Here is a 197,814-nt window from a genome sequence, read left to right on the forward strand (position 1 = left end):
CTGCTTTGCCCGCGACCTTCGCCCTGGATATAACCCATAAACGACAATGCCCCTATCAACCGATAGAGGCATTGTCTTCAACTCACCCTCGGACTGCTAGGTTTTCACACAGTCTGTTGCGCCGGGTTTTTTTATTTCCTTTCAATAGCTTAACGTCTCAGCCCCACCAGTAACGCACCATATGGAAGAACACCGGCGCGGCAAAGCATACCGAGTCGAGGCGGTCGAGCATGCCGCCGTGGCCTTCGATCATGTGGCCCCAGTCCTTCACGCCACGGTCACGTTTGATCGCCGACATCACCAGGCCGCCGGCGAAGCCGAGCAGGCACACCAGCAGGGCGAACAGGGCGGCCTGCCAGAAGGCGAACGGAGTGATCCAGTACAGCGAGGCGCCGACCAGGGTGGCCAGGGCCACGCCGCCGAAGAAGCCTTCCACGGTTTTCGACGGCGACAGGTTGGGGGCGATCTTGCGCTTTCCGGCCAGCTTGCCGCACACGTACTGCAGCACGTCGGAGATCTGCACCACGATCACTAGCCAGGCGATCAGCAGCAGGTTGCGGCCTTCATAGCCGGCGATCTCCAGGGTCAGCAGCGCTGGTACGGTGGAGATGCAGTACACCGCGATCATCAGGCCCCACTGCACCTTGGACGTGCGTTCGAGAAAGCGTGTGGTATCACCACCCAGGGACGACAGAATCGGCAGCAGCAGAAACACGTAGACCGGAATGAAGATGGCGAACAGGCCATACCAGCCGACGCCGATCAGCAGGTACTGCATTGGCAGCGCGAAGTAAAAGGCGGCAACCAGGGCCGGGTAGTCGCTGCGCCGAGTGGGCGTGAGCGTCATGAACTCGCGCAGGGCGTAGAACGACACGCAGTAGAACAGCACCACCACGCCGATATTACCGAACAGGAAAGCGAAGCCGATCACCGCCACCATCGCCCACCAGGCATTGATGCGTGCGTTGAGGTTGTCGATCACCGAGTGCGAGCCGGGGCCGGCACGCAGCTTCAGCAACCAGCCGATCAGGCTGGCGAGCAACAGCAGGCCACCGATACCGGCGAACAGCAGCAAGGTATTACGATCCATCTCAAGCCTCCTCGGGAGCAAGGGCCAGCAGGCTGCTACGGGCACGTTCGAGGTAGGCGTCTTTGCCCTCCTCCTCACCCATGCCCAGCGGCGCGCCAAAATTCAGGGTGCACAGCAGCGGCAGCGGCAAGGCACGGCCCTTGGGCATCACCCGGTTGAGGTTGGCGATCCACACCGGAATCACCTCGACATCCGGGCGCGCCTTGGCCAGGTGATAGAGGCCACTCTTGAACGGCAGCAGGCCGTCTTCGAGGTTGCGGGTGCCTTCGGGGAAAACGATCAGCGAATCGCCCTCGCCCAGCGCATCGAGCATCGCCTGCAGCGGGTTGGCGCCGGGGTCGCTGCGTTGGCGATCGACCAGCACACCGTTGAACACCCGCTGGATCAGGAAGCTGCGCAGTGCGCCCTTCATCCAGTAATCGGAGCCCGCTACCGGGCGGGTGCGCTTGCGCAACTCGGCGGGCAGCGATGCCCAGAGCAGCACGAAGTCGCCGTGGCTGCTGTGGTTGGCGTAATAGATGCGCTGCACCGGCTGCGCGGTGCTGCCAAGCCACAAGGCTCGGGCACCGGTGAGCAGTCGCGCACCAGAGGTGATGAGAAAGGCGACCAGCGAGGCGAGCATGACAACGTCCTTATCCGAATCGAATGTGTGAAAGCCACGGCATCAGCACGATGGCTGCCAGGGCGACCAACAGTTGCAGAGCCAGCCATAGTGCCTGCCAACGCAGCAGGCGCACGGCCCCCTGGCTGCGTTGTTCCCAGCTACGCGCGGGCCTGACCTGGCGGCCCAGCGACGCCAGCGCCTGGTCGAGGTCTGCGGTGCGCCGTTCCAGCTGCTCGGGCCCGTCAGCCAGACTGGTGAACAGCTCGGCATCAAGGGCGACACGCAGGGCGTAATACTTCTGGATCAGCCCGCACACCAGCAGCGCGATGCACACGGCCGCGCCTGTACTCAGCGCCATGAAACCGAGCAACGGGCCCAGACCGATGACCAGTGCCAACAGGTTCACGGCACTGGACACGCGGTCGAGGGCCTTACCGCGGCGCAGCATGGCGGCGATCAGCCTGAGGTGCATCTCACTGGCCATGCAGTACGCTTGCGTCTGTGGATAAGGGTGGCGCTGGAAGGTCTTCCAGCGCCTGTAAATGAGCGCTTCCCAGTACGACCTGTGCGCGAGCCTGGCGCAGCGTCGAAACGGCCTCTGCGACGCTCCTGCAGCGACCGCTGTGCAGCAGCCAGGCGGCGATCGCGGTGGCGCTGCGTGAATAGCCCAGGGCGCAGCACACCAGCAGCGGCCCATGGCGCCGCAGATCTTCGATGGCCACGGCAGCCTGCAGGCAGTGTTTGCTGCTGGGGGCGATCAGGTCGAGGCTGGCCAGTTCTCGGTAGGCCTTGCCGTCGACCCGGCAGGGCAGTTCGGCGCAGAGATCGGCGATGGCCGCGAAGTGCTGCGCTTGGTTCCCGGCGGGAATACGCTCCAGCCATACGCCATCCGCCACTTCATCGGGCTGCGGGTGTTGGCGGGTCCAGGCGCGGGAGTTGATCCAGGCGGCGCCCAGATAAGGCGCCAACAGCCAGTTACTGGCGGCGCTGAGGCGGCCATCGGCACGTTTCTGAAAACCCGCAGCGCCGAACAGCGCGTAATTGAGCGCCACCATCAGCAATGACAAGGCCGGCCACAGCAACCACAGGGCCGCGCCGCCGAAATGGAGCGCCAGCGCGCTGCACGAAGCCGCGCCAAAGGCGTAGCGCAGGGCCAGCCGCCAGCGCTTCGGATCACCAGCCAAGCGCCAGGCGAACAGCGGGCTGCGCCCTTCGCTTGGCCACAGCCACAGGCACAGGAAGCCGGCGAGCATGCCGGTCGGCACGTCGATGAAATGATGCTGCCAGGTGGTCAGCACCGACAGGCCGATCAAGAAAAACCAGGTGTGCACCACCACGCGGCATAGGCCGCTGGCGTGCTGGGCAAAGCACGCCCAGAGCACCACTAGCAGGGTGATATGCAGTGATGGTGCCTGGTTGAAGGGTTTATCGAAGCCCATCAGCACGTCGAACATCATCCCGAACAGCCCATCCAGCGCCGGTCGGTCGAAGGTGAAACGCAACGGCCAGAGCACAAAGCAGGTGATGCTGATTACCTGCGCGGTAAGCAGTCGCAGGCCGAGGCGATCCACCGCAGCACGGGTAGCCGGTAGCAGGAAGGCCAGGCCGTAGAGCAGGTCGATCGACCAGTAGGGAATGATCGTCCACGGCCACAGGGGAATCTGCCGCTCCCAGCCAAACACCAGGCTGCCGACGTCGTCACGTTGGCCGGTGAACCAGTTGGCGAAGCCATAGGTGCCGAAGAACAGCGGCGCGAGCAGCAGCAGCCAGACTACGCCGCGCTTCCATAGCCCGGTTTCCCGGGCGACCGCGGCGGGCATCATCAGGACACCCGCTGCGCCAGGGACACGCTGAAGATGCCCCACTCGTCGATGCGCTGGGTGATCTTGCGAAAACCGGCCGCCTCGACCAGTTGATCCATCTCCGCCTGGCTGCGGCGGCGCATCACCCAGGCCTCGCCGCCGCGGTGGCTGGTCAGCGCGCGGGCGATCAGCTCCAACTGCGGGTGCCAGGGTTGGCCGGTGTAGATAAGGTATCCGCCCTCTTCCACGGCCTTGGCCAGACCGGCCAGCGAGTCGCTGACCATCGCGTTGCTGGCGAACAGTTCATAAAGGCCCGAGACCACTGCGAGGGTCGGTTTGGGATCCAGCGCTGCCAGATCGGCCTTGTCGAAGGCGTCGCCTTTGACGAAGCGGGCGATGCTGCCCAGGCCTTTCTGCTCGATCAGCGCCGCACCGTCGCGCACGTTGATGTCGCTGTAATCGCGCAGCAGGATCGAATCCGGCTTGTCGCTACCCTGCTCCAGCGACTCGAGGATGTAGCGCCCATGCCCGGCGGCGATGTCGACGATGCGTACTGGGCGACCTTGCTCGCGCAACTTGCCCATGGCCAGGCGCAGCAGTTCCTCGGCGTGTACCTTGCGCTGGCGAATGCCCCGCCAGCCGATGGAGTTCAGGTAGTTGCGGTCGATCAGCCGCCCAATCGGCGAGCTGCCGGTTGGCGTGTTGCGGTACACGTAGTCCAGGGTGCTGCCCGAATCGAAGCCGGTCTCGAAGCCCAGTTTCACGCCAGCGGAAAGGTTGCTGCCAAGGCGCATGCTGGCCCGCGTAGCGCGCCAGTAAAGGTCGCGCGGGGAGTTTTTCGGTAGCGGCGCCGCCAGCTCTTCGGCTTCGGCGCAGCTCCAGCCGAGTCGATCGGCATCGAGCAACGCAGGGCGCTGCAACGGCTGCTCGAACGCCTTGAGCACGAAACGGCGAATACGGCTGAGGGCGTGGCCACGATCACGCTCGCCCAGGGTGTCGTGAAAGAACCCGGGTAGGATATGCATTTCCTTGTCCAGGCTACCCAGGCGCGTGAAGAACTGCTCCTGGGGTTTGCGATGCACCACGAAATCGCTGCCAGAAATCAGCAGCTGGGTGGGAACCTGAATCGCCTGGGCATCGGCGACCACGCGCTCGGCTGCGTCGTAGAGGCCCAGCAGCATGTTCACCGAAATCGGTCGGCTGATCAGCGGGTCGGCCTCGAAGGAGGCAATGCGCTGCGGATCGTGGCTGAGAAACCTGGCCTTCACGTAGCTGTTGACGAAGAAATTGCCGCGCCAGGCGCGCATCAGTTTCAGGCCAGGGCGAGCGAAGGGTACGTACAGCTTGACCTTGAAGGCTGGTGAAGCGAGTACCAGGGCGCGAATCCTTGGCGCGTAGTCGTGGGCCCAGGTGGAAATCACCACGGCGCCAACGCTCTGAGCCAGCACCACCATGTCCGTAGTGTCGATACCGTAGGTGATTGCGATATGGTCGATGAAGGTCTGCACGTCGCGCACGCTGGTGGCGAAGCTCGGGCTGTCGCCCCGCTCTCCTGGCGATTCGCCATGGCCACGGGCGTCCCAGGCGAAGAAGTCGAAGCCCTGCAGGCCCAGCTCCTCGACCAGGTGGGCCATGCGCCCGCCATGCTCGTGGCCGCGATGAAACATCACGATGGCGCGACGGGCTGCGCCCGGCAGACTATCGGCCGTGGGCCAATGGCGGTAGAACAGGCTTACGCCGTCGTGGGTCGTGAAGGTATTGCAGCGAACTTCAGTCATCGAGGCATTCCTGTTGCGCAGAAGAAGACGCTTGCGCCAGACCTTGGCGGACGCGGTTGAACAGGGTGTACAGCAGCAGCGCGGTGATCACCGCCAGAATCGGATCGATCCAGCCCAGCGGCAGCAGCGCGCTGGCGACCCCGGCACCGAGCACGCCGAAGCAGAAGGCGCGATCGCTCTTGCCCATCGGGCCGTCATAGCGGCGTGAGGCGCCCACCATGGGGCCCATTACGCCGGCGTACTCGCTGATCAGCGCGAACAGCACCAGCACCACGACCAGGGTCGGCGACACGCCAGGCAGCAAGGCGAAAGGCAGGAACAGGGCGGCATCGGCGATCACGTCGCACAGCTCGTTGAGATAGGCGCCCAAGGTCGATTGCTGACCGAACTCGCGGGCCAGCATGCCGTCCACGGCGTTGAGGGCCATGCGCAGAATCATCCACAGCGGGATCAGCGCGAACAGCCAGAGGCGTTCGTGAACGATTGCCAGCAGCAGGCCGATAAGCACCGACACCACCGCAGCGGCCAGCGTCACCTGGTTGGCAGTGACGCCATGGTCGTAGAGACGTTGCACCAGGGGGCGCAGAAGATTCTGAAAGCGGGGTTTCAGCTGGTAGATCGAAAGCATGTATACGAACTCCGTTTCGCCATGTTTCTCAGAACGTGCCACAGCCAGCACCGCGATAGCTCGCCAGGCCGTGAACACGTTCTGCAACAAGTTGCGCCAGCTTAGCCGTTTAAGCCCCCCTCAGGCGAGATGCCAGCGTGAACATCGTCATGTGCCGCGCAAAAACTTATGCCCACTTTATCGACAGATCGGGTACCGATAAAAATCCTTATTTATCAGTATTCTGCGGGCTAAAACTCAATTAAAAGGGAATTTCCTCAACAGGTTATCCACAGATCGGGATTCAAGCGAGATCGTTGGAAGTATCAACGGCGGAGGCCTGTGGACTCAGGGCACCGATTGCACATTGCGCCTGGCTGACCCATTCGAAAGCCCGGTCGTTGAGGTTGGCGACTGCCCGTGGGCCTTCACCTTCGGCGTACATCGCCGGGCCGAATACGACCTGCACGGTCCCCGGCTTCTTGCCCCAACCTTCCTTGGGCCAGAACTGCCCGGCGTTGTGAGCGACCGGCAGCACCGGCAGCTTGCTGTTCACTGCCAGGGCGGTGCCGCCCCGGGAGAACTTGCCGATCTGGCCATCCGGCACGCGGGTGCCTTCCGGGAATACCAGCACCCAGGCGCCCTGCTCCAGGCGCGTACGGCCCTGCTGGGCGAGTTGCTTGAGCGCCGCCTTGGGATTGCTGCGATCGATGGCGATCGGCTTGAGCATCGCCATCGCCCAGCCGAAGAACGGCACGTAGAGCAGCTCGCGCTTGACCACCTGGCTCAACGGCTCGAAGTAGGCGCACAGGAAGAAAGTCTCCCAGGTGCTCTGGTGCTTGGCGAGAATCACGCAGGGCTGCTCGGGAATGTTCTCCCTGCCGTTGATCTCGTACTTGATGCCGGCAACCACCTTGGCCAGCCACACCGCGCAGCGGCACCAGTTCTGCACCACGAAACGATAACGCGCACGGAATGGCAGGAACGGCGCCACGAACACGCTGATGATGCACCAGACGAACGAGCTGGAAGACAGCAACAGGTAGAAAAGGAAGGTTCTGAAGAACTGCACTGTCGACATGTGAGCGGTTACCGTTGCAGGCGGGCCTGCGCTATCAAGTGAGAAGCTGGGCAGCTACGGCTGCCAGATCGTCGAATACCAGAGTGCCGGTAGGCAGGGGCGCTTTGGCCAGGGTGCGTTCACCCTTGCCGGTCTTTACCAGCACGGGCTGACAGTCGACGGCGCGCGCGGTATCTAGGTCACTGCCGCTGTCGCCGACGAACCAGATTCCGCTCAGCGGCACATCGTAATGCGCGGCGATCTGGAGCAGCATGCCGGGCTTGGGCTTGCGGCAATCGCAGCCGTCGTCCGGCCCGTGGGGGCATTGCACGATCAGGCCGACTTCACCGCCCTGCTCCGCCACCAACTCACGCAACCGCGCGTGCATGGCTTCCAGCACGCTCAGCGGGTAATAGCCGCGGGCGATGCCGGACTGGTTGGTGGCCACGGCCACGGTCCAGCCCGCCTTGCTCAGTGCGGCGATGGCCTCGATTGAGCCGGGGATCGGAATCCATTCATCGAGGCTTTTGATATAGGCGTCGGAGTCATGATTGATGACCCCGTCGCGGTCGAGAATGATCAGGTTCATAAAACAGGTCCAGGCCTCAGGCTCCGGGCTCCGGGCCAGGCTGTTTCAGCCTGCGACCTGGAGCTTGAAACCTGACGCCTCGTGCGTTAGCCCAGTACCGAGATGTCGGCGACGCCCAGGAACAACCCACGCAGACGAGCCAGCAGCGCATAGCGGTTGGCACGAACCTTGGGGTCTTCGGCGTTGACCAGCACCGCTTCGAAGAAGGCGTCCACCGGCGTGCGCAGCGAAGCCAGCTGAGCCAGCGCCTCGCGGTACTGACGCGATTGCGCCAGTGGCTGCACGGCGTTGTCGGCCTTCTGGATCGCGGCGTTGAGGGTGAACTCGGCCGGCGTATCGAAGTAATGGGCTTCGATGCTGCTCGCCACTTGCCCGTCGGCCTTGCTCAGCAGGTTGGACACCCGCTTGTTGGCGGCGGCCAGGGCTTCGGCTTCAGGCAGCTTGCGGAAGGCCTGTACGGCCTGCACGCGCTGGTCGAAGTCCAGCGGCGACAGCGGGTTCACGGCACGCACGGCCTGGTAGACGGACACATCCACGCCTTCGTCTTCGTAGCGCGCTCGCAGGCGGTCGAAGATGAACTCCAGTACCTGCGGGGCCAGGCCGGCGGCCTTGACCTTGCTGGCGTACTGGCGCACGGCGAACTCGACGGTAGCGCCCAGGTCCAGCTCCAGGCCCTTCTCGATGAGGATGCGCAGCACGCCCAGGGCAGCGCGGCGCAGCGCATACGGGTCCTTGCTGCCGGTGGGCAGCATGCCGATACCGAAGATGCCGACCAGGGTGTCGAGCTTGTCGGCCAGGGCCACCGCCGCACCGGTCAGGGTGCTTGGCAGCTCGGCGCCGGCGCCACGCGGCATGTACTGCTCGTTCAGGGCCAGGGCGACGTCTTCCGGCTCGCCATCGTTCAGCGCGTAGTAATAGCCGGCGATGCCCTGCATTTCCGGGAATTCACCGACCATCTCGCTAGCCAGGTCGCACTTGCTCAGCAGGCCGGCGCGCGCGCCCCGCTTGGCGTCGCCACCGATACGCCCGGCGATGAAACCGGCCAGGGCCGAGACGCGCTGGGCCTTGTCGTAGACGGTGCCGAGCTGGGCCTGGAACACCACGTTGGCCAGGCGCTGGTTGAACGCTTCCAGCGGCTGCTTCTTGTCCTGCTTGAAGAAGAACTCGGCGTCGGTGAGGCGCGGGCGCACGACCTTTTCGTTGCCGGAGATGATCTGGCTCGGGTCCTTGCTCTCGACGTTGGCCACGGTGATGAAGCGCGGCAGCAGCTTGCCGTCGGCATCGAGCAGGCAGAAGTACTTCTGGTTGTCCTGCATGGTGGTGATCAGCGCTTCCTGGGGTACTTCCAGAAAACGTTCCTCGAAGGAGCAGACCAGCGGCACCGGCCATTCGACCAGGGCGCTGACTTCGTCGAGCAAGGCCGGCGGCACGATGGCGCTGCCCTGCTGCTCGGCGGCCAGCTGTTCGATGCGCTTGGCGATCTGCTCGCGGCGCTCGGCGCCGTCGGCGATCACATAAGCGGCGCGCAGCTCCTGGGCGTACATGGCGGGCGCGGAGATGCGCACTTCATGGTTGGCGTGGAAGCGGTGGCCGCGGGAGAAACGGTTGGCCTTCTGGGCGAGTATCTCGCAGTCTACGATCTGATCGCCGAACAGCATCACCAGCCACTGGCTTGGGCGGACGAATTCGGTCTTGCGGGCGCCCCAGCGCATGCGCTTGGGAATCGGCAGCTCGTTCAACGAGTTTTCCACGATGCCGGGCAGCAACGTGTAGGCGCGCTGGCCAGGGATGTGCTGGCTGAATTTCAGCTTCGGCCCGCTCTGGTCGATGGCCGACAGCTCCACGCCGCACTTCTTGGCAAAGCCCAGGGCGGCCTGGGTCGGGTTGCCTTCGGCGTCGAAGGCGGCCTGCACGGGCGGGCCGTCGAGGTTGACGGTGCGGTCCGGCTGTTCGGTGGCCAGTTGCTCGACCAGTACGGCCAGGCGGCGCGGCGCGGCATAGTAGCGCGCGCTACGGTAGCTCAGGCCGGCGGCCTTGAGGCCTTTCTCGATACCGGCGAGAAAGGATTCGCCCAGGGTTTTCAGGGCTTTGGGTGGCAGCTCTTCGGTGCCCAGTTCAACCAGAAAATCGAGCGCACTCATTCTGCTGCCTCCAGCTTGGCCAGTACTTCATCACGCAGATCGGCGGCGGCGAGCGGGAAGCCCAGGCGACGTCGGGCCTGCAGATAACTCTGCGCCACGGCGCGGGCCAGGGTGCGCACGCGCAGGATGTACTGCTGGCGCGCGGTCACCGAAATGGCGCGGCGGGCATCCAGCAGGTTGAAGGTATGCGAGGCCTTGAGGACCATCTCGTAGGTCGGCAGCGGCAGCTCCAGCTCGATCAGGCGGTTGGCTTCGCTTTCGTAGAAGTCGAACAGCTCGAACAGCTTCTCGACGTTGGCGTGCTCGAAGTTGTAGGTCGACTGCTCCACTTCGTTCTGGTGGAACACGTCGCCATAGGTCACCTTGCCGAACTGGCCGTCGGCCCATACCAGGTCGTACACGGAGTCGACGCCCTGGATATACATGGCCAGGCGCTCGAGGCCGTAGGTGATCTCGCCGGTGACCGGGTAGCATTCGATGCCACCGACCTGCTGGAAGTAGGTGAACTGGGTGACTTCCATGCCGTTGAGCCAGATTTCCCAGCCCAGACCCCAGGCGCCGAGGGTCGGCGATTCCCAGTTGTCTTCGACGAAACGGATGTCGTGCACCAGCGGGTCGATGCCGATGGCCTTCAACGAGCCCAGGTACAGCTCCTGGAAATTTTCCGGGTTCGGCTTCAGTACCACCTGGAACTGGTAGTAGTGCTGCAGGCGGTTGGGGTTCTCGCCGTAGCGGCCGTCAGTGGGGCGACGCGATGGTTGCACGTAGGCGGCGTTCCAGGTCTCCGGGCCAATGGCGCGCAGGAACGTGGCGGTGTGGAAGGTACCGGCGCCCACTTCCATGTCATAGGGTTGCAGTACCACACAGCCCTGTTCGGCCCAGTATTGTTGCAGGGCAAGGATCAGGTCCTGGAAGGTGCGCACGGCAGGCGTTGTCTGGCTCACGAAAAATTCACCTGTTGGGGCTGCGACTGAAAGCCGGAGAGTATACCCGAAGCAAGGCGCAGCCCGCATGCTGCGCCGTCTTGACTAATAAAGCGCGACACGGGTGATGGCAGGCTGCTGGCGCTGGCGATGGTTTTTCACGCCGCTTGCCCGTGCGCTGGAAAAATCCGCCTGGCCGACCTGCGGGTTTGGCGGCGCTCGCGCGTCTTATAGGGAAACGCTGCCGTTTGCGATGCACAACGGCAGCCGTCGTCGATCAGCCGCCCCGCGGCCGGGGGCCTGATCATGTTCGCAGCAGCAGGCAAGGTGTATCGATGAAAGAAGGATTTCGCCAGTCCATGGCGTGGTTGCATACCTGGACGGGGCTGGTGGTGGGCTGGGTACTGTTCTTCGTGTTCGTGACGGGCACTGCCGGCTACGTGGACGATGAAATTACCCGCTGGATGGAACCGGAGCGGCCTCTGCAGGTGCGGGTGGAAGGCGTGGAACGCGGGCCGATGATCGAGCGCGCGCTCGCCCGCCTGGAGCAGGTGGCCGGCAATGCCAAGAGCTGGACCATCACCCTGCCCCATACCTCATTGCGACCCCGTGGCGAACAGGGCCTGGCGATCGACTGGGAGGATTTGCCCGAGCGTGGCCACGATTATGGTCGGCGCGGTAGCGAGACGCTCGACGCCCACACCGGCCTGCCACGCCAGGAAGTCGAGCCACGGGAAACCGGCGGCGGCGCGGCGCTCTACGAGATGCACTACGCGCTGCATTACCTGCCGTACGAGGTGGCGATCTACATCGTCGGCGTATGCACCATGCTGATGCTGCTGGCGATCCTCACCGGGGTGGTCACCCACAAGAAGATCTTCAAGGACTTCTTCACCTTCCGCCCCGGCAAGGGCCAGCGTTCCTGGCTGGATGCGCACAACGTGATCAGTGTGATGGCCCTGCCGTTCTTTCTGATGATCACCTACAGCGGCCTGGTGTTCTTTCTCTTCAACTACATGCCGGCCGGCGTGGCGGCGTTGTACGGCCCCGGCAAACTGCAAGAGCGCGTGTTGTTCGACGAACTGTTCAGCCGCGACAAGCGTGAGCACCTGCCTGCCAGCCGGCCTCAGGTGTCACTCGAGGAGTTGGTGCGGCGCGCCGAGGCGCAGTGGCCCGGACAGGGCGTGGCCAGCCTGACCCTCAGCCAGGTCAAGGGCGAGCCGGCGCGGATCGACGTGCAGCGCGTCACAGAGGGCTCGGTGAACGTCTATGACCCGGTGATACTCAGTTTTGCAGCCGACGGACAGCCCGCCGTCTACCCGGACGAGACCCACGGCCCCGGCAAGGTCCACCGCATGCTGGTCGGTTTGCACGAAGGCTTGTTCGCCGACTGGTGGCTGCGCTGGCTGTACCTCGTCGCCGGTCTGCTGGGCTGCGGGATGATCGGTACCGGCCTGGTATTGTGGACGGTCAAACGACGTAATCAGCACCTCAAGCGCAACGATGGCGCCGCCTTGTTCGACGCCTACGGGCTGCGTCTGGTGGAGGTGCTCAATGCCGGCACCCTGGTCGGCCTGCCGATCGCGGTCGCCGCCTACTTCTGGGCCAATCGCCTGTTGCCGGTGGGCATGGCCGACCGCGCCGCCTGGGAAATGCACTGCCTGTTCCTGACCTGGGGCTGGCTGTTGCTCTACGCCGCGCTGCGACCCTTGAAGAAAGCCTGGCTGGAAATGGCCTGGATGGCGGTAGCGGCCTACGCCCTGATTCCGCTGATCAATGCCCTGACCACCGACCGCCATCTGGGCGTCACGCTGGTCGAGGGCGACTGGGTGCTGGCCGGCTTCGACCTGAGCATGTTCGGCCTGGCCGTCCTTTTCGCCTACGGCGCCCTGAAGATTCGTCGCCGCTGGCTGAAAGCCGACGCGGCTGCGATGCAGGCCGGCAAGGAGGCGCTGGCATGAAGAAGGGTTCGATGGCCGCCTATCGCTGGTCGGTCGCCTCGCGGGTACTGGCCGCGGCATTGGGCGGTTATGCGTTGGCCTCGGCGTTGACCGTGCTGCTGGCGCTGATCTGGCCGCTACCGAAAAGCCAGGCCGTGATGGCCGCCACCATGCTCAGCTTCACCCTGTATGCCGTGGCAGTGATCTGGGTGTTCAGCGTGCGCAGCGTGACCCGTGCCTGGCTGGGCATGCTGATCCCCACCGGCGTGGCGGCGTTGCTGTGCTGGGCATTGCAGGCGGGAGGTACGGCATGATCCTCAATCTGTCCCTCCTATTGGCCAGTCTCGGCGGCTTCATCGCCCTGGCACTGGCCATGGAAAAACACTGCCGGCAGCTGCTGCATCGCGTGCTCTCGCCTCGCTGGCTGCAGGCGCTGCGCATTCTCGGTTGGCTACTGCTGGTCGCGGCGCTGGCGCTGAGCCTGGGGCAGCTAGGCTGGAGCATCGGGGCGGCGGCCTGGTTCGGTTGGCTGTCGGTCGCCGGCGTGGCGCTGGCGTTCTACCTGCCCAGGTGGCCCGGGCCGCGCGAACCTGCCAAGGCGGCGCGGCGCGACAAGCACCCGGTTATGCCGCCACCAGCCGAACGCTTGCTCGGCCTGCGCCGCGCTGCCACGGCGCTGCTGTTGCTGGCGCCCGTGGCGGTGCTCGGCCTGCTGCTGAGCGCTGCGCCAAAACCGCTGCATAGCGATGAAGCCGTACTTGGTCAGGTCGGGCCCTGGTCGTTCGCCCTCGCCCAGGCCGAGCGCAAGGCGCCGCATCAGGTACTGGGCACGCCCTTCAAGGCCTTCGACGTGCGCTTTTGCGAGCGCTGCGACGAGCAGATCCGCGCGGCCTACCTGAAAATCCGCAAGCCGCGCTCGCTGCGGGCGGCCGGCCTGGTGTTCAGCGGCGAGCGCTGGGACCGCCGAGTGGAAATCCAGATCCCTGCCAAGGCCAGGGTCAGTGACGGGCTGTGGCTGACCGTCGAAGGCAAGGACGGCAGCGTGCACCATGCCGCCGTGGATATCGACAAGGTGTCGCCCGAGCTGGCGGCCTACCTGACGGACGAGTCCTGACAACCCGTCCATGATCTTTCAGCCCGGGCTCGTCGATTTTGACTGCAAGGTGGCGAGAGCGGACTTTCAGCGGTCAATTGTGGGAGCGGGCGGGGACGCCTAGTTCATGCCCGCGATTTTCGCGCGCATGGCGCGCTCCCACAGTGAATCGGCGAACGGACGCTTCTACCTTGCAGCTGCCTCTTCATGCGCACGAGGATCTGAGTGGCCGGCTTCGGGCGCGGCGCATTCCCGAGGCGGATTGCGCCCGTCGGGGCAATGCGCGGTTATAGTCTGCTCTCGCCCTCACCGAGCCGACTGCCATGCCCCGCTGTTTCTGGTGTAACGACGATCCGCTGTATCAGGCCTACCACGACAGGGAATGGGGCGTGCCGTCACGCGATCCCCAGCACCTGTTCGAGATGCTGCTGCTCGAAGGTGCCCAGGCCGGGCTGTCGTGGATCACCGTGCTGAAGAAGCGCGAGCGGTATCGCGAGGTGCTGTTCGGCTTCGATGCCGAGCGCCTGGCCGCGATGAGCGACGCCTACATCGAAACCCTGATGCAGGACCCCGGCATCATCCGCAACCGCCTCAAGCTGCAGGCCGCACGCAAGAACGCCCAGGCCTGGCTGCGCCTGGACGATCCGGTAGCGCTGCTCTGGTCGTTCATCGGCGGCCAGCCGAAGATCAACCATTTCGAGGGCCGTGGCGACGTACCGGCCGTCACGCCCGAAGCCGAGGCCATGAGCAAGGCGCTGAAGAAGGCCGGCTTCACCTTCGTCGGCCCGACCATCTGCTACGCCTTCATGCAGGCCACCGGGATGGTCATGGACCACACCCGCGATTGCGACCGCTACGCCCAACTGCAACAGCAGGCCCACCCATGAGCACCACCATCGATACGCTCGAACAACTGCAGGCGCTGTATGGCGTGCCCCACGAGCGCTCGCTGCGCAAGGAGCTGTCCTACCTGAGCGCGCCCTATCAGGCGCTGGTGGCCGCCTCGCCATTCGTGGTGCTGGGCACCCACGGTCCGGACGGGCTGGACTGCTCGCCGCGGGGCGACGCACCGGGCTTCGTGCGCGTTCTCGACGAGCGCACCCTGCTGCTGCCGGATCGCCCCGGCAACAATCGCATCGACAGCCTGCGCAACATCATCCACGACCCCCACGTGGCGCTGCTGTTGCTGATCCCCGGCGTCGGCGAAAGCTTCCGGGTCAATGGTCGTGCGACCATCTCGCTGGAGCCCGCGCTGCTGGCGCTGTGCGAGGCGCAAGGCAAACTGCCGCGCAGCGTGCTGCGCATCAATGTCGATACCTGCTACTTCCAATGCTCCAAGGCGGCGGTGCGCTCGGGTTTGTGGGAGGCCGAGCGGCAGGTCGAGCGAGCCAGCCTGCCGTCTGCCGGCGACCTGCTCAAGGCGGTAATGGATCCGCAGTTCGACGTGCAGGCCTATGAACGGCAGCTTCAGGAACGCCTGAAAACGCAGCTTTATTGAACGTTTCATCGTTTCTGCCGGTGTATGTAACAGTCAGGATGTCCCCGAATGGTTACAATACGCGCCCTTTTTAATGGTAGCTGCTTGTGGAAAAGCTCAAAGGCGCGCTGGTGGTCGGATCCCTGCGCTTGTTCGCCCTCCTGCCCTGGCGCGCCGTGCAGTCGTTGGGTGCGATGATCGGCTGGTTGATGTGGAAGTTGCCCAATGGCTCGCGCGAAGTCGTGCGCATCAACCTCGCCAAGTGTTTCCCTGAACTGAATGCCGTCGAGCACGACAAACTGGTCGGCCGCAGTCTCATCGATATCGGCCGTACCCTGACCGAGAGCGCTTGCGCCTGGGTCTGGCCGGCGCACAAGTCCCTGGCTCGTGTGCGTGAGGTCGAAGGCCTGGAAGTGCTCGAGGCGGCGCTGGCCTCCGGCAAGGGCGTGGTCGGCATCACCAGTCACCTGGGCAACTGGGAAGTGCTCAACCACTTCTACTGCTCGCAGTGCAAACCGATCATTTTCTACCGTCCGCCCAAGCTCAAGGCGGTCGACGATCTGCTGCGCGAGCAGCGCGTGCAGTTAGGCAACCGCGTGGCACCGTCGACCAAGGAAGGTATCCTCAGCGTCATCAAGGAAGTGCGCAAGGGCGGCTCGGTGGGCATTCCTGCCGACCCGGAGCCGAGCCTCTCGGCGGGTATCTTCGTGCCCTTCTGCGGCACCGTTGCGCTGACCAGCAAGTTCGTGCCGGGCATGCTCGCCGGGCACAAGGCGGTCGGCGTGTTCCTGCACGCGGTGCGTCTGGAAGACGGTTCCGGTTACAAGGTGATCCTCGAAGCCGCGCCGGAAGACATGTACAGCGAAGACACCTATACCGCCGTGGCCGCCATGAGCGGCGTGGTGGAGAAGTACGTACGCACCTACCCCAGCCAGTACATGTGGAGCATGAAGCGCTTCAAGAAGCGCCCCGAGGGCGAAGAGCGCTGGTACTGAAAGTGGCGGCGCCTCGCAACGTGGCGCCGCTTCGCTGGGCTTGTGCGGCGATTTGAGTTATTAACGGGGCACATTTTTCTCGAGGCTGCCAGGACATGTCCGCCAACCAGCGTCAGCATCCCCGTACACCGATGAAATGCCGCATCAAGATCTGCCATCCGAGCTTCGGTGAGCTGGTCGCCCAGACCCGCGACCTTTCCGATGGCGGCGTGTACGTCAAACATGACGACCTGGCCGCCCTGGAGCCCGGTACACGGGTGACCGGCCAGGTGCAGGACCTGCCCATCGAAGCGCCGATCCTGGAGATGGAAGTCATGCGCGTCACCCCTGACGGCGTGGGGCTACGCTTCGTTCGCGATTGAGTTCGGCAGGCCGGCGCCCTGCTTCGCCGGCCTGCTTCCTTTTGCCTACAGCCTGGCTTTCACCGCCGCCAGCCCGTCACCGCCATCGCGGGTTTTCACGCCCTCCAGCCAGCCATCGAGCACCTGCGGGTTGGCCTTGATCCAGTTGCGGATCGCCGTGGCGTTGGCCAGCTTGCGGTTGAGCACGTCGTCCATGATGGTGTTTTCCATCTCCTGAGTGAACTTCAGGTTGGTCAGCAGCTTGCCGACGTTCGGGCATTCGGCAACAAAGCCCTTGCGGGCCAGGGTGTTGACCGAACCGGTGCTGCCGAAGAATTTCTCGCCGCCCTTGAGGTACTGCATGTCGAACTGCACGTTCATCGGGTGCGGCGTCCAGCCCAGGAACACCACGAACTCATCCCGCTTCACCGCCCGGCCGACCTGCACCAGCATGGCCTGCTCGCTCGACTCCACCAGTTTCCAGTCGCCGAGGCCGAACTCGTTGCCGGCAATCATCTGGCGGATGTAGTCGTTGGCTGGCGAGCCCGAACCGATGCCATAGATCTTCTTGCCGAATTTGTCGGCGAATTTGGCGAGGTCGTTGAAATCCTCTACGCCGGCTTCATGGGCGTAGGTCGGCACCGCCAGGGTGTATTCGGTGCCACCGAGGTTCTCCACCACCTTGTCGATCTGCCCGCTGGCCACGTAGCGGTCGTAGTCGTGCTGGCCGGCCGGCATCCAGTTGCCGAGGAACACGTCGACCTGCCCTTTCTGCAGCCCGGCGAAAATGATCGGCACGGCCAGGGTGCGGGTCTGCGCTTTATAGCCCAAGCCATCGAGCAGCAGGCTGGCGACGCCGTTGGTGACCGCGATGTCGCTCCAGCCTGGGTCGGCAAGGCTGACGCTGGCGCACCTGGCGTCTTCGGCCTGGGCGTACAGGCTGGCGCTCAGGGCCAGCAGGCTGGCGGTAATCACGGTCTTGAAGGGCTTCATCGGCAGGATCCTTGTGCGTGAGGGAGCTGTAACCCTAACAGACAACGCGGCGATTCTTGCGACTTGAAAGCTGCTGGCGGTGCATACCGTTCGTCGCCATAAAGCAGAAAAAATGAACCTGGCAGAGTTTTCAACTGTCCGTCCACGGGACGTGCGGAGCACTGTTTTAGTTCATTGTTTAGGTTGCAAGTGGCTGATTTCAGGAAGGGATTCGCGGCGGCTTGAGTCTTCTTTCCAAGGTCATCGAATTGAATAAACTGATCCTCTCTCTGATGTTAGGCAGCACCCTCTTATGTGCTGCGGTTGATAATGCATCCGCCAGCTTCCGGGTTCACATGCAGGACGGCAGCAGCCGTGTCGTGGCACCCGCCAAGGTCGACCCGAACTCTTCCCAGGCCGTGGTCAACCGGGCGCTGACCGCCCTGGGCACGCCGTACCGCTGGGGCGGCACCAGCCTCGAACATGGTTTCGACTGCAGCGGCCTGGTCAACTATGCGTTCAAGCAGGTCGATGACCTCGACCTGCCCCGTACCTCCCGCGCGCTCTCGCGCGTCGACGGTCCTCGGGTGGCCAAGGGTGATCTCGAGCCGGGTGACCTGCTGTTCTTTCGCATTCGCGGGCGCAGTGTCGACCACGTGGCCATTTACCTGGGTAACGACCGCTTCATCCACGCACCACGCCGCGGCACCAACGTGCGCATCGACAAGCTCAGCGATGGTTACTGGAAAAAGCACTTCCAGCTGGCTCGCCGGGTGATGCCGGAAGACACGCAACTGGCCAGCAATGGCTGACGGGGTTGGCGAAGCGACTGTGGTGGCGTAAGCAGCTCTTCGCGATCTCGTAGGAGGGGCCGGGCGTCGATCCGCTTTAGCCCTGAGCTCTTTGGCCCCTGATAAAGCTCTGGGCTAAAGCCCCTTGCTACAAAATAAGCTCTGCGCGCCGTCCGCTTCTGCTTTCGAGCATCACCAGCCAGAGGCCCTCTATCCGCCGGGCGGGCTGTCCCGGTGTGGGCTCAGGCGTTAAACTGCGCGCCGCTCGTGACCATGTCGGTCGCGGCAATGGGTTCCCTAACCCCATTTCACGAAAAAGGACGCCCCATGACCCTGCTTCCCGCCTCGGTCAGCCGCACCGTATTGGCTGCGCTGATCGCGTTTCACATCCTCATCATCATCGCCAGTAACTACCTGGTGCAGCTGCCGATCACCCTGTTCGGCTGGCACACCACCTGGGGCGCGTTCAGCTTTCCATTCATCTTCCTGGCTACCGACCTCACCGTGCGGCTGATCGGCAAGCACGCCGCGCGCGCGGTCATCGCCCGGGTGATGGTGCCGGCGTTGATCGCGTCCTACATCGTTTCCGTGCTTTTTCATGAGGGCGCGTTCGGCGGTCTGGCAGCGCTGGGCGAATTCAATTTGTTCGTGTTCCGCATCGCCCTGGCCAGCTTCCTTGCCTATGTGCTCGGCCAGCTGCTCGACATCCAGGTGTTCGACCGCCTGCGCCAGCTCAAGCAATGGTGGGTCGCCCCGGCCGCGTCGAGCGTGTTCGGCCAGGCCATGGACACCCTGGCGTTCTTCTCCATCGCCTTCTGGCAGAGCAGTGACCCGTTCATGGCCGCCAATTGGGTGGAGATCGCCGTGGTCGACTACGTGATCAAGCTGGCGGTCAGCCTGGCGCTGTTCGTGCCGCTGTACGGCATGCTGCTTGGCGCCATCGTACGGCGGTTACCGCAGCGCACCGTAATGAACTGAAGCAGGCCTGAACGAAAACGCCGGATTCCCTCGCGGGAATCCGGCGTTTTTCATGGTATGCATGATTCGTTCAGCGCGCCGCGGCCGCTATGGGCAATGCCTGCAGGCGCGACAGGTGCAGCGCCACGGCCAGGGAAATCAGCAGCAGCGAGCCGATGAACAGGCCCAGGCCGTCCCAGCCGCCAGCCTGCCAGAACAACCCGCCCAGGGTGCCGGCGACACTAGAGCCCAGGTAGTAGCAGAATAGGTACAGCGACGACGCCTGGCCCTTGGCCTGGGTGGCGCGCCGACCGATCCAGCTGCTCGACACCGAGTGGGCGCCGAAGAAGCCGAAGGTGAACAGCAGCATGCCGACCAGGATCACCGGCAGCACGTTGAACAGGGTCATTACCAGGCCCGCCAGCATCAGGCCGATCACCGCCCAGAGCACCTTGCGACGGCCCAGCTTGTCGGCCAGCGCGCCGATCTGCGCCGAGCTGTAGATACCCGACAGGTAAACGATCGACAGCAGGCCGATGCTGGTCTGGTCGAGCTTGAACGGCGCCTCGATCAGCCGGTAACCGATGTAGTTGAACAGGGTCACGAAGGCGCCCATCAGCAGGAAGCCCTGGAGGAACAGCCACGGCAGGCCGGCATCCCGAAATTGCAGGGTGTAACCCTGCAGCAGGCTGCGCGGGCGCAGCGAGCGTGGGCGGAAGTTGCGTGACTCGGGCAGCAGGCGCCAGAACGCGGCGCCGGCCAGAAGGCCCAGGCCACCCAGGGTGCCGAGCACTGCGTGCCAGGACATGAAGTCCACCAATACGCCGCTGAGCAGACGCCCGCTCATGCCTCCGATGGCGTTGCCGCCTATATACACGCCCATGGCCAGGCCCAGGTGCAGCGGATCGATTTCCTCGCTCAGGTAGCTCATGGCCACGGCGGCCAAGCCGCTGAGCGCCAGGCCGACCAAAGCGCGCATCACCAGCACGCCTTCCCAGGTCGGCATCAGTGCACTGCCCACGGTGAACAAGGCGGCGGCGAGCAGCGACACGACCATCACTGGCTTGCGGCCGAGCGCATCGGACAGCGGCCCGGTTATCAACAGGCCCAGAGCGAGGGTGATGGTGGACACGGAGAGGATCAGGCTGCTTTGTGCGGCGCTCAGATCGAACTGCTGCGCCAGCATCGGCATCATCGGCTGTACGCAATAGAGCAGCGCGAAGGTGGCGAAACCGCCGCTGCACATGGCGAGAATGGTGCGCAGAAAGGCGCGGGTGCCCTTCTGGATATAAACGGGCTCCAGTGGAGCGCTGCGGGGAGCAGGGTCCTCATTTTGGGTGCTGACGCACTCGTCCGATGCGTGGGGAACAGGCTGACTCATTACGACCTCTTTAACACTCGATTCCCAGGCGAAGCGCCGCCGCATGCACAGGCGAATGCCGGCACGGGTGGTTGTTGTTATTGGGAATGGTCACAAGGATAAGTAGGCCAGCAAGTTCTTTCCAATATAATATTCGACACGATCGATACGTTTTACGACCTATTGGAGCGAACATGGAACTGCGTCATCTGCGCTATTTCGTGGCGGTTGCCGAGGAGTTGCACTTTGGCCGGGCCGCCGACCTGCTGGGCATCTCCCAACCGCCGCTGAGCCAGCAGATCCAGGCGTTGGAGCAGGAACTCGGGGTTCGCCTGTTCGAACGTAGCAACCGCCACGTGGCGCTCACCGATGCCGGGCGGCTGTTTCTCGAGGAGACGCGGCAGACCCTGGCCCAGGTCAGCAAGTCGGTGGACGTGGTGCGCCGCGCCGAACAGGGCGAAATCGGCGAGCTGCAAATCGGCTTCACCGCCTCGGCGCCCTTCGTGTCGATCATTCCTCGTGCGGTGTTCGCCTTTCGCCAGGCGTTTGCGGCGGTGCACCTGGACCTGCAGGAGATGACCAGCAGCCAGGTCTGCCAGGCGCTGGTGGAAAAGAAGCTGCAGATCGGCATGATCCGCCCGCTGGAGCTGCCGGGCGAGCTGGATGCCGTGGAGTTGCTCCGCGAGCCGCTGGTGGCGCTGCTGCATGCCGGGCATCCGCTGGCGGGCGAACACAACGGCGGGCTGGCGCTGGCCGAACTGGCCGACCAGCCGTTCGTGTTCTTCCCACGCAGCTACGGCACCGGCCTGTACGGCCAGCTGTTCAGCCTGGCCCGCCAGGCCGGTTTCACCCCGCGCATCACCCAGGAGGCCCACGAGGCGCTGACCATCATCGGCCTGGTGGCCGCGGGGCTTGGGGTTTCGGTGTTGCCGGCGTCGTTTCGGCGCATTCGTATCGATGGCGTGGTGTTTCGCACCCTGACCGATACCGACGCCACCACCGCGGTGTGGCTGGTCAAACGTCGCCAGGAACGTTCGCCCCTGGCCCAGGCCTTCATCGATCTGCTGACCCGCGAGGTGCAGGCGCTCAAGTAGCCTTGGTAACCCGGACTACGGCTTATTGAGCGGCTTTATCCAGCTTACGCAGAAATACCGACATTTCCTTTTCCGCCTGCTTGTCACCCTTGGCCTGCGCCGCCTGAAGGCCGCTCTGCCAGGCGTTGCGGGCAGCGTCCGGGTTACCGGCAGATTGAAGGGCCTTGCCGAGCAGCTTCCACGCCGCCGAATACTGCGGGTCGTGTTCGACGCAGCGTTGCAGGTGTTCGGCAGCCTTGCTGGCATCGCCGGCATCCAGATAACCCTTGCCCAGGCCGAAGCGCAGCAGTGAGTTATCCACACCCTTGGCCAGCATCTTTTCCAGTGCGTCGGTGGTCATGAAAGGCTCCCCTAGAAGAAGGTCAGGCCGACCTGGAACAGCCGTTCCACATCGCGGATGTGCTTCTTGTCCATCAGGAACAGGATCACGTGGTCGCCGGACTCGATCACCGTCACGTCGTGGGCGATCAGCACTTCCTCGTCGCGGATGATCGCGCCGATGGTGGTGCCCGGCGGCAACGAGATGTCCTTGATCGCCTTGCCGACCACCTTGCTCGAGCGCGCATCGCCGTGGGCGATGGCCTCGATGGCTTCGGCAGCGCCCCGGCGCAGTGAATGCACGCTTTCGATGTCACCGCGGCGTACGTGGGTCAGCAGGCTGCCGATGGTGGCCAGCTGCGGGCTGATGGCGATGTCGATTTCGCCGCCCTGGATCAGGTCGACGTAGGCCGGGTTGTTGATCAGCGTCATCACCTTGCGCGCGCCCAGACGCTTGGCCAGCAGCGACGACATGATGTTGGCTTCGTCGTCGTTGGTCAGGGCCAGGAAGATGTCGGCGTCCTTGATGTTCTCTTCCACCAGCAGGTCGCGGTCCGACGAGCTGCCCTGCAGCACGATGGTGCTTTCCAGGTTTTCCGAGAGGTAGCGGCAGCGCGCCGGGTTCATCTCGATGATCTTCACCTGATAGCGGCTCTCGATGGCTTCGGCCAGGCGCTCGCCGATATGCCCGCCGCCAGCGATCACCACCCGCTTGTATTCGTTCTCGACGCGGCGCATTTCGCTCATCACCGCGCGGATGTCGGCCTTGGCGGCGATGAAGAACACTTCGTCGTCGGCTTCGATCACCGTATCGCCCTGGGGCATGATTGCCCGGTCACGGCGGAAGATCGCCGCCACCCGGGTGTCGACCTTGGGCATGTGCTGGCGGATCTGCTTGAGCTGCTGACCGACCAGCGGGCCGCCGTAGTACGCCTTGACGCCGACCAGCTGGGCCTTGCCCTCGGCGAAGTCGATCACCTGCAGCGCACCGGGGTATTCGATCAGGCGCTTGATGTAGTTGGTCACCACCTGCTCGGGGCTGATCAGCACGTCGACCGGGATGGCTTCGTTGTCGAACAGCGCCTCGCGGGTCAGGTAGGCTGCCTCGCGTACCCGCGCGATGCGCGTTGGCGTATGGAACAGGGTGTAGGCGACCTGGCAGGCGATCATGTTGACTTCGTCGCTGTTGGTCACCGCCACCAGCATGTCGGCATCGTCGGCGCCGGCCTGGCGCAGCACGGTGGGAAACGAGCCCTTGCCCTGTACGGTGCGGATGTCGAGGCGATCCCCGAGGGCGCGCAGGCGATCACCGTCGGTATCCACCACGGTGATGTCGTTGGCCTCGCTGGCCAGGTGCTCGGCCAGGGTACCGCCGACCTGGCCGGCGCCGAGGATGATGATCTTCATCGGGTTGCTCCAGCGGCTGCGATCTTGATCAGCTTGGCATAGTAGAAACCATCATGGCCGTCCTGCTGGGCGAGCAACTGCCGGCCATGGGGCTGCTTGAGGCCGAACGGGCCGGCGATGTCCAGCTCGCGGGCGCCGGGCGTGCGCGCCAGAAAGGCCTCGATGACCTCGGTGTTTTCCGTCGGCAGCGTCGAGCAGGTGGCGTACAGCAGGATGCCGCCGACCTCCAGGGTCGGCCACATCGCGTCGAGCAGCTCGCCCTGCAGCGTGGCCAGCGCCGGAATGTCATCGGCCTTGCGGGTCAGCTTGATGTCCGGGTGGCGGCGGATCACGCCGGTGGCCGAGCAGGGCGCATCGAGCAGGATGCGCTGGAACGGCTTGCCGTCCCACCAGGCGGCCGTGTCGCGGCCATCGGCGGCGATCAGTTGGGCATCCAGGCCCAAGCGGTCGAGGTTCTCGCGCACGCGCAGCAGGCGCTTGGCCTCCAAGTCCACGGCCACCACTTCGCTCAGTGCCGGTTCGGCTTCCAGCACATGGCAGGTCTTGCCACCGGGCGCTGCGCAGGCATCCAGCACGCGCTGGCCGGGCGCCAGTTGCAGCAGGTCGGCGGCCAGTTGCGCGGCCTCGTCCTGCACGCTGACGTGGCCCTCGGCGAAGCCGGGCAGCAGGGTGACGTCGCAGGCCTGCAAGAGGCGGATGCCGTCACGGCTGAAGGTGCAGGGCTCGGCTTCGAAATCGACCTGGCGCAGCCGCGCCAGGTAGTCATCGCGGCTGCCGTGGCGGCGGTTGACCCGCAGGATCAACGGCGGGTGGGCATTGTTGGCGGCGCAGATGGCCTGCCAATGCTCCGGCCAGAAGGCCTTGAGCTGCTTCTGCAGCCAGCGCGGATGGGCGCTGTGCAGCACCGGGTCGCGATCCAGCGCCTGGATCAGGCTGTCGCCCTCACGCTGGGCGTTGCGCAGTACGGCGTTGAGCAGGCCCTTGGCCGAGGTCTTCTTCAGCTTGTCGACGCAGCCGACCGTCTCGCCAATTGCCGCGTGGGCGGGGATGCGCGTGTAGAACAGCTGATAGAGGCCGACCAGCAGCAGGGCCTCGAGGTCGCGGTCGCCTTCCTTGAAGGGCTTGCGCAACAGCTTGCCAGCGATCAGCTCGAGGCGTGGTTGCCAGCGTGCCGCACCAAAGGCCAGATCCTGGGCGAGGCCGCGGTCGCGGGCCTCGACCTTGTCGAGCAGCGGCGGCAGGCTGGTGCCCAGCGAGGCCTTGCCTTCGAGCACCGCGGCCAGGGCGCGGGCCGCGGCCAGCCTGGGGTTCATGCCAGCACCGTGCCGACGGCGAACTGCTCGCGGCGGCTGTTGAACAGGTCGCTGAAGTTCAGTGCCTTGCCGCCGGGCAATTGCAGGCGGGTGAGCAGCAGGGCGCCGCTGCCACAGGCGACGGTCAGGCCGTCCTTGCTGGCGGCGAGAATTTCCCCGGGCTGGCCCTGGCCTTCACCGATACGCCCGGCCAGCACCTTGAGCGGCGCCTCGTTGAGCGTGCTGTGGCAGATCGGCCAGGGGTTGAAGGCGCGGATCAGCCGCTCCAGATCGATGGCCGGGCGGCTCCAGTCGATGCGCGCTTCATCCTTGTTCAGCTTGTGGGCGTAGTTGGCCTGGGCATCGTCCTGCACTTCGCCCATCAGGGTGCCGCTGGCCAGGCCCGCGATGGCCTCGATCACCGCCGGCGGGCCGAGCTCGGCCAGGCGGTCGTGGAGACTGCCGCCGGTGTCTTGGGCAGTGATCGGGGTGCGCACCTTGAGCAGCATCGGCCCGCTGTCCAGGCCGGCTTCCATCTGCATCACGGTCACGCCGCTCTCGGCATCGCCGGCCTGCACGGCACGCTGGATCGGCGCCGCACCGCGCCAGCGCGGCAGCAGCGAGGCATGGCTGTTGATACAGCCGAAGCGCGGAATATCCAGCACCGCCTGGGGCAGGATCAGGCCGTAGGCGACCACCACCAGCAGATCCGGCTGCAGCGCGGCCAGCTCGGCTTGCGCAGCGGCATCCTTGAGACTCGGCGGCTGCAAGACGGCAATGGCGTTTTCCAGGGCGAGCTGTTTGACCGGACTGGGCATCAGCTTCTGGCCACGGCCGGCCGGGCGATCCGGCTGGGTGTACACGGCGACGATCTGGTGGTCGGTGCCGAGCAGCGCCTTGAGGTGGGCGGCGGCGAATTCCGGGGTGCCGGCGAATACGATACGCAGAGCTTCGGTCATGGGGTCTCGCTTTGACTGGGTGCTGGAAAAACAAAAGGCTTGCCGCGGCAAGCCTTTGTTGGAGGCCCGATCAGGCCTGCTGGCGGTGCTGCTTTTCCAGCTTCTTCTTGATGCGGTCGCGCTTGAGCGTGGACAGGTAGTCGACGAACAGCTTGCCATTAAGGTGGTCGCACTCGTGCTGGATGCACACGGCGAGCAGGCCCTCGGCGATCATCTCGAACGGCTTGCCGTCGCGATCCAGGGCGTTGATCTTCACCTTCTGCGGGCGGTCCACGTTTTCATAGAAACCGGGCACCGACAGACAGCCCTCCTGGTACTGATCCATCTCCTCGGTCAGCGACTCGAAGGTGGGGTTGATGAAGACCAGCGGCTCGCTCTTGTCTTCGGACAGATCCATCACCACCACGCGCTTGTGCACATTCACCTGGGTGGCGGCGAGGCCGATACCGGGAGCGTCGTACATGGTTTCGAACATGTCGTCGATCAGTTGACGCAGGGCGTCGTCGACCACATCCACCGGCTTGGCGATGGTGCGCAGGCGCGGATCGGGAAATTCGAGAATGTTTAAAATCGCCATAATGCGTTTGTGATGCACTTGTGGAATAAATTCAAAATCCGCTGCTAAGATGACGCAAGCATTCAAAAAACGGCGTCAAGCCGCGGATTTACTGGGCTCTGTCGCAGCGCTAGGGCGCTTCACGCGAAGGCACATCATAAAGGGATTCACCGCATGAGGAAATCACTACTCGCCCTGCTGCTGGTCGGCGCGAGCAGCCTGGCGCAGACCGGGATGGCCGAGGTGCAGCTCAAGGAGGGCCACCCCGACCGCTATACGGTCGTGAAGGGCGATACCCTGTGGGATATCTCTGGCAAGTTTCTGCGCCAGCCCTGGAAGTGGCCGGAGATCTGGCACGCCAACCCGCAGGTCCAGAACCCGCACCTGATCTACCCTGGCGATGTGCTCAGCCTGGTCTACATCGACGGTCAGCCCCGCCTGATGCTGGGCCGCGGTGAATCGCGGGGCACCATCAAGCTGTCGCCGAAGGTGCGCAGCACGCCGATGGCCGAAGCCATCCCGACCATCCCGCTGGAGGCGATCAACAGCTTCCTGCTCAAGAACCGCATCGTTGACTCCCCGGAACAGTTCCAGGGCGCTCCGTACATCGTCGCCGGCAACGCCGAGCGCGTGGTCAGCGGCGCTGGCGACCGCGTCTATGCCCGCGGCAGCTTCGACCCGGCCGCGCCGGTGTACGGCATCTTCCGCCAGGGCAAGACCTACATCGACCCCGAGACCAAGGAGTTTCTGGGCATCAACGCCGATGACATCGGCGGTGGTGAAATCGTCGCCGAGGAGGGGGGCGTAGGTACCGTCAACCTGACCCGCACCACCCAGGAAGTGCGCAACGGCGACCGCCTGTTCCCCACCGAGGAGCGCGCGATCAATTCGACCTTCATGCCCAGCGAGCCGAAAACCGAGATCAAGGGCCTGATCCTCGACGTGCCGCGTGGCGTGAGCCAGATCGGTCAGTTCGACGTGGTCACCCTGAACAAGGGCATCCGCGACGGCCTGGAGATCGGCAACGTGCTGGCCGTTTACAAGACTGGCGAAACCGTACGCGACCGGGTCACCGGCGACTCGGTGAAGATCCCGGACGAGCGCGCCGGCCTGCTGATGGTGTTCCGCACTTACGAGAAGCTCAGCTACGGCATGATCCTCAATGCCTCCAGGCAGCTGGCGGTGATGGACAAGGTACGTAACCCGTAACACCTGCAAGCCCCGCCGATGCGGGGCTTGTGCTATTCGATAGGGCTTTCGATCAAGGATGATCCGCCATGTCGACCTGCCATTCTCCCGCCGAACTCGAAGCCCGCCTGCGCCTGCATTGCCTACCGGAACTGGGGCCCAGGCGCTTCCATAAATTGCTCAGCGCCTTCGACAGTGCGTCGGCCGCACTCAGCGCCCCGGCCAGTGCCTGGCGTTCGCTCGGCCTGCCGCTGGCCTGCAGCGAAGCGCGGCGCAGCCCCGAGATTCGTGAGCGGGCACGCCTGGCCCTCGAGTGGTTGCAGGCGCCCAGCCAGCATCTGGTGATGTGGGACGAACCGGGTTATCCGGCCCTGCTGGCAGAGCTCTCCGACGCGCCGCCGCTGCTGTTCGTGGCGGGCGATCCGGCGCTGCTGGAGCGGCCGCAGTTGGCCATGGTCGGCAGCCGACGCGCCTCGCGGCCAGGACTGGACACTGCCCACAGCTTCGCGCGCAGTCTGGCGCGTGGTGGGTTCGTGGTCACCAGCGGGCTGGCGCTGGGCATCGATGGGGCCGCTCACCAGGGCGCCCTGGATGCCGACGGGCATACCGTGGCGGTGCTCGGCACCGGATTGCAGTGCTTGTACCCGGCGCGCCACAAGCGTCTGGCACGGGACATCGTCGAGCGCGGTGGAGCGCTGGTGTCGGAGTTGCCGCTGGACAGTCCGCCCCAGGCCGCCAACTTCCCTCGCCGTAACAGAATCATTTCGGGTCTTTCGCTGGGCGTTCTGGTGGTCGAGGCCAGCCCGTCGAGCGGCTCGCTGATCACCGCACGTCTGGCCGCCGAGCAGGGCCGCGAGGTGTACGCGATTCCCGGCTCCATTCACCACCCCGGTGCCAAGGGCTGCCACCAGTTGATCCGCGACGGTGCCACGCTGGTGGAAAGCATCGAGCATATTCTCGAAGCCCTGCGCGGTTGGCAGCAGGTGCCCGCGGCCGAGCAGGCCAGCGCCGCACCGCCAACTGCCACCCATCCCTTGCTGGCGTTGTTGTACGCCGCGCCCCACAGCAGCGAAGCCCTGGCCCATGCTGCTGGCTGGCCGCTGCCCGAGGTGCTGGCGGCACTGACCGAGCTGGAGCTCGACGGCCTGGTCGCCTGTGAAGCCGGGCTTTGGGTGGGCCGCAAGGCGTAATACACTGCGCCGAGTGTTTTTCGGCGGAGGTATGCATGGTCACCAGTTGGCAGGTTCAGCAGGCAGCGCGTGTGGTGCGCGCCGGTGGTGTGATCGCCTACCCGACCGAGGCGGTCTGGGGGTTGGGGTGCGACCCGTGGGACGAGATGGCCGTGGATCGGCTCTTGGCGCTGAAAGAGCGGCCCGTGCACAAGGGGCTGATTCTGGTCGCCGATACCATTCGCCAGTTCGACTTCCTGCTCGAAGACCTGCCTGAAGCCTGGCAGGACCGCCTGGCCAGCACCTGGCCCGGCCCGAATACCTGGCTGGTGCCGCACCAGGATCGCCTGCCGCAGTGGATCACCGGTCAGCACGACAGCGTGGCCCTGCGGGTCAGCGATCATCCGCGGGTGCGCGAGCTCTGTGCGCTGACCGGGCCGCTGGTATCGACCTCGGCCAATCCCGCCGGCCGCCCGGCAGCGCGATCGCGGCTGCGGGTCGAGCAGTACTTTCCGCGGCAGCTGGATGCGGTGCTGGGAGGCGCCCTGGGCGGGCGGCGTAATCCCAGTGTGATTCGGGATCTGGTGACCGGCGACTTGCGCAGACCGGCCTGATGCTTGAAGGCAAGAGCAGCCGTTCGGCGGTTGCGTAGGAGTGGCTTTAGCCGCGAGCTCTTTACGTCTTACATGCGATGCGTGAGCTATGGTTTGCCAGCATTATCGCGTTGCTCATACGTCCGGTTCCGCTCTGACGAGCGGGTTTCTTTTGGCATCGCCCCAAAAGAAACCAAAAGGTCTAGCCCCGACATCCGGCCCCAGCGTCGCTGGGGTTCCCTCGCTTCATCATTGTTCCGAGGGCACGCCGCGAAGGGCCATCCCTGGCCCATCGCGGCTCTCGCGGCATCCATGCCGCTCAACCCTCTCCGCAACGATTTCGCTCGGCCTCCTGAAGGGGCGATTGGTGTCGCCTGCCAATTTTATGGCATGAGAAGCACCAAAGAGCAAAGCGGCCGACCGACCGCTCCCGCTACTTTCCGGCCGATAGAGGTAAACCTCTACAAAACGAAAGCAACCGTAGGGTGGATCACGCTTCACCGATCCACCACTGCGCCCGGCCATCCCCAACAAAAGCTCGCCACCTTTCGCGGTAGAGAAAACGCAAAGGCAGCGAATAGCACGCCGACTTACGGCAACAGAATCGTCGACCCCGTGGTCTTGCGCTCGCTGAGCAGCGTCTGGGCGGTGGCGGCGTCGCTGAGCGGGTAGCGCCCGGTGATTTCCACGTCGAGTTTGCCCTTGGCGATCATGCCGAACAGCTCGTCGGCCATCTTCTGCAGGCGTTCGGGTGTGTCGGCGTAGCTGGCCAGGGTCGGGCGGGTGACGTACAGCGAGCCTTTCTGCGCGAGGATGCCCAGGTTGACGCCGGTCACCGCGCCCGAGGCGTTGCCGAAGCTGACCAGCAGGCCGCGTGGCGCCACGCAGTCGAGCGAGGTTTCCCAGGTGTCCTTGCCTACGCCGTCGTAGACCACCGGGCATTTCTTGCCGTCGGTCAGTTCCAGCACGCGCTGGGCGACGTTCTCGTGGCTGTAGTCAATGGTCGCCCAGGCGCCCTTTTGCTTGGCGTACTCGGCCTTCTTCGCCGAGCTGACGGTGCCGATCAGCTTGACGCCCAAGGCCTTGGCCCACTGGCAGGCGAAGGAGCCGACACCGCCCGCTGCAGCGTGGAACAGGATGATGTCGCCGCTCTTCAGGTCGGCGCTCTGGCGCAGCAGATACTGCACGGTCAGGCCCTTGAGCATTACCGCGGCGGCCTGCTCGAAACTGATGACGTCGGGCAGCTTGACCAGCTTGTCCGCCGGCAGCACGTGTAGCTCGCTGTAGCCGCCCAGCGGGCCGGTGGCGTAGGCCACACGGTCGCCGACCTGAAAGCCTTTGACTTCCGAGCCGATGGCGTCGACGAAGCCGGCGCCTTCTGTGCCCAGGCTGGAGGGCAGCGAGGGCGGTGCGTACAGGCCGCTGCGGAAATAGGTGTCGATGAAGTTGAGGCCGATGGCCTGGTTGTGCACACGCACCTCGTGCGGGCCGGGAGCGGCGGGTTGGTAGTCGACGTATTCGAGTACCTCGGGGCCACCGTGGTGGCTGAACTGGATGCGTTTGGCCATCGTCTTGCTCCTGCTTGAAGAGTGAGTGCAATAGACCCCGAGTTACCCACGGGGTTGAAGCGATTTTGCTCAGCGGCTGAACGTCGCACCTCTCCTTGACCGGCGTCAACTGCGGAGCGCGGATACCCGGTGCTATGCTAGCCGCCGATTTCGCCGCAACCAGGGTAAGCCCGTGAGTGACCAGACCGAGGCCGTGATGGCCTACCTGCTCGACCTGCAAGACCGTATCTGCGCCGCCCTGCAAGACGAGGATGGCCAGGCCAGCTTCGTCGAAGACGCCTGGCAGCGTCCGGGCGGCGGTGGCGGGCGTACGCGGGTGATTGGTGACGGTGCGGTGATCGAAAAGGGCGGCGTCAACTTCTCCCACGTGTTCGGCGAAAACCTGCCGCCGTCGGCCAGCGCCCATCGCCCAGAGCTGGCCGGTCGTGGCTTCCAGGCCGTCGGCGTGTCGCTGGTCATCCACCCGCACAACCCGCACGTGCCCACGTCCCACGCCAACGTGCGCTTCTTCAGCGCCGAGAAGGAAGGCGAGGAGCCGGTGTGGTGGTTCGGTGGCGGCTTCGACCTGACGCCCTACTACGGCAGCGAAGAGGACTGCGTGCACTGGCACCGCGTTGCCGAGCAGGCCTGTGCGCCGTTCGGTGCCGACGTCTACCCGCGCTACAAGGGCTGGTGCGACCGCTACTTTCACCTCAAGCACCGCGGCGAGCCACGGGGTATCGGCGGGTTGTTCTTCGACGACCTCAACGAATGGGGTTTCGACACCTGCTTCGCCTTCATCCGCGCCATCGGCGACGCCTATATCGACGCCTACCTGCCCATCGTCCAGCGCCGCAAGGCCACGCCCTACACCCCGGCGCAGCGCGAGTTCCAGGAATACCGCCGCGGCCGCTACGTGGAGTTCAACCTGGTGTTCGACCGCGGCACGCTGTTCGGCCTGCAGTCGGGCGGGCGTACCGAGTCGATCCTCATGTCGCTGCCGCCGCAGGTGCGCTGGGGCTATGACTGGAAGCCGGAACCGGGCAGTGAGGAAGCGCGCCTGACCGAGTATTTCCTGACCGACCGCGACTGGCTCGGCCTGCAGCAGGCTTGAAGCGCGCCGCCAAAAGCTGCAGGCTTGTCGCTTTTGGCTTTTACGTGCGGGAACTTCAATGGATCGCTACGGTGTATTTGGCAACCCCATCGGCCACAGCAAGTCGCCGCTGATCCACCGGCTGTTCGCCGAACAGACCGGCCAGCAGCTCAGCTACGAGGCGCTGCTGGCGCCGCTGGAGGATTTCGAGGGCTATGCCCGCGCTTTCTTCGCTCAGGGCCTGGGCGGCAACGTCACGGTGCCGTTCAAGGAGCAGGCATTCGCCCTGGCCGACAGCCTGACCGAGCGCGCCCGCCGCGCCGGTGCGGTGAATACCCTGAAGAAACTCGACGACGGCAGCCTGCTCGGTGACAACACCGACGGCGCCGGCCTGGTGCGCGACCTGACCGTGAACGCCGGCATCGAGCTGCGCGGCAAGCGCATCCTGCTGCTCGGCGCCGGTGGCGCGGTGCGCGGCATTCTCGAACCCTTCCTGGCGCAGAAGCCGCAAACCCTGGTGATCGCCAACCGCACGGTGGAAAAGGCCGAACGACTGGCCCGCCAGTTCGCCGACCTCGGCCCGGTGGTAGCCAGCGGCTTCGACTGGATCGACGCGCCGGTGGACCTGATCATCAACGGTACCTCGGCCAGCCTGGCCGGCGAGCTGCCGCCGATCTCCGCCAGCCTGATCCAGCCCGGCCATACCTGTTGCTACGACATGATGTACGGCGCCGGCCCCACGGCGTTCAATCGCTGGGCCGCGGAGCAGGGCGCCGCGCGTACTCTCGACGGCCTCGGCATGCTGGTCGAGCAGGCCGTGGAAGCCTTCCACCTGTGGCGCGGTGTGCGCCCGGACAGCGCCCCGGTGCTCGCCGAGCTGCGCCGGCAACTGGCGGTCGGCTGAACTACGCTATGGCATAACCTCGTGCCCCGTGCACCAATTGCTGCTGCCAGGGGTAGGGCCGGTGCTTGTCAGGCTGCTCAAAGCCGTCACACCGATCAGGTGACGATACTCACTCGGTGAGTTGTTTAGCGACATTGCACACCTGGACGCATAGGCAGCAGGGCGAATCGATACACCTTGTTGCCACCGTGGTCCGACGCTCGGCTGTAGCCCTGTTCTCCATAGGGGCAAACCAAGTAGTTGCCGGACGCCATCGCGGTGTTCGAGAGCCCTTTAACCCATAGGCCAATAAGTAGAAAAATGATTGTGACGATAAAGGAAGTCGTTAGAATCACCGCATTGACAGTCCAGGAATAATTTGTAAGTTTTAAGTAAACCAGCAGATGCATCACGGCCACGCCAATAAATACAACAACAATCCCTGCTAAGCCGGGGTTTAAGAAAAAAATTAGCATATTATGCTGGACTAACAAAACCTCATCAGACAAACGATAAAGTTTAATTATGTCATTTAGATATACGCCCAGCATACTGTATAAAATTAACCAAACGACATAGATTAGGAAAATAACCTTAAGCAGCGCAAAACGATTGTTTGCCCTGCGCATATCGATCATAGAGTCCAGTAGTTTTTTATATAGCTTTAGCATAATGATAAGTGAGGTTCTAAGTATTGGGTGGTCGAGATGAGCCTAAAGCTATTCCGGCTATTCCGGCTATTCCGGCTGGATAGGCTAATTTATAATCATAAGATTAAATTTTCTTCGAGCTTCATAAACTCCCAAAATATCTCGGTAAATGGGAGAGCATGAAATTCAATCTCAAAATCAGCGATACCACTCCCCGTTCTATCGCCTTGAAGCGTGTAAGTGGATTTATCGGCTGCACTCATGTCGAGCCTGAGCTCGCCGGCACTGCCAGAGAATGCCTGGTTGGCAATATAATCGAACGCCTGCTTTCCCTCTATATTTAAGTTGGCGTCCATGGCACTAAAGTCCAGCTTGTCTGGCCCAAATTGGGAGCGAAAGCCCAATCCTGGTATATAGTGATAATTGTTAAAATGATTAGCTTCCATCTGCAGCGTAAAACCATGAACAAATTTTATGATGACCTCACCGCCAGGCATTGCAAAGTCATTGTCGTAAAATTTAATAGTATTGCTGCCACCGTGAAGCACAAAGGTATCATAACCATATCCACCAGTCATGGTGTGTCCGCCAAGCCAGTGACCGACCAGGAAATCATCATGGGAAGAGCCAATAACAAGATCAATATTTTTATAAATGCCTGATGAATAGTAATCAGCGGCGGTATCAAGCTCTTGAAACTCGCGCCCTGGCTTATTTCTAATTATGGTTTCGTCCAGAAAAGCTGGAGACATGGACTCCCTTTTCAGCGCTTGAAGGCGTTGATCGAGGTAGTCATTACGCTCGAGGAAGACGTGGACGTCTTGTTGAACAGCTGAAAAATCTAAGACATTGTAGCCCGCTCCCCCCGTAACTATATTTTGTGGTGTTGTATGGTCCCAGCCGTCAAGCTGCCAATCTTCTTGGATTAAGAACCAATTCAGCCCGTCACCGCCTGTCATTCTGCTATATTCGGCGCCAGCGCTATTGAATAAGTAAGCCTCCTTTCCGGTTGCGATAAATTCATGGTACCCGTCGGCCAGCAGGCTTTGCTCCGCCATTGTGACGACTGTAGGTGCGGCGCTGCTAATTGCCTGATCAACCTGCGCTTCAATGGAAAAGCGCTCATTTTGTAGCAAGGAGGTTCTCGCCTCGGTTACAAACTCACTAATCATCTGTTCGGCGATCGGATAGGCCTGCGGGGTTTGTTGAATCTGCATCAAGGCTTGATAAACCTGATACCCCGTTAACACTTGGGGCTCAGGCTCCCCGTCAACAATATTGGGAGTCAGCCCAAGAGTCTTGGATAAGAAGCTGTTTATTTTTCCTTGCGCTCCGTACCACTCAAGCCCAATAGAAAATAATAGGCCCGCCGCTAGCACGGCAGGTATTCCGAGTGCCCCAGCAGCGACAGCCACCCCGGCGCCCATTGCAAGCATCGCAGCCTGAGTACCCATCGCCACATAGGGCGAAATGCCCTGATCGATATCGTTGCTGACGGCGCTTCCCGCCAGGGCAACCTGTGCGATTATAGTGTTTTTAAGAGCAACGTTCTTAATGGCGGTGTATTCGGCTTGGCTCAGGGTGGTGCGGGTCATATCGGCAATCAGGCCCGGCAGTGCTGCGGCCGTCGGCACAAAGAAGTTCATCGCTCCCGCCGCGATATAGTTATCGCTTCCGGGCGCTATATAGTGAGGGCTGTGCGGGTGACTTTTATGCTGGTGGAGGGTTTCGCTTTGCCGGGTGATGGCGATTATTACCTCGCTCGACATAGCGCCCTGTGCCCAGTGAAATCCAGTACTGTTACCGCCGCTGTGATCAACCGGAAGATCGTCGTGAGGTGTGGTTAGCGTCGGTTCTATTTCTGCCTGACCGGTATCGAGCTGGGTGCGTAAATTCTCAACTTGGTGGTTAAGAGAGTTGATTTCCTCAGTCAGGTAACGTGCGTCATAAGCAGCCTCTCGTGAGGCGTGCCACATAGCCATCGCACTCTCAGCCGCGATGCCTTGCTGCATGACCAATTCAGTCATTCTTTCAGTGAAGTCGCTTCTACTTTTACTGGAAAAGTCAGACTGATAAAAACTATTAGCTTGGCTTTGTTGAGCGGCGAGATCAGCGATTTTTTGGTTAATCGAGGCTTCGTGGGAAATAATCGCCCGAGATAGGTTATCGGTCGATTGAGGTTCGGCACTCGCTTGGGCAGCCTCAAGTTCGCGCTTTAGGGAACTAACGAGGTTATTGATTTTTTCTAAGTATTCTTTTTCACTTGTGTCAATAGATCGTTCGTAGTCGTCTCCATACCGAATATCAAATAGCTCGTCGCTGCTAAGCTGAAAGAAGAAGTGGGGGAAACTGCCAGTAGGACTATTAACAAGACGTAGATTAAGCCCGCTAAACTCATCTTGGGCAAGGGGCTGTGCTCCAATAAAAGTTGGCCCGATATGCATAACTCCAGATCGATTAGACATACCTAGCTCTCCATAGCATTCAGTTTTTCGATGTTTGACAGTATGCGGCAGCGCTGCAATAAGTACGAGAACCGGCTTCCACTGACGCACCAAGCCGTGGGTAGGCTTTCCGGTGGATTTGCGCCTGCTCTATTTATAAGACGTTTGGGCAAAAGATTTTCAGTAAAGGCGATGCGGTGATGGTCAACGTGGGCCGTCGGCACGCTGGGGTGGCAACCTGTGGATAAGCTTGTGCTATAGGCAATTAGCCGTTTTGTGGATAACTGCGCGGCGTGTACACCCACTCGCCGCCGTCGCCACGGGGCAAGCGCCGGGTCTGGCTGGAGCCGATGATCACCAGGGTGCGCATGTCGACCATCTCCGGGGTCAGCTCGCCTAGGCTGACCACCCGCAGCGCTTCGGCCGGGCGGCCGATGTCGCGGCCCAGTACCACCACGGTGTCCGGCGTGCGATGGGTGTGGACGATTTCCAGGGCGCGGCCGAGTTGCCAGGGGCGCGCCTTGGAGATCGGGTTGTAGAAAGCCATGGCCAGGTCGGCGGCGCCGGCGTGGTCGAGACGGCTTTCGATCACCGCCCAGGGCTTGAGGTTGTCCGACAGGGAGATCAGGCAGAAATCATGGCCCAGCGGTGCGCCGGCCTTGGCAGCGGTGGCCAGGGCCGCGGAGACGCCGGGCAGCACTTGCAGCTCGACGGCGTGCCAGTCGGCGGGTGCCGCACTTTCTTCCAGCGCTTCCAGCACCGCCGCCGCCATGGCGAACACGCCGGGGTCGCCAGAGGAAACAACCACCACGCGGCGGCCGCTGGCGGCCAGCTCGAAGGCATGCCGCGCGCGCTGCAGCTCTTCGCGATTGTCGCTGCAATGGCGCACCTGATCGTCGCGTAGCGGTTCGGCCATGCGTACGTAGGTTTCGTAACCGAGCAGGTCCTGGGCTTCGTCCAGGGCACGGCGTACGGCGGGTGTCAGGTGCTCCGCCGCGCCCGGGCCTAGGCCGATCACGCTCAGGCGCCCGCGCGGGCGGCCGATGGCCTGGGCGGCGTCCGGCGACTGCGCCTGCAGCACCTGCAGGCCGTCGAGCTGCGCGATGGCCGCCGGCAGCGTGGTATAGGGCGTGATGAAGCGCAGCGCCACGTTCAGTTCACGGGCCGCGTTGGCCAGCGCCTTGTCGGTCATCAGCGTTGCCGGTGCGAGCAGGGCGGCCAGGGCCTTGGCCGCCAGGCCCGAGTGCTCGAGCAACTGGTGGACACGCGCCGGCAGACCTTCCGAGCCCTCGACACGCACCAGCAGGCTGCGCGGGTGGATCAGCAACTCGTCGGGCCGGGCGGCGCGTTGCAGGGGCGTAATGTGCAGCGTGCGGCGACCATCCTCGGCCAGCGGCAGTTTGCTTTGATCCAGCCAGGGTGCATCACCGTCGATGCGCAGGTTTTCGCCCCCGAGCAGGTCGGAAACGAAGCGCTTGCCCTGTTCCAGATCGGCCAGGACGTAGCCGCTCGGCGGGTCGAGCAGGCAGGTGCCGAAGCGCAGTTCACCGCTGGTGGTTATCGCCGCGCTGACCTGCAGGCGCATAGCGATCTCCCGTGCCATGCGGTTGACGCCACCCAGGCCGCCCAGCAGCGGCACCACGGCGCTGCCGTCTTCGGCCACCGCCAGTACCGGCGGCTCGGCGCCCTTGCTGGCCAACTGCGGCGCCAGGCTGCGAATGACGATGCCAGCGGCGCACAGGGCGATGATCGGCGTGCCACTGCGATACAGGCCGCGCAGGGTGTCGCCGAAGTCGTCATAAGCCGCATCGGCCTCGACCCGATCACGCAGACCGTGAATCACTGCCTGTGGATAAAGCGCCTGGATGCGCCGGGCGGTGGCCAGGGCGGAGGGGCCGAGGATGACAAGGGCGGGGGAGGAAGTCATTGAAGTTTCACTGTTCATGGCGGGTACGCTGCATGTAGCGGTGAAGTAGAGCCTGTTGGCGCTGCGACCCCGCAGGGGGCAACGCGCAAACGGTGTGGCAGCCACCATCGATTCGCCCCGCGGTCGGGGCTTCGACATGACCGTCGTGTTCGCTCAACCGCGCCACTTGATGCCCGGCACCACGATCATCGAAAAATACGGCGAAGCCATCGGCTCGACGTCATCGAGCGGCACGATGCGCTGGTTGGCCATGGTCGCGCGTTCCACGTAATGGGCGCGGTCGTGCAGGCCAAGTTCCTGCAGCACGCGGCGCACCTTCTCGAAGTTGCGCCCCAGCTTCATCACCACGGCGGCTTCGGCGTTACGCAGGCGCTCGCGCAGCTCGTCTTCGGGCAGCACGCCGGAGAGCACCGACAAGCTCTGGTTGCGGTACACCAGCGGCACGCCGAGCACCGCGGCGCTGCCCAGCATCGAGCAGACGCCCGGGATCACCTCGGCCTCGTAGCGCTCGGCCAGGCGGTCGTGCAGGTACATGTAGGAGCCGTAGAAGAACGGGTCGCCCTCGCAGATCACCGCCACGTCGCGACCGGCGTCCAGGTGTTCGGCGATCTGCACCGCGCAGGTGTCGTAGAAGTCGCTGATCACGCCTTCGTAGGTCAGTGGCGGTTCGAGTTTTTCGGTGGTCACCGGGTAGACCAGTGGCAGGCGCTGCTGGCCGTCTTCCAGGTGCGCCTCGATGATGCCGAAGGCGTTGCCGCCCTGGCCGACGTTGGCCTTGGCCTTGGCCACGAAATAGCCGACCACCGGTGCCGATTTCAGCAAACGCAGGGCTTTGAGGGTGATCAGCTCCGGATCGCCGGGGCCCACGCCCAGGCCGAGCAGGCGGCCCTTGCCGGGGCGGTCCATACCGGGGCGACTCATACCGCTCATCACTCGACCTCCGTGGCCAGGGCGTTGATCGCCGCGGCGGCCATGGCGCTGCCGCCGCGGCGGCCCTGGACAATCACGTAGGGCACACCGTGTTCGGCGTAGGTGGCGGCAAGCAGGTCCTTGGATTCGGCAGCGCCGACGAAACCCACCGGGAAACCGAGGATCAGCGCCGGCTTGGGTGCGCCGGCGGCGAGCATGTCGAGCAGGTAGAACAGCGCGGTCGGCGCATTGCCGATTACCACGACGGAGCCTTCCAGATGTTCGCGCCAGTGTTCCAGGGCCACCGCCGAGCGGGTATTGCCGAGCTGCTTGGCCAGCTCTGGTACGCCGGCATCGTTGAGGGTGCAGATCACCGGGTTGGCGGCCTGCAGCCGTGCCCGAGTCACGCCCTCGGCGACCATGCGTGCATCACAGAGAATCGCAGCGCCTCCGGCCAGCGCTTCACGCCCGGCTTTGCCGGCACCCGGCGAGAAGCGCAGATCCTGCACCACGTCGACCATGCCGCAGGCGTGGATGACCCGCACCGCAAGCTTCTCCAGATCCGCCGGAATGGCGCTCAGGTCGGCCTCGGCACGGATGATGGCGAAGGAGTTGCGATAGATCTCCTGACCATCGCGGATGTAATCGGTCATCGGGTGAAACTCCGGGTAGCGGTGAGCGAGGCGAGCAAGGCGCCGGCTTCGTCAGGTGTCAGGTGATGGCCCAGCAACTGGCCGAAGCCGTTGCCGAGGGGCTGGCGGGCGAACAGGTCGTAGCGACCTTCGGCCACGGCCAGCAGGGTGAAGGGTGCGCGGTGGGCGGCGGCGCAGGAGCGGCTGCAGCCACTCAGGTGAATGCCCGGTCGTTCACTACCGGCGGGCAACCGTTCGGCCAGACGCAGGGCATCGGCCTTGGTGTCGGCCATCCCCTTGGCGCAGCCGCTGGCGCCGGTGCAGGCAATGATTCGCGCCAGCGGCGCGGCGGCATCGGTCAGCAAACCAAGCCCTTGCAGGCTGTGGATAACCTCATCGGCCGCGGCTTTGGGAATATTCGGCAGCAGCACGCTTTGCCAAGGCGTCAGGCGCAGGCTGCCATCGCCATGGCGGCGGCCGAGGGCTGCGAGGCCGAGCAGTTGTTCGGCCGCCAGCCGACCAAGGGCAGGGCTGGCGCCGATATGCACGAGACCGGGCTGGTACTGCTCATGGATGCCGAGATGGGCATTGGCTTGCGGCGGCGCCCGGTGCCAGTCACCTGCCGGTAGCAGCGCGCTGCCCAGGCGCAATTGCAGCAGGTGCAGCAGCTCGGCAGGCGCATGGTTCTCCAGCAGATGACGCATGCGGGTCTGCTCGGGTGTGGCCAGCTCGAGAAACAGTTCGAGCAGGGCAATCACCAGCTCATGGGCCGCGGCCTGTGGCACGACAGCCAGCGCGGGTGCATCGTCTGCCGTCGTGGGCGGGCAGCCGGCCAGACCGAAGGCGTAGCCGATGCCATCTCCCAGAGGCACGGCACTGAGCCAGATATCGTGAGGGTGTTCGAGCATCGCCAGGCGCTCGCCGCCGTCCAGCAGCAGGGCGAACTTCGCTGACAGTGCATGCAGGCGCGGCGTGTTCTCCAGGGTCGCCAGCAACTGCATGGCCAGTGGCGAGATATCCACAAGCGCCTGCGGGTCGAGGCCGGCTGCCGGGCTGACCATCAGGTTGCGCACATCATCGGCGCCGGGCGAGCGCGGGCCCAGGCCGGCGTCCAGCAGTTCGCTTATCAGCGCATCTTCACAGCCGGCGCGGATGCCACGAATCTGCACGTTGCCGCGGTTGGTGGCCTCGATCACCCTGCCGGCATGGCGCTGGGCGGCTCTGGCAATGCGTTCGGCCTGCTCGGCTTCGAGGCGCCCGCAGGGCAGCTTGATGCGGCAGATGCCGCCATCCTTCGCCTGCACGATACGCAGCAACCCCGGGCAGGCCGAGGGACGAACAGATAGCGATGGCGTGTGAGCGGGCTGTTTCAACGGATCACCGGAGTCGGGTCACATGGGCATCCGTTCGAGGATAGGCCAGAGAAAGGTCAGTTTCTCTCACCGGGACACCCCGCCCGGTGTGGGCGCATGCGACTGAATCGGTCGGCAGGTCTCCTGGCTCGCAGGTCATGGCGCCTGGCCGGCCTTCCCGGTTTCCCAGTGGCGATTGGCAAGGCGCTCGCTGCAACAGTTGCGGGGGCAGCCACGGCGGAAAACCTGCCCGATATCGAACAGATTTTCTCGTGTTCCCTCTTAGGCCGCATTGGCTCACATGTAGCCGCTGGGCACCGACAGAGGCGCTATTATGCCCGCTTTGCCCGCCGGGATGAAAAGCCACGTCGTCGGATCGCACAGTGGCATGGCGGCGATGTGGTGATGGCAGTCGCTGTGGAGATGGCTTTCGTGGGAGGAGTCGAGCGGTGATCCGCTTTAGAATCTGTTCGCGATCTTTCAGTCCAGGCTCGCCGACTTTGGCAGTTGAGTGGTGCTGGCTGACGGCAGATCGCTCCTTGTGGGAACGGGCCATGCCCGTGATTTCGCGGGCATGGCCCGCTCCCACAGGTACTGCATCAATGGCTGCTCATGCCTTGTAGTTGCCGCTTCATGCGCAAAAGATCTTGAAGGTGCGGGCTCTTTGCACCGAGATAAAAGCTCGTGGCCAAAGCGGATCGCTGCCCGGGCACTCCTATGGATTATGCGAATGGCCATTTCACCGATCCACTGCTGGCTACCAATGATGAGGACTGAGAAATGACACCCTGGCTGACCGTCGTGGGCATTGGTGAAGATGGCTACGCCGGCCTCGGCAAGACGGCTCGGCATGCATTGCTGGCGGCCGAGCTGGTGGTCGGCAGCGAGCGCCAGCTGGCGCTGCTGCCCCATTGCATCCGCGCCGCACGGTTGCCCTGGCCGAAGCCGTTTTCCCTGACGCCGGTGCTCGAGCGCCGCGGGGCGCCGGTCTGTGTGCTGGCCAGCGGTGACCCGATGTTCTTCGGTGTCGGCGCCAGCCTGGCCCGCGAGCTGGCGCCGGACGAGCTGCGCATCCTGCCAGCGCCATCGTCGGTGTCCCTGGCCGCGGCCCGTCTGGGCTGGCCGCTGCAGAGCACCGCCGTCGTATCGCTGGTCGCCCGTCCGCTGGCAGCGCTGCAGGCGCAAATCCACGCCGGCGTGCGCCTGCTGGTGTTGAGCAACGATGGCGATAGCCCGGCAGCCATCGCCGACCTGCTGCGCGAACGGGGTTTCGGCCCCAGCCGGCTTAGCGTCTTCGAGCATCTGGGTGGCGAGCGCGAGCGGCGCATCGATGGGTTGGCCGATGGCTGGTCGCTGGAGCGCGCAGCGGATCTCAATCTGGTGGCCATCGAGTGCCTGGCCGGTGAAGGCGCCTGCTGCCTGCCGTTGACCCCCGGCCTGCCCGATGACGCCTATCGCCACGACGGCCAACTGACCAAGCGAGATGTGCGGGCCCTTACCCTGTCGCGGCTGGCACCGTCACCGGGCGAGCTGCTCTGGGATGTCGGCGCCGGCTGCGGTTCCATCGGTATCGAATGGCTGCGCGCCCACCCCAGCTGCCGCGCCATCGCCATCGAGTCGGACGAAGGGCGCCAGGCACATATCGCCCATAACCGTGACGCCCTCGGCGTACCCAGCCTGCAACTGGTGGCCGGGCGGGCGCCCGAGGCGCTGGACGGGTTGGCTGCACCGGATGCGATCTTTATCGGCGGCGGCGTCACCGTGCCCGGCGTGCTGCAGCGCTGCTGGCAGGCACTCAAGCCCGGCGGTCGGCTGGTGGCCAATGCCGTGACCTTGCAGAGCGAGGCGGCGCTGATCGCCTTTCGCGGCGAACACGGTGGCGAGCTGACCCGCATCGAGGTGGCCCAGGCCAAGCCGTTGGGCGGCTTCGACACCTGGCGCGGCGCGCTGCCGATCACCCTGCTCGACGTCAGCAAGCCGCGATGAGCCGCATCCTGTTGCTTGGCGGGATCGGCGAAGCGCTGGATCTTGCCCGTCGCCTCGGCCCTGGGCACGTCTACAGCCTCGCCGGGTTGGGCAAGGTGCCCGAGGATCTGACCTGCCAGGTGCGCGTCGGCGGCTTCGGTGGTGCCGAGGGGCTGGCCGAGTTTATCCACAGGGAAGGCATCACGCTGCTGGTCGACGCCACTCACCCCTATGCCGCACAGATCAGCCATAACGCGGCACGCGCTGCTCGGCAGGCCGGCGTTCCCTGCTGGGCGCTACGGCGTCCGGGCTGGACGGCATCGCCGGGTGATGATTGGCGCGAGGTGTTCGACTGGCCTTCGCTGATCGCCGCCCTGGTGCCTTTCCGGCGCCCGCTGTTCACCTTGGGGCGCGAGCCGCTGGAGCATCTGCACGAGATTCCCGCCCATCAGCACTGGACGGTACGTTGCCTGCAAGGCCAGCCGGCCAGTGAGCGGGCCGAGGTGATCGGTGCCCGCGGGCCGTTCAGCCTGGAGGACGAGCGCGCGCTGTTCGCGCGGCTGAACTGCGACGTGCTGGTCAGCAAGAACAGTGGCAGCGCGGCCACCGAGTACAAGCTGCAGGTCGCCCGCGAACGTGGCGTGCCGGTGCTGGTGTTGCAGCGACCGGCGTTGCCGGCGGTGGACCGTGAGTTCGCCGAGCCTGAGGCCCTGTGGCAAGAATTGCAGGTAACCATCCCGTAGCCCGCGGTAGAGCGCAGCGAAACCCGGGGAGCCATTTCGATAGATGCGCGAATCCAGAAGCCTTCCTGGATATCGCTTCGCTCGACCCAGGCTACGAAACCTGTCCGCGCCAGCGCTGTTAAACTGCCGCACTTTTTGCGGAGCCCGCCCATGACTGTCACGCCTTATGCCCAGGTATTGTTCGCCGGCCCCGATCTGCTCGCCGGTTCCTTCGCCGAGCTGTTTCGCGCTCGGCTGGTCGAGCTGCGGGGCGAAGCGGCGCTGGCCGATATCGTCGACACCGGTGCGGGCTACGACGGCCTCTGGCAGCGCGTGGGCGAGGGCAGCGGCACCTGCCTGGTGATCGACCTGGAGCCACAGAGCAGCAGCCAGCATGTCGACTGGCTACGCAGTGAATTGGCGGCCAAGACCGATCCCCAGCGCATCTTCGTCACCAGCCTGTTCGGCCAGCTCGATGCCGACGCGGCTGGCGCTGCCTGCGCGCTGATCGATCGCCCGCAATTGCACCTCGGCTGCGTCGACGTGCCGGAACTGCCAGGCAGCCACGCCTGGTCGAAAATCCCCGCCCACCAATACCGCGTGCTGCTCTGCAACGGCCCGCGCTGCACTCGGCGCGGTGCGCTGCCGCTGTGGAAAAAGCTGCGCGAACAGGTCAAGGCCGCCGGCAAGCTGGAGTGCGAAGGCGGTGTGCACATCACTCGCACGCAGTGCCAGTTCCCCTGCGATCAGGGCCCGACCCTGACGGTTTATCCACAGGGGCACTGGTATCAGGTGCGCAGCGAGGCGGACGTGGTGCGCCTGGTCGACGAGCAATTGGTTGCCGGTCGCGCGGTGCCCGAGTTGATGATGGCGCGGCCCTGACCCGGGCTGGCGCCGGCGGCATCTTCCCGGCGCAAGCATGTTTCGGGCTAACATGCCGGCATCATAAGAATTCGAGTCATGCATGACCGCCCTGTTTCTGCGCTATCGCATCGTTGCCATCGTGTTGCTGGTGATCGTCGGCCTGGCCGTCAGCCTGTGGCTGGCCAGCCGCTACGCCGAGCAGCGGGCCTGGGAGGACCGCAGCAGCGAGGCCCACGGCCAGTTGCAGCTCTATGCGCAATCGATCCAGACCCTGGTCGACCGCTTTCGCTCGGTGCCGCAACTGCTGTCGATGGACGGCGACATCCAGGCCTTGCTGCACGCACCGGATGATCCGCAACTGCGCGACAAGCTCAATCGCCGTTTCGAGATGCTCAACACCGCCGCTGGCGCCAGCGTGCTCTACCTGATCGACCGCCGCGGCCATACCCTGGCGGCCAGCAACTGGAACGAGTGGAGCAGCTTCGTCGGTAGCAACTACGGCTTTCGCCCCTATTTCCAGGATGCCCTGCACCGCACCGCCGGCCGCTATTTCGCGGTTGGTGTGACCACCGGCGTGCCTGGCTACTTTCTTTCCCATGCGGTGTACGACGACAACGGCGCGGTGATCGGCGTGCTGGTGGTCAAGCTCGAACTCGAGGAGCTGCAGCGCGAATGGGTCGGCCAGCCCGGTGTACTGCTGGTGGCCGACAGCTATGGCGTGGTGATTCTCAGCAGCCGGCCGGCCTGGCGTTTCCTGGCGCTGGAGGAGCTCGACGAGCTGGATCACGCCGAGCTGGTGGAAGTGCGCAAGTATGCCGAGCGCCCGTTGGAGGTGCTGTCCACCGAGCCTGGCCCGTACTTCGAGGGCAATGCCGACTGGATGAACATCGACGGTCCCGATGGCCGACAGAGCTACCTCTGGCAACGCCAAGAGCTGAGCAGCGAGCAATGGACGCTGCACCTGCTGATCGAGGAAAGCAGCCTGGGCGACACCGCGCGCAGCTATCGCCTGGCCGCCGCCGGCGTATGGCTGACCCTGGTATTCCTGGTGCTGTTCCTGCTGCAACGGCGCAAGAACCAGCGCCTGCAGGCCAGCATTCGCGAGAACCTCGAGCGTGAGGTAACGCTGCGTACCGCCGAGCTGCGCGAGGCCCAGGAAGGCCTGGTGCATGCGGCGAAGATGGCTGCGCTGGGGCAGATGTCGGCGGCCATGGCGCACGAGATCAACCAGCCGCTGACGGCCATCCAGATGCACCTGGGCAGCCTCGGTCTGCTGCTCGATAACGGCCGCGAAGCGGACGTACGCGCCGGCCTGACGCGCATCGACGGCCTGCTGCAACGCATGGCCAGCCTGACGAGTCACCTGAAGACCTTTGCCCGCAAGAGCCCGGCCGGGCTCAACGAACGGCTGCTGCTCAGCGACGTGCTGGAACAGGCATTGCTGCTGCTGGCGCCACGGCTGCGCAGCGAGCAGGCCGAATTACGCCGTGAGATTCGCAGCGAGGCGCGGGTCTCCGGCGATGCCATCCGCCTCGAGCAAGTGGTACTCAACCTGCTCAACAACGCCCTGGACGCCATGGTCGACAGCCCGCGACGTCTGCTCGGCGCCGTGATCGAAGTGCAGGGCGACAGCTGCGTGCTGCAGGTCAGTGACACGGGCGGCGGTATCCCCGAGGAGCACCTGGGCAACGTTTTCGAGCCGTTTTTCACCACCAAGCCGGTGGGCGAGGGGCTGGGACTTGGCCTGGCGATCTCCTACGGCATCGTGCGCGACCTGGGCGGCAGCCTGGAGGCTCGCAATGGCCCGGACGGCGCGCTCTTCATCCTGCGCCTGCCGCGCGCCGGGTGAGCAGGGCGGGTTTGGCATTTCGTGTAACGACCCGGCAGGTCGCGCTCGAGTCGCTCGGCGCTACACTCCTCGCTCCAAAAATAAGGAGGTTTCATGGCAGGTCAGGTAATCGTCGTCGACGACGAAGCAGCGATCCGCGAGGCGGCGCAGCAGTGGCTGGAGCTGTCCGGCTTCAGTGTGCAGACCTGCGCCACGGCGGCCCAGGCGCTGGCGCTGCTCGATATCGATTTTACCGGTGTGCTGATCAGCGACGTGCGCATGCCCGGCATCGATGGCCTGCAGTTGCTGGAGCGGGTGGTCGAACTCGACCGCGACCTGCCGGTAATCATGATCACCGGCCATGGCGACGTGCCGATGGCCGTGCAGGCGCTCAAGCAGGGCGCCTATGACTTCATCGAGAAACCCTTCACCCCGGACCGTCTGCTCGACACCGTGCGCCGTGCTCTGGAAAAGCGCCGGCTGGTCTGCGAGAACCGCGCCCTGCGCCAGCAGTTCGCGCTCAAGGACGGCATCGCTGCGCAACTGCTCGGCGTGTCGCGGCCCATGGAGCGGCTGCGTCGGCAGATTCTCGACCTGGCCGGTACCTCGGTCAACGTGCTGATCCGCGGTGAGACCGGCTCCGGCAAGGAGCGCGTGGCACGCTGCCTGCACGATTTCAGCGAACGTGCCGACAAGCCGTTCGTGGCGCTCAACTGCGCGGCAATTCCCGAGCATCTGTTCGAGAGCGAATTGTTCGGCCATGAGAGCGGTGCTTTCACCGGCGCCCAGAACAAGCGCGTCGGTCGTATCGAACACGCCCATGGCGGCACGCTGTTTCTCGACGAAGTAGAAAGCCTGCCGCTGGCGCAACAGGTCAAGCTGCTGCGCGTACTGCAGGAAAAGACCCTGGAGCGGCTGGGCTCCAACCGCAGCATCCAGGTCGACCTGCGGGTGATCAGTGCGGTGAAACCGGACCTGCTCGATGAAGTGAAGGCCGGACGCTTCCGCGAGGATCTGTTCTACCGGCTGAATGTCGCCACGCTGCAGATACCGGCACTGCGCGAGCGGCGCGAAGACGTTTCGCTGCTTTTCGAACACTTCGCCGAAGAAGCCGCCCAGCGCCACGGGCGAACCCTCGAGCCACTGACGCCCGCCGAGCTGGCCGCGTTGCTCGGCCACGAATGGCCGGGCAACGTGCGCGAGTTGATCAACGCCGCCGAACGCCACGCGCTGGGGCTCGGTGATACCGACGCGCAGCAGGACACCCAGTCCCTTGCCGGGCAGATGGAAGCGTTCGAGGCGCAATGCCTGCACAACGCGCTGCTGCGCTGCCGCGGCAGCATTCTGCAGGCCATGGAGCTGCTGCAACTGCCACGCCGCACCCTCAACGAAAAGATGCAGCGCCATGGCCTGCAGCGCAGTGCCTATCGGCCGGCGGGGAGCAGTGACGAGGACTGAGCCGCTTCTGATGGGGCGTCAGTTCTCGGTGGTGGGCTGGCGCTCAGCCTGCGGCTTGCTTCGTCAGCGGTAGACGCTTCGCAAGAGGCGCTATCGGCAATTCCACATGTAGTGCGCTGGACGAGCGCTTGAAGAACATTCCCGCGCACTTTGCATAAGCGGAATCCTGCCGATTGCCACCTGGCCAATAGGCGACCTTTTGCTGCTTTCGCTCCCTTCATCATCCCGCTAGCGCTCTGGCTCGCGGCTTTTCGTCGATGGCACGACACCTGCTATGTCTGCTGGTAACCGGAAATCCACAACCGGCTCTCTGACAAGAATAATCACGGAGAAACACCATGCGACTGACCAAGCGCGTCACCCTGTTCGCGGCTGCCGCAGCCTTCACTGCCAGCACCGCGGTACTCGCTGCACCGACCTTCATCAACGTGCTCACCGGCGGCACCAGCGGGGTGTACTACCCGATTGGCGTAGCCCTGTCGCAGCTCTACGGCAAGGACATCCCTGGCGCCAAGGCGTCCGTGCAGGCCACCAAGGCTTCCGTGGAAAACCTCAACCTGCTGCAGGCCGGTCGTGGTGAGCTGGCCTTTGCCCTGGGCGACTCGGTGGACGATGCCTGGAAGGGCGTGGCCGACGCCGGCTTCAAGGCGCCGCTGACCAAGATCCGCGCCATCGCCGCTACCTACCCGAACTACATCCAGATCGTCGCCAGCAAGGAGTCCGGCATCAAGACTCTGGAAGACCTCAAGGGCAAGCGCATCTCGGTCGGTGCGCCGAAATCCGGCACCGAGCTCAACGCCCGGGCGATCTTCAAGGCTGCCGGCCTGAGCTACAAGGACATGGGGCGCGTCGAGTTCATGCCCTACGCCGAGTCGGTCGAGCTGATCAAGAACCGTCAGCTGGACGCCACCCTGCAATCTTCCGGCCTGGGCATGGCGGCGATCCGCGACCTGGCGTCGATGGTGCCAATCACCTTCGTGGCGATTCCCGAAGACGTGGTCACCAAGATCGGCAGCAGTGCCTACCAGCCGATGGTGATTCCGGCCAACACCTACGACGGCCAGACCCAGGACGTGCCGACCGCGGCGATCATCAACATCCTGGTCAGCCATGAAGATGTTTCCGACGATGTCGCCTACCAGATGACCAAGCTGCTGTTCGACAACCTCGAGCGCCTCGGCACTTCGCACTCCGCGGCCAAGGACATCAAGCTGGAAACCGCTACCGAAGGCCTGCCGATCCCGCTGCACCCGGGCGCCGAACGCTTCTACAAGGAAGCTGGCGTGCTCAAGTAAACGTTGGCCCCTAGGGTGGGTTAGCGACGCCAATCGTGTCGTGGCAAACGACACTGATCGTGGTGCTTCGCGTAACCCACCAGGCGGTAGCCGGCGTTACATCCCCGGTGGATCAGGGCGAATTCGTCATCGCGGTGTTTGTGCCACTCAGGCCAAACACCAGCCTGCGCGGCCCGACCCACCCTACGAATTTGCCTGAGGCACGACCTTCATGAGCGAACACCAAGGGCTCAACAGCAGCCCCAACGAATGGCCGCGGACGTTGTTCTACGTGGCCCTGCTGTTTTCGGTTTACCAGATCATCACCGCCGCGTTTCACCCGGTCTCCAGTCAGGTGCTGCGCGCCGGGCACGTGGGCTTTCTGCTGCTGATGGTCTACCTGTGCTACCCGCTGTACGGCAAGGCGCGGCCCTGGCAGCCGCTGGCTTGGGCCCTGGGCCTGGCGGGCATGGGCACCTTCGCCTACCAGTGGATCTTCGAGGCGGATCTGATCCTGCGCTCGGGCGACTTGAACACCATGGACTTGATCGTCGGCATCACCCTGATGGTGCTGATCTTCGAGGCCGCACGGCGGGTAATGGGCATCGCCCTGCCCATCGTCTGCGGGCTGTTTCTGGCCTATGGCTTGTTCGGCGAGTACATGCCGGGCGATCTGGCGCATCGCGGCTACGGCTTCGACCAGATCATCAACCAGCTGGCGTTCGGCACCGAGGGCTTCTATGGCACGCCGACCTACGTATCGGCGACCTACATCTTCCTGTTCATCCTGTTCGGCGCCTTTCTCGAGCAAGCCGGGATGATCAAGCTGTTCACCGATTTCGCCATGGGCATGTTCGGCCACCGTACCGGCGGGCCGGCCAAGGTTTCGGTAGTGTCGTCGGTGCTGATGGGCACCATCACCGGCTCGGGCGTGGCCAACGTGGTCACCACCGGGCAATTCACCATCCCGCTGATGAAACGCTTCGGCTACAAGCCGGCCTTCGCCGGTGGCATCGAAGCCACGGCGAGCATGGGCAGCCAGATCATGCCGCCGGTAATGGGCGCGGTGGCGTTCATCATGGCCGAGACCATCAACCTGCCGTTCGTGGAGGTCGCCAAGGCGGCGCTGATCCCAGCGTGCCTGTACTTCGGTTCGGTGTTCTGGATGGTTCACCTCGAAGCCATGAAGCACAACCTCAAGGGCCTGCCGAAAGACCAGTGTCCGAGCGCCTGGGAAGCGGTGAAGAAGCGCTGGTTCCTGCTGATCCCCCTGCTGGTGCTGGTGTACCTGCTGTTTTCCGGCTTCACGCCGATGTTCTCCGGCACCGTGGGGTTGGCGCTGACCGCCATCGTCATTCTCGGCTCGGCGATCATCCTGCGCTTCAACTCGTTCTGGTTGCGCATGGCCTTCTGGGTGGCGCTGGGCGTGCTCTGCGCCGGCTTCTTCCAGCTGGGCATCGGGGTGATCTTCGGCGTCATCGCCGTGCTGGTGGCCACCTGCTGGTTCATCAAGGGCGGCCGCGACACCCTGCGCGCCTGCGTGTTCGCGCTGGTCGAGGGGGCTCGTCACGCGGTGCCGGTGGGCATTGCCTGTACCCTGGTCGGGGTGATCATCGGCATCGTCTCGCTGACCGGTATCGCCACCACCTTCGCCGGTTACATCCTCGCGGTCGGCCAGGACAACCTGTTCCTGTCGCTGGTGCTGACCATGCTCACCTGCCTGATCCTGGGCATGGGCATTCCGACCATTCCCAACTACATCATCACCAGCGCCATCGCCGCGCCGGCGTTGCTGGACCTGGGCGTGCCGCTGATCGTCTCGCACATGTTCGTCTTCTACTTCGGCCTGATGGCTGACCTGACGCCGCCGGTGGCCTTGGCCTGCTTCGCCGCTGCGCCGATCGCCAAGGAGAACGGCATGAAAATCAGCTTCGTCGCCGTGCGTGTGGCGATCGCCGGCTTCGTGGTGCCGTTCATGGCGGTCTACGACCCGGCGCTGATGATGCAGGGCGACGGCTGGACGGCAACCATTTACGTGCTGATCAAGGCGATGTTCGCGGTCGGGTTGTGGGGCATCGCGGTGGTCGGTTACTACAGCGCGCCGATGGCCTGGTGGGAGCGGGTGCTGGCCCTGATCGCCGGCTTCACCCTGGTTTTGGCGATGCCGATGACCGATGAAGTGGGCTATGCCCTCGGCATCCTGTTGATCGCCCAGCACGTATGGCGTGCCCGCCGTCGTGCGCAGCTGGCGGCCGCTTGATCGGCCTTTGCCTGGGCCTGGCGGGGACGGTATGGGCGACGCTGCCCGTGCCGTCCTTCACCCTGGCCTGGGACCACACGATCGAGAAGATCCGCTGGGAAGAGGACTACCGCGTCACGCCGCACGGGCTGCTGCTCGGCGAGGCGCGGGTACGGGGTAGCGGCGCCGGTATGGAGATCCCGGATGGCGCCGTGTTGCGCGAGGGGGCCTGGCATTACCTGCGCCAGGTGCCACCGCTGCAACCGCTGCGCCTGGGGCGTACGCCCGAGGCGGGCGACTACCAGCTATGCGATGCCATGGGTTGCAAACCTTTCAGCGAGTGGCTCGGGCCGCCGACGGCGAGTCAGCCGGTGGTGGAGTTATGGAGTTGCGAGAGTGACCGCTCAGCAAATTCGTAGGAAGGGCGTTAGCCCCGAGCTTTTTATCAAGGCAAACAAAGCGCTCGGGGCTGAAGCGGAGCGCCGCCCGGCCCCTCCTACAACGGTATACCTGTTGCTCTAACCTGCAGTCCCACGCCTCATGTGTGCCAACTCCGCCCGCAACGCCTGCAACTCCTCGAGAATCATCTCCTCGCGCTTTACCCGCGCTTCCGCTTCGGTGTCCGGGCCCTGGGCGTCCTGCATGGCGTTGACGATCACTGCGATGAACAGGTTGAGCATCATGAAGGTGGCGATCAGCACATAGGGGATGAAGAACAGCCAGGCCAGCGGATAGACCTCCATGATCGGCCGCACCGTGCCGCTCGACCAGCTATCCAGGGTCATCATCTGGAACAGCGAATACAGGCTGGCGGTCAGCGAGCCGAACCATTCGGGAAAGCGCTCGCCGAACAGCTGCGTGGCCATTACCGCCGAGACGTAGAAGATCAACCCCATCAGCATGATGATGCTGCCCATGCCGGGTAGCGAGGCGAGCAGCGCCTGCACCACCTTGCGCATGCTCGGGTTGATCGATACCAGGCGCAGCACCCGCAATACGCGCAACGCGCGCAGCACGCTGAACGGCCCGCTGGCCGGCACCAGGGCGATGCCCACCACGATGCAGTCGAACACCGCCCACGGATCACGCAGCAGGCCGACGCCGCGGGCGGCGAAGCGTAGCGCCAGCTCGATCACGAATACCGCGAGGATGAACATATCCACTGGCAACAGCAGCCAGCCCCACTCGGCGACGATCTCCTTGGCGGTGAGCATGCCGAGGATCGCGGCGTTGATCAGGATCAGCGCGGTGATCAGGCGCTGCACGGGCTTGCCGTCCATGAGCGCGGCCAGTTTCTGGCGCCAGTGCGTGTTCGGTGTCGATAGAGTGCTCATGCAGCGTCAGTCGCTATTTCGCTTGGGTGGGAGGCCGGCGATTCTAAGGCTTCAGGTCGACGGTGATGCGCCGTGGAGACTGGGTTTCGAGTTACCCATTGTTTCAGCACCCCGATCAAGGGTGCTGCCGCCGGCCCGATGCCGGCCTGCGGATTACGGTTTGGCAAACACCTTGAACAGATCAACCTCTTCGCTTTGTGGCGGGGTCAGGCGCAGGCGCTGTTCGATGTTCAGCAAGTGCTCTTCCATGCACCGCGTTGCCTGCTGAACATCGCCGTCTAGCAGGGCCTTGGCCAAGGCCTCGTGCTCGTTGTGCGAGCACTGGATGCCGCGGTGATTTTCATACAGCGCGATGATCAGCGAGCTTCGGGCTATCAGGCCTTCGAGCATTTCACCCAGCGTACTGTTACCGGCGATACGCGCCAGCAAGCGATGGAAGTCGCCTGACAGGCGGATGAATTCGGGTTTGGCCGGTTGATGCCCAAGTGCCAATTCGGCCTTCAAGTGCGCCTTGATCGCATCGCGGTCGAGGGCTTGTATACGTTTGCAGGCTTCCTCGATCAATGCCTTCTCGATCACCCGGCGCGCAGCGAACACTTCGCGGGCCTGTTGCGGCGTGGGTTCTTCGACAAAGGCGCCACGGTTCATTTCCAGGCGCACCAGCTTGAGGTGGGCCAGGTCGCGCAATGCACTGCGGATGTGATTGCGATTGGCCTTGAACACGTCGACCAGATTGAGCTCGGTGAGGCGTGTGCCGGGGGCCAGGCGCTGTTCGACGATGGCATCGTAGATCGCGTTATAGATGCGTTGTACTTCACGAATGACGTGGCTGGCCATGAACGACGCTCAGGTATGGGCAAGCCGGATAGGCTGGCACTTCGATTATTAATTGTTAACAATTTTTCAACAAAGTGGAAGGGCCACGCAGATCAGGCGATACCTCGACGGCCTCGCCCCATATCTGTGCGGCAAGGCCCTGTTTTTGGGCAAATTTCAACGGCTTTGTCCGCCGAACAGATGCCTAAAGGGATAGGCGTGGCGCTTGGCCCTGGCTGGCTGTAGCGCGTCATTGCTCAGTTGGACGGGGCTAAGCGAATGCTGGCACACAGGTTGCTAACACTTATTCGATAATTGTTAGCAGTTTAGGCGGCAAGCATGTCAGGGAAAGGTCAGGTCGAGCTGGTAGCGGTGCACAAGACCTACGGCACGCGGGTAGCGGTCAGCGATATCCATCTGAAAATTCCCAGCGGCAGCTACTGCTGTCTGCTCGGCCCCAGCGGCTGCGGCAAGAGCACCACCTTGCGCATGCTGGCGGGGCACGAAGCGGTGAGCGAGGGCGACATCCTCATGGATAACCGCAACGTCACCGATTTTTCGCCAACCCAGCGGGGGACGGCGATGATGTTCCAGAACTACGCGCTGTTCCCCCACATGAGCTGTCTGGACAACGTCGCCTTTGGCCTGCGCATCGCCGGCATGGCCAAGGCCGAGCGCCATGCCAAGGCTCGTGAGCTGCTGGCGCTGGTGAACATGCAGGACTACACCGACAGTTACCCCGAGCAGCTTTCCGGCGGTCAGCAGCAGCGCGTGGCGCTGGCCCGTGCCCTGATCACCCAGCCGGACGTGGTGCTGCTCGACGAGCCGTTGTCCGCTCTCGATCCGTTCTTGCGGATTCGCATGCGCAAGGAACTCAAGGCGATCCAGAAGCAGCTGGGGCTCACGTTCATCCATGTCACCCATTCCCAGGAAGAGGCCTTCGCCCTGGCCGACCTGGCGGTGGTGATGGACGGCGGCAGGATCCAGCAGATCGCGCCGCCACGGCAATTGTTCGAGCGACCGGCCACCCCCTTCGTCGCCCAATTCATCGGCGGCCATAGCCTGATGCGTGGCGAGGTGACCGCGCGCGAGGCGGATCGCGTGGTACTCAGCGTCGAAGGTGTAGGGCAGGGCAGCCTCAGCCTGGCGCAGCTCGGCGACGATTACGCGGAGGCCACCGAGGGTACACCGCTGGCATTCTCGGTGCGCTGTGACCACCTGGACATCCTGCCGCCTGGCAGCGCGCCGCCGGCCGGGCAGTTTGGCTTGCCGGCGCGGGTCTGCGATGTCGAGTTCCAGGGCGCTTTCATCTATGTCGAATGCCTTGCCGCCAGCGCTACGCCGCTGATGGTTTACCTGGCCGACCGCCAGCGCCTAGTACCCGAAGTGGGTGCCGAGGTCACCCTGGTCTGGGACGCCGCGCACCTCAACCTGTTCTCCCCGCACCACGCCAACCCGATCACGGAGGTTCACTGATGAGCGAGCACGACGACAGCACCGCGCAACTCCCCGCCGAAACCGCGCAGGTGGAATCCGCCAAGGGGCTGTCCAGGCGCAGCCTGATCAAGGGGCTGGGGGTTGCCTCGGCAGTGGCCGTGGGGTCTGGTGCAATCACCGGTTTTCCGATGATCTGGGCGCAGAACATCAAGAACATCACCTTGCGCCAGTTCGGCACCGGGGTGTCCAACCTCAACGACATCGCCATGAAGGCCAAGGAAGACCTGGGCATCAACCTGCAACTCACCGCGCTGGATTCCGATGCGGTGGCGCAGCGCGCGGTGACTCAGCCACGCTCTTTCGACATTGCCGACATCGAATACTGGATCGGCAAGAAGGTGTACCCGTCCGGCACCATGCAGGCCATGGATACCCGGCGGCTGAAGAACTTCGACAAGATTTCGCGGCTGTTCATCGACGGCAAGCTGAACGCCGACTCGGTGATCGCCCAGGGCACGGCGCCGCACACCGTGGGCTTCGTCGAAAGCGCCGATTCGTTGAAATTCGCCAGCGAGCCGACCCGTTGGATGACCCTGGTGCCGACCATCTACAACGCCGACACCCTGGGCATCCGCCCGGACCTGGTCGGTCGCCCGATCAAGAACTGGCGCGACATCATGGACCCGGCCTTCAAGGGCAAGACCTCGATCCTCAATATCCCATCCATCGGCATCATGGACGCGGCGATGATCTGCGAGTCCATGGGCGAAATCACTTACGGCGACAAGGGCAACATGACCCAGGCGGAGATCGACAAGACCATCGCCATCCTCATGCAGGCCAAGAAGGACGGCCAGTTCCGTGCCTTCTGGAAGAGCTTCGACGAGTCGGTGAACCTGATGGCCTCCGGTGAGGTGGTGATCCAGTCCATGTGGTCACCGGCCGTGGCCGCGGTGCGCAGCCGTGGTGTGGCCTGCACCTATCAGTCGTTGCAGGAGGGCTACCGCGCCTGGGGTGGCGGTATCGGCCTGGCCAAGCACCTCAGTGGCTTGGAGTTGGATGCGGCCTATGAGTACATCGACTGGTACCTGTCGGGGTGGGTCGGTGCTTATCTGAACCGCCAGGGCTACTACAGCGCCGCACCGGAGACCTCCAGGCAATACATGAGCGCCGATGAGTGGGGCTTCTGGATGGAGGGCAAGGCCGCCCAGAGCGACATTCTCAGCCCGGACGGCAAGGTCATGGAAAAGGCCGGTGCAGTACGTGACGGCGGCTCCTACGAGCAGCGCATGGGCAGTGTGGCCTGCTGGAACTCGGTGATGGACGAGAACCGCTACATGATCCGCAAGTGGAACGAGTTCATCGTCTCCTGACCCTTTCACCGAGCCCCGATGGAGGATGGGGCGTTTTCACCCGCCATCGGGCTGCCATGCGGTGGATGGGTGAGGCGTCGGCTACGCGCCCCGATCCACCCTACGCGCCACTTACTTTCCCGCAGCCTGGATTCGATATGCGCACCGGACTCGCCAACATCAGCCACCTGCAAGCTCTGCCGCTGGCGCTGACCCTGCTGCTGTTCCTGGTCTTTCCCATCATGGTGATCGTGGTGGTGAGCTTCTGGGATTACGACTCCTATCAGTTGATCCCGGATTTCATCGTTGCCAACTACCAGTACCTGCTGTCCTCGCCGACCACCTTGCAGGCTTACCTGAACACCTTCAAGTACGCGCTGCTGACCTGGCTGATCACCCTGGTACTGGGCTTTAGCGTGGCCTACTACCTGGCCTTCCACATTCGTAGCAGCAAGGTGCAAACCTTGCTGTTTCTGCTGTGCACCATCCCGTTCTTCACCTCCAACATCATCCGCATGATTTCCTGGATACCGCTGCTCGGGCGCAATGGTCTGGTCAACAGCAGCCTGATCGGCGCCGGGCTGATCGGCCAGCCCCTGGAGTTCCTGCTGTACAGCGACTTCGCCATCGTCCTGGCCTACGTGCATCTGTACACCCTGTTCATGGTGGTGCCGATCTTCAACACCATGATGCGCATCGATCGAAGGCTGATCGAGGCGGCGCGGGATGGCGGGGCGCAGACGTGGCAGATCCTCGCGCTGGTGATCGTGCCGCTGTGCAAGTCGGGCATCCTCATCGGCAGTATTTTCGTGCTGACCCTGGTGATGGGCGACTTCGTCACCGTGCGCATCATGGGCGGCGGCCTGCATGCCTCGGTCGGCGTGCTGATCCACAACGAAATCAGCCTGCTGCAATATCCGGCGGCGGCAGCCAGCGCCGTGGTGCTGCTGGCCACGGTGCTGTTGATGCTGGTGGTGATGTTCCGTCTGGTGGATATTCGCAAGGAGCTATGACCATGAAAACTTCGCCACGGCCGTTGAGCTTCTATTGCCTGAGCCTGTTCTTCGGCCTGTTCGTACTGTTTCTCTACGGACCGACGCTGACCATCGGCATTCTCTCGCTCCAGGGGCCGGATGGCGGGCTGACCTTTCCCATGAACGGCCTTTCCCTACACTGGTTTCACAACCTGTTCCAGGCCCAGCAGGTGGGCGATTTCGCCGGTGCCTTCAGCCGCTCGATCCTGCTCGGTATTGCGGTAATGGCCTGTACCCTGGTGTTTGCGGTGCTTGCCGGGTTCGCCTATCGACGCCCGTTCGCCGGCAGCCAGGCGCTGTTCTACCTGACGTTGGCGAGCCTGATCATTCCGTCGATCCTGGTCAGCCTGGGCATTGGCCTGATGTTCGATCGCCTCGGCTGGGAACCGATCTGGTACAGCTCGGCCTTTGGCGCGCACCTGACCTGGACCTTGCCGTTCGGCCTGCTGATCATGTTCGCGGTGTTCAACCGCTTCAACCGCGTCTATGAAATGGCCGCCCGCGATCTGGGCGCGAGCGCCTGGCAAACGGTACGCCTGATCGTTCTGCCGCTGATTGCACCGAGCCTGTTCGGTGTGGCGCTGTTCGGCTTCACCCTGTCCTACGACGAGTTCGCCCGCACCCTGATGGTTTCCGGCAGTTTCAACACCTTGCCCCTGGAAATCTTCGGCATGACCACCAACGTCACCACACCGGTGCTCTACGCGCTGGGCACCCTGACCACGCTGTTTTCACTGGCGCTGATCGCTCTGGTGCTGCTGTTGATGAGTTTTAGCCAGCGTATGAGAAAACCCGTATGAAGATTCGCGTGATCAACCCCAATGGCTCGGCGGGCATGGCCCGGCTGCTGGACACAACCTGCCAGGGCATCAAGGCGGCCGATACACAGCTGAGCGTGATCCATGTGCCGGGATCGGTGGCCAGCATCGAGGGCGCCGCGGACGGTGTGTGCGCGGCCTATCACCTGTTGGGCGCGATGCGCCAGGCTCAGGAAGAGGGCGTGCAAGGCGTCGTGATCGCCTGTTTCGACGACACCGGTCTGGATGCTGCCCGTGAGTTGGCCAATGGCCCGGTACTGGGTATCGGCGAGGCGGCCATGCACGCGGCGAGCATGCTCAGCGTGCGCTACTCGATCCTGACCAGCCTGCCGCGCTCGATTCATATCATCGAGCGCAACATGCACAGCTACGGCCTACAGCGGCGCTGCGCGAATATCCACGCGGCGGATATCCCGGTATTGGAGCTGGAGCGCGACCCAGCCCATTACCTGCGTCTGCGTGACCTGGGTCGGCAGATCCTGCGCGATGACCGCAGCGAATGCCTGGTGATGGGGTGCGCCGGCATGAGCCAGTGGGCGCAGCGCCTGCAGGGCGATCTCGGCGTTCCGGTGGTCGATGGCGTACAGGTGGCGTTGAAATGGGTAGAGACGCTGGTGCAGCTCGGGCTAGGTAGCAGCAAGAGCCTGAGCTATGCCTGGCCGCGCGAGAAGGCGCTGTAGCGCCTGTACCGCTGGCACGTTGTCGCCGTTCGGCGCGTCAGCGAGTCATGCGCTCATAGTCGCTGCGCCGCCTACCCAAACGCTACGCGGCTGCCCTCGGATCTATCACCTCTGAACAGCCTAAGGAAGAACATCGTCCATGGTTCAACCGACCTCATCTTATCCCCGTGATCTGCGCGGGTATGCCGGTAATCCGCCTCAGGCAAAATGGCCGGGAAATGCGCGAATCGCTGTCCAGTTCGTGCTCAATATCGAGGAGGGCAGCGAAAGCTGCGTGTTGCACGGGGATTCGCAGAGCGAAACGTTTCTCTCCGAAATCGTCGGTGCGCAGAGCTTTGCCGATCGCCACATGAGCATGGAGTCGATGTACGAATACGGCTCCCGGGCAGGTGTGTGGCGCATCCTCGATGAGTTCCAGCGCCGCCAGCTGCCGCTTACCGCCTTTGCCGTTGCCATGGCCCTGGAGCGCTGCCCGGAAATCACCCAGGCGCTGGTTGCAGGCCACCACGAGATCGCCAGTCACGGCTGGCGTTGGTTGCATTACCAGAACGTTCCGGCCGATCTGGAGCGCGAACACCTGGCGCGTGCGGTCGAACGGATCACCCACCTTGCCGGCGCCGCACCGCTGGGTTGGTATACCGGCCGAGACAGTCCCAACACGCGGCGTCTGGTGGTCGAGCATGGCGGCTTTCTCTACGACAGCGATTACTACGGCGACGACCTGCCGCTATGGAGCACCGTGGAGACGCGAGACGGCATCCGTCAGCCTCACCTGATCGTGCCTTACACGCTCGACGCCAACGACATGCGTTTCTCGAGCCCGGGCGGCTTCAACAGTGGTGATCAGTTCTTCGCCTACCTGAGAGATACCTTCGACGTGCTCTACGCCGAGGGTGAAACAGCGCCGAAAATGATGTCGGTCGGCCTGCACGCACGGCTGATCGGCCGCCCGGGGCGCTTCCGGGCACTGCAACGTTTCCTCGATCACATCGAAGCCCATGATCGAGTCTGGGTGGCGCGTCGAGTCGACATCGCCCGCCACTGGGTCGAGCACCATCCTTACCAGCCGTAGAAACGCATTACCTCGTCGGAGCAGTTGCTGTACAGGTCGAGGCGTTTGCAGCAGATAGGAGGTCGGCGTACGGGATTGCAGGAAGCGGGTTGCCGAACCCATCGCGGATCATTAGCCTGCGCTCTTTGCCACGGATCAGGTGGCCACTGGTGCGACGGATCACGGTATGAGCGAGCAGGACGGCAACATCACCTATTACCTGGAAATGCATAGCCCCGAGCAGGTGCGTGGCAAGTCCATGCCCGACGATCTGCAGGTGGTCGAGTGCCGCATCAAGCAGTTCCAGCTCAACCGCTTTCTCTATCAGTTGGTGGGCGAGCCATGGCAATGGACGGACAAGCTGGCCTGGTCGGACGCGCAGTGGCGCGAGGCGATCGAAAGCGACGACCACCGCACCTGGGTGGCCTACCACGGTGGCGCCATCGCAGGCTATTACGAGCTGCAGCGTGATGCCGAAGGCGCGGTGGAGATTCTCTATTTCGGCCTGGCGCAGGCCTTCTTTGGCCAGGGTTTCGGTGGCCCGCTGCTTACTCACGCGCTGCAATCGGCCTGGGCCTGGGCCGGCACCCGGCGGGTGTGGGTGCATACCTGCACGTTCGACCATCCCAGCGCGCTGGCCAATTATCAGGCGCGGGGTCTCGAGCTCTATCGCCAGGAACATGGGGATTGAAGCGGGATTGCGTCGAGACATCCTGGCGGCTGCGCTGTCGGATATGGAGCGAGCCGCGTCGCGGTCACTGAACGGAGTCCTACATGCCAAAGCCTAGTTTGAAGTTACTGCCTCTCTGCCTGCTGGCGCTGCCCTTCATGGCTTCTGCCCAGCAGCAGATCCAGCCCGGTCTCTGGGAAATCACCTCCAACAACATGCAGCTCGGCGGCAAGACGCTGCCGAGCAGCGACGTGATGCTGCAACAGTTCAAGAGCCTGCCCCAGGCGCAGCGCGAGATGATGGAGCGGGCCATGGCCCAGCAGGGCATCCAGCTCGGCGAGAAGGGCGTGCAGTACTGCATCAGCCAGGCCCAGGTCGATGCACAGAACATCCCCCTGCAGGACCCCAACTGCAGCCAGCAGATCACCTCACGCGACAACGACCGCTGGGTCTTCAACTTCACCTGCCCGCAAGGCCGCGGCCAGGGCGAGGCGCATTTCCTCGACGACAAGTCGTTCACCACCAAGGTCAACGGCGAGTTCGACAGCGGCGCAGGCCGTCAGCAGGGCAGCATGGAATCCGAGGCGCGCTGGGTGTCGGCTGATTGTGGCGCGTTGCGTCCGCGGCAGTAGCCCAATGCCTTCAGCAGCGGCTTAGCGCCGCTGCTGGATGAACCGCGGACCAGCAAGGCTGCGCTTCTACCCTCATACAAATGCCTGTCAGAGTATCGGCGAGATCAGCCGCGCCACGCGCATGCCCAGTTGCTGAAGACGATGCACTTCGCGGCGGTCGGCACCGATCAATTCACGGGACTGGCTGAAGTCTTCCAGCAGCATCGCTTCGACCTGGCGGGCGAATTCGGTGTCGACGGTGACCAGGGTGATTTCGAAGTTGAGGCGGAACGAGCGGTTGTCCAGGTTGGCGCTGCCGACCACGCCGATGTCGCCATCGATCAACGCGACCTTCTGGTGCAGGAAGCCCGGCAAGTAGCGGAAGATCCGTACGCCGGCGCGCAGGGCTTCCAGGGCGAACAGGTTGGAGGCCGCGTAGACGATGCGGTGGTCAGGGCGCGAAGGTAGCAGGATACGCACGTCCACGCCGCGCAGCACGGCCAGGCGCAGGGCAGCGAACAGCGCTTCGTCGGGGATGAAGTAGGGACTGGTCAGCCAGATGCGCTCGCGAGCGGCGTTGAGCATTTCCACGAACAGTAGCGAGCAGGTTTCCTGGGCGTCGGCCGGGCCACTGGTGACCACTTGGCAGAGCATGCCTTCGTCCGGGTAGCGCTCGGGCAGCAGCAGCGGTGGCAGCTTGCGGGTCGCCCAGAACCAGTCCTCGGCGAAGGATTCCTGCAAACACGCTACCGCCGGGCCGTGTACCTCGACGTGGGTATCGCGCCACGGCGACAGGCGCGGCTTTTCGCCCAGGTATTCGTCGCCAACGTTGTGGCCGCCGAGATAGCCGCGCTCGCCATCGACCACCACGATCTTGCGGTGGTTGCGGAAATTCAGCTGGAAGCGATTGAGTACGCCGCCGCCAGTGGGGAAGGCGTGCACGTGCACGCCGCCTTCGCGCAGGCGCTTTGTATAGCGGCGTGGCAAGGCATGGCTACCAACGGCGTCATACAGGAAGTACACCTGCACGCCGGCCACCGCGCGCTCGAGCAGAACTTCCTGCAGGCGGCGGCCGAGCTTGTCGTCATGGACGATGAAGAACTGGATGAGGATCACCTGGCGCGCTTCGGCCAGCGCCTGGAAGATCGCCTCGAAGGTGGCCTTGCCATTGACCAGCAGGCTGACCTGGTTGCCGGCCAGGCAGGGCATGCGCCCCAGGCGTGGCAGCGCGCGCAGCTGGCCGTAGGCTTCCGACTCGCCGGCGGCGATGGCTTCCTGCACCCAGGGCCGCCAGTCCAGGGAGGCCATGGCCTTGTGCATCTGCTTGTCGACGACCCGGCGCGCATCGATGTACGCATAGAAGCGACTGCGCCCGAAGATCACATAGGGCAGCAGCGTCAGGTAGGGCATGAAAAACAGCGACAGCGCCCAGGCGATGGCGCCCTGGGCAGTACGCACGGTGAGAATTGCATGCACGGCAGCCAGCGCACCGAGCACGTGGATCGCTGCGATCAGATAGCCGAAGAAATGCTGGATGCCGAATTCCATGGTCGTTCGCTTGATGACTGCCGTGCCAGCATAGACCACGCTATCGATGGGACGTCACCGATAGAAATCGGCGTTCCACGTGAAACGGTGCTGTCAGGCGGCGCGGTAGCCGGCACTGCGGGATATCTGCGCAGCGCCGGCCAACAGGCTTTCGTGCAATGCCCGCCGGTTGGCGTCGTCATTCATCACCGCATCAGGGCCGGACAGGTTGATGGCTGCGACGATCCGCCCACTGTGATCACGCACCGGGGCGGCGATGGCGGTGGAGTAGTCCGAGCGGTGCAGCACGAACCCGCGCGCGCGATCTTCACCGCTCATGCGCAGCAGCTCTGGCAGCGTCTTGGGGGCCGGCGCCGGGTAGCCATCCAGGCGCACATGGGCATAGAGCACGGCCAATGCGCCTTCCTCCATTTCGCTGAGCAGCACGCGACCGAGTGCGGTGATGTGGCATGGCAAACGCGTGCCGATTGGCACATTCACCGAAAGGCGCTGCGCCGCGAATGCCCGGTACAGGTAGAGCACCTCGGTGTGTTCGCGGATGCCCAGATGACAGGACATCGAGGTGCGGTCGCGCAGGGTATTGAGGTGGGGCATGGCGATGTCCACCAGGTCCCGGCTGGCCAAGTAGGCGAAGCCGTCGCAGAGCACCTGGGGGCCCAGTTCGTACTTGTTGGTGCCCAGTTTGTTCAGGTAACCCATGTCGGTGAGGGTCACCAGAATCCGGTAAATGGCCGAGACGCTGACGCCCAGGCGCTCGGCGATCAGGTTGCTGCTCAGGCTGCGCTGGCTGGCGTTGAACATCTGCAGGATGCCGAGCCCGCGTTGCAGCGCGGGTACGCGGTAATCGGTCAGCTCATCGTTGTCGGCGGCCATGGGCGACTCTCTTTGATTGACGGCTCCCGCTTTTTGGCGTGGGAGTATCGGGTGCGTCACCGGATCAACAGCGGACGCGGAGCGTCCCAGGCAGGCGTTTCCACGCGGGAGCGTGGGAGCGATCATCGGAATTAACGCAGCGCGTCGATTCCCGCCGGTTTGCCGCCGAACTCATCCATGGCGTCCAGCAGGGCGCCCCACAGGTAATGCGCGGACGCGCGATCACACAGCAGATGAAAGACCGGCAGCGCCGCCGTGCCGGCATTGACCACGATGGCATTCAGGCGTGCCACCGAGGTCTGTACCACGGCGCCGGCCGGGAAGGCTTCGGCGCGCAGATCGACGCCGCAGAGTTTGGCGAACAGCTCCGGTAGGTGCGCGCCGGTCAGGGCCAGCCAGGCGTGGCTGTCCTGGCGGGGCAGCAGGTAATTGGCCTGGCGCTCGTCGTAGTGCCAGCCCGCCTCGTCGGCGGCGATGCGGGCGCCGCCATCGATCAGGCTGCCGAGCAGAAAGTACTCGGTCTGCGATAACCGCAGCACCTGCTCGCCGCTGCCCTGCAGGCAGGCCTGGTTGGGCTTGTCCGGCAGTTGATAGCCTTTGTTCTGCAGGTAGGCCGCGCTGTCGGTGCCGCGAAAACCGACCCGTGGCAGATTGCTCAGGTCGATCAGTGCGCAGCGGTGCACTTGTTCGTCTTCGTCTGCGGAGCCGGCGACGAACAGCCGGTCGCCCAGCAGGGTAAGCGGTGCATGGCCTTGCAGGTCATGAATGGGGCTGCGTTCAGCATGGTCGCGAAGGGTCAGGCTCATGATCACAGCTCCTGGCGTTTGGTTTCAGGGTCGAAGAACGGCAATTGCACTACGGTGGCCTGGACCACCTCACCGCCTTCCACGCGAATCGGGATCTGCATGCCGGGCGTGGCCTGGGCGACAGCGGCGTAGGCCATGCCGATGATCGCGCCGACGGTCTGGGAGTACTCGCACGAGGTGACGTTGCCGCTGATGTCCGGGCCCTTGAGCACCATGTGGCCTTCCAGGGGTTTACGGCTGCCCGCGGGCAGGGTGAAACCCACCAGCTTGCGCTTGAGCGGCTGCGCCTCGAGGATCTCGATGGTGCGCTTGCCGACGAAGAAGGGCTTCTTGCGGCCGATGGCCCAGCCCATGTCGATCTCGGCGGGATGGGTCATGCCATCGGTGTCCTGGCTGATGATCACGTGGCCCTTTTCCAGGCGCAGCAGGCGCTGGGTTTCCACGCCGAACGGGCGGATCTCGAAAGCGGCACCGGCTTCCATCAGCGCATCCCAGAGGTGTTCACCAAAACGCGCCGGTACGTGGATCTCGTAACCCAGTTCACCGACGAAACCAACGCGCAGCAACCGCGCCGGCACCCCGGCGACCCTGCCTTCGCGTACGCCGAGGTAAGGAAACCCCTCGGGCGACAGGTCGACGTCGCTGCAGACCTTTTCCAGCACCTGGCGCGACAGCGGGCCGGCCAGGTTGACCGCGGCAAAGGCGGCGCTGACGTTGGCGATGTCGACGTTCAGGCGCCATTGCGCGTTCCACTTGAGCATGCTGCGGTAGACGCGATCCACGCCGCTGGTGGTCGCCGATACGTAGAAGTGCTGCTCGCCCAGGCGGCAGGCCACGCCGTCGTCGATCACCACGCCATCCTCGGCGGTCATCAGCGCGTAGCGGGTACGGCCGATGGCGAGTTTCTTGAAGCCGAAGGTGTACAGGCGCTCCAACAGCTCGGCGGCATCCGTGCCACGCACATCGAGGCCGCCCAGGGTGGAGACGTCGATCAGGCCGACCTTTTCGCGAACATGGCGGGCTTCTGCCTGCATGCAGGCCTCACGGTCTGCGGCCTTGCCATAGAAGGCCGGGCGTTGCCACACGCCTGCGGGCATCAGCTTGGCGCCGAGCTCGACGTGGCGCTGGTGCATGGCGGTCTGCCGATAGGGGTCGAAGCCGCGCCCGGCGATGTGCGCCAGTTTTTCCGCCGAGAACGGCGGACGGGCCGTGGTCACTCCCGTTTCGCTGACGCTACGGCCGGTGGCATCGGCCACCAGGCGCGCCGTGGGCAGCGCCGAGTGGCGGCCTTGGGATGGGCCCATGCCGACGGTGGAGAAACGCTTGACCAGTTGCACGTCGCGATAGCCGTGACGGGTGGCGTTGACGATGTCCTTGATCTGCAGGTCTTCGTCGAAGTCGACGAATTCCTTGCCTTGCGGATGGGCGAAGATCGGCCAGGGAAAGTTGACCCGGCTGTCGTCCTTGTCCGCGCCAGCTACCGGAGCGGCATCCAGGCCAAGATCGGCGAGGGCTTCGCTGGCAGCTCGCTGGCCGTCGGCCAGGACACGTTGCAGATCGTGCCGGCCGTTCACCGAACCGGCGACGCGGAGAATTTTCGGCAGGTTGTGGATCGAGAATGCAGCGTGTTCGTCGGCGTAGCGCAGGCTGCCGCCGGCCTGGCAAAGCAGCTGATACACCGGCATGTACCCGGCGGACATGCACAGCAGGTCGCAGTCGATCCGCGTGCTGGCCTCGGCGACCTTGCCTTGAGCGCTGATGCGCCGGACGTCGACCGCGCTGATATGGCGCGCGTTCTTGTCAGCGATGGCTTCATACACGGTATGGCCGGCGTGGCAGGAAATGCCTTTGGCTTGCACGGCGGTGACCAGGCCGGGAGTGTCGCTGCGCTCGCGCATGTCGACCAGCGCCGCGACCTCCACGCCGGCCTCGAGCAGGTCGAGCGCGGCCAGGTAGCCGTCGTCGTTGCCGGTCAGTACCACCGCGCGCTTGCCCGGGCTGACCGCGTACAGGCGCATCAGCCGCTGGGCGGCGCTGGTCAGCATCACGCCGGGCAGGTCGTTGTTGCGGAAGATCACTGGCTGGTCGAAGGAGCCGCTGGCGACGATGCACTGCCTGGCGCGTACCTTGTACAGCCGATTGCCCCGGATCACCGGCAGGTAGTTGTCGGCGAACCAGGCGTTGCAGATCGCCGAATCGAGTACGCGGATATTGGCATGGCTTTGCACCGCCCTGACCAGCTCTTCACGCAGGCCCATGGCAGCGTTGGCGTCGAGGCCGAAACGGGCGTAGGTCAGCGAACCGCCGAGCACCGGGTTCTGTTCGATCAGCAGCACCTTGGCGCCGCCATTGGCGGCATGCAGGGCCGCGGACAGGCCGGCGGGGCCGGAACCGATCACCGCCAGGTCGCAGAACAGGTAGGCCTTGTCGTGGTAGGTGGGTGTGAGCTTCAGGTCGAGCACGCCGAGGCCGGCTTTCTTGCGGATCAGCGGTTCCCAGCGTTTCCACATGCCCTTGGGCTTGTAGAAGGCGCGGTAGTAGAAACCTACGGGCATGAATTTGGAGAACGTGCCGAGAATCGCGTCGCGGTCCTTTTCCAGGCTGCCGTTGACGTTCTGTGGGGTAACGCTGATACCCGCCGCCAGCGGGTATTCGTCGGCCAGCACGTTGGGCTCGTGCGGCAGTTGCACCAGGGTGTTGGCGTCCTGGCCGGCCATGGTCAGCGGGCCGCGCGGGCGGTGGTATTTGAACGAGCGCGAGAGCAGCCAGCGGCCGTCGGCGGCCAGGGCACTGGCGATGGTATCGCCGGCGAAACCCTGGCAGACGCTGCCGTCGAAGCTGAAGGTCAGCGGCTTGTTGCGGTCGATCAACAGCCCCATGGGGGCGGGCAGGCGGTTCATTGGGCGGCCTCCGGGGCGGTGAAATCGATGCGCTGGTCGAACAGTTCACGAGGGTCGAAGGTGCGCAGGATCTCGTCGCTGCCGGTGTGGCGCTCGGCCAGGAACCAATAGCTCGACGGCGTGTGCATCCACCATTCGGTGACCACGCCGAGCAGGTTCTCGCTGTTGAATACGTAGTCGGCCCATTCGGCGACGCTGCAAGTGGCCGGGTCGGGCATGTGCTTGAGTTCACCGCCGTAGGTGAATTCGCTGATGTTGCGCGGCCCGTTTAGCGGGCAAGTCATGATCTTCATTGGCTGTACCCCGTCAGTGGCTGGCCGCCGTGGCGCCCATTTCGTTGACCTGCTGGAAGCGACTGAAGCGATCCAGGCCGAACGGCGCGATCAGCTCCGGCACCTTGCCGCCGCTGGCGACCAGCTCGGCCATGCTCTTGCCGCAGATCGGCGTGGCCTTGAAGCCCCAGGTGCCCCAGCCAGCGTCGAGGTAGTAACCGTCGATCGGCGACAGGCCCATGATCGGGCTGTAGTCGGGCGTCATGTCGGTGATGCCAGCCCACTGACGCATCAGCTTGGCGCCCGCCATGAACGGGAACATCTCGACGGCCGAGGCCAGCAGGCTTTCCTTGAGGTCCAGGGTCGAGCGGGTGTTGTACAGCGGGTAGGGGTCGGAGCCGCCGCCAAACACGATCTCGCCGCGGCTGGTCTGCTGCACGTAGCAATGCAGGGCGCTTGAACTCACCAGCGGATCGAGAAATGGCTTGAACGGTTGGGTGACCATCGCCTGCAGCGGGTAGGTGTGGATCGGCGCCTTGATCTTCAGTTTGTTCATCAGCAGCGAGCTGGTGCCGGCCACGGCCTGTACTACGCAACCACACTGAATGGTGCCGCGATTGGTTTTCACCGCGCGGATGCGGCCGCCCTCGACGACGAAATCCTGCACTTCGGTGAGCTGGTGGATTTCCACGCCGCGCTTGGCCGCCTGCTTGGCGTAGCCCCAGGCCACGGCATCGTGGCGGGCGGTGCCGCCGTCGATGTGCCAGAGGCCGGCCAGCACCGGGATATGGCCGGGGTCGAGGTTGAGGCTCGGCACCAGTTCGCGGATCTGCTGGCGGTCGATCATCTCGGTACGCCCGCCAAAGTGCTTGTTCACTTCGGCGCGCTGGCGAAAGGCGCGCACGGCGGCGTCGGTATGGGCCAGGGTGAGCTGGCCACGGTGTGAGTACATGATGTTGAAGTCGAACTCGTTGGAGAGGTTCTCGAACATCCGCACCGATTCGATATAGAACTTCACACCTTCGCTGGTCAGGTAGTTGGAGCGGATCACCGCGGTGTTACGCGCAGTGTTGCCGCCGCCCAGGTAGCCCTTTTCCAGCACCGCTATGTTGTTGATGCCGTGGTATTTGGACAGGTAGTAGGCGGTGGCCAGGCCATGGCCGCCAGCGCCAATGATCACCACGTCATAGGAGGCTTTCAGCTCCTTGGGGGCGGGCAGGTCGACCTCGACCGGGTACTCCGACGACAGGCCGTATTTGAGCAGCGAGAAAGGCATCAGCGAGCCTCCTGAATGGCCTGCCCGCTCTGCTGGCGGGCGGCGAGTACGGTGTTGTGCATCAGCTGGGCGATGGTCATCGGGCCGACGCCGCCGGGTACCGGGGTGATGGCCGCGGCCACCGGTTGCACCGCGGCGAAGTCCACATCGCCGACCAGGCGGCTTCTGCCGTCTTCGTCGATACGGTTGATGCCGACGTCGATCACCACCGCACCGGGTTTTATCCAGCCCGCATCGATCATTCGAGGGCGGCCGACAGCAGCGATCACGATGTCGGCCTGGCGGCACAGCGTCTGCGGCTCGACGCTGCGTGAATGCAGCACACTGACGCTGCAGTTGGCCGCCAGCAGCAGCGCGGCCATCGGCTTGCCGACGATGTTCGAACGGCCGACCACCACGGCGTGCTTGCCGGAAAGATCGCCCAGGGTGTCACGCAGCAGGCGCATGCAGCCGGCTGGCGTGCAGGGCGTCAGCACGTTGCGGCCCTGGCTGAGGCCGCCGACGTTCTCGCTATGAAAACCGTCGATATCCTTGCCGGGGTCGATGGCCTCGAGCACACGCACCTCGTCGATGTGCTCGGGCAGCGGCAACTGCACCAGGATGCCGTGCACGGCAGGGTCGGCATTCAGCGCGGCGACCACCTCCAGCACCTCATCGGCACTGGCCTCGGCCGACAGGCGATATTCGAGCGAACGGATGCCCACTTCCCCGGCACGCAGCACCTTGTTGCGCACGTACACGTGGCTGGCCGGATCGTCACCCACCAGCACCACGGCCAGTGCCGGTTCGAGGCCCTGGGCATGCAGCTGCGCGACTTCTGCCTTCACCTCGGCGAGTACCCGGGCGGCCGCGGCCTTGCCGTCGATCAACGTGCTCATCGGAAGATCACCGTGCGGTCGCCGTTGAGGAATACGCGCTGCTCGGTGTGGTACTTCACCGCCCGCGACAGCGCCACGGTTTCGGTATCGCGGCCAATGGCGACCAGGTCGTCAGGCTTCAGGGCGTGGTCCACGCGCTGCACCTCCTGCTCGATGATCGGCCCCTCGTCGAGGTCGGAAGTGACGTAGTGAGCGGTGGCGCCGATCAGCTTCACGCCACGCTCGAACGCCTGGTGGTAAGGCTTGGCACCTTTGAAACCGGGCAGGAAAGAGTGATGGATATTGATCGCCCGGCCCGCCAGCTGCTTGCACAGGTTGTTGGAAAGAATCTGCATGTAGCGCGCCAGCACCACCAGCTCGGTGCCGGTTTCATCGATGATCTTCATCAGCTCGGCTTCCTGCCCGGTCTTGGTGTCCTTGGTCACCGGCAGGTAGATGAAACGGATGCCCTCGCGCTCGGCCATCGGCCGCAGGTCGAGGTGGTTGGAGACGATGGCGGTGATCTCCATGTTCAGTTCGCCCTTCTGGTGGCGGTAAAGCAGGTCGGCCAGGCAATGATCGAACTTGCTGACCATCAGCAGCACGCGCATCGGCTTGCGGGTGCTGTACAGGCCCCAGGTCATGTCGAAGGCGCCCGCCACTGCGGCAAAGCCTTCCTCGATCTTCGCCAGGTCATCGCTCACGCCGGTGTTGAAGCGAAATACCGCACGCATGAAGAAAGTGCTGCTGACCTCGTCGTCGAATTGCGACATCTCGCTGATGTAGCACTGATGCTCGGCAAGAAACGACGCCACCGCGGCGACGATGCCCGATGTGGCCGGGCAACTGATCTTGATCACGTACTGGTTCTGGGCGTGCTGCATGTCGGATCCTCGGAACGGTCGGCGGCAGGAAATCATTCATGGATAAATGCGTGGTTCGCCTATGAATATATTTTCTTGTGGCGAATCTAATTTTCTTGATAGTGATTTTTATAAGCGAATGATTTGTTCGTTTCAATGCCTGTTAAGAATTTATTTATCTCTACAGGAATTTTTCGGACGTGACTGCGGGGGATGCTGGCGAGGACGTCTTCGTCGTTTCCGGCGCCAATTAGCAGCCAGGTCGCGGATTCGTCTCAGAGGTGAGAAAACGGAAGGAGGCATGGCGCCATCAGCCAGGAGGGCGCGCGCTGGAAAAGAAGAAGGGCATTGAGTGCGATGGGCTGTTTGAAGGCGAAAGCTGCCGCCACCGATCCAGTGTAGGAGCGGGCCATGCCCGCGAAATCACGGGCATGGCCCGCTCCCACAGATAATCACCAGTCCACCCCACGGGAGCGAACGGCCGCTCCCGCCCTACAGCCGCCGGGTGAGCTTGGCCTTCACTCCTTGCCGTAATTCATGATCGACAGCAGGCGGATCGGTACCTGGATCAGCTGTTCCGGACCGTGGGGGACTTCGGCGTCGAAGGTCAGGCTGTCGCCGGCCTGCATGGCGTAGAGCTGGTTGCCGTGGCGGTAGACCAGTTCGCCTTCGAGCAGGTGCAGGAACTCGGTGCCTGGGTGCGAGAAGGTCGGAAACTCCTCGCTGGCATCGTCCATGCTGACCATGTAGGCCTCGAAGCTCTTCTTCGGCCCGCGGGTATGGTTCAGCAGGTGATAGGTGTGGCCTTTCTCGGTGCCGCGGCGCACCACCTCCAGGCCTTCATCGGCTTTCACCAGCAGCGCCCCGCTGCCTTGCTGGTCGTACTGGCTGAACAGCTTGGACATCGGCATGCCGAGCACATCGCACAGGCGGCTGAGGGTCTCGAGGCTGGTGGACACCTGGGCATTCTCGATCTTGCTGAGCATGCCCTGGCTGATCCCGGCGATGCGCGCGACCTCGGCGATTTTCAGTTCCTGAGCCAGACGCTGGCGGCGTATCTGCATACCCAGATACTGCTCGAGCTTCAAACGGGGCGGAGTCTCTGTAGTTTCACTCATGCACGGCCATTTTCTAAATGTGAATAATATATTCGCACCAGGAATGACCAGCCTGCATTGTAACGGTGCACGCCAAGGGGTGTGAATTTCTTGTTATGAAAGCATTTTTCCTGTGCAGATAGAAGAAAACCCGCGTGGCGGCTAGCTGGCGCTGACCATGACCCGAATTGGCAAGTTGATTGCATTCTTGTTGAGAAATTTAATTTCCTAACTGGAATAGTCATCGAGTCGACAGGAGCCATGTGATGTTGCCAAGCGAAACCCAGCGGGTCATCGAAAAGCACGCGATCAAGTATGTACTGGCCCAGTTCGTGGACATCCATGGTTCGGCCAAGACCAAGTCGGTACCGGTTTCGGGCCTGGAAGCGGTGGCGCAGGCCGGCGCCGGGTTCGCGGGTTTCGCCATCTGCGGCATGGGCATGGAGCCCCACGGGCCGGACTTCATGGCCAAGGGCGATCTCTCGACCCTGATTCCCGTGCCATGGCAGCCGGGTTACGGCCGGGTAGTGTGCATCGGGCATGTCGACGGCCAGCCGTGGCCCTACGACAGCCGCTACGTGCTGCAGCAGCAGGTGGAACGCCTGCAGGCGCGCGGCTGGACGCTCAACACCGGCCTGGAACCGGAATTCAACCTGATGCGCCGTGATGAAAGCGGCACCCTGCAACTGGTGGATGCCAGCGACAACCTCGACAAGCCCTGCTACGACTACAAGGGCCTGTCGCGCTCCCGGGCGTTTCTGGAAAAGCTGACCGAAGCGCTGCAGCCGGTGGGTTTCGACATCTATCAGATCGATCACGAAGACGCCAACGGCCAGTTCGAGATCAATTACACCTACAGCGATGCCATGGAGTCGGCAGACCGTTTCACCTTCTTCCGCATGGCCGCCGGGGAGATCGCCAATGACCTGGGCATGATCTGCTCGTTCATGCCCAAGCCCGACCCGAAACGCGCCGGCAACGGCATGCACTTCCACCTTTCCCTCGCCAGTGCCGAGAGCAAGAACCTGTTCTTCGATGCCAGCGACAAGAACGGCATGGGCCTGTCGAAGCTCGCCTATCACTTCGCCGCCGGCCTGCTGGCCCACGGCCCGGCACTGTGCGCCTTCGCGGCGCCGACGGTGAATTCCTACAAGCGCCTGGTGGTCGGCAACTCGCTGTCCGGGGCCACCTGGGCGCCGGCGTTCGTCGCTTTTGGTGCCAACAACCGCTCGGCGATGGTGCGCGTGCCCTATGGTCGTCTGGAATTCCGCCTGCCGGATGCCGGCTGCAACCCGTACCTGGTCAGCGCCGCGATCATCGCCGCGGGCCTCGATGGCATCGACCGCCAGCTGATGCCCGAGCAGATCTGCAACGAGAACCTCTACTCCCTCGGGCTCGACGCCATTGCCGCCAAAGGCATCAAGACCCTGCCGCAGTCGCTCAAGGAAGCCTGCGACGCGCTGGAAGCCGACCCACTGTTTGCCGAGGTGATGGGCAAGGAGATCGTCGGCGAGTTCATCAAGCTCAAGCGCATGGAATGGGTGGAGTACAGCCGGCACGTCTCTGACTGGGAGATCAAGCGCTACACCGAATTCTTCTGATCCGACCCTCCCGTTCAACCGTTTTCCGGCGCCCGCCCTTGGGTAGGGCGCCTTCTGCCCAGGAGTTTTAGCTATGTGTGGAATCGTGGGGCTTTACCTGAAAAATCCGCAGCTGGAGTCGCAGCTCGGCAAGCTGTTCGAACCGATGCTCGAAGCCATGACCGACCGCGGCCCGGACAGCGCCGGCTTCGCCATCTATGGCGATGAAGTCGCCGACGGCTGGATCAAACTGACCCTGCAGGCCACCACGGAGGGCTACGACTTCGCCGCCCTGGTGAGCGCCGTGAAGGACAAACTCGGTGCCGAGCTGGACTGGTTCCAGAACGCCAGCGCCGTCGTGCTCAAGATCAAGGCCGAAGAAGCCGCCGCACGCGCCGTCATGACCGAACTGGCGCCGAGCGTGCGCATCATGAGTGCCGGGCAGAGCATCGAGATTCTCAAGGGCATGGGCTTGCCGCAGGAGATTTCCGAGCGCTTCGGCCTGGCTTCGATGAAGGGCAGCCACATCATCGGCCATACCCGCATGGCTACCGAAAGTGCGGTGACCATGGAGGGCAGCCACCCGTTCTCCACCGGCGCCGACCTGTGCCTGGTGCACAACGGCTCGCTGTCCAACCACTTCCGCCTGCGTCAGGAACTGCGCCGCGAAGGCACCCACTTCCAGACCGAGAACGACACCGAGGTCGCCGCCGGTTACCTGGCCTGGCGTCTGCAGCAGGGCGACTCGCTGAAGCAGGCACTGGATAGCTCGCTGCACGCGCTGGACGGTTTCTTCACCTTTGCCATTGGCACCCGTAACGGCTTCGCGGTGATTCGCGACCCGATCGCCTGCAAGCCGGCGATCCTCGCCGAGACCGACGATTACGTCGCCATGGCCTCGGAATACCAGGCGCTGTCGAGCCTGCCAGGCATCGACAAGGCCAAGGTCTGGGAACCGGTTCCCGCCACCCTGTACATCTGGGAACGCAAGAAGGAGCACGCAGCATGAAAACCATCGACCTCTCCAGCGCCAGCGTGCGTGACCTCAACCAGGCCCTGCACGACCAGGCCAAGTCCGTCACCGAGCGTGAGTGGGTCGTGGCCCACCCCAACGGCGCGCATAACCTGGCGGTCGGCGCCAACGAAGCCATCTCCATCGATATCCAGGGGCACGCCGGCTACTACTGCGCGGGCATGAACCAGAAAGCCTCGATCACCGTACATGGCAACGTCGGCGTGGGCTGCGCCGAGAACATGATGAGCGGCACCGTGCGCGTCAAAGGCAGCGCTTCCCAGGCCGCCGGTGCGACCGCCCATGGCGGCCTGCTGGTCATCGAGGGCGATGCCGGCGCACGTTGCGGCATTTCCATGAAGGGCATCGACATCGTGGTCGGCGGCAGCATCGGCCACATGAGCTGCTTCATGGGCCAGGCCGGCCGGCTGGTGGTGTGTGGCGATGCTGGCGATGCCCTGGGCGACTCGTTGTACGAGACCAGGATCTTCGTCAAAGGCAGCGTCGAGTCATTGGGGTCGGACTGCATCGAGAAAGAGATGCGCCCCGAGCATATCGAAGAGCTGCAAGCGCTGCTCAATCGCGCCGGCTTCAAGGAGAACGCCGCCGATTTCAAACGCTACGGCTCGGCCCGCCAGCTGTACAACTTCAAAGTCGATAACGCCAGCGCGTACTGATCAGGAGCTTCATCATGAGCGACAAACAACCCCCCGTGCTGCGCGAATCGGCCACTTTTGACCGCCTGGCCATCCAGGAAATCCAGCGCGCCGCCGAGACCGGCATCTACGATATTCGCGGCGGCGGCACCAAGCGCAAGCTGCCGCACTTCGACGACCTGCTGCTGCTCGGCGCCAGCGTGTCGCGCTACCCGCTGGAGGGCTACCGCGAGAAATGCGGCACCGACGTGATCCTCGGCAATCGCTTCGCCAAGAAGCCGCTGCACCTGAAGATCCCGGTGACCATCGCCGGCATGAGCTTCGGCGCGCTATCGGCCAACGCCAAGGAAGCCCTGGGCCGTGGTGCGAGCATTGCCGGCACCAGCACCACTACCGGCGACGGCGGCATGACCCCGGAAGAACGCGGCCAGTCCCAGCATCTGGTCTATCAGTATCTGCCGTCGCGTTACGGCATGAACCCGGATGACCTGCGCAAAGCCGACGCCATCGAGATCGTGCTTGGCCAGGGCGCCAAGCCGGGCGGCGGCGGCATGCTGCTGGGCATGAAGGTCACCGAGCGCGTCGCGGGCATGCGTACGCTGCCGATCGGTGTCGACCAGCGCTCGGCGTGCCGCCACCCGGACTGGACCGGCCCGGACGACCTGGCGATCAAGATCGCCGAGTTGCGCGAGATCACCGATTGGGAAAAACCCATCTACGTGAAGATCGGCGCCAGCCGGCCTTATTACGATGTGAAGCTGGCGGTGAAGGCCGGTGCTGACGTGATCGTCCTCGACGGCATGCAGGGCGGTACCGCGGCGACCCAGGAAGTGTTCATCGAGCACGTCGGCATTCCCATCCTGCCGGCGATTCCCCAGGCCGTGCAGGCGCTGCAGGAGATGGGCATGCACCGCAAGGTGCAGCTGATCGTCTCCGGCGGTATCCGCAATGGTGCGGATGTGGCCAAGGCCATGGCGCTGGGCGCCGATGCGGTGGCCATCGGTACGGCTGCGCTGATAGCCCTGGGCGACAACCATCCGCGCCTGGACGACGAGCTGAAAAAGATCGGCTCGGCTGCCGGCTACTACGACGACTGGCAGAACGGCCGCGATCCGGCCGGCATCACCACCCAGGACCCGGAGCTGTCCAAACGCCTCGATCCGGTCGACGGCGGTCGTCGCTTGGCAAATTACTTGCGTGTGCTGGTGCTCGAAGCGCAGACCATGGCCCGCGCTTGCGGCAAGAGCCACCTGCACAACCTCGATCCTGAGGACCTGGTAGCGCTGACCGTCGAGTCCGCCGCCATGGCCCGCGTGCCGCTGGCCGGCACCAGTTGGGTGCCTGGGCAGGGTTACTGATGGCGCATTGATCGACGCCCGGTGGTTTTCCCCGGGCGTTTTCTTTGCCCAGCAGCAGCCGGTACGCGCCGCAGAGCGCGGCCGTTGATGGTCCTTGCCGCGTTCGACAGACAGCCGTGGCGGCGTTTTCCACTGCCGATCCTTCCGGAATTCGTATGCGAGGAATCGATGTGATGGGACGAATAGTCAACGGTGTTGGCGTGGGCCTGGCCTCGTTGCCAGGACTGGCGATGGCCCAGGAGGCCGTTCTGGACAGCGGTGATACCGCCTGGATGATGGTTTCTACCGTGCTGGTGTTGATGATGCTGGTGCCGGGCCTGGCGCTGTTCTATGGCGGCATGGTGCGGGCCAAGAACCTGTTGTCGGTGTTTACCCAGTGCTTCGCGGTGGCGGGGGTGATTGGCATGCTGTGGGTAATCTACGGTTACAGCCTGTTTGCCGATACCACCGGGATGCAGGAGGGCGTGCTCAACCTGCACAGCCTGATCGGCGGTTTCAAGCATTTGCTGCTGATCGACCTGGGCCGTGAAAGCCTTACCGCGAGCATTCCGGAGAGTGTGTTCGCCACGTTCCAGATGACCTTCGCCCTGATCACGCCGATGATCATCGCTGGCGCCTTCGCCGAGCGCATGACCTTTGCCGCGGTGGTGCTGTTTGCGGCGCTGTGGTTCACCTTCTGCTACATCCCGCTGGCGCACATGGCCTGGAGCGGTCCGGGTGGTCTGTTATGGGACTGGGGCATCCTCGAGTTCGCCGGCGGGACGGTGGTGCACATCAACGCCGGGGTCGCTGGCCTGGTGGCCTGCCTGGTACTGGGACGGCGCAAGGGCTTTCCTCATGTCGCGATGCCGCCCCACAACATGGGGTTCGCCCTGACCGGGGCGGCGCTGCTGTGGGTCGGCTGGTTCGGCTTCAACGTCGGTTCGGCGGTGGCCGCCAGCGCCAACGCCGGCATGGCCATGCTCACCACGCAGATCGCGGCCTGCTCGGGCATCGTCGGCTGGCTGGCGGTGGAAGTCTGGAAGAGTGGCAAGCCCAGCGCCCTGGGCGCTGCATCCGGCGCGTTGGCGGGCCTGGTGACCATCACCCCGGCTTGCGGCTTCGTCGGCCCGGGCGGGGCGCTGGTCATGGGCTTCGTCACTGCGGTAGTGTGCTATTTCGCCATCGCCGGGCTCAAGCGCTCACTGGGCTATGATGACGCCTTGGATGCATTCGGCCTGCACGGTGTTGGCGGTATCGTCGGCTCGATCCTGACCGGTGTGTTCGCGTCGACTTCCCTGGGCGGTTTCCAGGATATCGATATCGCCTCGCAGGTGCTGGTCCAGGCCAAGAGCGTGCTGTTCACCATCGTCTACTGCGCTGTGGTGACCTACCTCCTGCTCAAACTGACCGGATGGCTGACGCGAGGGCTGCGCGTCAGCGAAGAAGTCGAGCAGCAGGGCCTGGATATCAGCCAGCACGGCGAACGCGCCTATACCTGAATCGCGGAGTGGACGAGCCCCGGTTCGCGCCGGCCTGGTGATCAGCCGGCGGTCCGGGCCTGCGTCGAGATCTGCCGGCGCCGGTACACCGTATCGCGGCTCGACAACAACAGGTACAGCGGCAGGGTGACGACGATCGCCACCAGCCACGACAGGTCGGCGCCGTCGAGCTTGCTGGCGATGGGGCCGATGTAGATTGGCGTGACCGCGAACGGCAGTTGTACCAGGATGCCGATGGCGTAGGCGCTGACCGCATTGGGATTGAAGCGCCCGTAGATGCCGCCCGTGGCGTCGAACAGCGAGGGGATGTGATAGCGCTGCTTCTGCACCAGGTAGAAGTCGGCCAGGTTGATCACCGCCCACGGCACCAGCACGATCATCATCGCCAGAATCAGTTGCATGAAGCGCGCGATGAAGTTCGCCGGCGCCGTCACCGCGACCACGCAGCAGGCCACCAGCAGGATTGCCGAAAGCGCCACGCGGGTCTGGCGGCTCGGTGCCCAATCGGCGGCGAAGGTCTGCACCGAGGTGATCAGCGCCAGCACCGCACCGTAAAGATTCAGGGCGTTGTGGCTGATGATGCTGAGGATGAACAGCACCATCAGCACCGGCCCGAACACCCCGGTGCTCTGCTTCACCGCTTCCATGGTGTCCGTCTCGGCGCTCACCGCCAACGCCACCAGGGTGCCGAAGATGAAGCACAGCGAGGTGCCCAGCACGGCGCCGCAGTAGGTGGCGATGAAGGGCTTCCAGATGCCCACGTCGCGCGGCAGGTAGCGCGAGTAATCCGAGGTGTAGGGCGCGAAGGATATCTGCCAGATGGCGCCCAGCGAGGCCATGGCCAGCCAGCCAGCCAGGTTGAAACCACCGCGGCTGGCGAAATCCGCCGGCAGGCCGTTGGCGAACAGGGCGATGAAGCCAGCCAGCAGACCGATGCCCATCACCCAGGTGCCGATGCGGTTGAGGGTATGGATGAAGTTGTAGCCCAGGATGCCGATCAGCGTCGCGGCGCAGGCGCCGATCAGCACGGCGGCTGGCAGCGGCAGATCCGGCGCCACGGTGTGGATGGACTTGCCAGCCAGCACGCAGTTGGAAATGAAGAAGCCGATGTACAGCACCGCGGCGATCACCACCACCAGCAGCGCGCCGTAGCGGCCGAACTGGCCGCGGCTCTGCAGCATCTGCGGCAGGCCCATCTGCGGGCCCTGGGCCGAGGCCAGGCCGAGCACGACACCGCCGAGCAGGTGGCCGACCAGGATGGCGCAGATCGCCCAGCCGATGCTCAGGTGGAATACCTGCACGGCCATGGCGCCGGTGACGATCGGCAGCGGTGCGATGTTGGTGCTGAACCAGAGGGTGAACAGGTCACGGACGCGACCGTGACGATCGGCATCGGCCACCTGGCCGACGCTGTTGCTTTCGACGAGTTCTTGGGGAGCGTTGTTATGGGACATGTCGGGTTCTCCTGCGCAAATAGCGGGCGGCACGCTGCACCGCACGAGGCGGACAGGCCGGGTTGAATGCGTGGGTTAACGCGGCTGAGAGGTCAGCCGAGCTCGCAGCGGGCAAGGCCGCAGACGAGGGAGAACGGGGTGCAACAGGGTCGTGATGGCACACAGCAGCATGGGGAAACCTACGTCTTGTCTTTATTTGGATAGGTGCGGATGCACGGTCCGGCCGTCCTTACCGGGCAGTGCTGGAATCATGTGGATTGGGTGCTTGTTCACGATCCTCGTTGGCGAACGAGTGGCCACGAGACATAAGCGGGCATTGAATGCTGGCTGACCCGGCGCAGTCCATCCGGAGGAGCATTGCCATGCTCGCCATCCAGTCGCGGCTATCGTCTGGGCGTCCGCGCCCGGCTCCTGCAGCTCATGGGGTGGATCGCGCTTCACCTGCGCGGGCTGATCCACCCACCGCTCCGCGGCCGCTACGGTCAACGGCAGCTTGTCCGCCGTTGCTGTCATCGCAATCATCATATCGACCAGGGATCGTGAACAGGCGTTTTAGCGAAACGCCGGAATCACGTGTTCGATGAACAGCTCCAGGGACTTTTTCTTCTCGGCGTAGGGCAGGCTGTTATCGGCCCAGAAGCTGAATTCGTCGACGCCCAGTTCCTGGTAGTGACGAATGCGCGCGATGATTTCCTCGGGCGTGCCGATCATGGTGTTCTTGCGGATGTTCTCCAGCTGGAACGCCGGCACCTCGGCGAACTTGGACTCCGGGCTCGGCTCCAGGAAGCCGTTGACCGGCGTGGTCTTGTTGCCGAACCAGGCATCGAAGGTGCGGTAGAAGCGCGAGATGGCGGCGGCGCCGACCTTCCAGCCTTCGGGGTCGTCGGCCAGGTGCACGTGGGTGTGGCGCAGCACCATCAGTTGCGGGCGTGGCACGCCCGGGTTGTTGGCCAGGGCGGCGTTGAACTTGTCGTTCAGGTCGACCACCTCTTCGTCGCCCTTCATCAGCGGCGTGACCATCACGTTGCAGCCATTGGCCACGGCGAAGTTGTGCGAGTCCGGGTCGCGGGCGGCGATCCACATCGGCGGCTGGGCGTTGTACGGCTTCGGCACGCTGGTGGAGGTGGGGAACTTGTAGACCTCGCCGTCATGGGCGTAGTCGCCCTCCCACAGCTTGCGCACCACCGGAACCATTTCGCGCAGCGCCTTGCCGCCGTCGGTAGCCGGCATGCCGCCGGCCATGCGGTCGAATTCGAACTGGTAGGCGCCGCGGGCCAGGCCCACTTCCATGCGACCGTTGCTGATCACGTCGAGCAGGGCGCATTCGCCGGCTACGCGGATCGGGTTCCAGAACGGCGCAATGATGGTGCCGGCGCCCAGGCGGATGGTGCTGGTGCGGGCGGCCAGGTAGGCCAGAATCGGCATCGGGCTCGGCGAGATGGTGTATTCCATGGCGTGGTGTTCGCCGATCCACACGGTGCTGAAGCCGCCGGCCTCGGCCAGCAGGGTGAGTTCGGTCAGCTGCTCGAAGAGCTCACGGTGGCCGACTTCCTGGTCGTAGCGTTCCATGTGGACGAACAAAGAGAATTTCATGTCGCTTTCCTCGATTTTTGTAAGGCCCGGGAGCGCGAGGCGCTGTCGGGGCTGGCCGCCTGCAGGATCAGGCGGCTTATGGTCTATGGTATACCATAATATAAAATACTTTGGCGAGTACCAGAGGCCCCTCTCGTCGAAAAGCATCAGTTGCTGGCGGCCTGCCAGGCGTACCAGCGTTCGGCGATGCGCTCGCCGTTCAGGCTCCAGTATTTGAAGTCGAGGGTGATCTGTCCGGTCTTGTGGGCGCCCGGTTGGTTCTCTGCGAGTTTGGGGTCGACCAGCGCCGAGGCGCCGAGGTTGACGGGTGCGTAGCCGGTCAGCGAGGAAAAGTCCGCCTGCGCCCTGGGGCTGGTGGCGTGGGCGATGAACGCACGCGCCGCTTCGGCGTTCGGTGCGCCGCGGGGAATGACCAGGAAATCGCCGGTCACCAGGTTCTGCTGCCAACTGATGCCCACGGGCGCGCCCTGATCGCGCAGGGCATTGACCCGGCCATTCCAGAACATGCCCAGGCCCGCCGCGCCGCTCGACAGCAACTGCTGGGACTCGTCGCCGCTGCCCCACCAGGCGATGTCGCCCTTGATGCTGTCGAGCTTCCTGAAGGCGCGATCCAGATCCAGCGGGTACAGTTTGTCGGCGGCTACGCCGTCGGCGAGCAGGGCGATCTCCAGCACGCCGGGGCTCGGCCATTTGTACAAGGCGCGTTTGCCCGGATAGGCGCGGGTGTCGAACAGCGCCGCCCAATCCTGCGGCACGCTGGCGAGCACCTGGGTGTTGTAGCCGAGAATGAAGGAGAAGTAGAACGAGCCGGCGCCGTAGATGGTGACGAACCGCGGGTCGATGGTGCGCTTGGCGATCTGCTTGAAGTCCAGCGGCTCGAGCAGGCCTTCGCGGCCGGCACGCAGGGCGAAATCGGCCTCCACGTCGACCACGTCCCAGGTGACCTTGCCACTTTCCACCATGGCCTTGAAGGCCGCGTAATCGGTAGGGCCGGCCTGCTCGACGCGAATGCCGGTCTGCTGGGTGAAGGGCTCGCTCCAGGCGCGGGTCTGCGCGGCCTGGGTGCTGCCGCCCCAACTGACGAAGGTGAGGCTCTGCTCGGCGTGAGCGGTGGAAAACAGCTGCAGTCCCAGCAGCATGGCCAGCAATGTGCGCATGGAAATCCCTCCCGAACGATTGAAGATGCCCTCGGCTGCCGACCTGGCGAAGCTACCGTGGTCACGCGCCGTACTGGCACATTGCAAAATACGCTCCAGATTGCCCGAAGCGCTGCGACGGGCGGCGGCAGCGTTGGCCGCCGGGCGCGCTGGTTGTGCGTGGGAAAAGCGGTACCACTTGTGAGGGGCGGATGTAACGGTTCAGGTCCTTTGCGACCGGGGTCGGGCAAAGTAGGTGAAGCGTCGCACCCCCCGCCGCTGCCCGGCATGAGTACTTGTGGAAGCGGGCCATGCCCGCGATTTTTTTGCGCGCATGGCGCGCTCCCACAGGTGACGGTGCCGACCGTAGCTCTTGCATTTTTCCCCAGAAGCTACGGTGGATAGCAGCTTTAGTGCGCCCCGGCGCCCTTGCTCAGATCGCTCTCGTTCCAGCTGTCGTACAGGCAGGCCTCGCTGGCTGCCCAACGGACCTTGGCCTGGGCACCGGGCTGCAGCGGTTGCAGGCCGCTGCCCATGGCTTTCAGGGTCAGGTGGCAGCCGCCCGGCGTAACCACGTGGCAGGTCAGGCTTTCACCGAGGAACACCACTTCGGCGACCTGCACGGCGATCTCGTTCCAGCCAGCCGGCAGCGGGCTTTGTGCGGCAACCTCAAGGGGCAGCACCTGGGCCTTTTCCGGGCGCAGCATCAGCAGTACGTCCTGGTCGTTCTGCAGGTTGGCAGTCGGGGTGATCGCCAGGCTCTGCTGCTCGAACTGCACGGCAGCCTGACCGCTGACCTTGGCACGCAAGAAGTTGGAATTGCCCAGGAACGAGGCGACGAAGGCGTTCGGCGGATTCTGGTACAGGTCGTAGCCGGTACCCAGGCCGACGATCTTGCCGTGACTGAAGATGGCGATGCGCTGGGACAGGCGCATGGCTTCTTCCTGATCGTGGGTCACGTAGACGATGGTGATGCCCAGGCGGCGGTGCAGGTGGCGCAGCTCGTCCTGCAGGTCCTCGCGCAGCTTCTTGTCCAGGGCGCCGAGGGGTTCGTCCATCAGCAGAATGCGTGGCTCGTAGACCAGCGCCCGAGCGATGGCCACGCGCTGCTGCTGGCCGCCGGACATCTGCGACGGGCGACGGTGGGCGAAGGCTTCGAGCTGTACCAGCTTGAGCATGGCGTCGACCTTGCGCTTCTGCTCGTCGGCGCTGAGCTTGCGGATGCCCAGTGGGAAGGCGATGTTGTCGCGCACGTTGAGGTGCGGAAACAGCGAATAGCGCTGGAACACCATGCCGATATCGCGCTTGTGCGGCGGCACGTTGACCAGGGATTTGCCCTCCACGAGGATTTCCCCGGAGCTGGGCGTTTCGAAGCCGGCGAGCATCGACAACGTGGTGCTCTTGCCCGAGCCGCTGGAGCCGAGGAAGGTGAGGAATTCGCCGTCCTGGATATCCAGGGAAATGTTGTCCACAGCGGTGAAATCGCCGTAGTGCTTGTTCAGGTTGCGCAGGCTGACCAGGGTCTGGGGCGCCTGTTGTTCTTTGATGACGGCACTCATGGGGTTCTCCTCGGCGCTCAGCCTTTGGCTTCGGCGCGCCGGCGTGCAATGGCGGCGATGAACATGACCAGCAGGGAAAGGGCGATCAGTAGCGTCGAGGCGACGGCGATCACCGGGGTGAGATCCTGGCGCAGCGTCGTCCACATCTTCACCGGCAGCGTCTGCAGGCCGGGGCTGGCCATCATCACGCTGAGCACCACCTCGTCCCACGACACCAGAAAGGCGAACAGCCCACCCGATACCAGGCCCGGGCGAATCGCCGGGAAGGTCACCTTGACGATGGCCTGCAGGCGGGTGGCGCCGCAGATCACCGCGGCATCCTCGATGGACTGGTCGAACAGTTTCAGCGAGTTGATGATCGAGATGATGGTGAACGGCAGCGCGACGATCACGTGGCTGACCACGAAGGCGAACAGCGTGCCGGTGTAGCCGAGCTTGAGAAACAACGCGTACACCGCCACGGCGATGATCACCAGTGGCACGATCATCGGCAGGGTGAACAGCGCATACAGCAGCTCACGGCCGGGGAACTTGCCGCGCACCAGGGCGAAGGCGCTGGGCAGGCCGATGGCCAGGGCGCACAGGGTGGTCAGCAGCGCGACCTTGAGGCTGACCAGCGCCGAATCCATCCACTGGGCGTTGGAGAAGAACTGCCCGTACCACTTCAGCGTCCAGCCCGGTGGCGGGAAGACCAGCCACTGCGAGGAGCCGAACGACAGCAGCACGATGAACAGGATTGGCAGCAGCAGGAACACGGCGATCAGCGCGGTGGTCGCGGTCAGGCCGTAGCGCAGGCCACGACCCATGGCATTGGGTGACAGCAGCATGGCGGCTTACCTCGCAGTGCTGGAAGCGACCGGCGATTCCGGTTGCAGCTTCAGGTAGACGTAGAACAGCACCAGGGTGATGAGGATCAGCAAGGCTGCTGCCGCACTGGCGATGCCCCAGTTGAGGAACGATTGCACCTGCTGGATGATGAATTCGGGGAGCATCATGTTCTGCGCACCGCCCAGCAGCGCCGGCGTCACGTAGTACCCCAGGGACATCACGAAGACCATCAGCCCACCGCTGAAGATGCCTGGCCGGCACAGCGGAATGAACACCTTGAAGAAGTTGCGCCATGGGCTGGCACCACAGATCGAACCGGCCTGCAACACCATCGGGTCGATGGCGCTCATGGTCGCCTGCAGCGGCAGCACGATGAACGGGATCATGATGTAGCTCATGCCGATCACCACGCCGGTCAGGTTGTGCACCATCTCCAGCGGCTGATCGATGATGCCCAGGCCCATCAGGAACTTGTTGACCACCCCCGAGGACTGCAGCAGCACCAGCCACGAATAGGTGCGCGCCAGCAGGCTGGTCCACATCGACAGCAGCACGATGCTCAACAGCCAGCGGCCCCAGCCGCGCGGCATCAGGGTGATCGCCCAGGCCAGGGGGAAGCCCAGCAGGAGGCTGATCACGGTCACGAGGCCGGCCACCGCGAAGGTGTTGAACAGCACCTTGGAGTAGGCCGAGTTGGCGAACAGTTGAGCATAGTTGCCCAGGCCCGGCTCCGGTTCCAGCACGCCGCGCAGCAGCAGGCCGATCAGCGGCGCCAGGAAGAACAAACCGAGAAACAGCAGGGCGGGCAGCAGGTACGGGGCACCGCGCCAGCGCGCTGCCCGTTCCGGGTTGCCGCCAGCGCTTGCGCGCTGACGGTCTGCTGCACCGACCTCAGGGGTACGGAGCGCGGTCATCTCATTTCACCAGCCATTCGTTCCAGCGGTTGGCGATCTCCGCGCCGTTCTTGGCCCAGTAGGCGTAGTCCAGAGTGATCTGGTCGGCCTCGTGGGCGGTCGGCAGGTTCTGCGCCAGTACCGAATCCAGGCGTGCCACGCTGTCCAGGTTGACCGGCGCGTAGGCGGTCAGGTTGGAGAAGTCGGCCTGGCCCTTGGCGCTGCTGGAGTTGGCCAGGAACTTCATGGCCGCTTCCTTGTTCTTGGCGCCCTTGGGCACCACCAGCATGTCGGCCATGACCAGGTTCTGCTTCCAGCTCGCCGCGACCGGCGCGCCATCTTCCTGCAGGGCGTGGATACGACCGTTCCAGAACTGGCCCATGCTCGCCTCGCCGGAGGCCAGCAGCTGCTGCGACTGCGCGCCGCCGCCCCACCAGACGATGTCCTTCTTGATGGTGTCGAGTTTCTTGAAGGCGCGATCCAGATCCAGCGGGTACAGCTTGTCCTTTTCTACGCCGTCGGCCAGCAGGGCCAGTTCCAGCACACCGGGGCTCGGCCATTTGTACAGGGCGCGTTTGCCGGGGTAAGTGGCGGTGTCGAACAGCGCGCTCCATTCTTCGGGCTTCTTGCCGCCGACCGCGCCTTCGTTGTAGCCGAGCACGAACGAGAAGAAGAACGAACCGACGCCGTGGTCGTTGACGAAGCGTGGGTCGATGCGATCGCGCTTGATGACGTTGAAGTCCAGCGGTTCGAGCAGGCCTTCGGCCGCGGCGCGCAGGGCGAAATCGGCCTCCACGTCGACCACGTCCCACTGCACGTTGCCGCTCTCGACCATGGCCTTGAGCTTGCCGTAGTCGGTCGGGCCATCCTGGACGACGGTGATCTTGGTTTCGCGGGTGAAGGGGTCGGCCCAGGCGGCTTTCTGCGCCTCCTGAGTGGTACCGCCCCAGCTGACGAAGTTGACGGTTTCCGCCGAGGCGGTGGTCGTGATTGCAGCACTCAGGATACTCGCGGCGAGCACCGAGGTAACACCTTTGATAAACACCATCTTGCTTGCCCTCTTTGTTGTGTTTGTACGCAAGCGGGCGTTTGCCCGCTTAACCGGAGCAGTGGATCCAGTGGATCTTTAATGGCGGCCTGTATCGAGTGCTGTGCTTGTGGTTGTCCCTTGCGGGGCACAGGATAAACTGACTGGCCTTAGGGATATCATATTATGGTATTCCAAGCTTTCCGCAAGCGATTTGCCATACATCTTGCGGGGCTCATGCGACCGGCTGTCCGTCACTCGAACGGCACGGTCTCCACCACTTCCAGCTCGTAGCCGGCCAGACCCGCGTACTTGAGCGGCGGGCCGAGGTGGCGCAGCTTGCCGACGCCCAGATCTTGCAAGATCTGCGCCCCGGTACCGACCTCGGAATACACCCGCGGCTGGCCCCGGTTGAAGGGCCGCTGCGGCTGGGTCAGCTGCGGTACGCGCTCGAGCAGGGCTTGCGACGACTCATGGTTGGCCAGCACCACGACCACGCCCTTGCCGTCGGCGGCGATGCGTTCCAGGGCAGCCCACAGCGTCCAGCTGCGCGGCCCGCAATACTCGGCGCCGACCAGGTCGCGCAACGGGTCGATGGCGTGCACGCGCGCCAGGGTCGGTTCCTCATGGCGGATGTCGCCCATCACCATGGCCATGTGTACGCCGCCGGCGATGCGATCTTCATAGGTGATCAGACGGAACTCGCCGTGCACCGTGGGCAGTGCCCGCTCGCCGATGCGGGTGATGGTGTGCTCGGTGCTCAGGCGGTACTGAATGAGATCGGCGATGGTGCCGATCTTGATGCCGTGTAGTGCGGCGAAGGCCTCCAGGTCGGGGCGGCGGGCCATGCTGCCGTCCTCGTTCATCACCTCGACGATCACCGCCGCAGGCGTCACGCCGGCCAGCCGGGCCAGGTCGCAGCCGGCCTCGGTGTGCCCGGCGCGGGTCAGCACGCCGCCCTCCTTGGCGCGCAGCGGAAAGATGTGGCCCGGCTGCACCAGGTCGCTGGGCTTGGCATCGGCGGCTACGGCAGTCAGCACCGTATGGGCGCGGTCGGCGGCGGAAATGCCGGTGGTGATGCCGCTGGCAGCTTCGATGGAAACGGTGAAGGCGGTGGAAAATACGCTACCGTTGCTGGGCACCATCTGCTCCAGGCCGAGGCGCTGGCAGTGCTCGTCGGTCAGGGTCAGGCAGATCAGGCCGCGGGCTTCACGGGCCATGAAATTGATCGCCTGGGGCGTACAGAATTCGGCAGCGAGCAGCAGGTCGCCCTCGTTCTCGCGGTCTTCGTCGTCCACCAGCAAGACCATTTTGCCCTGGCGAAAGTCATCGATGAGTTCACGGACGGGATGGAAGGGCATGTCGGTTCTCGCAGGTCGGATTATTTTGAATTATGGTATACCGTAATACGCAATCAAGTTAAAGGAGTCAGCCTATGAAGGGTTACTGGATTGCGCACGTGGACGTCACCGATCCCGAGCGCTATAGCGAATACACCAAGCGCGCCCCGGCCGTGTTCGCCGAATTCGGCGGTAAATTCCTCGCCCGTGGCGGCCGCTCCGAGGCGCAGGAAGGCCGTGATACGCCTCAGCGTAGCGTGGTAATCGAGTTCGAGTCGTACGAACAGGCGCTGGCCTGCTACCGCTCCGCGGCCTACCAGGAGGCGAGCAGCTACCGGGCCGGCGCGGCGCGTTCGGAAGTGATCATCGTCGAGGGGCTGGCGCCCTGACCCAGCGTGGCTGAGCCGGTGAGGCGCGCCCTCGATCAGGTGACTGCCGCCCGAGGCGGGCTCGGATCAGCCAATGGTCTGTTCGGCCAGAAAGGCATCGAGTTCGTCCGCTGGCGGGCAGGTCGCCGGGCCGTGGCGAGTGACTGCAATGGCCGCCGCGGCATTGGCGCGTGCAGCGGCGACTGGCTCGGGTAATCCGGCAGCCAGGCTGGCCAGGAATACACCGATATGGGCGTCGCCGGCACCGTTGGTGTCTACCGCCTGTACGGCAAAGCCCGGTACTTGCAGGCGCCAGTCGCCACGCGCTAGCCAACAGCCCTGCGGGCCGTCGCGCAGAATCACCAGGGCACCCTCCGGCAGCCGGGCCGTGAGGCGCTCGAGGGCCTGCTCCAGGTTGTCGGCAGCGGTGAACTGCAGGGCTTCCTCGCGATTACTGCTCCAGATCGCCAGGCGCTCCAGCAACTGCTCGGCGCCCGGGATGCTCGGATTGCAGGCCAGCGGACCGGGATCGAACACCAGAGCGCCGGCCGCCCCGCCCTGCTGCAGCCAGGCCAGCAGCGGGGCCGCCTTGCCGGCATGCAGCAGGCTGTAGCCGCTGACCATCACCCAGTCTGTGGCCGTGGCGGTTTCGTGCTGCAGGTCCTCGGCGTGCAGCACGCCTTCGGCGCCGACATGGGTGACGAACGAGCGCTCGGCGCTGGCGTCGGTCAGGGCGACGCACAGCCCGGTATCGCCATCGGCACTTGGCGGCAGGCGACACTCGATGCCTTGCGCCTGCAAGGCCTGGCGCGCCATGTCGCCGAAGCGGCCAATACCATGGCGGCCCAGGTAACAGGTGCTCAGGCCGTTGCGCGCGGCAGCGGCCATCACGTTGAAGCCGCCGCCCACTGCGAAAGCCGCACTGCTGGCCAGCACGTCCTGGCCCGCGGCGGGCAGGGCGCTGACGTTCATCACCAGGTCGACGACCACCTGGCCGGTGTACAGCAATCTAGCGGCCATGGGCGGCCTCGTGGGTCACGGCGGCGCGGCGATCGCGGCAGCCACCGAGCAGCGCATACAGGCCACCGGCGACGACGAAGGTAACGATCCAGCCCAGGCCGTTCTGACCGAACCAGGAGTCGGCCAGCCAGCCCTGGAACAGCACGTTGCCCGCGCCGATCTTCACCGTGGTGAAGCTGAAGCCCAGTGCGATCGCCACCGCCCAGGCGCTCAGGGCGCGCCACTCCACGCCGCCGGCGTACCAGTAGGCGCTGCTCGGGCTGACGTTCATCAGGTCGGCCGCCTCGTAGCGCTGACGGTGACGCAGGTCGACCAGGAAGATGCCCACCCAGGCGGTGATCGGCACGGCCAGCATGGAGATGAAGGTGATGAACGGGCCGTAGAAGCTCTCGGCGATCAGCATGAAGTAGATAGAGCCGATGAAGATCGCCACGATGTCGACCACCACCGCGTAAACCCGCTTGACCTTGAGGCCGAGGGTCAGGGTGGTCAGGCCCGCCGAATACACCGACAGATTGTTGGACAGCAGCAGGCCGCCGAAGGCGGTGATCAGGTAGGGCACGGCCATCCAGGTCGGCAGCAGCTCGCGAATCGCCACGATGGGGTCGGTCGCCGAGGCCAGATGATCGTTGCCCACCGAAATCAGGCCGCCCAGGGTGATCAGCAGCACCAGCGGAATTCCTGCGCCAAAGGCGGCGGAAGCCACCAGCCCGGCCGCTCGCACGCTCTTGTGCTGGTAGCGTGACATGTCGGCGCCGGCATTGGCCCAGCCGATACCGGTGCCGGCCGCCATGGTGCCGATGCCGATCAGCACGGCGGACATCGGCGCTGGCGTGGCCGCCCACACCAGGGCCCAGTCGATGTGCAGGGCGAGAAAACCGCCGACCACCAGGTTCAGCGCGCCGAACACCCAGGTGGCCCACTTCTGGATCACCAGCAGCGTGGCATGGCCGAGGCCGGAGACGCACAGGGTCAGCAGCACGAACAGGCCGATGAACAATAGCGTCAGCAAGGGCGCCGACTTGGCCTCCACCGGTGTGCCCTGGACGATCGACACCAGCGACAGCAGCACGAAGGCCGCCGTGGTGGTGTTGACCGTCTCCCAGCCCAGGCGCGAGCCGAGCGAGACCAGGGTCGGGCCGATATTGCCACGCATGCCGAAGATCGCCCGCGACAGCGTCAGGCTTGGCGCGCGCCCCCGGCGACCGGCGATCGACAGCAGGCCGACGATGGCGAAGGAGCCGCCGGCACCGAGGATGGCGACGACCAGCGCCTGCCAGATCGACAGGCCCTGGAAGGCGATCAGGGTGGCGCCCAGCGGCAGGCCGAGAATGCTGATGTTGGCCGCGAACCAGACCCAGAACAGTTGCAACGGGTGGCCGTTGCATTCCTGTTCGGGCACCGGCTCGATGCCGCGGGTTTCCAGCTGGCCCACCTGTTCGGATGCACGCATGGCATGACTCCTGCGATAGTTCGTTGTTGTTGGCAGGGCTGGGTGAGCGCAGGGGCGGCCACCCAGGGGTTCAGATCGTTCGCAAGGCCAGCAGCCGGTCGGTCAGCGGCGCCAGGTCGATCTGGCTCACCGCGCAGACCTGCGCCAGCGCGTCGCTCGGCCATGCACCGAGGCCATGGGTCGCGCCGAGCATGGCGCCGAGCACGGCGGCAATGGTGTCGGTGTCGCCACCCAGGCTGGCGGCCATGCACAGGGCCGCGTAGGGCGTCAGTTGGCCGTTGGCCACGGCGCGCGCCAGGGCGAACGCGGCGACCACGGATTCCTGGGACGCCACCGAGGTGCCGATCACCTCGTAGATCAGGTCAGCCAAGGTTTCGGGGCTGGCGGCGTCGCAGAGCCGTGCGGTCCACTCGATGCGTGCCGCGATATCGCCGCCAGCCACCCAATGGCCCAGTTGCTGGCCTTGCCGGGCCGCCGCGACGCCGCTGTCCAGGGCGCTGGCCAGGCCGTCGCCGTTGATGCCCGCCGACACCACCGCCGCCACCGCAGCGGCGCTGGCGATACCCAGGCCGGTGTTGTGGGTCACCTGGCAGGCCTGCAGCACCTGCGCCATGAACCGCTCGGAGTCACGCACGTCGGCGGCGATGCCCACCGGCGTGATGCGCATCGCCGCGCCGTTGGTGGTGCCGAAGCGCCCGGCCTGTTCCGGGCTGGCGCCGGCGAGAATCATCTCGATGGCACGCTTGGTCGATGGGCCGAGCAAGTCCTGCGAGCCCTTGGCGCGCATGGCTGCTTCCCAGTCGATCAGGCGCTGCGCCAGGTCAGTGGGTGCGATGCGGCCTTGGCCTTCGACCAGCAGCTCGCCAACCAGGATCGCCTGCTCGGTATCGTCGGTGATGGCGCCGGCCGGCATGTTCGGGGCGATGGGTTGGTCGGCGTCGGCATCGAGCAGGCCGTCGACACGGCCATAGCGTGCGCGAATCTTTTCGCGGGACAGCGACTGGGTCGGCATGCCGAGCGCATCGCCCAGTGCCAATCCGTGGAAGGCGCCGAGCGCGCGGTCTCGCACGGTGGAAAGCTGGTTCACTGGGTGTCCCCGAATTCGAGATGAAGTTGAAAGTGCAGCGGGTCGAGGTAGCTCTCGACCCGCTCCATGAAGCGCTCGCGGCTGTCGAAGGTTTCCCTGACCACCCTGAGGAACACGCTGCCCGGTGCGCGTTGCAGCTGGCTGGCCGCGTCGCTGTCGAGCGGCGCGGCACCGATCCACTGCTTGCCCTGCCCGGCGCGATAGCCGTGGGCGGCCAGTGTGGCGGTCAGCGAGTTCTCGAGCAGGCCCTCTTCGGCAAGGTTCTCCAGGCCATCGCAGGCTGGAATCAGTGCGCGTTCGAGCGACACCAGGCTGCCATCGGCGGCCCGCCGGCGACGCTCGACGAGCATGAAGCGGGCGCGGCCGAATCGCTCGGCGAATTCCTCGCGTTCGACACTGGCGATGCCCAGCAGCTCGGTCTGGACCTGCACACCGCCAGCGGCGAGGGCCTGCGCCCAGCCGCCACCCTGGTGCAGGGGCACGCCGTCATAGGTGACCACCGAGCCGACGCCCGGCTGGGTGCCGATGTAGTTGCGCCGCTTGAGCTCGGAGAGCGCCTCGCGCAGCGTGCCGCGGCTGACGTCGAAAGCCGCTGCCAGCTCGTGCTCACCGGGCAGCCGCTCGCCCGCGCCAAACTCGCCTTGCTCGATGCGTTGGGCCAGGGCGCGAACCACACGGGTTTTTTTGTCGAATCGAACCTGTCTAATCATGTACAAATTAGTACCGCCAGAACGCCTCGCTCGCAAGTGCTTTTTGCCAGGCGGTGCGTTTCAGGCCTTACTGCAGGCCGTTGTCGGCCCCGTGTTCCAAACCGGTCAGCCGGGGTGGGCGACGCCGGAAAGGTGGCTGACCAATTGGCGGGCGTGGGACGGCAGGCTCTGCCAGCCCCTGATGCACAGGCGCAATTCGCGGCTGGCCCAGCTATCGGTGAGGTAGATCAGGGTCAGCGGCAGCTCCTGGGCCAGCCGCGAGGCAGCGGCTTCGGGCAACATGGCCAGGCCAGCGCCCTGGGCGACCAGCTGAGCGATGGCATCGAAGCTCGGCGCCCGTACTCGCACCCGCAGGGCGATACCGGCCGCGATGGCCTTGTCCTCGATGAAGCGCTGCATCGCCCGCTCGCCGGGCAGGCCGATAAAAGGAAAGCCCAGCGCCTCCGCCAGCACCAGGCGACGGCCGGCCAGTTCATGACCATGGGGCACCAGCAGCACCAGGCGGTCGTTGCGAAACGGCAGGGACAGCAGCCCGCCGGTTGGCTGGTTGCCGTCGTAGACGCCCAGATCGAAGTCACCGGCCTGCACACCGCGCAGGATGGAGCGGCTGCTGCCTTCGGTCAGTTGCAGATCCACTTCCGGGTAATCGGCCAGGAAGGGCCCGAGCGCCGCTGGCAGGAAGGTGCTGTTGGCCACCGTCGAGGCGCACAGCTTGAGCACCACCCGCTGCTGGCCGGACAACGCCTGCAGGTTGTCCTCCAGCCGCTGGGTTTCGTTGAGGATGCGCTGGCAGGCTTCGAGCACCAGGCGCCCTGCCGGGGTCGGCGTCATGCCGTTGGCATGGCGGGCGAACAGGCTGACCTGGCAGCGCTCCTCGAACTGCCTTAGCCGGGTGCTGGCCGCCGACACCGCCACTGGAAAGGTGGCCGCGGCCCTGCTGAGGCTGCCGGTCGAGGCGATGGCGACCAGCAGCCGCACGTCCACGAGATCGAAACGCACCGGGGGTTCTCCAAAACAGAAGGCGGTCTTAGGGAAATACCGATTCTTGGCGAGCGCCATTCGGATCAGAATAACCGTTCCTTGCCTCGGATTCAGAACGTCATGAACCCTTCCGCGTTTTTTCAGCGCTGCGCCAGCAACGGCAGCCTGTTCGCCATCCTCGCCGCTGCCGGTTTCAGCATGAAGGCGATCTTCGTCAAGCTGGCCTATGCCGCCGCCCCCGTGGAGGCGATCACGCTGCTGGCGATGCGCATGACCCTCGCCCTGCCATTGTTCCTCTGGCTGGTCTGGCTGAGCCGCGGCGGTATTGGCGGGCGTTTTTCGCCTGGCGATGGCGCCCGTGTCGTAGTGCTGGCGCTGTTCGGCTATTACCTGTCGAGCCTGTTCGATTTCTACGGCCTGCAGTACATCAGTGCCGGCCTGGAGCGTCTGATCCTGTTTACCTACCCGACCCTGGTGCTGGTGTTCCAGATGATCGCCTTTCGCGAACGCCCCAGCCGCCGCACGCTATTGGCGATGGCAGTCTGCTACCTGGGCCTGGGCGTGGCGCTTATCCACGATATCGGCGCTACCGATATGGGCAGCCAGGTGATCATCGGCTCGCTCTGGGTATTCGCCAGCGCCGTGACTTACGCGTTGTACTACCTGGGCACCGGGGTGATGGTGAAGCGCCTGGGCTCGATGCGCCTGGCCGGCCTGGCGGGCAGCGCGTCGTCGCTGATGGTGCTGGCGCACTTCGCTGTCACCGAACCGGCCGGCAGCCTGCTCGCGCAACCGGCCCAGGTATGGATCTGCGCTGCGCTGATGGCGCTGATTTCCACCGTGCTGCCGGTGTACTGGATGGCTCTGGCGATCCAGCGCATCGGCACCACCCACACCGCCGCCGTCGGCAACCTCGGCCCGGTGCTGACCATCTTTGCCGCCTGGGCGTTGCTCGGTGAAGCCATCTCGCCGTACCAGATGGCCGGGCTGGCGCTGGTGATGGTGGGTATCTGGCAGCTCAAGCCGGGCGCGGCGAAGAAGGCCGTGGTCGCAGAGGTGGCGGGGGGCAAGCCGAGTTCGGTGAGTTGAGCGGCTGCAGCAAGGCAGAAGCAGCCGTTCGCATAACGCGTAGGAGGGGCCGGGCGGCGCTCCGCTTTAGCCCCGAGCTTTTTAAGTTTAATACGCCGTGCGAAAGCTGTGGCTCGTTAGCATTATCGCGTTGTTCATACGTCCGGTTCCGCTCTGACGAGCGGGTTTCTTTTGGCATCGCCCGGATGGCCGGCCCCGCCAAAAGAAACCAAAAGGTCTAGCCCCGACATGCGGCCCCAGCTTCGCTGGGGTTCCCTCACTCCATCATTGCTCCGAGGGCCCGCCGCGAAGGGCCATCCCTGGCCCATCGCGACTCTCGCGGCATCCATGCCGCTCAAGGCTGCCCGCCCGGCCCTCTCCACAACGATTCCGTTCGGCCTCCTGAAGGGGCGATTGGTGTCGCCTGCAAATTTTGTGGCATGAGGAGCACCAAAAAGCAAAGCGCCCGAACGGCCGCTAACGCCACTTAGCGCTACAACGCGCTAGCGGATGAAATGCACCTTGCCGGTATCGTCACTGCCCATGTAGATGCCGTAGATGCCCGCCTCGCGCTCGGCGATGTAGCGCTCCAGGATCTGCCGGATGGCCGGGTAGTAGATCTGCTCCCAGGGGATGTCCTCAGGGGCGAAGAAGCGGCGGGCCGAGGTTTCGCTGCCGAAGTAGCCGGTGTCGTGTAGCAGGCGGGCGCGGAAGATCAGGTACACCTCGCTGATCGAGGGCACGCTGAACACCGAGTAGGGGCAGGTGATTTCCGCCACCACGCCGGCTTCCTCGCGCACTTCGCGCAGGGCGGCCTCCTCGGTGGTCTCGCCGTTTTCCATGAAGCCGGCCGGCAGCGTCCAGGTGCCGATACGCGGCGCGATGGCGCGCTGGCACAGCAGGTAACGGCCGTCCTGCTCGATGATGCAGCCGGTGATGATCTTCGGGTTTTCGTAGTGGATGTGCCCGCAGCCGCCGCACACCAGGCGGTGGTGGTCGTCACCTGCCGGGCGACGCCGTTCCAGCGTCGCGCTGCCGCATTGATTACAGAAGCGCGGGCTGGGCATGGCGGTCAGCGTCCGATACGCGGGTCTTGCAGGCCGATGGGCGCGACGATGTCGCGGGCCTTGGCACCTTCCTGCTTGGCTTCGAGGTACTCCAGGGCGACCTTGGCCGCGGCGCGCACGTGGTCCACCGAGGCCTGGTGGGCGGCGATCGGGTCGCCGCTCTTGATCGCCTCGACCATGCGCTCCATTTCCTGGTTGCTGGTGCTGCGGCGGTTGCTCTGCGACACCGAGGTGGCGCGCAGGTAGCTGATACGCGCCTGCAACTGGCGCAGCTGGGTAGCCGCCGCCTCGTTGCCACAGCCTTCGAGCAGCACGTCATAGAACTCCTGCACCGACTCCAGCACATCGGGCAGCTCGCCTTTTTCCAGAGTCTGGCGGTTGTTCTCCAGGGCGCGTTCCAGAGCCCGGATGTCCTTGGCGCGGGCACGCAGGGTGAACAGCTGGACGATCATGCCTTCCAGGGCGCAGCGCAGCTCGTAGAGGTCGCAGGCATCTTCCAGGGTGATGATCGCCACGCGCGGGCCCTTGGCGTCGGCGAATTCGACCAGGCCTTCGGATTCCAGGTGGCGCAGCGCCTCGCGCACCGAGGTGCGGCTGACGCCCAGACGATCGCAGAGGTCGCGCTCCACCAGGCGATCGCCGGGCAGCAGCTGGAAGTTCATGATGGCGCTGCGCAGCTTGTCCAGAACGATTTCCCGCAGGGTCACGGGATTGCGGTTGACCTTGAAGCTGTCGTCGATCGGCTGGCGTTTCATGGTTAGTGCTCGCGTTATAGGTATGGGCGCACTCATCGCATTGCCTTGGCCGGTTATGCCTCGGGTTGCTGCTGCTCGGCATCCGCTTCGGCGAACGCGTCGCGGGCGATGCGGAAGCTGTCGACCGCGGCAGGCACGCCACAGTAGATGCCGACCTGGAGCAGGATCTCGCGGATCTGCTCACGGCTGAGGCCGTTACGCAGGGCGCCGCGAATGTGCAGCTTCAGTTCGTGCGGGCGATTGAGCGCGGAAATCATGGCCAAGTTTATCATGCTGCGCTCCTGCATCGATAAGCCTTCCCGGCCCCACACGTGCCCCCAGCAGTATTCGGTGACCAGCTCCTGCAGCGGGCGGTTGAAGTCGTCGGCGTTCTCCACCGAGCGCTTCACGTAGGCCTCGCCCAGCACCTGGGTGCGAATCTTCAGGCCCTTTTGGTACTTGTCGTTGCTCATGTCGGTTCTCCCGGTTGGCTGGCGATGAGGCTGTTGGAAGGCAAAGGCGGACATCAGGCGCCCTCACATCGGACGACCTTGTAGGAGGGGCTTTAGCCCCGAGCTTTTTATCAAGGCAAACAAAGAGTTCGAGGCTAAAGCCTCTCCTACAAAAGCGCTGCTCGCCGTCAGCTACCGCCATATGGTCGCCTGACCCTAAAGCCCACCCATCAGGGTGTATTTGATTTCCAGGTAATCGTCGATGCCGTAGTGCGAGCCCTCGCGGCCCAGGCCGGAGGACTTGATGCCGCCAAAAGGCGCTACTTCGGTGGAGATCAGCCCTTCGTTGATGCCGACCATGCCATATTCCAGCGCCTCGCTCATCCGCCAGGCGCGGCCCAGGTCGCGGGTGTAGCAATAGGCTGCCAGGCCGAATTCGGTGTCGTTGGCCATGTGGATCGCCTGGCCCTCGTCGCTGAAGCGGAACACCGCGGCCAACGGGCCGAAGGTTTCGTCGCGAGCGACCTTCATCTCGGTCGTCACTTCGCTCAGCACGGTGGGCTGGTAGAAGCCGTGGCCGAGGGCGTGGCGCTCGCCGCCGCAGACCAGCCGGGCGCCCTTGCCCAGGGCGTCGGCGACGTGATCGGCGACCTTGTCCACAGCCCGGCTGTTGATCAGCGGGCCTTGCTGGGCGCCATCGGTAAAGCCATCGGCGACTTTCAGCTCGGCCACACGCTCGGCCAGGCGGGCGACGAAGGCATCGTGAATGCCGTCCTGCACCAGGAAGCGGTTCACGCACACGCAGGTCTGCCCGGCATTGCGGTATTTGGCGACCATGGCACCGTCGACGGCGCGCTCCAGGTCGGCGTCATCGAAGACGATGAACGGCGCGTTGCCACCCAGCTCCAGGGAAACCTTCTTCAGGGTGCTGGCGCACTGCTGCATGAGCAGCTTGCCGATGGGGGTGGAGCCGGTGAACGACAGCTTGCGCACGTCGGCGCTGGCGCACAGTTCGTTGCCGATGGCCACTGCATCACCGGTGATCACGTTGAGCAGGCCGGCGGGCAGCCCGGCTTCTTCGGCCAGCGCGGCCAGGGCCAGGGCCGAGAACGGCGTTTCCGGCGCCGGCTTGACGATGCACGGGCAGCCGGCGGCCAGGGCCGGGCCGACCTTGCGGGTGATCATCGCCGCCGGGAAATTCCACGGCGTGATCGCGGCGACCACTCCAATCGGCTCCTTAGTCACCACGATGCGCGCATCGGCCTTGTGACTGGGAATGGTGTCGCCGTAGATACGCTTGGCTTCTTCGGCGAACCACTCGATGAAGCTGGCAGCGTAGAGAATCTCGCCACGGGCTTCGGCCAGCGGTTTGCCCTGCTCGAGGGTGAGGATCTCGGCCAGCGCGTCGGCGTTTTCCAGCATCAGGGCATGCCAGCGCTTGAGGATGGCGCTGCGCTCCTTGGCGGTGCGTGCCCGCCAGGCCGGCCAGGCGGCGTTGGCGGCGGCGATGGCGCGGCGGGTTTCGGCGCTGCCCATGTCGGGCACATGGCCGATCTCTTCGCCATTGGCGGGGTTGAAGAGGGCTTGGGTGCCGCCTTCATCGGCGGCCAGCCACTGGCCATCGAGGTAGGCGTGCTGGCGGAACAGGCGCGAGGCTTCGGGCGTCATGACGGCTCCAGAATAAAACAGGCCGTGCTCGAGGGTGAGTGAGCACGGCCAAAGAAGGTTACAACTTGCTGCGCGTCGGCCCTGCGGCGTTAAAACCAGACTCGAAATGCTCATGTACAAAAGTACACTCCGCTTTCTCGCCGGCCTTTGCCTTGCAGGACTCTAGCTCGCGAAGTTGTGTCGGTATTAAGCGAATGCCGGCAGGGCGCCGAGCTTGCCGCGGTGGTAAATCATCGGCACCGGGGCGTTCTCGGGCAGGATCAGGTTCTTCACCGCGCCGACCATGATCGCGTGGTCGCCACCGTCATACTCGCGCCACAGCTCGCACTCGATGATCGCCGTCGCGTTGTTCAGCAGCGGGTTGCCCAGCTCGCTGAGCGTCCACTCGATACCGGCGGCCTTGTCCTTGCCCTTGCCGGCGAAAGCGTAGGCTTCCTTCTGCTGCTCGGCGGACAACAGGTGGATGGCGAAGCGCTTGCTGTCGCGCAGCACCGGGTAGGAATCGGAGGCGTAATTGGGGCAGAACAGCACCAGCGCCGGATCGATGGACAGCGCGCTGAAGGCGCTGGCGGTGATGCCGACGATGCCGCCATCGGGGCCCTGGGTGGTGACGATGGTCACGCCGGAGGGGAAGGCGGCCATGACGGATTTGTAGAGTCCGGGTTCGATCATTTTGCTTTTCCTCGATGCGCTCAGCGCATCACGAACGGGTCGGGCATTGGCGCTTGCGACAGGTTGATCCACACCGTTTTCAGCTCGGTGTAGGCCAGCACCGAATCGATGCCGCTTTCACGGCCGTAGCCGCTGTTCTTGAAACCGCCGATCGGTGCCATGGCCGATACGGCGCGGTAGGTGTTGACCCAGATGATGCCCGAGCGCACGCCTTTGGCCATGCGATGGGCGCGACCCAGGTCACGGGTCCAGATGCCGGCGGCGAGGCCGAACTGCGAGTCGTTGGCCATGGCCAGGGCGTCGGCTTCGTCCTTGAAACGGATCACCGAGGCGACCGGGCCGAAGACCTCTTCCTGCATGATGGTCATCGAGTGGCTGTCGCATTCGAACAGGGTCGGCTCGTAGTACCAGCCTTCACCGTCGACCTGCGGACGTTTGCCACCCAGGCGCAGTTTCGCACCTTCGGCCACGGCTGTGGCGACCAGGCCCTCGACTACCGCCAGTTGCTGGGCGGTGGCCATGGGACCCATTTCGCTGGCGTCGTCCTGCGGGTTGCCGATGCGGATGCGCTTGGCACGCTCGACCAGGCGCTCGACGAACTCGTCGTAGATGCTGTCCTGTACCAGCAGGCGCGAGCCGGCCACGCAGCTCTGCCCGGAGGCGGCGTAGATGCCGGCGACCACGCCGTTGATGGCGCTGTCCAGGTCGGCATCGGCGAAGATGATGTTCGGCGACTTGCCGCCCAGTTCCAGCGACAGCTTGGCGAAGTTCTCGGCACTGGCGCGCACCACGTGGCGGGCAGTGGCGGCGCCACCGGTGAAGGCGATCTTGCGCACCAGCGGGTGGCTGGTCAGCGCCGCGCCAGTGGTCGGCCCGTAGCCGGTGACCACGTTGACCACCCCGGCCGGGAAGCCGGCTTCGAGGGCCAGGCGGGCCAGTTCGAGAATGGTCGCCGAGGCGTGTTCCGAGGGCTTGAGCACGATGGTGTTGCCGGCGGCCAGGGCCGGGGCGAGCTTGATCGCGGTCAGGTACAACGGGCTGTTCCAGGGGATGATCCCGGCCACCACGCCAATTGGTTCGTGGGTGGTGTAGGCGAACATGTCCGGCTTGTCGAGGGGCAGGGTGCCGCCTTCGAGCTTGTCGGCCAGGCCCGCGGTGTAATGGAAGAACTCCGGCAGATAACCGACCTGGCCGCGGGTTTCGCGGATCAGCTTGCCGTTGTCGCGGCTCTCCAGCTGGGCCAGGGCTTCCTTGTTTTCGGCGATCAGGTCACCCAGGCGGCGCAGCAGTTTGCCCCGCGCGGTGGCACTGAGGCCACGCCAGGCCGGGTTCTCGAAGGCTGCCTGGGCGGCCTGCACGGCAAGCTCGACGTCTTCGCCGGCGGCGTCGGGCAGCACGGCCCAGGCCTGGGCACGAGCCGGGTCGAGGCTCTCGAAGGTCTTGCCCGATTGCGCGTCGACCCACTGGCCGTCAATGCACATCTGATAGCGTGCGAGTGTCATGCGACGATCCCCTTGGCGGTGTCTTGCAGCTGGCAGGCTTCTTCCAGGAACTCCAGCAGCATCTGGTTGACCAGGCGCGGCGATTCCACCGGCATCATATGCCGTTGCTCGGCCAGCACCACGGCGCGCGCGCCAGGAATGCACTGCGCCAGCTGTTCGGCCATCTGCGGCGTGGAGCCCGGGTCGAGCTCGCCGGTGGCGATCAGCGTCGGCACCTGGATCTCGGCCAGGTCGTCGGCGCGGTACATGTCCTGGGTGGCGAACAGCGTATAGGTGGTCAGGTAGCCCTGGGCATCGTTGCCGGCCAGGGTCTGGCGAATGGCGGCGATCTGCGCCGGGTTGGCGGCCTGATACTCGTGGCTGAACCACCGCGACAGCGCCGCTTCGGCGTTGGCATCCGGGCCATGTTCGGCGGCCTGAGCGGTACGCGCAATGACGCCGGCGCGCTGCTCGGGGCTGCGGTTGAACACGCTGTTGAGCACTACCAGCGCGGCGATGCGCTGCGGGTGGTGCAGCGCGAAGGCTCGGGCTACCAAGCCGCCCATGGAGAAGCCGATCACCATGGCCTGCGGCAGGCCGAGGTGGTCGAGCAGTTCACGCAACTGGTCGGCGTAACCGGCCAGGTCGGTGTCTACCGCCGGGCGTGGGCTGTCGCCGTGGCCGAGCATGTCGTAGACGATGACCTGGAAATGCTGGGCCAGGCCGACGACCTGGCCGCCCCACATGTCTTTGTTCAGGCCCACGCCGTGGATCAATACCACGGGTTGGCCCTGGCCGATCACCCGGTAACTGGTGCCGGCGGGGGTACGTTCAGCGAGGTGCCGAATCATGGCCTGCTCCCGATTACTGCGCCTTTTCGGCTGCCAGTTCTTCCAGATCGATATAACGGTTGCCGATGCGCGGGTGCAGGCGACCACCGTCGGCGGCGCCCAGCACCACGACGATCTCGTCGGCGCGCGGGGCGTCTTCGATCTGCATCTCCAGGGTGATGTAGTGCGAACGCAGGCCTTCGTCATCCTTGTGCATCATCGGGATCTGGATCGAGGTACCCGGGCCGCCACGCTTGTTGGTAAACGACAGGTAGCTCTTGGCCTTCACTGCCTCGCGGTAGTGGTTGCCGAAGCGCAGGGTGTGGATGACGGCAGAGGCGTGCTCGATTTCACCGTCGGCGCCGACCACGGCGGCCTTGCCGTAGGCTTCGATCTTGTCGGCGCCGCCGATGGCAGCGGTCAGACGCGCGACCATCAGTTCACCGAGGGCGGAGCAGTTGGCCTTGATCTGCGGCTTGAGGTCTTCGACGAAGCCATTGCCAACCCACGGGTTCTTGATCACGACGGCCAGGCCGACCATGGTGACCGGCTTGTCGGTCGCCTTGCCACCTTCGATCAGGGTTTCCTCTGTGTAGCTGACGATCTTGCGAATCTCGAAACTCATGGCAGCTCCTCGGCTGGTTGGTGTTGGGTATTATGGTATACCAGAATACACAATATGCAAGCATTGCCGAATCCCAGGCGTGACGGCGCCTTGGCGATAGTCGCAGAGTGCGCCGATGGTGCTGAAAAGGTCGTTTGGAAACGCCGCAATTGGGCGCTGGCGCTGCCGGAACGCAGCGCGCTATCGAGGTGCGAGCGTCAAAAAGGCGGGGTGAAGGGCTCAGCCTTCCCTGGCATTGAGGATGCCTGCGACCAGCGCGGGCTTGCAGTTGATGAACGCCGAGCCCTTCAGCCAGCGCTTGTCGGGGTAGTACGAAAACATGAATTGGCCACCCTTGAGGCTGTCTACCACCATGCGCGCGATTTCCGGGCGTACCGCCGGGCAGCCCTGGCTACGGCCGATGCGGCCCTGGGTCTTGATCCAGGCCGGGTTCACGTAGTCGGCGGGGTGGATGACGATGGCGCGTTGGCGCGCCAGGTCGTTGAAGCCGGGCTCCAGGCCGTCCATGCGCAGGGAATAGCCGTGTTTGCCGGTGTAGCTTTCGCTGGTGCGGAACAGGCCGATGCTGGATTGGTGGCTGCCTTCACGGTTGGAGAAGCGCGTGGCGAAGTTGTCGCCGGATTGCTGGCCGTGGGCGACCAGGTCGTGCAGCAGCAGGCGTTTCTTGGTCAGGTCGAAGATCCACAGGCGGCGATCGCTGGAGGGTTTGGAGAAGTCGATCACGGCCAGGCGTTGGGCAGGTACGGCACCATTGTTGATGGCGCAGCGCATCGCGTCGAGGGCGTGATTGAGTACCTGACGATCGAGCGCTGGTGCTTGTGCAGACAAGCCTTCGAACAACGGATCCGGCGCCAGAGTGGCGGCGATTACGGACGGTACAGGCAGCGCGAGGCAAAGAAAGGCTAAGCAAATTCGCTGAATCGTGGTCATCATCTTAAGTCTCAGAGCTTCAGCCTTCGACGTAGGCTTCGGCCATCGATGGGGCGCGTCTCCGCCAGGCGGTGCGGGCACAACAAAGCCCGCGATTCTAGCAGCCGAGTTCCCTTTTCCCGCGGGCCATTCCGACGGGCTGTCATTCACTCTGTCGTAAATTGGAGCGGTGCCTTGTTCTCTCCCTCTTCAACCGCTGCCTGGGCACTGGCCCTGACGGCACCCCTGGCGCTGGCCGACACCCCGCCGCCCAGCCCGCTGCAGGAGCAGCTCGCCGAGGCCGAGCTGAGCTGCGTAACGCCCGTGCTCGAGCTCTCCGCCAAGGACCGTGAATGGCTGGAGCCGTTCTACCTGCTACGCGGCTCGCAAGCAGCGTGGAACAAGGCAAACCTGCCCGTGTTGTTCGCCCAGCTGGAGGCGCTGGCCGACGATGGCCTGGAGCCGCGTGCCTACCATCTGGAGCCGCTGCGCGAACTGGCGGCGGTCAGCGATCCATCGCCGCGCCTCGAGGCCTGTGTCGATGTGCTCGCCACCACGGCGTATCTGCAGGCTCTGCGAGACCTGACCTACGGGCGCCTCGAACAGGCCAAGGTCGAGCCGTTGTGGGAGCCCGAGAGTATGGCGGTGCAGCAGAGCCAGGCGCCGCTGCTGGCCATCGCTCAGGCGGGGTTGGCCGACCCGGCGCAGGCCTTCGCCCAGGCGCGGCCGGATTTTGGCCCCTACCAGCAATTGCGCCAGCGCTTCGCCGAGTTGCGTCGCGAGCAATTGCCGCAGTGGCTGGCGATCCCCGGCGGCACGCTGCTCAAGCCCGGCGCCGTGGATGGTCGGGTGCCCTTGCTGGAGCAACGGCTGCAGTTGCATGGCGATCTGTCCCAGGGCGCGCCGGCCCTGGTCGCCGAGGAAACGTCGGTGTACTCGACGGCGCTGGTCGAGGCGGTCAAGGCTTTCCAGCGCAGCCACCTGCTCAAGCCCGATGGCGTGGTCGGCCCCGGCACCCTGGCCGAGCTGAACCGTTCCGCCAGCGAGCGTATGGATCAGATCCGCATCAACCTGGAGCGCCTGCGCTGGCTGTCCCACGAGATCGAGCCGACAAGCGTGCTGATAGACGTGGCGGGCGCCGAAGTGATGTTCCTGCGTGACCACACCGTCACCTGGCAGGCGCGCACCCAAGTCGGTCGGCCGGCCCGGCCGACGCCGCTGCTGCGCTCGCGCATCACCCACCTGACGCTCAACCCGACCTGGACCATTCCACCGACCATCCTCAAGGAAGACAAGCTGCCCGTGCTGCGCCGTGACGCAGCCGGCTACCTGGCCGCCAACCACATGCAGGTGATCGACTACGACGGCAATCCGGTGGACCCGCGTGGCGTCGACTGGGAGCGCCCCGGCCGGGTGATGGTGCGCCAGTCGGCAGGCGCCCACAGCCCGCTGGGCAAGGTGGCGATCCGCTTCCCCAACCCGTTCTCGGTGTACCTGCACGACACGCCGAGCCAGCGCCTGTTCGACAACCTGCCGCGGCTGTTCAGCTCGGGCTGCGTGCGCATCGAACGGGTTACCGAACTGGTCGATCAGCTGCTCGCTGGCGCCTCGCCCACCGAGCGCGCACGCATCACCAGGCAATGGGACAGCGGTCGCACCTTGCGCGCCGATCTGCCGCAACCGGTGCCAATCCTGATGGCCTACTGGACGGCCCAGGTCGGCGCTGACGGGCAGGTGCAATTCCGCCCGGACATCTACGGGCACGATGCGCGTCTGCTCAAGGCGCTGGAGGCGTCGAACCGGATTTAGCGAATGATCCTGTGGGAGCGGGCGGGGACGCCCAGTCCATGCCCGCGATTCTTTCGCGGGCATGGCCCGCTCCCACAAAATATGGCTCTGCCTTACGGGCCGCCGACTCACCGCCGCCCAGGCAAATGTTCGAACAAGCTCCGGCACACGCCGGTAATGTGCTGCTCCAGCAGCGCCGCGGCGCGTTCCACGTTCCCGGCCTGGCAGGCGGCGATGATCTCGCGGTGTTCCACGTCGGCGCGATCCTTGCCCTCGGACAGGCTCATCTGCAGGCGCAGGTAGCGCTCCAGCTTGTCGTGGATCGAACGGATCAGGTTGACCAGATAGGGCCGCTGCGCCGGCTCGTAAAGGCAGGCGTGCAGCGCCCAGTTGAGTGCAGCCCAGCGGCCGACGTCGTGCTCGCCGATGAACGCCGCGCAGATGCGCTCGGCTTCGGCGAAGGTCGCGTCGGTCATATTGGGGATCGCCAGGCGCAGCACCTTGTCCTCGAGCAGGATGCGCACCTCGAACATCTGCGCCAGCTCGGCCTCGGCGATACGCGTGACCATCGCCCCGCGGTTGCGCTGGAACACCACCAGGCCCTCGGCTTCCAGGCGCTTGAGCGCCTCGCGCACGGGAATCTTGCTGACGTTGAACAGCCGGGCGATCTCGTCCTGGCGGATCGGCTCGTCCTCGGCGAAACGCCCGGCGACGATGGCGTCGCGCAGGTGCCGGGTGATCACCTCCGACGTGGACGGCACGATACCCAGATTGGGCGCATTTTCAGGGGATAAGGGCAATTGGCACCTGCCGGACGAGAACCCTGGCCATCATATACGAAAGCCCTACAGCGAATTGCCCACGCCACTGAACTGCTCGGCCAGCGCGCCGATCTGCTTGCGCTGGTCGCGCACGAAGTTGAAGAACGCCTGGGCCACGGGCGACAGGTATTTGCCGCGAGGGTGCATCACGCACCAGCTGCGCAGCAGCGGCAGCTCGGCTACCGGCAGCTCGCGCAGCAGGCCCAGCTGCAGCTCGCGGCGCACCGCGTGGCGGGGGATCAGCGCCAGGCCCAGGCCGGCCAGCACGCCCTCGCGCTGGCCCTCCATGGAGCCGACTTCCTGGATCTGCGCGAAGTGCGCGCGCTTCTGGTGGCAGTACTCCTCGCAGGCGCGCCGCGTACCCGAGCCCGGCTCGCGTACCAGCAGCGGCCAGTCGCACAGGTCCTGCAATTGCAGGGTCTCGGCCTGGCTAAGTGGGTGCTCCGGGGGCGCCACGGCGATGATCGGGTTGTTGAGAAAGGGCAGAAATTCCAGGGCCATGTCCGATGGCACCTGGGACATGATCAACAGGTCGTCGCGGTTGGCGCTCAGCCGCCTGACCGCCTGGGTGTGGTTGACCACCGTGAGTTGCAGGCTGACTTCCGGGTGTTCGCGACGGAAGGCGGCGAACAGGTGGGGAACGAAGTACTTGGCGCTGGATTCGATGGCCAGGCTCAACTGCCCCTGCAGCGCGCCCTTGAGGTCGGCGAGCTGCATGTCGAGGCTCTCCAGGCGCCCGAAGATGTCCTCGCTGGCCCGCTGCAGCGCCTCGGCGGCTTCGGTCAAGTAGAGCTTCTTGCCCACGTAGTCGAACAGAGGCTGGCCGAGCAGCTCTTCGAGCTGGCGAATCTGCAGGCTCACGGCTGGTTGAGTGAGGGCCATTTCTTCGGCGGCGCGGCTGTAGGAGCGGTGATCGCACACCGAGCGAAATACCTGAAGCTGCCGAAAGGTCATGCGTAACAATGACTTGCGAATTTTATTCACCACTCGGGTGGTTTCTTGTTCGCAGAGCATAAGTTTTTACTTATGCAGAACCCAACAAATATTGATTTTGGTTAATTGTTACAGCGGCGTAGGGTTTGACCAAAGACCGGTCTGCAATCATTCGGTCATCTATCGACCCTGTGAGGGTTGCCTGTTCACGTGATCGAGGATGTTGGCTCGTGATCAAGAAAATCCTGATCGCCAACCGTGGCGAGATTGCGGTGCGCATCGTGCGGGCCTGTGCCGAAATGAACATTCGTTCGGTGGCCATCTATTCGGATGCCGATCGCCAGGCGCTGCACGTCAAACGTGCCGATGAGGCCTACGGCATCGGCGACGACCCACTGGCCGGCTACCTCAACCCGCGCAAGCTGGTGAACCTGGCCGTGGAAACCGGCTGTGATGCCTTGCACCCCGGCTATGGCTTTCTTTCCGAGAATGCCGAGCTGGCGGAAATCTGCGCCGAGCGCGGCATCAAGTTCATCGGCCCGAGCGCCGAGGTCATCCGCCGTATGGGCGACAAGACCGAAGCCCGGCGCAGCATGATCAAGGCCGGCGTGCCGGTGACGCCGGGCACCGAGGGTAATGTCGCGGATATCGCCGAGGCGCTGCGCGAAGGCGACCGCATCGGCTACCCGGTGATGCTCAAGGCCACCTCCGGCGGTGGCGGCCGCGGCATTCGCCGCTGCAACTCGCGCTCCGAGCTGGAACAGGCATTCCCGCGGGTAATCTCCGAGGCCACCAAGGCCTTCGGCAGCGCGGAAGTCTTCCTGGAAAAATGCATCGTCAACCCCAAGCACATCGAGGCGCAGATCCTCGCCGACAGCTTCGGCAACACCGTGCATCTGTACGAGCGTGACTGCTCGATCCAGCGTCGCAACCAGAAGCTCATCGAGATCGCCCCGAGCCCGCAGCTCACCCCGGAGCAGCGCGCCTACATCGGCGACTTGGCCGTGCGCGCCGCCCAGGCCGTGGGCTACGAGAACGCCGGCACCGTGGAGTTCCTGCTCGCCGAGGGCGAGGTGTACTTCATGGAGATGAATACCCGGGTGCAGGTGGAGCACACCATCACCGAGGAAATCACCGGCATCGACATCGTCCGCGAGCAGATTCGCATCGCCTCGGGCCTGGCGCTGTCGATCAAGCAGGAAGACATCCAGTACCGCGGCTTCGCCTTGCAGTTCCGCATCAACGCCGAGGACCCGCGCAACAACTTCCTGCCCTCGTTCGGCAAGATCACCCGTTACTACGCCCCCGGCGGCCCCGGTGTGCGCACCGACACGGCGATCTACACCGGCTACACCATTCCGCCGTACTACGACTCCATGTGCCTGAAGCTGATCGTCTGGGCGCTGACCTGGGAAGAAGCCCTGGCCCGCGGCTCCCGCGCGCTGGACGACATGCGCGTGCAGGGCGTGAAGACCACCGCCACCTACTACCAGCAGATTCTCGCCAACGACGAATTTCGCAGTGGGCGCTTCAACACCAGCTTCGTCGACAACCACCCCGAGCTCTTGAACTACTCGATCAAACGCAAGCCGGGCGAACTGGCCCTGGCCATCGCCGCCGCCATCGCCGCCCATGCCGGCCTGTGAGGAACGCACCATGACAAGAAAGATCACGGTTACCGACACCATCCTGCGCGACGCCCACCAGTCCCTGCTGGCCACCCGCATGCGCACCGAGGACATGCTGCCGATCTGCGACAAGCTCGACAAGGTCGGCTACTGGTCGCTGGAAGTCTGGGGCGGCGCGACCTTCGACGCCTGCGTGCGCTTCCTCAAGGAAGACCCGTGGGAGCGCCTGCGCCAACTGCGTGCGGCGCTGCCCAACACCCGGCTGCAGATGCTTCTGCGCGGGCAGAACCTGCTCGGCTACCGTCACTACAGCGACGACGTGGTGCGTGCCTTCGTCGCCAAGGCGGCGGAAAGCGGCATCGACGTATTCCGCATCTTCGACGCCATGAACGACGTGCGTAACCTGCAGGTGGCCATCGAGGCGGTAAAGGCCAGCGGCAAGCACGCCCAGGGCACCATCGCCTACACCACCAGCCCGGTGCACACCGTCGCGGCCTTCGTCGCCCAGGGCAAGGCCATGCAGGCCATGGGTATCGACTCCATCGCCATCAAGGACATGGCCGGCCTGCTCACGCCGTACGCCACGGCCGATCTGGTCAAGGCACTCAAGGCCGAGATCGACCTGCCGGTATTCATCCACAGTCACGACACCGCGGGCCTGGGCTCGATGTGCCAGCTCAAGGCGGTCGAAGCGGGCGCCGATCACATCGACACGGCCATCTCCAGCTTCGCCTGGGGCACCAGCCACCCGGGCACCGAGTCGATGGTCGCCGCACTCAAGGGCAGCGAATACGACACCGGCCTGGATCTGTCGCTGATCCAGGAAATCGGCATGTACTTCCACGCCGTGCGCAAGAAGTACCACCAGTTCGAAAGCGAATTCACCGCCGTGGACACCCGCGTGCAGGTCAACCAGGTGCCAGGCGGGATGATTTCCAACCTCGCCAACCAGCTCAAGGAGCAGGGCGCGCTGAACCGCATGAACGAAGTGCTGGCGGAGATTCCGCGAGTGCGCGAGGACCTCGGTTTCCCGCCGCTGGTCACGCCGACCTCGCAGATCGTCGGTACTCAGGCGTTCTTCAACGTACTGGCCGGCGAGCGCTACAAGACCATCACCAACGAAGTGAAGCTCTACCTGCAGGGCGGCTATGGCCAGGCGCCGGGCAAGGTCAACGAGCAACTGCGCAAGCAGGCCATCGGCAACGAAGAGGTGATCGACGTGCGCCCGGCCGACCTGCTCAAGCCGGAAATGGACAAGCTGCGCGGGCAGATCGGCGAGTTGGCCAAGAGCGAGGAAGACGTGCTGACCTTCGCCATGTTCCCGGACATCGGCCGCAAATTCCTCGAAGAGCGCGAGGCCGACACCCTGCAACCCGAAGCCCTGCTGCCGATTCCCGATGGCAGCGGCGTGGCGGCAGCCGGCGGTGCAGGCGTGCCGACCGAATTCATCATCGACGTGCACGGCGAAAGCTACCGCGTGGACATCACCGGTGTCGGCGTGAAGGGCGAGGGCAAACGCCACTTCTACCTGTCCATCGACGGCATGCCCGAGGAAGTGGTGTTCGAGGCGCTCAACGACTACGTCGCCGGCGGCACCGGCAGCAAACGCCGCAGCGCCAGCGCACCGGGCGACGTGAGCACCAGCATGCCGGGCAACATCGTCGACGTGCTGGTCAAGGAAGGCGACACCGTCAAGGCTGGCCAGGCCGTGCTGATCACCGAAGCCATGAAGATGGAAACCGAAGTGCAGGCGCCGATCGCCGGCACCGTCAAAGCCGTGCACGTGGCCAAGGGCGACCGCGTCAACCCGGGCGAAGTGCTGATCGAAGTCGAAGCCTGAGCGTCACCGATTAACCTCTGGGGGCCGCAAGGCCCCTTTTTTTCGTCTGGCGATTGGCGGTGATAGCCCGCTGGCATAACCTTTTCAGCATTCGTTCTAAGCATCCGCTCACCAGCACCGGCGGGACGGGCTAGAATAGCCGACCGTTTCAATTGGTTATTCGAAGGTCTATATGAATATCTCCATCCCTGCTGCGGCGCCGGTCAATCGTCCGGGTACACCGTTGGTGGCCGTGGCGCTGCTGCTGGCCGGCGCGCTGGCGCTCACCTTCGCGGTCAGCGGGCGTCAGGCGTTGTTGTTCATCGTCGGTGGTGCGCTGGGCCTGGTGCTCTATCACGCGGCGTTCGGCTTCACGTCGGCCTGGCGCGTGCTGCTCAACGAGCGCCGTGGCGCCGGCCTGCGTGCGCAGATGGTGATGCTGGCCATCGCCGTGCTGCTGTTCTTCCCGGCGCTGTCGGCAGGTACCTTGTTCGGTACGCCGGTCAAGGGTCTGGTGGCGCCAGCGGGCACCTCGGTGATCGTCGGCGCCTTCATTTTCGGCATCGGCATGCAGCTGGGCGGCGGTTGCGCATCCGGCACGCTGTTCACCGTGGGCGGCGGCAATGCGCGGATGCTGGTGACCCTGCTGTTCTTCATCATCGGCGGCGTGGTCGCTACCCATCACCTGGAGTGGTGGTCGGCGCTGCCGAGCCTGCCGCCGACCTCCATCGTTACCAGCCTGGGCCTGGTGCCCGCACTAGTGGTCAGCCTCGCCTTGTTCGCCGCCATCGCGGCCATCAGCGCCCGCCTGGAGCTGCGCCGGCATGGCAGCCTGGAGCGTGCGGCTTCCAGTGAGCACCAGGGCTGGCAGCGTTTCCTGCGTGGCCCCTGGCCGCTGATCTGGGGCGCGGTGCTGCTGGCGCTGCTCAATTTCGCCACCCTGGCGCTGGCTGGTCGCCCCTGGGGCATCACCTCGGCGTTCGCGCTGTGGGGCGCCAAGGTGCTGCAGGGGACCGGTGTCGACGTTTCCGCCTGGGCGTTCTGGCAGCAGCCGGCCAATGCCCAGGCGCTGGCTGCGCCGCTGTGGGAAGACATCACCACGGTGATGGACATCGGCATCGTCATCGGCGCGCTGCTGGCCGCTGGCCTGGCCGGGCGCTTCGCGCCGAACTTGAACATCCCGCTGCGCTCGCTGGTGGCGGCGGTGATCGGCGGCCTGCTGCTCGGCTACGGCTCGCGCCTGGCTTACGGTTGCAACATCGGCGCCTACTTCAGCGGCATCGCGTCCGGCAGCCTGCACGGCTGGCTCTGGCTGGTCGCGGCGTTCGTCGGTAACGGCGTGGGCGTGCGCCTGCGGCCGTTCTTCTTCCCGGGCGAGCGCCGCGAGGCGAAGCTGACCGGATGCTGACAGCTCGCCCTGCAAAGCCGGCTGCGCTGCTTCTTGGCGCGCTGCTGGTCTTTGCCTTGGGCGGTTGCCAGTCGCCGCAAGAGCGGCTTGGCGAGCTGGCCGGTCAGCACCATCGCTTGCAAACGCTCGACAGCAAACCCTTTCCGTTGCTGCTCGGTGCACCGGCCCAGGTGCCGGCGGCGGCGCGTATGCGCGTTTATCTGGAAGGCGATGGCCAGGCCTGGGCGACGCCGTCGCAGCCCAGCCTCGACCCCTCGCCGCGCGATCTGCTGGTGGCGCGCCTGGCATTCAGCGATCCGACGCCCAGCCTGTACCTGGCGCGGCCCTGCCAGTTCGTCACCGCGCCTGGGTGCACCACGAGCCTGTGGACAAGTCGGCGTTTCGGCAGTGACGTGCTGGGCAGCCTCGACGGGGCGCTCGATCTGATCAAGGCTCGCTACGGCAACCAGACGTTCGAGCTGGTCGGCTATTCCGGCGGCGCGGCGCTGGCGCTATTGCTGGCCGCGCGACGCGATGATGTCGTCAGCGTGCAGACCCTCGCCGGCAATCTCAGTCCGCGCTACTGGGTTCGGTTGCTGCAGCTGAGCCCCCTCGAAGGCTCGCTGGAACCGCTGGATTACCGCGAGCGGCTGCGCGCCGTTACCCAGCGGCACCTGGCCGGCGATGCGGATAGCGTGGTGCCGGCTGGCGTGCTGCATCACTACCTGGATGGCCTCGGTGAAGCGCGCTGCGTGCAAACCGTCAGCCTGACGCAGGTCTCCCACCACACGGGCTGGGAACAGGCCTGGGCGACCTGGCGTTCACAGCCGATACCGTGCAACGACTGATTGTCCGGTAGCAGGCGCCGGGGCGCGCCGATTACCTGTGCGAATCCCGCCGCGCAGCTGAATTGCCTGTTTTTTCCAGCCCTTTCGCGGCCAAGTTGTTATAGCCTTGCCGACCTGGCAACAATCGCCCGCATCGCAATCGATTGATTCGCCTAAACATTTTGTTACGCCCTTGGGCCTGTGACAGACCATCCGATGTTGCACGGACGCATGTGCGTTCACTCGCTCGGCACCGCGGCTCTACCAGCCAGCGGTGCCTTCCTGCTGGCCACGAGCCGCACTGGACAGAACAACAAGGACACCCGCCATGGATCAATTTCTCGCTGTGCTCACGGCCATCAGCAGCTTCATCTGGGGGCCGTTTCTGCTCATCCCCCTGCTGTTGCTCACCGGCCTGTACCTGACCGTCCGCCTGCGTGGCATCCAGTTCCGCGTACTCGGCCACGCCTTCTGGCTGGCCTTCGTCAAACGCTCGGAAAAGGGCGACGTACCCGGTGACGTTTCCCACTACCAGGCCCTGGCCACCGCACTGGCGGCGACCATTGGCGTTGGCAACATCGCCGGGGTGGCCACGGCCATCGGCATCGGCGGCCCCGGTGCGTTGTTCTGGATGTGGATGACCGGCCTGGTGGGTATGGCCACCAAGTACTCAGAAGCCTTGCTGGGCGTGAAGTACCGGGTTACCGATGCCAAGGGCGAGCAAAGTGGCGGGCCGATGTATTACCTGACCCGAGGCGTGGGCGGCACCCTGGGCAAGACCTTGGGCATCGCCTTCGCGATCTTCGGTGCGGTGGCTTCGTTCGGCATCGGCAACATGGTGCAGGCCAATACCGCCGCCCACCAATTGCACGACACCTGGGGCATTTCGCCGACGCTCAGCGGCCTGGTGCTGGCCATCGGTACCGCGGTGGTGATCATCGGCGGCATCAAGAGCATCGGCCGTTTCGCCGCCGGCGTGGTGCCGGTGATGATCGTGCTGTACATCATCAGCAACGTCGCCGTACTGGTGGTGTTCGCCGATCGCCTGCCGGATGCCATCGCTCTGGTCTTCACCGATGCCTTCAGCGGTAGCGCGGCAGCCGGTGGTTTCCTTGGCTCGAGCATCATCCTGGCGGTGCAGATGGGCGTGGCCCGCGGCATCTTCTCCAACGAGTCGGGCCTGGGTACCGGCGCGATCGCGGCGGCTGCGGCGAAGACCGACAAGCCGGTGCGCCAGGCCATGGTGTCGATGACCCAGACCTTTCTCGACACTCTGGTGATGGTCACCTTCACCGCGCTGGCGATCATCGTCACCGGCGCCTGGACCCAGGAAGGCCTCAAAGGCGCACCGATGACCGCCTGGGCGCTGGAGCAGGGCCTGGGCGGCGGCTGGGGCATCTACACGGTGACCATCGGCGTGCTGGTCTACGCCTATACCACCATTCTCGGCTGGTCGTACTACGGCGAGCGCTGCATGGAGCGCCTGATGGGCCGCGTGGCGGTAATGCCGTACCGGCTGATCTTCTCGGCGGTAGTGTTCGTCGGCGCGGTGACCTCGCTGGAGGTGGTATGGACCTTCTCCGACATCGCCAACGGCCTGATGGCGCTGCCCAACCTGATCGGCCTGTTGCTGCTCTCCGGCGTGGTGGTCAAGGAAACCCGCGACTACATGAGCCGCAAGAACTGGAAGACCGAGGACTGATTCGCGGCGCCATGGGCGCGAATCGCGGGCATGGATCAGACGTTCCCGCCCGCCAACGAAAACGCCCCGCACTAGCGGGGCGTTTTCGTTCTGTGGCTCGGGGTTACAAGCCGCAGACGCTGCCGTCGCTGCGCGGGTCGGCGGCGCCTTCCAACACACCGTCGGGGCGGCGCAGCACGGCGCCGGCATGGCCCATGGTGTCGCTGAAGGCTTCGTCCAGCACCTCGACGACATGCCCCGCCTGGCGCAACCGCTCGACCAGCTCGGCCGGGAAGCGGCTCTCCAGCTTCAGCGTGGTGCTGACATCACCCCAGGTGCGGCCCAGCAGCCAGCGTGGCGCACTGACCGCCGCCTGCAGGTCGCTGCCCAGACGGTAGCGGCTGAAGATCGCCGCCTGGGTCTGCGGCTGGCCCTCGCCGCCCATGGTGCCGTAGCTCAGGGTGCGGCCATCGTCGAACAGCGCCAGGGCCGGGTTGAGCGTGTGGAACGGCTTGCGCCCCGGCTCCAGGGCCTGCAGCGCGGTCGGGTCGAGCGAGAAACTGATGCCGCGGTTCTGCCAGGCGACCCCAGTGGACGGCAGCACCACGCCGGAGCCGAACTCCCAGTACACGCTCTGGATGAAACTCACCGCGCGGCCTTCGGCATCGATGCAACCCATCCAGATGGTGTCGCCCGGCTGCGCCGGTTGTGGCCAGGCCAGTGCCTGTCGTGGATCGACCCTGTCGGCCAGACGCTGCAGGTTGGCGTCGGCCAGCAGGCTCTGCGGATCTTCCGGCACACGGTGCGGGTCGGTCACCACGCGGTCGCGAATCAGAAACGCCTGCTTGGTCGATTCGACCAGCCCGTGCACATGGGCGAAGCTTTCGGCCTGTTCGATGCCGAGCTTTTCGAAGATGCCAAGGATCAGCAGCGAAGCCAGGCCCTGGGTCGGCGGTGGCATGTTGTACAGGGTGGCATCGCCCAGCCGCACGCTCAGCGGTTCGACGACGCGGGCCCGGTAGCCCTGCAGGTCGGCCAAGCGCAATGGGCTGCCCAGGCGCTTGAGGTCGGCGGCCATGCGCTCGGCCAGCTCGCCCCGGTAGAAGTCGTCCAGGCCGGCGTCGGCGAGGCGCTGCAGGGTGTCGGCCAGGGCCGGCTGGCGCAGCAGCTCGCCTTCGCGCGGTGGCTGACCGTCGAGTAGGTAAACCTCGGCAAAGCCCGGCACGTCATGCAGTTCGGCCAGCTTGGCGCGGGTCAGCTGCGCCTGGCTACGGCTGACCACGATGCCGCGCCGGGCATGGCCGATGGCGTCGGCGAGCAGCTCGGGCAGCGCCCGTTGCGGCTGCCAATGGGCGGTACGTGCCAGGGCCTCGGCCCAGCCGCCGACGGTGCCGGCCACGGTCAGTGCGGCCAGCGGGCCGCGACTGGGAATCTGCGTGTGGCCGGCGTAGAAATCGCGATCGGCCAGGGCCGCGCTGCTGCCGCAGGCATCGATGGCGATGGGCTGCTTGCCTGGTTCGTGGATCAGCCAGAAACCGTCGCCACCGATGGCATTCATGTGCGGATAGACCACCGCGATGGTGGCCGCCGCAGCGACCATCGCTTCCACGGCGCTGCCGCCTGCCTCGAGCACATCGCGCCCGGCCTGGGCGGCGAGATGGTGGGGCGCAACGAACAGGCCGCCGGTGGCGTAGGTGCTCTTGAGCATGAGTGAGGACTCCTTGTTGTAGTGGGGCTGCCGCGATCATAGCCTCCGCAGCCCCTGGAAGATCTACTACCAACCGATAGCGGCAGGCAGCCAGGTAGCCAGTTGCGGGAAACAGAACACCACGGCCACGGCGAGCATCTGCAGGAACACGTAAGGCAGGGCGCCGATGTAGATGTCTTTCGTGCTGATCCCCGGTGGCGCCACGCCTTTGAGAAAGAACAATGCCCAACCAAAGGGCGGCGTAAGGAACGACATCTGCAGGTTCAGCGCTACCAGGATGCCCAGCCACACCAGGTCGGTGTCGTAGGCGATGAACACCGGCAGGAACATTGGCAGGGCGATATAGGAAATCTCGATCCATTCCAGAAAGAAACCGAGCACGAACAGCACTGCCATCAGGAACAGGATCGCCCCCAGTTCGCCGCCGGGCAGCAGGGTGAACAGCTCGTGCACCAGCGCCTCGCCACCCAGGCCGCGAAAGGCCAGGGAGAACGGCTGCGAGCAGAGCAGGATCAGGAAGATCATCGCGCTGATGGTCAGCGTGCCGTGCAGGGTCGCCTTCAGGGTTTTCCAGTCCAGGCGCCGGGCGCAGGCGGCGATCAGCAAGGCGCCGAGGGCACCCATCGACGCCGCTTCGGTCGGTGCGGCGACGCCGCCGATGATCGAGCCGAGCACTGCCATCACCAGCAGCAGCGGTGGTAGTACGCTGCGCGCCATGTCCTTGAGCAGTTGCGCGCGGCTGGTCAGGGCACGCTCTTCAGCCGGAATCGCTGGCACCCAGTCCGGGCGCAGCCAGCCGAGTAGCAGCATGTAGGCGACATAGATCAGCGCCAGCACCAGGCTGGGAATGAAGGCGGCGGCGAAGATCGAGCCCACCGACTGGCCGAGGATGTCGGCCAGCAGGATCAGCACGAGGCTCGGCGGGATGATCTGCCCCAGGGTGCCGGACGCGCAGATGGTGCCGCAGGCCACGGTCTTGTTGTAGCCACGGCGCAGCAGCGTCGGCAGGGTCAGCAAACCGATGGTCACCACCGTGGCACCGACGATGCCGGTGGAGGCGCCGAGCAGCACGCCGACCAGAATGATCGCCAGGCCCATGCCGCCGTTCAGGCCGCCCATGGCGCGACCGATGGTGTCGAGCATGTCCTCGGCGACCCGGGATTTCTCGAGCATCACGCCCATGAAGGTGAACAGCGGAATCGCCAGCAGCGTGTAGTTGCTGACCACCCCGAACATGCGCGCGGGCAGCAGGGCGAAGAGCATCGGGCCGAAGCCGACCATGCCGGCGACGAAGCCCGAAACCGCCAGGGAAATGGCCACCGGCACACCCACCATCATCATGGCGAAGAAGCCGATGACCATTACGATGGCCAGCCATTCGTTGGGGGTCATGGGCGTGCCTCCTGCAGTCGCGTCGGCAGCAGCAGGGTGCACAGCGCCCGCAGGCTGTCGGCCAGGCCCTGAAGGCCGAACAGAGCGAAGCCCAGAGGCAGGAATGCCTTGATCAGGAATCGGTACGGCAGCCCGCCGGGATCGGGCGAGCCTTCACCCATGTTGTAGGACTGCAGGGTGTATTTGTACGCCAGGTGGGCGATATAGAAACCGATGGCCGCGGTGGCGATGCCGCTGAACAGATCGACCGCTGCCCTGGTCTTCACGGCGAACTTCTCGTAGAGAAAATCCACCCGCACGTCCTGGCGATGCTTGAGGGTATAGGCGATGCCGAGCAGGGCGATGGGCGAAATCAGGTACCACTCAAGCTCCTGCAGCGCGACGGGGCTGAAGTCGAACAGGTAGCGCATCAATACGTCGAACGACACCAGCAAGACCAGCAACAGCACGCAACCGCGGGCCAGTGCCCCGAGGGCTTCCACCAGCGCCTCGATGCGGCCAACGATGGCCATCATGATTCGCCCATCCCGATTTCCATGAACGCCTTCTCGCCGACGGACGCCCAGGACACGTATTGCTTGCGGAAGGCGAAGAAGTGCTCGTAGATTTTCTTCGTCGCCGGATCGCTCGTCGCCATGCTCGATAGGGTGTCGCGGGTGACTTCGTGCAGGCGCTTGATGATGTCGTCCGGCAGCGGCCGGGCGATCACGCCCTGGTTGTTCACCAGGTCCTGCATGGCCTCGGCGTTGACCGCATCGCACCACGACCAGCTGTCGACGTTGCAGGCCTGGGCGCAGAACCGCACGATGGCCTGCAGGTCGGCCGGCAGGCTGTCCCAGGCCTGCTGGTTGATGATCAGCTCGGTGACGTTGGTCGGCTCGTGCCAGCCAGTGGTGTAGTAATTCTTGGCCGCCTTGTGCAGGCCCATGCGGCGATCCTGATAGGGGCCTACGAACTCGGCGGCGTCGATCACGCCACGCTCCAGCGCCGGGAAGATTTCGCCACCCGGCAGCAGGCGCACGGCCACGCCCAGCTCGCTGTAGACCTTGCCGGCTAACCCTGCGATGCGCATCTTCAAGCCCTTGAGGCTGTCGACGTTTTCCAGGGGCTGGCGGAACCAGCCGGTCATCTGCGTGCCGGTGTTGCCCATGGGCATCGGTACCAGGCCGTGGGGCGCGTAGAGTTCTTCCCAGAGTTTCAGGCCGCCGCCGTTGTACAGCCAGGCATTCATGCCCTGGGTGTTCATGCCGAACGGCACGGCGGTGAAGAACTGTGCGGCAGGAGTCTTGCCAGCCCAGAAGAAGGCGTTGGCGGCGTTCATTTCCACCATGCCGCTGGCTACCGCATCGAAGCCCTCCAGCGCCGGGATCAGCTCGCCGGCCGCGAAGTGCTGAATCTTCAGGCGCCCACCGGACATTTCCTCGACGCGCTTGCAGAAGTCGGTCGGGCTGCCCGGGCCCTGCACGTAGAAGGGTGAGCCCGGTGCATAGGCGTTGGTCATCTTCCAGCTGAAGGTCTTGCTGCTGACGGCAGCGCTGGCCACGCCGCTGGCGCCCATTGCCAGGCCGGCGCCGGCTGCGAGGGCGCCGGCGCCGATGAAATTGCGTCGATTGAGGCTCATGGGATTCTCCTTTCGCGGTGGCCATTGCGGCAGACGTTTGCCTACCGGATGTAAAGTCGTTACCGAGAGCCTTCAGCAACAGCCATGCCAGGAGAAAATTATTTTAAGCCTATGATTTTAAATGGGTTTTATGATTTTCTTGGTTCGCCCTCCAAATGCCAGGCGCACACAAAACAAGCGTGGCGCAGGGGCGTGAGGTGACGAAACGATAACCGCAGCAGGGACTACTGAACATTTGTCAGGTCACGCCTGCTGTCCGGGTACGTTCCGTCAAGCAGGGCCTTGGTGAGCGTGCGAATGTCATTTGTGCACCAAAACGCATCGGCGGCACGCTTTTGACGCAGTGCGCAGTGAGGTTACAGGCGTGCGCCGCCACGCCGATGCTTGACCCGGGTCATCAGCGCCTTGCAGTCCACCGTGAGGATCTCCGGGTGGTTGAAGATGTGCTGCCGCACGAAAGCGTCGAAGGTCTCGTAGCTGTCGGTCAGGGTGTGAATGTGCAGGCTTTTCAGGTCGCTCATGATGTACAGGCTGACTACTTCGCGGGTGGCCGAAAGCCGTTCGGCGACCGCCTCGATGGCGTGAGGGGCCACGGTGAGGTCGACGAAGGTGGAGATGCCCTTGCCGAGCTTTTCTGGGTTGACCACTGCGGTGAATTTCTCGATCACGCCGCTCTCTACCAGCGCCTGCACCCGGGTGCGGGCGTGGGCGCGGGAGATGTTCAGCTGGCGGGCGATATCGGCGAACGAGGTGCGTGAATCCTTGATCAGGATGTTCAGCAGGGCGTTGTCGAGTTTGTTCATGGCGCACTCTGTCGGTGGTTGAGGCCGACAGAGATGCGGATTATGTGCCAGCCGGTGTCAGAACAGCTTGCGGTACTGCTCGAACCCCGAGCGTTCGCCGATGCGCTCGTACAGCAGTTTGGCCTTGGCGTTGGTTTCGTGAGTCAGCCAGTGCACCCGTGAGCAGCCGGCCTGGGCCGCCTCGGCGTAGACGTGTTCGATCAGTTGGCGGCCGATGCCGTTGCCGCGCACGTCCTTGCCGATGAACAGGTCCTGCAGGTAGCAGTAGTCGCCAGTGGTCCAGCAGGAGCGGTGGTAGATCCAGTGCACCAGGCCGATGGCTTCGCCGTCGCGCCAGGCCAGGGCGGCGAACATCGGTTCGCTCGGGTCGAGAAAGCGCTGCCAGGTCAGGTCGCTGGTCGCCGCATCAATCTCGGTCATGTAGAAGCGCTGGTAGCCCTGCCACAGCGGCAGCCAGGCGGCGTGGTCGGCGGCGCTGACGGCGCGGATTTCCACGGGAATGCGAACGGTCATCGGCAGGTCTCCTGAAAGTCGGTCGACCGCCATCCTGCGATGTCAAGGCCGGCATCGCAAGCATCCGTGCAGGTCAGGCGGCTCAACGCCCGTTCAGGTAGGCCTTGCCATAGTGCCGCTCCAGGCGCGCCTGGATCAGTTCCAGACCGATCGACAGCAGCCAGTAGATCACCGCCGCGGTGGTCAGCATCTCGATGTAGCGGTACGACGAACGGCCGTAGGACTGGGCCAGGAACATCACTTCCCAGACGCCCATCACCGAGATCAGCGACGAGTCCTTGAGCATCGAGATGAACTGGCTGGTGGTCGGCGGGATGATGGTGCGCATCGCCTGGGGCAGGGTCACCCGCCAGAAGATCACCACCGGCTTGAGGCCCAGCGCCAGGGAGGCTTCGCGCTGGCCAGCCGGCACGCCGAGCAGGCCGGCGCGGAAGATCTCGCTCAGGTAGGCACCGTAGTTCAGCGACAGGGCGATGATCCCGGCGGTGATCGCGCCCGGCACCAGGCCCAGCTGCGGCAGGCCCAGGTAGATCAGCAGGATCTGGATCAGCAGCGGCGTGCCGCGGAAGAACGAGGCGTAGAACGTGGCGATGCCGAACGCCACGGCGCTCTTCGACAGGCGCGCCAGGGCGGTGACGAAGCCCAACGCCAGGGACGCCCAGATCGAGCAGAAGCACAGGAACAGGGTCAGCGCCGCGCCCTGCAAAAAGCCGTTGGGCGCCAGGCTGGTGCCGAGCAGGTTGGGCAGCTTGTCGAGGATGATCGAGAACTTCAGGTCGAAGCTCAGGAAGAACGCCACGCACAGGGCGAACATGATCGCCCAGGTGAGGTACAGGCGGGTACGAAAACCGAACAGGCGCTGCAGCAACGACTCGCCCGCCTGGGGCGGCGGGCGAGGGGTTTCAGGTGGAGGCGTCATTGGCTGATATCGGAACCGATCCACTTCTTGGAGATGGCCGCCAGGGTACCGTCCTGGCGCAGCTCTGCGAAGACACGCTCGACCTTGGCGCGCCACTCGGCGTCGTCCTTCTCGATGGCCACGGCATTGGGTTCGGCGTACAAGGCATCGCCGGCCAGCTTGAAGCGCTTGTCCTGATCGATGCGCGGCTGGGCGGTCACCAGGTTGGTGAGGATGGCGTCCAGGCGTACGCCGGCGCCCAGGGCCAGGTCATGGAACGCCACGGTGTCGTTGTCGTAGGGCGCGACCTGCACGGCGTCGAAGGGGTAGGTCAGTGGCTTGTCTTCGGCGCCTTCGATGATCAGGTCCTTGTTCAGGTAGCCCTCGTAGGAGGAGGCGCTGGTGACGCCGACCTTGAGGCCGGACAGGTCCTTGGCAGAGTGGATGCGCTCGTCGCTGGCGTTGACCACGATCACTGCCGGCGATGCGTAATAGGTCACCGGGAAGTCGAACACCTGGGCGCGTGCCTGGCTGGGCGTCATCGAGCAGATGCAGATGTCGTAGCGGCCGCTCCAGCGGCCGGCGGCGATCACGTCCCAGGACGGTGTTTCCAGGCGCAGCTTGACGCCCAGCTTGTCGGCCACGGACTTGGCGACATCGACGTCGAAGCCATCGAGCTGGTTCTGATCATTGAGAAAGGAGAACGGCGGGTAGTTTTCCATCAGCACGTTGACCAGCTCACCATTCTTCTCGATGCGGTCGAGGGTGGGGCCGGCCAGGGCCAGGTTGCAGACGGACGCGAGGGTCAGGCCGAAGACGGCGAACAGAGTGGTTTTCACGGAAATCCTTGAGCGCGAAAAAGGTTGTGAGCGGCAATTCCGGCGTATTAAATAGTTATAAACAGGTGCATCCAAATGAATTGAATGCATATCGATATGACTGGAGCTTATATGAGCGAGCGATCTCTGATTCTGCTGGATGGCGGCATGGGCCGGGAGCTGCAGCGCCGCGGTGCGCCGTTTCGTCAGCCGGAGTGGTCGGCCCTGGCCTTGACCGAAGCGCCGGAACAGGTGGAGGCGGTGCACGCCGCCTACATCGCCAGCGGCAGCCAGGTCATCACCAGCAACAGTTACGCCGTGGTGCCCTTTCATATCGGTGAACAGCGCTTCGCCGCCGAAGGCCGCGTCCTGGCCGAGCGTGCCGGCCAGCTGGCCCGCAGCGCGGCGGACAAGGCCGGCAATGGCGTACGCGTCGCCGGCTCGCTGCCGCCGCTGTTCGGCTCGTATCGCCCGGACCTGTTCCAGCCCGAGCGCGTCACCGAGGTGCTGACGCCGCTGCTCGACGGCCTCGCCCCTTACGTCGACCTGTGGCTGGCGGAAACCCAGAGCGCCATTGCCGAAGCGCGCGCCATTCATGCCCACCTGCCAGAGGATGGCAAGCCGTTCTGGCTGTCGTTCACTCTGCGTGATGAAGACGTGGATGAGGTGCCGCGCCTGCGTTCCGGCGAACCCGTGGCCGATGCGGCGCGGGCGGCGGCGGAGCTGGGTGTCGAGGTGCTGCTGTTCAATTGCAGCCAGCCCGAGGTGATCGGTGACGCCATCGATGCGGCGCGCGAAGTCTTCACCAGCCTCGGTGCGAACGTTGCCATCGGCGCCTACGCCAATGCCTTTCCACCGCAACCCGAAGAAGCCACCGCCAACGATGGCCTCGACCCGCTGCGCGAAGACCTCGACCCGCCGGGCTACCTGCGCTGGGTCGCCGACTGGCGCGCCCGCGGCGCGAGCCATCTGGGCGGTTGCTGCGGCATCGGCCCGGAGCACATCGCGGTATTGGCGCAGCGCCTCTGAACGTCGCTGTGCTTTGCGGGTCAGTCTTGGCGTCTATGGCTGATTGAGCCCGGCAGCCGCCGGGCCGGATTGCGAGCGTGTCCATGCAAGCGTTGTTGAATGAAATCCTCGACCAGGTTCGCCCACTGATCGCCCAGGGCAAGGTCGCCACCTACATTCCCGCCCTGGCCGATGTGGCGGTGGATCAGCTGGGTATCGCCGTCTACGGCAACGATGGCGAGCTGTTCACGGCCGGCGATGCGCACACGCCGTTCTCGATCCAGAGCATCTCCAAGGTGTTCAGCCTGGTACAGGCCATCCAGCATTCCGGCGAGAGTATCTGGGAGCGCCTGGGCCACGAGCCGTCGGGCCAGCCGTTCAATTCCCTGCTGCAGCTGGAGCTGGAAAACGGCCGGCCGCGCAACCCCTTCATCAACGCTGGCGCCCTGGTGATCAGCGACATCAACCAGTCGCGCTTCGCGGCGCCGGCGTTGTCGATGCGCGATTTCGTGCGGCGCCTGTCGGGCAATCCCCATGTGGTGATCGACCGGCATATCGCCGAATCCGAATACCAGCACCGCGCGCGCAACGCGGCGATGGCCTACCTGATGCAGTCCTTCGGCAATTTCCACAACGACGTCGAGATGGTGCTGCGCAATTACTTCAGCTACTGCGCCCTGAGCATGAGCTGCGTGGACCTGGTCAAGGCGTTCTGCTTCCTGGCCCGCGACGGGTTCTGCAAGCACAGCGGCGAGCAGGTTCTCAGCGCCCGGCAGACTCAGCAGGTCAATTCGATCATGGCCACCAGCGGGCTGTACGACGAAGCCGGCAACTTCGCCTACCGCGTCGGCCTGCCGGGCAAGAGCGGCGTGGGCGGCGGCATCGTCGCCATCGTGCCCGGGCAGTACACCATCTGCGTATGGTCGCCGGGGCTCAATAAGGCGGGCAATTCCCTGGCGGGCATGGCCGCGCTGGAAGTGCTCAGCGAGCGGATCGGCTGGTCGGTGTTCTGAGGAAGCGGGATCGAGGCGCACTTCGATCCCGGCAAGCGTGGGCTGCCTGAGCGGCAGCCGCGCGGTTTACTGGGCGTCGCGGTACGCTTTGCGCAGCATCTTCAGGTCCTGGTCGCTGCAGGTGCCGGCCACCGGGGCGGTCAGGTCATAGCAGGGGTGACGGAAACCCATCGGCCAGTAAATGATGCTGTACGGCGGCCAGAAGATCGACACGACGCGAAAACGCGTGCTCAGTTTGCCTTCGGCGATTGGCTGGCCGGTGGTGCTGCTGGTCAGGCGATAGGGTACGCCGCCGGTACGGTTCCAGAAGAACGGGCGAATCTTGACCAGGCCCTGGGGGTGCTGTTCGGCGCGCTGGTTGATGGCAACGGTGCTGTTTTCCGGCAGCTTGAAGAAGGCTTTGGTCGAGCAGCCGGTGATGGCCAGGGCGAGCAGAAGCAGTACGCTGGAGCGAAACAAAGGCATGGAACGTCCTTGTGGATGAAGTGAAAAGAAGCTGGCTTACCGTCAGCGGGGCGCGACTATACCGATTGGTCACGCCCTAATCCATGCCTTACTCCACACGCTCGCCACACAGGTCGAGGCTGAACAGCCGCTCCACTTCATCCTGCGCCAGGCCGGCACCGAGCAGTGCGAACAGCTTGCCCAGCGCCGCCTCGCGGGTCATGCCGCCCGCCGAAATCAGGCCCACCGAAGCCAGCTGGCTGCCAGCCGCGTAGACGCCGAACTGCACATGGCCGCGCGCGCATTGGCTGATCGCCGCCAGCACCACGCCGCGGCCGTGGGCTTCACGCAGTACGTCGAGCAGTTCGGCATTGTCCGACGGGCCCGTGCCGCTGCCGTAGCACTCCAGCAGCAAACCCTGCACGCCGCTATCCAGCAAGGCGCGCAGGTGGCTGGCACGCAGGCCCGGCACCAGCGGCAGGGCGATCAGGTTGACCGCCTGACGGCTCTGGCGGAAGTCGATGTGCGCCGGCAAGTCGGCCAGGCGTTCGCCCTGGCGCAGGCGCGGCACCACCTGGAACGCATCGAAGGCGTCGCTGCTCAGTTTGCTGACCCGGGCGCCATGCATCAATGCACCGTTGAAGTACAGGTGCACGCCAGGCGCTACATCGTCGTGCAACGCCTGCATGGCGCCGAACAGATTGGGCCAGGCATCGCTGTTCTCGGCACCGGCCGGCAGCATCGAGCCGGTCAGTACCACTGGTACCGGCAGGCCCAGCAGCAGGAAGCTCAGGGCCGCAGCGCTGTAGGCCAGGGTGTCGGTGCCGTGCAGCACCAGCACGCCGTCGCAGCCGTCCTGCTCGACGCCCTGGCGGATCGCCGCGACCATCGCCAGCCAGTTGGCCTGGGTCATGTTGGCGCTGTCGATCAGCGGCAGCAGCTCGCGAAATACCCACGTCGGCACCTGTTCGCGCTGCTCGATTTGCTGCGCGCGCAGGCGTGCCTCGAAGCCGGAGGCGGGGGCCAGGCCGCTGGCGCTGGCCTGCATGCCAATGGTGCCGCCGGTATACAGCACGAGGAGTTTTTGTACGGCAGGCATGCCTTTTTCCTTATTGAAAGAATGGGTATGGAAAGGGGCAGGATACATCCGATCGCCACTCGAGAAAGACCTGGGAGGCAATCTCCAGGCCAAGCCGATCCCGGCTCGCTCGTCGTCGAGAGAGGGCATCGGCAGGAAAGGGAAAGCCGCCTGAGGGCGGCAGGATCGGATGGCGCGCGGCGCGCCATCCGATCAGGCAGTGCGACTCAGCGCTGAGTCGACAGCAGTTCCGGTGCGCTCTGCGGTTGAGCGTCAGCGACTGGCTTGGCGGCCGGCCAGGAGGCGCGATCCAGGTCCAGGTCAGCGAACTTGGAACCGTCGAACACCGGCTGGTCGATACCGGCCTTGCGCTGCTGGTCGTAGTCCTTCATGACGCGCAGGCCCACTTTGATCAGCATGGCCAGGGCGGTCAGGTTGACGAACGCCAGGCAGGTCATGGTGATGTCGGCGAAGGCGAACACGGTGCCCAGGTTCTGCATCGAACCCCAGCAGATCAGCGCCAGCACCAGGCCACGGTAGCCAAGCAGGGCAACCTTGCTGCGACCGACCAGGAACTGCAGGGCGTTCTCGCCGAGGTAGTAGTTGTAGAGGATGCAGGTGAACACGAACAGGCTCAGCGCGACGCTGATGAAGGTGCGGCCCCAGTCACCGACCACTGCAGCCAGGGAGTTCTGGGTCAGGACGATGCCGTCACCTTCGAAGCCCGGGGTGTAGAAGCCCGACAGCAGGATCAGCAGCGCGGTACAGGTGCAGATCACGAAGGTGTCGAGGAACACGCTGAACGCCTGAACCACGCCTTGCGCAGCCGGGTGCTTGACCGAGGCCACGGCAGCCACGTTCGGGGCGCTGCCCAGACCGGCTTCGTTGGCGAACACGCCGCGCTTCACACCCATGACGATGGCGCTGCCCAGCAGGCCGGCGAAGGCCGGCTCGAGGCCGAAGGCGCTCTTGACGATGACGGCCAGCATGGCCGGTACGTGCTCGATCTGGATGGCGATGACGTAGAGGGTCACGGCGATGTAGATCAGGGTCTTGATCGGAACCAGCAGGTCCGAGACCGAGGCGATGCGCTTGATGCCGCCGATGAACACCAGGCCCAGCAGCACGGCCAGGGCGATGCCGCTGTACTGAACCGGGATGTCGAAGGCGTTCTGCAGCGAGTGGGTCACGGTGTACGACTGCAGGCCGTTGAAGGCGAACCCGTAAGTGACCAGCAGCAGTACCGCGAAGGTCATCGCCATCCAGCGCAGCTGCAGACCGTGCTGAATGTAGTAGGCCGGGCCGCCACGGTACAGGCCGTCGCCGTCGCTGCGCTTGTAGACCTGAGCCAGGGTACATTCGAAAAAGCTGCTGGACATGCCGACCAGTGCGGTTACCCACATCCAGAACACGGCGCCCGGGCCGCCGAGGGTCACGGCGATGCCGACACCGGCGATGTTACCCGCGCCGACGCGGCCGGCGAGGCTGAGCATCAGGGCCTGGAACGAGCTGAGCTGGCCGCCGCTACTGCGCAGCGATTCCTTGAATACGCTGAACATGTGGACGAAATGGCGGAACTGGACGAAACGCGAACGCAGGGTGAAATAGCTACCCAGGCCCACGATAAGCACGATCAACACTTTCCCGGAAAGGAAGTCGTTCAATACTTCGAGCATGATGAGAATCCTCGATTCTTATTGTGATTGTTCGCAGGCGAACGCTGACGCGAGATGCGGTGGCTGATTTTTGAGCAAGGTGGCCCCGGGAACAATTTCGCGGGTCGATCCTAGGTGACGCGACCTGATGCTATAATCACGTCACTCGCATCATCTGAGCCCACCATGTCCAGTCACCTCGGTGAGAATCTGCGGCTGCTGTGCAGCCACTACCGATCCATTGCGGAGGTGTGCCGCAAGGTCGGCATCAACCGCGCCCAGTTCAACAAGTACCTTTGTGGAGAGAGCCAGCCGACGGCCTATAACCTCAAGCGAATTGGGGATTTCTTCGGCGTCGAGGGGTATGAACTGGGTTTGCCCGGTGAGCAGTTCGCACGCCTGATCGGCGCCCGTGGCACGCAGATCGGCGCACCGGCTGAGCGAGATCCGTTACACGCATTGTTACAGCCGCTGCGTGAAAGCTCCGGTGACTTGTCGCGTTACTGCGGTTACTACTTCGAATACGCCAACTGCATGTCGGTGCCAGGCACCATCCTGCTGTCGCTGGTGCACATGCGCGAGGAGGGTGGCAACTTCCTGTTCGAGCGTCAGGAGCGTCAGGTGACGTCCACTGGCGGGCTGGCCGAGGACTCGGCGCGCTGCCGCTACCTGGGCGCCGCCTTCCAATTGCAGGACCGGTTGTTTCTCATCGATTACGAGTCGCTGACCGTCAACGAGATGAGCCAGACCATCCTGATCCCCAGCTTCAAGAGCCGCGTCACCCGCCTCAATGGTTTGAAGACCGGCGTGTCCAGCGGCGACCGTCGTACGCCGGCGTGCACCCGCGTGGTGTGGGAATTCCTGGGTACCGAGATCAATCGCATCAGCACCTACCGCCAGGTGATGCTCTACCAGCCGGACGATCCGCGCATCGACGAAGACATTCGCCAGCGCCTGGCCCAGGCGCCGGTGCGCGATGGGTTGTTCGAGGTGGAGTGAAGGGTATGGCGAAGTGTCGAGCGGCTGCTTCGAGGGGCGTTAGCAGCCGTTCGCCGATCCACTGTGGGAGCGCGCCATGCGCGCGAAAAATCGCGGGCATGGACTGGGCGTCCCCGCCCGCTCCCACAGTACGTAGCCGATGACCTTTGCCTTATCTGTAAAGACGTGCACGGGCAGTCGTGATCAGCACAACTCCGGATGCTTGCTGCAAGTGCCGTAGCCTTCGCTCTTCATCTGGTCCAGCGCCTGTTGCAGGCGGGTGACCACTTCGTCCGGGGTTTCCAGGTTGAGCGCCAGGTACATGTCCGAGCGGTCGATGATCAGTACCGTGCGCAGCCCGCTCACGCCAGCCTGGTTGGCGTGGTAGCGCCACACCGGGTCGGTGGTGGCCCAGAGGTCGATCTTGCCGCCGGTGAGCTTGGCGATGTTCTCCTGGTCGCGCAGCGCATTGGTCGGCTGCAGGCCGGCGCGCTCCAGGGCCTGGCTGACCGCGCCGTCCTTGTAGCTGCCGATACGGTACTGGCGCGCCTGGTCGAGGTTCGCCAGGTTGGCGATCTTGGCGTCGGCCGCCACCAGCACGCCTTCGACCTTGGCGATCGGGCCGACCCATTTGAACAGGGGGCGGCGCGCCTCGCTCATGGAGGTGGAAAACAGGCCGTAGTTGGCGTTGGCCAGGGTGTCGTCATACACACGGCTCCACGGGAAGCGCAGGGTCATGGTGTAGCCGATGCCGGCGCGCTTGAACATCTCGCGCACGATGGTGGTGCTGACGCCGTTGATGTTGGCGTCACGCGCGAAGTTCTTGTTCTGCTCGGCCATGTTGAAGGGCGGGAAGTTTTCGGTCTGCAAGACCACCTTGTAGTCTGGTGGCAGCGTCGCCTGGGCGGGCAGGGCGAAGAGGCTGGATACGGCAAGCAGGCCGGCAAACCATGCGGCGTTGACTCTCATTGGAACGACTCCTTGTTAGGCCGCAGCCCTTTTAGCGTGCCGCCGTGCAAACGGCAACGAGTCGTTACCAGCAGAGCCCCAGACTGTGAACCGGTCAGGGGCTTTCAACGGACAGGGGCGCTCGCCGTCGTAACGCAGAGCGTCAGGCGAGCCGTCGAGGTGCCGCGATCAGCACAGCTCCGGGTGCTTGTTGCAGGTGCCGTAGCCCTCGGTCTTCATCTGGTCCAGCGCCTGCTGCAGGCGCGAGACGACTTCGTCCGGCGTGTCGAGGTTGAGCGCCAGGTAGAGGTCGGCGCGGTCGAAGGTCAGCACGTTGCGCAGGCCGGTGACGCCCGCCTGGCGTGCCTGGTAGCGCCAGACCGGATCGGTGGTGCCCCACAGGTCGATCTTGCCGCCGGTGAGTTTGGCGATGTTTTCCTGGTCACGCAGTGCGTTGTTCGGCTCCAGCCCGGCCTTTTCCAGAGCCTGGGCTGCGGCGCTGTCCTTGTAGCTGCCAATGCGGTACTGGCGCGCCTGTTCGAGGCTGGTCAGGTTGGGGATGTTGGAGCCGGGGGCGGCGAGCAGCACGCGCTCGACCTTGGCGATCGGGCCGACCCACTTGAACAGCGGGCGACGCGCCTCGTTCATCGAGGTGGAGAACAGGCCGTGGTTGGCGTTGGCCAGGGTGGCGTCGTAGACCCGGCTCCACGGGAAGCGCAGGGTCAGGGTGTAGTCGATGCCGGCGCGTTTGAACATTTCGCGCACGATGGTGGTGCTGACGCCCTGGATGTTGGCATCGCGGGCGAAGTTCTTGTCGTTGTCCGCCATGTTGAACGGCGGAAAGTTTTCCGTTTGTAACACGACCTGGTAGCCGGCCGGCAATTCGGCCTGGGCGGGGAGTGCGACGGCACCTGAAAGGGACAGCAGGCACAGCAGCCACGCGGTTTTGACGGTCATGGGGCGACTTCTCTTTATTAGGACTGCCGCCCTTTTAGCCTGCGCGCGGGCAAACGGCAATCGGTCCTTGAATAAAGCGAAGCCCCGTACCGCTGAACGGTACGGGGCTTCGGGTCTGGCAACGCTTAGCGCTGTTGCTCGACGGCCTCTTTGACCGGTGGGGTCAGGGGCTTGAGCTGGTGCGGGGCGATCATGTTTTCCGGGCGCAGGATCTCGGCCAGGGTGCTGTCGTCCAGCAGCTTCTCTTCACGTACCAGCTCCAGCACGCCGCGGCCGCTGACCAGGGCTTCCTTGGCGATGCGGGTGGAGTTCTCGTAGCCGATGTAGGGGTTGAGTGCGGTGATCAGGCCGATGGAGTTTTCCATCAGTGCGCGGCAATGAGCTTCATTGGCGGTAATGCCGTTGATGCAGTGCTCGCGCAGCATGTCCATGGCGCGCTGCAGCAGGCGGATCGAGTCGAAGATCTTGTAGGCGATCAGCGGCTCCATGACGTTGAGCTGCAGTTGGCCGCCTTCGGCTGCCATGGTCAGCGCCAGGTCATTGCCGATGATTTCGAAGGCCACCTGGTTGACCGCCTCCGGGATCACCGGGTTGACCTTGCCCGGCATGATCGAGCTGCCCGGCTGGCGTGCCGGCAGGTTGATCTCGTTGATGCCGGTGCGCGGGCCGCTGGACAGCAGACGCAGGTCGTTGCAGATTTTCGACAGCTTCACCGCGGTGCGCTTGAGCATGCCGGAGAACAGCACGAAGGCGCCCATGTCGGAGGTGGCTTCGATCAGGTCGGCAGCCGGCACCAGTGGCTGGCCGCTGATCAGCGCCAGGCGCTGCACGGCCAGGTTCTGGTAGCCCGGGTCGGCGTTGATGCCGGTGCCGATGGCCGTGCCGCCCAGGTTCACTTCGGTCAGCAGCTCCGGTGCCAGGCTGCGCAGGCGTGCCAGGTCTTCACCCAGGGTGGTGGCGAAGGCGCGGAATTCCTGGCCGAGGGTCATCGGCACGGCATCTTGCAGCTGGGTGCGGCCCATCTTCAGTACATGGGCGAATTCCTCACCCTTGGCCGCGAACGACTGGATCAGGCTGTCCAGGCTGGCCAGCAGGGTGTCGTGGCCGAGCAGCAAGCCCAGGCGAATGGCGGTCGGGTACGCGTCGTTGGTCGACTGCGCCATGTTCACGTCGTTGTTCGGGTGCAGGTGCTTGTATTCACCCTTGGCATGACCCATGGCTTCCAGGGCGATGTTGGCGATCACCTCGTTGGCGTTCATGTTGGTCGAGGTGCCGGCACCGCCCTGAATCATGTCCACCACGAACTGCTCGTGGAAATCACCGCGGATGATGCGTGCGCAGGCCTCGCTGATTGCCGCGTGTTTTTCGGCGGGCAGATGGCCCAGCTCACGGTTGGCGTCGGCGGCGGCCTGCTTGACCATGGCCAGCGCCACGACCAGTTTCGGGTAGTGGGCCAGGGGCACGCCGGACAGGCGGAAGTTGTTCAGCGCACGCAGGGTCTGGATGCCGTAGTAGGCTTCTGCCGGGACTTCGAGGGTGCCGAGCAGGTCTTTTTCGACGCGGAACGATGCAGCAGCGGACATGATGTCTCGATTCTCTTGGTAAGGCGGAAGATACCGCGATGGGCCAAAGAATAAGGCTTTCGGGTGGTGAGCGACCAATGCTGTTGTTTGCTGGGGTATGCGTAATCGGCATAATGCGGTCGTGACCAATTCTTTGCACCAAACGTGTGCATTGTGCTGCGCGAGTCGAGGACGCCCATGAACCTGGAAACCAAATGGCTGGAAGACTTCGTCACCCTGGCCGCCACCCGCAGCTTTTCCGCCGCGGCGCAAAAGCGCTTTGTGACCCAGCCAGCCTTCAGCCGGCGCATCCAGAGCCTGGAGGCGGCGCTTGGCCTGACCCTGGTCAACCGCTCACGTACGCCGATCGAGCTGACCGAGTCTGGCCAGCTGTTCCTGCTCACCGCGCGCAGCATGGTCGAACAGCTCGGCGAGGTGGTGCGCCACCTGCATCATCTGGAAGGGCAACAGGGCGAGGCGCTGCAGATCGCCGCGGCCCACTCCCTGGTGTTCGGTTTCTTCCCGGAGTGGATCGCCCGCCTGCGTCGTGACGGCTTGCCGCTGACCACCCGACTGGTGGCAACCAACGTCGGCGAGGCGGTGCACTCGCTGCGTGAAGGCACCTGCGACCTGATCCTCGCCTACCACGATCAGGACGCCGCCGTGCAACTGGCCCCCGATCTCTTCCCGTCGCTGCCCCTGGGCGTCAGCGAGATGCTGCCGGTGTGCGCCGTGGACGAGCAGGGCGCACCGCTGTTCGACCTGGACGCCGGGCAGAGCGTGCCGCTGCTGGCCTACAGCGCCGGCACCTACCTGGGCCGGTCGGTGAACCTGCTGTTGCGTCAGCGCGCCCTGCGTTCCACCACCGTGCATGAAACGGCCATGGCCGACAGCCTCAAGGCCATGGCCCTGCAAGGCCTGGGCGTGGCCTGGGTACCACGCCTGTCGATGAACGCCGAACTGGCGCGTGGCGAACTGGTGGTGTGCGGCAAGGAGCATTGGCACATCCCGCTGGAGATTCGCCTGTACCGCTGGAGCATGTCGCGCAAGGCGGCGGTGCGGCTGTTGTGGCGCAAGCTCGAAGGCGGCGTGGGGCGCGACGAAAGCTAGAGCGGCGGGATCAACCCTCTATTGTTCCCACAGTGCCTGGATACACAATCGTGATTCGACGAGCCGCGCCACCGCTCGGCTTACGTCTCACCCCAGCCCGTACTTCTTCACCTTGTCGAACAGCGTGGTCTTGGCCATGCCGAGGGCCTGGGCGGCCTGGCTGAGGTTACCGGCGTGCTGTTCGAGGGCGTCGACCAGCAGGTTGCGTTCGAACGCTTCCACGGCTTCGGCGAAGGTGGCGGCATTGCCTTCGTTGGCACCGCTCTTCTTGAAAGCCGGCAGGCCGAGGGCGAAGCGTTCGGCGACGTTGCGCAGTTCGCGCACGTTACCGGGCCAGTCGTGGGCCAACAGGGCCGCCAGGGTGTGACGATCCAGCTCCGGGGCGGCGCGGTCGAAGCGCAGGGCCGAGAGCTGCAGGAAGTGCTCGAACAGCAGGGCAATGTCCTCGCGACGCTCGCGCAACGGCGGCAGCTCGAGGGTCACCACGTTGAGGCGGTAATACAGGTCGCTGCGAAACTGCCCGCTTTTGCCGGCCTCGTCGAGGTCGGCCTTGGTGGCGGCGATCACCCGGCAATCCACGGCAACCGGCTGATTCGAGCCCAGACGCTCCAGGCTGTGCTCCTGCAGCACGCGTAGCAGCTTGATCTGCAGGTTGAGCGGCATGCTTTCGATTTCGTCGAGAAACAGGCTGCCGCCGTTGGCGTGCTCGATCTTGCCGATGCGTCGCTTGCCGGCGCCAGTGAAGGCGTGGGCTTCGTGGCCGAAGATTTCGCTCTCGAACAGGTTCTCCGGCAAGCCGCCGCAGTTCAGCGCCACGAAGGCCTTGTTCTGCCGCCGACTGAAGTCGTGCAGGCAGCGCGCGACCAGCTCCTTGCCGGTGCCGGTTTCGCCTTCGATCAGCACGTTGGCCGAGGTGTCGGCGACGTTGGCGATCAGTTCGCGCAACTGCTGCATGGCCGGCGAACGGCCGATCAGGCGATGTTCCAGGGCCTGCTTGCCGGCCAGCTGGCGGCGCAGCGACGACACCTCGCGGGCCAGGCTGCGCTGCTCCAGCGCACGGCGGGCGACGTCGACCAGGCGCTCTGGCGAGAAGGGTTTTTCCATGAAGTCATAGGCGCCATCGCGCATGGCGCCGACCGCCATGCCGATGTCGCCGTGGCCGGTGATCAGCACCACGGGTAGGCTGGGATCGCGGCGCTTGAGTTCGCCGAGCAGTTGCAGGCCGTCCATACCGGGCAGGCGAATATCGCTGATGACGATGCCGGCGAAGTCCGCGTCGATGCGCTGCAGGGCCTCTTCGGCACTGCCCACGCCTTCGCAGGGAATGTCCTCCAGCGCCAGGGCCTGTTGGCAGCCGAGCAGTACGTGGGGGTCGTCCTCGACGATCAGCACGGTGAGGTCATCATTCATCGGGTGTCTCCATGACAGCGGCAACCTGGCGCAGGTTGAGTTCGAAAGCGGTACCGCCCTGGGGCGGGTGGTCGGCGCTGAGGCTGCCGCCGGCGGCTGCGGCGAGGCTGGCGGACAGCGTGAGACCAAGCCCGAGGCCCTGCTCGCCAGGCTTGGTGGTGAAGAAAGGTTCGAACAGGTGGGTGCGGTCTTCGGGGGCGATGCCGGGGCCGTTGTCGACCACGCGCAGACGGTAGCGCTCGCCCTCGACGCTGCCCTGCAGCCACAGTTGGCGATCGGCCTGGGCACTCATCGCATCGGCGGCGTTGGCGATCAGGTTGACGAGAATCTGCTCCAAGCGGGTCTGATTGATCGCCAGCCGGGCGTCGGCGAACTGGTGGTGAATGATCAGCGGCGTGCGTTCCAGGCGCGGCTGCACCACCTGCAATGCCGCGTCCACGGCCTTGGCCAGGCTGGCTTCGCCGCCATCGTTGGAGCGGCGGGCGAAGGCGCGCAGGCTGCCAGTAATCTTGCCCATGCGGTCGACCAGTTCGTTGATGGTCTGCAGGTTGGTGGTGGCCACGTCGTAGGCGCCGCGGGACAGGAAACGCACGGTGTTGCCGGATAGCGTGCGCAGCGCCGCCAGGGGCTGGTTGAGCTCATGGGCGATGCTGGTGGACATCTGCCCGATGACCGCCAGCTTGCCAGCCTGCACCAGCTCGTCCTGGGCCAGGCGCAGGGTTTCCTCGGCCTGGCGGCGCTCGCGAATCTGCGCCTTGAGGCGGTCGTTGCTGGCGCGCAGGTCGGCGGTTCGCTCGGTGATCCTGCGTTCCAGCTCGCTATTGGCCAGTTGCAGGGCTTCACGGGCAGCCAGGCGGGTGGCGATCACCTTGCGCCGCTCGTTCCAGGCGATCAGCAGGAAGGCCAGCAGGGCGAAGGCGGCGGCGGCCAACATACCGTGGCTGACGGCTTCACGACGCAGATCCTGTAGCGGGCTGAGCAGGGTCAGGTGCCACGGCGTGTCTTCCAAGGGGCGGCTCTGGGCGAGATAGTGGGTCACCTCGCTGGCATCCTGGCCGTTGTGTCCGGCGAAGCTGACCTGCTCGACCCCGGTGTCCAGCGGCTTGCGCGCCAGGGGGATCAGTTCGTCGAGCGACGACCAGTGATACTGCAGGCTGCGCGCCAGGCGCTCCTTGGTCTCGGCATTGAGCGGGCGCACCGCCTTGAGCCGGCGCATCGGGTCGCTGGAGAGGATGATGATGCCGTTCTCGTCGCTGACGTAGGCTTCCAGGCGCGCCCGTTGCCAGCGCTGCTCCAGTGGGTCGAGGCGCACCTTGACCACTGCTACGCCAATGATCCGGCCGTTGGCCTTGAGCCCATGGGACAGGTAATAGCCCGGCTCGCCGGTGGTGCTGCCGATGCCATAGAAGCGGCCTTGTTCACCCAGCATGGCATCCTGGAAATAGGCGCGAAAGGACAGGTCCTCGCCCAGGTAGCTGTCCGCCTGGCGCCAGTTGCTGGTGGCCAGTACGCGGCCGTCGGTGTCCATCACGTAGATGGCCAGGCTGCCGCTGCGCTGGTTGAGACCTTCGAGGTAGTCGTTGACGCGCTGGCGCCGGTAGGCGTCGGGGGTCAGCAGCAGACGGCTGACGTTGGACTCGAGCTCCAGCAGGCTGGGCAGGTAGGTGTATTTGTTGATCTCGCTTTCCACCGCCCGGGCATTGAGCTCGAGCTGGCGCTCACCGCTTTCGACCAGGCTGCGGATACCGGCTTTCTCGCTGAGGTAGTAGCCGGCGTAGCCACAGGCGGCCACCAGGGCGAGCATCAGCAGGGTCAGCGACAGGTGGCGGACGTAGCGCGGTTTGGCGGCCAAGGCGGGCGGCACCCCAGGGAGACTGACAGGCGCGCATTGCATCACAGTCCTCCCGGGCTGGCCAGTTGTGGGGCGGTTACCCGCTGCAGGGCCGGCGAAGCGCGTGTGCCGGCCCTGCAAGGCACATCAATGCTGGAGGATCTTGGCAAGGAACTGCTGGGCACGCTCGGAGCGGGCGCTGATGTCGCCGAAGAACTCTTCCTTGGGGCAGTCTTCGACGATCTTGCCGGCGTCCATGAAGATCACCCGGTCGGCGACCTTGCGGGCGAAGCCCATCTCGTGGGTCACGCACATCATGGTCATGCCTTCGTGGGCCAGTTGCACCATCACGTCGAGCACTTCGTTGACCATTTCCGGGTCGAGCGCCGAGGTCGGTTCGTCGAACAGCATGACGATCGGATCCATGGCCAGGGCGCGAGCAATCGCCACGCGCTGCTGCTGACCGCCGGAGAGCTGACCCGGGTGCTTGTGGGCGTGCTCCGAGAGGCCGACGCGGTCGAGCAGCTGCAGGCCTTTCTTGGTGGCTTCATCCTTGCTGCGGCCGAGCACCTTGATCTGCGCGATGGTCAGGTTCTCGGTGATGGTCAGGTGCGGGAACAGCTCGAAGTGCTGGAACACCATGCCGACGCGCGAGCGCAGTTTCGGCAGGTTGGTCTTCTTGTCGGCAATCGAGGTGCCGTCGACCACGATGTCACCCTTCTGGAAGGGCTCCAGCGCGTTGACGCACTTGATCAGGGTCGACTTGCCCGAGCCGGACGGCCCGCAGACCACGACCACTTCGCCTTTCTTGACGTCCGTGGTGCAGTCGGTCAGCACCTGGAAGTCCCCATACCACTTGTTGACGTTCTTGATGGAAATCATACGGCTAACCTTTTTTGCAGGAGCTTGACCAGCTGCGAGGCAGCGAAGCTGATGGTGAAGTAGACCAGGCCGGCGAAGATCAGGAATTCATGGGGTTGGCCCAGAATGTCGCCGCGCGAGCGGGCAGCATTAAGGAAGTCCATCAGGCCGACGGTGTAGACCAGCGAGGTGTCCTGGAACAGGATGATGCTCTGCTGCAGCAGCAGCGGGGTCATCTTGCGAAATGCCTGGGGCAGGATGATCAGGCGCATGGTCTGGCCGTAGCTCATGCCCAGCGCCTGGGCAGCGCCCATCTGGCCCTTGGGAATGGACTGAATGCCGGCACGGACGATTTCGCAGAAGTACGCCGCCTCGAACATGATGAACGCCACCAGGCAGGACGCGAATGCGCCCACGGGCGTGTCTTCACCGGTGATCCAGCGCAGGATGAACGGCACCGCGAAGTAGAACCAGGTGATCACCAGCAGCAGCGGGATCGAGCGGAAGTAGTTGACGTAAGTGGCCGCCAGTTTGGACAGCAGCACGTTGCTCGACAGACGCATCAGCGCCAGCAGCGTACCGAGAATCACGCCACCGATGACGCCCATGACCATCAGTTGCAGGGTCATGGCCATGCCTTCCCAGAGGCCTGGCAGAGCGGGAATGATCTGACTGAAGTCCATCATTTGCCTCCCACGGAGATCAGACCCGGCACGGCGACCTTACGCTCGACCATGCGCATGATCATCATCAGGCTCATGTTCAGGGTGAAGTAGATTAGCGTCGCCAGGGTGAAGGCTTCGAACAGGTTGGCGCTGAACTCGGCGGTCTGCTTGGTCTGCGCGAGCAGCTCCATGAGGCCGATCAGCGAGGCCACCGAGGAGTTCTTGAAGATGTTCAGGAACTCGCTGGTCAATGGCGGAATGATGATCCGATAGGCCTGGGGCAGCAGCACGTTGCGGTAGATCTGCGGCAGGCGAAAGCCCATGGCGTAAGCCGCGGCGGTCTGGCCCTTGGGCAGTGCTTCGATACCGGTGCGCACCTGCTCGCAGACGCGGGCGGCGGTGAACAGGCCGAGACAGACCACGACCGACAGATAGGCCGAGGTGGCTGGGTTGAGGTCCTGCTTGAACCACAGCTCCAGTGGTTCTGGCAGCAGATCCGGCACCAGGAAGTACCAGAGGAACAGCTGCACCAGCAGCGGTACGTTACGGAAGATCTCCACGTAGGCGGTGGCGATCCCGGAGATCAGGCGGTTCGGTACGGTGCGCATCACACCGAGCAGCGAGCCGAGCGACAGGGCGATCAGCCAGCCGACCAGGGCGATGGCGATGGTCCAGCCCAGGCCGGTGATGAACCACTCCAGGTAGATCTCATCGCCGATGCCGGTGGACTTGAAGAAGATGCCCCAGTCCCAGTTGTAGTTCATTACGGGTTTCCCCTCAGGTGGGTTAACGCAGCGAAGCCCGACGGCGGGCAGCAGTCACCCGCATCCGCGTGAGCGAACGGTTTTCGGCTTCGTCAGGAAATGGATGGAGAGGCCTGCGGCCCCTCCGGTCCCCCTACGCCCCTTCTCGTGAAAGGGGCGCGGCATCACACCGTCAGATCTGCTCTACAGACTTGTCGGTCGGCTCGGCGATCAGCTTCTTCAGCTGGTCGCTCATGGGGAAGTTGAGGTTCAGGCCTTTTGGCGGAACCGGCTGCTGGAACCACTTGTTGTAGATGTCGTTGATTTCGCCCGAAGCGAAGGTATCGCTGATGGCCTTGTCGACCACCTTCTTGAAGCCTTCGTCGCCTTTGCGAACCATGCAGCCGTAGATTTCGAAGGACTGCGGGGTGCCGACCACGTGCCAGTCATCCGGCTTCTTGGCCTTGGCCATTTCGCCGGCCAGCAGGGCGTCATCCATCATGAAGGCCACGGCGCGGTTGGACTCGAGCATCAGGAAGGACTCGCCGTGATCCTTGGCGGAAATCACGTTCATGCCCATCTTCTTCTCGGCGTTCATGGACTTGAGCAGGCGCTCGGACGTGGTGCCGGCGGTGGTCACCACGTTCTTGCCCTTGAGGTCTTCGAAGTCGTTGACGCCGCTGCTGGTCTTGGTCAGCAGGCGGGTGCCCACCTCGAAGATGCCGACGGAGAAGTCGACCTGACGCTGACGCTCGACGTTGTTGGTGGTGGAGCCGCACTCCAGGTCCACGGTGCCGTTCTGCACCAGCGGGATGCGGGTCTGGGAGGTCACCAGGTTGTAGCGAACCTTCAGGTCAGGCAGCTCCAGCTCTTTCTTCAGCTCTTCGACGACTTTCAGTTGCAGGTCATGGGAGTAGCCGACCGGCTGCTTGGAGGTGTCACCGTAATAGGAGAAGGGGATGGACGAGTCGCGGTGGCCCAGGGTGATGGTGCCCGAATCCTTGATCTTCTTCAGGGTGCCGGTCAATTCGGCGGCGAAGACCGGGCTGGACATCAGGGTGGCGGCAATGGCTGCAGCCAGTACGCGGGGGACGATACGCATGGGTCGGTTCCTCGGTGTTGTTGTTATTGAGGACGTACGCTGGGGTACGTGCCTCCTTGTGGAAGGGCTATCGCTTTCCTGCTTTGCAAGTAGCAGGATGTGTGCCAGGCCGCGATGCTAGCATTTTTATAGCGCAACTCTATGAATCTAAAGATTATTTTCTTTTCGAACCGATGCCCGGAGCAGGCGTTGCGGTCGGATACTCGGTTTTTCGAGCGTCTGGCGTTCGGATTTCCGAATGAGAAGGGGCGGCACTGAAGGCCGCCCCCTGGTGTGGATCAGCGATTACGCAGAAAGGCGTTGATGAAATCACCCTGGTTGGCAGCGTCGCGCTCGGTGGTGAACTGGATGCGATTGCCCTGTTCGCGGATCTTCATTTCCTTGCCGAAGTTGCACTCGACGGTGTTCAGCTTGGCGGCCTGTTTCTTGAACTCCGGCGAGCTGCTGCACAGGTTGTTCATCTGATTGACCACCTCGCCGCAGTAGCCGGAAATGCTCAGCTCCTTGAGCAGTTGCTCGTCCAGGCCCTGCCAGTTGACGTTGGTCTTCAGGGTGGTGCCGCAGCTGGTCGAGGCCTCGGCATCCATCTGCTGCAGGCGTTCGACGTTGTACTGCTGGCGCTTCTCGCGGTCGAACTTGGCCAGCTTGTCCTGCACGCCATCCTTTTTCTGCTTCTCGTACAGTGCCAGCAGCTCGGCCGGTTTGGCCGCCTTGCTGGCCTTGTCATCGAAGCTCAGGTACAGCGGCTCGCGGTTGCCCGGCAGGTAAAGTTGGTAGGACTCGCCACCCCATTCCTGGCGCTGGCCGATCAGCACGTAGGCGCTGCCGTCGAGAGTGGTGGCGTAGTCGCTTTCGTCCTGGCTGCGCGGTTTGACGTCGGTCAGCAACACCACTTCATCCAGCGGGTGGTTGATGCCGCTGATCCGTACCAGGGCCTGTTTCTCGTCGCTGCTGGGGGCCAGCACGACATTGATGCCCTTGTCGGCGACGAAGGCCTTGGGGTACTTCGCCAGCTCCAGGGCGCTGGCGTTGAAGGTCAGGAAGGTTGAGGCGAAAAGCAGCGACAGCCGTGTCATGGCGTGGTCCTTTGGTGGGTAATGAAGCTGAGTCTAACGGCGTCTGACAGCGGGCACTGTGCACCCGTTCCGCACTGTCAGGCGCCAGGCTCAGAACTGCATCACCACCCGGCCTTCGATCTGCCCGGCGCGCATTTGCTCGAGCACGCCGTTGACGTTGTCCAGCCGGTCACGGTGGATGGTCGCCTTGACCAGCCCTTCGCCGGCGAAGTCCAGCGCCTCCTGCAGATCGGCGCGGGTGCCAACGATGGAGCCGGTGATGCTGATGGCCTTGAGCACCACATCGAAGATCGGTGTCGGGAAGTCGCCCGGCGGCAGCCCCACGAGGGCGACGGTGCCGCCCCGGCGGGCCATGCCGATGGCCTGGCCGAAGGCGCTGTTCGACACCGCGGTGACCAGCACGCCGTGGGCGCCCCCGATGTCGCGCTGAACCACCTCGGCCGGGTCTTCCTGGCGGGCATTGATGGTCAGGCTGGCGCCGAGCTTTCTGGCCAGGGCCAGCTTGGCGTCGTCCACGTCGATGGCGGCCACGTGCAGGCCCATGGCACGGGCGTACTGCACCGCCACGTGACCGAGGCCGCCGATGCCGGAAATCGCCACCCACTGGCCGGGTCGGGCACCCGTCACCTTCAGGCCTTTGTAGACGGTAACGCCGGCGCAGAGGATCGGCGCGATCTCGGCGAACTCGACGTTCTTCGGCAGGATGCCCACATAGCTGGGATCGGCCAGCACGTATTCGGCGTAGCTGCCGTTGACCGAGTAACCGGTGTTCTGCTGGTCGGCGCAGAGGGTTTCCCAGCCGGTCAGACAGTGTTCGCAGCAGCCGCAGGCGGTGTACAGCCAGGGCACGCCGACCCGGTCGCCTTCGCGCACCCGGGTCACGCCGGCACCGACCGCGGCAACGTAGCCGACCCCTTCATGGCCTGGAATGAATGGCAGGCTGGGCTTTACCGGCCAGTCACCGTCGGCGGCGTGCAGGTCGGTATGGCAGACGCCTGCCGCCTCGATCTTCACCAGTATCTGCCCAGGGCCGGGCAGGGGAACCTTCACCTCTTCGAGCCGCAATGGCTCGCCGAAGGCATGGACGACGGCTGCTTTCATGGTCTGCTGCATGGCGCGATCCTCCTCGATGAGAGCCGCAGTATGCGAAGGCTGGCGGGGCCGGGTATTGCTCCAGGACAACTGCAGGGCGCCGGCCGCCACCGGCCGACAGGCGGTCGGTTATCGATTTGGGCGCGACTGCAGTATAATTACCGGTTTCCGCAAACCACGCCTCCCGCGTGGTTTGTTGTTTCTGCCGCGGCGCCAAGCGCCCGATCAATCGACATGGCGCCCTGCGCCCGAGACGTAGAGAGGCACGACGATGAGCGCACTGGTTGGCGTGATCATGGGTTCCAAATCCGACTGGAGCACCCTGAGCCATACCGTCGAGATGCTCGACAAGCTGGGTATCCCCAACGAGGTGAAGGTGGTCTCCGCCCACCGCACCCCGGACCTGCTGTTCCAGTACGCCGAAGAAGCCGAGGGCCGTGGCATCCAGGTGATCATTGCCGGTGCCGGTGGCGCTGCCCACCTGCCAGGCATGTGCGCCGCCAAGACCCACCTGCCGGTGCTCGGTGTGCCGGTACAGTCGTCCATGCTCTCGGGCGTCGACTCGCTGCTGTCCATCGTGCAGATGCCGGTCGGTATCCCAGTCGCCACCCTGGCCATCGGCAAGGCTGGCGCCATCAACGCCGCGCTGTTGGCGGCGAGCATCCTCGGTCACCAGCACCCGCAGTTCCACACGGCGCTCAAGCAGTTCCGCGACGAGCAGACCAATACCGTGCTGGAAAACCCGGACCCGAGGGCGCAGTGATGAAGATTGGCGTAATCGGTGGCGGTCAGCTCGGCCGCATGTTGGCCCTGGCTGGCACTCCGCTGGGGATGAAGTTCGCGTTTCTCGACCCTGCGCCGGACGCCTGTGCGCAAGCCCTGGGCGAGCACATCCGCGCCGATTACGGCGACCAGGATCACCTGCGCCAGCTGGCTGACGAGGTCGACCTGGTGACGTTCGAGTTCGAGAGCGTGCCGGCGGAAACCGTCGCCTTCCTGTCGCAGTTCGTGCCGGTCTACCCGAGCGCCGAATCGCTGCGCATCGCCCGTGATCGCTGGTTCGAAAAGTCGATGTTCAAAGACCTTGGCATCCCGACGCCCGAGTTCGCCGACATCCAGTCCCAGGCCGATCTCGATGCGGCAGCTGCCAGCATCGGCCTGCCGGCGGTGATGAAGACCCGCACCCTGGGCTATGACGGCAAGGGCCAGAAGGTTCTGCGCAAGCCTGAGGACGTGGCCGGCGCCTTTGCCGAGCTGGGCAGCGTGCCGTGCATCCTCGAAGGCTTCGTGCCGTTCACCGGTGAGGTGTCGCTGGTCGCCGTGCGCGGCCGCGATGGCGAAACGCGCTTCTACCCGCTGGTGCACAACACCCACGACAGCGGCATTCTCAGCCTGTCGATCGCCAGCACCGCGCACCCGCTGCAGGCGCTGGCCGAAGATTACGTTGGCCGTGTGCTGAAGCAGCTCGACTATGTCGGCGTGCTGGCCTTCGAGTTCTTCGAGGTCGACGGCGGCCTGAAGGCCAATGAGATCGCCCCGCGCGTGCACAATTCCGGGCACTGGACCATCGAAGGCGCCGAGTGCAGCCAGTTCGAGAACCACCTGCGCGCCGTCGCCGGCCTGCCGCTGGGCTCGACTGCCAAGGTGGGCGAGAGCGCCATGCTCAACTTCATCGGCAGCGTACCGGCTGTGGATAAGGTTGCTGCCATCGACGATTGCCACCTGCATCACTACGGCAAGGCGTTCAAGGCCGGTCGCAAGGTCGGTCACGCCACCCTGCGTTGCGCGAATCGGGCGACCCTCGACAGCCGCATCGCCGAGGTGCAGGCGCTGATCGACCTCGGCTGAGGAGGTTGAACCTCTCCGGCACCGCTTCCGTCTGATGAAGGGCGCCGCATTCGTGCGGCGCCTTTTTCATTTCTGGAGGGCGTCATGGGTATTATCGGCACAATTTTCATCGGCCTGATCGTGGGCCTGGTAGCCCGTTTCCTCAAGCCGGGTGATGACAGCATGGGCTGGATCATGACCATCCTGCTGGGCATCGGCGGCTCCATCGCCGCGACCTATGGTGGCCAGGCGCTGGGCATCTACGAAGCGGGCGAAGCGGCGGGTTTCATCGGCGCGGTCGTCGGTGCGATCATCCTGCTGGTGATCTTCGGCATGATCACCAAGAAGCGTTGAACCGGTAACCTGACGCATCGACGCCCGGCTACCTCCCATTGTCATCATGTGAGTCCCGTCGATGCGTTACCTGTTATTGGCCCTGCTGTTGCTGAGCGGCCTCGCCCGCGCTGAACTTCCCGAAACCGACTGGCTCGACCTGATGCCCGAAGAGGATCAGCGTGCGCTCGAGCAGATGCCGGAAATCGTCCACAACGGCCCCGAAGCTGCCGGGTCGTTCGATAGCAAGGGCGGTTTGAAGCAGCAGGAAAAGGGCCTGCCCGCCGTCATGTATTCGGCCAAGACCGTGTCGAGCATGAACGGCAAGACCGTCCGCCTCGGTGGCTACCCGGTGCCGCTGGAAACCGACAACGCCGGGCGCAGCACGCTGTTCTTCCTGGTGCCATACCCCGGCGCCTGCATCCACGTGCCACCACCGCCGCCGAATCAACTGGTACTGGTGCGCTATCCCAAGGGCATCGCCCTCGACGACATCTACGAGCCGCTTTGGGTCAATGGCACGCTGAAGATCGAGCCCGTCAGCAACGACTTGGCAGACGCCGCCTACGCGCTGGATGCCAGCAGCGCGAGGATGGTCGAGGAACACGATTTATAGGGCCATAAGCCGCTCTTGCATCCTGCATTGCTCACTCAGCTCCGCACACGTGTAACTGCTGCTCAGGCCACTGAGCCCTCATGTGCAAGAAGTTGCGCACCGAGCTGTGGATAAACCTGTTGAAAACCTACCCAGTCCTTTGCGTGCCATGCCGTTCCAGGCACTGCGCAAGAAGTTGCACAGTGCTGCGCAACTTCTTGCGCACTTTTCCGGACCGTCGTCAGTAGTTTGGAGAAATGCTCCCTCGTTTATTTCCTAAGTCGTTGATAGTTATTGTTATTTTTAAATCAGGCATGCGGCTTGTATAGGGAGTTATCACCCTTACGGCGATTCAGCCCGGGCACTTCAACTGATTAAGCAAGGAGAGCATCCCATGGCAACACCAGCGTACATGTCCATCACTGGCGAGAAACAAGGCCTGATCACTGCCGGCGCATTCACCGCCGACTCGGTTGGCAACACCTATCAGGAAGGCCACGAAGACCAGGTCATGGTTCAAGGCTTCAGCCACGAAGTGATCATCCCGCGTGACCCGCAGTCGGGCCAGCCGACCGGTCAGCGCGTGCACAAGCCTGTTGTGATTACCAAGGTATTCGACAAGGCATCGCCGCTGCTGCTGGCTGCCCTGACCTCCGGCGAGCGCATGACCAGCATCGAAATCCAGTGGTTCCGCACCTCGGCTCAGGGTACCCAAGAGCACTACTACACCACCAAACTTGAAGACGCGATCATCGTCGACATCAAGGACTACATGCACAACTGCCAGGACCCGTCCAACGCTCACTTCACCCACCTGGAAGACGTGCACTTCACCTATCGCAAAATCACCTGGACCCACGAAGTCTCCGGTACTTCGGGCTCCGATGATTGGCGCTCCCCAGTCGCTGGCTAAGCCAACCGACTGTTCAGCACCGGCCAGCCCAGCTGGCCGGTGCTGTTTACGCTTATCCAGAATGCCAGTGGCCGTCCCTGACAGGGATCGGCGGTGGCCGCAGCACTGCACGAGGAACATCGGATGTTCGCGCCAGCCAACCAGACGCACTTCAGCCTGACCGTAGAAGGCCTGTCGACCGACTTGCAGGTGTTCACGCTCACCGGGCGTGAAGCCATCAGTGAACCGTTCGCCTTCGACGTGGAACTGGTCAGCGAGCAATCTGCCCTGGACCTTGAAACCCTGCTGCACAAACCGGCGTTCCTGCAGCTTTGCCCAGATGGCAGCGGCATTCATGGCCTGCTTTACCGTGTTGCCCAAGGTGAATCCGGCAAGCGCTTGACCCGTTACGCGGTCACCCTGCGCCCGCAGCTCGCCTATCTGGCCCACCGCATCAACCAGCGCATCTTCCAGAACCTCAATGTGCCGGCCATCATCGGCCAGGTGCTCGAAGAGCATGGCATCCAACGCGACGCCTACGAATTCAAAGCCGGGTCGGTTTATCCCGAGCGCGTTTACTGCGTTCAGTACGATGAATCGGACCTGCAGTTCATCCAGCGACTGTGCGAGGAAGAAGGGCTCCACTACCACTTCCAGCACAGCAGCACGGCCCACAAGCTGGTCTTTGGCGATGACCAGACGGTGTTTCCGAAACTGGCGCCCGTGGCCTACCAGCAGGACTCCGGCATGGTCGCCAATGACCCGGTCATCAAGCGCTTCGATCTGCGCCTGGAAACCCGCACCAGCCGCACGACCCGCCGCGATTACGATTTCGAAAAACCGCGCCTGAAGCTGGAAAGCGAGCACCGTGGCGATGCTTTGCCCGACCTCGAAGATTATGACTACCCCGGCCGTTTCATGGACCGTGAGCGCGGCAAGCACTTGGCCAAACGGGCACTCGAACGTCACCGCAGCGACTACCAGCTGGCTGAAGGTAAAAGCGATCAGCCACTCTTGGTCAGCGGTCATTTCCTCGCCCTGACCGGGCACCCCAAGGCCAAATGGAATGACCTGTGGCTGCTCACCGAAATCCTCCATGAGGGCAAGCAACCCCAGGTGCTTGAAGAGTCGATCACCAGCGATACCACCGACCTGAAGGACGACTTCCACCAGGGCTACCGTAACCGCTTCAAGGCCACCCCCTGGGACGTACCCAACCGCCCGACCCTGAAGCATCCCAAACCGCGCCTGCTCGGTAGTCAGAGCGCTGTGGTCACAGGACCGAAAGGCGAAGAGATCCACTGCGACGAGTACGGCCGCGTCAAAGTGCAGTTCCACTGGGACCGTGAGGGCCAGGCCGACGACAAGACCAGCTGCTGGCTGCGCGTGTCCAGCGCCTGGGCGGGTGCTCAGTACGGTGGTATCGCCATCCCACGCATCGGCATGGAAGTGCTGGTCACCTTCCTCGAAGGAGACCCCGACCAGCCGCTGATCACCGGCTGCCTGTACCACAAGGAAAACGTCGCTCCCTACGACCTACCCGCCAACAAGACCCGCAGCACCTTCAAGACCCTGAGCTCACCCGGCGGCAGCGGCTACAACGAGCTGCGCATCGAAGACAGGAAAGGCCAGGAACAGATCTACCTGCACGCCCAGCGCGACTGGGACGAGAACGTCCAGAACAACCAGAAGATTCGCGTCGGCAACGAGCGCCACGACACCGTCGAGCAAAACAGCTACAGCGAATTCAAGGCCGAAGAGCACCACACCGTGCATGCCGACCGCAAGGTCGAGGCACGTGCCGACGACCACCTCACCGTGGGCGTGAACCAGCACGTGCAGATCGGCACCGGCCAGTTCATCGAAGCCGGCCAGGAAATCCACCTCAGCAGCGGCCTGAAGGTCGTGCTCGAAGCCGGTAGCGAACTGACCCTCAAGGCCGGCGGCAGCTTTATCAAGATCGATGGCGGCGGCGTCACCCTCAGCGGGGCGGTGGTCAACATCAACTCGGGGGGCAGTGCGGGCAGTGGCACCGGCGCGGCACCGATACTGCCGGGGCCGCTGAGGCAGGCGGATGCGGATAAGGCAGGGAAGCTGTTGATACCCGCGCAGCGACAAGCGCTACTACAGAAAAAACCGTTATGCGCCATCTGTGAAGCCGCCAAAAAGGAGGCTAACAATGCATGAGCTAGCAATGCCAGCGCTGCCTAGCGATCTACCCTGGAAAAAGAACAGCTACCTGCTGCTTGATGCCGTCAGCGTGGAAGCCTTGCCCCAAAAACTATATCAGTGGTCGGAAAACCCTATCTTCGAACCACTGTATTTGGGCACCGAATTGCAGGAGTTGATTGATCTTTCACCCTGCTTAATCACATTACGAGGTCCGCATGATCCGCTAGTGCGTGTTTTCCTCGATAACGTTAGCCAGGAATGGGGATACTTGGCTTTCAGCGATGCAGGCTTCGACGAAGCCTTGCAACACCTTCGTTGGCTACGGCAGGTCAATGTTCAAAACGGTGAAACTGCTCTCCTACGCCTAGCAGACCCGTCTGTCGCCCATCATTTATTTGCAGTAGGCACGCCCACGCTGTTCGGCCCATTTGACCGGATATGCACGCCTGATTCGCTGGATGGGGTTTGGCATACTCACCAACGCACCAGTGCGCTGGTTGAACAGGATCACTCGCAACTCTATTGTCTGAACGAAAGGGAGCTGAACGCGCTGAGTGAGGTGAGTTTCCGCCAAACCGTCATTTCAGTGGGCAAGCACCTGGACACCTTCTTCCCCGACTACAAAACCAATATCCAAGGCCGGGATCGTGTCCGTCACATACGCGACCTGGCCGAACGTGCCTACCGAAACGGCATGTGCTCCGAGCGCGAGATATTGCTCTTCGCCAATGTGTTCGGATTTCTAGGCGAGCAGCCTTTGCAGAATCACCCAGACCTTGAACACCTGCTAAACGAACGCTCATCACTTTCGCCTAGTCAGCGGGTGGAGCAGGCCGCTCGCTTGGCCGAGCAACGCGCCACAGAGGCACAAGGGACGCTCTCATGACAGCGCAAACACCTCCTCGCGGCAACGCAAACCTTGCTGCAAATGCGGCATCGTGCGGTGACAGCCGCTCCGCTACCAGCACCTGCCCACTGATGAAGACCAAGGTGCAACTGCTGCCCCTGCGCTATGGGTTGACCGAGCGAGTCGATCCATCCACCGAATTGACGATGCCCTTCGCTTTGCAGAGCAGGCCTTTAGGCATACGCCTGGTTCGCGATGGTTTTCTTTACACCATAGACAGCAGTACGGGCTACCTGCACGAATATCGGATCGAGCGAGCGGCCATCACCAAGCTGCTATGGAAGGGCATGGAAGTCCGTGCGGATGTCCGCAGTAGTGCTGTCGGCGAACCACATCTCATCTTCCCGAGAAGCAGCAAGCTATATGTGGCCTACTCGGAATTGCAGTGGACCGCACGCAAATGCACTCAGGTTCTGGCAGGCCCAAAAGATCGCGAACACTTCATGCAGGCTGTCGACCTACGCCAAGCAGACCCGCAGCGAGGCGGCACGCACTTGTTGACCCGGCAGCAAGCTGAGAAGTGGCTGGCAGAAATCGTACAGAACAAGGTACATATCGACGAAAAAGGCCAGCAGACCTTTCCCGAACACCAGCGCCAGCCGACCAGCGCAGGTGAGCCCCACCCCGAAGAGCAGCAAGCCTACACCTGGGAAAACCCGCCGCTGTTTCGCGATACCCAGATAGGTGAGCTGACGGCGAAGATTCTCCCGGCGCACGAGCACAATGCACTGTTTCTGGTACTACGCGACGATATCGGCGTAATGCGCGACCTAGCCAACTACCAAGACAAGGTTGTCGGCTGGATCGAGCAATGGATTGGTGGCGGCGCACAGCCGGGAGCCAACGAGCGCGATTATGTGATTGCCTGCTATATCGAGTCGCTCTCGCAAATCAGCGACACTGATTTCGACAAACTATCCAGCCACTCGGAATCACCGGCCGTAAAGGCCATGCTGAGCAAGCTGGAAGCACTACCCGAGCCAGACCGCACCCAGAGCCGCGGTGCAGTCCTAACCTTTCTCAACAACAACGAGCCCTATCCCCCTGTCGACAGCAGGGATCACCCGGCAGAACTCAAGGCAGAGCTGGATGCGATACGGCTGTCCAGCCGCCGCTCCGGCGCGGTCGGCTTCGGCCTACCGCTGACGTTAACACGTGCTACCGAGCGCTATTACACCCGGGCCAAACTGCTCGACCTTGGCGCTCAGCGTGCATTCGTCGAAAACGAACTCGACGCCCTTATCGCCCTTAGGAAGGAACAACGTGGGCGGGTCAAGGACATGCTGAGTGGTGCCAAGTTCGGCCAGCGCGGCATCGACGACCTGATCGACCGGCCCGCCATGGACGCCTTCCTGGCAAACAATCGGCCGAATCTGTCGCGCTGGAACGCATTGCTCGACCGCATCACCGCAGACCGCACGCAGATGGTCATCGAGCATCGTTTCCACCGCGCAGCCTGGTACTACGACACCCAACAGGCCAAGCAAATCGGGCTGGCGTTTGCCACGCAATACGCTTGCCTGAAGGACATCTGCCGCAGTGATACAGCCAGCGAAGCGCTATACGCCTGGCTCGAGGAAAATCCTCAGTACGACCGCCCCCTGTTCCATACCCTGGCACTGAACGAGCAGAGCACGCTGGCCGTGCAATACACGCTAATCAGCGTGGCAAGCTACGCCTTACTCAATGCTCTGGCCGAGTGGAAGAAAAAACTTAAGACTCTTGAGCAAGGTAAACTGCCAGCGCTCGACGAACTGCCAGAGGCCACCCGCGCCGCGGCGGCCAGTGCCCAGGGCGCATTCGACCCAGCCCTAACAGTGGGCATAAATAGTGCCATGAAGGCCTTCTACCAGGGGATAGGCCAACAGAAGGTGCCGGAACTGGACGCACTGTTCCGCAAGCTGCCCAAGGTAATGCCCGCACGCCTGCTCGATGCCGCGCAGCACACAGGACTGACCTTCACCTTCGCCAGTGACGCGGAAAAAGCCGTATTGCAACGCGATCTGCGCGGGGTAATCGACAACCGCCAGGAACTGAGTCGCCTGGTCAAGGAGCGCAAGCGGGTCAAAGCCAGCGCTGGGCATAAGTCACCCAGTGCCCAGGCGCTGCTGGCCGATATTCGCCGCGTCCGCACCCAGCTCGATGCGCTTGAGCCGCGCCTGGCAGCAGCCCTTAGCCCGATTGCCGAACTACCAGAAAACAACGTTCGCGTTGCAGGTGCGGCGCCAGGGCGTGCCGGTATCACCCTTATCCTGCCGCCCGCCCAGTTGCAGGAAGTGGCGAGTGGCCTGCGCAATCTGCGCAATGGTTACAGCACTGCCCGCAACTTCAACAAGCTAGGGGATGGCGTGGGGCTGGCCATATTCGTGGCGCAGATGGTCAATCTGGTGCAGACCTGGCGTGAGATCCTCACGCAAGCGAAAGACGAGCGGAAGTGGAGGCCACTCGTGAACTCGCTGTTCGCCACCAGTGCCGCAGGCTTTGCAGCCGCCCAGGCGATTGCCGATACGGCCCTCAATGCACGTAGCGCGCAACTGGTGCAGGGCTTGCAGAACCATGCACTGGAGGCCGTGCATGTGCAGATGGGTAAACTGCATGTACTTTTAGGGGGCGTTAGCTACCTGACAGGTACAGTAGCCTCTATCATGAGTAGCCAGGATCACTATGGTAATTGGCTGGGGGCAATACGTAGTGGTAATGCCCAGGCTCAGCAGGGTGCAGCTATGGCGCTAGCCGGCTCTGGCGGAATGATAGCCAGTAATGCCTATGGTGCGTTGCACACCGCTAATGCCTATCGCGGCGTTATTCAGGCTTCTAGCCCTGTAGCTAAACGTGCCGCTTGGGCAGTAGCTGGCACCCGACTCTCTAGTGTGTTCCTACGTTTCAATATCGCCGGCGCCCTGTTTACCGCCCTAGAGCTGGGCGGTACCTGGTGGTACAACCGCAACAATACGTCGCCCCGCGACAACTGGCTGCTGACCACGCCTTGGAGCCGTGATGCCAGCAAACGGCAGAGTTACAGCCTGGCCACCTATCAACAACGCTTGCTCGGAGTGATGCAGGCACCGGCAGTAAGGGTCGAGCAAGGCAGCCATGGCAGTTGGTGGCGCGACTTGCTAATGTCGCCTGCGAGCAGCGAAATCACCCTTTCCCTGCCAGGGCTGAGCCAGGCGGCGCTGGCTAGGCCGCTGGCTGGTCGCCCTAACGCGCGCCTCAGCCTCGCTGCGTACCGTATCCGCTCGGTGCGTTACGAGCGTGGGCATACCCAAGTACAGTGGCAGCCTATCAGCGAACTGATCATTGACGACTTGTTGCCTACCGGCACTGATCCCCTGAGGCTGCTCATACCGCGACCGGCGCCTTTGACAGGCATTACCGGGGGAATTCCCAATGAAGAGCTGCTGCTGGAAATCGTGATCGAAACGCTGGACGAGCAAGGCCGCTACCGGCCCGAGCACCATAGGATCCGCCTTGCCCCGCACCGGGAAGGTGACTACGCCCCGAGCCAGCACACGCCACAGGGCCAGGCTGCAAGCTTGCTGTCGGTCGACCCATTTTTGCTGCCGGAACCCGACAATGCCAAATGATAAGCCCATGGATGCACCCTCCCTTGAGCTGGATAAGAAACATAGCGCAGGCGATATAGTTAGCTTCCCTGGCGGCCTAGTAAGCTACCTAGCCCCCATGCCATTACCCACTGGCCAACCGGCTCAGGACTATGCTCATGCAGTAGGCGAGGTCAACGATACCTATCTGGATTTCGGGGTTGGGTTGCCCAACGTGTTTGCCTGGCAGTACCAGTTAGGTGGTCCGTTTACGATTTGGATCATGTCCGCTGTCTTATTCCCCCTACTAATGTTTCTGGGCACTCCATTATTGGGGGGGGGGCTTAATGACTCACTAGACATGGCCGTTGGGGTTTTTGAGCATGGGGTTCCGGTAGTATCACTTGTTGCAATTTTCTTTATATTGATGTTCCTATTCGGGTCATGGCGGCATCATGCTAAATACAAAAAGGTCATCCCCACCCGTTTCAACCGCCAACGCCGCGAGGTCTGCTTCGTCCCAGAAGGTCATACCGAACCGATCTTCGTCCGCTGGGAGTCGCTCAGTGCCTGGGTGATCCAAGCCCAGGGCGCCACCCAGTACGGCATCCAGCGCCAGTACGCCATGGGCGTAGGTTTCCATCATGCCGAGAGTGGCCAAGACTTCTCCCTGGAGTTTCCCTGTGCCGGCCTACCTCTGGCCATCGCCAACTGGGAGGCGATCCGCGCCTATATGGAATATCAGGTGCACAGCCTCAAGGAAATTCAGGACCCGCTCGACCTGCAAGGCCCGGATGACCCGCCTCACGAAGGCCTTCACACCTTCCGCAACGCCCGCGAACGCATGCGCCGCCGCTACAGTGAAGGCGAGGTGGGCGGGTTCTACGTATTTGGCTGGTACCTCTACCATGTGATGACCCTGTGGACGCTGCCCTTCCGCCTTACCGAATGGGAAATTGGCCGGATCAAGCGCATACACCGTCAAGACATCCCCGAGACCCTGCAAGCTTGGTCACAGCCCCTGCCCAAAGAACAATGGGCCAAGCCCAGTGAAGAGCTGCAGCGCCAAAGCCAGCAGGTAGAAATGCTGCGCCAACGCGACCCGCAGCGCTCGATCATCGATATCTTTGCCGAGGTGCAACGCAGCCACTGTGCTACCCGTACGGGCTGATCTTGGACAGCCAAGCTAGCCGACCCGCAGGGACGATAGCTTTGCACGTCACTGCAACTCGAATGGGTCGCAACCTGATGCACTAGGCTTGCGAGCGCTGGCGCCTGGCTCTAAGGTGCGGCTTTCGCACCTAGCGCCCTGTCGATGAATCTGGATCCTTTCGCCCCATACGCCAAGCTGGCTGGCCAGCTGTTGGCCGCTTGCGCGCCGTCTACCGACGATGGCGCCCATGACCTGTCGCACCTGCAACGGGTGTGGGTCAACGTTCGGCGCTTGCAGCGCGAGGAGGGCGGTGATCTGGAGTTGCTGCTGGCGGCGGTGCTGCTGCATGACTGCGTGGCGGTGGAAAAGGATTCGCCGCTGCGCTCCAGCGCTTCGCGGTTGTCCGCTGCGCGCGCCGGCGAGGCGCTCGCAGGCCTCGGCTGGCCGAGCGAGCGCATCGCCGCCGTGCGCCATGCCATCGAGGCGCACAGTTTCTCCGCCGCCATTACGCCGACCAGCCTGGAGGCGCGCATCCTGCAGGATGCCGACCGCCTGGACGCCATCGGCCTGATCGGCGTGGCGCGCTGTTTTCATGTCTCCGGTCGCCTGGGCAGCGCGCTGTACGATGCCGAGGATATCGACGCACGCCAGCGGCCACTGGATGACCAGCGTTTCGCCCTGGACCATTTCCACACCAAGTTGCTGGGCCTGGCCGCCGGCTTCCAGACTGCCACCGGTTCGCGCCTGGCCGGGCAGCGGCACGCGCGGATGGTCGCCTTCCTCGACGCCTTTCGCGAAGAAACCCAGCCCTTCGAGCAGTAGAGAACCCCATGCACTACGACGTTATCGTGATCGGCCTGGGCGCCATGGGCGCCGCCACCCTTTACCAACTGGCCAAGCGCGGCGTGCGCGTGGCCGGCGTTGACCGCTATGCGCCGCCCCACGACCAGGGCTCCAGCCATGGCGACACGCGCATCACCCGCCAGGCGGTGGGCGAGGGCGCGGCCTATGTGCCGCTGGCGCTCAATTCCCAACGCATCTGGCGTGAGCTGGAGGCGCAGAGCGGCGAAGCTTTGTTCGAAGCCTGCGGCATGCTGATGCTGAGCAGCAGCCAGGAGCCGACCCGCGGCCATGGCACGCCTGACTTCGGTGGCGAAACGGCAGCGCTGGCCAAGCGCTTTGGCATCGAACACAGCCTGCTGGAGGCCGCCGCCATCCGTCAGCGCTTCCCGCAATTCGGCGGCTTCGGCGATGCTGCCACCGGCTATTACGAGCCGGGCGCCGGTTACGTGCGCCCCGAGAGGGCCATCGAAGTACAGCTGCGGCTGGCCGAGCAACTGGGCGCGGCCTTGCACACCCATACGCGGGTCGAGGCTATCGAGTCAGATGCCGGAGGCGTTCGGGTGCGCACGGGCAGTGGTACGCTTACGGCGGACAGGGCGATCGTCTGTGCCGGGATGTGGACGGGCCGGCTGCTGGGCGCGTCTGTCGAGGGCTTGTTGAAGGTCTGTCGCCAGCAACTGGTGTGGTTCGAGCTGGACGAGCCGGAGCGTTTCGCTGCCGGCTCGCCGGTTTACATCCTGCTGCACGGCGCGGCGGATACCGACAGTTGCTACGGTTTCCCGCCGCTGCCGGGCGAGAACGCCATCAAGATCGCCACCGAGCAGTACCTCGAAGGCTGCGACCCCGATGCCCTGGATCGCAGCGTCCGCCAGGCGGATATCGACGCCCTGTACGACGCCCACGTGGCTGGCCGGCTGCTCGGGGTTTCCCGGCGGGTACTGAAGTCCAAGGTGTGCACTTATACCATCACGCCGGACTTCAACTTCATCATCGATACCCATCCGCAGATGGCCAACGTAACCTTGGTGTCGGCCTGCTCTGGGCACGGCTTCAAGCATTCCGCCGGTATCAGCGAAGCGCTGGCCATGGGGCATTGTGGTGAGACCGGCGGGGCAGATCTGTCGGCGTTCTCGCTGGCGCGTTTCAGGTCGTAGTCAGCTCGGGAGCTACTAACTTATCGACTGCAGCAGGGCAGGAGCAGCCGTTCGCCGAACCACTGTGGGAGCGCGCCATGCGCGCGAAAAATCGCGGGCATGGCCCGCTCCCACAGATAATCACCAGCTCGTAGCCTGTGGTTGAGCGTAGCGATACCCAGGAGATGATCCCGGGTTTCGCTGCGCTCCACGCCGGGCTACGGAATGGGCTCAATCATCCAGCCAGCGATACATCACATGGCAATCCACCAGGCCCAGCGTGCGGTGGCGGTAAGCCTTGGGCAGGGTGCCGACGATGGCGAAACCGTGTTTCTGCCACAGCGCCACGGCGACGGTGTTGCTGGCCACCACGGAGTTGAACTGCATGGCCTGGAAGCCCAGCTCGTGGGCAACCTGCAGCGAGTGTTGGCACAGCGCGCTCGCCACGCCCTTGCCGCGGGCGGCCGGCGAGGTCATGTAGCCACAGTTGCACACGTGGTCGCCCGGCCCTGCGGCGTTGGCCTTGATGTAATAGGTGCCGAGGATCTGCCCGTGTTCTTCGGCCACGAAGGTGGCACGTGGCAGTTCGACCCAGGTTTTCCAGGCCGTCTCACGGTCCATGGCCGGGTCATAGGCGTAGGTTTCCTGGCCCTGGACGACATCACGGATGATAGGCCAGACCTGATCGAAATCGGTTTCGTTGATGGGACGGATATTCACGGGGTTTCCTAGAGGCTGATCACGCCTTGAACATGCGTGGGTCGTAGGTGAAGTCGTAGGTGTCGACGATGCGGATACGGCTGATGGCCGGGTGCAGCGGGTTGACCACCAGGTTGCGCTCCAGCGGCAGCACCGCAGAGGGCACGATCAGGCCGAGGTGGTTGACCGCGCGCAGCCAGGCGCTGCCGAAATCCATGCTCGGACGATCCACCGGCAACGCGCTCCAGCCTTTTGGCAATTCGCTGGCCGCCGGCTCCCAGTAGAGGTCTGCATCGTCCGGTAGCTCGAAACAGGTGATCTTCATCGGCATCGCCGGCGGGCCTTCGGCATGCACGAAGGTTTCGAGGCAGCAGATGCCGGGGCTCAGGCCCATGTACACGGCGGCCACGTCCTGCTCGTTCCAGCGCCCACCTTCGATGGCGGCGCCACGCCCGGACAAATCGGTGGCCCGCTTGGCCTTGGCCACGCGCCAGGCACGCATCAGGCGGCGCCACCCCAATCGAGGGCATTGAGCACCCGGCGTACCTGTTTGGCGCCGATTTCCGTCTCGCAGAGCATGATCGGCGCCTGATCGCCGAGGGAGCGATTGGCCCGCGACATCCACTCGGCGGCGGCCTGGCGGCTTTCGAACACGTCCTCGGCCAGTTGGCAGACCATGGCGATGCGATCCAGGCGCTCGGAGGCCACCGGATCGAGCACCTTGCGCTCGCGGCGGCGGCGCTCGAGGGTCGAGATCGACGCGTTAAGAAGAACTTCCAGGCTGCGCTCGGGCAGGGTGAAGGTCGCTTTCACTGCCTGCACCAGGTCGGCGGCGAAGCCGTCGCGAATCTGCTGCAGGCGCTCGGCTTCGCTGAGCTTTTCGCGGCCGGCGCTGAAATCCCAGAAGGCGGCGATTACCGGCGAGTGGTCATCCTTGCCCTGTTTGGCCTGACGCATTGCGGTAACGGTCATGTTGCCTCCTTCATTTGAATTAAATTAAGCGTCAAATGAAGGTTACACCTTTGCGTTCGTGCTTGCACGCTCGGCTGTCGGTGATTGGTCGTAGCCTTCGGCGATATGCTGATCCTTGAGCCTCACATAGTTGCCGGCGGTGTAGCTGAAGAAGTGGCGCTCCTTGTCGGTCAACGGGCGTGCCTGTTTCACTGGGCTGCCGACATACAGGAAACCGCTTTCCAGCACCTTGCCCGGTGGCACCAGGCTGCCGGCGCCGATGATCACGTCGTCCTCGACCACCGCGCCGTCCATCACCGTGCTGCCCATGCCGACCAGGATGCGGCTGCCCAGGGTGCAGCCGTGCAGCATCACCTTGTGGCCGATGGTCACTTCGTTGCCGATGATCAACGGGAAACCGTCCGGGTTGAACGGGCCGGCATGGGTGATGTGCAGCACGCTGCCGTCCTGCACGCTGGTGCGCTTGCCGATGCGGATACGGTGCATGTCGCCACGGATCACGGTCAGCGGCCATACCGAACTGTCCTCGCCGATCTCCACGTCGCCGATGACCACCGCCGAGCTGTCGACGAACACCCGATCACCGAGCGTCGGTTTTGTGCCCTGATAAGTACGAATCGCCACGATAGAAACCTCTGAAGTTACGCTGGGGGTTGATTGTAATTAAGATGACCGCCATATCAGTTGTCAGGGCATCTCTAAAAACGTAGGCGAGGCAGTCAGCGCAAGGCAAAAAAAGGCGAGAAAGCGCAGTTCAAGAGTTGTAAATGAGCATTTTGAGCCTGTTTCAACGCAGCGATGGCAACGCAGGTAGTTTTTAGAGGTGCCCTTCACTGTTTTTAATTCATTCCACCACAGGTACCCGACGTGAGTGCGAACAATCCCCTGCTGCAAGATTTCGACCTGCCGCCGTATTCGACCATCCTGCCCGAGCATGTAGAGCCGGCGGTGGATGCCATTCTCGCCGAGAGCCGCAGCGTGGTCGCCAAGGTGCTGGCCAGCCAGGGCGATGCGCCGCGCTGGGAAAGGCTGATCGACGCGCTCGACGAGCAGGGCGCCAAGCTGGGCCGCGCCTGGAGCCCGGTCAGCCACCTCAATGCCGTGCGCAACAACCCCGAGCTGCGCGCCGCCTATGAGGCCTGCCTGCCGAAGCTTTCCGAATACTGGACGGAAATGGGCCAGAACCGCGCCCTGTTCCAGGCCTACGAGGCGCTGGCGGCCAGCCCCGATGCGGCCAGTTTCGATGTCGCGCAAAAGACCATTCTCGAACACGCCCTGCGTGACTTCCGTCTGTCCGGTATCGACCTGCCGTCCGAGCAGCAGAAGCGTTATGGCGAGATCCAGATGCGCCTGTCCGAGCTGGGCAGCCGCTTCTCCAATCAGCTGCTGGACGCCACCCAGGCCTGGACCAAGCACATCGAGGACGAAAGTCTGCTGGCCGGCATCACCGAGTCGGCCAAGGCGCAGATGCAGCAGGCCGCCGAAGCCAAGAACCTCTCGGGCTGGCTGATCACCCTGGAATTCCCCAGCTACTACGCGGTGATGACCTACGCCGACAACCGTGCCCTGCGCGAAGAGCTGTACGCGGCCTATTGCACCCGTGCCTCTGACCAAGGGCCGAATGCCGGGCAGAACGACAACGGCCCGGTGATGGCCGAGATTCTCGAGCTGCGCCAGGAGCTGGCGCGCCTGCTGGGCTTCGGCAATTACGCCGAACTGAGCCTGGCCAGCAAGATGGCCGAGTCCAGCGAGCAGGTGCTGAGCTTCCTGCGCGACCTGGCGGTGCGCAGCAAGCCGTTCGCCGAGCAGGACTTGACCGAGCTGCGCGCCTTCGCCGCCGAGCAGGGCTGCAACGACCTGCAAAGCTGGGACGTGGGCTACTACAGCGAGAAGCTGCGCGAGCAGCGCTACAGCATTTCCCAGGAAATCCTGCGCGCCTACTTCCCGATCGACAAGGTGCTCGGCGGCCTGTTCGCCATCGTCGAGAAGCTCTACGGCATCCAGATCAAGGAACTGCGTGATTTCGACACCTGGCACCCGGACGTGCGCCTGTTCGAGATTTCCGAGAACGGCCAGCACGTCGGGCGCTTCTTCTTCGACCTCTACGCCCGCGCCAACAAGCGTGGCGGTGCCTGGATGGACGGCGCCCGCGACAAGCGCCGCGCGGTCGGCGGCGAGCTGGTCAGCCCGGTGGCCAACCTGGTGTGCAACTTCACCCCTGCTTCGGCCGGCAAGCCGGCGCTGTTGACTCACGATGAAGTCACCACGCTTTTTCACGAGTTCGGCCATGGCCTGCATCACCTGCTGACCCGCGTCGAGCACGTCGGCGTGTCCGGCATCAATGGCGTGGCCTGGGATGCCGTGGAGCTGCCGAGCCAGTTCATGGAAAACTGGTGCTGGGAGCCCGAGGGCCTGGCGCTGATCTCCGGTCACTATGAAACCGGCGAGCCGTTGCCCCAGGACCTGCTCGACAAGATGCTGGCCGCCAAGAACTTCCAGTCCGGCCTGATGATGGTGCGCCAGCTGGAATTCTCGCTGTTCGACTTCGAACTGCACGTTACCCACGGCGATGGCCGCAGCGTGCTGGAGGTGCTCGAGGGCATTCGTGACGAGGTCTCGGTGCTGCGTCCGCCGGCCTACAACCGCTTCCCCAACAGCTTCGCGCACATCTTTGCCGGCGGTTATGCGGCCGGTTACTACAGCTACAAGTGGGCCGAAGTGCTGAGCGCCGATGCCTTCTCGAAGTTCGAGGAAGAGGGCGTGCTCAACCCGCAGACCGGTCGGGCCTTCCGCGAGGCGATCCTGGCCCGCGGTGGTTCCCAGGCGCCGATGGTGCTGTTCGTCGATTTCCGCGGCCGTGAGCCGAGCATCGACGCGCTATTGCGCCATCTGGGTCTGAGTGCGGAGGCGGCATGAGTGACGCCCCTGCAGACATCACGCCCAAGCGTTTCATCGCCGGTGCCGTATGCCCGGCGTGCAGCGAGATGGACAGCATCAAGATGTGGAACGTCGACGGCGTGCCGCACCGCGAATGCGTGCAGTGCGGTTACGCCGACACCTTGGACGAGCGTGGCAACTCGGTCGCCAGGGAGCTGCCGACCCGCGTCAACGTCAGCGCCCTGACGCCGAAGAAACCGGCTGACCCCAAGGTCAAGGCCGTGCAGTTCTTTCCCAATCCGAAGCTGAAGAAGCCCGAATAGGTTTTTACCTCGCGGAAACGAAACAAGCGCCCCAGGGCGCTTGTTTCGTTTCAGGAGCGGGCAATCAACTCGTCGACAACGCCTCGGAAGGTTTCTTGTCTTTCCTGGCCCGCAGCAGGCTGTAGGCGTGCCAGAGCACCGACAGCGCCGCCAAACCGAGGAACAGCGCCGAGATCGGGCTGGTCAGGAAGGCGGTGAAGCTGCCGTCGGAAAGCATCAGCCCGCGGCGCAGGTTGGTCTCGGCCATCGGCCCGAGGATGAAACCGATGATGAACGGCGGCGCCGGCATGCCGGCCTTGATGAAGCCGTAGCCGAGAATGCCGAACAGCAGGATGCTCCAGGCATCGAACAGGCGGCTGTTGAGGCCGAAGGCCCCGACCACGCAGAGCACCAGGATGATCGGCAGCAGGATGTGCTTGGGCACCGACAGCAGCTTGATGAAGATGCGCAGGCCGTAGAACTCCAGCACCAGCATGATCACCGTGGCCAGGATCAGCGCGGCGAAGATGGTGTACACCAGCGGCCCCTGGGTGATGAACAGCAGCGGGCCGGGCTGGATGCCGTGAATCAGGAAGCCGCCGAGCAGCATGGCGGTCACCGTGTCACCCGGAATGCCGAGGGTCAGCAACGGCACCATGGCGCCACCGATGGCCGCGCTGTTGCAGGTTTCGCTGGCCACCACGCCGCCAGGGTTGCCCTTGCCGTAGGAGTCCGGGTCCTTGGCGCGCTTCTTCGCCACGATGTAGGAAATGATGTTCGAGGTGCCCGAACCCACGCCCGGCAGCACGCCGATGCCCAGGCCGATCATCGCCGAGCGGAAGGCGTTGCGCAGCTGGCCGACGAATTCCTTCAGCGAGAAGCCGAAGCCGCGCACCTTGGACATGTCCAGCGGCTTGACCTTGGTCATGCCGGCGTGGCGCCCGGTCTCGGCCAGGCGAATCACCTCGGCGACGGCGAACATGCCGATCATCACCGCCAGCATGGCGAAGCCGCCGTTGAGGTTGGACTGGTCGAAGGTGAAGCGGCGGATCGCATCCACCGGGGCGATGCCGACGGTTGAGAAGGCGAAGCCCAGGGCGCCGGAGAATACGCCCTTGGTCAGCGAGCCGGTGGACAGCGTGGCGATCAGGGTCAGGGAGAAGATGGCGATGGCGAAATATTCGTGGGGGCCGAAACTGAGCGCCACCTTGGCCAGCATCGGGGCGATGAACATCAGCGCGCCGATCCCGAAGAAGGTGCCCAGGAACGAGAACACGATACCGATGCCGAGGGCCTTGAAGCCTTCGCCCTTTTCCATCATCGGCCCGCCATCGAACACCGTGGCGATCGATGAGGGCGTGCCGGGAATCTTCAGCAGGATCGACGGGATCAGGCTGCCGGAGATCGCCCCCACGTAGAGCGCCACCAGCAGCGACAGGCCGGCGGCCGGGCCCATGGTGAAGGTCAGCGGCAGGCACAGCGCCACGGCCATGGTGGCCGACAGGCCCGGTACGGCGCCGAAGATGATGCCGACCACCACGCCGATGGTGATGAGGATGAAGATCTGCAGCGAAAAGACGGCGGCGAAGCCGTGTGTCATCAAGTCGAGCATCGCGCGCCTCCTAGATGTTCAGCACGCCGGAGGGCAGCATCAGATCGAAGCCCTGGCGGAAGATGAGGTAGATGACGATGGCCGAGATGATCGCCGTGATCACGTAGGTCACGTGGCCGATCTTCTGCCCGTGGGGCGTCAGCACGATGAACTGTAGGTACAGGTAAATCGCCGTGACGATGGGAAAGCCGATAGGCTCCAGGGTGGCGATGTAGGCGGCGATCAGCGCCAGGGTCTTGATCACCGTGCCGTACTCGGAGACCTCGCCCTTCTTGTCGTCGGCCGGGGCGTCGGCGGCCGGCGCGTTGCGAAAGCCGAATACCAGCTGCAGCACGCCCAGCCCGCACATGAAGATCGCCAGTACGTAAGGCACGAACGCGGCGTCGATGAACGACTTGCGCGGCAGGCTCATGGTGGCCAGCAGGTAAGCGACGCCGGCGGCCAGCATGAAGCCGCCGGTGATCAGCTCTTTTCGCTTGAAAGCATCCACAGCGAACTCCTATGGATCGGGGAATGAAAAAGCCGCAAGCGGGGGCTTGCGGCTGCAGGGATCAGTTCGATTGCCGCAGGGCGTCCTTGAACTGCATGAACTCCTCGCGGTGCTCCTTGAGCATGGCAATGGCGTCATCCGTGCCGTAGTAGGCCACCGGCTGCTTGTAGGTCTTGGCCAGCTCCTCGCCGTAGCTGGGGATCTCGGTGATCTGTTTCATGACCTCGGCCATCTTGGCGACGATGGCGGCGTCGGTGCCTTTCGGGAAGGCCACCACGTAGGGCTTCTCGACGATCAGGTCGACGTCCTTCTCGCGGAAGGTGGGGATGTCGCCAACCAGCGGGTTGCGCTCCTCGTTGGGCTGCGCCAGGGCGTTCATCGCGCCGCTCTGGATGTAGTCCTGCAGCGCGCCGTAGCTGATCGCGCCCATGTCAATGCGCCCGCCCAGCAGCGCGACGATGCGCTCGGCCACGGTGCCGGTGTCGATGTAGCGCAGCTCGGTACCGGTGCGTTTCTCGAACATCAGGCCCTGCAGATGGGAAAAGTTACCCATCTCGGTGCCGTAGGAGATGCTCTTGGGCTTTTCCTTGGCCTGGGCGATCAGCTTCTCGACGCTGTCGATGCCCGACTGCTTGGAGGCTACGAAGATCGACGCCTTGTCGACGCCAGCGATGCAGGAAATGTCGAAGGCGTCATAGCTGTCATCGCTGAGACCGGCGACTTCGTTGACGATCAACTGGCCGGTGTGGGTGAACAGAATGGTGTGGCCGTCAGCCGATGATTCTTTTACGTGGGAAGCCGCCACCGTGCCGCCGCCACCGCCCATGTTGGTGATCACCATCGGCTTGCCGGTAATCTGGGTGAAGTACTTGGCCATCATGCGGGCGTTGAAGTCGGTGTCGCCGCCGGCGTTGGCCGGCACCACGACCTGAACCGCGCGGGTCGGCCAGTTCGGCTCCTGGGCGAAACTGGTGGCGGAAGTGGTCAGCAGGGCTGCGGACAGCAAGGTCGCGGACAGAATTTTATTCATTGGAAGTTCTCCGATAACGCCACGCCTGAACAACTCGATGGCTTGTTTTCAGCGCGTACTTAATAGGAAGCCCAACCCGCCCGATAATTAATCAGCAGGTAAGTCATATGGCGATTGGGGATGGCGAGGCGGCGTTAGTGCCGGTCTGGACTGCTGCGAGGACTCATGGCGAGAGCGGATCCTATGATTATTATTAGTTGGCGTCGTACGTTGTCGTATGACGGCAAGAGGATGATTGTCTGCGCTGTTCGGCCTGTCAATGAAGCATCTTTAGATAAGCCGATTCATAATGTTTCATTTGTATAAATTATTGATTTATAAAAAATTTATTAAATGTTTCATTATTTTTCTTGTGTGTCGTTTCGGACGCTGTTTATTAAATGAGCGGGTTATTGCCGATTTGGAATTTACTAATAAGCGGATTCTTGCCGATTTAAACTTCGTTATACGATGACTTATGATTTGATCGGTGCAGCAATCTGCTCGACAAACTTTCCATGGCGGCTCGATAAGCCTTGCCATGTACTGCCGCCAGCGCCGACTTCATCTGCCGAGGCCTGCGTACAGCGGTTTCTGTCCCTGGCTGGCGAACTCGCACTGTCGAGTCAGCGGCCATCCTGACCATTCCCTGCGGAGTACCCTTGCATGAGCCACCTGCCAGCCGAACTGCTACGGACCCTCGGCGAGATCATCGGCGCGGCCGGCCTGATCGATGACCCGGCGGCCATGCAGCCCTACCTCAGTGACTGGCGTAATGCCTACCGTGGGCGCGCCGCGCTGGTGGTGCGCCCGGCCTCCACCGGGGAAGTGGCCGCAGTGGTTCGTGCATGTCACCAGGCCGGCGTGCCGCTGGTGCCACAGGGCGGCAACACCGGGTTGTGTGGCGGGTCGATCCCGGACGACTCGGGGCACCAGGTGGTGCTGTCGCTGACCCGCCTGACCCGGATTCGTGATGTCGATCCGGGCAACGAAACCATCACCGTCGAGGCCGGCGTGTTGCTCCAGCAGGTGCAGGAAGCCGCCGCTTCGGTAGGCCGCCAGTTTCCCCTGTCGCTCGGCGCCGAGGGCAGTTGCACCATCGGCGGCAACCTGGCGACCAACGCCGGCGGCACCGCGGTACTGCGCTACGGCAACATGCGCGACCTGACCCTGGGCGTCGAAGTGGTGCTACCCGACGGGCGCCTGTGGAACGGCTTGCGCGGCCTGCGCAAGGACAACACCGGCTATGACCTCAAGCATCTGTTCATCGGCAGCGAAGGCACCCTGGGCATCATCACCGCGGCGGTACTCAAGCTCTATCCGGCGGTGCGCAGCCGCACCACGGCCTGGGTCGCGCTGCCCAGCCCGCAGGCGGCGGTGGCGCTGATCGGCCGTATGCGCGCATTGTGCGGCGACCGGCTGACCGGGTTCGAGCTGATGTCGCGGCAGAGCGTGGGGTTCGTGCTGCGCCACGTACCGGGTTGCAGCGATCCCTTCGCCGCGGTGCATCCCTGGTACGTGTTGATCGAACTCAGTGACACGCTGCCCGAGGCGCCGCTCAACGCCATGCTGGAAACCGGCCTCGGTGCCGCCTTCGAGCAGGGCGAGGCGCTGGACGCCGTCGTGGCCAGCAGCGAGGCGCAGGTCGCGGCGTTATGGAAGCTGCGCGAGGGCATTTCCGAAGCGCAGAACCACGAGGGGCCGAGCCTCAAGCACGATATCAGCGTGCCGGTCAGCGCCATTGCCGCCTTCATCGCCCAGGCGGACGAGCGCCTGCAGCAGGCGTTCCCAGGTGTGCGCATCGTCTGCTACGGCCATGTTGGTGACGGCAACCTGCACTACAACATCAGCAAGCCGCTGGGCAGCGAGGATGCCCCGTTCAAGGCCCAGGCCGAGGCGATCATGCACCTCATCTACGACGTGACCGCGGCCTTTGCCGGCAGCATCAGCGCCGAGCATGGCCTCGGCCAGGCCAAGCGCGAGGCGGCGCGGCGCTACAAGGACCCGCTGGAGCTGGAGCTGATGCGCAGCCTCAAGCAGACGCTGGACCCTTCCGGTTTGATGAACCCCGGCAAACTGCTCTGATCCGGCGCCTGGCGCTCATGCTGGGCGTGGCGGATACTGCCGGCCTCCCGTGACCGGAATAAGGACGTTCTTCGTGCGCCTGCTGCTCTTGCCCTTGCTTGCCCTCACCCTGCCAGCGCTGGCCGATGTGCGTATCGACGATCTCACCGACAAGCGCAGCGATTGGGAAACCTACCGCTTCCCGTTGCTGGTCGGCGACAGCCCGGCCACCGCCCGGATCAACACCTTCCTGCAGGCGCGCGAGTTGCAGGCGCTGCCGGGGCGCTTCGCCAAATCACCCTTCGAGAAGGTGCAGCCCAAGGAGGGCGAGCACTGGGGGGTGAACAGCCTCGATTACCAGATCAGCGGCCAGGGGCCGGGTTATCTGTCGCTGAGCATCGACAGTGAATACACCGCTGCCTACAGCAGCCAGGGCTCGCGGGGCTACAATTTCGATCTGGCCAGCGGCCGCCCCATCGGCTTGCCACAATTGCTCAGCCCCGAGGGGCTGCTGCGTCTCCAGACCGAACTGCAGGCGCAGCGGGTCAAGCGCCTCGAGAATTTTCTCAAGGCCATGCCGCCGAGCAAGCCGGAAAAACCTGGCACGTTGACTGACGATGAGCAGTGGCTGGAAGACCAGCGCGCCATGTACACCGAATGCCTCGACACGCGACGCGACGCCGGCCTCGACTACGACCGCTTGCAACTGGGTGCTGACAGCCTGAGCGTGATTGGCGAGACCTGCGCCAACCACGCCAGCCGCGCGCTGGACGAGCTTGGCGAGTTCCGCAACAGCGCCAGCTACCAGTCCCTGAGCGCCGACCTCAGCCCCTACGGCCGCTGCCTGCTGCTGGAAAAGCGCAACGATTGCACCCTGCCGGCGAACAGCACGGCGCAAGGCGTTTACCACGGCAGCATCGGGCCTTATCCTATCACCCTGGTGATCGAGCAGCTGTATAGCGACCACAGCCTGTCCGCCAGCTACTTCTACGACAAGCACGCCAGGCAGATCGAACTGGGCGGCGAGTTCCAGCAGGACTTTCTCACCCTCCACGAAAGCGGCGAACCACCGGCCCGCTTCGAACTCGAATTCCAGGCCGATGGCAGCTTGACCGGCACTTGGCAGCAGGGCGAGAAATCGCCGCTGGCCGTCAAACTCACCCCGTAGCGCTCGACGAGGAGGACTCATGTGGCATCTGGTCTGTGGTGACAATGCCGTCGCCGGCGTCACCCATGTGATCGGCCAGGAGGCCGCCGAGGCCGGCCTGCGTGTGCTGCGCGACGACCTGGCCGTCGGCCCGCTGGGCGATGTCGACGCGCCGCCCTGTGAGGCACGCGCGGCGTTCTGGCGTGGGGTATGGCCGGCAGGCGTGACGCCGGTACCGGATTTTGCCGCGGACCTGCCCGCCGATGCGCGGTGGCTCGCCGATCTGGCCGGCCAGGAGCGGCCGGTGACCGTCTGGCACGGCGACAGCGCCAGCGAGCAATTGCTGCTGGCGCGTGTGGCCGATGCCCTCGAAGGCAGCGGCGTCGCCCTGCTCGAAGTGGCCTGCGGCACCGGCAACAGCTGGGTGCAGAGCCGCAGGGCGGTGGCCATGCACGCTCCGCAGGCGCTGCTGGAGTTGGCCAACCCGCAGCCGGTCGGGCCTGAACGCCTTGCCGTGCTGGCGGCGCAGTGGCGTGCCGTGGTTGCCGATGGCGGGCTGATTCATCGCTGGCAGGCAGGCGCGTTCAGCACCGAGGATTACCAGGCCATCGACGCGGCACTGCTGCGCCACGCCCGCGCCGAGCCACAACCCTTGGCACGGGTGATGGCCGAGGTGATGGCGCGCTGCGACGGCTTCTTCGCCACCGACTTCTTCCTGTTCTGGCGTGCCCGCGAGCTGGCCCACAGCGGCCAGCTGGTGCTCGGCGGTGAGCCGGGCGAGCACGGTTACTCGGGGCTGCAGGTGCGCCGCAGCAGCTGATTCAGCCGCTGAAGGGCACCTCTAAAAACTACCTACGTTGTCAGCGCGGCGTTAAAAACAGGCTAAAAATGCTCATTTACAGCACGTAAACTCCGCTTTTTAGCCTGTTTTTGCCTTGCGCTGACTGCCTCGCCGACGTTTTTAGAGCTGCCCTGAAGAACTCGCCGGGCGTGGCGCCGAACTGCTGGCGAAAGGCGGCGATGAAGGCTGAAGTGGAGTCGTAGCCGCAGAGCAGGGCAACGTCGGTGACGCGCTCGCCGCGCTCCAGCGGCGTCAGTGCGCCGAGCAGGCGCAGGCGTTGCCGCCAGGCGCGAAAGGTCAGGCCGGTGTCGCGCAGGAACAGGCGGCTGAGGGTCTTTTCCGACACGCCGAGCCGTTCGCCCCAGGCGGCCAGGGTGCGGTCGTCGTCTGGTTTATTCTGCAACTGGCTGCACAGGGTGCACAGCCGCGCATCGCCTGGCCACGGCAGCGACAGGTGCACCTCGGGCGCCGCCCGCAGGCGGTCGAGCAGCACCTGAGCCAGGCGGCCGTCCGGCCCGCTTTCGTCGTACTCCACCGGTAGTTCGCAGAAGCTGCGAATCAACTCGCGGGTCAGCGCATCCACGCCCAGCACCCGGCAGTTTTGCGTTGTGCTCTCGGGGTTGTCGTCCTGCAGGTAGAGGCTGCGCATTTCGGTGTTCGCCGAGCTGAGCACTTCGTGTTCCAGGCCGGCGGGAATCCAGATGGCCCGCTGCGGTGGTGCGACGAAGCGGCCGGCTGCGGTGTGTACGTGCAGCACGCCCTGAATGGCGTAGGTCAACTGCACCCAGGCGTGGCGGTGGCGCGGCGTGCCGGTCTGGCGCGGCAGCGACTCGTTGCGCGCGTAGAGCGGGCGGGGCAAGCGTTCCAGGTGCGGAATGCTGCGTTCGGCGATACTGCTCTGTCCGTTAGGCGACATGATCTGGCTTTATGGCGTTAGTCGGCAATAGCCAGGCAGGGTAAAGTGAGCGCCTTTGGATGGCAACTGCCTGCCTCGACTGCCCGGAGTCCCACCCATGGCCCGCTCTCGCTTACTGCCCGACAACTTCACCCTGACGCTGATCGCCGTCGTGCTCACCGCCACCTTCCTGCCCGTCAGTGGCCAGGCAGCCGTGGCGTTCGGCTGGATCACCAACCTGGCAATCGCCCTGCTGTTCTTCCTGCATGGTGCCAAGCTGTCGCGTGAGGCGATCCTCGCCGGCGCCGGCCACTGGCGCCTGCACCTGCTGGTGTTCAGCTGCACCTTCATCCTCTTCCCGCTGCTGGGCCTGGCGCTCAAGCCGCTGCTGTCGCCGCTGATCGGCACCGAACTGTACCTGGGCATGCTCTACCTGTGCGCCCTGCCGGCCACCGTGCAGTCGGCCATCGCTTTCACCTCGCTGGCGCGCGGCAACATCCCTGCCGCGATCTGCAGCGCGGCGGCGTCCAGCCTGTTCGGCATCTTCCTCACCCCGTTGCTGGTGGCGCTGCTGATGGACGTGCACGGCAGCGGCGGCTCGCTGCTCGATGCCATCGGCAAGATCACCCTGCAGCTGCTGGTGCCGTTCATTCTTGGCCAGATCGCCCGGCGCTGGATCGGCGCCTGGGTCGGGCGCAACAAGAACTGGCTCAAGTACGTCGACCAGAGCTCTATCCTGCTGGTGGTCTACACCGCCTTCAGTGCGGCGGTGGTCGAGGGCCTGTGGAATCAGGTGTCCTGGCCGACCCTGGGCCTGCTGATCCTCTCCTGCTGCCTGTTGCTGGCCCTGGCGCTGGGTATCACCGCGCTGCTCGGCAAGGTGTGCGGCTTCAACCAGGAAGACCGCATCACCATCCTGTTCTGCGGCTCGAAGAAGAGCCTGGCCACCGGCGTACCAATGGCCCAGGTGCTGTTCGCCGGCAGCAGCATCGGCTTGATGATCCTGCCGATGATGCTGTTCCACCAGATCCAGCTGATGGTCTGCGCGGTGCTTGCCCAGCGTTATGCCAGGCGGGTCGATCCGGTCGCATCGAGCGAAACCAAGGTGGCGGTGAATTGAGTAATCGCTCGTTTCTCAAGGCCTCACTGCTGTTGATCGCCCTGTTCCCAGCGCTGCCGGCTCATGCCTGGGTTCGGGTCGCGCCAGAGCTGGATGAGAACCCGCTGGCGGGCACGACATACTACGGCGTGCTATCGACCCTGGTGCCGTTTCTCACCACCACCAAGCCGGGAGAGGGCACCGAGCTGGCCGAGGAAGTATCGAAAGAGAGCAGTAGCCTCGAGCAGAAGTTGAAGCTGGCCCGGGACGATGCAGCGGCCTTCGTCGGCAGTCATGGGCAGATTCGTGGGGTGATGCTGAAGGCGGCGCTGAGCGCGCTGCAGCAGCGCCGCGAGCTGGCAGCCTACAGTGACATGCAGTTGGCAGAGGCGTTGCTGGCTTACGAGCCGCGCTAGGCACGTCGAGCGCGAGTGAAACAGGCAAGGCGTAAGCGCCTTGCCTGCGTTCCAGCGCTAGAACAGCTTGTGCACGAAGCTGAGCACGAACTTGTTGCCCTCCGTGCGGTTCTCGGCGCCCTGCTCGAAGTAGCTGTTGGCGGTCAGGATGTTCTCCTTCGAGAAGCTGTAGGTCAGCCCTGGGCCGATGGCCCAGACCTGTTCGCGGCGGCCACTGACGTCGCGGCCGTCGACCTCGGTATCGCTGATCTGCTTGAGCCAGTAGCCGGCCAGGCCGACGCTCAGTTTGTCGTCGAGCGCGTACTGGGTGGCGAAGTTGGCATGCAGCGCTTGGCCGGCCTGGGTGCTCGATACATCGCCGAAGGCCGTCGACGGATCGCGGTTCTTGGCATTCCACAGGTACCAGAAGCGCCCGCTGACCGACCACCTGGGCGTGAACCAGTAAGTCGCCGCGTAATAGGGGTTGAACGACCAGAAATTGCCGCCAGGGTTGACCGATTTGTCGCGGTCATAGGCCCCGGTGGGCAGGATCACCTCGGCCTCGATGCGCTGGGCGAGCAGCGGCGAGCCGTCGGCGCGGGTGGTCAGCGAGGATTGCAGGAACGCCCCGAGCACGATGTCGCCCACGCCTTCGCGTGAACTGAGCACGGCGTTGTCGAGGCCATCGTCTACCTCGGCATGGGCCAGCCAGGGCACGATCACCGTGAAGCCGGGCATCCAGCCGCTCGCCATCGGCTGGCCCAGGTGAATGTATTGGGTGACCGGCGCGAAGGTCTCGATCTCCTGCTTGGGCAGCGGCAGCTTGTCGCCGTGCTCGTCGTTGAAGCGCGAAGCCTTGCCGTAGATCAGGTACTCGACCAGGTAGTTGCCGGGCCCGCCAGGCAGGGGCGCGCCGTCGTAGAAACTGGTGGAGCCGAGGTTGACCGAGGGTTGGTCGTAGGCCTGGGCGGTGCCTGCCAGCGCAGCCAGGCCGAGGGTCAGAAGCGGGAGACGTGATGCGTGCATGGTGATGATCCTTGTCTTGTTGTTCTTGTCGTAGATCGTGGTGGCGCCTCGGCGAGGCTCACACGTAGCTGGCTGCCAGCCCGCCATCGACCGGGATGTTGGCGCCGCACACCCAGCGCGCCGCATCCGAGCAGAGGAACAGCACCACGGCGGCCACTTCGTCGGCCAGGGCCGGGCGCTTCATGTGGCGGCCGTCGCGCTGCAGGCGCTCGTCGCTGAGCATCTGCACGAAGTCACCGAGGATCGGCGTGAACACCGGGCCGGGCGCCACACAGTTCATGCGCACGTCGTGCTCGCGAAACCAGGGCGAGGCGTTCTGGTACGACCAGACGATCAGTGCCTCCTTGAAGTACTGGTAACAGGTGGCCTGCTCGACCGGATTGGCGTCCAGCCAGGTGCCGCCGGCCGCGAAACCCGATGTGGCGGCCAGGGCCTTGTGCGCGGCGAGGCGCTGTGGCCACTCGGCGCCGAGAATCGACGCGGCATTGACGATGCAGCCGCCAGCCAGCCGCGACAGCAGGCTCTCGCTGAGGTGGCGCAGGCCCAGGTAATTGACCCGGCCGACCAGCTCGGCCGGCGCGGTGCCGGGTACGCCAGCGATGTTGCACAGGCCGTCGATACGCTCGGGCAGGCGGGCGATGACCTGGTCGATGCTCGCCGGGTCGCCAAGGTCGACCGGGTGGTAGGCGTGTACGCTGATCTGCGGCTCGTGACGATCCAGGGCGATCACCCGGGCGCCAGCGCAGCGTGCCAGTCGAGCCACTTCGGCACCGATCCCGGAAGCGGCGCCGGTCACGATCAGGGTCTTGTCATGCAGGTTCATGGTGCGTCCTCTTGTTCTTGTTGTGGGCAAATCGGGTGGGGGTCAAAAGGGATACAGCGGCGGGGTGTCCTTGACCGTCACCCACTGCCACTGGGTGAACTCGTCCCAGTTGGCCGGGCCGCTCATGCTGCCGCCGTTGCCGGAATTGCCACGGCCGCCGAATGGGTTGACGCCATCGTCGTTCACCGTCTGGTCGTTGATGTGCAGCATGCCGGCGCGTAGTTGGGCGCCGATCGCCATGGCGCGGCCCACGGAGCGGGAGATCACTGCCGCGGCGAGGCCGTATTCGCTGCGGTTGGCCAGTTCGATGGCCTGTTCGTCGCTGGCGAAGCTGGCCACGCAGGCCACCGGGCCGAACAGCTCGGTGTCGAAGGCCGGCATGCCCGGCGCCAGGTGGCTGAGTACGGTGGGCTGATAGAACAGACCGTCGTACTGGCCGCCCACCTGCAGACGCGCACCGGCCACCACGCTGTCGAGCACCAGTTGGTGGGTTCTTACCAGCTGGTGCTCGTTGATCATCGGGCCCAGCTCAACGTCGCCGCCAGCCGGGTCACCCAGGCGCAGGCGCCGGGTACGCTCGACCAAGCCCTCGACGAAGCGCTCGTGCAGCGACTCGTGCACCAGGATCAGCCCGCTGGCCATGCAGATTTGCCCCTGATGCAGGAAGGCGCCCCAACTGGCGCAACTCTGGGCGCGCTCCAGGTCGGCGTCGTCGAGAATGATCAGCGGGTTCTTGCCACCCAACTCCAGCGCTACTTTCTTGAGGTGGCGCCCGGCGGTTTCCGCGACCTTGCGCCCGGCTGCGGTGGAGCCGGTGAAGGCAATCATCCGCACGTGCGGGTCGCTGCACAGCGCCGCACCGGCATCGGCACCGCCAGGCAGCACGTGCAACACGCCCTCGGGCAGCCCGGCCAGCTCGAACAGGCGGGCGATCAGGAAGCCACCGGCGATCGGCGTCTGTGGGTCGGGCTTGAGCACCACCGCGTTGCCTGCCGCCAGTGCCGGGGCCACGGCGCGGATCGACAGGATGAGCGGGAAGTTGAACGGCGAGATCACCCCGACCACGCCGTGGGGCAGGCGCCGCGCGTAGGACAGAGTACCGGTGCTACTCGGCAGCACCAGGCCGTGGGGCTGCATCACCTGGCCGGCGGCGACCTGCAGGAACAGCACCGCCTCACGCACCTCATGCTGAGCCTTGGGCAGGATGCCGCCGGTTTCACGGGCGATGAACAGCGCGCATTCGTCGGCCTGGGCCTGCAGCAGCGCAGCGGCGCGCAGAAAGATATCGGCACGCTGGCGCGGCGGCACGGCCTCCCAGGCCGGCTGTTGGGCGGCTGCCGCCGCAGTGGCGATGGCGACATCCTCGGCGCGCGCCTGACCGGTGATGGTCAGGCGTTCGCCCGTGGCGGGCTCGATGACGGCATTGCACCCGTCCGCCAGGGGCGTCCGCCAGGTGCCGGAAAACAATCTGGCCTCCCACACCTGTTCATCCAGCAAAGCGGTATTCGATTCTGATCGTGGCAGTCGAGACATGGTGTCTCCTTGGAGTATTGTTGTTTTGAGTGATGTGCCGGTGGCATCGGCACTGATCGCAAGGAGCGTGCCCAGCCATGTGGCAGCGCTGAGCGATTTGGATAATTCATAACAATTTCAATAAGCTGGGCGCGTTCGTCGGGGTTTTCAGGTTGGTCAGGCATCGATTTCAGCTGCTCACGTTTGAGCAAATGAGTAAGTCGAGGAGCCGTTTTGCCATGCCGATCTGATGAATTGCGCAAGCGAGGAGCCGTGCATGGCCGATAGCCGTCGCATATCCCTGGATGCCCTGCAGATCACTGAAACGCCGCACTACCGTGGTGCCAGCGACGCGCTGGACTGGGAGAATTCCCCGACCCTGCGCGACCTCACCGAGTGTCTGTTCTTCTCGCCGGGTGACGGGCGCATCTGGCTCAACGACCAGCGCATGGTGCTGCTGCACTGCGAAGCACTGGGTGCGCTGCGCCGCGAGCTGATCGACAGCCTTGGCCTGGAGCGCGCCCGCGGACTGTTGACCCGCGCCGGATACCTGTCCGGCGCCCGGGATGCTCGGCTGGTGCAGCAGCGCTGGGCAGACGCCGAGCCAGCGTCGATCTTCGCCGCGGGCATCCGCCTGCATGGGCTGGAGGGTATGGTCAAGGTCGAGCCGCTGCACTTCGAATTCGATGTCGACCGCGGTCACTATGACGGCGAATTTCTCTGGCACCACGCCCACGAGGACGACGAACACATCGCCGCCTACGGCATCGGCAACGACCCGGCCTGCTGGATGGAGCTGGGTTACGCCACCGGCTACGTGAGCGGTCTGTTCGGCCGCCTGGTGGTGTTTCGCGAGGTGGAATGCCGGGCCATGGGCCGCCAGGTGTGCCGCGTGCTGGGCAAGACCGCCGAGCTGTGGGGCGATGTGGACGAAGATCTGCGCTACCTGAACGCCTCGGCCGAGGAGGGCGAGCACAGCCGCCTGGAGCGCGCCTCTTATCGGCCGTTACCGGCTAGTGCCGGGGAGGGCGATGAAGGTCGCATGATCGGCGCCTCGGCTGCGTTCAACGCCGCCTTTCAGTCGCTGCAGCGGGTGGCGCGTACGCCGGCCACGGTGCTGTTCGGTGGCGAATCCGGGGTCGGCAAGGAGCTGTTCGCCAGCAACCTGCACCGCATGAGCGAGCGCCGCGACGGGCCGTTCGTGGCGCTCAACTGCGCGGCCATCGCCGAGAGCCTGATCGAGGCGGAATTGTTCGGCGTCGAGCGCGGCGCCTTCACTGGTGCCAGCCATTCGAGGCCCGGCCGCTTCGAGCGCGCACAAGGCGGCACGCTGTTTCTCGACGAGGTGGCCTGCCTCAGCCTGCCGGGGCAGGGCAAGCTGCTGCGTGCGCTGCAGGAACGCGAGATCGAGCGGGTCGGTGGTACTTCGGTGATCAACGTCGATGTGCGGGTGATCGCGGCGACCAATGTGGATCTGCGTGCCGCCGTACGCCGTGGCGAGTTTCGCGAAGACCTGTACTACCGCCTCAATGTCTACCCGATCCATATCCCGCCGCTGCGCGAACGGCGCGACGATATTCCGCTGTTGGTGGACTTCTTCATGCGCCGTTATTGCGAGCGTTATGGGCGCACACCGGCTGGCTTGACCATGCGCGGTATCAAGGCGCTGCTCAACTACGATTTCCCCGGCAATATCCGCGAGTTGCAGAACCTGATCGAACGCGGCGTGATCGCCAGTAACGAAGGCGCCCCCATCGACCTCAACCACCTGTTTCGCGATGAAGAACTGCCGGCCGAATTCTATTCGCTGCTGCAGCAGGGGCGGCTGGTGCAGCACCAGGAGCGGCCCGGCGAGGTGGACCTGCTGACGCGGCTCGGCTGCCCAGACCTGCCCGACGCCAGCCTGTCGCTGGAGACCGTGGAGAACCAGCTGCTCGAGCAAGCCCTGCAACGCAGCGCCGGTAACCTGGCTGCGGCCGCCCGCATGCTGGGGCTGAGCCGGGCGCAGTTCGCCTATCGGCTGAAGCGGGCGCGGGGCGACTGAGGTTTTTCGCGGGCATGAACTAGGCGTTCCCGCCCGCCTCCACAGATCGTATGGCTGCCACACATTTTGTGGGAGCGCGCCATGAGCGCGAAAGAATAGCGAGCACTACACTGGCATCACTGAATCAACACGGAGGTCGATTCATGCTGTTGTCATCCAGACCGGGCTATCGCGCCCTGCGCAGAGGCCGCGCTTCTTGTCCCGGAGCGGCCTATCTGATCACCACCATCACCCGTGACCGCACCCCGGTGTTCAGCCATTTTCCTGCGGGCTGTGCGGCGGCTCGCTGCTTTGAAACTCCAAGGCTCCTTTGTGACAGCCATATGCTCGCCTGGGTGTTGATGCCAGATCATGCGCACTGGCTGATTCAGCTGGGCGAGGTGGACAGCCTGGCTGCGCTGATCAATCGGCTGAAATCGTCGAGCAGTCGGATGGCGGGAAGGTGCGTCGGTTCTGAGAGGGGAATCTGGGTGGCCGGGTTCCACGACCATGGCTTGCGGCGTGAGGAGGATTTGCAGGGTGTTGCACGCTATATCGTAGCCAATCCGCTGCGGGCTGGGTTGGTCAGGCGTATTGGTGACTACCCATTTTGGAATGCGGTCTGGCTTCAGGGTTGAGGTGACTGCCTAATTTTTCGCGGGCATGGCCCGCTCCCACAGGTTTGGCGTTGCCCTCAGATCCAGTGGGAGCGCGCCATGCCCGCGAAGGAGCTATCGAGCATCGCTGACCTTTGCTAAATGAACACAGGCTTGCTAGCGGTGCGCCGGTTCAAACCTACCCCAATGCATCCCCTCGCTTCCACATGGGGATCTATGGGTGCAGGCAATTTAGCGACGAACCACTTCTGTGGGAGCGGGCCATGCCCGCGAAGGGGCTATCGAGCATCGCTGACCTTTGCTGAATGAACACGGGCTTGCTAGCGGCGCGCCGGTTGAACTTACCCCAATGCATCCCCTCGCTCCCACTTGGGGATCTGTGGGTGCAGGCAATTTAGCGACGAATCACCTCTGTAGGAGCGGGCCATGCCCGCGAAGGAGCTATCGAGCACCGCCGATCTTACTGACAGTACTCGACAGGACATTCACCTCAAGCCGGTGCATCCTCCCGCTGCTCGCCATTCGGCTCCTCGATGCGATACCAGGCCACATACAGCGCCGGCAGGAACAGCAATGTCAGCAGGGTGGCGCTGAAGATGCCGCCGATCATGGCGTAGGCCATCGGCCCCCAGAACACTTCGCGGGCGATGGGAATCATGCCCAGGCTGGCGGCGGCGGCAGTCAGCAGGATCGGCCGGCGGCGGTGGTGGGTGGCGTCGATCACCGCCTGCCAGGGCGAGTCGCCGGCGCGCTCGAACTCGTCGATCTGGGTGACCAGGATCACCGAGTTACGGATGATGATGCCGATCAGCGCGAGGATGCCGAGGATGGCCACGAAGCCCATGGGCGTGCCGGTCGGCACCAGGGCCAGCACCACGCCGATCAGGCCCAGCGGCGCCACGCTGAATACCAGGAAGGTCTTCGCCACGCTGTGCAGCTGGATCATCAGGAAGGTGGCCATCAAAAACAGCATCAGCGGCAGTACGCTGGCGATCGGGCCCTGGGCCTTGCCACTTTCCTCCACGGTGCCGCCAGTGGCGACGCTGTAGCCGTTGGGTAGCCCGTCGGAGAATTTCTGGATCTCCGGCGCCAGGTCCGCCACCAGGTCGGTGGGCTGGATGTCGCTGACCACCGCGGCCTTGAGGGTGATGGTCGGCTTGCGGTCACGGCGCCATACCAGCGGTTGCTCCAGCTCGTAGCCGACGGTGGCGAAGGCACGCAGCGGAATGGCCACGCCGTTGGGGTTGACGATCTGCAGGTTTTCCAGGGTTTGCGGCGAGCTGCGTTCGCTGTCTTCGGCGCGGCCGATGACGTCGATCAGGTAGATGTCGTCTTTCACCTGGGTGACCGTGGTGCCGCTGACGATGCCGTTGAGCAGGTTGGCGACGTCTTCGGAGGACAGCCCGAACTGCCGCGCCTTGTCCTGGGCGACGTCGATGCGCAGCACCTTGCCGGGCTCGTTCCAGTCATAAACCATCTCGCCGATGTCCGGGTTCTCGTCCAGCAGGGTGGCCAGTTCCAGGGCGTGCTTGCGCACCTGGTCGACGTCTGCGCCGCTGATCCGATACTGGATCGGCCGGCCCACCGGCGGGCCCATTTCCAGCGGCTGCACGAAGGTGCCGATGCCGACGAAGTCCTCGCGCAGGCGCTTGTTGAGCTTGGCCACCAGGCGATCACGGGCATCGATGTCCTGGGCGACGATCACCAGTTGGGCGTAGAAGGGGTTCTGCAATTGCTGATCCAGCGGCAGGTAGAAACGCAGCGCGCCCTGGCCGATGTAGGTGCTCCAGCGGGCGATGTCCTCGTCGCCCTGCAGGGTGGCTTCGAGGCGGTCGACCTGGGCGCGGGTCTCGTTGATCGAGGCGTTCTGCGGCAGGTTGAGGTCGACGAGGATTTCCGGGCGATCCGAGGCGGGAAAGAACTGGCTCTGCACCATCGTCATGCCGGCCAGGGAGGCGGCGAACAGGGCGATGGTCAGGCCGATGGTCCACCAGCGGTGCCGCATGGCCAGCAGCAGGCCCTTGTCGAAGGCGCGGGCGATACGACCGGGGCCGCTCTCCTTGGCCTTCATGCGCTTGGGCAGGATGTGCACGGCGATCACCGGGGCGAACACCACGGCCACCAGCCAGGACAGCGACAGCGCCACGGCGATCACCGCGAACAGGGTGAAGGTGTACTCACCCGCCGAGCTGGCGTTGAGGCCGATGGGCACGAAGCCGGCCACCGTCACCAGGGTGCCGGTGAGCATCGGGAAGGCTGTCGAGGTGTAGGCGAAGGTGCCGGCGTCGTGCAGTGAGTCGCCCTTTTCCAGGCGGGTGACCATCACTTCGACGGTGATCATCGCATCGTCGACCATCAGCCCGAGGGCGATGATCAGCGCGCCCAGGGAAATGCGCTGCATGGTGATGCCGCTGTATTCCATGAACATGAACACCATGGCCAGCACCAGCGGAATCGAGCAGGCGACCACCAGGCCGGCGCGAATGCCGAGGCTGACGAAGCTCACCAGCATGACGATCAGCACCGCCTCGAACAGGGCGCGAGTAAAGCCGCTGACCGCTTCTTCCACCACCTCGGCCTGGTCGGAGACCACGTGCACGCCCACGCCCACCGGCAGGTCGGCGGTCAGTTGGTCCATACGGCCGTGCAGGGCCTCGCCGAAGGTCTGGATATTGCCGCCGTCGCGCATGGCGATGGCCAGGCCAATGGCCGGCTTGCCGTTGTAGCGGAACAGCGCCTGGGGCGGATCGACGTAGTCGCGGGTGATCTCGGCAATGTCGGTCAGCCGGTAGAAGCGGTCGTCCATGCGCAGGTTGACGTTGCGCAGGTCGGCTTCCGAGGCGAACTGGCCGCTGGTGCGCACGGAAATCCGCTCCGGCCCGGCTTCGATCACCCCCGAGGGCGTCACCGCGTTCTGCGCCTGCAGGCTCTGGATCACCTGGCTCTGGTCGATACCCAGGGCGGCCAGCTTGCGGGTCGAGAAGTTCAGGTAGAAGACCTCGTTCTGCTGGCCGACCATCTGCACCTTGCCCAGGTCCGGCACGCTGCGGATCTCGGCGCGTACCTGCTCCACGTAGTCACGCAGCTGGCGCATGTTCAGGCCATCGCCGGTGAAGGCGTAGATGGAGCCGAACACGTCGCCGAATTCGTCGTTGAACGACGGGCCCTGCAGGCCCTGGGGAAACTCGCCGCGGATGTCGTCGATCTTCTTGCGCACCTGGTACCAGATGCCGTCGATGTCGCCGGCCTTGGTGGTGTCACGCAGGAACACCATGACGGTCGACTCGCCCGGCCGCGTGTAGCTCTTCACGTAATCCAGCGAGTCCAGCTCCTCGAGCTTCTTCTCGATGCGGTCGGTGACCTGGTTGAGGGTTTCGTCGACCGTGGCGCCCGGCCAGCGGGTCTGGATGACCATGGTCTTGATGGTGAACGCCGGGTCTTCCTCGCGGCCCAGGTTCATGTAGGAGATCACGCCCATCAGCAGCGACACGAACATCAGGTACCAGACGAACGACTGGTGGCGCAGCGCCCAGTCCGAGAGGTTGAAGCCGTCCTTGCGCGGCGCCTGCTGGGTCATGGTGCGACGCCCTCATCGATGCGGATCTGCTGGCCGTCCCTGAGTTCGCTCAGGCCGGCGCTGACTACCTTGTCGCCGGCCGAGAGGCCCTCGACGCTGATCTGTTCGCCTTCACGGCCGACCACCCGCACGTTGCGCGAGTGCACGGTCTTGGCCCCGGTGTCGATCACCCAGACGCGGCTCTGGCCGTCGACCTCCTGCACGGCGGCGGCTGGCAGCAGGCTGCGTGGGGTCTGCGCGCGGGTCAGGCTGATGGCCACGGCGGTGCCCAGGCGCAGGCCGGGCGGGGTTTCTTCCAGGGTCAGCCGAGCGCGGCGGGTGCGGGTGGCCGCGTCGGCGCGGGGCTCCAGTTCACGCAACTGGCCGCGGGTGGCGATGCTCGGGTCGAGCTGGGAGGCGACGTTGAACTGCACCTGGTCGTCCAGCCCGTCGGCCAGCTCCACGGGCAGGTCGAACACCGCCTCGCGCACGTCCGGGCGGGCCAGGGTGACCACTTCCTGGCCGGCGCCGACCACCTGGCCGGCTTCCACGTGCCAGGCGGTGACCACCGCAGCGAAGTCGCTCTTCAGGGTGCCGTAGTTCAGGCGGTCGCGGGCCTGGCGGGTGGCGGCCGCGGCCTGGTCGCGGTTACTGCGGGCGTTGCTCAGTTCGGTTTGCGCCTGCTCCAGGGTGGCCTTGGCACCGACGCCGCGGTCGAACAGCTCCTGCTGGCGGCGTGCGTTGGCCTGGGCGTTGATCCACTGCGCTTCGCTGCGCGCCTGGTCACCCTCGCTGGCGCGCAGGGCGTTCTGCTGGTCGGTAGGGTCGAGGGTCGCCAGGGGCGTGCCGGCCTGCACCTCGGCGCCGGCGTCCACCAGGCGGTGAGAGACCCGACCGCCGACGCGAAAGCCCAGGGTGCTCTGCACCCGCGCCTCGATGGTGCCGGCGAAGCGGCCGAGCACCTGCTGATCCTGCTGCTGCACTTCGCTGTACAGCACCGGGCGGATCGGCTCGGGTTTCTCGTCTTCGGCGCAGCCTGCCAGTAGCGCGGCAACCAGCGTGAAAGCCATCGCGCGCTTCATGGCTGCTGCTCCTGCCGTGGATTCTGCTCGTGGGCCTCGGCGACTTCCACCTTCTGGCCGGGGTGCAACAGTTGCCCGCCGGCCACCACCACGCGGTCACCGTCCTGCAGGCCGGCGCGGATGATCACCTTGTCGGTCAGGTAGCGACCGACCTGCACCGGATGCAACTGCACCACATCGCCGTCGCCCAGGCGCCATACCGCCGGCTCGCGCTCGGCCTTGGTGAGTGCCGACCAGGGCAGCTCGACGCTGCGTACCGCCGGGTTGCTGACATGGGCGCTGACGGTGGAGCCCAGCGTCAGCGCCGCCGGTACCTGCTCCAGGCCGACCTTGACCTGCACCGTACCGCTCTGCGCCGACACCTGTGGGTTGACCTCGCGCACCGTGCCGCTGGCGCCCACCTCGGGGTTGTCCAGCAGGCTCACGCGCAACGGCTGGCCGGGTTCGACCAGCAGTGCTTCGAAGACGTTGAACACCGCATCGCGCTCGCCCTCGCGGGCCAGGCCGAAGATCGGCGTGGCCGCCTGCACCACCTGGCCGACCTCGGCCTGGCGGGCGGTGATCACCCCGTCGCTCTCGGCGCGCAGCTCGGTGTAGCCGGCCTGTTCGCGGGCGTCGGCCAGTTGTGCTTCGGCGGCGGTCAGGCTGTTGCGCGCGCTGCGATCGCTGGCCACGGCGCTGTCGTATTCGCTGCGGCTGGTATAGCCCTTGGGCAGCAGTTGCTGCTGGCGCCAGAGGTTGGCGGCGCTGAGCTTGACCTGGGCACGGGCGGCTTCGGCGGCGGCCTCGGCGGAGCGCACCGCGTTGCGCTGGTCCTGCGGGTCGAGGCGGGCCAGAATCTGGCCAGCCTTCACGGTATCGCCGACGTCCACCAGGCGCTCGGTGATCTTGCCGCTGACGCGAAACGACAGATCGGTCTGGACGCGCGCCTGGATATCGCCGGTGATGGTGGCATCCGCCGCGTAATCGACCTGACTGACCGTGGCCACCTTTACGCGCGGGTTCTTCGGCGCAGGCGGTGGCTCGTCGGCGCAGCCAGCCAGCAGCGCGAGAGCCAGCAGGGCCGCGACGAGGCAAGGCAACGCAGAGGTCGATACGGGCGGCATGGAGGCTCCGGTACGGCAGGACACAGATGTGTGTGCAAATGCGACCGCGCCAGGCGACGAACGGTTCAGGCTACTGTTGCGACGAGCGCGGCTTGTGCTGGGGAAGCAATCCACATACTGTATTTATATACAGTTATCGAGTTGAGCCATGAACCCGACCTCAGCGCCGCGCGGGCGCGGCACCGCCAGCCAGCCGCACAATCGTTTCGCGCCCACCACCAGTGAGGCCGAGGACGACGGCTGGTATCAGGAACAGACGCCGCTGACCTTCGTCACCGAGGTACGCCACGAGCGGGCGAAGACGGTGATCAGCCGCAACAGCTCGCCAGACGTGGGCTTCGACCGCTCGGTGAACCCCTATCGCGGCTGCGAGCACGGCTGCATCTACTGTTTCGCCCGGCCCAGCCACGCCTATTGGGACCTGTCGCCGGGCATCGATTTCGAGACCAAACTGATCGCCAAGACCAACCTGGCCGAGCGCCTCGAAGAGCAACTGAGCAAGCCGGGCTACGTACCGGCACCCATCGCCCTGGGCATCAACACCGACGGTTACCAGCCCATCGAGCGCGAGCACCAGTTGACCCGACAGGCCCTGGAGATCCTGCTGCGCTATCGCCATCCGGTGAGCATCATCACCAAGAGCGCGCTGATCCTGCGCGACCTGGATCTGCTCGAAGAGCTGGCCAGCCGTAATCTGGTCAGCGTGGCGTTCAGCGTCACCACCCTGGACGACGAACTCAAACGCATCATGGAGCCGCGCACCGCAGCGCCCAGGGCGCGACTGCGGGCCATGAAAACCCTGCACGAGCACGGCGTGCCGGTCGGCCTGATGGCTGCGCCGATGATCCCGATGATCAACGACATGGAGCTCGAACGCCTGCTCGAAGCGGGGCGCGATGCCGGCGCCAGTTCCGCTGGCTACGTACTACTGCGCTTGCCGCTGGAAATCGCCGAGTTGTTCGAGCAATGGCTGCAGAGCCATTTCCCCGACCGCGCCGAGCACGTGATGAGCCTGATCCGCCAGTCCCGCGGCGGGCAGAACTACGACAGCCGCTTCGGCGCGCGAATGAAAGGCGAGGGGCACTTCGCCGAGCTGCTGGCCCAGCGCTTTCGCCTGGCGCGCCGCCGCTACGGTTACGACGGCAGCAAGCGTGGCGTGCTGGACTGCTCGCAGTTCGCGCCGCCGGGGCAGCAGATGGGATTGTTCTGATGGCTGCTTGACCAGCGGTTTCCCGTGGGCGCTGCGCTTGACCCGGGCCACGCAATGGCGATGTCCGCGCCTCTGTAGCCTGGAGTTGAGCGTAGCGATACCCAGGCTGGATAGCGGCCTGGTCATGGATCGTCAGCGCGGTGCACGACACGGCGAAAAAATGGTCAACATTGCCGGTCGGGTGGAGATTTTTCACGCCGACGTGTCTCGAGTGGTTTTGCCACAGTCAAATCCTCCGATCTCTTGTCGGCAGTCCTGCCGGCTGGGAAGCTGTGCGCTGTCGCACGCTTCGTCTCCCATCCGTAAGCGAGGTAACGCTAATGCCTGGTAATCGTCGTCCTGCCGAGAGCAACCCCAAGAACGCTGCTTCGGCCGCCGAGGCGCTGGATCACCTGGTCGAAGGCTTTCTGCGCTTTCGCCAGGATGTGTTCCCGCAGCAGCAGGCGCTGTTCAAGAAGCTGGCCCATGCCCAGTCGCCGCGCGCCATGTTCATCACCTGCGCCGACTCGCGCATCGTGCCCGAGCTGATCACCCAGAGCGAGCCGGGCGACCTGTTCGTGACCCGCAACGTCGGCAACGTGGTGCCGCCGTACGGCCAGATGAACGGCGGCGTGTCCACCGCCATCGAATATGCGGTCGCCGCCCTGGGCGTGCAGCACATCATCGTCTGCGGCCACTCCGACTGCGGCGCGATGAAGGCCGTGCTCGACCCGGAAACCCTGGAACGCATGCCGACGGTCAAGGCCTGGCTGCGCCATGCCGAAGTGGCCAAGACGGTGGTCGCCGACAACTGCGGCTGCGCCGATCACACCACCCTGGGCGTGCTCACCGAAGAAAACGTGGTGGCCCAGCTCGACCACCTGCGCACCCACCCCTCGGTGGCCTCGCGCCTGGCGGCCGGCCAGCTGTTCATCCACGGCTGGGTGTATGACATCGAAAGCAGCGAGATCAAGGCCTACGATGCCGAGGCCGGTGAGTTCCGCCAGATCGGTGACGGCCCGCTGCCGATGGCCACACCGCGCCCGCGTTATCCACAGGGTTGATGGCGCGTAGGATAGTGCGAGCCATGTAGGTGACGCGTCGTCCACCTTACGGCCCGCTCCCACAGAATTCAGTCCCTGCTAGACCAAATCAGCTCGTAAGGTGGATTTCACCCATCCTACGAGCTGACTCCGCTTTCCAGGCTTCAGTCTGTGACCTGCGTCTCCAACGGCGTTCAGCGAGCGAACCCGCTGGACTGTGCTAGGGTCTTTAGTCGGTCGGTTGGCCCGCACATGAGGCGTGTCCAACCGGCAATCACCGACAAGAATAAGATGATGCCGGCCCGCCATGTCCCGATCGCAGAGAACGCTCGACCCGTCCTATGAGCTGATGGATGACCACGAAGGTCATTCGCTGATCTATCGCCAGCACGGTTTTCCCAGCCCGCTGGTGCGCTGGCATTTCCACAAGGAATACGAGCTGCACCTGATCGTCGCCAGCGCCGGCAAGGTGTTCATCGGCGACTACATCGGCAATTTCTCCCCCGACACCCTGTTTCTCACCGGCCCCAACCTGCCGCACAACTGGATCAGCCAGATGGCGCCGGGCGAAGCGGTGGCCGAGCGCGACATGCTGGTCAACTTCACCGACGAGGTGCTGGAAAGCGGCACCGCGGTGTTCGCCGAACTCAAGGACCTGCAGCCGTTGTTGGCCCGTGCCCAGTACGGCATCGAGTTCCGTTGCCCGCACACCATTGCCGAGGCGCGCCAGTTGCTGCAGCGCATCGCCGATTCCCAGGGCATGACGCGTCTGGGGCACTTCTTCATCCTCATGGAGTTGCTGGCCGGCTGCGAGGCGTACCAGTTGCTCTCGGACCGCACCGCTGCGCAGCTGGCCGACGAGCACCACGTCGACCGTATCAACCGCGCCGTCGACTACATCTTCCAGCGCTATGCCCAGGAACTGAGCCAGGAGGAAGTGGCCGAGTACCTTGGGATGACGCCCACCTACTTCTCGCGCTTCTTCAAGCAGGCCACCGGGCGCGGCTTCGTCGAGTTCGTCAATCGCATGCGGGTGAGTAAATCCTGCGAGCTGCTGACCCAGAGCGACAAGCCGGTGACCGAGGTGTGTTTCGAGTCCGGCTTCAACAACATTTCCAACTTCAACCGACGCTTCCAGCAGCTCAAGGGCATGACGCCCAGCGGCTACCGACGGCTGGTTACCCAGCGCATCACTGCGCAAAACCTGTACTGATTCCGTCGCCCGAATCTGTGGGGAAATAGCCGAAAACGTCGTGCTTGACGTGTCGGATGGCTTTTCACCGGCAGCCATGCTTTTACCGCCAGTGCAAAAAAGTATTGGTTGCAGTGCAGTCGAGGCGTTGTTCGCGTGCGGCGCTAGGGGTGTAATTCGGTTCGGCCCACAAAAACAATAACGTCTCCCGAGGCTCACCGGGCCAGGGAGAGGAGTTCAAGACCATGAACCATACGCTCAAAGTATTCGTAGCCGCTTCATGCCTTTCCCTGACCGTCGGCGCCCAGGCTGCCGAGACCGTGACCATCGCCACGGTCAACAACAGCGACATGATTCGCATGCAGCGCCTGGCCAAGACCTTCGAAGAACAGCACCCGGACATCAAGCTCAAGTGGGTGGTGCTCGAAGAGAACGTGCTGCGCCAGCGCCTGACCACCGATATCGCCACCCAGGGCGGCCAGTTCGACGTGCTGACCATCGGCATGTACGAAGCGGCGCTGTGGGGCGAGAAGGGCTGGCTGGAGCCGATGAAGGACCTGCCCGCCGATTACGCCCTCGACGATGTGTTCCCCTCCGTGCGCGAAGGCCTGTCGGCCAACGGCCAGCTGTATGCGCTGCCGTTCTATGCCGAAGCCTCGATCACCTATTACCGCACCGACCTGTTCGAACAGGCCGGGTTGAAGATGCCCGAGCAGCCGACCTGGGAGCAGATGGCCGAGTTCGCCGGCAAGCTGCACCAGCCGGACAAGGGCCAGTACGGCATCTGCCTGCGTGGCAAGGCCGGCTGGGGCGAGAACATGGCGCTGATCACCACCGTGGCCAACGCCTACGGTGCGCGCTGGTTCGATGAGCAGTGGAAGCCGGAGTTCACCGGCAGCGAGTGGAAGAGCGCGCTGAACTTCTACGTCGACACCATGAAGAAATATGGCCCGCCGGGCGCCTCGAGCAACGGCTTCAACGAGAACCTGGCGCTGTTCAACAGCGGCAAGTGCGCCATGTGGGTCGATGCCAGCGTGGCCGGCTCGTTCGTTACCGACACGTCGCAGAGCAAGGTCACCGATTCGGTGGGCTTCACCTTCGCGCCGACCCAGGTTACCGACAAGGGCGCCTCGTGGCTGTACTCCTGGGCGCTGGCGATCCCCACCAGCTCCAAGTCCAAGGACGCCGCCAGGACCTTTAGCGCCTGGGCCACCTCGCAGGCCTACGCGGAGCTGGTCGCCGAGAAGGATGGCGTTGCCAACGTGCCGCCAGGCACCCGTGCCTCGACCTACAGCGATGCCTACATGAAAGCTGCGCCGTTCGCCAAGGTGACCCTCGATTCGCTGAAAAAGGCCAACCCGGCCGACCCGAGCGCCAAGCCGGTGCCGTACGTGGGCATCCAGTTGGTGACCATTCCCGAGTTCCAGGCCATTGGCACCGCCGTCGGCAAGCTGTTCGCCGCCGCCCTGACCGGGCAGATGCAGCCCGAGCAGGCGCTGCAGGCCGCGCAGCAGAGCACCGAGCGGGAAATGAAACGCGCCGGGTATCCGAAGTAAGCACGCCCTGCGGTGAGCCGCAGTCAGCGGCCCACCGCGGGTGATCGAACGACGCCTGGGTCACTCGGCCCGATCCGTCATACCCAACCGCCCATGCGGAGCCCCCATGGATAACACAACCCTCGACTCCCGCGCGTCCGCGGCAGGCGAAGCCGTCGCCACGCGGCGCAAGCGCCTGGCGCCCGGCTGGTTCCTGGTGAGCCCCTCGGTGGTTCTGCTGCTGATCTGGATGATCGTGCCCCTGGGCATGACCATCTACTTCTCGCTGATCCGCTACAACCTGCTGTACCCCGGCGAGAACGATTTCGTCGGCCTGGAAAACTTCGAATACTTCGTCACCGATGCCGCCTTCCTGTCCGGCGCCGGCAACACCCTGCTGCTGGTCGGCAGCGTGCTGTTGATCAGCGTGGTGTTCGGCGTGCTGATCTCCGCCCTGCTGGAGGCCAGCGAGTTCTTTGGCCGCGGCATCGTGCGGGTGCTGCTGATCTCGCCGTTCTTCATCATGCCGACGGTCAGCGCGCTGTTGTGGAAGAACCTGATCTTCCATCCGGTATCGGGGATTCTCGCCGCCGTATGGCAGTTCTTCGGCGCCCAGCCGGTGGACTGGCTGGCGCACCACCCGCTGTTCTCGATCATTCTCATCGTGTCGTGGCAGTGGCTGCCGTTCGCCATCCTCATCCTGATGACCGCCATGCAGTCGCTGGATCAGGAGCAGAAGGAGGCCGCGCGCCTCGACGGTGCCGGCCCGTTGGCCATCTTCTGGCACCTGACCCTGCCGCACCTGGCACGGCCGATCGCCGTGGTGGTGATGATCGAAACCATCTTCCTGCTCTCGGTATTCGCCGAGATCTACACCACTACCAGCGGCGGCCCGGGTTACGAATCGACCAACCTGGCCTACCTGATCTACACCCAGGCGCTGCTGCAGTTCGACGTAGGCATGGCCTCCGCCGGCGGGCTGATCGCCGTGGTCATCGCCAACATCGCCGCCATCGTGCTGATCCGCATGATCGGCAAGAACCTCACCGACCGGCAGTAGGAGCGAAGCATGCTGACTCTCAAGCAATCCCGTCGCTTGCAAAGCGTGCTGGTCGGCACGCTGGCCTGGGCCGTGGCCGCGCTGATCTTCTTCCCGATCTTCTGGATGGTGCTGACCAGCCTGAAGACCGAGCTGGACGCCTTCGCCACGCCGCCGCAGTTCATCTTCACCCCGACCCTGGAGAACTACCTGCACATCAACGAGCGCAGCGATTACTTCGCCTACGCCTGGAACTCGGTGCTGATCTCCTTCGCCGCGACCTTGCTGTGCATGCTCATCGCGGTGCCGGCGGCCTACTCGATGGCGTTCTTCGAGACCAAGCGCACCAAGGGCACGCTGCTGTGGATGCTGTCCACCAAGATGCTGCCGCCGGTGGGTGTGCTGGTGCCGATTTATCTCTTGGCCAAGCAGTTCGGCCTGCTCGATTCGCGCATCGCGCTGATCGTCATCTACACCCTGATCAACCTGCCGATCGTGGTGTGGATGGTGTACACCTACTTCAAGGACATTCCCGGCGAGATCCTCGAAGCGGCGCGGCTCGATGGTGCCACCACCTGGCAGGAAATCGCTCGCGTGCTGCTGCCCATCGCCCGCGGCGGCCTGGCCTCGACCATGCTGCTGTCGCTGATCCTGTGCTGGAACGAGGCGTTCTGGTCGCTCAACCTGACCAGCTCCGCCGCTGCGCCGCTGACTGCGCTGGTGGCCTCCTACTCCAGCCCCGAAGGCCTGTTCTGGGCCAAGCTTTCCGCCGTTTCGACCCTGGCCTGCGCGCCCATTCTGATCTTCGGCTGGATCAGCCAGAAGCAGCTGGTGCGTGGTCTGTCGTTCGGCGCCGTCAAGTGAGGGGCTGTCGATGCTTCTTCACGGCCGCGACGAATCCCGCTTTTGCACGGCGAGAGCGGCAAGGAGGAATTTTGATCATTGCAGGTAACAACTATGTAAAGGCGGGCCGTACAAAAGCGGGTTCGTCCCTTCGGGTTGCGCGGCAAATGGCGCCAGGCTTCGTTGCAGGACTTGATAAGGGGCGGCCATTACCTGCGTCCTGCGCCTCGCCTGACACCATTTGGCGCGGCAACGCGACTCGCGCAGAAACACCGACAGCCCCTCAAGAGGATTTACGTCATGGCTGATTTGAAAATCCGCAACCTGAAAAAAGGCTTCGACGGCACGGCGATCATCAAGGGCATCGACCTGGATATCGAGAACCGTGAGTTCGTGGTGTTCGTCGGCCCGTCCGGTTGTGGCAAGTCCACGCTGCTGCGGCTGATCGCCGGGCTGGAGGAAGTCTCCAGCGGCACCATCACCCTCGATGGAACCGACATCACCGATACTGCGCCGGCCAAGCGCGACCTGGCGATGGTGTTTCAGACCTACGCCCTGTACCCACACATGACGGTGCGCAAGAACTTGTCCTTCGCCCTCGATCTGGCGCGGGTAGGCAAGGGGGAGGTCGAGGAGAAGGTCGCCAATGCCGCGCGCATCCTCGAGCTGGGTGCGCTGCTCGAGCGCAAGCCCAAGCAGCTTTCCGGCGGCCAGCGCCAGCGCGTGGCCATTGGCCGCGCCATCGTGCGCAACCCGAAGATCTTCCTGTTCGACGAGCCGCTGTCCAACCTCGATGCCGCCCTGCGCGTGCAGACTCGCCTGGAGCTGGCGCGCCTGCACAAGGAGCTCAAGGCGACGATGATCTACGTGACCCACGACCAGGTCGAGGCCATGACCCTGGCCGACAAGGTGGTGGTGCTCAACGGCGGCCGCGTCGAGCAGGTCGGCTCGCCGCTGGAGCTTTACAACCACCCGGTGAACCTGTTCGTCGCCGGCTTTCTCGGCACGCCGAAGATGGGTTTCCTGCGTGGTCAGGTGGAAAGCGTCGACGGCGGTCGCTGCCGATTGCGCCTGACCTGCGGCGCAGTGTTGGACCTGCCGCTGGCCGCCACCGGCCTGGGCAACGGTGACCAGATCACCCTCGGTATCCGCCCCGAGCACCTCAACGTGGTGCCGGCCGGGCAGGGCCGCCTGCAGGCCACCGCCGACGTCAGCGAACGCCTGGGCAGTGACACCTTCTGCCACGTGCGCGTCGGCGAGGAAGACCTCACCGTGCGGGTGCGCGGCGACTTCTCGCCGGCTTACGGCGAAGCCCTGGCGCTGGATTTCGACCCGGCCCATTGCCACGTCTTCAACGCCGATGGCCTGGCCATCGACAAACGCATCCAGGCCGGCCAGGCCGCCTGACGCGCAGGAATCGCCCCATGAAACTCAATCGCAAGAACCTCTGCGCACTGGCTCCCGAAATCGACGTGCCAGCCTATGACCCCGCCGACGTGCGCCAGGGCATCGCCCATATCGGCGTCGGCGGCTTCCACCGCGCCCACCAGGCGATCTATACCGAGGCCCTGCTCAACCGCGGCGAAGCGCGCGAATGGGGCATCTGCGGCATTGGCCTGCGCCGCGAAGATCGCGCCATGCAGCAGGCGCTGGCCGAGCAGGATCACCTCTACACCATGCTGGTGCTGGGCGACCAGCCGGGCCTGGAAGTGCGCGTGGTCGGTGCCATCAACGGCATGTTACTGGCCGAGGATTCGCCCGCCGCGCTGGTCGACAAACTGGCCGACCCGGCGATTCGCATCGTCTCACTGACCATTACCGAAGGCGGCTACTGCATCGACGACAGTACCGGCGAGTTCATGGCCCACCTGCCGGATATCCAGCACGACCTGGCGCACCCGGAGGCGCCGCGCAGCGTGTTCGGTTTTCTCTGTGCGGCGCTGGGCAAACGGCGCGCCGCCGGTACACCGGCGTTCACCCTGATGTCCTGCGATAATCTGCCGCACAACGGTGCAGTGACCCGCAAGGCACTGCTGGCCTTCGCCCACTTGGCCGACCACGAGCTGGCGACCTGGATCGACGGCCACGTGAGCTTTCCCAATGCCATGGTCGACCGCATCACGCCGATGACCAGCGATGCCCATCGCGCGCAGCTGGCCGAGCGTCATGGCGTCGAGGACGCCTGGCCGGTGGTCTGCGAGCCATTCCTGCAATGGGTGCTGGAAGACAAGTTCGTCAATGGCAGGCCAGCCTGGGAGAAGGTCGGTGTGCAGTTCACTGATGATGTCACGCCGTACGAAGAGATGAAGATCAAGCTGCTCAACGGCAGCCACCTGGCGTTGACCTACCTGGGTTTTCTCAAGGGCTACCGCTACGTGCACGAAACCATGAATGACCCCTTGTTCCGTCGTTACGTGCGCACTTTTATGGACCTCGACGTGACCCCGCAGCTGGCGGCGGTGCCGGGCATCGATCTGGAAGGCTACAAGGACACCCTGATCGAGCGTTTCTCCAACCAGGCCATCGCCGACCAGCTCGAACGTGTGTGCTCGGATGGCTCGTCGAAGTTTCCCAAGTTCATCGTGCCGACTATCAACCGACTGATCGAGGACGGTCGCCCGCTGGAACGCGCGGCCCTGGTGGTCGCGGCATGGGCGCTGTACCTCAAGGGCGTCGACGAGAACGGCACCACTTACCGCATCCCCGATCCGCGTGCCGCGTTCTGCCAGGCGCTGGTCAGCGATGACGACAAGGTGCGCGAGCGTGTGCTTGGCGTCGAGGTGATCTTCGGCACTGCCATCGCGCAATCGGCGGCTTTCGTCACCGCCTTCGAGCTGTGCTACGACAGCCTGCGCAAGCTCGGCGTGACGCGCACCCTGCAGACCTTGCTGGGTGACTGAGCCATGTACCTCGGCATCGATTGCGGCACCCAGGGCACCAAAGCGCTGATTCTGGATATCGATAATGGCAAGGTGCTTGGCGAGGGCAGTGCGGCGCACCGGTTGATCAGTGGCGCCAATGGCCGCCGCGAGCAGGACCCGGCCGACTGGCTGCTGGCCTTCGAGCAGGCCACCGCCCAGGCCCTGCAGCAGGCCGGGGTGGCGGGCAGCGAGATTCTCGGTATCGGCGTGTCCGGCCAGCAGCACGGCCTGGTGCTGCTCGATGCCAAGGGTGAGGTGCTGCGCCCGGCCAAGCTCTGGTGCGACACCGAATCGACTGCCGAAAACGCCCACCTGTTGAATTTTCTCGGCGGTGACAGCGGCTCGCTGGAGCGCCTGGGCGTGGCCATCGCACCGGGCTACACGGTGTCGAAACTACTCTGGACCCGTGACCATCACCCTGAGGTGTTCGGCCGTATCGCCCACATCCTGTTGCCCCACGACTACCTCAACTACTGGCTGACCGGGCGCGCCTGCGCCGAGTACGGCGATGCCTCCGGCAGCGGTTATTTCAACGTGCGTACACGTACCTGGGATACCGAACTGCTGGAGCTGATCGACCCCGAGGGCGCCCTGGTGCGGGCGCTGCCGGAGCTGATCAAGTCCGAACGTTGCGTCGGTTCGATTCGCCCGCAAATTGCCGAGCGCCTGGGCCTCAGCCCCTGGGCGCTGGTCGCCAGTGGCGGTGGCGACAACATGATGGGCGCCATCGGCACCGGCAACATCGCCCCTGGCGCCATCACCATGAGCCTCGGCACCTCGGGTACGGTATACGCGTACGCCGAGCAACCGCGCGTCAGCCCACACCCGCAGGTGGCGACTTTCTGCTCGTCGTCCGGTGGCTGGTTGCCGCTGATCTGCACCATGAACCTGACCAACGCCAGCGGCGCGATCCGCGACCTGCTGGGGCTGGATGTGGAGACTTTCGGCGCCTTGGTCGGCGAGGCGCCCATCGGCGCCGCAGGCGTGCTGATGCTGCCGTTCCTCAATGGCGAGCGGGTGCCGGCGCTGCCTCTGGCCACCGCCAGCCTGCACGGCCTCACGAGCGACAACCTGACCCGCGCCAACCTCTGCCGCGCGGTGGTGGAAGGCACCACCTTCGGCCTGCGCTATGGCCTCGATCTGCTCAAGGACAGCGGCATTCGCAGCGACAGCATCCGCCTGATCGGTGGCGGCGCGAAAAGCGCCACCTGGCGGCAGATCGTCGCCGACATCATGGGCGCGCCGGTGACCTGCCCGCAGCACACCGAGGCGGCGGCGCTCGGTGCGGCGATCCAGGCGGCCTGGTGCGTGAGCCATCAACACGGCGAGGCGTTGAGCCTGCAAAGCCTTTGCGAGCGCTGCGTGAGCCTCGATGACGCTCGCCGCGCCGAGCCCGACGAGCTGCGCAGCCGCGCCTACGAAGGCGTCTACCAGCGCTACCGCGAGCAGGTTCGCGCGCTGCAATAATCCAATCCGGTGGCCTGTCGCCACCGGCCCCTTTCCTGCGCGAATGCGCCTGTTCCGTGACGCGGAGATCCCATGTACCTGGTATGCGGCGAAGCCCTGTTCGATTTCTTCTGCAACCCCGGCGAGCGTAGCAGCGAGCTGAATTTCAAGGCCCTGGCCGGCGGCTCGCCGTTCAACGTGGCGGTCGGCTTGCGCCGCCTCGGCGTCGAGTCGGCGCTACTCGGCGGCATCTCCAGCGACTACCTCGGCCAGCGCCTGCGCCAGGTGCTGAGCGAGGAAGGCGTCAGTGATCGTTACCTGATCGCCAGCGACGCGCCGACCACCATGGCCATGGTCGCGCTGGATGCCAAGGGCTCGCCGCAGTACATGTTCCGTGGCGAGGGCTGCGCCGATCGCCAGGTGCTGGCCAGGCACCTGCCGCTACTCGACGAGACGGTCAGCGGCCTGCACGTGGGCTCCTATTCGCTGGTGGTGGCGCCGGTTGGCGACACCCTGCTGGCGCTGGTCGAGCGCGAAAGCGGGCGGCGGCTGATCAGCCTGGATCCCAACGTGCGTCTCAATCCGGCGCCCGATATCGAGCGCTGGCGGCAGCGAATTGAATCTTTTGCCGCCCACGCGCATCTGATCAAGGTCAGCGAGGAGGACCTGGAACTGCTGTATCCCGGTGTCTCACCGTCGACGAGCATCGAGCGCTGGCTGGCCCAGCGCTGCCAGCTGGTGTTCCTGACCCGCGGTAGCGAGGGGGCAAGCGTGTTCAGCCGGCAGCATGGGCAATGGTCGGTACCGGCACGCCAGGTGGTCACCCGTGACACCGTGGGCGCCGGGGACACCTTTCAGGCGGCGATCATCGCTTACCTGGTGCAGCATGGGCTGGATAGCCCGGCTGGCCTGGCCGCGGTGTCGCGCGAGGCGCTCGCGGCGATGCTCGACTTCGCCGTGCAGGCGGCGGCGCTGACGTGTTCACGGGTTGGCCCGCAACTGCCGTATCGGCATGAGCTGGCGCAGTAAGGCCGTTGAGGGTACAACAAGGCGCTTTGGCAGGCTTTTGAAAAACGTAGGCGATGGCAACGTAGGTAGTTTTTCAATGGCCTGCCAGGCAATTTTCAACGCAGTATTTGCCACGCCCGCCGCGCATTCAACGCCTGCAACCGAATTCGCAGGGCCAGGAGGCTGGCCCGAACCAAGGAGTCTTCATGCCGTATCTTTCTTCATCGCTGGATGTCACCCAACTGCCGAGCTGGCAGGCCCTGGTTGCCCACCGTGAGCGCCTCACCAGCTTCAGCATGCGCCAAGCCTTCGCCGCTGACCCGAAGCGCTTCGAGACCTTCAGCCTGAGCGGCTGCGGGCTGTTCCTGGATTACTCGAAGAACCTGATCAATACCGAGACCCGCGAGCTGCTGGTCAACCTGGCCCGTGAAGTGGGGCTGGAGAAGGGCATCCGCGCGCTGTTCGATGGCGAGCTGCTGAACAACACCGAAAAGCGCCCGGCCCTGCACACCGCGCTGCGCCGTCCGCTGGGCGACAAGGTCGAGGTCGACGGCGTCGACATCATTCCCGAAGTACAGCGCGTGCTGCAGCAGATGACCGAGCTGGTCGGGCGCATCCACAACGGCCTGTGGCGCGGCTACACCGAGAAGCCGATCACCGACGTGGTGAACATCGGCATCGGCGGCTCCTTCCTCGGCCCGCAGTTGGTGTCCGAGGCGCTGCTGCCGTTCGCCCAGCGCGGCGTGCGCTGCCACTACCTGGCCAACATCGATGGCAGCGAGTTCCACGAACTGGTCGCCAAGCTGCGCGCCGAGACCACGTTGTTCATCGTCTCGTCGAAGTCCTTCGGCACCCTGGAAACCCTGAAGAATGCCCAGGCCGCGCGCGGCTGGTACCTGGCCCAGGGCGGTTCGGAGTCCGAGCTGTATCGCCACTTCATCGCCGTGTCGAGCAACCGCGAGGCGGCAGTGGGCTTCGGCATCCGCGAGGAAAACATCTTCCCGATGTGGGATTGGGTCGGCGGCCGTTACTCGCTGTGGTCGGCCATCGGCTTGCCGATCGCCCTGTCGATCGGCATGTCCAACTTCAAGGAACTGCTGTCCGGCGCCTACCGTATGGACGAGCACTTCAAGACCGCGCCGTTCGAGGAAAACATGCCGGTACTGCTGGCCCTGCTGGGCGTGTGGTACGGCAATTTCTGGAATGCCCAGAGCCACGCCATCCTGCCGTACGACCACTACCTGCGTAACATCACCAAACACCTGCAGCAGCTGGACATGGAGTCCAACGGCAAGAGCGTACGCGGCGATGGCCAGCCGGTCAGCACCGCCACCGGCCCGGTGATCTGGGGTGGCGTGGGCTGCAACGGCCAGCACGCCTACCACCAGCTTCTGCACCAGGGCACCCAACTGATCCCGGCGGATTTCATCGTGCCGGTAAGCAGCTACAATCCGGTGGCCGATCACCACCAGTGGCTGTACGCCAACTGCCTGTCGCAGAGCCAGGCGCTGATGCTCGGCAAGTCCCGCGAGGAAGCGGAAGCCGAACTGCGTGCCAAGGGCATGGGCGAGGACGATGTGCAGCGCTTGGCGCCGCACAAGGTGATCCCCGGCAACCGGCCGAGCAACACCCTGGTGATGGAGCGCGTCAGCCCCCGTCGGCTCGGCGCACTGATCGCCATGTACGAGCACAAGGTGTTCGTGCAGAGCGTCATCTGGGGCAACAATGCCTTCGACCAGTGGGGCGTGGAGCTTGGCAAGGAGCTGGGCAAGGGCGTCTATTCGCGCATGGTCGGCAGCGATGAAGTTGCTGCCGAGGATGGCTCCACACAGGGCCTGATCGACTTCTTCCGCGGCCGTCACCGCGGCTGATCCCTGCAACGCTGTCCACATCCTGCACAGCTGGGTGGTGCGGGATGTGGCACGTTTCGCGACGATTCCTTGCTCACCTCACTCGCGGCCGATTTCTGATGAGAGGCGCCGCGCTGTAACACGAAAGACATCTGTCGGTTTTTAGATGGGTCGTTATCAGGCCCATGCTAGAGCGGTTGGCTGTGCCGTGTCACGGATCTGGCCCTGGTGGCATGTCGTTACAAATGCTCTGCCGATATCGGTCGCATTTCTTGCGATTAAGGTTGGTTTAAGCCTTCATGGGTAAGTTCGTCTGCGATGTGACTGAATAGTCACTAATCAAACTGCCATTAGATGGCAAGTCAATATCACGACTGAAACCCAGGAGGCACCATGAGCGAGCGCATTCGTTCCATCCGTTCCGCCACACCCACCGCAGCCGGCAAGCAGAGTGCAGAAGAGGCCCTGCAAACCCTGCTTGATGGCTTCCAGCGTTTTCGTAGCGATGTCTTCCCCGAGCAGCGCGAGCTGTTCAGCAAGCTGGCCCGCCAGCAAAGCCCCCGGGCCATGTTCATCACCTGCGCGGATTCGCGCATCGTCCCCGAGCTGATCACCCAGAGCGACCCCGGCTCGCTGTTCGTGACCCGCAACGTCGGCAACGTGGTGCCGCCCTATGGCCAAATGAACGGTGGCGTTTCCACTGCCATCGAATACGCGGTGATGGGCCTGGGCGTGCAGCACATCATCATCTGCGGCCATTCCGACTGTGGCGCCATGAAGGCGGTGCTCAACCCGCAGAGCATCGAACGCATGCCGACCGTCAAGGCCTGGCTGCGCCATGCCGAGGTCGCCCAGACCGTCACCCAGCAGAGCTGCAACTGCGCCGAGCACCAGGAACTCGGTGTGTTGACCGAGGAAAACGTGGTCGCCCAGCTCGATCACCTGCGCACCCATCCTTCTGTCGCCGCACGTCTGGCCGCCGGCCAGCTGTTCATCCATGGCTGGGTCTACGACATCGAGAACTGCACCATCAAGGCGTACGACGCCGAACGTGGCGAGTTCCTGCCCCTCGATGGCGAAGCCACCCCCAATGCCAGCCCGCGAGCCCGTTACCTGGCCTCGTAACGCTAATGACAGGACGTCACCCGGTGGCCATGAATCGACCCGCGGATTAACCGCCCACAATCGACAGCCGTTTTCGGGCTTGTTGCCTGGCCCCTGGCAACAAGCCTCTTGGGTTTTGACTGCCTTACACCTGCTGATGGTGAGCCTGCGCTCATCGTCATGACCTTTCGTGCGCTGGATCTGCAGGAGACCGCACCATGACCCTCGCTTCATTCAAATCCGCTCTGCCACGCGATGCCCTGGCGTCCATCGTGGTTTTCCTCGTCGCCCTGCCGCTGTGCATGGGCATCGCCATCGCGTCCGGCATGCCGCCGGCCAAGGGCCTGATCACCGGCATCATCGGCGGCCTGGTGGTCGGCTGGCTGGCCGGCTCGCCCCTGCAGGTCAGCGGCCCGGCGGCCGGTCTGGCCGTGCTGGTTTTCGAGCTGGTGCGCACCCACGGCATCGCCATGCTCGGGCCGATCCTGCTGCTCGCCGGCCTGCTGCAACTGATCGCCGGGCGCTTGCGCCTGGGTTGCTGGTTTCGCGTCACCGCACCGGCCGTGGTGTACGGCATGCTCGCCGGGATCGGCATTCTCATCGTGCTGTCGCAGTTGCACGTGATGTTCGACGTGAAGCCCCAGGCTTCCGGCCTGGACAATCTGCTGGCCTTCCCCGACACCCTGCGCCAGGCGATTCCCGGCCTTGGTGGCGGTAGTGCCATGGCGGCGGCGTTGCTGGGCTTCGGCACCATCACCTGCATGTTCCTGTGGGACAAGCTGCGGCCGCAGAGTCTGCGCTTTCTGCCGGGTGCGCTGATCGGCGTGACGCTGATGACGCTGATCAGCCTGTGGCTAGGGCTCGGCGTGGCACGTGTCGAGGTGCCGGCAACCCTGAGCGATGCCATCGACTGGGTGCAACCGGCCGACCTGCTCAACCTGGCCAACCCGCACATCATTCTCGCGGCGGTGGTCGTGGCCTTCATCGCCAGTGCGGAAACCCTGCTGTCGGCCGCGGCGGTGGATCGCATGCACAACGGGCCGCGTTCCAACCTCGACCGTGAGCTGTCCGCCCAAGGCATCGGCAACATGCTCTGCGGCGCGCTGGGTGCATTGCCGATGACCGGCGTGATCGTGCGCAGCTCGGCCAATGTTCAGGCCGGTGCCCGCACGCGCCTGTCGACCATTTTCCATGGCGCCTGGCTGCTGGCCTTCGTCATGCTGCTGCCAGCGGTGCTGCAGAGCATCCCGATCGCCTGCCTGGGCGGCGTGTTGGTTTACACCGGCTTCAAGCTGGTCGATATCAAGGCCATCCGCAGTCTGGGCCGCTATGGCCGCGCTCCGGTATTCATCTATGCCGCCACGGCCCTGGGCATCGTTGCCGTCGACCTGCTGACCGGCGTGTTGATCGGCTTCGCCCTGACCCTGGTCAAGCTGGCCGGCAAGGCCTCGCGCCTGAAGGTCAGCCTCAGCGAGATCGGCCCTGACGAAGCGGAGCTGCGCCTGACCGGCTCGGCGACCTTCCTCAAGGTGCCGCACCTGGCCAGCGTGCTGGAAGGCATCGCGCCGACCACCCGCCTGCACGTGCCGCTCGACAAGCTCAGCTACGTCGACCATGCCTGCATGGAGTTGCTCGACGACTGGGGCCGTGCCGCCGAGCAGCAGGGCGGGGCGCTGCTGATCGAGCGTCATGGCCTGACCCGTCGTCTCGAGGGCCGCGCGCTGAGCATGCGCCGCGCAACGGCCTGATCCAGGTGCCCGGCGGGCTGTCAGCGTGACAGCCCGCCGCAGGCATCGATGGTCACCTGGCGCTGCGTATCTGGTACCTTTCGCCGTTGCGCATCGCCAGATGGCCGATTCCTGTGCCGCCCAGGTACACCCCGCCGCCGAGCCGGGGAATCGGATCATGCAGGGCGATACCCTTCACCCTGACCATCGTGGCCACCATGACTCGCAAGCACATCATCGTATTCGTCCTCATCGCTGCCGTGGCCCTGGTGCTCGGCCTGATCGCCAGCCAGGCGCTGCGCGGCAAGTCCAACGATGCCGCTGCGTTACTCGACGCCGGTATCGTCATGCTGCCCCAGCCGCGTCAGGTGCCTGCCCTGGATTTCCTCGACCAGGACGGCCAGAGCTTCTCCACCAGCCAGCTCAAGGATCAATGGAGCCTGTTGTTCTTCGGCTACACCTTCTGCCCGGACATCTGCCCGGCGACCCTGGCGCAACTGCGCCAACTGCGCACGCAGATCCCGGAAGAGACCTGGGACAACCTGCGCATCGTGCTGGTGAGCGTCGATCCGAACCGTGATACACCGGAGCAATTGAAGAAGTACCTGGGCTACTTCAATGCCGGTTTCATGGGCCTGAACGGCGAGCCGGACACCATCCAGAAACTCTCCAACGCAGTGAGCATTCCCTATATCCCGGCCGATACCAGCAAGGAAAACTACCTCGTCGACCACAGCGGCAACCTGGCCGTCATCGGCCCGGACGGCACCCAGCGCGGCTTCATCCGCGCACCGATCAACATCGACAAACTGGCGGCGCAACTGCCGGGGCTGGTCGGCAGCGAATGAAAAATGGGACCCACCGCAGAGCGTGTGAAAAGTCGCTGATGCAGGTAGTGATCCCATCAGACGCCCCGACATTGTTCGGGGCGTTTGCTTTTGTACGATTCGAAAGGTCGCGACCAACCTTTCAGGTGAGCA

176 protein-coding genes, 1 pseudogene and 1 riboswitch are annotated in these 197,814 nt (G+C 64.4%); of the genes and pseudogenes, 82 read left to right on the forward strand and 95 right to left on the reverse strand.

Annotation, left to right across the window (positions count from 1 at the left end):
* Nucleotides 1-157: 157 nt before the first annotated feature.
* From BVH03_RS00345 to glyQ, 10 genes are all read right to left on the reverse strand, one after another.
* A complete protein-coding gene (locus BVH03_RS00345) occupies nt 158-1,090 on the reverse strand; it encodes a phosphatidate cytidylyltransferase (protein ID WP_075959334.1) in 933 nt (310 codons plus the stop codon).
* A 1-nt stretch (nt 1,091) separates the two neighbouring features.
* Nucleotides 1,092-1,712, reverse strand: coding sequence for a lysophospholipid acyltransferase family protein (locus tag BVH03_RS00350; protein WP_075959335.1), 621 nt, complete (start codon nt 1,710-1,712; stop codon nt 1,092-1,094).
* Nucleotides 1,713-1,722: 10 nt separating this feature from the next.
* Entirely contained in the window at nt 1,723-2,178 is a 456-nt protein-coding gene (locus tag BVH03_RS00355) for a hypothetical protein (protein WP_075959336.1), read from the reverse strand.
* Nucleotides 2,168-3,517, reverse strand: coding sequence for a phosphatase PAP2/dual specificity phosphatase family protein (locus tag BVH03_RS00360; protein WP_075959337.1), 1,350 nt, complete (start codon nt 3,515-3,517; stop codon nt 2,168-2,170). Before BVH03_RS00360 ends, BVH03_RS00355 begins: the two co-directional genes overlap by 11 nt.
* The gene (locus BVH03_RS00365) at nt 3,517-5,274 is read right to left on the reverse strand and encodes a bifunctional alpha/beta hydrolase/class I SAM-dependent methyltransferase (RefSeq protein ID WP_075959338.1); all 1,758 of its coding nucleotides are present in this window, start codon (nt 5,272-5,274) and stop codon (nt 3,517-3,519) included. The genes BVH03_RS00360 and BVH03_RS00365 overlap by 1 nt, the downstream gene beginning before the upstream one ends.
* Nucleotides 5,267-5,902, reverse strand: a complete 636-nt coding sequence (locus tag BVH03_RS00370; RefSeq protein ID WP_075959494.1) for a CDP-alcohol phosphatidyltransferase family protein — start codon at nt 5,900-5,902, stop codon at nt 5,267-5,269. The genes BVH03_RS00365 and BVH03_RS00370 overlap by 8 nt, the downstream gene beginning before the upstream one ends.
* A gap of 283 nt (nt 5,903-6,185) precedes the next feature.
* Complete coding sequence (locus BVH03_RS00375) at nt 6,186-6,962, reverse strand: 1-acyl-sn-glycerol-3-phosphate acyltransferase (protein ID WP_075959339.1); 777 nt, start codon at nt 6,960-6,962, stop codon at nt 6,186-6,188.
* 34 nt (nt 6,963-6,996) lie between these two features.
* Nucleotides 6,997-7,530, reverse strand: a complete 534-nt coding sequence (gmhB, locus tag BVH03_RS00380) for a D-glycero-beta-D-manno-heptose 1,7-bisphosphate 7-phosphatase (protein ID WP_075959340.1) — start codon at nt 7,528-7,530, stop codon at nt 6,997-6,999.
* A gap of 86 nt (nt 7,531-7,616) precedes the next feature.
* Entirely contained in the window at nt 7,617-9,671 is a 2,055-nt protein-coding gene (gene glyS, locus BVH03_RS00385; protein WP_075959341.1) for a glycine--tRNA ligase subunit beta, read from the reverse strand.
* Entirely contained in the window at nt 9,668-10,615 is a 948-nt protein-coding gene (gene glyQ, locus BVH03_RS00390) for a glycine--tRNA ligase subunit alpha (RefSeq protein ID WP_075959342.1), read from the reverse strand. The genes glyS and glyQ overlap by 4 nt, the downstream gene beginning before the upstream one ends.
* 314 nt (nt 10,616-10,929) lie before the next feature.
* Between glyQ and BVH03_RS00395 the strand changes: the two genes are divergently transcribed.
* The 7 genes from BVH03_RS00395 (at nt 10,930) to BVH03_RS00425 (ending at nt 16,461) form a co-directional block, all read left to right on the forward strand.
* Nucleotides 10,930-12,555 carry a PepSY domain-containing protein gene (locus BVH03_RS00395; RefSeq protein ID WP_075959343.1) on the forward strand — a complete coding sequence of 542 codons (1,626 nt, stop codon included), beginning with the start codon at nt 10,930-10,932 and terminating at the stop codon, nt 12,553-12,555.
* A complete protein-coding gene (locus tag BVH03_RS00400; protein ID WP_075959344.1) occupies nt 12,552-12,848 on the forward strand; it encodes a DUF3649 domain-containing protein in 297 nt (98 codons plus the stop codon). Before BVH03_RS00395 ends, BVH03_RS00400 begins: the two co-directional genes overlap by 4 nt.
* Nucleotides 12,845-13,648: a DUF3325 domain-containing protein gene (locus BVH03_RS00405; protein WP_075959345.1), complete on the forward strand. Its 804-nt coding sequence runs from the start codon at nt 12,845-12,847 to the stop codon at nt 13,646-13,648. The genes BVH03_RS00400 and BVH03_RS00405 overlap by 4 nt, the downstream gene beginning before the upstream one ends.
* A 302-nt stretch (nt 13,649-13,950) precedes the next feature.
* Complete coding sequence (locus tag BVH03_RS00410; RefSeq protein WP_075959346.1) at nt 13,951-14,514, forward strand: DNA-3-methyladenine glycosylase I; 564 nt, start codon at nt 13,951-13,953, stop codon at nt 14,512-14,514.
* Nucleotides 14,511-15,125, forward strand: coding sequence for a pyridoxamine 5'-phosphate oxidase family protein (locus BVH03_RS00415; RefSeq protein ID WP_075959347.1), 615 nt, complete (start codon nt 14,511-14,513; stop codon nt 15,123-15,125). The genes BVH03_RS00410 and BVH03_RS00415 overlap by 4 nt, the downstream gene beginning before the upstream one ends.
* Nucleotides 15,126-15,211: 86 nt before the next feature.
* Nucleotides 15,212-16,099 carry a lysophospholipid acyltransferase gene (locus BVH03_RS00420; RefSeq protein WP_075959348.1) on the forward strand — a complete coding sequence of 296 codons (888 nt, stop codon included), beginning with the start codon at nt 15,212-15,214 and terminating at the stop codon, nt 16,097-16,099.
* Between the two features lie 95 nt (nt 16,100-16,194).
* Nucleotides 16,195-16,461, forward strand: a complete 267-nt coding sequence (locus BVH03_RS00425; RefSeq protein WP_075928990.1) for a PilZ domain-containing protein — start codon at nt 16,195-16,197, stop codon at nt 16,459-16,461.
* Between the two features lie 45 nt (nt 16,462-16,506).
* Here the strand turns inward: BVH03_RS00425 and choX are convergent, their stop codons facing one another.
* A complete protein-coding gene (gene choX, locus BVH03_RS00430) occupies nt 16,507-17,433 on the reverse strand; it encodes a choline ABC transporter substrate-binding protein (RefSeq protein ID WP_075959349.1) in 927 nt (308 codons plus the stop codon).
* Between the two features lie 359 nt (nt 17,434-17,792).
* On the opposite strand from choX, the gene BVH03_RS00435 reads away from it, so the two are divergent.
* On the forward strand, nt 17,793-18,224 hold the full coding sequence (locus BVH03_RS00435; protein ID WP_371915324.1) for a C40 family peptidase: 432 nt from the start codon (nt 17,793-17,795) through the stop codon (nt 18,222-18,224).
* 306 nt (nt 18,225-18,530) lie between these two features.
* The gene (locus BVH03_RS00440) at nt 18,531-19,181 is read left to right on the forward strand and encodes a 7-cyano-7-deazaguanine/7-aminomethyl-7-deazaguanine transporter (protein ID WP_075959351.1); all 651 of its coding nucleotides are present in this window, start codon (nt 18,531-18,533) and stop codon (nt 19,179-19,181) included.
* 70 nt (nt 19,182-19,251) lie between these two features.
* Here the strand turns inward: BVH03_RS00440 and BVH03_RS00445 are convergent, their stop codons facing one another.
* The gene (locus tag BVH03_RS00445; protein ID WP_075959352.1) at nt 19,252-20,541 is read right to left on the reverse strand and encodes an MFS transporter; all 1,290 of its coding nucleotides are present in this window, start codon (nt 20,539-20,541) and stop codon (nt 19,252-19,254) included.
* Between the two features lie 173 nt (nt 20,542-20,714).
* Here BVH03_RS00445 and BVH03_RS00450 point away from each other — a divergent pair, with 173 nt between their 5' ends.
* The gene (locus BVH03_RS00450; RefSeq protein ID WP_075959353.1) at nt 20,715-21,614 is read left to right on the forward strand and encodes a LysR family transcriptional regulator; all 900 of its coding nucleotides are present in this window, start codon (nt 20,715-20,717) and stop codon (nt 21,612-21,614) included.
* Between the two features lie 22 nt (nt 21,615-21,636).
* On the opposite strand, the gene BVH03_RS00455 is transcribed toward BVH03_RS00450, so the two are convergent.
* The 5 genes from BVH03_RS00455 to def form a co-directional block, all read right to left on the reverse strand.
* Nucleotides 21,637-21,954 (reverse strand): lipopolysaccharide assembly protein LapB, encoded by a 318-nt coding sequence (locus BVH03_RS00455; protein WP_075959354.1) that lies wholly within the window; start codon nt 21,952-21,954, stop codon nt 21,637-21,639.
* Nucleotides 21,955-21,965: 11 nt separating this feature from the next.
* On the reverse strand, nt 21,966-23,339 hold the full coding sequence (gene trkA / locus BVH03_RS00460) for a Trk system potassium transporter TrkA (protein ID WP_013789171.1): 1,374 nt from the start codon (nt 23,337-23,339) through the stop codon (nt 21,966-21,968).
* On the reverse strand, nt 23,336-24,652 hold the full coding sequence (gene rsmB / locus BVH03_RS00465; RefSeq protein WP_075959355.1) for a 16S rRNA (cytosine(967)-C(5))-methyltransferase RsmB: 1,317 nt from the start codon (nt 24,650-24,652) through the stop codon (nt 23,336-23,338). Before rsmB ends, trkA begins: the two co-directional genes overlap by 4 nt.
* On the reverse strand, nt 24,649-25,590 hold the full coding sequence (gene fmt / locus BVH03_RS00470; protein ID WP_075959356.1) for a methionyl-tRNA formyltransferase: 942 nt from the start codon (nt 25,588-25,590) through the stop codon (nt 24,649-24,651). The genes rsmB and fmt overlap by 4 nt, the downstream gene beginning before the upstream one ends.
* 70 nt (nt 25,591-25,660) lie before the next feature.
* Nucleotides 25,661-26,167 carry a peptide deformylase gene (gene def / locus BVH03_RS00475; protein WP_027904102.1) on the reverse strand — a complete coding sequence of 169 codons (507 nt, stop codon included), beginning with the start codon at nt 26,165-26,167 and terminating at the stop codon, nt 25,661-25,663.
* Between the two features lie 153 nt (nt 26,168-26,320).
* Between def and BVH03_RS00480 the strand changes: the two genes are divergently transcribed.
* From BVH03_RS00480 to BVH03_RS00490, 3 genes are all read left to right on the forward strand, one after another.
* Nucleotides 26,321-27,355 (forward strand): LysM peptidoglycan-binding domain-containing protein, encoded by a 1,035-nt coding sequence (locus BVH03_RS00480; RefSeq protein WP_075959357.1) that lies wholly within the window; start codon nt 26,321-26,323, stop codon nt 27,353-27,355.
* 68 nt (nt 27,356-27,423) lie between these two features.
* Nucleotides 27,424-28,524 (forward strand): DNA-processing protein DprA, encoded by a 1,101-nt coding sequence (dprA, locus tag BVH03_RS00485; RefSeq protein ID WP_075959358.1) that lies wholly within the window; start codon nt 27,424-27,426, stop codon nt 28,522-28,524.
* 35 nt (nt 28,525-28,559) lie between these two features.
* Nucleotides 28,560-29,117, forward strand: a complete 558-nt coding sequence (locus BVH03_RS00490) for an L-threonylcarbamoyladenylate synthase (RefSeq protein WP_075959359.1) — start codon at nt 28,560-28,562, stop codon at nt 29,115-29,117.
* 569 nt (nt 29,118-29,686) lie between these two features.
* Here BVH03_RS00490 and BVH03_RS00495 read toward each other — a convergent pair.
* Nucleotides 29,687-30,664: an NADPH:quinone reductase gene (locus BVH03_RS00495; protein WP_075959360.1), complete on the reverse strand. Its 978-nt coding sequence runs from the start codon at nt 30,662-30,664 to the stop codon at nt 29,687-29,689.
* Between the two features lie 196 nt (nt 30,665-30,860).
* Here BVH03_RS00495 and hemF point away from each other — a divergent pair, with 196 nt between their 5' ends.
* Together hemF and aroE are read left to right on the forward strand one after the other, a co-directional pair.
* Nucleotides 30,861-31,757, forward strand: a complete 897-nt coding sequence (hemF, locus tag BVH03_RS00500; RefSeq protein ID WP_371915325.1) for an oxygen-dependent coproporphyrinogen oxidase — start codon at nt 30,861-30,863, stop codon at nt 31,755-31,757.
* 58 nt (nt 31,758-31,815) lie between these two features.
* Nucleotides 31,816-32,640, forward strand: coding sequence for a shikimate dehydrogenase (aroE, locus tag BVH03_RS00505; RefSeq protein WP_075959362.1), 825 nt, complete (start codon nt 31,816-31,818; stop codon nt 32,638-32,640).
* A gap of 125 nt (nt 32,641-32,765) precedes the next feature.
* Here aroE and BVH03_RS00510 read toward each other — a convergent pair whose 3' ends face one another.
* The 6 genes from BVH03_RS00510 to cobG all read right to left on the reverse strand — a co-directional run bounded on the left by BVH03_RS00510 (nt 32,766) and on the right by cobG (nt 40,554).
* Complete coding sequence (locus BVH03_RS00510) at nt 32,766-33,257, reverse strand: hypothetical protein (RefSeq protein WP_143485875.1); 492 nt, start codon at nt 33,255-33,257, stop codon at nt 32,766-32,768.
* A 128-nt stretch (nt 33,258-33,385) separates the two neighbouring features.
* Entirely contained in the window at nt 33,386-35,734 is a 2,349-nt protein-coding gene (locus BVH03_RS00515) for a hypothetical protein (RefSeq protein ID WP_143485876.1), read from the reverse strand.
* Between the two features lie 244 nt (nt 35,735-35,978).
* The gene (gene cobJ, locus BVH03_RS00520) at nt 35,979-37,640 is read right to left on the reverse strand and encodes a precorrin-3B C(17)-methyltransferase (RefSeq protein ID WP_075959365.1); all 1,662 of its coding nucleotides are present in this window, start codon (nt 37,638-37,640) and stop codon (nt 35,979-35,981) included.
* 153 nt (nt 37,641-37,793) lie between these two features.
* On the reverse strand, nt 37,794-38,546 hold the full coding sequence (locus tag BVH03_RS00525; RefSeq protein ID WP_075959495.1) for a precorrin-2 C(20)-methyltransferase: 753 nt from the start codon (nt 38,544-38,546) through the stop codon (nt 37,794-37,796).
* 23 nt (nt 38,547-38,569) lie between these two features.
* Entirely contained in the window at nt 38,570-39,202 is a 633-nt protein-coding gene (locus BVH03_RS00530; protein WP_075959366.1) for a precorrin-8X methylmutase, read from the reverse strand.
* Nucleotides 39,199-40,554, reverse strand: coding sequence for a precorrin-3B synthase (gene cobG / locus BVH03_RS00535; protein ID WP_075959367.1), 1,356 nt, complete (start codon nt 40,552-40,554; stop codon nt 39,199-39,201). Before cobG ends, BVH03_RS00530 begins: the two co-directional genes overlap by 4 nt.
* 95 nt (nt 40,555-40,649) lie before the next feature.
* A riboswitch (cobalamin riboswitch) is annotated at nt 40,650-40,870 on the reverse strand.
* A gap of 443 nt (nt 40,871-41,313) precedes the next feature.
* Between cobG and cbiE the strand changes: the two genes are divergently transcribed.
* The 8 genes from cbiE (at nt 41,314) to BVH03_RS00575 (ending at nt 51,302) form a co-directional block, all read left to right on the forward strand.
* Nucleotides 41,314-42,519: a precorrin-6y C5,15-methyltransferase (decarboxylating) subunit CbiE gene (cbiE, locus tag BVH03_RS00540; RefSeq protein WP_075959368.1), complete on the forward strand. Its 1,206-nt coding sequence runs from the start codon at nt 41,314-41,316 to the stop codon at nt 42,517-42,519.
* Complete coding sequence (locus tag BVH03_RS00545) at nt 42,516-43,241, forward strand: cobalt-precorrin-6A reductase (RefSeq protein ID WP_075959369.1); 726 nt, start codon at nt 42,516-42,518, stop codon at nt 43,239-43,241. Before cbiE ends, BVH03_RS00545 begins: the two co-directional genes overlap by 4 nt.
* A 150-nt stretch (nt 43,242-43,391) precedes the next feature.
* Nucleotides 43,392-44,102, forward strand: coding sequence for a ferredoxin (locus BVH03_RS00550; protein ID WP_075959370.1), 711 nt, complete (start codon nt 43,392-43,394; stop codon nt 44,100-44,102).
* An 82-nt stretch (nt 44,103-44,184) separates the two neighbouring features.
* Nucleotides 44,185-45,933 carry an ATP-binding protein gene (locus tag BVH03_RS00555; protein WP_075959371.1) on the forward strand — a complete coding sequence of 583 codons (1,749 nt, stop codon included), beginning with the start codon at nt 44,185-44,187 and terminating at the stop codon, nt 45,931-45,933.
* Nucleotides 45,934-46,026: 93 nt separating this feature from the next.
* Nucleotides 46,027-47,370: a sigma-54 dependent transcriptional regulator gene (locus BVH03_RS00560; protein WP_075959372.1), complete on the forward strand. Its 1,344-nt coding sequence runs from the start codon at nt 46,027-46,029 to the stop codon at nt 47,368-47,370.
* A gap of 338 nt (nt 47,371-47,708) precedes the next feature.
* Nucleotides 47,709-48,665: a TAXI family TRAP transporter solute-binding subunit gene (locus BVH03_RS00565; protein ID WP_075959373.1), complete on the forward strand. Its 957-nt coding sequence runs from the start codon at nt 47,709-47,711 to the stop codon at nt 48,663-48,665.
* 211 nt (nt 48,666-48,876) lie between these two features.
* Entirely contained in the window at nt 48,877-50,904 is a 2,028-nt protein-coding gene (locus tag BVH03_RS00570) for a TRAP transporter permease (RefSeq protein ID WP_075959374.1), read from the forward strand.
* Nucleotides 50,901-51,302: a DUF1850 domain-containing protein gene (locus BVH03_RS00575; protein ID WP_075959375.1), complete on the forward strand. Its 402-nt coding sequence runs from the start codon at nt 50,901-50,903 to the stop codon at nt 51,300-51,302. Before BVH03_RS00570 ends, BVH03_RS00575 begins: the two co-directional genes overlap by 4 nt.
* A 99-nt stretch (nt 51,303-51,401) precedes the next feature.
* On the opposite strand, the gene BVH03_RS00580 is transcribed toward BVH03_RS00575, so the two are convergent.
* Together BVH03_RS00580 and BVH03_RS00585 are read right to left on the reverse strand one after the other, a co-directional pair.
* A complete protein-coding gene (locus BVH03_RS00580) occupies nt 51,402-52,217 on the reverse strand; it encodes an ion transporter (protein WP_075959376.1) in 816 nt (271 codons plus the stop codon).
* Between the two features lie 153 nt (nt 52,218-52,370).
* A complete protein-coding gene (locus tag BVH03_RS00585) occupies nt 52,371-53,054 on the reverse strand; it encodes a GntR family transcriptional regulator (RefSeq protein WP_075959377.1) in 684 nt (227 codons plus the stop codon).
* Between the two features lie 318 nt (nt 53,055-53,372).
* Between BVH03_RS00585 and BVH03_RS00590 the strand changes: the two genes are divergently transcribed.
* From BVH03_RS00590 to BVH03_RS00625, 8 genes are all read left to right on the forward strand, one after another.
* Nucleotides 53,373-54,509 carry an ABC transporter ATP-binding protein gene (locus BVH03_RS00590; RefSeq protein ID WP_075959378.1) on the forward strand — a complete coding sequence of 379 codons (1,137 nt, stop codon included), beginning with the start codon at nt 53,373-53,375 and terminating at the stop codon, nt 54,507-54,509.
* Nucleotides 54,509-55,843, forward strand: a complete 1,335-nt coding sequence (locus tag BVH03_RS00595) for a PotD/PotF family extracellular solute-binding protein (RefSeq protein ID WP_075959379.1) — start codon at nt 54,509-54,511, stop codon at nt 55,841-55,843. The genes BVH03_RS00590 and BVH03_RS00595 overlap by 1 nt, the downstream gene beginning before the upstream one ends.
* Nucleotides 55,844-56,043: 200 nt before the next feature.
* The gene (locus BVH03_RS00600) at nt 56,044-56,835 is read left to right on the forward strand and encodes an ABC transporter permease (RefSeq protein ID WP_371915326.1); all 792 of its coding nucleotides are present in this window, start codon (nt 56,044-56,046) and stop codon (nt 56,833-56,835) included.
* Between the two features lie 2 nt (nt 56,836-56,837).
* Complete coding sequence (locus BVH03_RS00605) at nt 56,838-57,656, forward strand: ABC transporter permease (RefSeq protein WP_075959381.1); 819 nt, start codon at nt 56,838-56,840, stop codon at nt 57,654-57,656.
* The gene (locus tag BVH03_RS00610; protein ID WP_075959382.1) at nt 57,653-58,354 is read left to right on the forward strand and encodes an aspartate/glutamate racemase family protein; all 702 of its coding nucleotides are present in this window, start codon (nt 57,653-57,655) and stop codon (nt 58,352-58,354) included. Before BVH03_RS00605 ends, BVH03_RS00610 begins: the two co-directional genes overlap by 4 nt.
* Nucleotides 58,355-58,493: 139 nt before the next feature.
* Nucleotides 58,494-59,426 (forward strand): allantoinase PuuE, encoded by a 933-nt coding sequence (gene puuE / locus BVH03_RS00615; protein ID WP_075959383.1) that lies wholly within the window; start codon nt 58,494-58,496, stop codon nt 59,424-59,426.
* Nucleotides 59,427-59,592: 166 nt separating this feature from the next.
* Nucleotides 59,593-60,096: a GNAT family N-acetyltransferase gene (locus BVH03_RS00620; protein ID WP_075959384.1), complete on the forward strand. Its 504-nt coding sequence runs from the start codon at nt 59,593-59,595 to the stop codon at nt 60,094-60,096.
* Nucleotides 60,097-60,179: 83 nt separating this feature from the next.
* A complete protein-coding gene (locus BVH03_RS00625) occupies nt 60,180-60,707 on the forward strand; it encodes a DUF3617 domain-containing protein (protein ID WP_083639964.1) in 528 nt (175 codons plus the stop codon).
* Between the two features lie 87 nt (nt 60,708-60,794).
* Here BVH03_RS00625 and cls read toward each other — a convergent pair whose 3' ends face one another.
* From cls to BVH03_RS00670, 9 genes are all read right to left on the reverse strand, one after another.
* The gene (gene cls / locus BVH03_RS00630) at nt 60,795-62,234 is read right to left on the reverse strand and encodes a cardiolipin synthase (RefSeq protein WP_075959386.1); all 1,440 of its coding nucleotides are present in this window, start codon (nt 62,232-62,234) and stop codon (nt 60,795-60,797) included.
* Nucleotides 62,235-62,327: 93 nt separating this feature from the next.
* A complete protein-coding gene (locus tag BVH03_RS00635) occupies nt 62,328-63,107 on the reverse strand; it encodes an IclR family transcriptional regulator (RefSeq protein ID WP_075959387.1) in 780 nt (259 codons plus the stop codon).
* Between the two features lie 131 nt (nt 63,108-63,238).
* Nucleotides 63,239-63,916, reverse strand: a complete 678-nt coding sequence (locus tag BVH03_RS00640) for a sarcosine oxidase subunit gamma family protein (RefSeq protein WP_371915327.1) — start codon at nt 63,914-63,916, stop codon at nt 63,239-63,241.
* Nucleotides 63,916-66,813 carry a 2Fe-2S iron-sulfur cluster-binding protein gene (locus BVH03_RS00645; protein WP_075959388.1) on the reverse strand — a complete coding sequence of 966 codons (2,898 nt, stop codon included), beginning with the start codon at nt 66,811-66,813 and terminating at the stop codon, nt 63,916-63,918. The genes BVH03_RS00640 and BVH03_RS00645 overlap by 1 nt, the downstream gene beginning before the upstream one ends.
* Complete coding sequence (locus BVH03_RS00650; protein WP_075959389.1) at nt 66,810-67,106, reverse strand: sarcosine oxidase subunit delta; 297 nt, start codon at nt 67,104-67,106, stop codon at nt 66,810-66,812. The genes BVH03_RS00645 and BVH03_RS00650 overlap by 4 nt, the downstream gene beginning before the upstream one ends.
* Nucleotides 67,107-67,119: 13 nt before the next feature.
* A complete protein-coding gene (locus tag BVH03_RS00655) occupies nt 67,120-68,361 on the reverse strand; it encodes an FAD-dependent oxidoreductase (protein WP_075959390.1) in 1,242 nt (413 codons plus the stop codon).
* Complete coding sequence (gene folD / locus BVH03_RS00660; RefSeq protein ID WP_075959391.1) at nt 68,361-69,239, reverse strand: bifunctional methylenetetrahydrofolate dehydrogenase/methenyltetrahydrofolate cyclohydrolase FolD; 879 nt, start codon at nt 69,237-69,239, stop codon at nt 68,361-68,363. The genes BVH03_RS00655 and folD overlap by 1 nt, the downstream gene beginning before the upstream one ends.
* The gene (gene purU, locus BVH03_RS00665; RefSeq protein ID WP_075959392.1) at nt 69,236-70,102 is read right to left on the reverse strand and encodes a formyltetrahydrofolate deformylase; all 867 of its coding nucleotides are present in this window, start codon (nt 70,100-70,102) and stop codon (nt 69,236-69,238) included. The genes folD and purU overlap by 4 nt, the downstream gene beginning before the upstream one ends.
* A 497-nt stretch (nt 70,103-70,599) precedes the next feature.
* Entirely contained in the window at nt 70,600-71,199 is a 600-nt protein-coding gene (locus BVH03_RS00670; protein WP_075959393.1) for an XRE family transcriptional regulator, read from the reverse strand.
* A 245-nt stretch (nt 71,200-71,444) separates the two neighbouring features.
* On the opposite strand from BVH03_RS00670, the gene glnT reads away from it, so the two are divergent.
* From glnT to BVH03_RS00695, 5 genes are all read left to right on the forward strand, one after another.
* On the forward strand, nt 71,445-72,779 hold the full coding sequence (gene glnT / locus BVH03_RS00675) for a type III glutamate--ammonia ligase (protein WP_075959394.1): 1,335 nt from the start codon (nt 71,445-71,447) through the stop codon (nt 72,777-72,779).
* 73 nt (nt 72,780-72,852) lie between these two features.
* Nucleotides 72,853-73,767: a glutamine amidotransferase family protein gene (locus BVH03_RS00680; protein WP_075959395.1), complete on the forward strand. Its 915-nt coding sequence runs from the start codon at nt 72,853-72,855 to the stop codon at nt 73,765-73,767.
* Nucleotides 73,764-74,447, forward strand: a complete 684-nt coding sequence (locus BVH03_RS00685) for a protein glxC (protein WP_075959396.1) — start codon at nt 73,764-73,766, stop codon at nt 74,445-74,447. Before BVH03_RS00680 ends, BVH03_RS00685 begins: the two co-directional genes overlap by 4 nt.
* 14 nt (nt 74,448-74,461) lie before the next feature.
* Entirely contained in the window at nt 74,462-75,784 is a 1,323-nt protein-coding gene (locus BVH03_RS00690; RefSeq protein WP_075959397.1) for an FMN-binding glutamate synthase family protein, read from the forward strand.
* 173 nt (nt 75,785-75,957) lie between these two features.
* Nucleotides 75,958-77,265 (forward strand): ammonium transporter, encoded by a 1,308-nt coding sequence (locus BVH03_RS00695; RefSeq protein ID WP_075959398.1) that lies wholly within the window; start codon nt 75,958-75,960, stop codon nt 77,263-77,265.
* Nucleotides 77,266-77,306: 41 nt separating this feature from the next.
* On the opposite strand, the gene BVH03_RS00700 is transcribed toward BVH03_RS00695, so the two are convergent.
* The 8 genes from BVH03_RS00700 to ribBA all read right to left on the reverse strand — a co-directional run bounded on the left by BVH03_RS00700 (nt 77,307) and on the right by ribBA (nt 87,116).
* A complete protein-coding gene (locus tag BVH03_RS00700; protein ID WP_075959399.1) occupies nt 77,307-78,719 on the reverse strand; it encodes a cytosine permease in 1,413 nt (470 codons plus the stop codon).
* A gap of 552 nt (nt 78,720-79,271) precedes the next feature.
* Nucleotides 79,272-80,312: an LLM class flavin-dependent oxidoreductase gene (locus tag BVH03_RS00710; protein ID WP_075959401.1), complete on the reverse strand. Its 1,041-nt coding sequence runs from the start codon at nt 80,310-80,312 to the stop codon at nt 79,272-79,274.
* Nucleotides 80,313-80,458: 146 nt separating this feature from the next.
* Entirely contained in the window at nt 80,459-81,469 is a 1,011-nt protein-coding gene (locus tag BVH03_RS00715) for an ABC transporter substrate-binding protein (RefSeq protein WP_075959402.1), read from the reverse strand.
* 389 nt (nt 81,470-81,858) lie between these two features.
* A complete protein-coding gene (locus tag BVH03_RS00720) occupies nt 81,859-83,007 on the reverse strand; it encodes an ABC transporter ATP-binding protein (RefSeq protein WP_075959403.1) in 1,149 nt (382 codons plus the stop codon).
* Nucleotides 83,008-83,024: 17 nt separating this feature from the next.
* Nucleotides 83,025-83,834: an ABC transporter permease gene (locus tag BVH03_RS00725; RefSeq protein ID WP_075928947.1), complete on the reverse strand. Its 810-nt coding sequence runs from the start codon at nt 83,832-83,834 to the stop codon at nt 83,025-83,027.
* 6 nt (nt 83,835-83,840) lie between these two features.
* A complete protein-coding gene (locus BVH03_RS00730; RefSeq protein WP_075959404.1) occupies nt 83,841-84,749 on the reverse strand; it encodes an ABC transporter permease in 909 nt (302 codons plus the stop codon).
* Nucleotide 84,750: 1 nt separating this feature from the next.
* Complete coding sequence (locus BVH03_RS00735; protein ID WP_075959405.1) at nt 84,751-85,776, reverse strand: ABC transporter substrate-binding protein; 1,026 nt, start codon at nt 85,774-85,776, stop codon at nt 84,751-84,753.
* Nucleotides 85,777-86,009: 233 nt separating this feature from the next.
* Nucleotides 86,010-87,116 (reverse strand): bifunctional 3,4-dihydroxy-2-butanone-4-phosphate synthase/GTP cyclohydrolase II, encoded by a 1,107-nt coding sequence (gene ribBA / locus BVH03_RS00740; protein ID WP_075959406.1) that lies wholly within the window; start codon nt 87,114-87,116, stop codon nt 86,010-86,012.
* A gap of 74 nt (nt 87,117-87,190) precedes the next feature.
* Between ribBA and BVH03_RS00745 the strand changes: the two genes are divergently transcribed.
* Nucleotides 87,191-87,484: a DUF1330 domain-containing protein gene (locus BVH03_RS00745; RefSeq protein WP_075959407.1), complete on the forward strand. Its 294-nt coding sequence runs from the start codon at nt 87,191-87,193 to the stop codon at nt 87,482-87,484.
* Between the two features lie 66 nt (nt 87,485-87,550).
* On the opposite strand, the gene BVH03_RS00750 is transcribed toward BVH03_RS00745, so the two are convergent.
* From BVH03_RS00750 to BVH03_RS00770, 5 genes are all read right to left on the reverse strand, one after another.
* Nucleotides 87,551-88,483: a PfkB family carbohydrate kinase gene (locus BVH03_RS00750; protein WP_075959408.1), complete on the reverse strand. Its 933-nt coding sequence runs from the start codon at nt 88,481-88,483 to the stop codon at nt 87,551-87,553.
* Nucleotides 88,473-89,936, reverse strand: coding sequence for a cytosine permease (locus tag BVH03_RS00755; RefSeq protein WP_075959409.1), 1,464 nt, complete (start codon nt 89,934-89,936; stop codon nt 88,473-88,475). Before BVH03_RS00755 ends, BVH03_RS00750 begins: the two co-directional genes overlap by 11 nt.
* A 70-nt stretch (nt 89,937-90,006) precedes the next feature.
* Nucleotides 90,007-91,023 carry an ADP-ribosylglycohydrolase family protein gene (locus BVH03_RS00760; RefSeq protein ID WP_075959410.1) on the reverse strand — a complete coding sequence of 339 codons (1,017 nt, stop codon included), beginning with the start codon at nt 91,021-91,023 and terminating at the stop codon, nt 90,007-90,009.
* Nucleotides 91,020-91,733, reverse strand: coding sequence for a GntR family transcriptional regulator (locus BVH03_RS00765; protein ID WP_075959411.1), 714 nt, complete (start codon nt 91,731-91,733; stop codon nt 91,020-91,022). Before BVH03_RS00765 ends, BVH03_RS00760 begins: the two co-directional genes overlap by 4 nt.
* Nucleotides 91,734-91,838: 105 nt before the next feature.
* On the reverse strand, nt 91,839-92,732 hold the full coding sequence (locus tag BVH03_RS00770; RefSeq protein WP_075959412.1) for a LysR family transcriptional regulator: 894 nt from the start codon (nt 92,730-92,732) through the stop codon (nt 91,839-91,841).
* A 102-nt stretch (nt 92,733-92,834) separates the two neighbouring features.
* On the opposite strand from BVH03_RS00770, the gene BVH03_RS00775 reads away from it, so the two are divergent.
* Complete coding sequence (locus BVH03_RS00775) at nt 92,835-93,803, forward strand: DMT family transporter (protein ID WP_075959413.1); 969 nt, start codon at nt 92,835-92,837, stop codon at nt 93,801-93,803.
* A 482-nt stretch (nt 93,804-94,285) separates the two neighbouring features.
* On the opposite strand, the gene BVH03_RS00780 is transcribed toward BVH03_RS00775, so the two are convergent.
* The 9 genes from BVH03_RS00780 to BVH03_RS00820 form a co-directional block, all read right to left on the reverse strand.
* Entirely contained in the window at nt 94,286-94,849 is a 564-nt protein-coding gene (locus tag BVH03_RS00780; protein ID WP_075959414.1) for an NUDIX hydrolase, read from the reverse strand.
* Nucleotides 94,850-94,854: 5 nt separating this feature from the next.
* Nucleotides 94,855-95,604 (reverse strand): GntR family transcriptional regulator, encoded by a 750-nt coding sequence (locus BVH03_RS00785; protein ID WP_075959415.1) that lies wholly within the window; start codon nt 95,602-95,604, stop codon nt 94,855-94,857.
* 53 nt (nt 95,605-95,657) lie between these two features.
* Nucleotides 95,658-96,056, reverse strand: a complete 399-nt coding sequence (locus tag BVH03_RS00790; protein WP_075959416.1) for a carboxymuconolactone decarboxylase family protein — start codon at nt 96,054-96,056, stop codon at nt 95,658-95,660.
* 195 nt (nt 96,057-96,251) lie between these two features.
* The gene (locus BVH03_RS00795) at nt 96,252-97,703 is read right to left on the reverse strand and encodes an NAD-dependent succinate-semialdehyde dehydrogenase (protein WP_075959417.1); all 1,452 of its coding nucleotides are present in this window, start codon (nt 97,701-97,703) and stop codon (nt 96,252-96,254) included.
* 186 nt (nt 97,704-97,889) lie between these two features.
* Nucleotides 97,890-98,375: a flavin reductase family protein gene (locus BVH03_RS00800; RefSeq protein ID WP_075959418.1), complete on the reverse strand. Its 486-nt coding sequence runs from the start codon at nt 98,373-98,375 to the stop codon at nt 97,890-97,892.
* Nucleotides 98,376-98,395: 20 nt separating this feature from the next.
* A complete protein-coding gene (locus BVH03_RS00805) occupies nt 98,396-99,877 on the reverse strand; it encodes an aldehyde dehydrogenase (protein WP_075959419.1) in 1,482 nt (493 codons plus the stop codon).
* Nucleotides 99,874-100,707 carry an alpha/beta fold hydrolase gene (locus BVH03_RS00810; protein WP_075959420.1) on the reverse strand — a complete coding sequence of 278 codons (834 nt, stop codon included), beginning with the start codon at nt 100,705-100,707 and terminating at the stop codon, nt 99,874-99,876. Before BVH03_RS00810 ends, BVH03_RS00805 begins: the two co-directional genes overlap by 4 nt.
* 13 nt (nt 100,708-100,720) lie before the next feature.
* Nucleotides 100,721-101,311, reverse strand: coding sequence for an amino acid synthesis family protein (locus BVH03_RS00815; protein WP_013789229.1), 591 nt, complete (start codon nt 101,309-101,311; stop codon nt 100,721-100,723).
* A gap of 219 nt (nt 101,312-101,530) precedes the next feature.
* The gene (locus BVH03_RS00820) at nt 101,531-102,244 is read right to left on the reverse strand and encodes a murein L,D-transpeptidase catalytic domain family protein (RefSeq protein WP_075959421.1); all 714 of its coding nucleotides are present in this window, start codon (nt 102,242-102,244) and stop codon (nt 101,531-101,533) included.
* 171 nt (nt 102,245-102,415) lie between these two features.
* On the opposite strand from BVH03_RS00820, the gene BVH03_RS00825 reads away from it, so the two are divergent.
* Nucleotides 102,416-104,029, forward strand: a complete 1,614-nt coding sequence (locus tag BVH03_RS00825; RefSeq protein WP_083639966.1) for a murein L,D-transpeptidase — start codon at nt 102,416-102,418, stop codon at nt 104,027-104,029.
* A gap of 107 nt (nt 104,030-104,136) precedes the next feature.
* On the opposite strand, the gene BVH03_RS00830 is transcribed toward BVH03_RS00825, so the two are convergent.
* On the reverse strand, nt 104,137-104,808 hold the full coding sequence (locus tag BVH03_RS00830) for a GntR family transcriptional regulator (RefSeq protein ID WP_075959422.1): 672 nt from the start codon (nt 104,806-104,808) through the stop codon (nt 104,137-104,139).
* A gap of 45 nt (nt 104,809-104,853) precedes the next feature.
* The gene (locus tag BVH03_RS00835; RefSeq protein WP_075959498.1) at nt 104,854-105,804 is read right to left on the reverse strand and encodes a LysR family transcriptional regulator; all 951 of its coding nucleotides are present in this window, start codon (nt 105,802-105,804) and stop codon (nt 104,854-104,856) included.
* A gap of 188 nt (nt 105,805-105,992) precedes the next feature.
* On the opposite strand from BVH03_RS00835, the gene BVH03_RS00840 reads away from it, so the two are divergent.
* The 5 genes from BVH03_RS00840 to BVH03_RS00860 all read left to right on the forward strand — a co-directional run bounded on the left by BVH03_RS00840 (nt 105,993) and on the right by BVH03_RS00860 (nt 113,125).
* The gene (locus tag BVH03_RS00840) at nt 105,993-107,408 is read left to right on the forward strand and encodes an acetyl-CoA carboxylase biotin carboxylase subunit (RefSeq protein ID WP_075959423.1); all 1,416 of its coding nucleotides are present in this window, start codon (nt 105,993-105,995) and stop codon (nt 107,406-107,408) included.
* Between the two features lie 10 nt (nt 107,409-107,418).
* Nucleotides 107,419-109,230 (forward strand): sodium-extruding oxaloacetate decarboxylase subunit alpha, encoded by a 1,812-nt coding sequence (gene oadA, locus BVH03_RS00845; RefSeq protein WP_075959424.1) that lies wholly within the window; start codon nt 107,419-107,421, stop codon nt 109,228-109,230.
* 172 nt (nt 109,231-109,402) lie between these two features.
* Nucleotides 109,403-110,617, forward strand: a complete 1,215-nt coding sequence (locus BVH03_RS00850; protein ID WP_075959425.1) for a YeeE/YedE family protein — start codon at nt 109,403-109,405, stop codon at nt 110,615-110,617.
* On the forward strand, nt 110,611-111,444 hold the full coding sequence (locus BVH03_RS00855; RefSeq protein WP_075959426.1) for an alpha/beta hydrolase: 834 nt from the start codon (nt 110,611-110,613) through the stop codon (nt 111,442-111,444). The genes BVH03_RS00850 and BVH03_RS00855 overlap by 7 nt, the downstream gene beginning before the upstream one ends.
* Nucleotides 111,445-111,751: 307 nt before the next feature.
* The gene (locus BVH03_RS00860; RefSeq protein WP_075959427.1) at nt 111,752-113,125 is read left to right on the forward strand and encodes a sodium:alanine symporter family protein; all 1,374 of its coding nucleotides are present in this window, start codon (nt 111,752-111,754) and stop codon (nt 113,123-113,125) included.
* 103 nt (nt 113,126-113,228) lie between these two features.
* Here BVH03_RS00860 and BVH03_RS00865 read toward each other — a convergent pair whose 3' ends face one another.
* The 8 genes from BVH03_RS00865 to BVH03_RS00900 all read right to left on the reverse strand — a co-directional run bounded on the left by BVH03_RS00865 (nt 113,229) and on the right by BVH03_RS00900 (nt 120,866).
* Nucleotides 113,229-114,812 (reverse strand): gamma-glutamyltransferase family protein, encoded by a 1,584-nt coding sequence (locus BVH03_RS00865; protein ID WP_075959428.1) that lies wholly within the window; start codon nt 114,810-114,812, stop codon nt 113,229-113,231.
* Between the two features lie 66 nt (nt 114,813-114,878).
* Nucleotides 114,879-116,204, reverse strand: coding sequence for a TRAP transporter large permease subunit (locus BVH03_RS00870; RefSeq protein ID WP_075959429.1), 1,326 nt, complete (start codon nt 116,202-116,204; stop codon nt 114,879-114,881).
* Nucleotides 116,201-116,719 (reverse strand): TRAP transporter small permease subunit, encoded by a 519-nt coding sequence (locus BVH03_RS00875; protein ID WP_075959430.1) that lies wholly within the window; start codon nt 116,717-116,719, stop codon nt 116,201-116,203. The genes BVH03_RS00870 and BVH03_RS00875 overlap by 4 nt, the downstream gene beginning before the upstream one ends.
* Nucleotides 116,716-117,825 carry a TRAP transporter substrate-binding protein gene (locus BVH03_RS00880; protein ID WP_075959431.1) on the reverse strand — a complete coding sequence of 370 codons (1,110 nt, stop codon included), beginning with the start codon at nt 117,823-117,825 and terminating at the stop codon, nt 116,716-116,718. Before BVH03_RS00880 ends, BVH03_RS00875 begins: the two co-directional genes overlap by 4 nt.
* 356 nt (nt 117,826-118,181) lie before the next feature.
* Complete coding sequence (locus BVH03_RS00885; protein ID WP_075928918.1) at nt 118,182-118,628, reverse strand: Lrp/AsnC family transcriptional regulator; 447 nt, start codon at nt 118,626-118,628, stop codon at nt 118,182-118,184.
* Between the two features lie 57 nt (nt 118,629-118,685).
* The gene (locus tag BVH03_RS00890) at nt 118,686-119,141 is read right to left on the reverse strand and encodes a GNAT family N-acetyltransferase (RefSeq protein WP_177344878.1); all 456 of its coding nucleotides are present in this window, start codon (nt 119,139-119,141) and stop codon (nt 118,686-118,688) included.
* Nucleotides 119,142-119,223: 82 nt separating this feature from the next.
* On the reverse strand, nt 119,224-120,060 hold the full coding sequence (locus tag BVH03_RS00895; protein WP_075959432.1) for an amino acid ABC transporter permease: 837 nt from the start codon (nt 120,058-120,060) through the stop codon (nt 119,224-119,226).
* Nucleotides 120,057-120,866, reverse strand: coding sequence for an ABC transporter substrate-binding protein (locus BVH03_RS00900; RefSeq protein ID WP_256574590.1), 810 nt, complete (start codon nt 120,864-120,866; stop codon nt 120,057-120,059). The genes BVH03_RS00895 and BVH03_RS00900 overlap by 4 nt, the downstream gene beginning before the upstream one ends.
* Before the next feature lie 123 nt (nt 120,867-120,989).
* Here BVH03_RS00900 and BVH03_RS00905 point away from each other — a divergent pair, with 123 nt between their 5' ends.
* Complete coding sequence (locus BVH03_RS00905; RefSeq protein ID WP_075959434.1) at nt 120,990-121,886, forward strand: homocysteine S-methyltransferase family protein; 897 nt, start codon at nt 120,990-120,992, stop codon at nt 121,884-121,886.
* An 83-nt stretch (nt 121,887-121,969) separates the two neighbouring features.
* Nucleotides 121,970-122,878, forward strand: a complete 909-nt coding sequence (gene glsB / locus BVH03_RS00910; RefSeq protein ID WP_075959435.1) for a glutaminase B — start codon at nt 121,970-121,972, stop codon at nt 122,876-122,878.
* A gap of 66 nt (nt 122,879-122,944) precedes the next feature.
* Here the strand turns inward: glsB and BVH03_RS00915 are convergent, their stop codons facing one another.
* The 3 genes from BVH03_RS00915 to BVH03_RS00925 all read right to left on the reverse strand — a co-directional run bounded on the left by BVH03_RS00915 (nt 122,945) and on the right by BVH03_RS00925 (nt 126,076).
* Nucleotides 122,945-123,343: a hypothetical protein gene (locus BVH03_RS00915; protein ID WP_075959436.1), complete on the reverse strand. Its 399-nt coding sequence runs from the start codon at nt 123,341-123,343 to the stop codon at nt 122,945-122,947.
* Nucleotides 123,344-123,431: 88 nt separating this feature from the next.
* Nucleotides 123,432-124,421: an asparaginase gene (locus BVH03_RS00920; RefSeq protein ID WP_075959437.1), complete on the reverse strand. Its 990-nt coding sequence runs from the start codon at nt 124,419-124,421 to the stop codon at nt 123,432-123,434.
* A gap of 206 nt (nt 124,422-124,627) precedes the next feature.
* Nucleotides 124,628-126,076, reverse strand: a complete 1,449-nt coding sequence (locus tag BVH03_RS00925; RefSeq protein WP_075959438.1) for a sodium:alanine symporter family protein — start codon at nt 126,074-126,076, stop codon at nt 124,628-124,630.
* A gap of 165 nt (nt 126,077-126,241) precedes the next feature.
* On the opposite strand from BVH03_RS00925, the gene BVH03_RS00930 reads away from it, so the two are divergent.
* A complete protein-coding gene (locus BVH03_RS00930; protein ID WP_075959439.1) occupies nt 126,242-127,054 on the forward strand; it encodes a helix-turn-helix transcriptional regulator in 813 nt (270 codons plus the stop codon).
* Between the two features lie 183 nt (nt 127,055-127,237).
* Here the strand turns inward: BVH03_RS00930 and BVH03_RS00935 are convergent, their stop codons facing one another.
* The 3 genes from BVH03_RS00935 to aspA all read right to left on the reverse strand — a co-directional run bounded on the left by BVH03_RS00935 (nt 127,238) and on the right by aspA (nt 130,521).
* Nucleotides 127,238-128,002 carry an ABC transporter substrate-binding protein gene (locus BVH03_RS00935; RefSeq protein ID WP_083639967.1) on the reverse strand — a complete coding sequence of 255 codons (765 nt, stop codon included), beginning with the start codon at nt 128,000-128,002 and terminating at the stop codon, nt 127,238-127,240.
* A gap of 168 nt (nt 128,003-128,170) precedes the next feature.
* Nucleotides 128,171-128,938, reverse strand: coding sequence for an ABC transporter substrate-binding protein (locus tag BVH03_RS00940; protein ID WP_075959440.1), 768 nt, complete (start codon nt 128,936-128,938; stop codon nt 128,171-128,173).
* Nucleotides 128,939-129,063: 125 nt separating this feature from the next.
* Nucleotides 129,064-130,521 carry an aspartate ammonia-lyase gene (aspA, locus tag BVH03_RS00945; RefSeq protein ID WP_075959441.1) on the reverse strand — a complete coding sequence of 486 codons (1,458 nt, stop codon included), beginning with the start codon at nt 130,519-130,521 and terminating at the stop codon, nt 129,064-129,066.
* Nucleotides 130,522-130,698: 177 nt separating this feature from the next.
* Between aspA and BVH03_RS00950 the strand changes: the two genes are divergently transcribed.
* Entirely contained in the window at nt 130,699-131,610 is a 912-nt protein-coding gene (locus BVH03_RS00950) for a LysR substrate-binding domain-containing protein (RefSeq protein WP_075959442.1), read from the forward strand.
* An 87-nt stretch (nt 131,611-131,697) separates the two neighbouring features.
* Here the strand turns inward: BVH03_RS00950 and BVH03_RS00955 are convergent, their stop codons facing one another.
* From BVH03_RS00955 to adhP, 8 genes are all read right to left on the reverse strand, one after another.
* Nucleotides 131,698-133,020 carry a sigma-54 dependent transcriptional regulator gene (locus BVH03_RS00955; RefSeq protein ID WP_075959443.1) on the reverse strand — a complete coding sequence of 441 codons (1,323 nt, stop codon included), beginning with the start codon at nt 133,018-133,020 and terminating at the stop codon, nt 131,698-131,700.
* Entirely contained in the window at nt 133,013-134,914 is a 1,902-nt protein-coding gene (locus BVH03_RS00960) for an ATP-binding protein (RefSeq protein ID WP_075959444.1), read from the reverse strand. The genes BVH03_RS00955 and BVH03_RS00960 overlap by 8 nt, the downstream gene beginning before the upstream one ends.
* 84 nt (nt 134,915-134,998) lie before the next feature.
* Nucleotides 134,999-135,733, reverse strand: coding sequence for an amino acid ABC transporter ATP-binding protein (locus BVH03_RS00965; protein ID WP_075959445.1), 735 nt, complete (start codon nt 135,731-135,733; stop codon nt 134,999-135,001).
* A complete protein-coding gene (locus BVH03_RS00970; RefSeq protein WP_177344592.1) occupies nt 135,730-136,398 on the reverse strand; it encodes an amino acid ABC transporter permease in 669 nt (222 codons plus the stop codon). Before BVH03_RS00970 ends, BVH03_RS00965 begins: the two co-directional genes overlap by 4 nt.
* The gene (locus BVH03_RS00975; RefSeq protein ID WP_075928901.1) at nt 136,395-137,141 is read right to left on the reverse strand and encodes an amino acid ABC transporter permease; all 747 of its coding nucleotides are present in this window, start codon (nt 137,139-137,141) and stop codon (nt 136,395-136,397) included. The genes BVH03_RS00970 and BVH03_RS00975 overlap by 4 nt, the downstream gene beginning before the upstream one ends.
* 172 nt (nt 137,142-137,313) lie before the next feature.
* Nucleotides 137,314-138,222 carry a glutamate/aspartate ABC transporter substrate-binding protein gene (locus tag BVH03_RS00980; RefSeq protein ID WP_075959446.1) on the reverse strand — a complete coding sequence of 303 codons (909 nt, stop codon included), beginning with the start codon at nt 138,220-138,222 and terminating at the stop codon, nt 137,314-137,316.
* A 278-nt stretch (nt 138,223-138,500) separates the two neighbouring features.
* Entirely contained in the window at nt 138,501-139,298 is a 798-nt protein-coding gene (locus BVH03_RS00985) for a hypothetical protein (protein ID WP_075959447.1), read from the reverse strand.
* A gap of 90 nt (nt 139,299-139,388) precedes the next feature.
* Complete coding sequence (adhP, locus tag BVH03_RS00990) at nt 139,389-140,411, reverse strand: alcohol dehydrogenase AdhP (protein ID WP_075959448.1); 1,023 nt, start codon at nt 140,409-140,411, stop codon at nt 139,389-139,391.
* Between the two features lie 250 nt (nt 140,412-140,661).
* Here adhP and purE point away from each other — a divergent pair, with 250 nt between their 5' ends.
* The 11 genes from purE to solA all read left to right on the forward strand — a co-directional run bounded on the left by purE (nt 140,662) and on the right by solA (nt 153,811).
* Nucleotides 140,662-141,153: a 5-(carboxyamino)imidazole ribonucleotide mutase gene (gene purE, locus BVH03_RS00995; protein ID WP_075959449.1), complete on the forward strand. Its 492-nt coding sequence runs from the start codon at nt 140,662-140,664 to the stop codon at nt 141,151-141,153.
* Complete coding sequence (locus BVH03_RS01000; protein WP_075959450.1) at nt 141,153-142,238, forward strand: 5-(carboxyamino)imidazole ribonucleotide synthase; 1,086 nt, start codon at nt 141,153-141,155, stop codon at nt 142,236-142,238. Before purE ends, BVH03_RS01000 begins: the two co-directional genes overlap by 1 nt.
* A gap of 84 nt (nt 142,239-142,322) precedes the next feature.
* Complete coding sequence (locus BVH03_RS01005) at nt 142,323-142,571, forward strand: GlsB/YeaQ/YmgE family stress response membrane protein (protein ID WP_075959451.1); 249 nt, start codon at nt 142,323-142,325, stop codon at nt 142,569-142,571.
* A gap of 61 nt (nt 142,572-142,632) precedes the next feature.
* Nucleotides 142,633-143,166: a DUF3299 domain-containing protein gene (locus BVH03_RS01010; RefSeq protein WP_075959452.1), complete on the forward strand. Its 534-nt coding sequence runs from the start codon at nt 142,633-142,635 to the stop codon at nt 143,164-143,166.
* Between the two features lie 373 nt (nt 143,167-143,539).
* A complete protein-coding gene (locus BVH03_RS01015; RefSeq protein WP_075959453.1) occupies nt 143,540-144,058 on the forward strand; it encodes an Hcp family type VI secretion system effector in 519 nt (172 codons plus the stop codon).
* Between the two features lie 123 nt (nt 144,059-144,181).
* Nucleotides 144,182-146,224, forward strand: coding sequence for a type VI secretion system tip protein TssI/VgrG (tssI, locus tag BVH03_RS01020; RefSeq protein WP_075959454.1), 2,043 nt, complete (start codon nt 144,182-144,184; stop codon nt 146,222-146,224).
* Complete coding sequence (locus BVH03_RS01025; protein ID WP_075959455.1) at nt 146,217-147,095, forward strand: DUF4123 domain-containing protein; 879 nt, start codon at nt 146,217-146,219, stop codon at nt 147,093-147,095. Before tssI ends, BVH03_RS01025 begins: the two co-directional genes overlap by 8 nt.
* Before the next feature lie 92 nt (nt 147,096-147,187).
* Nucleotides 147,188-150,703 (forward strand): toxin VasX, encoded by a 3,516-nt coding sequence (locus BVH03_RS01030; protein WP_177344879.1) that lies wholly within the window; start codon nt 147,188-147,190, stop codon nt 150,701-150,703.
* A gap of 7 nt (nt 150,704-150,710) precedes the next feature.
* Nucleotides 150,711-151,832, forward strand: coding sequence for a hypothetical protein (locus BVH03_RS01035; RefSeq protein ID WP_256574587.1), 1,122 nt, complete (start codon nt 150,711-150,713; stop codon nt 151,830-151,832).
* A gap of 144 nt (nt 151,833-151,976) precedes the next feature.
* On the forward strand, nt 151,977-152,636 hold the full coding sequence (locus BVH03_RS01040; protein ID WP_075959457.1) for an HD domain-containing protein: 660 nt from the start codon (nt 151,977-151,979) through the stop codon (nt 152,634-152,636).
* Between the two features lie 8 nt (nt 152,637-152,644).
* A complete protein-coding gene (gene solA, locus BVH03_RS01045; protein ID WP_075959458.1) occupies nt 152,645-153,811 on the forward strand; it encodes an N-methyl-L-tryptophan oxidase in 1,167 nt (388 codons plus the stop codon).
* A gap of 210 nt (nt 153,812-154,021) precedes the next feature.
* Here solA and BVH03_RS01050 read toward each other — a convergent pair whose 3' ends face one another.
* Genes BVH03_RS01050 through BVH03_RS01065 form a run of 4 tightly spaced genes read right to left on the reverse strand, consistent with a single transcriptional unit; the run spans nt 154,022 to nt 156,085 of the window.
* The gene (locus BVH03_RS01050) at nt 154,022-154,510 is read right to left on the reverse strand and encodes a GNAT family N-acetyltransferase (RefSeq protein ID WP_075959459.1); all 489 of its coding nucleotides are present in this window, start codon (nt 154,508-154,510) and stop codon (nt 154,022-154,024) included.
* A 19-nt stretch (nt 154,511-154,529) separates the two neighbouring features.
* A complete protein-coding gene (locus BVH03_RS01055; RefSeq protein WP_075959460.1) occupies nt 154,530-154,991 on the reverse strand; it encodes an RES family NAD+ phosphorylase in 462 nt (153 codons plus the stop codon).
* A complete protein-coding gene (locus tag BVH03_RS01060; protein WP_075959461.1) occupies nt 154,991-155,461 on the reverse strand; it encodes an antitoxin Xre/MbcA/ParS toxin-binding domain-containing protein in 471 nt (156 codons plus the stop codon). The genes BVH03_RS01055 and BVH03_RS01060 overlap by 1 nt, the downstream gene beginning before the upstream one ends.
* A gap of 42 nt (nt 155,462-155,503) precedes the next feature.
* Nucleotides 155,504-156,085, reverse strand: a complete 582-nt coding sequence (locus tag BVH03_RS01065; RefSeq protein WP_075959462.1) for a gamma carbonic anhydrase family protein — start codon at nt 156,083-156,085, stop codon at nt 155,504-155,506.
* 243 nt (nt 156,086-156,328) lie between these two features.
* Between BVH03_RS01065 and prlC the strand changes: the two genes are divergently transcribed.
* Nucleotides 156,329-158,377 (forward strand): oligopeptidase A, encoded by a 2,049-nt coding sequence (gene prlC / locus BVH03_RS01070; protein WP_075959463.1) that lies wholly within the window; start codon nt 156,329-156,331, stop codon nt 158,375-158,377.
* The gene (locus BVH03_RS01075) at nt 158,374-158,661 is read left to right on the forward strand and encodes a YheV family putative zinc ribbon protein (RefSeq protein ID WP_075959464.1); all 288 of its coding nucleotides are present in this window, start codon (nt 158,374-158,376) and stop codon (nt 158,659-158,661) included. Before prlC ends, BVH03_RS01075 begins: the two co-directional genes overlap by 4 nt.
* Before the next feature lie 64 nt (nt 158,662-158,725).
* Here BVH03_RS01075 and BVH03_RS01080 read toward each other — a convergent pair whose 3' ends face one another.
* From BVH03_RS01080 to BVH03_RS01090, 3 genes are all read right to left on the reverse strand, one after another.
* On the reverse strand, nt 158,726-160,252 hold the full coding sequence (locus BVH03_RS01080; RefSeq protein WP_075959465.1) for a tripartite tricarboxylate transporter permease: 1,527 nt from the start codon (nt 160,250-160,252) through the stop codon (nt 158,726-158,728).
* Nucleotides 160,253-160,262: 10 nt separating this feature from the next.
* Complete coding sequence (locus BVH03_RS01085) at nt 160,263-160,742, reverse strand: tripartite tricarboxylate transporter TctB family protein (RefSeq protein WP_075959466.1); 480 nt, start codon at nt 160,740-160,742, stop codon at nt 160,263-160,265.
* A 61-nt stretch (nt 160,743-160,803) separates the two neighbouring features.
* On the reverse strand, nt 160,804-161,772 hold the full coding sequence (locus BVH03_RS01090) for a tripartite tricarboxylate transporter substrate binding protein (RefSeq protein ID WP_075959467.1): 969 nt from the start codon (nt 161,770-161,772) through the stop codon (nt 160,804-160,806).
* 645 nt (nt 161,773-162,417) lie between these two features.
* Here BVH03_RS01090 and BVH03_RS01095 point away from each other — a divergent pair.
* The 3 genes from BVH03_RS01095 to BVH03_RS01105 all read left to right on the forward strand — a co-directional run bounded on the left by BVH03_RS01095 (nt 162,418) and on the right by BVH03_RS01105 (nt 165,782).
* Nucleotides 162,418-163,836, forward strand: a complete 1,419-nt coding sequence (locus tag BVH03_RS01095; RefSeq protein WP_075959468.1) for an FAD-binding oxidoreductase — start codon at nt 162,418-162,420, stop codon at nt 163,834-163,836.
* Between the two features lie 73 nt (nt 163,837-163,909).
* A complete protein-coding gene (locus BVH03_RS01100) occupies nt 163,910-164,983 on the forward strand; it encodes a hypothetical protein (protein WP_075959469.1) in 1,074 nt (357 codons plus the stop codon).
* 19 nt (nt 164,984-165,002) lie between these two features.
* Nucleotides 165,003-165,782, forward strand: coding sequence for a DUF1835 domain-containing protein (locus tag BVH03_RS01105; RefSeq protein WP_075959470.1), 780 nt, complete (start codon nt 165,003-165,005; stop codon nt 165,780-165,782).
* A 151-nt stretch (nt 165,783-165,933) separates the two neighbouring features.
* Here the strand turns inward: BVH03_RS01105 and BVH03_RS01110 are convergent.
* Nucleotides 165,934-166,719 (reverse strand): annotated as a pseudogene (locus BVH03_RS01110) (helix-turn-helix transcriptional regulator); the annotation flags it as partial.
* A 97-nt stretch (nt 166,720-166,816) separates the two neighbouring features.
* Between BVH03_RS01110 and BVH03_RS01115 the strand changes: the two are divergent.
* Nucleotides 166,817-167,818 carry a bile acid:sodium symporter family protein gene (locus tag BVH03_RS01115; RefSeq protein WP_075959471.1) on the forward strand — a complete coding sequence of 334 codons (1,002 nt, stop codon included), beginning with the start codon at nt 166,817-166,819 and terminating at the stop codon, nt 167,816-167,818.
* The gene (locus tag BVH03_RS25595; RefSeq protein WP_075959472.1) at nt 167,815-168,213 is read left to right on the forward strand and encodes a DUF2388 domain-containing protein; all 399 of its coding nucleotides are present in this window, start codon (nt 167,815-167,817) and stop codon (nt 168,211-168,213) included. Before BVH03_RS01115 ends, BVH03_RS25595 begins: the two co-directional genes overlap by 4 nt.
* Before the next feature lie 57 nt (nt 168,214-168,270).
* Here the strand turns inward: BVH03_RS25595 and BVH03_RS01125 are convergent, their stop codons facing one another.
* The 3 genes from BVH03_RS01125 to BVH03_RS01135 are packed head-to-tail and all read right to left on the reverse strand — an operon-like array spanning nt 168,271 to nt 171,574.
* Nucleotides 168,271-169,218 carry a transporter gene (locus BVH03_RS01125; protein ID WP_075959473.1) on the reverse strand — a complete coding sequence of 316 codons (948 nt, stop codon included), beginning with the start codon at nt 169,216-169,218 and terminating at the stop codon, nt 168,271-168,273.
* 58 nt (nt 169,219-169,276) lie between these two features.
* The gene (locus BVH03_RS01130; RefSeq protein ID WP_075959474.1) at nt 169,277-170,041 is read right to left on the reverse strand and encodes a coniferyl-alcohol dehydrogenase; all 765 of its coding nucleotides are present in this window, start codon (nt 170,039-170,041) and stop codon (nt 169,277-169,279) included.
* Between the two features lie 42 nt (nt 170,042-170,083).
* Nucleotides 170,084-171,574, reverse strand: a complete 1,491-nt coding sequence (locus tag BVH03_RS01135) for a benzaldehyde dehydrogenase (RefSeq protein ID WP_075959475.1) — start codon at nt 171,572-171,574, stop codon at nt 170,084-170,086.
* Between the two features lie 256 nt (nt 171,575-171,830).
* Between BVH03_RS01135 and BVH03_RS01140 the strand changes: the two genes are divergently transcribed.
* A complete protein-coding gene (locus BVH03_RS01140) occupies nt 171,831-173,597 on the forward strand; it encodes a sigma-54-dependent Fis family transcriptional regulator (RefSeq protein WP_075959476.1) in 1,767 nt (588 codons plus the stop codon).
* 143 nt (nt 173,598-173,740) lie between these two features.
* Nucleotides 173,741-174,214 (forward strand): transposase, encoded by a 474-nt coding sequence (locus BVH03_RS01145; RefSeq protein ID WP_075959477.1) that lies wholly within the window; start codon nt 173,741-173,743, stop codon nt 174,212-174,214.
* A gap of 469 nt (nt 174,215-174,683) precedes the next feature.
* Here BVH03_RS01145 and BVH03_RS01150 read toward each other — a convergent pair whose 3' ends face one another.
* The 3 genes from BVH03_RS01150 to BVH03_RS01160 are packed head-to-tail and all read right to left on the reverse strand — an operon-like array spanning nt 174,684 to nt 179,937.
* Nucleotides 174,684-177,770, reverse strand: a complete 3,087-nt coding sequence (locus tag BVH03_RS01150) for an efflux RND transporter permease subunit (RefSeq protein WP_075959478.1) — start codon at nt 177,768-177,770, stop codon at nt 174,684-174,686.
* Complete coding sequence (locus BVH03_RS01155; RefSeq protein WP_075959479.1) at nt 177,767-178,831, reverse strand: efflux RND transporter periplasmic adaptor subunit; 1,065 nt, start codon at nt 178,829-178,831, stop codon at nt 177,767-177,769. Before BVH03_RS01155 ends, BVH03_RS01150 begins: the two co-directional genes overlap by 4 nt.
* A complete protein-coding gene (locus tag BVH03_RS01160; protein WP_075959480.1) occupies nt 178,828-179,937 on the reverse strand; it encodes an efflux RND transporter periplasmic adaptor subunit in 1,110 nt (369 codons plus the stop codon). The genes BVH03_RS01155 and BVH03_RS01160 overlap by 4 nt, the downstream gene beginning before the upstream one ends.
* 148 nt (nt 179,938-180,085) lie before the next feature.
* Between BVH03_RS01160 and BVH03_RS01165 the strand changes: the two genes are divergently transcribed.
* From BVH03_RS01165 to BVH03_RS01230, 14 genes are all read left to right on the forward strand, one after another.
* Nucleotides 180,086-181,147, forward strand: a complete 1,062-nt coding sequence (locus BVH03_RS01165; protein ID WP_075959481.1) for a PA0069 family radical SAM protein — start codon at nt 180,086-180,088, stop codon at nt 181,145-181,147.
* A 320-nt stretch (nt 181,148-181,467) separates the two neighbouring features.
* Nucleotides 181,468-182,190 carry a carbonic anhydrase gene (locus BVH03_RS01170; protein WP_075959482.1) on the forward strand — a complete coding sequence of 241 codons (723 nt, stop codon included), beginning with the start codon at nt 181,468-181,470 and terminating at the stop codon, nt 182,188-182,190.
* A 286-nt stretch (nt 182,191-182,476) separates the two neighbouring features.
* Complete coding sequence (locus tag BVH03_RS01175; RefSeq protein WP_075959483.1) at nt 182,477-183,382, forward strand: AraC family transcriptional regulator; 906 nt, start codon at nt 182,477-182,479, stop codon at nt 183,380-183,382.
* Nucleotides 183,383-183,606: 224 nt separating this feature from the next.
* Entirely contained in the window at nt 183,607-184,917 is a 1,311-nt protein-coding gene (locus BVH03_RS01180) for a sugar ABC transporter substrate-binding protein (RefSeq protein ID WP_075959484.1), read from the forward strand.
* A 106-nt stretch (nt 184,918-185,023) separates the two neighbouring features.
* Complete coding sequence (locus tag BVH03_RS01185; RefSeq protein WP_075959485.1) at nt 185,024-185,956, forward strand: carbohydrate ABC transporter permease; 933 nt, start codon at nt 185,024-185,026, stop codon at nt 185,954-185,956.
* Nucleotides 185,957-185,965: 9 nt separating this feature from the next.
* Entirely contained in the window at nt 185,966-186,799 is an 834-nt protein-coding gene (locus BVH03_RS01190) for a carbohydrate ABC transporter permease (RefSeq protein ID WP_027904257.1), read from the forward strand.
* A 279-nt stretch (nt 186,800-187,078) separates the two neighbouring features.
* Nucleotides 187,079-188,185, forward strand: coding sequence for an ABC transporter ATP-binding protein (locus tag BVH03_RS01195; RefSeq protein ID WP_075959486.1), 1,107 nt, complete (start codon nt 187,079-187,081; stop codon nt 188,183-188,185).
* A gap of 17 nt (nt 188,186-188,202) precedes the next feature.
* On the forward strand, nt 188,203-189,678 hold the full coding sequence (locus tag BVH03_RS01200) for a mannitol dehydrogenase family protein (RefSeq protein ID WP_075959487.1): 1,476 nt from the start codon (nt 188,203-188,205) through the stop codon (nt 189,676-189,678).
* 3 nt (nt 189,679-189,681) lie between these two features.
* Nucleotides 189,682-191,166 carry a xylulokinase gene (gene xylB, locus BVH03_RS01205; protein WP_075959488.1) on the forward strand — a complete coding sequence of 495 codons (1,485 nt, stop codon included), beginning with the start codon at nt 189,682-189,684 and terminating at the stop codon, nt 191,164-191,166.
* 72 nt (nt 191,167-191,238) lie between these two features.
* Entirely contained in the window at nt 191,239-192,174 is a 936-nt protein-coding gene (locus BVH03_RS01210; RefSeq protein ID WP_075959489.1) for a carbohydrate kinase, read from the forward strand.
* A 185-nt stretch (nt 192,175-192,359) separates the two neighbouring features.
* The gene (pgi, locus tag BVH03_RS01215) at nt 192,360-194,024 is read left to right on the forward strand and encodes a glucose-6-phosphate isomerase (protein WP_075959490.1); all 1,665 of its coding nucleotides are present in this window, start codon (nt 192,360-192,362) and stop codon (nt 194,022-194,024) included.
* Between the two features lie 372 nt (nt 194,025-194,396).
* A complete protein-coding gene (locus tag BVH03_RS01220; protein WP_075959491.1) occupies nt 194,397-195,128 on the forward strand; it encodes a carbonic anhydrase in 732 nt (243 codons plus the stop codon).
* Between the two features lie 197 nt (nt 195,129-195,325).
* Nucleotides 195,326-196,855 (forward strand): SulP family inorganic anion transporter, encoded by a 1,530-nt coding sequence (locus BVH03_RS01225; RefSeq protein ID WP_075959492.1) that lies wholly within the window; start codon nt 195,326-195,328, stop codon nt 196,853-196,855.
* Nucleotides 196,856-197,052: 197 nt separating this feature from the next.
* On the forward strand, nt 197,053-197,682 hold the full coding sequence (locus BVH03_RS01230) for an SCO family protein (protein ID WP_075959493.1): 630 nt from the start codon (nt 197,053-197,055) through the stop codon (nt 197,680-197,682).
* Nucleotides 197,683-197,814: the final 132 nt, after the last annotated feature.

The sequence above is a fragment of the Pseudomonas sp. PA15(2017) genome (assembly GCF_001945395.1).
GTDB lineage: Bacteria > Pseudomonadota > Gammaproteobacteria > Pseudomonadales > Pseudomonadaceae > Aquipseudomonas.

Coding starts and splice junctions, on each gene's coding strand:
- BVH03_RS00700 (WP_075959399.1), bottom strand. CDS start 78,719: ATGTCCCATAACAACGCTCCCCAAGAACTCGTCGAAAGCAACAGCGTC.
- BVH03_RS01175 (WP_075959483.1), top strand. CDS start 182,477: ATGTCCCGATCGCAGAGAACGCTCGACCCGTCCTATGAGCTGATGGAT.
- BVH03_RS00805 (WP_075959419.1), bottom strand. CDS start 99,877: ATGACACTCGCACGCTATCAGATGTGCATTGACGGCCAGTGGGTCGAC.
- solA (WP_075959458.1), top strand. CDS start 152,645: ATGCACTACGACGTTATCGTGATCGGCCTGGGCGCCATGGGCGCCGCC.
- rsmB (WP_075959355.1), bottom strand. CDS start 24,652: ATGAACCCCAGGCTGGCCGCGGCCCGCGCCCTGGCCGCGGTGCTCGAA.
- BVH03_RS00570 (WP_075959374.1), top strand. CDS start 48,877: ATGAGCGAACACCAAGGGCTCAACAGCAGCCCCAACGAATGGCCGCGG.
- BVH03_RS01165 (WP_075959481.1), top strand. CDS start 180,086: ATGAACCCGACCTCAGCGCCGCGCGGGCGCGGCACCGCCAGCCAGCCG.
- BVH03_RS00815 (WP_013789229.1), bottom strand. CDS start 101,311: ATGAGTTTCGAGATTCGCAAGATCGTCAGCTACACAGAGGAAACCCTG.
- BVH03_RS00440 (WP_075959351.1), top strand. CDS start 18,531: ATGACCCTGCTTCCCGCCTCGGTCAGCCGCACCGTATTGGCTGCGCTG.
- BVH03_RS01170 (WP_075959482.1), top strand. CDS start 181,468: ATGCCTGGTAATCGTCGTCCTGCCGAGAGCAACCCCAAGAACGCTGCT.
- BVH03_RS00345 (WP_075959334.1), bottom strand. CDS start 1,090: ATGGATCGTAATACCTTGCTGCTGTTCGCCGGTATCGGTGGCCTGCTG.
- BVH03_RS00855 (WP_075959426.1), top strand. CDS start 110,611: ATGCTGACAGCTCGCCCTGCAAAGCCGGCTGCGCTGCTTCTTGGCGCG.
- BVH03_RS00800 (WP_075959418.1), bottom strand. CDS start 98,375: ATGATCGAACCCGGACTCTACAAATCCGTCATGGCCGCCTTCCCCTCC.
- BVH03_RS00860 (WP_075959427.1), top strand. CDS start 111,752: ATGGATCAATTTCTCGCTGTGCTCACGGCCATCAGCAGCTTCATCTGG.
- BVH03_RS00775 (WP_075959413.1), top strand. CDS start 92,835: ATGAACCCTTCCGCGTTTTTTCAGCGCTGCGCCAGCAACGGCAGCCTG.
- BVH03_RS01150 (WP_075959478.1), bottom strand. CDS start 177,770: ATGACCCAGCAGGCGCCGCGCAAGGACGGCTTCAACCTCTCGGACTGG.
- BVH03_RS01130 (WP_075959474.1), bottom strand. CDS start 170,041: ATGAACCTGCATGACAAGACCCTGATCGTGACCGGCGCCGCTTCCGGG.
- BVH03_RS00415 (WP_075959347.1), top strand. CDS start 14,511: ATGAGCACCACCATCGATACGCTCGAACAACTGCAGGCGCTGTATGGC.
- BVH03_RS01030 (WP_177344879.1), top strand. CDS start 147,188: ATGAAGACCAAGGTGCAACTGCTGCCCCTGCGCTATGGGTTGACCGAG.
- BVH03_RS01225 (WP_075959492.1), top strand. CDS start 195,326: ATGACCCTCGCTTCATTCAAATCCGCTCTGCCACGCGATGCCCTGGCG.
- BVH03_RS00490 (WP_075959359.1), top strand. CDS start 28,560: ATGGTCACCAGTTGGCAGGTTCAGCAGGCAGCGCGTGTGGTGCGCGCC.
- BVH03_RS00780 (WP_075959414.1), bottom strand. CDS start 94,849: ATGCCCAGCCCGCGCTTCTGTAATCAATGCGGCAGCGCGACGCTGGAA.
- BVH03_RS00410 (WP_075959346.1), top strand. CDS start 13,951: ATGCCCCGCTGTTTCTGGTGTAACGACGATCCGCTGTATCAGGCCTAC.
- BVH03_RS01185 (WP_075959485.1), top strand. CDS start 185,024: ATGGATAACACAACCCTCGACTCCCGCGCGTCCGCGGCAGGCGAAGCC.
- fmt (WP_075959356.1), bottom strand. CDS start 25,590: ATGACCGAAGCTCTGCGTATCGTATTCGCCGGCACCCCGGAATTCGCC.
- BVH03_RS00880 (WP_075959431.1), bottom strand. CDS start 117,825: ATGAGCCTCAATCGACGCAATTTCATCGGCGCCGGCGCCCTCGCAGCC.
- BVH03_RS01075 (WP_075959464.1), top strand. CDS start 158,374: ATGAGTGACGCCCCTGCAGACATCACGCCCAAGCGTTTCATCGCCGGT.
- BVH03_RS01115 (WP_075959471.1), top strand. CDS start 166,817: ATGGCCCGCTCTCGCTTACTGCCCGACAACTTCACCCTGACGCTGATC.
- BVH03_RS00455 (WP_075959354.1), bottom strand. CDS start 21,954: ATGACCACCGACGCACTGGAAAAGATGCTGGCCAAGGGTGTGGATAAC.
- BVH03_RS01190 (WP_027904257.1), top strand. CDS start 185,966: ATGCTGACTCTCAAGCAATCCCGTCGCTTGCAAAGCGTGCTGGTCGGC.
- BVH03_RS00730 (WP_075959404.1), bottom strand. CDS start 84,749: ATGACCGCGCTCCGTACCCCTGAGGTCGGTGCAGCAGACCGTCAGCGC.
- oadA (WP_075959424.1), top strand. CDS start 107,419: ATGACAAGAAAGATCACGGTTACCGACACCATCCTGCGCGACGCCCAC.
- BVH03_RS00980 (WP_075959446.1), bottom strand. CDS start 138,222: ATGCGTATCGTCCCCCGCGTACTGGCTGCAGCCATTGCCGCCACCCTG.
- BVH03_RS00635 (WP_075959387.1), bottom strand. CDS start 63,107: ATGGCCGCCGACAACGATGAGCTGACCGATTACCGCGTACCCGCGCTG.
- BVH03_RS01200 (WP_075959487.1), top strand. CDS start 188,203: ATGAAACTCAATCGCAAGAACCTCTGCGCACTGGCTCCCGAAATCGAC.
- ribBA (WP_075959406.1), bottom strand. CDS start 87,116: ATGCCCTTCCATCCCGTCCGTGAACTCATCGATGACTTTCGCCAGGGC.
- BVH03_RS00605 (WP_075959381.1), top strand. CDS start 56,838: ATGAAAACTTCGCCACGGCCGTTGAGCTTCTATTGCCTGAGCCTGTTC.
- BVH03_RS00750 (WP_075959408.1), bottom strand. CDS start 88,483: ATGGCCGCTAGATTGCTGTACACCGGCCAGGTGGTCGTCGACCTGGTG.
- BVH03_RS01220 (WP_075959491.1), top strand. CDS start 194,397: ATGAGCGAGCGCATTCGTTCCATCCGTTCCGCCACACCCACCGCAGCC.
- BVH03_RS00580 (WP_075959376.1), bottom strand. CDS start 52,217: ATGAGCACTCTATCGACACCGAACACGCACTGGCGCCAGAAACTGGCC.
- BVH03_RS01135 (WP_075959475.1), bottom strand. CDS start 171,574: ATGTCTCGACTGCCACGATCAGAATCGAATACCGCTTTGCTGGATGAA.
- BVH03_RS00480 (WP_075959357.1), top strand. CDS start 26,321: ATGAGGAAATCACTACTCGCCCTGCTGCTGGTCGGCGCGAGCAGCCTG.
- BVH03_RS00445 (WP_075959352.1), bottom strand. CDS start 20,541: ATGAGTCAGCCTGTTCCCCACGCATCGGACGAGTGCGTCAGCACCCAA.
- BVH03_RS01140 (WP_075959476.1), top strand. CDS start 171,831: ATGGCCGATAGCCGTCGCATATCCCTGGATGCCCTGCAGATCACTGAA.
- xylB (WP_075959488.1), top strand. CDS start 189,682: ATGTACCTCGGCATCGATTGCGGCACCCAGGGCACCAAAGCGCTGATT.
- BVH03_RS00765 (WP_075959411.1), bottom strand. CDS start 91,733: ATGATTAGACAGGTTCGATTCGACAAAAAAACCCGTGTGGTTCGCGCC.
- BVH03_RS01155 (WP_075959479.1), bottom strand. CDS start 178,831: ATGAAGCGCGCGATGGCTTTCACGCTGGTTGCCGCGCTACTGGCAGGC.
- purU (WP_075959392.1), bottom strand. CDS start 70,102: ATGCAGCACGCCCAGAACCAGTACGTGATCAAGATCAGTTGCCCGGCC.
- BVH03_RS00985 (WP_075959447.1), bottom strand. CDS start 139,298: ATGACACGGCTGTCGCTGCTTTTCGCCTCAACCTTCCTGACCTTCAAC.
- glnT (WP_075959394.1), top strand. CDS start 71,445: ATGTTGCCAAGCGAAACCCAGCGGGTCATCGAAAAGCACGCGATCAAG.
- tssI (WP_075959454.1), top strand. CDS start 144,182: ATGTTCGCGCCAGCCAACCAGACGCACTTCAGCCTGACCGTAGAAGGC.
- BVH03_RS01015 (WP_075959453.1), top strand. CDS start 143,540: ATGGCAACACCAGCGTACATGTCCATCACTGGCGAGAAACAAGGCCTG.
- BVH03_RS00670 (WP_075959393.1), bottom strand. CDS start 71,199: ATGAGTGAAACTACAGAGACTCCGCCCCGTTTGAAGCTCGAGCAGTAT.
- BVH03_RS01145 (WP_075959477.1), top strand. CDS start 173,741: ATGCTGTTGTCATCCAGACCGGGCTATCGCGCCCTGCGCAGAGGCCGC.
- BVH03_RS00745 (WP_075959407.1), top strand. CDS start 87,191: ATGAAGGGTTACTGGATTGCGCACGTGGACGTCACCGATCCCGAGCGC.
- folD (WP_075959391.1), bottom strand. CDS start 69,239: ATGAGCACGTTGATCGACGGCAAGGCCGCGGCCGCCCGGGTACTCGCC.
- cls (WP_075959386.1), bottom strand. CDS start 62,234: ATGGAATTCGGCATCCAGCATTTCTTCGGCTATCTGATCGCAGCGATC.
- BVH03_RS00715 (WP_075959402.1), bottom strand. CDS start 81,469: ATGCGCACATTGCTGGCCATGCTGCTGGGACTGCAGCTGTTTTCCACC.
- BVH03_RS00895 (WP_075959432.1), bottom strand. CDS start 120,060: ATGACGCCTCCACCTGAAACCCCTCGCCCGCCGCCCCAGGCGGGCGAG.
- BVH03_RS00790 (WP_075959416.1), bottom strand. CDS start 96,056: ATGAGCAACGACAAGTACCAAAAGGGCCTGAAGATTCGCACCCAGGTG.
- aspA (WP_075959441.1), bottom strand. CDS start 130,521: ATGTCCGCTGCTGCATCGTTCCGCGTCGAAAAAGACCTGCTCGGCACC.
- BVH03_RS00595 (WP_075959379.1), top strand. CDS start 54,509: ATGAGCGAGCACGACGACAGCACCGCGCAACTCCCCGCCGAAACCGCG.
- BVH03_RS00550 (WP_075959370.1), top strand. CDS start 43,392: ATGACTGTCACGCCTTATGCCCAGGTATTGTTCGCCGGCCCCGATCTG.
- BVH03_RS00870 (WP_075959429.1), bottom strand. CDS start 116,204: ATGACCCCCAACGAATGGCTGGCCATCGTAATGGTCATCGGCTTCTTC.
- adhP (WP_075959448.1), bottom strand. CDS start 140,411: ATGCAGCAGACCATGAAAGCAGCCGTCGTCCATGCCTTCGGCGAGCCA.
- BVH03_RS00890 (WP_177344878.1), bottom strand. CDS start 119,141: ATGACCGTTCGCATTCCCGTGGAAATCCGCGCCGTCAGCGCCGCCGAC.
- BVH03_RS01035 (WP_256574587.1), top strand. CDS start 150,711: ATGGATGCACCCTCCCTTGAGCTGGATAAGAAACATAGCGCAGGCGAT.
- BVH03_RS00515 (WP_143485876.1), bottom strand. CDS start 35,734: ATGTCTAATCGATCTGGAGTTATGCATATCGGGCCAACTTTTATTGGA.
- BVH03_RS01000 (WP_075959450.1), top strand. CDS start 141,153: ATGAAGATTGGCGTAATCGGTGGCGGTCAGCTCGGCCGCATGTTGGCC.
- BVH03_RS00735 (WP_075959405.1), bottom strand. CDS start 85,776: ATGGTGTTTATCAAAGGTGTTACCTCGGTGCTCGCCGCGAGTATCCTG.
- BVH03_RS00510 (WP_143485875.1), bottom strand. CDS start 33,257: ATGATCGATATGCGCAGGGCAAACAATCGTTTTGCGCTGCTTAAGGTT.
- BVH03_RS00690 (WP_075959397.1), top strand. CDS start 74,462: ATGAGCGACAAACAACCCCCCGTGCTGCGCGAATCGGCCACTTTTGAC.
- BVH03_RS01105 (WP_075959470.1), top strand. CDS start 165,003: ATGTGGCATCTGGTCTGTGGTGACAATGCCGTCGCCGGCGTCACCCAT.
- BVH03_RS00875 (WP_075959430.1), bottom strand. CDS start 116,719: ATGATGGCCATCGTTGGCCGCATCGAGGCGCTGGTGGAAGCCCTCGGG.
- BVH03_RS00375 (WP_075959339.1), bottom strand. CDS start 6,962: ATGTCGACAGTGCAGTTCTTCAGAACCTTCCTTTTCTACCTGTTGCTG.
- cbiE (WP_075959368.1), top strand. CDS start 41,314: ATGACACCCTGGCTGACCGTCGTGGGCATTGGTGAAGATGGCTACGCC.
- glsB (WP_075959435.1), top strand. CDS start 121,970: ATGCAAGCGTTGTTGAATGAAATCCTCGACCAGGTTCGCCCACTGATC.
- BVH03_RS00450 (WP_075959353.1), top strand. CDS start 20,715: ATGGAACTGCGTCATCTGCGCTATTTCGTGGCGGTTGCCGAGGAGTTG.
- BVH03_RS01180 (WP_075959484.1), top strand. CDS start 183,607: ATGAACCATACGCTCAAAGTATTCGTAGCCGCTTCATGCCTTTCCCTG.
- cobJ (WP_075959365.1), bottom strand. CDS start 37,640: ATGACTTCCTCCCCCGCCCTTGTCATCCTCGGCCCCTCCGCCCTGGCC.
- BVH03_RS00350 (WP_075959335.1), bottom strand. CDS start 1,712: ATGCTCGCCTCGCTGGTCGCCTTTCTCATCACCTCTGGTGCGCGACTG.
- BVH03_RS01080 (WP_075959465.1), bottom strand. CDS start 160,252: ATGCTCGACTTGATGACACACGGCTTCGCCGCCGTCTTTTCGCTGCAG.
- BVH03_RS00965 (WP_075959445.1), bottom strand. CDS start 135,733: ATGATTTCCATCAAGAACGTCAACAAGTGGTATGGGGACTTCCAGGTG.
- BVH03_RS00810 (WP_075959420.1), bottom strand. CDS start 100,707: ATGATTCGGCACCTCGCTGAACGTACCCCCGCCGGCACCAGTTACCGG.
- BVH03_RS00565 (WP_075959373.1), top strand. CDS start 47,709: ATGCGACTGACCAAGCGCGTCACCCTGTTCGCGGCTGCCGCAGCCTTC.
- BVH03_RS00975 (WP_075928901.1), bottom strand. CDS start 137,141: ATGAACTACAACTGGGACTGGGGCATCTTCTTCAAGTCCACCGGCATC.
- BVH03_RS00405 (WP_075959345.1), top strand. CDS start 12,845: ATGATCCTCAATCTGTCCCTCCTATTGGCCAGTCTCGGCGGCTTCATC.
- BVH03_RS00940 (WP_075959440.1), bottom strand. CDS start 128,938: ATGACCGTCAAAACCGCGTGGCTGCTGTGCCTGCTGTCCCTTTCAGGT.
- def (WP_027904102.1), bottom strand. CDS start 26,167: ATGGCGATTTTAAACATTCTCGAATTTCCCGATCCGCGCCTGCGCACC.
- BVH03_RS00620 (WP_075959384.1), top strand. CDS start 59,593: ATGAGCGAGCAGGACGGCAACATCACCTATTACCTGGAAATGCATAGC.
- BVH03_RS00955 (WP_075959443.1), bottom strand. CDS start 133,020: ATGAATGATGACCTCACCGTGCTGATCGTCGAGGACGACCCCCACGTA.
- BVH03_RS01055 (WP_075959460.1), bottom strand. CDS start 154,991: ATGCGTGCCTGGCGCGTGGCCAAGGCCAAGCGGGCCACCGATTTGTCC.
- BVH03_RS01160 (WP_075959480.1), bottom strand. CDS start 179,937: ATGCCGCCCGTATCGACCTCTGCGTTGCCTTGCCTCGTCGCGGCCCTG.
- BVH03_RS00560 (WP_075959372.1), top strand. CDS start 46,027: ATGGCAGGTCAGGTAATCGTCGTCGACGACGAAGCAGCGATCCGCGAG.
- BVH03_RS00365 (WP_075959338.1), bottom strand. CDS start 5,274: ATGACTGAAGTTCGCTGCAATACCTTCACGACCCACGACGGCGTAAGC.
- BVH03_RS00590 (WP_075959378.1), top strand. CDS start 53,373: ATGTCAGGGAAAGGTCAGGTCGAGCTGGTAGCGGTGCACAAGACCTAC.
- BVH03_RS00360 (WP_075959337.1), bottom strand. CDS start 3,517: ATGATGCCCGCCGCGGTCGCCCGGGAAACCGGGCTATGGAAGCGCGGC.
- BVH03_RS00785 (WP_075959415.1), bottom strand. CDS start 95,604: ATGAAACGCCAGCCGATCGACGACAGCTTCAAGGTCAACCGCAATCCC.
- BVH03_RS01040 (WP_075959457.1), top strand. CDS start 151,977: ATGAATCTGGATCCTTTCGCCCCATACGCCAAGCTGGCTGGCCAGCTG.
- hemF (WP_371915325.1), top strand. CDS start 30,861: ATGGCCTACCTGCTCGACCTGCAAGACCGTATCTGCGCCGCCCTGCAA.
- BVH03_RS00920 (WP_075959437.1), bottom strand. CDS start 124,421: ATGCCTGCCGTACAAAAACTCCTCGTGCTGTATACCGGCGGCACCATT.
- BVH03_RS00680 (WP_075959395.1), top strand. CDS start 72,853: ATGTGTGGAATCGTGGGGCTTTACCTGAAAAATCCGCAGCTGGAGTCG.
- BVH03_RS01005 (WP_075959451.1), top strand. CDS start 142,323: ATGGGTATTATCGGCACAATTTTCATCGGCCTGATCGTGGGCCTGGTA.
- BVH03_RS00795 (WP_075959417.1), bottom strand. CDS start 97,703: ATGACGCCCGAAGCCTCGCGCCTGTTCCGCCAGCACGCCTACCTCGAT.
- BVH03_RS00555 (WP_075959371.1), top strand. CDS start 44,185: ATGACCGCCCTGTTTCTGCGCTATCGCATCGTTGCCATCGTGTTGCTG.
- BVH03_RS00650 (WP_075959389.1), bottom strand. CDS start 67,106: ATGAAGATCATGACTTGCCCGCTAAACGGGCCGCGCAACATCAGCGAA.
- BVH03_RS00725 (WP_075928947.1), bottom strand. CDS start 83,834: ATGCTGCTGTCACCCAATGCCATGGGTCGTGGCCTGCGCTACGGCCTG.
- BVH03_RS00915 (WP_075959436.1), bottom strand. CDS start 123,343: ATGCCTTTGTTTCGCTCCAGCGTACTGCTTCTGCTCGCCCTGGCCATC.
- BVH03_RS01060 (WP_075959461.1), bottom strand. CDS start 155,461: ATGACCGTTACCGCAATGCGTCAGGCCAAACAGGGCAAGGATGACCAC.
- BVH03_RS00905 (WP_075959434.1), top strand. CDS start 120,990: ATGAGCGAGCGATCTCTGATTCTGCTGGATGGCGGCATGGGCCGGGAG.
- BVH03_RS00865 (WP_075959428.1), bottom strand. CDS start 114,812: ATGCTCAAGAGCACCTACGCCACCGGCGGCCTGTTCGTTGCGCCCCAC.
- aroE (WP_075959362.1), top strand. CDS start 31,816: ATGGATCGCTACGGTGTATTTGGCAACCCCATCGGCCACAGCAAGTCG.
- BVH03_RS00820 (WP_075959421.1), bottom strand. CDS start 102,244: ATGATGACCACGATTCAGCGAATTTGCTTAGCCTTTCTTTGCCTCGCG.
- BVH03_RS01095 (WP_075959468.1), top strand. CDS start 162,418: ATGAGCCACCTGCCAGCCGAACTGCTACGGACCCTCGGCGAGATCATC.
- BVH03_RS01025 (WP_075959455.1), top strand. CDS start 146,217: ATGCATGAGCTAGCAATGCCAGCGCTGCCTAGCGATCTACCCTGGAAA.
- BVH03_RS00710 (WP_075959401.1), bottom strand. CDS start 80,312: ATGAAATTCTCTTTGTTCGTCCACATGGAACGCTACGACCAGGAAGTC.
- BVH03_RS00970 (WP_177344592.1), bottom strand. CDS start 136,398: ATGATGGACTTCAGTCAGATCATTCCCGCTCTGCCAGGCCTCTGGGAA.
- BVH03_RS00950 (WP_075959442.1), top strand. CDS start 130,699: ATGAACCTGGAAACCAAATGGCTGGAAGACTTCGTCACCCTGGCCGCC.
- BVH03_RS00930 (WP_075959439.1), top strand. CDS start 126,242: ATGTCCAGTCACCTCGGTGAGAATCTGCGGCTGCTGTGCAGCCACTAC.
- BVH03_RS01195 (WP_075959486.1), top strand. CDS start 187,079: ATGGCTGATTTGAAAATCCGCAACCTGAAAAAAGGCTTCGACGGCACG.
- BVH03_RS01090 (WP_075959467.1), bottom strand. CDS start 161,772: ATGAATAAAATTCTGTCCGCGACCTTGCTGTCCGCAGCCCTGCTGACC.
- BVH03_RS01230 (WP_075959493.1), top strand. CDS start 197,053: ATGACTCGCAAGCACATCATCGTATTCGTCCTCATCGCTGCCGTGGCC.
- BVH03_RS00925 (WP_075959438.1), bottom strand. CDS start 126,076: ATGCTCGAAGTATTGAACGACTTCCTTTCCGGGAAAGTGTTGATCGTG.
- BVH03_RS00685 (WP_075959396.1), top strand. CDS start 73,764: ATGAAAACCATCGACCTCTCCAGCGCCAGCGTGCGTGACCTCAACCAG.
- BVH03_RS00530 (WP_075959366.1), bottom strand. CDS start 39,202: ATGACCGATTACATCCGCGATGGTCAGGAGATCTATCGCAACTCCTTC.
- BVH03_RS00545 (WP_075959369.1), top strand. CDS start 42,516: ATGAGCCGCATCCTGTTGCTTGGCGGGATCGGCGAAGCGCTGGATCTT.
- BVH03_RS00525 (WP_075959495.1), bottom strand. CDS start 38,546: ATGGACCGCCCCGGCAAGGGCCGCCTGCTCGGCCTGGGCGTGGGCCCC.
- BVH03_RS00935 (WP_083639967.1), bottom strand. CDS start 128,002: ATGAGAGTCAACGCCGCATGGTTTGCCGGCCTGCTTGCCGTATCCAGC.
- choX (WP_075959349.1), bottom strand. CDS start 17,433: ATGAAGCCCTTCAAGACCGTGATTACCGCCAGCCTGCTGGCCCTGAGC.
- glyS (WP_075959341.1), bottom strand. CDS start 9,671: ATGAGTGCGCTCGATTTTCTGGTTGAACTGGGCACCGAAGAGCTGCCA.
- BVH03_RS00395 (WP_075959343.1), top strand. CDS start 10,930: ATGAAAGAAGGATTTCGCCAGTCCATGGCGTGGTTGCATACCTGGACG.
- BVH03_RS00425 (WP_075928990.1), top strand. CDS start 16,195: ATGTCCGCCAACCAGCGTCAGCATCCCCGTACACCGATGAAATGCCGC.
- BVH03_RS00655 (WP_075959390.1), bottom strand. CDS start 68,361: ATGCCTTTCTCGCTGCTCAAATACGGCCTGTCGTCGGAGTACCCGGTC.
- BVH03_RS00625 (WP_083639964.1), top strand. CDS start 60,180: ATGCCAAAGCCTAGTTTGAAGTTACTGCCTCTCTGCCTGCTGGCGCTG.
- BVH03_RS00400 (WP_075959344.1), top strand. CDS start 12,552: ATGAAGAAGGGTTCGATGGCCGCCTATCGCTGGTCGGTCGCCTCGCGG.
- BVH03_RS01010 (WP_075959452.1), top strand. CDS start 142,633: ATGCGTTACCTGTTATTGGCCCTGCTGTTGCTGAGCGGCCTCGCCCGC.
- BVH03_RS00885 (WP_075928918.1), bottom strand. CDS start 118,628: ATGAACAAACTCGACAACGCCCTGCTGAACATCCTGATCAAGGATTCA.
- BVH03_RS00850 (WP_075959425.1), top strand. CDS start 109,403: ATGAATATCTCCATCCCTGCTGCGGCGCCGGTCAATCGTCCGGGTACA.
- BVH03_RS00495 (WP_075959360.1), bottom strand. CDS start 30,664: ATGGCCAAACGCATCCAGTTCAGCCACCACGGTGGCCCCGAGGTACTC.
- puuE (WP_075959383.1), top strand. CDS start 58,494: ATGGTTCAACCGACCTCATCTTATCCCCGTGATCTGCGCGGGTATGCC.
- BVH03_RS01210 (WP_075959489.1), top strand. CDS start 191,239: ATGTACCTGGTATGCGGCGAAGCCCTGTTCGATTTCTTCTGCAACCCC.
- BVH03_RS00695 (WP_075959398.1), top strand. CDS start 75,958: ATGGGACGAATAGTCAACGGTGTTGGCGTGGGCCTGGCCTCGTTGCCA.
- trkA (WP_013789171.1), bottom strand. CDS start 23,339: ATGAAGATCATCATCCTCGGCGCCGGCCAGGTCGGCGGTACCCTGGCC.
- BVH03_RS00960 (WP_075959444.1), bottom strand. CDS start 134,914: ATGCAATGCGCGCCTGTCAGTCTCCCTGGGGTGCCGCCCGCCTTGGCC.
- dprA (WP_075959358.1), top strand. CDS start 27,424: ATGTCGACCTGCCATTCTCCCGCCGAACTCGAAGCCCGCCTGCGCCTG.
- BVH03_RS00355 (WP_075959336.1), bottom strand. CDS start 2,178: ATGGCCAGTGAGATGCACCTCAGGCTGATCGCCGCCATGCTGCGCCGC.
- BVH03_RS00755 (WP_075959409.1), bottom strand. CDS start 89,936: ATGCGTGCATCCGAACAGGTGGGCCAGCTGGAAACCCGCGGCATCGAG.
- BVH03_RS01125 (WP_075959473.1), bottom strand. CDS start 169,218: ATGCACGCATCACGTCTCCCGCTTCTGACCCTCGGCCTGGCTGCGCTG.
- purE (WP_075959449.1), top strand. CDS start 140,662: ATGAGCGCACTGGTTGGCGTGATCATGGGTTCCAAATCCGACTGGAGC.
- BVH03_RS00585 (WP_075959377.1), bottom strand. CDS start 53,054: ATGGCCAGCCACGTCATTCGTGAAGTACAACGCATCTATAACGCGATC.
- BVH03_RS00645 (WP_075959388.1), bottom strand. CDS start 66,813: ATGAACCGCCTGCCCGCCCCCATGGGGCTGTTGATCGACCGCAACAAG.
- pgi (WP_075959490.1), top strand. CDS start 192,360: ATGCCGTATCTTTCTTCATCGCTGGATGTCACCCAACTGCCGAGCTGG.
- BVH03_RS00610 (WP_075959382.1), top strand. CDS start 57,653: ATGAAGATTCGCGTGATCAACCCCAATGGCTCGGCGGGCATGGCCCGG.
- BVH03_RS00720 (WP_075959403.1), bottom strand. CDS start 83,007: ATGAGTGCCGTCATCAAAGAACAACAGGCGCCCCAGACCCTGGTCAGC.
- gmhB (WP_075959340.1), bottom strand. CDS start 7,530: ATGAACCTGATCATTCTCGACCGCGACGGGGTCATCAATCATGACTCC.
- BVH03_RS00370 (WP_075959494.1), bottom strand. CDS start 5,902: ATGCTTTCGATCTACCAGCTGAAACCCCGCTTTCAGAATCTTCTGCGC.